The following is a 230,686-nucleotide window of genomic DNA, read 5'->3' as shown; positions in this document are numbered from 1 at the left end:
ATACCAAGTCAATGTAGAGCCTGATAAATTACGCGCATATGGTATCCCGCTTAGCCTTATTCAAACGGCTATTCAACAAGGCAACCAAGAGATGGGTGCCTCGGTAGTTGAAATGGCTGAAGCAGAATACATGGTAACAAGCACCGGCTACATTAAAAGTGTTGCCGACCTAGAAGCTATTCCGCTTGGTGTAAACGCCAACGGTACTGCGCTGCAATTGCGTGATGTAGCTGATATTAGAGTCGGGCCGCAAATGCGCCGTGGTATTGCAGAGCTTAATGGCGAAGGCGAAGTGACCGGCGGCATCGTTATTATGCGCTATGGCGAAAATGCACAAAAAACTATTGAGCTGGTAAAAGCAAAATTAGAATCGCTTAAAAAGGGATTACCAGAGGGTGTTGAAATAGTCCCTGTGTACGATCGCTCCAACTTAATTAATAACGCGGTAGATAATCTAACAAGTAAGCTAATTGAAGAGCTGATTGTAGTTGCTTTAGTGTGTGTGGTGTTTTTGTTTCATGTGCGCTCATCGCTGGTGGCGATTATTACATTACCGCTTGGGATTTTAACGGCATTTATAATTATGTATTGGCAGGGGATTAACGCCAATATTATGTCTTTAGGGGGAATTGCAATAGCGATAGGCGCAATGACTGATGGCGCTATCGTCATGATTGAAAATATGCACAAACATATGGAAAAAACGCCACTTACCAACGAAAACCGCTGGGAGGTTGTGGCTAAATCGGCGAGTGAAGTGGGTCCTGCATTATTTTTTAGTTTATTAATTATTACCGTCAGCTTTATGCCGGTATTTATTTTAGAAGCGCAAGAAGGACGTATGTTTGCGCCACTGGCTTACACTAAAACCTATGCTATGGCAGCGTCTGCTGGGCTTGCGATTACCTTAGTGCCGGTATTAATGGGTTACTTTATTAGAGGTAAAGTTATTTCGGAGCAAAAAAATCCAGTTAACCGATTACTCGTCGCAGCGTATCGCCCACTACTTAACTGGGTGCTTAAATTTCCAAAAATGACATTGGTACTCGCGGTGGTTGTTTCTGTTATTGGCTTTTACCCGGTAAACAAAATAGGCAGTGAATTTATTCCGCCACTCGATGAGGGCGACTTAATGTATATGCCCACAACGTATCCTGGTTTATCGGTAGGTAAAGCGCGCGAAATACTACAGCAAACCGACAAGCTAATTGCCACAGTACCCGAGGTTAAAACAGTATTTGGTAAAGTTGGGCGAGCAGAAACAGCAACAGATCCTGCGCCGCTTACAATGATAGAGACGTTTATTCAGTTAAAACCAAAAAACGAATGGCGCGAGGGGATGACTCTTGAAAAACTTAAAAAAGAACTCGACGGTTTGGTTAAGTTTCCGGGGTTGACTAATGCGTGGGTAATGCCAATTAAAACACGTATTGATATGCTCGCAACCGGTATTAAAACTCCCGTGGGCATTAAAGTTGCGGGACCAAAGTTGAGTGAAATTCAAAAAATTGGTCAACAAATAGAAGTGCTTTTAAAAGATGTGCAAGGCACCGCATCGGTTTACTCAGAGCGAGTAGCAGGTGGGCGTTATATAAAAGTAGATATAAATCGTGAAAAAGCGGCGCGTTATAGTTTAAACATTAGCGACGTACAGCAAGTTGTATCTACTGCAATAGGTGGTACAAACGTAACTCAAACCGTAGAAGGGCAAGAGCGCTACCCTGTTAATTTACGTTATCCGCAAGCATACAGAGACTCGCCAGAAGAGCTAATGTTGTTACCCATTGTAACGCCTACAGGGCAGCGTATAGCACTTGGTGATGTAGCCGATGTATTTATTGAAGATGGACCGCCTGGTATAAAAAGCGAAAATGCACGTTTAAACGGTTGGAGTTTTATTGATATAGATGGCGTTGATATCGGTACTTACGTTGAGAACGCTCAGCAAGTGCTCGATAAAGACCTAATACTACCAGCTGGCTACTCAATTACGTGGGCTGGGCAGTATGAATACATGCAGCGCGCTAAAGACAAACTGACTTATGTATTACCACTTACATTAGCGATTATTATTGTATTGCTTTACCTTAATTTTAGAAGCTTTGCTGAGGTCACTATTATTATGGCCACGTTGCCACTGGCAATGATTGGTGGCGTATGGCTAATGTATTTAGAGGGCTTTAACTTTTCAGTTGCAGTGGGTGTAGGTTTTATTGCCTTAGCTGGGGTAGCGGTAGAGATAGGGGTCATTATGTTGGTGTATTTAAACCAAGCCTATCAAGAAAAATGCATCGAAGCAGAGCAGACTGGTAAGCCACTTAGTTTAGTGCAATTACAGCAAGCTATTATTGAAGGTGCAGGGCTTCGAGTACGCCCGGTTATGATGACTGTCGCGACAATTATTATCGGTTTATTACCTGTACTTTATGGCACGGGCACCGGAAGCGAAGTAATGAGTCGAATAGCTGCGCCTATGGTTGGCGGTATGGGTAGTGCAATTGTACTCACCTTACTTGTTATTCCTGCTGTTTACTTGCTGTGGCGCAAACAAGGACTTAAATAATATAAAACAACAAGACGATAGAGCAATGCTGTTACTACTCACGCATTGCTCTATAAAAATTACCTATAATTTGTAAGTTATTCTATTAAATTGCTAATTAATATTCGCTTTAAAATTAACCTTCTGTTTTTAAATGGTTTTTTAATTGGCACGCTTTACGCAATGTAGTACCTATACAGTCAACTAAGTAAGGAATGCACATGCAAGTTAAAACAATTAAAGAGGTATACGATTGGACCGTTTTGTTTCATACGCAAATGGCGGCTAATTTTCATAGCGTAAAGGATTTACTCGATGAACATAATGCAATGCTGGTGGACTACTACCTAAATTACGAAAAAATACTCGCTGAAGATTTAGTCGGGTTTAAAGCGATAACCGAAATAAATACGCTCGATACGTACTGTTATGAATACTTTGCTAAAAATCCTGAGCTAATTACTTTCGAAGACATTAGTAAAGACCAGCAATTTGATGAGAAAGTTATTCAAGCTTATTTATCAGAGCAGCATCAAAAGGTAATTGAATTATACGAATACTTACTTGAGCGCGCTGAAACTCAAAGTGGCCAAGAAAAGCTGCAACAAATACTAGAGCTGGAAAAGCAAGGTATAAAGCAAATGATGCAAAGTACGAATCGTCATATGGATATGTAGCTTTATAAGATAACTATTTAAAATAGCCGATGCTTGCATCGGCTTATTTTATGTCTGCGTTAAATAACCCGCAGAGGGCTTTGATAAACTGGCTAAAATAATATGCGTGTCAACAGTGTGGCACGCACATAGGGATGTCAAACTTCTTCTGTATCTACAATTAAATCACTTGTTATTGATTCCAATGCTTCAATGACTTCATCTTTATTCATACCATTGGGTAAAGTAACGGTAGCAACAGCGCTAAAAATAGGCACCCCCCAATTAGGCGCACTTTGCTGCCTTGAATTTAAATGAGTAATGTTAGCGCCTTTGTGGCGTATTACACTCGCCAACTCTTGAACAATACCTGGGCGATCGTTACCTGTAATAACCAGATTGATTTGTTCTAATGTTGATGGTTCAATTTCTGTGTTTCCGGTTTCAATTCGAACGTCTAACTTAGGTAACTTATTTAAAGCGCTTTGTAATGATTGAAAGTGTTCCTCAGCAACTTCAAGTTGAATAATACCTGCAAAATGACCTAATAAATGGCTTAAGTTACTGCTTAGCCAGTTGCCATGATTTTGTAACACGACGGATGAGATACTCTCTACTAAACCAGGGCGATCTTGCCCTAGAATAGTTATAACCAACTGCTTCATAAATAATTCTCTTTTTAAGCCCAAAGAAAGTAAATGCATAGGCATTAAGTGTATTGTCTAATCTAAATTGTGTGTTGTTGCACTTTTTATAAATCGTTGATTTTAAAATAATAAAAATGAATATGGTTGTGTTGACTATACGTGGTATTAATAGTCATTCTTATTTAGTAAGTACTCTTTTAGTATTGACCTCGATAAATGCTTTGTCCAATTATTTTATAATTTAGTTCACTTAAAAATCATCTATATGAGACTTATTTAGCGATTTTCTTCGCTAGTTTTATTTAAAACCGTTTTAACGTGCTTATTATTACTGCTGTAACATTACTGTCATCTTGATGAAATATAATTTATACAACGTTAAGATTTAAGGGTGTTTTGATGACTTCAAATCCGAATAAACCGACTTTTAATACGGATCGAAGCCGTCTATTTAAAGATCGGTTTGCCAAATTTGGTATAACCGCAGGTGGGATAATGGTATTGGTAGCACTGCTATTAATATTCTTTTACCTTCTTTATGTAGTACAGCCAATTTTTGAATCAGCAAAAGTAGAAAAACGCGATAGCTTTCAGGTCGCTAATTCGCAGCAAATAGCAGGCCTTGGTGTAGAAGAGCAAACTGAAGTTGCTTATTTATTAAGTCAGCAAGGGCAGGTTGATTTTTACAGTGTGCAAGATGGCAGCTTTGGTAAAAAGCTTAAAACATTAAACGCCGAGCTACCAAGTGATGCAACAAGCTTTGCAACTAGCGCGCCTTTTCAAGGGCATTATGCGTTTGGTTTAAAAGATGGCACTGTAATGGTCGTAGCACCTAAATTTTTGGTCACCTTTCCTAATAACGAGCGTAAATTAACGCCTCGTTTAGACTTTCCTCTTGGGGAAATGGCTCTGGAAGTAGATGAACAAGGCGCAGCTATTAAACGCTTTGCATTTAGCCACTATGAAGACAGAACAGCCGTTGTCGCACTTACAGAAGACAAACGGGTGCTGTTTAGCAGTTTTGTTGCTGAAGAGAATATGTTTACTGGCGAAGTTGAGTGGGTTGTTGAGCGCACAGAGCTAGATGTTGAAGGGCGTGTAGATGAGCTATTAATGTCGCCAGATACAACCCGTACTTTTGTACGTTCTGCTAATCAAGTTTACGTATACGATACACGTGACCCAAGTGATGTAGAGCAAATTCAGCTACTTTCAGCTAACGAAGAAAATGCCAATATTGTATCTGCACAATTACTAGCAGGTGCAAACTCATTAATGCTTGCCAATGATAACGGCGAAGTTTCGCAGTGGTTTGAAGTTAACACTGACACTGGCCGCGAATATCAAAAAATACGTTCATTTGAAACGACTAAGCAAAGTAAATTAAATGTATTTACAGAGTTCTACCGTCGTACTTTTTTTACGACCAGCAGTAACGGTGAGCTTGGGGTGTACTACACAACAAGCGAAGCAAAATTATGGCAAGGTAAAGTAAGTGAAGGCGCAATACAAAACTTTGCAATTTCACCGCGTTCAAATGCTGCATTAATTTTAGCGGATAACAAACTAACAGTATTAGAAATACATAACGAGCATCCAGAAGTTACTTGGTCAGCGCTTTGGCAAGAAGTGTGGTACGAAGGTTACCCAGAGCCAGGTTATATATGGCAGTCAACATCAGCCAGTGATGACTTTGAATCTAAGTTTTCATTAGTTCCAATTTCGTTTGGTACATTAAAAGCAGCCCTTTACGCGATGTTATTTGCAGTGCCTATTGCGCTTTCGGCGGCAATTTACACGGCATACTTTATGTCGAGTAAATTACGTAAGGTAGTTAAGCCTACTGTTGAAATAATGGAAGCATTACCCACCGTTATTTTAGGTTTTTTAGCCGGTCTTTGGTTAGCTCCATTGATAGAAGAGCACTTACCTGCAATTGTTGGGTTACTCATATTATTACCTTTAGGTATGTTAGCGACAGGTTTAGCTTGGACTAAATTACCAACCAAAATTCGTCATCGAATTCCTGAAGGATCTCATTCAATTATCCTTATTCCGGTCGTTTTACTTATTGGCTGGTTTTCGTTTGCGATGAGTGAATTTGTTGAGCTTTGGATGTTTGACGGCAATGTACGTCAGTACTTAACAAATGAGCTAGGTATGACATTCGATCAACGTAACTCGCTGGTTGTAGGTATTGCGATGGGGTTTGCAGTTATTCCAACTATATTCTCAATTGCAGAAGACGCCGTATTTAGTGTTCCAAAGCATTTATCAAATGGCTCATTAGCATTAGGTGCAACACAGTGGCAAACACTAATACGTGTTGTATTACTAACAGCAAGCCCTGGTATTTTCTCTGCGGTAATGATGGGACTTGGCCGCGCCGTTGGCGAAACCATGATTGTACTTATGGCAACGGGTAATACACCGATTATGGATTGGAGCATTTTCCAAGGTATGCGTACGCTTGCAGCAAATATTGCAGTTGAAATGCCTGAGTCAGAAGTAGGTAGTTCGCATTACAGAATATTGTTCTTAGCGGCCTTTGTACTATTCATATTCACATTCATTTTTAACACAGTCGCTGAGTTTGTTCGCCAGCAACTGCGTGAAAAATATAGCTCAATGTAAGCGGAGAGACATGACATGGTAAAGCAGTGGTTTAAGTCTGGTTCTCCTTGGATTTGGATGACCGGTGGTGCAGTGAGCATCAGTTTAATTTCAGTTTTAGGCTTATTAGCAATGATAGCCTGGAAAGGATTAAGTTTTTTCTGGCCTTCAGAAGTTGTGCAGTTTGAACTTGAAGGGTCAATTTCAAAACAAACCGTTATTGGCGAAGTTTATGACCGTGAATTAGTACCAAAAACGCGTTTAGCCGCGACAGGTATTGACGTTAGCGGATTTGAAAAAGAAGAAATAGAGCGCTTACTTATTAAAACAGGTAATCGTGAGTATGTAGATTTAGACTTTCGTTGGATATTGGAAACCGACATTAAAAATAAAACAACGCCAGCAACGCTTGCTGTATTTGAGCGTAGTAAAAACGGTAATTTTTATGGTTATGTTGAAAGTGTAATTAAAGATGGTAAACCAGTCGAAGGCGATAAAATTGAAGCTCTACATGAACTTGTAGAGCGTGCCGTGGATTTAAACGACGAAGCACTTGATTTACAAAATGGTGACATTGGGCATATTAACTATGAGCTTGAGCGTCTTCGTTTAAAAGAAAAGGGCTACTTACTAGATAACGCACTCACTGATGAACGTGTTGCTGAGCTTGCTCAAGAGCGTGCTGAATTACGTGCGCAGTATGGTGTACTTGAAAAAGATTTATTTGCACTACGTAAACAAGCTAAACGTGACCACGTAACTGTAAAAGATATGCGCGGTGAAGTAGTTACGATTCCAATGTATCAAGTACTTGATGTTTGGTTTCCAAATGATATGGGCTTTTTTGCAAAGCTAGGGCACTACTTTGTGCAGCTAGGTAAGTTTGTATCTGATGACCCACGAGAAGCAAATACAGAGGGCGGTGTTTTCCCTGCTATATTTGGTACTGTGTTTATGGTTATGCTGATGGCTGTAATAGTGACGCCGTTTGGTGTTGTTGCTGCAATTTACTTACACGAGTATGCCGCTAAAAATGCAGTCACTAAGATGATTCGTATTGCGGTGATTAACTTGGCCGGTGTGCCTTCAATTGTGTACGGTGTATTTGGCCTCGGCTTTTTTGTATACATGTTAGGTGGTAGCTTAGACCAATTATTTTACCCTGAAGCGGCCCCAACGCCAGTATTTGGTACGCCAGGTGTAATGTGGTCGGCGTTAACGCTTGCTATATTAACTTTGCCAGTTGTTATTGTATCGACTGAGGAAGGCTTATCTCGTATTCCAAGTACCGTACGTGACGGTTCGCTAGCGCTTGGCGCAACAAAGGTTGAAACGTTATGGCGCATAATTATTCCAATGGCAAGCCCTGCAATTATGACTGGTTTAATACTGGCAGTTGCGCGTGCTGCAGGTGAAGTTGCACCCTTAATGTTAGTAGGCGTTGTAAAAATGGCCCCTACATTACCACTTGATGGTAACTTCCCGTATTTTCACTTAGATAGAAAGTTCATGCACTTAGGCTTTCATATATACGATGTTGGCTTCCAAAGCCCTAATGTTGAAGCGGCACGTCCGCTGGTATACGCCACTGCCTTTTTATTGGTGTCGGTGATTATTACCCTAAACATAACGGCCATTGGTATACGTAACCATTTACGTGAAAAATTCAGATCGCTTGAACACTAATTAGTAAAGATTTTATAGGTAACAAAAATGATTACAGTCGCTCCACAAGTAAACCAAGCTAATATTGGTCAAAAGTTAGACCTAGAAAATTTAACGGATGATCAAAAAGCGCTAGAGATTAAAGACCTCGATCTTTACTACGGTGATAAGCAGGCGCTTAATAAAGTAAATATGAACATTCCTAAAGGCCAAGTAACTGCGTTTATCGGGCCGTCTGGGTGTGGTAAATCAACATTACTGCGTTGTATTAATCGCATGAATGATTTGGTTGATATTTGCCGTATTGAAGGTGAAATATTACTCCATGGTCAAAATATTTACGATAAGAGCGTAGATGTAGCAGCACTTCGTCGTAATGTAGGCATGGTGTTCCAGCGCCCTAATCCATTTCCTAAATCAATTTATGAAAATGTAGTTTATGGCCTGCGCTTACAAGGCATTAAAGAGAAACGTAAATTAGATGAAGTAGTAGAGCAATCACTTCGTGGTGCTGCTTTGTGGGATGAAGTAAAAGATAGATTGCACGATAGCGCGTTTGGCTTATCGGGTGGTCAGCAACAACGTTTAGTTATAGCTCGCTCAATTGCAATTGAGCCTGAGGTACTTTTACTTGATGAACCAACATCAGCACTCGACCCTATTTCTACTTTGGTAATCGAAGAGCTAATAAACGATTTAAAAAACAAATTTACCGTTGTTATTGTTACACACAACATGCAACAAGCAGCGCGTGTATCTGATCAAACAGCCTTTATGTATATGGGCGAATTGATTGAATACTCAGACACAAATACCTTATTTACTACACCAACGAAGAAAAAGACTGAAGATTACATTACCGGTCGTTACGGTTAATTAGCCCGTTATAGCGTGTTGTACAAGATTAAGAGAGAAGGTAACTATGGAACATAATATTAATAAGCATATTTCTGGGCGCTTTAACCAAGAACTAGAAAATGTACGTAACCATGTATTGAGTATGGGTGGCTTAGTTGAGCAGCAATTAAATAGCGCGCTTGATGCGGTGAGTCGTAACGATGCTGAGCTTGCTCAAAAGGTACGTCAGAACGATTACAAAGTAAATGCAATGGAAGTCAGCATTGATGAAGAATGTACGCGTATCATTGCTCGTCGTCAGCCTGCAGCAAGTGACTTACGTTTAGTGATTGCAATTGCAAAAACTATTGCAGATTTAGAACGTATTGGCGATGAAGCTGAGCGAATTGCTAAAGTTGCACTAGACTCATTTACTAAAGATCAACAAGACTTGCTAGTAAATATTGAGAATATGGGCCGCCAAGTTTTAAAGATGTTACATGATGTACTAGACGCATTTGCACGTATGGATGTGCAGCGCGCATTTCAAGTACATAAAGAAGATGCAAAAGTTGACCGTGAATATGAAGCTATCACACGTCAAATAATGACTTATATGATGGAAGATCCACGCTCAATCCCTAAAATTATGGACTTAGTTTGGTCTGTTCGTTCATTAGAGCGCATAGGGGATCGCTGTCAAAATATTGCGGAATACATTATTTATTTTGTAAATGGCAAAGATATTCGTCATACATCTCAAGAAGATATAGAAAAATCGCTATAATTTTTTACCTATTTTTCTTTTTTATTAAAGCGGCTTAGTGCCGCTTTGTGCATTGCAAGCCTTAGTGAAGTAATAAAAAGCGTTCACAATCTTGGTTAATACTGTAAAATTCATGCTGCAAAGCATATCAATTTGATTAAAGGGTCAGTTATGCCTACAAACGCGTTTTTAGGAGTATTTGCAAAATCTCCTATCAAACCAATGGAAGAACACATCAAGAAGGTTCATCAAGCAAGTAAAGCCTTGATACCTTTTTTTAATCACGTATTTAAAGAAGAGTGGGTACAAGCTGAAGAGCTTCGCATCACTATTCGCAATTTAGAACGTGAAGCTGATGATATGAAAAGAGATATACGTTTACAATTACCACGTGGTTTATTCATGCCGGTAGAGCGTACAGATCTTCTCGAATTAGTAACTCAACAAGATAAAATTGCCAATAAAGCAAAAGATATTGCAGGGCGAGTGATTGGTCGTGAAATGACCATTCCAAAAGTTATGCAAGCTGATTTCTTAGCTTACTTAACCCGTTGTGTAGATGCGACTAAACAAGCATCTAAAGCAATTAACGAATTAGAAGAATTGCTAGAAACGGGTTTTAAAGGTCGAGAAGTCACCTTAGTAGAAAAAATGTTAGTTGAATTGGATGCCATAGAACAAGACACGGACGAAATGCAGATAAAAGTACGCCGCCAGCTACGTGATGTAGAGGGTGAGTTAAATCCAATTGATGTTATGTTTTTGTACAAAATCATTGAATGGGTTGGCGAGCTTGCAGATATTGCAGAGCGCGTAGGATCACGTCTTGAGCTGATGTTAGCTCGTTAATTTAAAATCAGTTCAAACACGAAAGATTAAGGTTTTACAATGGATATCATTGCATCTTACGGCACGGTATTAATTTTAATTGCCGCAGCAGTCGGCTTTTTTATGGCTTATGGTATTGGCGCGAACGACGTAGCGAACGCCATGGGTACATCTGTAGGTTCAAAAGCGCTAACAATCAAACAAGCTATTTTTATAGCGATGATTTTTGAATTTGCAGGCGCCTATTTAGCAGGTGGTGAGGTTACATCAACAATTCGTAAAGGAATTATTGATGCAGCACCATTTGCAGATATTCCGGAATTAATGGTTCTGGGTATGATTTCGTCTTTATTTGCAGCCGGTGCTTGGTTATTAATGGCCTCGTTCTTAGGTTGGCCTGTATCTACAACTCACTCAATCATTGGTGCAATCATTGGTTTTGCGTTAGTTGCAGTAGGTACTGAGGCGATTCAATGGGATAAAGTAGGTGGTATTGTAGGTAGTTGGATTATAACACCTGCCATATCAGGCTTTATTGCATACTTAATATTCATGAGTGCACAAAAACTTATTTTTAATACAGATGCACCACTAAAAAATGCTAAACGTTATGTCCCTCTTTATATGGGCTTAGCAGGTTTTATCATGGCATTGGTTACAATTAAAAAGGGCTTAAAGCACGTTGGTATAGACCTAGGCTCAGCTGAAGGCTATGCACTGTCAGTAGGTGTTGCAATAGTTGTTGCTGTGATTGGTAAAATTGCCATATCTCGCTTAAATATTGATCCAAAAGCAGATAAACAAATGCAGTTCAACAATGTTGAAAAAGTATTTGCTGTTCTTATGGTACTAACAGCATGTTGTATGGCATTTGCACATGGTTCTAATGACGTTGCTAATGCAATTGGTCCACTAGCAGCTGTTGTAAACATTGTTGAAAACAATGGTGAAATTGCTAAAAAAGCAGCTATTGCTTGGTGGATTCTACCTCTAGGTGGTTTTGGTATTGTTGCTGGTCTTGCTATTTTAGGCAAAAAAGTAATCAAAACAATCGGTGAAGGTATTACACATTTAACACCTAGCCGTGGTTTTGCTGCTGAACTAGCTGCTGCTTCTACCGTTGTTATTGCCTCAGGTACTGGTATGCCAATCTCTACTACTCAAACCCTAGTGGGTGCGGTATTAGGTGTAGGTATGGCACGTGGAATTGGCGCGCTTAACATGGGCGTTATCAGAAACATTGTAGTTTCTTGGGTAATTACATTGCCAGTTGGCGCTGCCCTTGCTATTGTTATTTTCTACGTACTAAGAACCGCATTTGGGGTTTAATAAAAAAGTACTCAAAGACTTTTAGCTTGAAAAGATCTCAATGCCCTAGGTGTTGGGGTCTTTTTATTTGTGGAAAGAAAAAATGACTAACCTTCCAAGTATTAAACAACTACAGTATTTATTAGCTGTTCATCAACATCAGCACTTTGGCAGAGCCGCTAGTGCCTGCTTTATAGGACAATCTACTTTAAGTAGCGCTATTCAAAATCTTGAAGAAACACTAGGCTGTCAGCTAATTGAGCGTGAAAATCGCAGCCTTATGTTTACCAGTATTGGTGAAGAAGTTGTTGAGCGTTCTCGTAAAATAATTAACGATACAATTAGTTTAAAAGAGCTTACAAAAAGCTTTTTAACACCACTAAGTGGTAAGCTGACTGTGGGTGTTATACCTACAATTGCAAGCTTTATAGCGGCTCCGCTTTATCATTTTTGTAAAGAAACCTTTTGTGATTTAGAGCTGGTATTAATTGAAGATACGAGTGACAAGCTACTGGATAAACTTGAACATGGGCATATTGATTTAGCGCTACTTGCACTGCCGTACGAAACAGATAAATTTCATACACAAGTATTGGCAAAAGATCAGTTTAGTTTAGTGCACCATAAGGATTACAGCGCTGCAAAGGGCGTAGTCGACTTTAATCTATTACCAGAGGCTAGCGTATTCTTATTAGAGCGCGAGCACTGCATGACGGGCCATGCGCTTAGTGCATGTCATTTAAACCGTGCCAGTTGTATTAACCCATTTGAAGCTGCAAGCTTACATACTCTATTAAGCATGGTTGAGCATCAGCTCGGGGTGACTTTTTTACCACAGATGGCGATTAATGCGGGTATTTTAGATAATAAAAATATGGTGGCTACACCATCACAAAGTGATGCATATAGAGATATTGGTATCTTGTGGCGTAAAACTACGGGCCGAATTCGAGACTTTAGGCTATTTAGTCAACAGCTTGAGGTGTTTTTAAAGCGTCAATGTAGTTTAGATTTTTCTAAAGCAGAATAATAAGTGAACTAAAGCAGCCTACAAAGGCTGCTTTTGATTTTGAAGATGACTTTCAAAAGGCTCAAGTTCAGGTAAAAATAATAAATAAATCCATACCACCAAGTTAAAGTAAGGCACGCAGCCTAATACAGTAAAAACCTTAACTGGGTAGCCTTTAATATTCGCGTAGCGGTAGCACTGATACGCGATTGCAAAATGTATAATCAGTAATAACATAACTAGTTGTGTCATACCTTCTTCCTTAAAAGCTTAAATAGCTTTGAAACCCACTATAAATATCGGTACTACGCCGCCAAAAGGTAATGTCATGTTTTTAAAGTGAAATACATAAAAAGTCACGACATTTTTTATTTGATGCTGAAAGTATAGGCAAGAAAGGTAATATTGGTAGTAATAAAATGATTAAAATTGTTTAATTTTGTTTATTTTGGGCTAGCTTGTTGTTGGTAAAACGTTTTATTTTTAGAAATTTTTTCGAGTTCATCTTTTACTTTTTCAACAGGTATTGGGCGTGCAATAAAGTAGCCTTGCCCATAATCAACACCAATTTCTTTTAGTGCAAAAAATATCTCTTCGTTTTCAACGTACTCAGCTACAGAGCGCTTATCGAGAGACCGACTAATATCATTTATTGCTTTTACTAACGCTAAATCTATAGGGTCATTGAGCATATCACTGACAAATGAGCCGTCAATTTTCACATGCTGTGCTGGTAGCTGTTTTAAATAATTAAATGTACTAAATCCAGTTCCAAAATCATCGATAGAAAAATGACAGCCTAAGCTATTAAGCTTCTCAATCATTTTACGAGTGGCCTTTAGGTTATTAATACTCGCAGATTCAGTTATTTCAAAAATTATCCGCGAAGCAGGCACGTTATACTTTTCAAGGTTTGATTCAATTAATGGCAATAAGCGTTCATCTAAGAACGATTGTGCAGACAAATTGATAGCAACTTGGTTTAACTCTGGGTGCTTAGATACACAAGCAATAGCATTACGTATAACGCATTGATCCATCAAAAATGTGTCGTTAAGCATTTCTAAAGAGGGAATAAACTGATTTGGGTATACGAGTTCACCTTTTAGTTTTAAGCGTAAAAGCGCTTCAAAATAAGCAACTTTACACTCTTTAAAATCCCAAATAGGTTGGTAATGTAGTTCAATATTATCTTGCTGTAGTGCTTGGCGAATTTCGTGGCCCCATTCAAGCCCTGTTTGTAGTGTATTGTTTTGAGCATCTTCTTTTGAATAGCAATGTACTAAGTTACGCCCTAGGTTTTTGGCAATATACAAAGCAATATCGGCTTGTTTTAAACACTCATTAGGGTCGTTATTTTGTGTCGTGATTTGAGTTAAACCAATAGAGCAGCTAATAGTGTATATCTGATCTTCTGATTTAAAAGCATGTTTTTCTATCGCACTACACACACCTTCTGCAATAAGGTGTGCATCCAGTAAATTCATATTGGTAAGTATGACTGCAAATTCATCCCCACCAATTCTGCATACCAGGTGATCGTCGCCAATATTTGCTTTAAATAATTGCGCCACTTCTTTTAAAACTATATCGCCCTGATGATGGCCTTTACTGTCGTTTATTATTTTAAAGTGATCGAGGTCAATATAAATAACAGCATGCTCTATGCCATCATAGGTGTATTTATCTTGGCATATTTTATTAAGCTGTTGATCAAAATAATAACGATTATGTAAACCAGTTAATGGGTCATGGTGTGCTAAATGACGTAGTTGAATCTCAGCTTGCTTTCGTTCGTGTATATTGTCGATAGTTGCGGTTATAGTCGCGTTATTACGACTATTTTTTATTAGCTGCAATCTGCATTCAACCCAAATTAAATTGCCATTTTTGTGGGTTAACTTTACTTCTATTTGTTGCTGTTGCTTACCACCGTGTAAAATATCGTTGATAGTGTAGTCAAGCCTTTCTTTATCTTCGTTATTACAATAAGCGCTTAATGGGTTTTGTAGTGATGATTTAACACCAAAACCGCTTAATGTTTCCCATGCGGGGTTAATAAAACGAATATTACCTTGCTGATCGAGCTCTAAAACAACTGTATTTAAGTGCAATAAAATACGCTGATGAGCTGAAAATAACTCTTTGTAACGCACTTCGCTCACGCTCAATTGTTCTACTTTGTAAGCAAATTCAGCATAACTCACCATAAAATCTTCACGTCGTGCGGCGTGGTCACAGACTTTGTTTAAAAATGAAGGATCGTAAGGGGCTCTGATAAAGTCGGTAACACCCGAAAGCAAAAGCTGCTCAGCGTAATCGGCATCGTCACTTTCTATAATTGTAACAATAGCTTGTTTAGAATTGTGCTGGAGGATTTCTTCAACGAGTACACTCGAGCTCTCTGCACTTGATGTAGTGGCATCGAGTAGCACAATTGAAAACTGTTGTTGGTTATAAGCGTTAAGTGCCGCTTTAGCTGAAGTTACGTGAGTGATAGCAAAGTTTAACTTTAACTGTTCACTTATTTTGTCGGCCGTATTTTGAAGTGGCTCTAATAATAATAAATTTAGCCGGCTACTTTTTTCTAAGTGAGTAGATAAAACATTCGCAAGTACTTGAGGGAGCATATCTTTGTGCTCAAACGGTAGTACAGCATCTATCCCATAGCTTCGGGCTGTTGTTTCGGCAATCCGCTCACAGTAAATTGGCGGAATAAGTAAGATTGGTGTGTTTTTTGATGTTTTTAATAACCCTGAGCGGATCATCCTAGAAAAGCGCCAGCCATCAATTTTACCAACATTAATGCCCGTTATTATAATATCAACAGGGTGTTGTTTTAAAAGCTTTAAAGCTTGTTGACTGTCTTGGGCATCAATAAAGATAAATACATTTAAGCTATCTAAAGTGCCCTTAATCGCGCGACGTTCAGCACTACTTGCGTTTAATATTAGCAATTTAAGCTGGTTTGGCACGAGTTGAACACCCCTAATATAACTTATAATAATTTAGCCGAACAAGAATAGTGACATTTAACCATAAGAACAAGAGAATTTAATGGCAAACACGCAAACAGACATTATAAGTTTGGCTGATTTCTTGAGCTTAATATCCGATACATATACACTTGGCGCGATTTTAAATGATGTGGATTACTAATTATGCGCGTGGCTGACTTTAGCTTTGACTTACCTGATGAATTAATAGCTCGTTTTCCTAAAGCGGACAGAACCAGCAGCCGTCTACTCACTTTAGATGGCCCAAGCGGAACTTTAGAACATAAAGTGTTTAGCGATATACTTGATTTAGTAAACGAAGGCGATTTATTGGTCTTTAACAATACACGCGTTATTCCAGCACGAATGTTTGGTCAAAAAGCTTCAGGCGGAAAAGTTGAAGTACTTGTAGAGCGGGTATTAGATGAGCATCGCGTACTTGCGCATGTACGGGCAAGTAAGTCGCTTAAGGTCGGTAACGAAGTTATTTTAGAAGGCAAAGCCAAGGCAATAATGGTTGCACGCCACGATACTTTATTTGAGCTTGAGTTCGATCATAGCCAAAACGTGCTAGATATACTTAATGATATTGGCCATATGCCACTGCCTCCTTATATTGACCGACCTGATACCGATGCTGACCGTGAGCGCTATCAAACTGTTTATGGAGAAAAGCCAGGTGCAGTTGCAGCACCAACTGCAGGTCTACATTTTGACGATAAGTTAATGACAGCACTCAAAGATAAAGGCGTAAATATGGCTTTTGTTACGCTACACGTTGGCGCTGGTACTTTTCAGCCGGTACGAGTTGATAGTGTTGATGAGCATGTAATGCACTCAGAGTACATAGAAGTACCTGATGACGTAGTTGCAGCTGTTGCGCAAACTAAAGCAAATGGTGGGCGTGTAATTGCGGTAGGCACAACTTCAGTTCGCTCATTAGAGTCGGCTGCTAAAGTTCACGGCGGCAAGTTAGATACGTATTTTGGTGATACCGATATATTTATTTTTCCGGGTTATCAATTTAATGTTGTTGATGCCATGGTCACAAATTTTCACTTACCAGAATCAACGCTTATAATGTTAGTCAGCGCATTTAGCGGCCAAGACAATATTATGGGCGCTTACAATACTGCAATAGAGCAGCAGTACCGCTTTTTTAGTTATGGCGACGCCATGTTTTTAACACGTAAGTAACAAAATATTGTTTAATACTCAGTAGAATATATTAAAACCCCCAGCTTAGTTGCTGGGGTTTTTGTTTGCGGCAATTGGCAAAACTGAATTTATCGCAGCTAATAGTATTAGTGAGGCAAAAAGGGTAGAATCAGGCGGTTAAATTATAGCTTGTTGGACTGTTTTTCCGACATTGAGGATGATATGAAATTTGAATTAGATTGTACTGACGGAAAAGCGCGCCGCGGCCGCTTAATTTTTGACCGAGGTGTAATAGAAACACCTGCTTTTATGCCTGTTGGTACTTACGGTACTGTAAAAGGTATGACGCCAGATGAAGTTAAAGCCACTGGTGCGCAAATATGTTTAGGTAATACCTTCCATTTAATGCTTCGCCCAGGTACTGAGATCATTAAACAACATGGTGATTTACACGACTTTATGAATTGGGACTTCCCAATTTTAACTGACTCAGGCGGTTTTCAAGTATTTAGCTTAGGCGCAATGCGCAAAATCACTGAAGAAGGCGTTTTATTTCAATCTCCAGTAAATGGTGATGAAATTATGATGTCGCCTGAAAAGTCGATGGAAGTACAGCGTGACTTAGGCTCAGACATCGTTATGATTTTTGACGAGTGTACGCCATACCCAGCGACTGAAAAAGAAGCTAAAGATTCTATGGAGTTATCTCTTCGTTGGGCTAAGCGCTCAAAAGAAGGGCATGGCGATAATCCATCTGCTTTATTTGGTATTATCCAAGGTGGTATGTACCCAGAATTACGTGCACAATCACAAGCTGGTCTTGAAGAAATTGGTTTTGACGGTTATGCATTAGGCGGCCTATCAGTAGGTGAGCCTAAAAACGAAATGATGAATATCCTTGATCATTGTGCGTTTAAAATGCCAGAAGACAAGCCTCGTTACCTTATGGGTGTAGGCAAGCCAGAAGACTTAGTTGAGTCGGTTCGCCGTGGTATTGATATGTTTGACTGTGTTATGCCAACACGTAATGCGCGTAACGGCCATTTATTTATTACCACGGGTGTAGTAAAAATACGTAACGCAGTGCATAAAACAGATACAGGGCCACTTGACCCTGAGTGTGATTGCCATACGTGTAAAAACTATTCACGAGCTTATTTGCATCACCTTGATAAATGTAACGAAATTTTAGGTGCGCGACTAAACACAATTCATAACTTACGTTACTATCAACGTGTTATGGAAGGTTTACGTAATGCAATTAGCGAAGGTAAATTAGAAGAATTTGTACAAGATTTTTATGCTCGCCGAGGCCAAGATGTGCCAGAGTTAGCAGATATAAAAAATTAAACTTTAAAATTAAAGAGGAAGTATCATGAGTTTATTTATTTCAAATGCACACGCAGCAGCTGGTCAACCTGCGGCAGGCGGTGGTTGGGAAATGCTAATAATGTTAGCTATTTTCGGTTTGGTTTTTTACTTTTTAATCTACCGCCCACAAGCTAAGCGCGTTAAAGAGCACAAAAGCTTAATGAGTATGATGGCTAAAGGTGATGAAGTACTTACCCAAGGCGGTTTAGTGGGTAAAATTGTGAAAATTTCTGAAGAGAAAGATTTCATCGTTATCTCTTTAAACGAGCAAGCAGAAGTTACAGTACAAAAATCTGCAGTATCTGCAGTATTGCCAAAAGGCACAATGAAGTCGCTATAAAAATAATAAGGACGACCCCGTGTTAAACAAGTTTCCAGTTTGGAAGTATTTACTTGTTTTAGCTGTGGTAGCCATTGGCCTTTTATATGCCTCTCCAAACTTGTATGGTCGTGATCCGGCCATACAAGTTTCAGGTGCTAAAGGCGCTGATGTCGATCTCAGTGTTGTAGACAAAGTAAACGCAATCCTTGAAAAAAATAATGTAACCGCTAAATCGACAATACTTGAAGATGGACAAATTTTAGTTCGTTTAAAAAATGTTGAAGAACAGCTCAAAGCGCATGATTTACTGCGTGATTCGCTGAGCGACGATTACATTTCTGCTATTAATATGGCACCTGCTCAACCAGCTTGGTTAAAAGCGGTTGGTGGTAACCCTATGAAGCTAGGTCTTGATTTAAGTGGTGGCGTACATTTCACCATGGAAATCGACATGGCAACAGCGGTTGATAACCAGCTTGAGCAAATGGAACAAGATTTTCGCAGTGACCTGCGCGAAGAAAAACTACGTTATCGTAGTGTTCGCCGCGTAGCAGGCTCCGATCGTATGCGTGTAGAAATGCGTACCGAAGAAGACAAAAATGCTGCAGAGAGTTTCTTAGAAACTCGCTACCCGCTAAATGTCTACATTGATGACAGCAGTAACGATAAAGCATTTTTTGCGACAATGAGTGAGCAAAAACTCAAAGAGATTCGTGACTACGCTATCAAGCAAAATGAAACGATTATTCGTAACCGTATCAACCAAATTGGTGTTGCAGAGCCTAACGTACAACGCCAAGGCGCTGAGCGTATTATTGTTCAACTACCAGGCATTCAAGATACTGCACGTGCTAAAGAAATTTTAGGCGCGACAGCAACACTTAAATTTCGTGAAGTAGACGAAAACGCAGATATTAGCGCTGCTGCCCAAGGTCGTATCCCAGCGGGTACTGAAATGATCATGAGCCGCGACGGTTACCCTGTTGTACTTAAAAAGCGTATTATTTTAGAGGGCAGCCATATTACGGGCGCGCAATCTGGCGCTGATGAATACCAACGTCCGCAAGTAAGTATTACGTTAGATAGCAAAGGTGGGGCAAAAATGAATGCCTTTACCAAGCGTGCTATTGGTAAGCGTATGGCAACGGTATTTATTGAGTACAAGCCATCAGGTAAAAAAGATGCAGACGGTAAAGCGCTTCCGCCTATTAAGGTTGAAGAAGTTATTAACGTAGCAACGATTCAAGCCCGTCTTGATCGCTCGTTCCGTATTACCGGCATTGATAACCCAGCAGAAGCACATAACTTAAGCTTACTACTTCGTGCTGGTGCACTTGTAGCGCCAATTCAAATTGTTGAAGAGCGCACAGTAGGTCCAAGCTTAGGACAAGAAAATATTGAAGCGGGTATGACTGCGGTTGCACTTGGCTTTGCGTTTGTACTTGTGTTTATGCTTGTGTACTACAAAGGTTTTGGTATGGTTGCAAACCTTGCGCTTGCGGCTAACTTAGTACTAATTGTAGGTGTTATGTCTTTAATTCCGGGCGCTACACTTACGCTACCTGGTATTGCCGGTATTGTATTAACGGTAGGTATGGCGGTTGATGCTAACGTACTTATTTTTGAACGTATTCGTGAAGAGCTGGCCGATGGCCGTAGCCCTCAACAAGCGATTCATTTTGGTTACGATAGCGCATTTAGTACTATATTTGATGCCAACATCACGACACTAATTGCTGCCATTATACTGTTTGCAGTGGGCACAGGTCCGATTGCGGGCTTTGCAGTGACACTTGCGATTGGTATTTTAACTTCAATGTTTACAGCCATCGTTGGTACCCGTGCGGTAATCAACTTATTTGTTGGTGGTAAACGCATTGATAAACTTTCGATTTAAGGAGCAGACATGCAAATTTTAAGTTTGGGTAGTAGAACCCTTCGTTTCATGTCTCTTCGAAAAGTGGCTATGGGTTTCTCGACGCTACTAATTTTAGCGTCGTTTGCATCAATTTTTATCAAAGGCCTAAACTTTGGTTTAGATTTTACCGGCGGTACTGCGGTAGAAGTGGGTTTTTCACAACCGGCTGACCTTAAAAAAGTACGTGATGCACTAGCTGATAATGGTTTTGCTGATGCATCAGTGCAGCTATTTGGTTCAAGCCAAGAAATTTTAGTTCGCTTAGCACCACGCGGTAGCGATGTAAAAGCTGAGGTGATTGGTAACCAAGTAATCGATGCACTTAAAAAAGCAGACGACAGCGTAGTAATGCGCCGTATTGAATTTGTAGGCCCAAGTGTAGGTGAAGACTTAAAAGAGCAGGGTGGCCTTGCCATGTTAACTGCGCTTATTTGTATCTTAATCTACGTTGCGTTTCGTTTTGAATGGCGCTTTGCAGTAGGTGCGGTAGGTGCACTACTACACGATGTTATCATTACTGTGGGTTTATTTTCGGTATTAGGTTTAGAGTTTGATTTAACTATATTAGCGGCAATTCTTGCGGTAATTGGTTATTCACTCAATGATACGATTGTTGTATCAGACCGTATACGTGAAAACTTCCGTAAGGTACGCATTGACGATACGATAGAAATTATTGATATTTCACTTACGCAAACACTTAACCGTACACTTGTAACATCAATCACGACTATTTTAGTATTGATTGCCTTGTTTGCATGGGGCGGACAAACCATTCATGGTTTTGCAACTGCATTACTGTTTGGTGTGTTTATTGGTACTTATTCTTCGATTTATGTTGCAAGCTCTGTTGCTATAGCAATGGGCGTAAGCAAAGAAGATTTAATACCTGAAGTGATAGAAAAAGAAGGCGCAGACCAAGACGCTATGCCGTAACTAGGTTTGTACTTAATAAAAACCGCTCTTATGAGCGGTTTTTTTATGAGCGCATTTTTTTGCGCAATAAAAATGTCATACACACTTGGTACTTTATTGCTCCAATCAAAATAGTTGTAAGGCAAATACGTGACGATTCAGCGCAAAGTATTAGAGTACATTTTAAAAAGCGGTGAAATAACAACGCTGTTTCAGCCTATTTTTGATATTAGTAATCAAGTTATTTTAGGTTACGAAGCACTTAGTCGAGGACCTAAAAATAGCCCGTTAGAAATGCCTAATACGTTATTTAAAGTTGCCCATGAGGAATGTTTAATTTCTGAGCTTGAATTACTATGTCGCTCTAAAGCGATTGAAAACTTTGTAAGGCTTAACCTACAAGGTAAATTATTTTTAAATGTAAGCCCTAAAACACTACTAGACCCTTGCCACCCTAAAGGGGAAACATTGCACCTAATAGAGCAATTTGGCTTAGCTGCTAACCGTGTAGTTATAGAGGTTACTGAGCAAGAAAAAGTAGATGATGGCTTCTTGTTATTAAAAACGATAGCCCATTATCGAGATCTCGGTTTTACTATAGCAATAGATGATTTAGGCGCTGGGTATTCAGGGTTAAAGCAATGGTCTGAACTATGCCCTGATTTTGTAAAAATTGACCGCTATTTTATTGATCATTGTGATGAAAGCGAAGTTAAAAAAGAGTTTTTGAAATCTATTACTATTTTGGCCAGAGCTACTAATACTCAGGTTATTGCCGAAGGCATCGAACGTCCAGAAGAGCTTACATTTGTAGAAAACTTAGGCATTAGTAATGTACAAGGGTTTTTACTCGAAAAGCCAAGCATAAAGCCAAGTGAAGATTTCAGCTCAGAGCAACTAAAAGCTATTTCATTTACGCAATCAAACACATTGTTTGATCAATCTATGGCCATAGGTCGCTTATCGATTACGCAACTTGCAATAAGCAGCGACACTCGCTGTAAAGATGCGCATAAGCTCTTTGAGCAAGATAAATCACTCATAAGCATTGCAGTGTTAAATACTGAAAACCAGCCAGTAGGGTTACTTCACAGAGATCAATTAACAGAAGTTTTTGCAGCGCCCTATGGGCATGCTCTTTACGATAAACGCCCCGTTACTGCACTGATGGATAAGCAGCCCTTAGTCGTTGACGAAAACCAATTACTCGATACCGTAAGTAAACAAATAACTGAGCAAGACTTTGATATACGCCGCCATATAGTGATAACCAGAGAAAACGCTTATTTAGGTTTAGCGCCGCTTCGCGATATTTTAAAACACATAACCGAAGAAAAAATACGCCATGCACAACACGCTAATCCACTGACTATGCTCCCTGGTAATGTGGCAATTAATGAAGCTATAGAGCAGCGATTAAAAGGTAGTAATCCGTTTTCACTCGCGTATATAGACTTAAATCATTTTAAGCAATTTAATGACTTATACGGCTACGCTAGCGGCGACAGTGTAATTAAACTATTAGCTGATGTAACAGTGCAAGCGTGTAAAAATAGTGCTAACTTTGTAGGACATATAGGTGGCGATGACTTTATGGTGGTGTTTGATCAGCACAACGCGGTTGATATATGCAATACCATTATTGAGCGATTTCAACTCCAGTCTCGTATATTTTTTACACCTGAGCACATAAAGAGCGAAGGGTATTGGGCCACAAATCGTGAAGGAGAAAAGCAATTTGTGCCTCTACTAACGTTATCGATTGGCTTAGTTGAGCCTGATTTACAACAATGTAAAAACAGTCACCAAGTTGCAGCACTCGCAACTGATGCTAAAAAAGAAGCCAAACGTTATCGCCATAGTTATTTGTTTATTTGCAAACGTAAAGGGCCTGCGCCCGCAGTGGTGCGCCTAGCAAGCAATAAGCAGGTAATTTAAATAAAAATAGGTAATTATTATGTTGCCAATAAAAATCTCGACCAGTGTACTTGGTCTGCTTGCAAGTTTTGCACTTATGGCGCAAGAGCAAATAATTAATGTAGCCCAAAAGCAAGATACTCAAAACGCACGAGAAGAGTACTTAAGTGAGTTACTGGTACGTGCACTTGAGAGTGTTAACTATCCTGGGGTTATTAGGATGACTCCCATATCAGAACAGCAAAAACGTAAGCTCATAAACCTAAATGATAACGAACTAGATATGTATTGGAGTATGAGTAGTCCAGAGCGAGAGGCACTTGCTTTAGCTATTAAAATACCACTATTTAAAGGTTACATAGGAAAGCGGGCTTTACTCACTAATAAACAAAACGTAGCACGCTTTAAAGACGTAAAAACCCTAGAGCAGCTAGGAGAGTTTTCAGCAGTGCAGGGTCACAACTGGCCAGATACAAGAATAATGTCCTATAACGGCTTACGTGTAAGGCCGCTTACCAATTACCAAGCCATGTTCACTTTAACGAGCCGTGGGCGAATAGATTACTTTCCTCGCTCGTTTATTGAGATTAATTCTGAGCTTATTGAAAACAAACAAAGTAACTTAGTCGTTGTGCCTAATTTATATATAAGCTACCCAACGGGTATATATTATTTTGTGACTAAGAGTAAACCCGAATTGGCAAAGGCTGTAGAGGAGGGCTTAATATTAATGCAGACAAACGGCGAGTTTGATGCTTTATTTGATGAATATTTCGCAAAAGATTTAAACTCGTTACCTTACGAAAAAGGTAAAACAGTAGAGTTGAAGCTAGATAACCCTTATTTTTAGGCACAAAAAAAGGAGCCTGGGCTCCTTTTTAGTATGCTATTAATAGCATTTAATTAGCGAAGTAACGACTCAGTTAATACTGGACGAATTTCACGAATAATTGCTTGAGTCAGTTTTGGTGAACCACAGATAATATTGCCGCTGTGGTTATAGTTATTACCACCGGCGAAATCTACAACCATACCGCCCGCTTCTTTAACCATTAGTTCGCCCGCAGCAGAGTTCCAAGGTTTTAAACCAATTTCAAAAAATCCATCAACACGGCCAGCTGCAACGTATGCCATATCTAAAGCAGAACAACCTGCACGGCGAATATCAGCAGTGTGTACAAACAATGCTTTAAACGCTTCAGTGTATGCATCCATGTGGTTTTTATTTTTGAAAGGGAAACCAGTAGCAAGTACAGTGCCTGCAAGAACCGTAGTTTTGCTAACGCGTAGACGTTTACTGTTTAACTGAGTGCCTTGACCGCGAGATGCAGTGAAAAGCTCACCACGAATTGGATCATAAATAACAGCTTGGTCTAAACGACCTTTAACTTTAAGTGCGATAGAAACCGCGTAATGAGGGATACCTTTGATGAAGTTAGTTGTTCCATCAATAGGATCTACAATCCATTGGTAATCATCATCCTTGCCTTTATGCTCACCTAGTTCTTCACCAACAATTGAGTGAGTAGGGTAAGACTGTAAAATAGTGTCACGAATTACGGCTTCGGCTTCTTTATCAATGTTAGTTACTAAGTCGTTAGCGCCTTTTTGTTGCACTTCAACTTTTGATAAATCTTCACTTGCGCGAAGTAAAATTTTGCCTGCGTTGCGCGCAGCGCGAACCGCAATGTTTAACATTGGATGCATGGTATTACCTTTGGGTTGTAAAAGAACGTTTATATATTTCAGCCGGCGTATTTTAGCGACTTTTGCCATAAAGTAAACAATAAACCCCAAATACTTGTGTTTGTTTTTTATACAAGATTGAAAAGTTTAAATATTTTTAAAAAATAATTATCTGCATTTAAATAAATTAATTTTAAATAACACTTTACCTAAAGTTAACTTGAGGTTTTATCGTACTCCTAACTTAACTGATAGGATAAAATTATGTATTTAGAGCACGTAAACTTAGTCGCGAGTGATATAGATAGTATGCTTACATTTTATCGCGCTGTATTTCCACATTGGTCGATTAGAAGTGAAGGCAGAGGTGACTGGCATGGAAAACCAAGACGCTGGGTACACTTTGGAGATGACACGCATTACATTGCGATAAGCAGTCATGGGGAGGGTGAAAACAGAAACTTATCGGGCCATCAAATTGGTTTTGCACACTTTGCTTATGTAACTAATAATTTAAGCGCAGTAGTAATGCGCTTAAATAAAGCGGGTTTTACTCTAAGCAAGCAAGGTAGCGAGAATCCTTTCAGAAAGAATGTCTACTTTATTGATCCTGCAGGGTTTGAAGTTGAGTTTGTAGAGTATTTAAGTGATATACCAAGCGAGCGAAATAACGATTTATAATAAAATACCAAGCAGCACGTTAAAGTGCTGCTACTCAATTATAGTGAGCGGTTATTATTACCCGTGCCAAACTGGGTTTTTAGCTCATTTGCAAAGCTTATAAATTTTTCTTTAATTGTGCGCTTTATTTTCACTTCAACCGAGCCCATTACTGCCTTTCCTTCAATATGAATCGTAGGGCCTTGGCGTTTGTTAAGCGACACAGATTTATTTTCAAGGCTACTTAAAATACAAAACATTTTAGACACTACATTGACATGCTCTGGTACGTAAATTTCATCGCTACCAAAAATACAGTTAACGTGAATAGTTACATTTTGATGCGCAAAAATAGCATCAGTAAAATCAAGCACCACCGATCCCATAAAGTTACTCAAATATATATTTTTTGGCACAACCCACTGACCACTTCGCTCGTTAGATCCTAAAATACTGCGTAATGTAAAATCATCATCACTGTTTTGCTGTGCACTATAATGTGGTGTAAATTGCGATTGTTTTTCTGCTTTATATTGCTGATCGGTATTAAGTGTTAAGTCTTCTACTAAGGCTAGCAGTGCTTCGTTATTAGGTGCATCCATCGCATTATCTAAACGTCTTTCAAATGCATCAACAGAAATAACACCATGACTGTAATTATAAATTAATTGATCAATCACTTGTTCGCGTACTTGCTCTATTGGGCGGTCTTCAACTTTTACAGACATGAGTTATTCCTTCTTATATTTACTATTGATACTGCTCTCGTAGTTAGGCTGCAAACCGCGTACCAAATATAATTTCATTAATTATCAATTGGTTATTTTTTAACGGTGTTTTTTGTTTTGTTATATTAACGATAGATTAACCAAAAGAGCAATTATCTAGCTATTTTCACTATTTGAGAAAGTTTTACCGAGTAGCCTGTAAATAGTTACACAAACATAGATAAGGTTTTATCTTTTAATTAATTCAAGTCTTTGAATTTTAAGTATAAATAAAGTTGGCCTGAAGTTCGCATTAGTTAAAGTGTCTTTAATCAAAAGGAGAAAGATTATGAAAACATTTAACAAATCTATTATCGCAGCTCTAGTTCTTGGTACTACGGCTATGGGTGCCCAAGCAAACAGCTGGGAAAACGAAAGTAAAGATGCTTGGATTGATGGTAAGGCAGAAACCGTTCTACTTATGAACACTAATCTAAACAACTTTGACATTAACACTGATGTAAAAAATGGCAAGGTAGTACTTACAGGTAAAGTTAATAGCGAACTCGATAAAGAGCTAGCAGAAGAGCTTGTACTTAGCCTAGATGGTGTAACTGATGTTGATAACAGCCTTACTGTTGTTAAAAGCATGGACACCGAAGATAAAAGCAACGACATGATGGACGATGATGATAACGACCTAACGGACGCTAAAATCACCACTGTAATCACAACTCGCTTCCTGTTTGACTCAGAAGTAGGTGGTACAGACATTGATGTTGATACCGACAACGGTGTGGTAACTCTGAATGGCTCTGTAGAGTCTGAAGCTGAAAAGCAACTAGCAGTTAAAATTGCTAAAAATGCTGAAGATGTTCGCGACGTAGTTGATAAACTAGCTATTGTTGCTGAATAATACAGTATAGTTAAGGCCCAGTAATACTGGGCTTTAAGTCTTTTTAATGCTTAATTTAAATGGAGTTTGATCATGGATATTATTCGTATAATACTTTCGGTTTTATTACCGCCATTAGGTGTGTTTTTGCATGTTGGCTTAGGTATGCATTTTTGGTTAAATATTCTATTAACACTGCTAGGTTATTTCCCAGGGTTAATACATGCAATCTACATTATTGCGAAAAAATAATGACAGATTATATATTGTGTAAGCCGACTACTGAGGTTTAGCTAAATACTTTAGTACCGATCGGCTCACAATATTAGTTTTTAGAGCGTTTTTAGATTAAATCCAATTTTTAAAACTCTTCAACCCATTAATTCACTTCCTTAACTCACTCCCAATATTATTTTAAAACTATACTTATTGTTTACTAATAAGCTTTCCAGCTAACAGTCGCGCTCAGATTCTGACTTGATGCCATTTAGGAAATCTTCAACATTAGCGTGTTTATACATCTACAATATACAATCAAATACTTTATTATTTAGTGACAATATTACCTTCACTTCTAGTGTTATCATTAAACTAGGTTCTAGGCATATTGAGGTAGTTAATTGAATATTCGACTTATAATGTCAGGCGTTGTGTCTTTCGTTTTTTATTTTAGTTGGGCCTACTGGGCAAATAGTGCGGCAGACATTGCTAAATCGGTCACTCTTCAAGCTGCATTAGTGCAAGGTTTGTATAGTGGATTTGTAACGCTGTTTTTTACCTTTATTTTAGAAAAGGTCGTCAACAAGTATAAGTTTAGTTATGTAACGCTTGCGTTCGTAACTCCAATTATTTGTATGTTTCATTCTAAAACACCACAAAACGTAGCAATACGACAAAGTTTTAATAATGCAATTAACTCTAGCGCTTCGTATTTAAGTAATAAAAAAATAGCAGGCGTACTTTTGGCGCCTATTATTCCGATTACTGTTCAATCGAGCTTAGTGATTATGGTGAATGTAGTTAATCAGACACCTAATTTGGCACTGACAGTAGCCCCAAGCATATTTTTTACAGCCTTGTATGCCTATACATATATGTTAGCTTTGCTTAAAAAGTAGAGGGTTAAATATAAAAGACTATATGGGATAGGGTTTTTTATAATTTAATGCAGTGAATAGCACGGGAAATATCTTACATTTTATGTTTATTCCCACTTAAAAGATTACTATTTAAGCAGTTAGCTTGTTGATTGTTAAAATAAAGGTTTTTGGTAGTGACAAGCACCTAAAAAGTTTTTATACTGCAACCCGCTTTAGTCGCTCTGTGACTGAACGCTTCAAAAATTAACTGCCTGGCAGTTATATAAAGTTGGCCCCTTAGCTCAGTTGGTTAGAGCACACGACTCATAATCGTTAGGTCCCCAGTTCGAGTCTGGGAGGGGCCACCACTTTTCTATTTTTTCAGAGTTTAAATTGCCTCATCTTATTTTAGCTTAGCAGTACACTCGTCTATATAGTTATATAGTTATATAGTTATATAGTTATATAGTTTCCCGCTTAAATTATTTGTTTCAGCCATTTGGTTTTTATTCTCAATCTTGTAATTAATAGGAACTATCAGAACTTTACTTTAAAATTATTTATTATTTGCAATCAATAATATAGTTGTGTACTTTCCTGGGGACAATTTAGGGTTGTTCAAATAAATTTATAAGGAAGTATTATGAAAACGAATAAAATTGCAATCTTACTGTTTACTGCTGCTGTTGCGAGCCCCGCTGTATTGGCAGAATCTCCAAACTTTAACTATGTTTCTGCTGGTTACCTTGATGGTGATATTGATGGCGATGATGCCGATGGTTGGACTCTTGATGGAAGCACGCTACTAGGCGAGAATTTTTTCCTATCTGGCCAATATCAGACTGTTGGTAATTCAGATGATGGTTTAGATGTAGACTTAAACTGGCTTAGTGCTGGAGTAGGTTATCGAACTGCTATTAGCGCGAGCACGGACTTTTATGGTTTATTAACATACGAAAACGTAGAAGCTGAGGCATCGTATCGTGGAAATAGTGCTTCAGAAGATGAAAATGGTTATGGCCTATCCATAGGCGTTCGATCAATGCTGAGCGATAGCATTGAACTAGATGGCCGTTTAGGCTACATCGATATTGAAGATGAGAGTGAAACATCTATCACTTTGGGTGCGCGTTATTACATGAATAAGAACTTTTCTATTGGTGCTAATTACACGACAATTGATGAGCTAGATTTGGTTAGCTTAACTGCTCGATACAGCTTTTAAGTAGTAATACATTAATTATATGTGAGCGCACTAAGCAGTGCGCTTTTTTATATTCGTTACTTTTCTATTTTGAGTTTTCTTACGAAAAGCTTAAGCTAGAGGCGTTAAGTATTTAATTAACTTGGTACTTACTGTTGGTACGAATGTAGATAGTTACAGGCTTATCGCGGTTATTTTCAAGCGAGTGAGTAAAGCGACCATTTGATTCTACATAGCTTCCTGCACTTAGGTTTTGTGCTTTATTTTGCTCGATTGAGTTGTAATTAATAGCACCTGCAATAACCACAGCGCGAAACTCACTAGCCTCAGTGCTTATTTCACCTTTGAAGCCTGCGGGTAATTTTATCATTGAGCCATTCATATCGGCTGTGCTTCCCCACAAGTAAGTAGATTTAACGCCAACTACGTTTATGTCGTCTAAATCACTATCGCTTAACCATACAATATTGTCTTTATGTAAGTTTAATGGGCGTTCGCCATTATCAAACAGCTCCTTTGGTGGCTTTACTAAGTAAGGGCCTGAGTCTATTTCGAGGTATATTAAGTTAGACTTGCCATTTGCGGCTGTGGTGTGGTTTTCACCTGCTGGCTGTGTCCAAAATGAGCCTGCTGGCATCCACATTTTTTCAGCGGCTGGGTCATCATTATGCATTTTGCCTTCAATGACAATACCGCGATAGGTGATGTTATGAATATGTGGTGGAGATTCAAATCCTTTCTTAAAGCGAACTAGCATACCTGTTGCAGTATCTGTTGTACGGTTACCCCAAAGATCGGCTGCGCCTGGGCTTTTATCGCCACGGAGTGGATTTAGGTAGCCCCAATCAATATTGCTAGCGGCAACTACTTTTGATGTGCTTTGCTGCGCAAAAGCAGGCGATGGGCTAAGTGTTGCTACAAGTGCAAGTGTTGATGCGTTTAATAATAGTTTCATAGGAATGCTCCGTTAAGTTGGTATGTGTGTATAGTACGGTTTAAAACTCACCCAATAAACGGGCAAATATTCAATACACTTTCGCAAAAACGTGGATAATAACTTTATAGTTAATATTTAATCCCGTAGTTAAACAGTAAGAGGTTTTGATGAAAATTGCTGACTTTCAAGTATTGCTTAAAGTAGCAGAGCTGCAATCTATTACGGCAGCTGCAAACCAATTAGATATGAGTTCATCGGCTGCAAGCGTATCTATAAAACGCATTGAAAAAGCACTTAACGCTCAGATTTTTGTACGTACCACAAGGCAAATACGTCTTACGTCTGAGGGTGAGCGTTATTTACCGTTATGCCAGCAAGCACTCGAATTACTGCAGCAAGGCCAAGTACTTATTCACGAAGAGCAGCAGTCTATAAGTGGTGAAGTGCGCATGGCGGTTTCCTCAGAAATGGGCCGTAATTTAATGCGTGTTTTACTTAATAACATTATGGATAAATACAGCGAAGTAACTTTGCGCTTACAAGCTAGTGATAGCCGTGCCGACTTTTATCGTGATGGTGTTGATGTTGCTCTAAGGGCAATCACTAAAGATGCAGCAAAAGAGCTCAATTTATATGGTTTTAAAATTTGTAATATTCCTCACGTGTTGTGCGCATCGCCAAGTTACATAACTAAGTACGGTGAGCCGTTAACGCCAGATGACTTACTTAATCATAATGCTCTTTTATATAAGTTATATGAAGTAGTTCACGATGATTGGGTACTTTATAATGATGATCAAAAATTCAAAATTAAAATGAATAGCGACCGTGCAGTTAACGATGGTGATATTGTAAGGCGTTGGTGTATTGATGGAACCGGTGTTGCCAAAAAATCAGCAATTGATGTCGCTCAAGATTTACTAAGTGGAAGGCTTCAAAGATTAATGCCGGAGTATAAAATCCCTTTAACTGAAATGTGGTTAGTACTGCCTAGTCGGCAGTTAATTTCACCCGCTATTAGGCTAATTCGCGATGAGCTAAAACAAACAATTAATGAATTAAGGGAGCAATTAATTGCTGAGGGAACTTTAACTATTGATGAGTGGCCTACGACTACATAAAGTATTTATAGACCACTGAATTGGTTTGCTGAGAGATTAGTTTTTACGGTATATCTCATGCTCAATATCGTAAATATTTACGCTTAGACTGTCTGATGCTCTGCAATATGTTTTTAAACATGAAAGTAGCAGTTCGCTTAACATTTGTTTTTGTTCAATTGAGCGTCCTGCCAAAATATGTACCGCGATATGTATAAACCCTGATTTTCCTGCGCCAAGTTGATACTGCTGATAAGCAATAGCACGTGTTTTGATGGTTTCTAATTCAAACAAGTTACTTTCAAAAGCGGTTGTATGAATTTTTTCTACCAGTACTTGAGGTAAAACGGGGAGGTCTTCTGAGTGTTCAATAATAATGTGCGGCATTTAGGCGTTTCCTATTATGAGTTACTACATGAGCGAGAGGTAATTGTACCAAATACAAGAGGGGTCACTAAACCCTGAGCTATCTAAAATCTTTACTTTAAACTAATTTAGTCGTATTTATTTTTGATGTTAGTATAAAAACAAACAGGTGAACCTTCGCTTAGTAACTCATCTACTAAGTTACCTATATATTGATTAAGGATAAGTATGAAATTACCACAAAAATTTAAACGTTTAGCTTTACTTGCAGGTGCAATTGTTACGTTAAGTGCTTGCTCTGACGATGTTGCGTCGGTAAGCCTTGGGTTATTTACAACTAAAGATGTTGTGGTGAATTCGCAGCAAGATCCTATTGTTGAGGGCGTTACTTGTCATATTAGTCATATAGAGGCTAATTTGGACTTTTCTGATCCCTCTGATATGTCTATAGCGTGTCGTCAAACGGGGCCAATTACAGCGCAGCAGCTACAAAAAATAGACCGTAGCAAGTCGGGCGAGGTGATCTTTAAATCATCTAAAAGTATATTATTTAAATCACTAAAAGTGCGTCGTATTTACGATGCTGAAAATCGTACTTTATTGTACTTATCGTACTCAACTAAAGAGTCCAGTGGAAGCCACCACCATGCGCTATCAACAGTGCCGCTATACAATACTCAAGCGTGGGACTGGGCGCTTACACAAAAAGACTAAGTTAGCACCTACGTAAGCACCTAAACTAAAACCTAAAAGAGCACACTATGTTAGCTTTATTTAAATCAAAGCCATTATTAGAGCAGCAAGAGCAGCAATGGCTTATTGATACATTTATTTGGGCTGTAGAAAACTTTGATGCTGAGTTTTTTACAAAGCACACTCAAATAATACTGCCAACGGCCACTTTTTTCCCTGATTCGGTATCGAGCATTGAAGAAATGGCGAGTAATGTTTTTAACCGCGTTACTAATTACGCGGGTATGAACGCATGGCCTATCCAACTAGTTGCACCGCAGCAATTACAACCGCAAGTTTTTCCACACTTTGAATTTAGCAATGAAATACGTGGCGAAGGCAGCCATTTAATTGTGCCGCCAAGCCATACGATTAATATTTCTTTTAATCCTAATCAGATTAATCAGCCACAAGATTTGGTGGCAAGTTATGCAGGTACTTTAGCTACCATACTTATACATCACGCTGGGGTGCTGCCGCCTGGTGGTAGGGAGTATTTACCACAAGCTGCTGATGCGCTTGCTTGTTTTTTAGGGTTTGGTGTGATGATGAGCAATACGGTGTATCAGTTTAAAGGCGGGTGTGGCTCTTGCTATAACCCATACGCTAACCGTGAAGCTAAGTTAAGTGAAACGCATACGGTATTTATGCATGCCCTAATTAGTTACTTTAAAAACGATAAAGTGTCTAAAAAGCATTTAAAGCCGCATTTACGTGGCCAGTTTAAAAAAGCACAAAAAGAAATTAAAGCATTGGTAAATAACTCGGCCAACCCGCTGTTATTAGCTTATTCGCCAAACTAGCAAGGATTTGCGTGGAATACTTAGATGAATTTTTACTGATTGTTATTGCTCATTTTTTTGCAGTAGCAAGCCCAGGGCCCGACTTTGCCGTTGTGCTCAAGCAAAGTGTGCAACAAGGTAGGCGCAATGCATTGTGGACAAGCGCCGGTGTTGGCGCTGCTATTTTACTGCACGTTGCCTATTGCGTTTTAGGTGTTGCGCTTATTTTAACGCAATCGCCTAGTTTATTTATGGCGCTCAAGTACCTTGCTGGTGCATATTTAGCTTACTTAGGCGTACAAGCTCTTAGAACTGCAAAGCCGCCTGCAAGTAATGAAGGCGAGGCTGTAAAAGATGTTGAAAACAAAACCGTTCAAGAGGAACCCGTTTGGGTGGCTTTTAGGCGCGGCTTTTTCACCAATGCATTAAACCCAAAAGCCACGTTATTTTTTATGTCGTTATTTACACTCGTGATTAGCCCAACAACACCTACTAGCATACAGGTCGGCTACGGCGTGTACATGGCATTGGCTACTTGGGCGTGGTTTTCAATGCTTTCAATGATGCTTTCTCGCGATAATGTAAGGGGCTTTTTCCAACAACGCGGTTATTGGTTTGACCGTGGAATTGGCATTATTTTAATTGCACTTGCAGTACGTGTTGTTATTTAACTTATTCAAAAAGCGCAGGAGATAAAAATGCCGCTATATAATTTTTCGTTTGGTTCTAATATGTCATCTAACCGTTTGTTAGCGCGCTTGCCCAATGTAAAGCGTGTAGGAACTGCGATACTTAAAGGCTACGAGCTTACTTTTGATATGCTATTTAAAGATGGCTCAGGTAAATGCAGTATTTGTCCAAGCGATAAAGAAGATGCATTGGTTTACGGCGTTATTTATGAGCTCAATGAAGAAGAAAAAGCTATTTTAGATGGTATTGAGGGCGTAGGTTACGATTGTGTAGATATAGCCCCAACGCTTTTAACGGGTGAGACTGTAGCCGCACATTGTTATATAGCTAATACCCATGACAGCGATGTACTCCCATATGATTGGTATATAAAACACGTTCATCGCGGTTCACTTGAAGCGGGCGTACCAAAAGAATACAGTGATGCCATATTAAATCGCGCACAAAAAAGCGACACCAATCAAGAGCGCGCAGCAATTGAATTTGCAGTTCATCAAAAATAATAAAATAGGATTGATATGAAATTAACCAAACTTGCCGCAATTGCACTATTAGCAGGCACTACGTTTAGCAGCTGGGCACAAGTTGATACCAACAAAATTGACGACGTAATTAAAGCGTCAATGGCACGTTTTGATGTACCCGGTATGGCAGTTGCCATTGTTGAAAACGATAAAGTAATATTTGCTAAAGGCTTTGGTGTAACTAATCTCGATACCAACAAAAAAGTAAACAAAGACACTTTATTTGGTATTGCTTCAAACACAAAAGCATTCACTACTGCGGCACTGGCAAAGTTGGTTGATGAAGGTAAATTAAGCTGGGATGACCGCGTAATTGATCATTTACCAGAGTTTAGATTGTACGACTCGTACGTAACACGCGAAATGCGTATTCGTGACTTATTAAGCCATCGCAGTGGGCTTGGGCTTGGGCAAGGCGATTTAATGATTTGGCCAAGTACCGATAAATCAGTTGATGAAATTTTAGCGGGATTACAGTATTTAAAACCAGCGAGCAGCTTTCGTAGTAAGTACGCTTATAACAACTTGATGTTTGTTACCGCTGGTGAAGTGGTTGCACGTGTGTCGGGTATGAGCTGGAACGATTACATCGAAAAAAATATATTACAGCCGCTGCACATGGATAACTCACGCGCGGGCTTTTCACGTATTCCTAAAAGTAATAAAAACTGGGCGACAGGTCATATTCCTATGGATGGCACGCTTCATCCATTTTTTGTGAACTACCTTGAGGACTTTAGAGGCGCAGGCGCCATTGCTTCAAGTGTAAGCGACATGAGCCAATGGCTTCGTACGCAATTAGCAGGCGGTAAAATGCCTAATGGCGAGCAGCTGTTTAGCGAAAAGCAACAAGCGCAAATGTGGCACCCACATATTACGTCTATGGCGTCTAGAAGTGCGTTTGAATCGTATCATCAGCAGTTTAGGGGTTATGGGTTAGGCTGGAGTATTGAAGACTACCACGGCTTTAAAAAGTTAGGTCACGGCGGTGGTATTTTGGGAATGGTATCGCAAGTTACTTTATTGCCTGAGAAAAAACTCGGTATTGTTATTTTATCTAATCAACAAGCTTTTGGTGCGCTTTCGGCGGTAACCCATGAAGTACTTGAAGATGCGCTTGAACTTGAAGATAAAGACTGGGTAGAAGATTTAGCTAAAAGTCATTTTGAAGGCAAACAACAAGCGTATGCTAATGCAAAACCAGAAGCCCCCGCTGACTACCAACCACAATTACCAAATATTAATTATACTGGTACATTGCACGATGATTGGTATGGCGATGTAATTATTGAGCAGTTAGATGGTAAATTACGCATTGATTTTACCCACACTAAACGCTTGAAAGGCACTCTGGAGCATTACACTGGCAATACATTTATTGTTAAGTGGGATGAAAAGCTACTAGAAGCAGATGCGTTTATTCGTTTTGAAATGAGCTCACAAAACCGTGTAAACAGTGCCAAAATGCGCGCGGTATCAACACAAGTGACCGACTTTAGCTTTGACTTTAGAAACCTACATTTAAAAGCAAAATAGCTAATATTGATATTTAAAGTATTGATATAAACCAAAGTCGCAAAGCCACCCATCGGTGGCTTTGCTATATTAAGTTTTTACACCTTGTAAGGGACTTTTTATGCGTACCGCTGTTATTTCTCATCCTCATTGCCGTAAGCATAAAATGATAGACGACCACCCCGAGTGCCCAGAGCGTCTAGATGCCATAACCGATAGATTACTTGCCAGCGGCGTAGATGTTGGCTTAACACACCTACAAGCACCCAAGGCCGAGCGTGAGCATTATTTACTTGCTCACGATGAAGCTTTACTTAAACACGTAGAAAATACGCTACCAACAGAAGGGCTCGCTAATTTAGATGGCGATACGTGGCTGTGCCCCGATTCGTTTAAAGCGATTGAGCGGGCAGTAGGTGCAGGATTGTTAGCGGTTGATGAAATACTTGCCGATAAACTCGATGCTGCTTTTTGCTCAGTACGCCCGCCAGGGCATCACGCTAATAAAAACACATCATCTGGGTTTTGTGTGTTTAATAACTTAGCTATTGCTGTTAAGTACGCACAAAGCAAAGGGGTTAAGCGCATTGCTATTGCGGATTTTGATGTACACCACGGTAATGGCACGCAAGATATTTTTATTGATGACGAAAATGTACTGCTTTGTTCGTTATTTCAGTATCCGTTTTATCCAAATACAGCGGTTAAAAATAATAGCCATATAGTTAATTCACCTCTGCTAATTGCCAGTAATGGCGACGATTTAAAAGAGGTGTTTACTGGGCAATGGCTACCAAAATTAAAAGCGTTTAAACCTGAATTACTTTTTATAAGCGCAGGGTTCGATGCTCACCTAGAAGATGATATGGCAAGCTTAAAATTTGTTGAAGATGACTATATTTGGCTTACCGAGCAACTATGTGGTGTTGCTAAAGAGGGCGGTTGCAAAGGGGTTATTTCGTATTTAGAAGGTGGCTATGCGCTATCAGCTTTAGGTCGCAGTGCTGTAGCGCATATAAAAGTGCTTACTGAGGTTTAAATAAAGAGAGTGTTTATAGCCCTAGTAAATCAAACGCCTGCGCTGTGCTTAGGGTTTTGATTTTACCAAGGCAGCATTGTCCTTCATTTAATAAGTAAGCTGTAACAAGCTGTGCTAGTTGCTCGCCATTCAATTTAGGGCAAACAGTGCCTTGTAAATTAAGGTAGTCACCTTGCTTGTTAAGTACTCGCACATCGCTTAGCTCACTTTGCGTAACGCTGTGTAAGCACTCTTGTTGCTCTTGTTGGTTATGGGCTATCTCAAGCTCATTATAAATAACCAATAATTGTGGGTAGCTGTTTAACATAGCCCGTTAGCCTACGGTTACTTCATAAGACGTAAATTTACGTATATTAATAACGCCTTTTTCAAAGATTAAGTACTGACCTTTAATACCTTGTAAAACACCACTTACAACAGGGTCTTTATCAAAGTTAAATGAGCTGATTTTTGTTGGGTATTCGGTTACTGGAAAGTTTAAATCAACCACATCTTCATCAAGTTGCTCTATGGCTGTTGCGCCAAATAATTCACTGAGCTCGTTTAGCTTTTCGCTAATTTGTGGGATCAGCTCGGCTGCCGCTGCCTTTAAGTCAATTGCGTCGTTTTGACCTTTTAGCATATTGCGCCAATTAGTTTTGTCGGCAATAAATTCAGCCAATGCAACTTCTACTAAACCGGATTGCAGGCGAGTTTGCACTTTAAAAATAGGTAATGCCTGAGTAGCGCCTTGATCAACCCAGCGAGTTGGTATTTGTGTGTGGCGGGTAATACCTACCTTTAAACCTGAGGTATTAGCGAGATACACATAGTGTGGGATCATGCAGTTTTCTTCGCCCCATTGCGGCTCTCGGCAAGTGCCTTGATCGTAGTGGCAGGTTTCTGGTTTCATTATGCACATATCGCAACTAGCAAGCTTGCGCATGCATACAAAACAGTGACCTTGAGAATAGCTTTTTTTTGTTTTTTTACCGCAGTTAGAACATAAAATAGTGCCACTAAAGGTAAGCGTAAGCTCCTTACCTATAAATGCATTTAAGTCTACTAAGTGTTCACCTACAGGTAAGTGATATTGTACTGGTTCGGTTAAGCTCGATTTTAGTTTACGCAGTGTGCCTTGCATCTTTACTTGGCCCCTAAAGATGTTAAAAAGAGGAGTCTAACATTTTTAAGCTATATTGGCTTTTTAAGAAGTGTAAATAGTCGGTGTAAGGCAGTGCTTTTGCGTATAAATAACCTTGGGCGCAATCAGCGTTCATATCTTTGAGCAAGTGATGGATTTCTTGGGTTTCTACCCCCTCAATTGTTATTGATAAATTGAGGTTATGCGCCATATCAATGGCTGTTTGTACAATAACTTGGTGAGTTGGGTTATTAGGCAAATCAAAAACAAATGACTTATCTATTTTAAGCTCACTAAAGTGATAATTAACTAAGTAGCTAAGTGACGCATAGCCTGTCCCAAAGTCATCCAGTACCACTTTAATACCTAATGCGGTTAGCTCATCAACTAACTTTATAAGTGCATCTTGACTATCTACGAAGGCCGATTCGGTTAGTTCAAATTTAAGTAAGTGTGCCGGCACTTGGTATTTAATTAAAATATTTTCTACTTTTTCGGCTAAATTATTTATGGTTAAGTTTTTAGCACTTAAATTTACGCTAATTGTGTGCTCGTTATAGCCATTTTTTGTAAGCTCAACTATGTCTTTACAAGCTTGCTCTATTACCCACAGTGTTAGCTCGTTAATAATACCTGTGTGTTCAGCAAGTATTATTAGCTCTTCAATTGATAAGTTGCTGTAAGTTGGGTCGGGCCAACGTAATAAAGCTTCAGCACCACTTACGTGGTTACTTAATAAGTTTATTTGAGGTTGGTAGTAAAGCGCCAGTTGATTTGTTTTTATGGCTTGTTGCAGCTTAGCGGCTAGAGCAACGTCCATCATCAGATTATTACCGTTTGACGATGACCCAACTTGATTAACGCTACCTTTTGCTTTTTTAAGCGCTAAATAACCACGCTTTAACCAATATTCAAAGTCGTTACTCTTGCCTGCACTACTAATACCTATACTGTAACTAAGCTGCAGGTTTAGCCCTTTAATTTCATATTGTTTTGGTAGGCTACTAATTATTTTAGTCAGTAGTGCTTCTAGCATTTCTTGGTTTTGTGTTTTTGTAGAAATACAGGCAAATACACCACTGCTTAAATCGGCTAAGCGAGGACTGGTGTTTAAATCTGTTTCGAGGTTTGTAAATTCACGTTCATGGCTGAGTTCTAATTCAAGCTCTTTGGCTATATGCTTTATAAGTGTGTAGCCCTGAGAAGAGGTAATAATCGTATTGAGTGAATTAAAGTGACGTATTTTTATTAAACACAACGTTGTTGAGCGATTTTGGCTTTGTAGTGCCATAAATGCTTGTTTTAGCTTGGAGCTATTAAGTAATCGTGTTTGTTGTGTATGCGTGGCATGATAAAGCGCACGTTCGCGCTGATACCTTACCCTGTCTGCTAATGCCATCGCCATTAAAATAACTTCACACAAAATAGCGACTAAAAAGGCATGGCGGGTTGCAAAGGTATACGGTAAAACACCAGTGAGTTCCATAGGTTGAATTGCCGCACCAAAAATTAGCGGTATCCATGATAAAACATAAAACTTAGCCCACCTAAAACCACTGCGTAACTTGTTATATATTAAAATAATACAAGTAATATAAAGCAGTACCATTACACCAAAAAATATAGGAGCCGCTATATTTTCAGGAATAAACAAGCTACATACAGCAAGAGTAAACATAAGCCAAAGTAGAGCTATGCTCATTTTGTAACGCCAACACTTATCTTTATGATAGCGCAAAAACATGGTGCAAAAAGCAAGGGTGAAAAAGGCGACCCCATAATTACTAAACACAATTTGTTCGTGAATAAAGAGCTGCCATTGCTTAGGCCATAAATAAAAACCAAAGCCCAGTACAGCACCCATTAGTGTAATAGCGCTGACGATGTAGCCAATATAAATTAAATAAACACGGTCTTTTATACCAAAATAAAGCACCAAGTTATAAAGCGCAGCCATCAATAGCACGCCTACAAAAATACCCCAGATCCCAGTTTGAGATCGCACTAAGTCAATAAACTCTTTATCACGATACAAGTTTACAGGTGTTTTACTTATGCCTATTGTGTCTATTTTTATTACTAGGCGTTGTGATGATTTTCTTTCTACTAAAAAGCGAATATGCGGTACGCTGTATTCAAACAAAGAGAGGGCTTCTTCTTTATCGCCGAGTTTGTATGTTTCAACTAGTTTGTTATTTTTATCGAGGCGATAAACCGTAAGGTGATCGACCATAGGGTTGTCAAAATGTGCCACAACATTTTGCTTGTTAAGGCTTTTATTTTCTAAATCAAGAAACAACCAATAATTTTGTTGGCTAAAGCTCCATGGAACATCTGAAAATGGTTGATGAGTAAGTAATTCAGGTTGGTTAATGATGGTATCGAATGTTTTAGTTTTGGTTTTGTCAATATAGTAGGCGTAATCGAGGTACATTGGAGCCGTTTTATCAATTGTATATCGTGTAGGCACGACTAAGTTTGATGCCAATGTACTGATTATAAAAAATATAAAAATCAGTATGGCAACAGCAATTGCATGGTAACGTAAAGTTCTTAGTTCCAACGTTAATTTACTTTTAAAAAACCTTTTAATTAGTGTAGCACTAAAAAAGCGCAGGGAAACTGCGCTTTTTTAGTTAAATTAATTGGTTATACCAATGAATAGGTATTATAGGCTATTGCTCGCGTGCAATAGCACGGTAAGCTATATCTGTACGATATTCCATACCATCCCAGCTAATTTGTTTAACAAGCTCATAGGCGCGTTGCTGCGCTTGCGTAACAGTGTTACCAAGTGCTGTTGCGCATAATACGCGACCGCCTGCGGTTACAACGTCATTGCCACTTTGTTTAGTACCCGCATGAAACACTTTTTCACCTGCAGGGTAATCCACTTTTAGCCCCGAAATAGCGTCACCTTTAGGGTAATCACCAGGGTAGCCTTTAGCGGCAAGTACAACACCAACGGCTGCGCGTGGGTCAAACTCAATTGTTGTTTTATCAAGTTCTACACGGTTAGCAGCTTCAATCAATTCAACCAAATCTGATTGCAAACGTAGCATCATTGGTTGAGTTTCAGGGTCGCCAAAGCGACAGTTATACTCAATTACTTTAGGGGTACCTGTTTCGTCAATCATTAAACCTGCATATAAAAAGCCGGTGTACGGATGGCCTTCGCTTGCCATGCCTTCTACCGTAGGGTAGATCACTTCGTTCATAATACGCTGGTGGATTTCATCAGTAACAACTGGCGCAGGTGAGTATGCACCCATGCCACCCGTGTTAGGACCCGCATCGCCATTGTAAGCGCGTTTATGATCTTGGCTTGTTGCAAATGGTAATACGTTTTTACCATCAACCATTACGATGAAAGACGCTTCTTCACCGTCTAAAAACTCTTCAATAACAACACGACTTCCCGCATCGCCAAAAGCATTACCCGCAAGCATATCGCGAATAGCTTCTTCGGCATCGGCCTCCGTCATGGCTACAATTACGCCTTTACCCGCAGCCAAACCATCTGCTTTTACAACAATTGGCGCGCCTTTCTCTTTTAAATAAGCAAGGGCAGGCTCAATCTGTTCAAACGTTTGGTAGTCGCCCGTAGGGATTTTATGACGTGCTAAAAAGTCTTTAGTAAACGATTTCGAACCTTCAAGCTGAGCTGCGCCCGCCGTTGGTCCAAAAATAGCCATGTTATGTTCACGAAACTTATCAACAACACCCAGTACTAACGGTATTTCTGGACCTACAATAGTAAGCTCTACCTTATTTTGCTGTGCAAAACTAAGTAAACCATCTAAGTCGTCAACGTTTATTGCTACGTTTTCAAGTTTTGGTTCAAGTGCAGTACCTGCATTACCAGGGGCTACAAATACAGTATTTACTTTGGTGTTTTGAGCGGCTTTAAACGCAAGTGCGTGTTCGCGGCCGCCGCTGCCAATGACTAAAACATTCATGGCGAAAATTCCTATTTAAAGCGGTTTCTTAAATTTCAGCGTCATGCGGTCGCTTTCACCAATGGCTTTATATTTGTCAGCATCTTGTTCGCCGAGTCTTAAGCTTGGTGGTAGCGTCCATACACCTTTAGGGTGATCGGCTGTATCTTTTGGATTTGCATTTATTTCACTGCTTGCTACTAATTCAAACCCGGCTTGTTTAGCAAGGTCTACTACGTAGCTCTGCTTCATATAACCTGATGTTTTTTGATCTTCATCAGCACGCTCTTCAGCTAAACGGTGTTCAACTAAACCTAATGTACCGCCTGGTTTAAGGGCTTTATAAAAAGCTTGGAATGCACTTAATGCACCGCTTTTATCTTTGCCCATATACCAGTTATGTACATTACGAAATGTTAAAACCATATCGGCACTGCCAGCTGGCGCAATATCTAAATGTGTTACAGGTGCAAACTCAGTAATTTTAACGCTACTAAAGCGCTCATCTTCAGCTACTTTTTGTTTAAAGCCTGCAAGAGAGCGTTGGTAGTAGCCAACTGATGAATCAGCAGGAAAGTGCGCGGCATAATAAGTGCCTTGCTCTTTTAATGCTGGCGCTAAAATTTCACTATACCAACCACCACCGGGTGCAATTTCAACAACTGTCATGGTTGGTTTAAAGCCAAAAAATGCAAGTGTTTGAGCTGGATGACGATATTCATCACGAGCGCTGTTTTTAGCATTGCGTTCGCTTGATTGAAGTGCATGTTCAAGGCTTGATTCGTGGTTATGGCTAAGCGCCATAGTCGATGTCATTGTTAGTGTGGCTACAAGTAGCGATTTTAGCGCAAATTTCATTGTTTGTTCCTTCACATTATAATTTTAAATAGGTTATTGAATAATCAGAATACGTGAATTTATAGCAAACAAAAAGGGTTAAACCAACGTTTAACCCTTTGTGTGATTAGTGGCGGAAATGGCGCATACCAGTTAGTACCATTGCCATGCCAGCTTCATCAGCAGCTGCAATCACTTCTTCATCACGCATTGAGCCTCCAGGCTGAATTACCGCAGTAATGCCAGCGGCTGCTGCTGCGTCAATGCCATCACGGAATGGGAAGAATGCGTCAGACGCCATAACTGAACCTTTAACTTCAAGGTTTTCGTCGGCGGCTTTTATACCTGCAATTTTAGCTGAGTATACGCGACTCATTTGGCCTGCGCCCACACCAATGGTCATACCGTCACGGGCATAAACAATTGCGTTTGATTTAACAAACTTAGCTACTTTCCAGCAAAACAGTAAATCTTTAAGTTCTTGCTCAGAAGGCTGGCGCTTAGAAACAACTTTTAAGTCGCCTTGCGTTACCATGCCTAAGTCGCGGTCTTGAACTAAAATACCGCCGTTAACGCGTTTAATATCTTGGCCTGCGGCTTTACCTGTCCACTGTCCACACTCTAATAGGCGCACGTTCTTTTTAGCTTCAACAATTTTTGCAGCGTCGCTCGAAATACTAGGTGCAATAATTACTTCAACAAACTGACGGTCAACAATTGCTTGTGCAGTTGCTGCATCTAGCTCTCGGTTAAAGGCAATAATGCCACCAAATGCTGATGTAGGGTCTGTTTTAAAAGCGCGCTCGTATGCTTGTAGAATATTGTCCCCAATTGAAACACCACACGGATTAGCATGTTTTACAATTACGCACGCAGGTACGTCAAATTCTTTAACACATTCAAGTGCTGCATCGGTATCTGCAATGTTGTTAAACGAAAGGGCCTTACCTTGCAATTGAGTTGCTGTTGCAACTGATGCTTCAGCAATGTCATTTTCAACATAAAAAGCAGCATCTTGATGTGAGTTTTCACCGTAACGCATATCTTGCTTTTTAGTGAACTGCATATTGATAGTACGTGGGAATTTAGTCTCTACAGCAGCTTCCTCGGTGTAATCAGGCACCATTTTACCGAAGTAGTTAGCAATCATGCCATCGTATTGTGCAGTGTGCTCGTAGGCGGCAATCGCTAAATCAAAACGTGTTTTGTACGTTGTTGAACCATTGTTGTTTTGCATTTCGCTAATAACACGGTCGTAGTCGCTCGCGTTTACCACGATTGTTACATCTTTGTGGTTTTTAGCTGCTGCACGAACCATTGTAGGGCCGCCAATATCAATGTTTTCAATGGCATCTTCAAGGCTGCAGTTTTCTTGAGCGACTGTATTCGCAAAGGGGTATAAGTTAACTACAACTATGTCGATAGCAGAAATGTTGTTATCTGCCATTACGCTTTCATCTTGTCCGCGACGGGCTAATATGCCGCCGTGAATTTTTGGGTGAAGAGTTTTTACGCGACCATCCATGATTTCAGGGTGGCCTGTGTGATCTGATACTTCAGTCACTTTTATGGCGTTATCAGCAAGTAGTTTACATGTGCCGCCAGTTGATAAAATATCAACGCCTTGCGCTTCAAGTGCGCGGGCAAATTCAACAATACCGGTTTTATCAGACACACTTAATAGTGCGCGACGAATGGGACGATGAGTATCCATTGTAGTTTGATTTCCTCAGTTAATGAGCTAGCTTAGAAGCGGGCATTTTAACTGATTACTACTCAAAAAACGACTTATAAAGGCTCAATAAGCGTGAGCATTTTGCAATTTAGTTAATAAACTGTAGGCATAAAAAAAGCACCCTAAGGTGCTTTTTTTGCATAATACCAGTTGTATTGGATTAGTAAGTAGTAATAACAATAGAAAAACAAGTCTATAACAAGGCAAAAATTTTGCAGTGTAGTTATTCTACATAAAAAACTTTTGACGACGTTATCGGCTTGTTTAGCTCGTTAGAATACTTACGCTTTCAATATAATTGGTATTAGTTCATGCCGTATTTTTTAAGCTTTTTACGTAAAGTACCACGGTTGATACCTAGTAAAATTGCTGCACGAGTTTGGTTACCACGTGTATATGTCATTACTTCTTCAAGTAATGGCGCTTCTAGCTCTGAAAGAACAAGGTCGTAAACGTCTTGCACATCTTGACCGTTAAGCTGCTTTAAATAGTGGTGAACAGCTTTTTTTACTGCATCACGCAATGGCTGCGGTTTCTCGTGTGACTGAACATGAGGGTTAGTGATAAATGGAGAAGTCACGTTTTGTTCGAACATTATTAAGTCTCTTTCTTTCTTAGTTAGCTGCTAGTGTTTTAAAGTATTGCTCTAATGCGACGACCTGTGCCTGTGGGTTGTCGAGCGCATTAAATACTCGCCTAAACTGACCATCACTGTCATGGGTTTGCAAATACCAAGATACATGTTTGCGAGCAATTCGCGCTCCCATTGGCTCACCGTAAAACATATGGAGGTTTGTTAAATGCTCCATTAATATACTGCGCACCTCTGCAATAGCAGGTGGCTGTAAATGTTCCCCAGTTCGCAAATAGTGGTCTATCTCCCTAAATATCCAAGGGCGACCTTGGGCGGCTCGGCCAATCATAATGGCATCTGCACCCGTATAGTCTAAAACCTGTTTTGCTTTTTCTGGTGATGTAATATCACCATTGGCAACAACAGGAATCGACACTGAACGTTTTATATCCCTAATCGTGGCGTACTCAGCATCACCTTTGTACATACATGCACGCGTACGCCCATGTACAGCAAGTGATGCAATGCCATAACGTTCAGCTATTCTCGCAATCTCTACACCATTACGGTTATCCGGATCCCATCCTGTACGGATTTTAAGTGTCACAGGTATATCAACAGCATTAACGACTGCATCAATAATCTCTTCCACAAGTTCAGGAAACTGTAATAAGGCAGAGCCTGCGAGTTTCTTGTTCACTTTTTTTGCTGGGCACCCCATATTGATATCTATGATCTGTGCACCATTAGCAACATTGAATTGTGCGGCCTGCGCCATAAGCTCAGGATCTGCTCCTGCAATTTGCACCGCGCGTATACCCGACTCACCGCTGTGATCCATACGGTTCATCGACTTTTCTGTTTTCCAAACCTTAGGATTTGACGATAGCATTTCAGACACAGCTAAGCCCGCACCTAAGCGTCGACAAAGTTGTCTAAATGGTCTGTCTGTAATGCCTGCCATTGGCGCGACAATTACATTATTCTCAAGTTGGTATTTACCGATACGCACTATATTCAATAGGCCTCTTTTCAAGGGGCGCTAAGTTTACGGTTTTTTTCACAAAAATCAAAGGCTATAAATTGAACAAAAGTAACTTTTTTTTGCCCTTTTCGTATTGACATTTGATAACCACATGACAAGTAGGTTGATTTGTTTGAAATTCATACAGATTTTATTTTTTACAAGATAACTAGAAAATTTTTTGATATGTAAAAAAATAGTAAAGCCTGTTAAATACAGGCTTTACATGCATGTTTTGAGTTAATGCTCTAGATTTGATTGTTCGATTTATTACGCTTTTTTAGTGCCACTTACTCGAGTCCAATCACCTTCAACGGCAATGTCATCTAGTTCAATAAACGGTGCATAAATGTCAGCAACCGATTGCGCTTGTTCTTCTAAAATACCTGACATGGCAATTTTACCACCTGGCTTTAATAACCCTAAAATCACACTATGTAATTCGCGAAGTGGCTGGGCTAAAATATTGGCCACTACTATATCTGCACTAAACTCAGGTTGGTTTTCTGGAAGGTATACTTCGAGTTTGTCTGCAACACCATTTCGGTTCGCGTTATCAAGGCTAGCTTCAAGCGCTTGAGGGTCAATATCTATCCCAATCATACGCTCTGCACCTAGTTTTATAGCTGCAATACCTAAAATGCCTGAACCACAACCAAAATCAACAACCGTTTTACCCGTCAGATCTTGGCTTTCTAACCATTTAAGGCACAAGGCCGTTGTTGCATGTGTGCCCGTGCCAAAAGCAAGGCCAGGGTCTAGCAATACATTTACAGCATCAGGGTCAGGAATATCGCGCCAGCTTGGGCAAATCCATAGTTTTTCGCCAAATTGAATAGGGTGGAAGTTATCCATCCATTCACGTTCCCAGTCTTTATCTTCAAGTTGCTCGATTTTGTATACTAAATTGTCTTTTAGCTCATCATGGCGCTTTAATAACGCAACGACTGCGTTCATATCATGATTAGCTTCGAACAAGCCAATAACCGTGGTATCAGCCCAGAACACAACGGTGCCAATTTTAGGCTCGTAGATAGGGGTGTCTTTTGCGTCAATAAAGGTTACTGAAGCGCTACCCGCTTCCATTAATAGATCGCTTACGGCATCAGCTGTTGCAGCATTGGCATTAATACGAATTTGGATCCAAGCCATGGTTATTTCCTTCAAATAGAAAAAAGGCCGCTATAGCGGCCTTTTTAGTTTATATAGTAGCGCTAAATTATTTAGCGTCTAAAAAGCTTTTCAGTAAATCTGAGCGAGAAGGGTGGCGTAATTTACGCAGCGCTTTCGCTTCTATTTGACGAATACGTTCACGTGTTACGTCAAACTGTTTACCTACTTCTTCTAAGGTGTGGTCGGTATTCATATCAATACCAAAACGCATACGTAGTACTTTAGCTTCACGAGCTGTTAAGCCTGCAAGTACATCGTTAGTTGCGCCACGAAGAGATTCCATTGTTGCCGAATCGATTGGCGAATCAATAGTTGTATCTTCGATAAAGTCACCTAAGTGAGAATCTTCATCATCACCGATTGGTGTTTCCATTGAAATTGGCTCTTTAGCAATCTTAAGTACCTTACGGATTTTATCCTCAGGCATCATCATGCGTTCTGCTAATTCTTCTGGATTTGGCTCACGACCCATTTCTTGTAACATTTGACGAGAGATACGGTTAAGTTTATTAATCGTTTCAATCATATGTACAGGAATACGGATTGTTCTTGCTTGGTCAGCAATAGAGCGTGTGATTGCTTGACGTATCCACCACGTAGCATAAGTAGAGAACTTATAACCACGGCGATATTCAAACTTATCAACCGCTTTCATCAGACCAATGTTACCTTCTTGGATTAAATCTAAGAATTGTAAGCCACGGTTTGTGTATTTTTTAGCAATTGAGATTACAAGACGTAAGTTAGCTTCAACCATTTCTTTTTTCGCACGGCGTGCTTTCGCTTCACCTATGCTCATTCGACGGTTGATGTCTTTAATACGCTCAATGCTTAAACCTGTTGTTTGTTCAATAACAGATAATTTATTAATGCTACGAATGATTTCTGGCTTAACTTCTTCAAGTTTAGCTGAATACTTTTCGTTACCTGAAATTTCTAAATCAACCCAAGAAGCGTCAGTTTCGTTATTAGCAAAATGCTTAACGAATGTTTTCTTTGGTAATTTAGCAATTTGAACAGCTTGCTTCATGATTAGGCGTTCTTGAACACGAACACGATCCATCATTTCACGCATGTTATTTACCATGCGGTCAAACTGTTTAGGTATTAATTTAAATGTTCTGAAAAGCTCACCAATTTCAAAAATGGCTGCTTGTGATTCAGGATGCGAACGACCTTTAGCTTCAAACGTATCACGTGCTTTATTATATAAATCACGTAAATTTTCAAAATGAATACGAGCTTCTTCAGGATCTGGTCCTGTGTCTATCTCTTCTTCATCTTCATCATCGCTATCAGCATCATCTTTGTCATCTTTATCGTCGTCCTCAAGTTGCTTAGCACTTAATTCTGAACCGATGTTAGTTGCTGAAATTGGCGCTGTATCTTCATTAGGATCGATAAAGCCAACGATAATATCGCTTAAACGCATTTCTTCAGCTTCAAACTTATCCCACTGCTCTAGTAGGTAAGTGATTGCTTCAGGGTACTCTGCAACAGAAATCTGTACTTGATTAATGCCTTCTTCAATACGTTTAGCGATTACAATTTCGCCTTCACGTGTAAGAAGTTCAACAGTACCCATTTCACGCATGTACATGCGAACTGGATCCGTTGTACGGCCGATTTCTTTTTCTACAGTCGCAAGGGCTGCTGCGGCAGCTTCAGCTGCGTCTTCGTCTGTCGTTGTTTCTTGCATCATTAATTCATCAGCATCAGGCGCGTTTTCGCTAACCTTGATACCCATGTCATTAATCATGCTTATGATATCTTCTACTTGATCTGAGTCTATAATGTCTTGTGGAAGGTGATCATTTACTTCTGCAAAAGTTAAGTAGCCTTGCTCTTTACCTTTCTGAATCAGAAGTTTTAATTGTGACTGAGGAGTTGGATCCATAGAGATTGTTTCTTCCACTCTGATAAGTTGATACAACAGGCGCCATCATGTAGTTTGCATTAAAGCTAACTAGAATAATGTGACGCAGTGAATAGCACAGTATAACAGTTTAAATCAATTTTGACTAGGGTCTGTTGGCCTTTCAGGATTAAAGTTTGTTCTATCCAAGGGTGGTTTAATCGCGGCGCGAGGTTTGTAACCTAGTGGGCTAAGTAAAAACCGAGCAACAAAGAGTAAACCTCCCTTGGGTCGAACCCAAAGGGCAGCGAGTGTTTGGCATTTATGCTGCGTTATCGCCTATTTATGTGGAATAACCACACTACATAGGCTATGTCTTGTCTAAATACCAAACACACTGCTGTAAACTTAACCTCGAAAGATAAACAGACCCTAACTGTTAGTCGCTTTTAACGCTGTCATTAACAAATGACACTCAAGCCTTTCATCGCTACTAAGGCCTTGCGTCTTGTCCTTTATTAATAGGGTCTCGAGTCGATAATTTAAACACTGATCTTCAATAAACTTGAAAGTATTTTTAAAAACCGTCTCTAAACGTTCTTCATTTATCTCATGTTGCCACGTTGCAAGCTTGATTAATGGCTCGTAATCTTCAGTTCCTCGAAAAAACTCGAGCAGTTGCGCTGTGGTCACATTTTCTTTTTCTAAAGCTTGTTCTTGTAATCGTAATAACAGCCCTATGCCAGCAATGTTCATTTGTGCAAGCTCAGGTAAATACGGCACACTTTTAGCTAAATTAGGGTGCTGGATCAATATACCGATAGCTTGGCGCATAGGTGTTATTTTAAATTTACGTTCAATAGAGTGTTGCTGTTTAGGCGTTTTTAAACGGCTATTCAACTGCTCACGCGTTCTGCCAATTAAGCGTCCTAATTGTTCAAGAATGTTTTCTTGATAAAACTCACTTGGAATTTTTTCAATTAGTGGAAGTGCTGCACTAAGAAGTTTAGCTTTTCCTGAATCGAGTGTTAAATCAACTTCTTGGCTTAATTTATTAAACAATACTTTGGTAAAGTCATCTGCTTGGCTTAGGCGCAATTCGAATTGCTCCTTACCTTCTTTTTGTACAAGCGAGTCAGGGTCTTCGCCATCTGGTAAAAATGCAAATTGTAGTGCTTTACCATCGTTTAAATAAGGGAGTGCATTTTCAAGTGCCCGCCAAGCAGCATCACGGCCAGCCCTGTCGCCATCGTAACAACAGATTACTTTATCAGTAGTTCTAAATAAAGTGTGCATGTGCTCGCTTGTTGTTGCTGTCCCCAGTGATGCAACTGCATATTCAATCCCTTGTTCAGCTAAGGCAACAACATCCATATAACCTTCAACAATCATTACATGATCAAGTTTTTTATGGGCTTGCTTTGCTTCGTAAAGTCCATAAAGCTCAAAGCCTTTATGGAAAATTCGGGTTTCTGGCGAGTTTAGATATTTTGGCCCTTGGTCGGCTTGCATTACACGCCCACCAAATGCAATAACGCGTCCGCGTTTATCGCGAATAGGGAACATTAGGCGATCGCGGAAAAAATCAAATTGTCTGCCTGGTGTTTTTTCTGAAGCTAGCTTTAGCTCAACCAATTGCTCTTTTTGTTCTTTATTACGACCAAGCTGTAGGCATAGCCCATCCCATTCACTGGGAGCGTAGCCAATCATAAATTTTTTAACAGTTTCACCGCTTAAACCACGGCCTTTAACATACTCAATAACAGCAGCAGAATTACTATGGTGTTTTAATTGGTGCTGATAAAAGCGAGCAGTATGAAGCATTAAGTCGTAATCGGAGCGCTTTTGCGCAGCCGTACGTTCTGGTGCTGAATTTGCGCCTTGTTCTCGAGGTACTTCTAAATTAAGCATGCTGGCTATTTCTTCAATAGCATCTACAAACTCTAGCTTTTCGTACTCCATTACAAACGAAATAGCATTACCATTAGCGCCACACCCAAAGCAGTGATAAAACTGTTTGTCTTGCGATACAGTAAATGAGGGAGATTTTTCGTTATGAAATGGGCAGCAAGCTTGATAATCCTTACCTGCTTTTTTTAGACCTACTTTTGAGTCTATCAGGTCGACAATATCGGTTCTGGCAAGTAAATCGTCTATAAAGTTACGTGGGATCTTTCCGGCCATTAGTAAAATACAGTCCTGAAATAATAAGAAGAAGAACGAATATGAAATTTACTTTTTTATACTTGCTTGATGCAAAATATAGTGTGCTTTAACTTACCAAAATGACAGCGAAATAAATAGGGAAGCTATAAAAAATTTCATTTTAAAGTAACCTAATCGGTGTACTTTTTATTAAAGTTAAAAACAAAGAAACCGAGCGCTAGGCTCGGTTTACTTCAATCATACTTTAATGTATGTGGGAGTATTAGGCAGTTAATCTTTGCTTAATTAAACCAGAAATCTTACCCATATCGGCTCGACCTTCAGCTTTGCTTTTGATTATACCCATTACTTTACCCATGTCTTGCATACCTGCTGCATTAGTATCAGCAATAGCCGCGTCAATGAGAGCAATTATTTCTTCTTCACTCAATTGTTGAGGTAAAAAAGTTTCAAGCGCTACTATTTCATTGGCTTCAATATCAGCTAAATCATCACGCCCAGCATCTTTGTACTGAGTGTAAGAGTCACGACGTTGTTTAACAAGCTTCACTATAACGGAGGTAATACCTGCGTCGTCTAGCGTTATTTGCTCGTCAATTTCACGTTGCTTGATTGCAGCAAGTACCATACGAATAGGGTTAAGACGTTGCTTGTCTTTAGCTCTCATCGCATCTTTTTGCGCATCTTTTAGCGTTATTAAAAGGCTCATTTATACAAGACCTAATATATTAGTATAATTTAACGCGACGAGCGTTATCACGAGAAAGTTTTTTCATGTGACGTTTAACTGCAGCAGCTTTTTTACGCTTACGCTCAGCTGTTGGTTTTTCATAGTGCTCGCGACGACGAACTTCTGAAAGGATTCCTGCTTTTTCACATGAACGCTTGAAGCGACGAAGTGCTACGTCAAACGGTTCGTTCTCTCTTACTTTAATTACTGGCATTAAAAATTCACCTACCTAAATTATGAGCGTTGCTCAAGTTGATCAAATATTGATCAAGTGGTTCAAAAATGGTGCGGTATTGTAATCCGAAGCAACACCACATGTAAAGGACAATATTAACAGAAACACATTACGTTAAACAGTATTAATTTGCTTGTCGCTGGTACAGTTGGCAAAGTACTTGTCCCGCCTTTTTTTCTTTAATTAACAACCAGTTGCTTGATGTTTCTAAGGCGGCTAGCTCTGCCTCTACTTCAACATAAATTAATGCGTCGTTGCTTAACCATTGGTTTTTTTCTAATAAATCGCAGGTTGTTTGCGCTAAATCTTTACGAAATGGTGGGTCAACAAATACAAGATTAAAGGCTTCGTTTGTGTTTTTTTGCTCTAAAAAGGAGAGCGAATTGGTATGTTTAACGTATGCGTTGTCGAGCTTTAAAGTGCTAATATTTTGTTCTAATTGCTTAGCAGCTAATGAGTCGAGCTCGATAAATGTAGCGCTTTTAGCAAATCGAGATAGTGCTTCAAATCCCAATCCACCAGAACCGGCAAAACAATCAAGTACATTTGCGTCACGCGTATCCTGCATTAGCCAATTAAATACAGTTTCTTTAATTCGATCGGTAGTAGGTCTCAAGCCTTCTACGTTTTTAACAGGGAGTTTACGGCCTCGAAACTGACCACTAATCACTCTAATAAAGCCATCACTGGGCTTGTTAGTAGCTTTATTTTGCGTTGTTTTTTTTCTCATTTAGCTCACTAAAAAATGGTATATGGTATCTAGCTCAGATAATATTATGGGCGATTACGTGTAGCTTCATTTTTCAACCGCATTAAAAGTGTTACTATTGAACACTTACGTTTTGAATGGTTGTATTTATTAGCAACTATTGCTGGGCATTGCCAAGCTATTTCAAATTTTAGTTTATCAGATTTTTATAAGTGGTTATTAGCAAGTATGACAAAAAAAAGTAAATTCATGTCGTGGCTCGGTTTTGGCAAGTCAGATAAAAAAGAAGCAGAGCAAAAAGCAGCAGCTGATAAACAACAAGTATTAGCGCAAGAAGAGGCGCAGAAGCTAGAGCAAGAAAAACTAGCGCAGCAAGCTGAAGCTGAACGGTTAAAAGCAGAGGCTGAAACAGAGCGCTTAGAGCAAGAGCGTATCGCTGCTGAAAAAATTGAAGCAACACGTTTAGAGCAAGAAAAACTAGCGCAAGAGCAAGCTGAACGGTTAAAAGCAGAGGCTGAAACAGATCGTTTAGAACAAGAACGCCAGCGTGCTGAAAACGCGGAAAAGATTGCCATTGAGCAGGCCAATGCTGAATTGCTTGCAAAACAGCAAGCAGATGCCGAGGCGCAAAGACAAGAACATGCGCAACGTTTAGCCGATCAAGAAAAAGAGATGCGCTTAGAGCAAGAACGATTAGCGGCAGAAAAAGTAGAGGCTGAGCGACTAGAGCAAATACGCCTTGAAAAACAAGATGAGGCAATCAAAGCCGAAAAGCTTGCAATAGAGCAAGCGAATGCTGAGTTATTAGCAAAAGAACAAGCGGATGCTGAAGCTCAAAGGCAAGAGCAAGCGAAGCGCTTAGCAGAACAAGAAGCGCAGATGCTTTTAGAGCAAGAACGCATTGCGGCTGAAAAAGCAGAAAATGAGCGCTTAGAGCAAGTGCGTATTGCAGCTGAAAAAGCAGAAAATGAGCGCTTAGAGCAAGAACGCCTTGTTGCTGAAAAAGCAGAGAATGAACGATTAGAGCAAGAACGCCTTGTAGCTGAAAAAGCAGAGAATGAACGATTAGAGCAAGAACGTATTGCAGCTGAAAAAGCAGAGAATGAACGTTTAGAGCAAGAACGCCTTGTTGCTGAAAAAGCAGAGAATGAACGTTTAGAGCAAGAACGCCTTGCAGCTGAAAAAGCAGAGAATGAACGATTAGAGCAAGAACGCCTTGCAGCTGAAAAAGCAGAGAATGAACGTTTAGAGCAAGAACGTATTGCAGCTGAAGAAGCAGAAAATGAACGTTTAGAACAAGAACGTATCACAGCAGAACTTGCAATTGAAGAAGCTAAAAAAGCCGAAAAGCCAAAAAAAGAAGGGTTTTTCTCTCGTCTTAAAAAAGGCTTGTTAAAGACTCGCGTTAATATAGGTTCTGGTTTTGCGTCTATTTTTAGTGGAAAAAAAATAGACGACGAATTATTTGAAGATCTTGAAACTCAATTACTCACCGCCGATTTAGGCGTTGATACCACCATGAAGTTGATTGATCGTTTAACTGATGCAGCGAACCGTAAACAGTTAAAAGATGGTGATGCGCTTTATGAGTTAATGAAACAAGAAATGGCTGCGATGCTTAAAACGGCAGAACAGCCTTTAGTCATAAGCGAAGATAAAAAGCCGTTTGTTATTTTAATGGTAGGCGTAAATGGTGTTGGTAAAACAACGACTATTGGTAAAATGGCTAAGCAATTTCAAAACGAAGGTAAGTCGGTTATGCTGGCTGCTGGTGATACGTTTAGAGCGGCAGCTGTTGAGCAGCTTCAGGTTTGGGGTGAACGTAACAGCATTCCCGTTATTGCACAGCATACAGGTGCAGATAGTGCATCAGTTGTGTTTGATGCATTCCAAGCGGCTAAAGCACGTAATGTAGATGTGTTAATTGCTGATACAGCTGGGCGCTTGCAAAATAAAGATAACTTAATGCAAGAGCTTGAAAAGATAGCTCGTGTAATGAAAAAGATTGATCCTGATGCGCCGCACGAGGTGATGCTAACTATCGATGCAGGCACAGGGCAAAATGCAATTAGCCAAGTAAACCTGTTTAATCAATGTGTTGGTTTAACTGGTATTACGCTTTCAAAACTTGATGGAACTGCAAAGGGTGGTGTAATTTTTGCAGTTGCAGATAAGTTTAATATTCCAATTCGTTACATTGGTGTTGGTGAAGGTATTGATGATTTACGCGCTTTTAAAAGCGATGACTTTATTGATGCGTTATTTAGCCAAGATGAGGACGACGTTTAATTTACCAAAAAAGGGAGCTAGCTCCCTTTTTAATTGCGAGGAATACTAATTTCATTAATGTGTTAATGGAGTTGGCATAATAAAAAGATGATAAATTTTCAGCAAGTAAGTAAGACCTATCCTGGAGGGCACCGCGCCCTCGAAAAAGTTAATTTTCATATTAAACCGGGTGAACTTGCCTTTTTAACTGGCCACAGTGGTGCGGGTAAAAGTACGTTGCTTAAGTTAATTAGCTTAATGGAACGTCCTTCAGCAGGTAGTGTATTTATCAACGGTGTTGATTTAAACAAAGTAAACTCGCGTCAAATTCCTTATGCTCGTCGTGATATAGGTATTATTTTTCAAAACCATAGGTTATTAGAGCGCTATACTATTTTTGATAATGTGGCATTACCTCTCATTATTGAGGGGACTCACCATAAGCAAATAGCTAAACGGGTTCATGGTGCGCTTGACAAGGTAGGCCTAATTGACAAAGTGAAATGTCATCCTTCAATGCTCTCTGGAGGCGAACAACAACGTGTTGGTATTGCCAGAGCTATTGTAAACTCCCCACCAATTTTACTAGCTGATGAACCAACAGGTAATCTTGACCCAGAGCTTTCAATGGAAATACTAAAGTTGTTTGAAGACTTTAATAAACACGGTACCACTGTTCTTATCGCAACGCATGATTTGGGTTTGGTTGCACGTATGAAGTACCGTAGTTTAACCTTAAAAGATGGCCGTATGCTTCAAGACCCGCTTGCTGAGGGGGCACTATGAGTTTACTTTTTAAAGGTCGCCAAAATAGTAACGACAAGCAAAAAAAATCAGTATTAGCTGGCGGTTACTTTTTTATTATTAATATTTTTCGCCAAGGTGTGCATAGCTTAGGTGAAATGTGGCGCACGCCGCTTGCGTCTATGATGACTATCGCTGTACTTGGTTTGAGCCTAACGTTACCTGCAACACTTTACTTAGTCGTTAAAAACGTACAGCAAGTAAGTAGTGGTTTTGAAGAAGCGAGTGAAATATCGTTGTTCGTTAAAGAAAGTATGAACGAGCAAGAAACGCAAACATTAGTAAAGCGTTTAGCACTTTACCCAGAAGTGGAAAGTGTTGAGTTTATTTCAAAACAACAGGCATTAACTGAATTTAAAGATGTATCTGGCTTTGGGCAAGCTTTGGAGTATTTAGATAAGAATCCATTACCGGATGTGGTACTCGTTACCCCAACAAAACGTCACAGACACCCAAATGCCGCTAAAGTACTGCTAACTAAATTAGAAAGTGAACGTGAAGTTGATTTTGGTAAGCTCGATATAGCTTGGTTAGAGCGTTTAAATGCATTACTAGATTTACTCAAAGAAAGTGTAATAACCATCGCATTATTACTACTTACCTCAGTGACACTTATTATTGGTAACACCATTCGTTTGTCGATCATGGATAAAAAAGAAGAAATACAAGTAATGAAGCTAGTAGGCGCAACGAACACCTTTATACATGCCCCATTTTTGTGGACCGGTATTTGGTATGGTGTAATAGGTGGTTTGTTTGCCTTTATATGCGTAGGACTGATGATGTGGTGGCTTTCAAGCGCTGTGAGCAGTGTGGCGGGGGTGTATCAAACAAGCTTTTCGTTAATAGGATTATCGCTTAATGAACTCGGCTTTTTAGTGTTACTTGCAACAAGCTTAGGATTTGTAGGCTCGTACCTTTCTGTAAATCGATATATTAAAGAAATAGAACCCGATAAAGTATAAAAAACCCTGCAAACTATAAGTGAACCAACCCAGCTTGATATGCGTATCGTATCGGACTGGGTTGTACCTCCCGTTATTAAAACTGTCATATTTGTGTACTATCCTCCCATAAAGTAATGAGTTGTAAATAAGGTGATGCGGTTAGGTTAATTGGCTGCAATCCCTCAATTCATCACTTATTCAGTCGCTTGTAGTAGACTAAACACATACTAAAAACTGCTTGATTTATACTTTTAAAAAGTTTTAAATTGGGGTTAGCACTCTTAGAGAAAGAGTGCTAAGATAGTTTCAAATGTTTATCACCGAGGTGAAAAATGAGTAAAGATTTATACGCAATGGCACTTACAGTCGGACAACAAAGCGCAAGCATGGACGGTTACCTTCAAGCGGTAAGCACTATTCCTATGCTTAAAGTTGAACAAGAGCAAGAACTTGCTAAAAGACTTCAGGAAGAAGGCGATCTTAGTGCTGCCAAGCAACTCATTATGTCGCATTTACGCTTTGTAGCACATATTGCTAAAAGCTACTCGGGATACGGCTTACCACAAGCTGACCTTATTCAAGAAGGTAATATAGGCCTGATGAAAGCGGTTAAACGTTTTGACCCTACAGTGGGTGTACGTTTAGTGTCGTTTGCAGTGCATTGGATTAAAGCCGAAATTCACGAGTTTGTTCTTAAAAACTGGCGCATAGTTAAAGTTGCAACCACTAAAGCGCAACGTAAATTGTTTTTTAATCTTCGTAAAAACAAAAAACGTTTAGGCTGGTTCAACCAAGCTGAGGTTAGCACTGTTGCTAGCGAGCTAGGTGTGAGTGAAAAAGAAGTACGTGAAATGGAATCGCGCATGAGCGGCCAAGACATGGGCTTTGACCTAACTGGTGACGATAACGACGATGCACCAACAAGTACATACTCTCCAGTACAGTATTTAACAGATGGCGCAGCAGACTTAGCTGACGACGTTGAGCAAGAGCAGTGGAAAGAGCAAGCGCATACTCGTTTATTTAGCGCACTTAAAACACTAGATGAACGTTCACAAGATATTGTTAGCGCACGTTGGTTGTCTGATGATAAAGCAACCCTTCAGGAGCTTGCACAAAAGTACAGTGTATCTGCTGAGCGTGTTCGTCAGCTTGAAAAAACAGCGATGAAAAAGTTACAAAGCGCTATGAGTTAATATTGCTCAAGCAGCAAAATTTAAAAAGCCCTGCATGAAAATGCGGGGCTTTTTGCTTTTGAGTAGGTTGGAGTGAGCGAAGCGAAACCCAACGATAAAATATCTAATCAAGTTATACCGATACTCTGCATTATTAAATGGTTATACCAATCCGCAATAATACTTAATCATTTTGCGGGGCTAAACGTGTCGCTACCTGCGTTAAAAAATTCTCATTTAGATCAAATAAATAGTGAATTTTTTACCTAGCTATCAACACGTTTTTCCGCCCTCAAAATAGACCACTTAATTAAGCGAATTGGTATTAGTTTATTATTCGGATATAGCATTATTTAAAGCTTATATTACCGAGCACTCACTCCTTTTCCCTCAGCATGCGCTAACTGAATGTACTTACGTTCAACTAATTGCGAAACCGGTACGAGTTCAAAACCTTGCTTAGTTAGCTCTGGTAAGGCATGGCGTAAAAATTCGATGGTTTCAGGGTAGGGATGAGCAATTGCAATGGCAAAGCTATGGGAAATGGCTAATTGTTTTAACTCTTCAAGCCTTAGCGGCAGTTGTTCTGGTGTAGTTATGTTGTCTAAAAACACTTGGCGACTAATATTAGCAACACCCAAAAAGTTAGCGGCATTTTGTGCCTGGCTCAAATCGGTTGTGCGACTATCTAAAAAATATAAATGACGCTTTTTAAGTACTTCCATTGTCCACTTCATAGCTTGGCTTTTTTGCGTAAGCGCTGAGCCCATGTGGTTATTAACGCCTTTAACTTGCGGTAAACTAGCGAGAGCTGTTCCAAGAGTTTGCTGAAGCTGCTCTTTATTCATATTTAAAGTAAGCGCACCAGGCCCTAGTTCTTTACCGTTAAGTGCTTGCATAGGTATATGAAGCAATAACTCTTTATTTGATTGACTGGCAAGTGTTGCAAAAATTTGCGAATAAGGGGTATGGGGCAAAATTGAATACGACAATTGCCCAGGTAAGGAAAGGAACTCTAAGTCCCGTTGATGATAGCCTATATCGTCTATCACTATTGCTATTTGCTTGGCGCTAATTGTTGCAGAGCTAAAACAAATAACTAATGTTAGCCATTTTATTATTTTCACGTTTATAGTTTTTATTATCTTTTTAGCTTTGTTTAACAGCTTATACAAGCTATTGCATGCTGAGTAATTGTTTGGCTTTAACCAACTGTAAATCGGTTAGATTACCAGTAAGTAATTGCGCATTATTGTTAGTGTGTTCATTTTTTATTATAACGGCTTTATTACTTTGTGAAAGGTTTGTTTGATTAACCGCCACATCTGGGGTTATTCCTATTCCATCAATCGATTTACCTAACGGTGTGAAGTATTTCGCTGTGGTGAGCTTTAATGCGGTATTGCCATCACCGAGTGGAATGAGTGATTGTACAGAGCCTTTCCCAAAAGATTGGCTGCCAACAATGGTTGCTCGTTTATTATCTTTAAGTGCTGCTGCGAGTATTTCGGCTGCAGAGGCTGAATTTTCGTTTATAAGCACAACTATGGGCGCATTTTTTAGAATGTCTCCACGCTTTGCATAAAATGCTTGGTTAGCATCGTAAAAGCGTCCTTTAGTCGTCACTATAGTGCCACTTTGTAAAAATAGGTCTGATACAGCCACTGCGCTTTGTAATGTCCCCCCTGGGTTATCACGTAAATCAATTACTAAGCCTTTAAGTGGGTAGCCAAAATGGCTTTGCAGGGCGGCAACTTGTAGTGCAACTTCATGTAATGTGTGGTTAGAGAAGTTATTGATAGCTATGTAACCAGTTCCAAAATCTAAACGTTCGCTTGTTACACTTTCGAGGTTTATTTGGCGACGTGTGACATGAAAAGTGAGTGGGTTTTTATTGTTATCGCGATTTACAATTATATCTATATTCGAAAATTCACTGTCTCTTATTAGTGTTGCTACTTCGTCGATAGTACGGTTTTGAGCTGCGTTGTTGTTTACACTTACAATAATATCGCCTGGTAAAATACCTGCCGCTTTTGCGGGCGAATTATTAACCACGTTAACAATAGTCATATTCTCGTCTATGTTTTTAACTTCTATACCAATACCTGTGTAACGACCATTTGTGTTATCAAATAATGAGGCTAATTCATACTCATTTAAGTACTTAGAATAGGAGTCGAGTTTTGAATATAAACGCTCAAACTGCTGGTTGTTATATTTAATATGGTGGCTATTTTGTAAGGTGAGATCTTCAACGTAATAGGTATGAATGTTAAAGAGTATTTCGTCTATTTGTTGTCTTTTAAGATCTTTAATTGAGCTTGCTAGTGCATTACTAGTAAAGGTAATTAGGGTTAGTAATACAAGCAAGTACAGACTTATATAAAAGTCTGCACTTTTTTTATTAACGGTATTTATTGTGTGTTTTTTAGTTGTCATCAGCTGCTCCAGGGCGGTGCAGCGATTTATCTAATTAAATACGTTTGCACCATTTTACAGGATTTACTGCGCGTCCTTTGTGGCGTATTTCAAAGTATAGACTAGAACTTGCCTGTCCGCCGCTTTGGCCTACCAAAGCGAGGGTTTCGCCTTCACGTACCATATCCCCTACATCTCTTAGTAGCGTTTGAGCGTGGCCATATAGGCTCATAAAACCTTCACCATGGTCTACAACAATTACCCACCCATAGCCTTTTAGCCAATCGGCAAATACAACTTGGCCGTTGTGCACGCTATTAATATTAGTACCTTCTTTTGCACCAATTAATACGCCTTTCCAATCAATACCACCATGCTTACGTTGGCCGAATGTGTGCTCTAACTTGCCTTTGCTCGGCCAGTCTAATTTTCCCTTGCTCTTATTTAGGCCAAGTAATTCTATTTTTTGTGTTTTTTCTTTTTCGAGCTCTTTAATCGTTGTTACTAAAGTTTGTTGGTTTTCTTTTAAATAATTTATTGAGCTTTTAGTGCTGTTGAGCTGAGCTTGTAAGTTTTTAAGATTAGCTTGGCGTTCACTTTGTGCATTAAGTAATGCAGTTTGGCGCCTTTTTTGTTCATCAAATAAAAGCTCTAGTTTTTCTTGTGTTTTAACGAGCTCTTCTTGGTTTTGTACTATTTGCTGTTGAAGATCTTTTAGATCTTCGATTTGTTCAATACGGGCTTTATTTAAGTAATTGTAATAGCTAAGTGTGCGCTCAAACTTGGCTGTGTCTTCTTGATTCAACAGCATTTTAGAGTAGTCGTCGCCACCGGCCATATAGGCACTTTTGAGTTGCGCGGCTAAAATTTTCTGAAACTGAGTGTGCTTTTTATCAAGCTCATCGGCTTTACTTTGTAACTCTTTTTGCTGTGTTTTGGTCTCTTTTACGGATTGCTCTGCCATGTTAAGTGCTTTAGCATTTTTAGCTATATCGAGTTCATGGCTTTTTAGATTTTTTTGTAGCGACGCTATTTTTTTTCTTTGGGCGTTATATTCAGCTTGGCTTTGCTCAAGTGCATTTTGAACCTCTGATAAATCTTTTTTAGTACGATCTTCATTAGCAACTGCAGATGCAGCCACTAATGAAGTTAGTATCAAACCGCACTTAATTAACCGGTTAATACGTTTATTCATGTGTTATTTCAACATCATGATAGGCGTACCAGTCATTTCTTTTGGTTGCTCCATACCCATTAAGTGAAGCATTGTTGGGGCTACATCACTTAAGGCTTTACCTTGCATTGGCTCTGCATCGCGACCTACATAAATAAAATGCACCGGTTCGCTAGTGTGGGCAGTATGTGCTTGGCCAGTTTTGAGATCAGCCATTTGCTCAGCATTACCATGATCGGCTGTAATTAGTGCTTCACCACCAAACTCTTCTAGTGCATCAACGACACGTCCGATACAGCTATCTACAGCTTCACAAGCTTTAACAGCGGCTTCAAATACACCTGAGTGACCAACCATATCGCCATTAGGGTAGTTACAAATAATAGCATCGTATTTACCGCTTTTAATTGCTTCTACTAGTTTGTCGGTTAGCATTTCTGAGTTCATTTCAGGTTGTAGGTCGTAGGTTGCTACTTGCGGCGAAGGAATTAGCTCGCGTGTTTCACCTTTAAATTCACTTTCACGTCCGCCACTAAAGAAAAACGTAACGTGTGCGTATTTTTCGGTTTCTGAAATACGAAGCTGTGTTTTATTATTTTTTTCAAACCATTCACCAAGTACGTTTATTAGTGGTGTAGGTCCAAATGCAACAGGTGCGTCTATATCGGCTGCATACTCTGTCATCATTACAAATGCGCTAAGCTCTGGCGTTCTTTTTTTAGTAAAACCATCAAATTCAGGCTCAACAAAAGCGCGGGTAATTTCGCGGGCTCTATCTGCTCTAAAGTTAGCAAAAATAACGGTGTCGCCATCGTTTATTGAAGCCGGAGTGGCACCTGTTGGCGTAATAGTCGTAGCTGCTACAAACTCGTCGTTTTCGTCGCGCTCGTACGCTGCATTAAGTGCTTCAACACCATTATCAAAGTTAAAGTCGCCTTCGGCGAGCGTCATTACGTTGTAAGCTTTTTCTACACGGTTCCAACGGTTGTCTCTGTCCATTGCGTAGTAACGGCCAATAAGTGATGCTAAACGTCCGCACTTAAGTTTACTAAATAACGCTTCAATTCGTTCTATTGATGCTTTTGCGCTACGTGGGGGTGTGTCACGGCCATCTAAAAATGCATGGAAATAGACTTCTTTAGCACCACGTTTTGCCGCCAGCTCAATACTTGCAACTATATGATCTTCATGGCTATGCACACCACCTGGGCTTAAAAGACCCATTATGTGAACCGCTTTACCAGCACTTACTGCTTTGTCTATGTTTTCAACTAAGGCTGGGGTTGAATCAAACTCGCCATCGTTAATTGCCTTGGTGATACGGGTAAAATCTTGATACACAATGCGCCCAGCACCTAAGTTTACATGGCCAACTTCTGAGTTACCCATTTGACCATCAGGAAGACCAACATCTAAACCCGAAGCAGATATTAATGTGTGTGGGCGGGTGGCCCATAAGTTGTCTAATACAGGTGTGTTAGCTGCAAGAATAGCATTACTTTGCGTATCTTCGCGGTGTCCCCAACCGTCTAAAATCATTAATACCAGTGGTTTTTTATGCTCTGTCATAATAGCTCCTGAAAATTAGTATCTGTTGATGGATACTGTGCACCTAAAAAGGTTTATTAGCGTGGTTTTAGCATACCGTGTTTTTAAGCTAGGATCAGCATTGAAAACAAGATATTAAATATTTTTACTTATACCTTATTGACTAACATGAACTCTGCTTGAGATAGATTTATTATCCAGAGTTCTGTTAACTATATATGGGGGGCTTTATCGTTTTTTAAACGTCTCTAAGTGCTCCTAAACTCGCATTTTAGGTTGGTTTGGGTATACTTGCGTGGCTAAAGTACAAAATCCTTAAAATATTAGGGCGTGTTGCACTTTGGTGGTTGAATTTGCAGCAGTATGTTTGGTTTTTAGGCAAGGCAGAGCCTATGAAGTGTGGTTACTCCCCATAAATAGGCGATAACGTAGCATAAATACCAAACATACGCTGCCCGTTGGGTTCTTTCTAGGGACTATTACCTCTTTGTTGCTCGGTTTTTACTTAGCCCACTAGGTTACAAATCTCGCGCCGCGATTTAATCGCCCCTAGATTGAACAAATTTCAATCCACAAAGGCCAACACGCCCTAGGTTTAAAACATAATTTCATAGTGGAAGTAGAATGGATCAATATATTGAATTTATTACAAATCATCCCATTTTAAGCCTTGCTTGGGTTGGTATTGTTTTCCTTATTGTTAGTGGCTGGATAAAAAGTAAGCTTTCAGCTGTTCGTCAAATAAATCCCCAGCAGCTTACGTTACTTATTAACCGTGATGACGGTCAAGTAATCGATATACGTGCGCAAAAAGAGTTTAATGCAGGGCGTATTTCTGGTGCTGAGCACTTAAGCCCAGAGAATGCGAAAAAATCTGACTTTTCAAGCCTTGAAAAGTACAAGACTAAACCCATTATAGTTGTATGTACTACAGGTATGACTGCCCAAGGTACTGCAGCCGCTATGAGTAAAGCTGGTTTTGAACGAGTTTACTTATTAGCAGGTGGCATGGGTGCGTGGCAATCTGCCAGCTTACCAACTACAACAGGTCGCTAATCAGTTTAGCTAGGCCGATAGAGGATTTATTATGAGTAATGTTGTTTTATACACCAAGGCGTATTGTCCATTTTGTCAGCGTGCTCTTTCGCTTTTAAACAGCAAAGGCGTTGAATACACAAATTATGATATTGGTGTGCAGCCTGAGCTACGCGATGAAATGATTGCCAAAGCAGGTGGTGCAAGCACAGTACCGCAAATTTTTATTAATGATGAACATATCGGTGGCTGCGACGACATGATGGCTATTGAAGCGCAAGGTAAACTTGACGCTAAGCTAAACGCTTAATTTAATTATAATAACGAACAAGTTAGGAATAACAATGAACGAAGAAAATCAAAACGTAGCAGCTGCAGAAGCTGGCGCACAATTTACTATTCAACGCATTTACACTAAAGATGTATCGTTTGAAACGCCAAACTCTCCGGCCATCTTTCAAAAAGAATGGACACCAGAAGTTAAGCTAGACCTAGATACACGCTCAAACAAGTTGGACGAAGGTGTATTTGAAGTTGTTTTAGCGCTAACTGTAACTGCATCTATTGGTGAAGAAACTGCGTTCTTATGTGAAATTCAACAGGCAGGTATTTTTACTATTGCTGAAGTTGAAGAAGTGCAACTTGCGCACATGCTAGGTGCATTTTGTCCTAACGTATTATTCCCATATGCACGTGAAGCTGTTTCAAACCTTGTTAATCGTGGTACGTTCCCACAGCTTAACCTTGCGCCAGTTAATTTTGATGCGTTATTTGCACAATACATGCAACAACGTACTGCGCAAGCTGACCAGGCTTCAGCAGACGCATAACTTATGAGTACAGCAACTACAGCTGTTACTGTATTAGGGGCGGGGTCTTACGGCACCGCCCTTGCTATTTGTTTAGCCCGAAATGGTCACCAGGTGACACTTTGGGGAAGAAATAGCGACGACGTTGCCACGCTTGCAGCTGAGCGGAAAAATCAACGTTACTTACCTGATGCTCCTTTCCCAGATACTCTTACTCTTGAAGCTAACTTACAACATGCCGTTGCTAGCAGTGCTATTGTACTTGTTGTTGTGCCAAGCCATGCTTTTGGCGACACGCTTGCGCAGATAAAACCTGCATTGCAAGAGGGTGCTAAAGTAGCGTGGGCAACTAAAGGGCTTGAGCCTAATACTGGACGTTTGTTACAAGAAGTTGCTTTGCAAGAATTGGGTGATGACATTCCACTTGCGGTACTTTCGGGTCCTACGTTTGCAAAAGAAATGGCGATGGGGTCACCTACAGCTATTTCAGTGTCTTCAACGTCACCTGAATTTGCTCAGCAGCTGGCCGATTTACTTCATTGTGGTCGCTCATTCCGTGTGTATAACAATGATGACTTTATTGGTATACAGCTCGGTGGTGCGGTTAAAAATGTAATTGCAATTGGTGCCGGTATTTCGGACGGTGTAGGTTTTGGTGCTAATGCGCGTACCGCGCTCATTACGCGAGGCCTTGCAGAGCTCACTCGTTTAGGTTGTGCTCTGGGTGCTAAGCCAGAAACCTTTATGGGAATGGCAGGCCTTGGTGATTTAATACTAACCTGTACAGATAACCAATCACGTAATCGTCGATTTGGTTTGGCGTTAGGTAAAGGCGAGAGTGTTGATGCTGCTATTGAGTCTATTGGCCAAGTAGTTGAAGGCTTTAGAAACACTAAAGAAGTGTATTTACTAGCGCAGCGTGCTGGCGTAGAAATGCCAATCACTGAGCAAATTTATAAAGTACTTTATGAAAATAAAGACATGAAAGAAGCCGCTATGGCTCTTTTAGGACGAGAACAACGCGCTGAATAAGCGCTTGAGCTAGGCCTTAACTAAAAAACCGACACTATGTCGGTTTTTTATTGCCTAACGGATTATATTTACTGGGCGTTAGGGAAGCCCAACTGACGCCACGACTCGTAGACAAACACGGCGACTGCATTTGACAGGTTCATACTACGGCTATTTGCTTGCATAGGAATACGTACACGCTGATCGTTTGGTAATGCTTGAATCATTTCATCAGGCAGGCCGCGTGTTTCAGGGCCAAACACTAAACAGTCGCCAGCTTCGTAACTTGCTTCATGATGAAATTGACTGCCTTTAGTTGTACAGGCATACACTTTTTTAGGTTTGCATTTTTCAAGGTAGTCCTCAAATGAGGCATGGCGTTGAACATGGCTAAATTCATGGTAATCAAGGCCCGCACGTTTCACGCGTTTATCGTCCCATTCAAAACCTAATGGCTCAATTAAATGTAATGCATAGCCAGTATTGGCACATAGGCGAATAATATTACCTGTGTTAGGCGGTATTTCAGGTTGGTATAAAACAATATCCAGCATAATGAGCCTTATAAAATAATCTGTAGTTTGACGAAGGGCAGTATACACGAAACCTTTTAAAAAAATGATATACTCAACACATTCAATACAGTGATTAATGGATACACGCGTGCATAACCGTAGCTACGAATTTTGGGTTAAAACTTCCAGCATTGTTACCATGGTCATGGTTAGTTTAATGATTGGCGCAAAAACATGGGCCTGGCTGGCTTCTGGCTCGGCTTCAATGCTTGGCTCGTTAACTGATTCGTTAATGGATATTACTGCCACCGCTATGAGCTTTTTAGTGTTGGGTTACGCACTGCGCCCAGCGGATGATGACCATAGGTTTGGGCACGGAAAAGCTGAAGCACTTGCAGGACTTGGCCAAGCCGCATTTATTGCAGGCTCAGGTTGCCTACTTGCTTTTCATGGTATTGAGCGATTATTTAACCCTATACAGTTAAGCCATTCTTTATTAGGTGTGTGGGTAAGTATTTTTGCTATTGCGTGTACGCTCGTCATTGTATTCGTACAAAACAAAGTGGTTAAGTATACCGATTCAATTGCTATAAAAGCCGACTCAGTACATTACAAAGGCGATTTAATATTAAACGCTGCGGTGCTGTTAGCTATTTTGTTAGCTTATTATGGCGTGTTGTATGCAGATCCTATTTTTGCAATAGGTGTAGCGGGTTACTTGCTTTATAACAGTTGGGATATAGCTCGCGATAGTGCCGAACACTTAATGGATAAAGAACTTCCTGATGATGAAAAGCAAAGCATATTTGACATTGCCAGAGCCCATGCTGATGTGCATGGCGTGCATGATATTCGTACTCGCCAAGGCGGAAAAGTTAAGTTTATTCAAATGCACTTAGAGCTTGATGATCATTTAAGCTTGATTCGCGCGCACAATGTGGCTGATGAAGTAGAGGCAATGCTCAAAGAACGTTTTGAGTCGGAGGTAGATATACTGATCCACCTCGACCCTTTGTCAGTACTTGTTAAGCCGTCACCGACTCACAAAATTGATAAAAGTTAGTTAATAGCGGCTTTCGAATTTCGTCACGTTCAAAAAGTAGCTCGTGTTTAGCCCCTTCAAAACTCTCAATCGCTGCATGAGCATGCCTTTTTGCAAGACTGTACTGTGCTTCGTTGTTTACCACTGTATCGCTAGCTGCGCTTGCTATAAACAAAGGGATTGGTACGTTTAGGTTATCAACAGACTTTAAAAACGATATTGTAGCTGCTAGCCAGCCAAACGTAACGCCACCTAATTGTATGTTAGGTTCTAATTTATAGGTTTGCCTAAAGTAGGTGTAACGCTTCTCGCTGCTAGTAAGTACGTTTTCGGTAAATGGAATTGGGTTGTAGTTGCCTTGTCCAAATGCATAGCAAGAGTGTAAACCAAGTAAAGTGGCTAATTTAACAATAAACTTCGTTGGTATTTTTGGTACGTCTTTTGTAAAAATATCAAACATAGGAGCAGACAAAAACACGCCTTTATAGCTATTTTCAAATTTTGCTAAATAATCAATAGCAATGGCGCCACCCATTGAATGAGCCAGCATGACTTTTTTACCTTGCCAATGTTTTGAAACTATTTGCTGATCAAAGTTATTTAGGTCACTGCTGTAGTTATTATAATGTTTTACAAAGCCTTTATGTTTATTTTTAAGGTGCCTGTAAGAGCGGCCCTGACCTTGATGATCCATAATAAACACAGCAAAATTATTACAATACAGCTCCCAGAGTAGTTCTTTATATTTTTCGAGGCCTTCAATACGCCCTGTACTTACTACTATTGCGGTTGTCGCGTTTTTAGGGATTGCGTATGCGTAAAATAGCTTTCCTGATGGCGTATCTAAGTAGCTTTTAATTAAATTTTCAGTATAAAAAACATTAATGGCCTCTTGATTGCTCTCAAGCTGGGCTTCTGAACTATAAAACATGCTTTACTCTTTTATTAATGGCAAGGTTATATTAGCACACAAGCCACCTAGTTCTTTATTTGATAATACTAAACTGCCGCCATGCGCAGTAATAGCATTTTTAGCAATCGCCAGCCCTAAACCCGTGCCGCCACTTACGCGATCCCGCGCATCTGATTGCCTAAAAAAGGGCTCACAAAGCTTGCTCAGTTGGTCGTCGGGCACACCAGAGCCATCATCACATATTTCTATATAAATGGCATCTGTGTGCTTTAGAGTAATGCTAATTGTATTGTTTGCGTATTTAATAGCGTTGCGAAGTAGGTTTTCAAGCGCACTGGCAATAAGTGTTTCGTCGCAATTAATATTTACGTCTACAGCGCCCACTATATTTAGCTGCTTATTATTTTGTTTTGCTTCAAACTGCGCATCGTTAATAACGTGATCTACAATTATTTGTAATGATTGTTTTTGGAGTGAAAGCGCTTGGCTTTTTGCTTCTAAGCGAGAAACTTGCAGCACGTCGGCAATCATCTTATCAAGTTGGTTTGCTTCTTTTTCTATGCGTAATAAATACGATTGGCTAGCGTCGTTAGCTTGCATTTGTGCAAGACCTGTAGCCATTTTTAAACGCGTAAGGGGCGAGCGTAACTCATGTGATATGTCGGCTAATAAGCGTTTTTGTGAACTAATTAAAAGCTCTAACTGATTGGCCATACTGTTAAAGTCTCGCCCAAGTATTCCCAGCTCATCTTTTCGGTTTACAGAAATGTCGGCTCTTGCGCTTAGGTTGCCCGCTGATAGTTTAATAGCTGCTTTTTTAAGACTATTTATAGGGGCTATTAAGTTACGGCTAAATACAAAACTTAAAATAAGAGAGGCAACAATTGCGATGACTATTTTCATCCAATTAGGCATAAGCTTAAAGCGCATTAATAGCGGCGGTTGATGGTTAATATCTATTTCATAAAGATAAAAACTCCCTTCAGGCACGTTTATGTTAACAGGGCCGAAGGCTTGATATTTTTCAGTGAAAATAATTTGTGGTGACATATTTTGAGTAAAGTTTAATAAACTTAAGTCGATGCTCTCTGGCACCTCTTTACTGCTAAGAGAGTCTTCGCTTTGAGCTGCGCTTAAGTATAAAAGTTTACGCTTTGATAGGCGAGGGTGTACTAATACATCGCTTAGGCTGCGCTTATGTTTAATAGCAGTGCGCTCAATACTTTTGGCGGTATATATTAGGTTTTTTTTCATAGGGCCATAAAGCGGCTCGTTAGTTACCGCGTTAATAGCGGTAATGTTACTTAAAAATATAAGCGCTGCAACGGTGCCGATTATAGTTAACCAAAACCAAATAAATATTTTAAAAAACAGGTAGTGCCCAGGGTGTTTTAACCAAGCAAAGTAAGTGCTTTTATTCGCCTTGGATAAAGACATAACCCGTACCTCTCATTGTTTTAATTCGCTCACCTGGAATATGCTCTGCTATTTTTTTGCGGATATTACTTACATGCATATCGATAGAGCGATCGAAAGAAGCTAAACGCCTACCTAGTACTTCTTCACTAATTTGCTCTTTACTAACCACTTCACCTGCATTTTTACACAATAGCGTGAGTATTTCGTACTCTGTACCAGTAAGCGTTAGTGTAGAGCCGTCTATTGAGGCTTCTCGAGCTGCAAGGTTAACAGTAATGCCATTAACCAATAACTTACTCGTTGTAGCTATATTTAAACTATTAATGTGCTCTATACGGCGAGTTATCGCTTTTACGCGGGCTAGTAATTCACGATGATTAAAAGGCTTTGGAATGTAATCGTCAGCGCCTAGCTCTAGACCAAAAATACGGTCAAAGTCTTCACCTTTTGCTGTAAGCATTATTACCGGTGTGAGTTTTGTTTGCCTAAGTTGTTTAAGTACTTCAAAACCATCAAGCGTTGGTAGCATTACATCTAGCAATATAAGGGCGTAGTCATTTGCTTGTGCTAGTTTAAGGCCTTGTTCACCGTCGTGTACGCTTTGTATTTCAAAGCCTTGGGCAGTTAAATATTCACTTAATAGCTCACAAAGGCCAGTGTCGTCATCAATCATTAATAGTTTCATTTACAAACCCTTAGAGTTGTTTATAGCGTTATTTTACCCGCTAAATAGTGCAAAGGTGAATCTTTACACAACCTTTACACTGCTTTGCGTTACTTTGCGTTGAGTTAGGTATAGTTAACTCACTGGCGTATACCCAGTCAGCCTCAAGATACAGAATTCAGCGTTTCACAGCAGCTGGCTATCAAGGCGTGACTTTGCAAGAATGGCATTCCCTTTTAAAAAGTCACAACACCGAGAGCTAGTTGCTGTGAAACGCCCAAAGGGTTGGTTTTAAAACGATTTATTCTGCGTTATCGATTTTAACAAGGGAGCAACCATTGGTTACAATCAATGCCTTGCCTAAATAGTTTTTAATTCCAACTGAAACTCGTTTCTTGCGGTTGATTGGGTATGTTAGCCACAACCAACCCAATATTAAGGTAATGATTATGACTAAATTAAACACACTTTCAAAATTAGTACTTATCTGTGGCTTAGCAACAGCAACGCTTGGTGCTGGTAGCGTATTAGCTAAAGGCGACGGACATAAGCAAGGCCATTCTCAAGCTCGTTTTTTACTTTCTGAGCGCGGCGTTGAAAAATTAAATCTAACAGATGAGCAGCAAACTAAGCTAAAGGCTATTTTTGAAGCGCAAAAAACACAAATGAAAGCACTGCGTGGCGACGATAAAGAAGCCCGTAAAGTGATGCGTGAAGCGCATAAAGCTAAAATGGATGCATTACTTTCGGCTGCAACATTTGACGAAAATGCAGCAAAAGAGCTATTAAATGAACGTCATGAAAAAGGTGAGCAATTTGGTTTAATTAAACTAAAAACACAACACCAAGTAATGCAAGTGCTTAACGCTGAGCAAAAAGAGAAGTTTGCTAAAATGCAAAAGCGTATGAATAAAAAGCACCGTAAACAAAAAAGTTAATTTTACTTTTTTGTAAATACTAAAAAACCAGCGTAATGCTGGTTTTTGTATTTAGGGCATTATGAAGATAAATTATTTAAAAAAATCATCTTCATTTTTAGCCATCATTGCCTCAATATCTTCAATCATGTCTTGGCTAAACTCTTCAGCCGAGGTGATTGGTGCAGAAATTTTATTATTTTCGAATGACCATTCACCTAAATCAATTAGTTGGCAGCGCTTTGAGCAAAAAGGGCGAAATGGGCTTTGCTCTGACCATTCAACTTTAGTTTTACAGGTTGGGCAGTTTACAACAGTAGGCATAAATTACTCTCTACAAATTTTTGGTGCATATTACATTACTTAGATATGAGTCTCTAGCTATAAGGCTCTGAGCTTAAAGCTTAGAGCCTTATATCTTTTACTGTGGGCCTTTAAAAATTAGTTACGCGGTTAATTTCACCAAGGGATGTAAGGCCATCGGCTGCTTTGCGTAAACCTGATAAACGTAAATTATTAAAACCGGCTTTAAGTGATACCTCTGCTATTTCAAGCGAATTACCACCGCGCATAATAATTTGGGCAATTTCAGGAGTAATTTGCATTACTTCGTAAATACCCACACGCCCTTTGTAACCATCAGTACAGCTATCACACCCTTTAGGCATATATAACGTCATTTCTTCAATTTGCTCGGCGCTAAATCCTTGGCGAGCAAGTTCTTCACTCGGAAGTTGTTCTGGCGTTTTACATTTAGGGCATAAACGACGTGCTAAACGCTGGGCTATAATTAAGCTGATCGAACTTGCTACGTTATAAGCGGGTACACCCATATTTAATAAACGAGTGATTGTTTCCGGCGCTGAGTTTGTATGCAATGTTGATAAAACCAAGTGACCTGTTTGCGCCGCTTTTATTGATATTTCTGCGGTCTCTAAGTCACGTATTTCACCTACCATAACTACATCAGGATCTTGACGTAAAAATGCGCGCAGTGCGTTGGCAAAAGTCATGTCGGCTTTAATATTTATTTGTACTTGGTTTACACCTTCAAGGTTAATCTCAACCGGATCTTCCGCAGTACTAATATTACGCTCAGGTTGGTTTAATATATTTAAACCTGTGTATAGCGATACTGTTTTACCAGAACCCGTTGGCCCTGTTACAAGTATCATCCCTTGAGGCTGGGCAAGCGCATCCATGTAGAGCTTTTTCTGCTCAGGCTCATAGCCTAATACATCAATGCCTAACATAGCGCTTGATGAATCAAGAATACGCATTACTATTTTTTCGCCCCACAAGGTAGGCATGGTACTTACACGAAAATCGATACTTTTGCGTTCAGTAATTTTTAGCTTAATACGACCATCTTGTGGTTTGCGTTTTTCGGCAATATCGAGTCTCGACATAACCTTAATACGTGCAGAAAGCTTGGTGGCTAATGTATTGGGTGGGCTTGCAACTTCATGCAAAATACCATCAATACGAAAGCGAATACGGTACTTGTGCTCATACGGTTCAAAATGTAAATCAGAGGCGCCTTTTTTAATGGCATCCATTAAAATTTTGTTGATATATACGATGATAGGCGCATCATCTTTATCGTCATCTTGTGGTGCTGTATCTCTTTGGCTTTCTGAGTCTAAGTCAGCAAATTCTTGAAACTCGTCATCAGTTAGATTTAAGCTGCCAGTGGCATCTAGCAACTGCTCAATTTTGTTATCGAGTTGAATATAATCAACAACAACAACTTCGCATGAAAGACCTGTACTAAACTCAAAGTTTTCGAATGCGCCGTAATCTGTTGGGTCTGATGCTGCTATATAAACTTTTCGATCTTTTTGAACAAGCGGCAAAATATGATGTTTACGTATAAGTTTTTCTTTTACGAGATCGGCCGGGATTCTTGTAGGGTCAAAGTCTTTTAAATCAAAATAAGGTACGCGAAACAAATCAATACATTGTTCAGCTAAATCTTTACTATCGATTTTTCCACATTTAGAAATAAGCTCAGCTGTTGAGGCAAATTCATTTTGTTTGTTTTTAACCGTGTCGGCATCAATGCGGCCAAGGGTTATAAATTTTCTCAATAACGGTGAGTTAATATTCATTGCGCACCTGTTTTATTCCTTCAATAGTAAGCAATTTATCAGAAAAAAGAAGGGGATTACATCACCTTTCATTCATTGTTGTGATTTTACTAACTAAAATACGAGTTTGTGTGAGTTAGGACAGTGTTATTGTGAGTTAGTTTTGTTGTGTAATGCATATTGTAGGTACTTTTTATGAAGATCAACAAGTTCTATATTCACTAGGTTTAAACTACGGTCGTTATTTAAAATATCATCCGCTTTTTGTTGCTTATCATCACGTGACATTTGCGAGGCAATAATACTTTTAACTTGCTCACTACTTGTGTTGTCACGTTTTGCTGTACGCGCTACTTGTACAGAGGTTGGTACGTCAATAAGTAAGGTATGGTCGCAATATTTATCAAGGTTGTTTTCAAACAATAAAGGCGCTACTAAAACAACATAAGGGCTAGTTGCATTATTTAAATCGTTTAGTATTTTTGCGCGAATAAGAGGGTGTAGCAACGCATTAAGCCATTCTTTGTCACTGTTGTTAGTAAATATTTTTGCGCGCAGCGCTGCTCTATTTAATGTGCCATCTGGCAATAAAATATCTTTGCCAAAGCGGGCTGTAATCGCTTTTAGCCCTTTGCTATTTGGGAGTACTACTTCGCGCGCAATTATATCGGCATCAACTATTGTAATACCAAGCTCTTCAAACATATTGCTTACGGCCGTTTTGCCACAGCCAATACCGCCTGTTAAACCTAATACCCAGCTATTAACTTTAGTAATTTGCTCACTCATTTTAATAACCAATTAAATTAAAATAAGTGCCTTGAATTTGGTTGCCCCAAAGCATAGTGATCCAGCCTGCTATCGCTAGATAAGGCCCAAAAGGGATAGGGGTCGCTTTGTCTTTACCTTGTATGCTCAACAGCGCAATACCTATAATGGCACCTACCACGCTCGAAAGCAGAATAATAGTAAGCAATGACTGCCAGCCAAGTAATGCCCCAAATACAGCAAGTAGCTTAAAGTCGCCATAGCCCATGCCTTCTTTTCCGGTTAATAACTTAAATAGCCAAAACACGCTCCATAAGCTTAAATAACCACAAGCCGCACCAATAATTGCATCGGTTGGTGCAATTGTGTAACCCATTACCGAGGCAATAAGTGCAAGCCAAACAAGCGGAAGTGTAAGCTGATCTGGCAGTAGCATGTGGTCAATATCAATAAAGGTCAGTGCTACAAAAACCCACGTTACAAAAATATATAAAAGTGCTTGCTCGGTCGCACCAAAGCTATAGGCAACAATTAAACTTAATAGGGCAGTAATTAGCTCTACTGCAGGGTATCGGGCCGAAATAGGGTTACTGCAACTTGCGCATTTACCTTTAAGTATTAACCAACTAATAATAGGAATATTCTGCCAAGGCTTTATGGCTGTTTTACATTTAGGGCAGGTAGAGTTAGGTTTGACTAAGTTAAAAGGCTCATTGATATTGGCTTGTTTAGATTTATTAGCTGTAAGTTCATCTTCCAACAGTAGTCTGCATTCGCTTTGCCACTCACGTTGCATCATCAACGGTAAGCGATAAATAACCACATTTAAAAAACTACCAATACACAAACTGACTAAGCCAACGGTGGTTAAATAAAACCACAATTGGCTTTGCATTACTTCAATAATACTTTGCATCATATTACCTGAAAATTATTTTAAAATTAAGCGTTTAAAAATTAAGTGAAGTATTTATCACAAAGAGAAATAAAAGAGAGTAAATGAGAAGACATTAATAGCTACGCCTTACCAAAAAGTAAGCCTCTCTTTTATTTCCTGTAAATTGTTATCTTTAGTAATTAAATAACAGAGCCAAGTTGGAAAATAGGCAAGTACATCGCAACAATCAAGCCACCAACAAGTACACCTAGTACGGCCATAATAAGTGGCTCAAGCAAGCTTGAAAGGCCGTCTACTGCATCATCAACTTCTTGCTCATAAATAGTCGCTACTTTAGCAAGCATGCCGTCTAGTGAGCCAGATTCTTCACCAATCGCAACCATTTGTATTACCATATCAGGGAATATTTTTGAGTTACGCATTGCCCAGTTCATTTGATTACCAGAGCTAACCTCGAGTTTTATGTCTAAAATGGCGTAACGGTAAACTGCATTGCCGGAAGCGCCTGCAGCAGAGTCAAGCGCATCAACCAGCGGCACACCAGCAGCAAACGTAGTCGAAAGAGTTCGTGCATAGCGAGCAACAGCTGCTTTATTTAAAATCATGCCAATAACAGGCAGTTTTAGTATGGCTCTGTCTGTAGCATCTCTGAGTTTTAAACTTCTTAATTTAGCCTCTTTAAATATCCATCCAGCTGCAATTACAGTAATTAGTGCAACCCACCAATACTCTTGCATAAACTCTGATATACCAATTACAAACAATGTAAACGCGGGAAGTTCTGCACCAAAGCCAGCAAAAATATCTTGAAACTGCGGTACTACAAATATAAGGAGTATTGAGGTAACTATTAAAGCTACAACTAAAACAGCTATAGGGTAAAACATCGCTTTTTTAATTTTAGATTTTAGTGCTTCTGACTTTTCTTTATAAAGTGCAACGCGGTCAAATATCTTATCAAGTGAACCTGATTGTTCGCCTGATGCCACTAAATCGCAGTATAAATCATCAAAATAGCGGGGGTGTTTTTTAAGTGCTGTTGATAGTGGCTGGCCTGCTTTTACTTCATCCGCAATAGTATCCATTAACTTGGCGATACTTTTATTAGTTGAACCTGTGCCAATCATCTCTATTGATTGTATTAGCGGTACGCCAGCTAATAACATAGTTGCTATTTGGCGGGTAACAAGTGCTATATCTTTTGGCGTTATTTTTTGAACACTTTGAATGCCAAATAACGGTTTTGCTTTTCGCTTTACTTTTGAGGGCGTAATGCCTTGCTTTCGAAGCTGTGCTTTTACTAATGCAATGCTATTCCCAGCCAGCTCCCCTTCAAGACGCTTCCCTCTAGCACTAACCCCGATCCACTGGAAAGTATCTAAACTTTTTTTATTTACTTGCTTAGCCATTATAGTTCCTTTATGGATTGATTGTACACATAGCTTAAATTACTACATGGTTCTACTTGCGCAACTGTTACTTCTTCAAGATAAAGGCTACACAGTTTATCTAATAGTTCTACCTTTAACCTTGCGTTTGGAAAATCAATGTATTTATATAAAATATTACTTTCTAAGTCAGTGATGTAAATCTGATTAGCATGTTCTGGATAAATAGATAATTGCCATTTATCAAAAATAATTCCCCTTTGTTTCGAGTTTACAGCTTTTTGATATAGGCTTTTTCTAATAATAACTTTACCTAAAGGGTCTATTTCAAATAAGTTAGCATTTTGTTCAATAGTCCCATTTATATCGACTGTGCCTTTACTATTAAACATTGGCTGTAATGAACTTTCTAAAGGAATATCTCTTTGCTTCTTAACTTTTAAAATACTTTGACCATCAAATTCTTTTTTTACGTCTAACTTTAAAATATCAATAATTGTTGGTGTAATGTCTGACATTGCATAGTTTAGTTTAGTTCTTACGCCCCCAAATTCTGATAGTTCGTTGTTTGTAAAGTACTTAAAGCTGAGTAAGGTTTTATATTGGGAATTTGAAACGATTGATGTTCCATGACCTGCTAAATTTATTATTTGTGAATTTTCATTATGCTTTGGAGTATCTATATCTCTAGAAAAGCTCTCACCATGATCTGAAATGATAAAAATCAGAGCGTTTTTTAATAACCCTTTACTTTTTAAATTGAACATATAGCTTGCAACTTGATCATCTACCATTTTTATTGATTCTAAATATTTGTGGTAGTTATCTTTTAAGTGATTAGTTTTATTGTTTGTCTTGTAAGGCCAATGTGGCAATGTGAAGTGACTAGCCACAAATACAGGTTTTTCAAAAGGATGTAAGCTTACGTTTATTATTTTATTAAACCTTGTAGGATCATAAGTAACCCATACAGCCCTGTTATTCTGTAAATGTGGCATAAAATAGTTAAAAAATTTCAATTTAGATGTAAGAGCGAGTAAAGGGAGGTCAACAAATTTAGACAAGATAAATTCTGCAGCTGTAGCTGGAGGACCAATTACTTTGTCGAAAAAAAATCTTTCATCTATATTATTAAAACGTCTTTCATCTTGTATGTAATAATTTGTATAGCCGGCATTTTTTAAATAGTAAGGCAATGCTTTAGTTAAATCTATTTGGTTAAAATTAGTAAGATTTAAACGAGCTTTATTAGTTAAAGGGTAGTCACCTGTTAAAATACTTACCCATGAGGGGAATGTCCTTGCTACGTGTGTGTAGGTATTTGGTAGATATATTGATTCATCAATAAAACTTTGCAAAAAAGGAGTTTGTTTTTCATTTATTTCATCTTGATTTAAAGAATCAATACCAATGATAAATACATTCGGTTTGCTAGTCGTTTGTATCTCATTGTTTACATTAATGGAGGCTATTTCAGGAACCAGTAGTATTAAAATTATGAATGAAGTAATCTTGATGTTTTTGGATATGAAAAAAGATGACAATAACAATATCGAAAAAAATAGTAGCATTATTATTATTAAAGTTTTATTTGCTAGGCTAGGGTGACTAAAAAATAAGTCATGATAAAAGTAGCTAGATAGGCTGAAAATTGTTATTGATAAAAGTAGCCATGTCAAAATTAAACAGAATAGAGGAGAAATTTTATTTTTAGCTACTTTTTCCAAATTATTAGATACAACATAAGCGACTAAGCCTATAAGTATTATAGATAATAATGCCCCAATAAAAAATACAGACACTTCATATAAAAAAGGACCGTTGGACAAAGCGTTCGAAAGCTTTCTCCCGGCCGATTTAATACCTAAACTTTGTGAATCTAAACTAGTATACCAATTAAAAAAGGTAAATATGAACAAGAGGAAAGATATAAGTAAGTTGATTGACATGATGATTATTTAAAAGCGCAGATTCTATAATCTGCGCTTGGTAAATATATTACCTACAGTTAGCAGGTAAGTAATTTGCTTGTACAGGCTTAGTTGCTCCTGCAGCACACGACCAAGTAATCGATCCACCTTTTGAAGATATGCTAGGAGTTAAAGCGAGTGTTGTACCAGCTTCAACCTTGCTATTATAAGCTACTGTTATTACGCCATTTGCACTAACTGTTACAGTATCTACAGCATTACCAGTGATATTTGCAGCAAGAGGCAGCCCTGCGTCAGTATTAGATGTCGGCCATGTTCCTTCAGATACATAAAATTCCGTCACAGCACCTTTCGCACCGGCAGCCAAGTTAAGACCTTCACTAACATGTGCGCGTTTTGTATAATCTTGATAAGCAGGCAGTGCTACTGCAGCAAGAATACCGATGATTGCTACTACAATCATTAATTCAATTAGGGTGAAACCCTGTTGTTTTTGAGTCATTGTTTTCATGTTTCCTCTCCTAAAGGATAGATTTTTGTAACTTAAATCACTTAAGCGGCAAAATGCCTCACTTAATTTAACTGATTTACTTTACAGTTTTACTTAAAATTAATTTTATTACACTTTAGCTTTAGAGTATGAAACACAAAAGCCGAATGTGAATTCATTATGTTTAGTACTAATTATAAAAGTTTACTAAGTGCACTACATGTTGTAGCAACAAATAGTATAGGCATAAAGTAAGTAGTTTAGTTGCTTAAGTTTTTAATTATGTCTTTAAAAACTAAAGGTACTAGTTATTTATGACTACCTTTTTAAATAAAATAGTACAACAGAATTAGTCTACCATTTTATTTTAGTATTTAGCACGTATCTTATTATAAAAAAGCGATTTTATTTAACAATTTGTTACAAAGTAAGCCTTTTGGATTATTTAATGCTTTTTTACTTAACTTGTCAATTAATTAGCGGTATTAATTACCCATTATTGCTTTAAAATTACTCAAAACGCATCGATAAATCGATTGATTGTAAGTTTTTTGTTAATGCTCCGCTTGATATAAAATCGACACCCGCTTGTGAATAAGTTTTGAGCGTTTCTAGAGTCATATTGCCTGAAACCTCTAATTTTGCGCGCTTATTGGTTAAAATTACAGCTTGCTTAATTTGCTCTACGCTAAAGTTGTCGAGCATAATTATGTCGGCGCCAGCTTCAATTGCTTGCTTAAGTTCAGGGAGTGATTCTACTTCTACTTCGACAGGTTTGTTTGGGTGATTTTGTTTAGCTTGAGCAACGGCTTTGTTTATTGTGCCACAAGCCGCTATATGATTTTCTTTAATTAAAAAAGCGTCAAATAAACCAATACGATGATTTGCACCCCCACCACATTTTACTGCGTATTTTTGAAGAGCTCGCAGACCTGGTATGGTTTTGCGTGTGTCGAGTAATTGCGTAGTTGTACCACTTAGCTCTTTTACATAATGTGCTGTAGTAGTGGCTGTGCCCGATAACGTTTGTACAAAGTTAAGTGCAGTTCGCTCGGCTGTTAATATTGAACGTGCTGAACCAGTGGCTGTAAATAATGTGCTGTTTGCTTTAACTGCGACGCCATCGTTTATAAGTACATTAACCTTAACGCTTGGGTCTACCTGTTTAAATACTTCAAGGATGATGTCTTTTCCACAAAAAATGCAGTCTTCGCGGGTAATTACTTTGGCGTTTGCTTGCTCATTTTGGGGGATCAATTGCGCGGTAATATCGCCTTCTTGTGCTGTTTGATAATTTAGATCTTCGTCAAGTGCTAGAGTAACAAGCTGAGTAATAAGAGTGTGCGAAATAGACATGGAATGCTCATAAGCGTTAATAAATTAAGCAAATTTTACTATGTTTATAAAAGAAAGAGAAGCGATTGCCTTTTCACCAATATAAAGATAAGCGCGTATAGTAAATTAGTATCTACGTGTGGGTTTGTATTATCTGTAGGTGAGGTTTTATACCTCGCTTTTAATTTCAAAAGTTACGTTACATGAGCAGGCGTAAATTAGCACCTACGTGTGGGTTTGAATTATTTGCAGGTAGGGCTTTATACCTGTTTGTTACTATCATTGTTTTAATAAATCCTTTAGCATCAGTGCTATGTATATCTTGATATTTATATAATAAACGTATCATGAAAATAGATTTAAACGGTGTTTTAAGTACTGTAGCGCAGCGGCCTTGTTCGCATTTTGATGAGCGCCCTGATGAGGCTGATATTTCTTTATTGGTGATTCACAATATATCTTTGCCAGCCGGGCAGTTTGGTACATCTTTTGTTGATGAGTTATTTATGGGTAGCATTGACTGCAATGCTCACTCGAGTTTTAGTGACTTAAAAAAATTACGTGTATCGGCCCATTGCTTTATAAAGCGCACCGGTGAGGTTATACAATACGTGCCTTTTGAAAAGCGTGCTTGGCACGCTGGCCAATCTGAGTTTGAGGGCGTATCTGCTTGTAATAACTTTAGCATTGGCATTGAGCTTGAAGGTACCGACACCACGCCATACTCTTTAGCGCAATACGAAGTATTAGCTACACTTAGTAAATCTATAATACAACGCTATCCAAAAATTACCCCTTCGCGTATTGTTGGGCATTGCGATATTGCCCCGGGACGTAAAACCGATCCTGGCAGTAGCTTTAATTGGCCATTGTTTTTTAATATGCTTGAACAACTAAGTTAAGAGAGTTATTCCCATGATTTTAGTTTCTATAATAATTGCATTAATACTGGAGCGTTTAGGGGCTCGGTCTAATTACTGGCAGATAAGCTACTACACAAATGGTTATTTAAATCGCTCTAATAAACTATTAGGTGACAAAGGGTTATTTAGTTCTGCACCGGGCTTTTTAATTTGGCTTTTACTCCCAGTAATAGCAATAGCGTTTATTTATTGTTTATCTGATTTTGTACTATGGCAGTTAGCTATTAATATTGCTGTGCTTTTGGTTTGCTTTGGTTGTGCTAAGCAGCGCGCTTTATATAAGTCGTACTTAAATGCCTTAACGCGAGATGACGGTACTGCTGCATCTTTATATGCGTTGCAAATAGGTCAAAAGCGTACTGATGACCAAGATGGTGGTGAAACCTTTGGGCAAACATTGGCATGGGTAAACTTTCGATTTTACTGTGCGGTGATTTTTTGGTTTGTTGTTTTAGGTGCGCCGGGCGCAGTTTTATATGCACTGGTACGTACTTTAGCTGATTTAGTACGAGATGATCATAAAGTAATATTTGCTAAGCGTTTTAAACTTATACATAAACTACTGTTCTGGCTTGACTGGTTACCTGCACGTATCACCAGCTTTGGTTATTTAGTAATAGGTAACTTTAATAAAGGCACAAGTTGTTGGCTACGTTACGTACTTAACTTTAAATCTCCAAATCGCGAAGTAGTAACATGTACTGCACTTGCTGCAGAACAAGTTGAAAAGCGTTATTACGGCTGTACCTACGAAGCTACGTGTATGATTAAGCTTGTTAAGCGTAATGTATTATTTTACCTAGTACTAATAGCGTTGCTTACATTATTTGGCGGGCTGTCTTAAGTTGATGCCTTTTTAATAAAGTACCTTATGCAATGTAAGGTGCTTTAATCTCTTCCTGCAGTTTTTAAATACAATAAAATAGAGCTAATATTCTAATTCATTCTGGTCAGACCAATTGTTTTCATCCCAAATACGTTATAACAATTTTTGCAAATTGCGCATTGTTTGATCTTCGTTCAAAATGCGTTACGCTACTTTAATTGCTCAAACTACCTGTAAATTGACAGCTAATAGTGTTTTTGATACCGTATTGAAAATTTTTGGTATGACCAATTTACCTTTTGGGTAAATCATACTACTTAAAGCCCAGTTTTATGGGCTCTTGGTATTTATACAACGCGGACGTTGATTCATGTCTTTAAAGATTAAAGCAGCAAAATTATCTGATGTTATTTTACAGCAACTTGAGAATATGATTCTTGAAGGCTCGTTAGCACCAGGTGAAAAGTTGCCACCAGAGCGTGAACTAGCAAAGCAGTTTGAAGTGTCTCGCCCGTCACTGCGTGAGGCAATTCAAAAATTAGAAGCGAAAGGTTTAGTTACGCGTCGCCAAGGTGGCGGCACGTTTGTAAAAAATCAGCTCGAAGAAGGGCTTACTGATCCACTTTTTGATTTGATTAGTAAGCACCCTGAGTCGCAGTTTGATTTACTTGAATTTCGTCATGCATTAGAAGGGATTGCTGCTTACTACGCAGCACTGCGCGGGACCAGCAACGATTTTAGCAAAGTAAAACAAAGCTTTGATGAAATTGCCTTAGTTAATGATGATTTACAGCAAAAAGCAAAAGCAATTAATGCATTTCACTTTAGCGTGGCAGAAGCCTCGCACAATGTGGTGTTACTGCATTTAGTTAGAGGTATGAAAGCGCTGCTTGAGCAAAATGTATTGCAAAATTTAACTGTTCTATTAAAAAAGTCAGATATTAGCAGTCAGTTAGCCCAACACAGGCGTTTATTAATGGATGCCGTTATTGACGGTAATCCAGAACAAGCCCGTTTAGCAAGTAATGCGCACTTAGCATTTATCGAAGAAGCACTACTTGAAGCAGGCAAAGAACATTCGCGAATTGAACGTAGTTTAAGACGCACTAAACAAAATTAAGTTAGTACATAACTACTTTGAACACACAAATTAAGTAGCTGTGATATTAAATTAACAATATTCGTATTTTAAACATAAGGAAACCTCCATATGTCTGAAGTCAATAAAATTGACGTAGACGCGCTAGAAACACAAGAGTGGTTACAAGCTCTTGAATCAGTTGTGCGCGAAGAAGGTGTTGAACGAGCTCAGTTTTTACTTGAGCAAGTATTAGAGCAAGCCCGTTTAGACGGCGTTGATATGCCAACGGGTATTACCACGAACTACGTTAATACTATTCCTGTAGATCAAGAGCCTGCTTACCCAGGTGATGTAAATCTTGAACGTCGTATTCGTTCAATTATACGTTGGAACGCGATTATGATCGTTCTACGTGCATCTAAAAAAGATCTCGACTTAGGCGGCCATATGGCGTCTTACCAATCATCTGCTGCATTTTATGAAGTGTGTTTTAACCACTTCTTTAAAGCACCAAATGATGTAGACGGTGGTGACTTAGTTTATTACCAAGGTCATATTTCTCCAGGTATCTACGCACGTGCATTTGTTGAAGGTCGTTTATCGGCTGCGCAACTAGATAACTTCCGCCAAGAAGTTGATGGCGAAGGCTTACCATCGTACCCACACCCTAAGTTAATGCCTGAGTTTTGGCAGTTCCCTACGGTATCAATGGGCTTAGGTCCTATTTCATCAATTTATCAAGCACGCTTCTTAAAATACTTAGATGGTCGTGGCTTAAAAGACACTAAAAACCAACGTGTATATGCGTTTTTAGGTGACGGTGAAATGGATGAGCCGGAATCACGTGGTGCTATTTCTTTCGCTGCACGTGAAAAACTAGATAACCTTTGTTATTTAATCAACTGTAACTTACAGCGTTTAGACGGCCCAGTTATGGGTAACGGTAAAATTATTCAAGAGTTAGAAGGCTTGTTTAAAGGCGCTGGCTGGAACGTAATTAAACTAGTGTGGGGCAGCGGTTGGGATATTCTGCTTGCTAAAGACACAACAGGTAAATTACTACAATTGATGAACGAAACAATTGATGGCGATTACCAAACATATAAAGCTAAAGATGGCGCATATGTGCGCGAGCATTTCTTTGGTCGCTACCCTGAAACAGCTGCCCTTGTTGCAGATATGACAGATGATGAAATTTTTGCGCTTAAGCGTGGTGGTCATGAGCCATCAAAACTATTTGCTGCATTTAAAAAAGCAGAAGAGACAAAAGGTCGTCCAACTGTAATTCTTGCTAAAACTGTAAAAGGTTACGGCATGGGTGAAGCAGCTGAAGGTAAAAACATTGCACACCAAGTGAAAAAAATGGACATGTCGCATGTTGCACATTTACGTTCACGCCTTGGTCTTGATGACTTAGTATCTGAAGAGCAATTAAAAGAATTACCATACCTAGAGCTTGAAGAAGGTTCACCTGAGTACAAGTACCTACATGCGCGTCGTGATGAGCTTAAAGGTTACACACCTAAGCGTATTCCACGTTTTAGTGAAAAACTTACATTGCCAGAAGTAGATGCATTTAAGCCACTACTTGAAGAGCAAAAGCGTGATATATCTACTACTATGGGCTTTGTTCGTGCACTTAATATCTTATTAAAAGATAAAGGCATTGGTAAAAATATCGTACCAATTATTGCAGATGAAGCGCGTACATTTGGTATGGAAGGTTTATTCCGTCAAATCGGTATTTACAACCCGCATGGCCAAAACTACACGCCACAGGATCGTGATATTGTTTCTTACTATAAAGAAGCAACTTCAGGTCAAGTATTGCAAGAAGGTATCAATGAGTTAGGTGCTATGTCGTCATGGGTTGCTGCTGCAACATCATACAGCACTAACGATTTACCAATGATCCCATTCTACATTTACTACTCTATGTTTGGTTTCCAACGTGTTGGCGACATGGCATGGATGGCGGGCGATCAACAAGCACGTGGTTTCTTATTAGGTGCTACAGCGGGTCGTACAACGCTAAATGGTGAAGGCTTACAACACGAAGATGGTCACAGCCACATTCTTGCAAACACGGTTCCTAACTGTGTTTCTTATGACCCAACTTACGCGTTTGAAGTTGCAGTTATTGTACAAGACGGTATTCGTCGTATGTACGGTGACGACCAAGAAAATATTTACTACTACCTAACGCTTATGAACGAAAACTACCATCAGCCAGCTATGCCAGAAGGCGCTGAAGAAGGTATTCGTAAAGGTATTTACAAGCTTGAAAGTTACGAAGGTAAAAAAGCCAACGTACAGCTATTAAGCTCAGGTACTATTATGACTGAAGTGCGCAAAGCTGCTTCAATCTTAAGCGAAGAATATGGTATTGCATCAGATGTTTACTCAGTAACATCTTTCAATGAGCTAACGCGTGATGGTCAAGATGTTGAGCGTTTCAACATGCTTAATCCTGGAAGCGAGCAAAAAACAGCATTTATCACAAGCGTATTAAACGACTCTGTGACTGTTGCAGCAACGGATTACATGAAAAACTACGCAGAACAAGCGCGTTCATTCATTCCAAGCAGCAACTACAAAGTGTTAGGTACAGATGGTTACGGTCGTTCTGATAGCCGTGAAAACCTACGTCGTCACTTTGAAGTTAACGCAAGCTACGTTGTTGTTGCTACGTTATCTGAACTTGCTAAACGCGGTGAAGTTGAGAAGTCAGTAGTTGTTGAAGCACTTAAAAAGTTCAACATCGACACTAACAAACTTAACCCACTGTACGCATAAGAGGTTTGCAATGAGTATTGAAATTAAAGTACCTGATATTGGTGACGACGAAGTAGAAGTAACCGAAATATTAGTAAGCGTTGGCGATAAAGTAGATGTTGACCAATCATTACTAAATGTTGAAGGCGACAAAGCATCAATGGAAATACCTGCTTCTCAAGCGGGGACTGTAAAAGAGATTAAAGTTAACGTTGGCGACACCGTTACAACAGGCTCTTTAGTATTTTTATTTGAAGGCGAGAGTGAAGGCACTGATGAGGAAAATACATCAGCCGCTGCTCCAGCTAAATCTGAAGAGGCAGCACCAGCTGCTTCTACAGGCTCTTCAATTAAAGAAGTAACCGTACCAGATATTGGCGATGATGAAGTTGAAGTAACTGAAATCATGGTTGCTGTTGGTGACACCGTTGAAGAAGAGCAATCTATCTTAAACGTGGAAGGCGACAAGGCAGCAATGGAAGTTCCAGCTCCATTTGCCGGTACAGTTAAAGAAATTAAAGTAGCCGCTGGCGATACAGTTAAAACTGGCTCGTTAGTGTTTGTTTTTGAAGTAGCAGGAAGTGAATCTGCAGCACCGGCTAAAGAGTCGGCTCCTGTAGAAGCGCCAGCTGAGAGCTCAACAGCAAGTTCAGCACCAAGCACTAAAGAAGTTAATGTACCTGATATTGGTGGCGATGAAGTTGAAGTAACTGAAATTATGGTTGCCGTTGGCGACGAAGTTTCAGAAGATCAATCAATCTTAAACGTTGAAGGCGACAAAGCTGCAATGGAAGTTCCAGCTCCATTTGCAGGTAAAGTTAAAGAAATTAAAGTAGCCGCTGGCGATAAAGTATCGACTGGTTCATTAATTTTTGTATTTGAAGTTGCAGGCAGTGCGCCAGCGGCATCTGCACCAGCTGAAAAATCAGCACCTGCAGCAGCGGCTAAAACAGAGTCAGCACCGGCTCAAGCGGCACCTGCAAAAGCAAGTAATGAAAGCTTCACAGAAAACAGCGCGTATGCTCATGCATCACCCGTTGTTCGCCGTTTAGCGCGTGAGTTTGGTATTAACCTAGCTAACGTTAAAGGCACTGGTCGCAAAGCCCGTATAGTTAAAGAAGACGTGCAAAACTACGTTAAAAACCTAGTTAAGCAAGTTGAATCTGGTCAATTATCTGCAGGTAGTAGCGCAGGTGGTAGTGAGCTTGGTCTTATTCCATGGCCTAAAGTCGATTTTGCTAAATTTGGCGAAATTGAAGAGAAAAAACTGTCTCGCATTCAAAAGCTATCAGGTAAAAACTTACACCGTAACTGGGTACAAATCCCACATGTTACACAGTTTGATGAAGCTGATATCACAAGTCTTGAAGTATTCCGTAAAGAGCAAAATGCACTTAGCGAGAAGAAAAAGCTTGGCGTTAAAATCACACCACTTGTGTTTGTGATGAAAGCAGCAGCTAAAGCCCTTGCAGACTTCCCAACATTTAACTCTTCACTGTCTAACGACGGCGAAAGTTTAATTCTTAAGAAGTACATTAACATTGGTGTTGCTGTTGATACGCCAAATGGTTTAGTAGTGCCAGTGTTTAAAGATGTTGATAAAAAAGGCATTATTGAATTATCACGTGAACTAATGGAAGTATCTGTTAAAGCACGTGACGGTAAGCTTACATCGTCTGATATGCAAGGCGGCTGTTTTACTATCTCTAGCCTTGGCGGTATCGGCGGTACGGCATTTACGCCGATTGTTAATGCGCCAGAAGTTGCTATTTTAGGTGTATCTAAATCTGAAATGAAACCTAAATGGAATGGCAAAGAGTTTGAACCAAAACTAATGGTTCCGCTGTCTATGTCATACGACCATAGGGTTATTGACGGAGCATTAGCTGCACGCTTTACTGTGACTCTTGCAAGTTACATGAGCGATATTCGCCAGTTGGTGATGTAACCAGTTTAGTAAAATTGGTATACGCAATAAAATAAATAGAATCAAATCCCAGCCAGTTGTTTTTAGCTGGGATTTTTACCATTTGCAATGATACAATCTTTGTACGAATTGCATCACTTTGTGCGCTGCTCACTCTTTCTGCCTTGCAGAAACATGGCAGTTAAATTTTAGGGCAGTGTCCCGTTCAAACAATTAAGGTAAAAGCATGAGCAACGAATTAAAAACTCAAGTTGTTGTACTAGGCGGTGGTCCTGGTGGTTATTCTGCGGCTTTCCGTGCTGCTGACTTGGGCTTAGAAGTTACATTAGTAGAATCTCGCGAAACATTAGGTGGCGTATGTCTTAATGTTGGTTGTATTCCTTCTAAAGCACTTTTACACGTAGCTAAAGTGATTGATGACGCAGCAGAAATGTCATCTCACGGTGTTACTTTTGGCGCACCAAAAATCGATCTTGACCAAGTTCGTACTTGGAAAGATTCTGTAGTTGGCCAGTTAACTGGTGGGCTAGAAGGCATGGCCAAAATGCGTAAAGTGAAAGTTGTATCTGGATACGGCAAATTCACTGGCAGCAATACTTTAGTAGTTGAAGGCGCAGACGGCGCTACAACTATCACGTTTGATAACGCGATTATTGCAGCAGGTTCTAAACCAGTTAACTTACCTTTCATCCCAGAAGATGACCGTGTAATTGATTCAACTGGTGCATTAGAACTTAAAGACGTACCAGAAAAGCTACTTGTACTTGGTGGTGGTATTATCGGTCTTGAAATGGGTACGGTTTACCGTGCGCTAGGTTCTGCAATTGATGTTGTAGAATTTGCTGATCAATTAGTACCAGCAGCTGATAAAGACATTATCAAAATTTACCAAAAATACGTAAGCAAAAAATTCAACGTAATGCTTTCAACTAAAGTTGTTGGTGTTGAAGCTAAAGAAGACGGCTTATACGTAACGTTTGAAGGTAAAAACGCACCAGCAGAACCAGTACGTTACGACAAAGTACTTGTTGCAGTTGGCCGTACTCCAAACGGTAACTTACTTGATGCTGAAAAAGCAGGCGTAAACGTTGATGAGCGTGGCTTTATTAATGTTGATAAGCAATTACGTACTAACGTAAGCCATATTTTTGCAATTGGTGACTTAGTTGGTCAACCTATGCTTGCGCATAAAGCGGTTCATGAAGGTCATGTTGCTGCAGAAGTTATTTCTGGTCAGAAGCATTTCTTCGACCCTAAATGTATTCCTTCAATAGCGTACACAGACCCAGAAATCGCTTGGGTAGGTGTTACTGAGAAAGAAGCAAAAGAGCAAGGCTTAAAAGTTGAAACTGCGGTATTCCCGTGGGCAGCATCTGGTCGTGCAATTGCATCTGCTCGTACTGAAGGTTCTACTAAACTTATCTTTGATAAAGAAAGTGGCCGTATAATCGGTGGTGCTATGATCGGTATTAACGCGGGCGAAATGCTTGGCGAAATCGGTTTAGGTATTGAAATGGGTGCTGATGGTGAAGACTTAGCGCTTACAATTCATGCTCACCCAACATTGAACGAATCAATCGGCCTTGCAGCTGAAATTTTTGAAGGTTCAATCACTGATTTACCAAACAAAAAAGCAGCTAAAAAGAAGTAATTTAACTTTTTAGTATTTGCTTGAAAAACCCAACTTCGGTTGGGTTTTTTTATGTCTATTTTTAACTTCGATAAATATAAGATTAAATAACAAGAAGTCGTTACAATGCGCGCTTAATTAATTGAAGGTAAATACAGTGAAAAACTCAGTTCTAGCATTACGCGCTCAACAAATAAGTGAATCTCGTCGAGAGTTTAATGCTCGAGGCGGTAAATTAGATCGTTGTGAACAATGCCTGATTGCTAAGCACTACTGTATTTGTAAAGGTGTTGAGCATGCAGATTGTAAGGCCGCTGTATGCTTACTGATGTATCATAATGAAAGCTTTAAACCTTCTAATACAGGGCGTTTAATTGCTGAAATAGTGCCAGATAACCACGCATTTAGATGGGATAGAACAGATCCTAACCCCGCTCTTTTAGCTTTAATAAATGATTCGCAGTATCAGCCTATGGTCGTCTTTCCCGCAGAAGATGTAGAAGAGGGCAGAGCCATTACAGAAGTGAGTATTGAATCAGGTAAAAAGCCGCTATTTATATTCTTAGATGGTACGTGGCGCGAAGCTAAGAAAATGATTCGTAAAAGCCCTTATTTAGATAACTTGCCTGTACTTTCTGTTACTGCTGATAAACTATCTGATTACCGATTACGTGTAGCCCCTCATGCACATCAACTAGGCACTGCTGAAGTGGCTATTATGGTATTAGCACTTGCGGGCGAAATGGATGCATCGACAAAATTAGAGCAGCATTTTATTAAGTTTCGTGATGCGTATTTATTGGGTAAGCGCAACAAGGGACGGCCGCTAGAAGATTAATTTTACGAAGTTAAGCAAATGCTTGCTGATTTTTTAAGTGAGCAAGCGCTTTATTTTGAATTGCTCTGAAGCCTTCTTCAGATGTTAATTGTAAAACAGTATTATACAATTGACTTATACTATTATGCACTTGAATAAACGAGATACAGTCTTCACCAATCATTTCTTTTGCTTCTTCAACTCGTTTTAAAAAGTAGCAGCTAATGTCTATTTTGCCATTAAATTGAGTCGTTGCAATTGCGTCTGCTATTCTATTAAGTTGATAACTAAACTCATCAGGTCGAGCACCTTCACCCCACTTGCTAATACGAATGTCGCGTTCTAACTGAATAATTTCGTTAAGTATATTTTTAAACTCACTCATTGGCATATTTAAAAAGTTATAACCTTTGGGGTTAAATAAAGCTTTATACGGATTTTCGTCGGGAGTTCGGGCACTAAAAACACCAATTGGTTTTGCTGTACTTGCGTCTGATACTTTACATAAAAAGGTATTACTTTGAGATGTTTTAAAATTCATATCCATTGAGTATTTATGATCCTTGCGTTATTTAGTTATCGGCGCAATTAATAAAAAACTTAGCGAAATTTAAAATATTAATAAAGTATTTTAAGGTCTTAGCATTGATTGGCTGTGATGCGATATTACTCAGTAAAGATTAGTGATAATTGCTCAGTGCTTTACTCACCCAAATTTTAGGCAAAGAAAAGCGCGCTCTATCTCTAGGCGCGCTTGCGGAATCTTCTAATTTTCTGCATCCTGCAATTGAACTTAATCAACTCCAATTTTCACTAATCCATGTTTATTACTATATTACTTTTTAGTTCTATGTAATGTAGACCATCCGGGCCTGTATCCTTTAATTCCTAAACATCCTGTAGGGTAAATACTATTACCAAATCCTTAATTACACTTCCTAGTGTATCCTTGTTTTAACCAATCCCTTGTGTTGCCTTAAAGGCCTATCCATTTATTCCTTCAACATCCTGTTGAACAACTTAGCCTTGTTGTTATCCTTTTCGCATCTTCCTGACGCTGTCCTTTTTACAACATTGCGTTGTGATACTCATCCTGAGCCTGTCCTAAAATCCGTGTTGTCCTGATAACCTAATCATTGGTTGGTTGAGTAAGCAGTCCATTTCCTTTTACTCAATAAGCGTCATTGCTTGGTTGATGCGTAAATTATAGTGCAATAGAGCAACTAAAATAGAGATAAAACTACATTCAATTAGTGTTTTTGCAATAGTAATAAAAATAAATTTCATACAATTCATTGGTTTAATTGTTTTTAGGTTGTTTTTTATCTTGTTTTTTACTCATTAGCTGTCACATCCGTAAGACATCTCTTACACCGTATTTCCTTTTTGGGCGTTATTTACATATTTACATTTATTTAAAGTGTGCACTTTTAGAATGAGCACGGTAGAATTCGTTGATAATAACAGTTATTTAGGTGGAATAATGAAGAAAGTAATTGCACTTGTTTTAGGGGTAGTTGCATCGGCACCAGTCTTTGCAAACGATGTTGTTAACATCTACTCTTTTCGTCAACCGTTTTTAATTCAGCCAATTTTAGAAGACTTTACAAAGCAAACAGGCATAAAAACCAATGTTGTTTTTGCTAAAAAAGGGCTAATTGAGCGTGTTAAACGCGAAGGCAAGCACAGTAAAGCTGATTTAGTATTAACCTCTAACTTTAGCGCGCTTATTCAATTAGAAGATTTAAAATTAACACAAACTATAAAAAGTGACAGTGTAAATAATAATGTTCCAGCCGCCTTTCGTGACGGTGATGGCCAATGGGTTGCGCTTACTAAGCGAGTGCGTAATGTATATTCATCAAAAGAGCGAGTTGGTGAGTTACCTAAGCTCACTTATGAAGATTTAGCAGACTCTAAATACAAAGGACAAATTTGTACGCGCTCTGGCAAACATCCATATAATTTAGGTTTAGTAGCTTCTATGATTGCACACCATGGTGAAGCGCAAACTAAAGAGTGGCTTGAAGGTGTTAAGGCTAATTTAGCACGCAAGCCCCAAGGTAACGATCGTGCTCAAGTTAAAGCTGTTAAAGAAGGTTTATGTAACTTGGCATTAGGTAATAGTTACTACCTTGGCAAAATGCTAGAAGATAAAGAACAAAAAGGTTGGGCAGAGGCCGTAAATATTAACTTTCCGAATCAAGTTAATCGTGGCTCACACATAAATGTATCGGGTGCGGTTATTACCAAATACGCTAAAAACCCTGGAAATGCATTAAAGCTCATAGAATATATGACCGACAGTAAAGCACAAAACATGTATGCCTCATTAAATATGGAGTATCCAGTTAAGTCGGGTGTTGAATTATCAACTTTGGTTGCCTCTTGGGGTAGCTTTAAAGAAGACAGCTTGCCACTTGATGAGATTAGTAAATATCGTCCGTTAGCACTTAAGCTAATTGATGAGGTGAAGTTCGATCTTTAATGACTAATAAATTTAAGCTGTCTAAATGGCAGCTCTTTGCGTGGTCGACTGGCTTAATACTATCGGCCCCGTTGTTTTTTCTTCTTTTTGAATCTCTACAAGGTAGCTCTGAGGTGTTTTCTCACCTGTGGGATACCGTGCTTTGGGATTACATAACCAATACCGTATTGTTAGTTTTAGGTGTTTGCGTCCTGAGCTGCGCCATAGCTTTGCCGCTTGGGTGGCTAACGGCTTACTGTAGTTTCCCGGGTAAAAAACAGTTTGAATGGGCACTTATGCTGCCCCTAGCTATGCCTACCTATATTATTGCCTATGTATACACTGACTTATTAGATTATGCGGGCCCGGTGCAAATAGCACTGAGAGAATGGTTTGGCTGGCAATCACCTAACGACTATTGGTTTTTTGATATACGAACATTACCCGGCGCCATAGTTATGATTGCCTTGGTACTTTACCCGTATTTATTTTTAATTTTTAAAACGGCCCTTCGCGAGCAGTCATTCAAATTAGTACAAGCTAGCCAGTTAATGGGGCTATCTCCTTGGCAAAGCTTTTTTAAAGTCAGCTTAGTGCTCTCTCGTGGGGCAATTGTGGCGGCTCTTGCACTTATTAGTATGGAAACCATGGCCGACTTTGCAACAGTGAGTTATTTTGCCGTAAGTACATTAACAACCGCCGTATACGATACGTGGTTTGGTTATTACTCACTTACAGCGGCCGCTAAAATATCGGGTGTGATGTTACTGCTGTTATTTTTAGCATTAATGGCAGAGCGTTTTAGTCGTCGTAATCAAGCGGTATTTGAGCGCCAATCAAGTGTAAATAGTGAATCGCTCTATGTATTAAAAGGAAAGTCTGCTTGGCTCGCAACGGCATTTTGTAGCTTTATTTTACTTATCGCCTTTTTAATCCCTATTGCAGTACTTATAAATTATGCCATTACCTACTTTGATAAAGCATGGGATGTAGAGTTTTTTAGTTACGCTTGGCAAAGTTTAAAAGTGGCAGGGGTTGTAAGTGTTATAACCATTACATTGAGTGTTTTTGTGGTTTTTTATCAGCGTGTGGCAAAGCAAACGTATCCGCTTATTCCTGGGCGTTTAGCAAGCACAGGTTATGCGTTGCCAGGAACTGTACTCGCTATTGCGGTTTTATTACCTCTTACATTATTAGAGAACACCATTAACACAGCGCTCGAGAAGTATAACTTAGACATTGGCTTACTACTTACAGGTAGCATTATTACTATTATTATTGCTTATATTGTTAGGTTTTACGCCATTGCACACGGAGCAATTGAGTCGAGTTTTTTACGTATTAGCCCATCACTTGATATGGCAAGCCAATCAATGGGTAAAAGCCAAGGGCAAACGCTGCGTTTAGTGCATCTACCTTTACTGCGAAGAGGATTACTCACTGCTGCCTTATTGGTATTTATTGAATGTATGAAAGAGTTGCCGGCTGCGTTATTGCTCAGACCGTTTAATTTTGAAAGCTTAGCTACTCATGTATTTCAGTATGTGAGTGACGAGCAATTAGAGCTCGCTTCAATATCTGCATTATTTATTGTTATTGTTGGGTTTATTCCTTTGTATTTTATTAATCGTTCTATGGAGCAGCGTAGTTAAATGAGTAGTTTAATTTTACAAGGCGTGAGCTATCACTATAACGGCACAAAGGTTATTCACGATTTAGATTTAACAGTGGGTAAAGATGAAATTGTTTGTCTACTCGGGGCGAGTGGATGCGGCAAAACAACCACATTAAAGGCGATTGCAGGTTTAATTGAAGCCAAGCAAGGGTCTATTTTTATAGACGGTAAATTAGTGAGTGATGAGCAATCGTTTGTCTCACCTGAGCATCGTAACATCGGCATGATGTTTCAAGACTATGCGTTGTTTCCGCATTTAACGGTGGCAAATAATATCGCATTTGGGCTTAGTAATATGAGCAAAGCTCAAAAGCAGCAACGCGTTGATGAAATGCTTAAGCTTGTACATTTAATTGGCTGTGCTGACAGGTTCCCACACCAGTTATCGGGTGGCCAACAGCAACGCGTCGCTATCGCTCGTGCATTAGCTTATAAACCTAGTTTATTACTCCTTGATGAGCCTTTTTCAAACATCGACACACAAGTACGCTTTGAATTAATTGCCGATATACGTCGAATTATTAAGGCAACTCAAGTATCTGCTGTGTTTGTTACACACTCAAAAGAAGAGGCGTTTGCGTTTTCAGATACACTTGCCATTATGCATCGCGGTAAAATTGAGCAACAAGGCACGCCTGAGCAGCTTTTTGCAGCTCCATGTTCAAAGGAGGTTGCAGAGTTTCTGGGTCAGGGCATATACTTAAGCGCAGAAGTGTTAACCGCAACTGAATATAAAACACCATTTGGTTTAGTCGAATCTTATGTTGAGAGTAAGCATAATGTAAGTGCAGGGCTTATATATGTGCGCCCTCATCAAATAGAATTAGTGGCAGATAACCAAAGTGACAAATTCAGCAAGCGAGCTACAATCATAAGTCGTCGCTTTATTGGTTCGGCGTATGTTTATTCGCTTGTTATTGATGAACAAGAAATTGAAGTTGCTGCACAATATGGCCAGTCATTTGAAAATAATGATCAGGTTATAATAAAAATAAAACCTCACACGGTGAATTTTTTCGAATCGTAATTAATTTGTTATTCGCTGTGTTTTTATCTGTAAAACTAAGGAATAACAATGGCGCAAGCGCAATCAGGGATTTGTGCTGAAGCAAACTTACACGGTTTGCACTTATTTTTTAATGTGTTTGATGGTCAAGACGAATCACTTCGCGCAAAGTTAAAACAAGTAAGCGCTATAGAAGAAGAGTTTAGCGATCAATTTTCAGAATCAATGCTCTCTTGTATGGTTGCTATTGGTGCGCAATACTGGCCGCATATCCTCCCTGAATACATTCCAAGCGAATTACAGAGCTTTCCCAATATAACCCATAGCGATCACCAAATGAGCGTACAACCGTGCGATTTATTTGTGCAAATTCGCTCTGACCGTGAAGATGTTAACCATTTATTTGCGCTGCAAATTTTAAAATTATTTGCCCCCGATGTTGAGCTGGTGGAGCAAATTCGTAATTTTCGCTTTTTAGATGGTCGTGATTTTAACGGTTTTATTTATGGTGGCGACACCGCACATGGAAGAAAAAAGCGCGCTACGGCTTTAATCAGCAACCCTGGTAGCTTTGAAGATCAGGGGAGTTATATTCATGTTCAGCGTTATAAACATGATTTAACTATGTGGCAGCATTTATCATTGAGTGAGCAAGAGCAAATAATGGGACGTACGCGTCTTGATAACACGCTAATTACCCCAGCGGTCGAAACCAGCCATGCTTCGCGAAGTGAGCTAAAAGACGAAGACGGACAACCGCTACTATTAAATCAAAGCATGCCTTATGGCGACGTGTATGAGCAGGGAATGTTATCAATTACATGCGCTTGTACGGGCACCGCATTTGAAAAAGTACTTAATAGTCGTTTAGGGGAAGGGGATTGCTACGACCACTGGCTTGATTTTACTCAAGCCGATATGGGCTCTGCTTTCTTTGCACCTTCAATAGGGTTTTTAAAACAAATTTAATTTGCTATTAAACCGTATCAAATAAAATGCGAACGCGTTCAAGTGTTACATCTATTTCAGATATTTTAGCAGGAGCGATAAAAATAGTGTCATCGCCGGCAATAGTTCCTAGTACGCCATCTGCTTTACCTAATGAATCTAATAAACGTGCAATAAGCTGAGCAGCACCTGGGCTGGTACGAATGATGATCATCATTTCGTTGTGCATAATGTCGATTACTAATTGGCGTAATGGGCTTTTAGCCGTAGGTACACCCATTTCAGCAGGTAAGCAGTAAACCATTTCTTGTTTGGCATTGCGTGTGCGTACAGCGCCAAATTTACTTAACATGCGTGATACTTTACTTTGGCTTATATTGTCAAAACCTTGATCTTTTAATGCATCAACTATTTCGCCTTGAGAGCCAAAATTTTCTTCTTTTAATAGTGATTTAAATGCTTTTACCAGTGCTTCTTGTTTATCTTGTGGTTGCATAGTCTTTATTCGTTTTTGTTATTTATGCCGCAAATTCTACACAAAAATGAATAATTATGCAGCAGTTGTTTAGTTAACTTGCCAGTTTGATGCGTTAAATCACATAAGTTTACGACTATGGTCGAAAATATACTTGAAATAGACAGGATAAATTTGTTTTTAGTCGCTAATTTCATTATCTTAAGAGCCACAAATGTTTCCTACCTCAAATTACGGAGAATTCCAATGAAAGTTGCTGTATTAGGTGCTGCAGGCGGTATCGGCCAAGCGTTGTCTTTATTATTAAAAACAGGCTTACCAGCTGGCTCTGAATTATCACTTTATGATGTTGCACCAGTAGTACCAGGTGTTGCGGTTGACCTTTCTCACATCCCAACAGATGTTAAAGTTGCAGGCTTTGGCGCAGACGATTTAAATAAAGCGCTTGAAGGTTCTGACATCGTTCTTATCCCAGCGGGTATGCCACGTAAACCAGGTATGGATCGTGCTGATTTATTCAATGTAAATGCTGGCATCATCAAAACTTTAGCAGAAGGCATTGTTGCCAGTTGTCCTAAAGCGTTAGTAGGTATTATTACTAACCCAGTAAATGGCACAGTTCCAATTGTTGCTGAAGTATTCAAAAAAGCAGGTACTTACGACGCTAAACGCGTATTCGGTATTACTACGCTTGACGTTATTCGTTCAGAAGCATTTGTTGCTGAACTTAAAGGCGTAGATGTAGCAACTGTAAAAGTACCAGTAATTGGTGGTCACTCAGGCACAACGATTCTGCCTCTACTTTCTCAAGTTGAAGGTGTTTCTTTCACTGATGAAGAAGTTGCTGCACTTACTCCACGTATCCAAAATGCGGGTACTGAAGTTGTAAATGCTAAAGCAGGCGGTGGTTCAGCTACGCTATCTATGGGTGCTGCTGCAGCTCGTTTTTGTATGTCTTTAGTTAAAGGCCTACAAGGTGAAGAAGTTGTAGATTACGCTTACGTTGCTGTTGAAAATGGCGATGCAGAGTACTTTGCACATCCAGTACGTTTAGGTAAAAACGGCGTAGAAGAAATTCTTTCTTACGGCGAACTAAGCGCATTTGAAACAAAAGCAAAAAATGACATGCTTGAAACTCTGAAAAAAGACATCAAAGAAGGTGTTGATTTCATGGCGTAATAGCCGGTTTAAGCAACAAAAAAGCCTGCATTTGCAGGCTTTTTTATTGCTCAGAATTAATGTCACACTGTGTAACTAGTTAAAACTAGTGGTCCCGGTCAACCGCAATACGGGCAAGGCTTATAAGTGCTTGCTTATAGTCAGACTCAGCTAAAAAGTCTAAACAGGCAATGGCTTTTTCGGCCTCAAGCTCTGCTTTTTGCATTGTAAACTCAAGCGCATTAGTTTGTTTTAGTGCAGTTAAAATTTCTTCTAAATGCTCCATACCATTACTGTGCTCTATTGCATCACGAATAAGCTGTGTTTGCTGCTCGCTACCATGTTGCATAGCATAAATAAGCGGAAGGGTTGGTTTGCCTTCAGCTAAATCATCGCCAATGTTTTTACCTAGCTGCTCAGCATCTGCATTGTAATCGAGTACGTCATCTACTAGTTGAAACGCAGTACCTAAATGCATACCGTATAGGTTTAGTGCATCAAGTGTCGCTTGGTCTTGCTCTGTGATAATGGCAGCAAGGCCTGTAGCTGCTTCAAATAATTTAGCTGTTTTAGAGTAAATAACCTGCATATAGCTGGCTTCAGTCGTATCTGGGTCATTGCAGTTCATCAGCTGCAATACTTCACCTTCAGCAATAATGTTTGTTGCATCGGCAAGTACTTGCATAATCTGCATTTTTCCAAGGCCAACCATAAGCTGAAATGAGCGAGTGTAAATAAAGTCACCAACCAATACGCTAGCAGCATTACCAAATTCAGCATTTGCTGTAGGCGTGCCACGTCGTAAGTTTGATTCATCTACAACATCATCATGCAATAGCGTTGCTGTATGGATAAACTCAACAATTGTTGCAAGTGTTATGTGATCTTTACCCTGATAACCGAGCGCTTTGGCTGCTAAAATAGCCAGCATTGGACGAACGCGTTTGCCGCCACTGCTAACTATATATAAACCAAGCTGATTAACTAACGCCACATCTGAGCGCATTTGCGCATGTATAAGTTGATTGACGTCATTCATATCGCTTTCGATTAACGCCTGGATAGCTTTTATATCCATTGATCTCCGAGCCAATTTTTATGTGTGAACGGCGCAGATTGTACAACAAAAAATGCACTAGCTCGATATTTTGTGACGATTGATTGAAAAAACACTATTAAAGTACTTAATTTAGACTGAATTAGCCAAGATAACTGATTAATTGATAATCAATATACAGTTTATGGTGTGCTTAGATATTGAGCTGTGAGGGTCATATTTGAGTACATTAATTTATTTCGGCTAAGAGTTAAAAAGCGCTTGGCAAAAGGGCCAATTAATATAAAATGGGGTAAATATTGAATTGCTCTCAAAGCAGCTACTTTTTATTCATTTTAATTACAAAATAGGCTTGCTAGTTATTTCGCGTTAGCGTAAACTTCGCGCCCTATCGAAGAATATTTTAGTTGCGCCGATTTGAGGGTGCACAGACGGAGTTAATTATGTACGCGGTTTTCCAAAGTGGTGGTAAACAGCATCGTGTGACTGAAGGTCAAACGATTCGTCTTGAAAAATTAGACGTTGAAACTGGTGCGGCAGTAGAATTTGATTCAGTACTTTTAGTTGCTGATGGTGAGAAAATCGAGATCGGTGTACCGTTCGTAAACGGTGGCAAGATAACAGCTGAGGTTGTTTCACATGGTCGCGGTGAGAAGATTAAGGTTGTTAAATTTAGACGCCGTAAGCATTCTCGTAAGCAAATGGGCCATCGTCAATGGTTCACTGAAGTTAAAATCACTAGCATTAGCGCTTAATTAGAGGTACTTAGAAATGGCACATAAAAAAGCAGCTGGTAGTACTCGTAACGGTCGCGATTCAGAAAGCAAACGCCTAGGTGTTAAGCGTTTTGGTGGCGAATCAGTTCTAGCGGGTAGCATCATTGTTCGTCAGCGTGGAACTCGTTTCCACCCTGGTACTAACGTAGGTATCGGTAAAGACCACACTATCTTCGCAAAAGCAGATGGTAAAGTTCAGTTTGAACAAAAAGGTCCTTTAAACCGTAAATACGTAACTATCGTAACTGAGTAATCAGTAAGGTAGTTAAAAACCCCGCCTTTGCGGGGTTTTTTGTTTTGTAGTCAGCCAATATATACCCAAGCCTGCATTTGTGCTGGCTTGGGTATATAATAGAGTTATTAAACAAGCCAATCCCTAAAGTGAGTAATCATGAAGTTTGTAGATGAAGTAGAAATTCGCGCAGAAGCTGGAGACGGTGGCAGCGGCATCGTGTCTTTCCGTCGTGAAAAATATGTTCCAGATGGTGGACCAGACGGCGGTGACGGTGGAGACGGTGGTAGTGTTTATCTACAAGCTGATGAAAACTTAAATACCTTAATTGATTATCAGTTTGAGCGCTTCCATAGAGCTGAACGTGGTACTAACGGTCGCAGCCGTAACTGTACAGGCAGAAAAGCTGATGACTTATTTGTTATGGTGCCTGTGGGCACGCGCATCATGGATGTTGATACCCAAGAGGGACTTGGCGATTTAACGCAACATGGTCAACGAATTTTGGTTGCAAAAGGTGGTTTCCACGGCTTGGGGAATGCGCGTTTTAAATCAAGTACTAACCGAGCACCTCGTCAAAAAACATTAGGCACACCAGGTGAAGTACGTAACTTAAAATTAGAGTTACTATTATTAGCTGATGTTGGCTTACTTGGATTACCAAATGCCGGTAAATCTACGTTTATCCGCAGTGTATCTGCAGCAAGACCAAAAGTAGCTGATTACCCATTCACGACGCTTATTCCTAATTTAGGTGTGGTACGTCCTGAAGCAAATAAATCATTTGTTATAGCCGATATTCCGGGTCTAATTGAAGGTGCATCTGATGGCGCAGGCCTAGGTATTCGCTTTTTGAAACATTTAGAGCGTTGTCGTGTGTTATTACACATTATTGATGTAATGCCGGTAGATGGTTCAAACCCTGTTGATAATGCGTTTTCGATTATTAACGAGCTGCACCAATACAGCCCTAAATTAGCTGAGAAGCCACGCTGGTTAGTATTTAATAAAATAGATTTATTACCAGAGGATGAAGCAAAAGCGTTATGCGAATCGATTGCAGAAGAGCTGGGCGAAACTGAAAATATCTATCACATTTCAGCAATTAATAAACTTAACACTCAACCATTAATCCACAACATAATGACACTACTTGATAGCATGCCTAAAGAGAAGTTTGTACAAGTGGAAGATGAAGAAGTTGAATTTAAGTGGGATACCTATCATGAAAAAGCCACTAAAGGTAAGGGCAATGATGATGATTGGGATGACTGGGATGAAGATGATTACGACGTAGAAGTTGTCTACGAGCGTTAATTAAATAGAATTTACTAAAAAGGAGCTTATGCTCCTTTTTCTTTGTTTAAGAATAAAGTACTAGGTGTGTATTATGATAATTTCAATGATTGCAGCAATGGCAAATAACCGTGTAATTGGTCTAGATAATAAAATGCCATGGCATTTACCTGCAGATCTTCAGCATTTTAAAAAGGTCACTACGGGTAAGCCTGTGATCATGGGTCGTAAAACTTTTGAGTCTATAGGCCGTCCATTACCTGGGCGCCGTAATATTATTATTACTCGAAACAGCGAATATACTGCACAGGGTATTGAAGTAGTAACTACGCCAGATGCCGCATTAGAACTCGTTACTACTGCTGAAGAAGTAATGATTATTGGTGGTGGTAATATCTATGAGCAATTTTTACCAAAAGCAGAACGCCTGTATCTAACTTTTATTGATTTAGATGTTAAAGGCGATACACAGTTTCCTGATTACAATAAAGTTGCTAATTGGTACGTGAAAGAAGAGCAAGAGAACCTTCCGGATGACAAGAATTTATCTAGTTATAAATTCGTAACTTTATATAAAGAACGTTAACATTATTGCGTAAATTTTGATAGATTGATATAATATTCGATAGTCTATATAAGAACAAAGTATTATAAAGGGTTTGTCATGTTTAAATTACCAAAGCTAGTTGCACTTACTGCCGTTGTAGCTGTTAGTTCGTTTTCGTATACAGCACCTGTAAATGCTGAAGATCAATTAGCAGTATCTATTTGTGAATATATTGCGGCAGACGATAAAAACCGATTACGCAGCAAGCTTAAAAGCTCTCGTGTAAAAATTCGTAATATTTATGATGCAGTACAATGTAATGGTAATAACCTATTACGTCATGCTGTTGCTAGTAATGCAGTAGATACTGGTGAGTATATAGTTAAAAACTTATCAAAAAGTGCGTTAACAGATGGTGCTGATATTGCTTGGGCTGAAGGTAATTTTGCCAGCTCACCGCTTATTGCAGTAATCAAAGATCGTGCAGGTCTTTAATTATAAAAAGGTTTTGTAACGCTACCTTTAGTTAGAAATTTATTGGTCTGGGTTTGTTATTTATAGCAAACCCAGGCTTTTTTCATTTAGCTAATGTAATCTTACCCCACAACAAAATCATTAATAAACTTCATAACTTACCTGCTCATTTTAAATAACCAAAAATGTAGAGTCTCTGTTTAATAAACAGCTTCAAATTTACTTCTTCAAAGAGGTAACTTTATTCAGCTGGTATCTATTTTGTATCTGCTAGTTTGTACCAATACGCAATAATACTTAATTATTTTGCGGGGCTAAACGTGTCGCTACCTGTGTTAAAAAATTCTCATTTAGAACAACTAAGTAGCGAATTTTTTGCTTAGCTATCAACACGTTTTTCCATCCTCAAAATAGATCACTTAATTAAGCGAATTGATATTATTTACAAACTTAATCACTAAGGACAGATATGAAAGCTGTAATTCCAGTAGCTGGCTTAGGGACGAGAATGCTCCCTATGACAAAAGCTATCCCAAAAGAAATGCTCCCAATAGTCGATAAGCCTCTAATCCAATATATTGTCAGCGAATGTGTGTCCGCTGGTATTAAAGATATTGTATTAGTTACGCATAGCTCTAAAAATGCAATCGAAAACCACTTTGATACAAGTTATGAACTAGAAGCGACTCTTGAGAAGCGTGTTAAACGAGCTTTATTAGATGAAATTCGCTCTATTTGTCCGCCTGATGTAACTATTATGAGTGTACGCCAAGGTGAAGCTAAAGGGCTAGGGCATGCTATTTTATGCGCAAAACCAATAGTTGGTGATAACAACTTTGTTGTGCTCCTGCCTGATGTGATACTTGATGCCTATACTGCGGATCAAGAAACTGAAAACTTAGCGGCCATGATTAAACGCTTTAAAGAAACTCAAGCAAGCCAAATAATGCTTGAGCCGGTAGCTAAAGAAGACGTTAGTAAATATGGTATTGCTGATATAAACGGTGTTGAGTTAATGCCAGGTAAAAGTGCTGCAATTAAAGCAATGGTTGAAAAACCTGATGCAGATTTAGCGCCTTCTAATCTAGCTGTTGTAGGGCGATATGTACTGAGTAAGAATATTTGGCCTCTACTCGCAAAAACGTCTGTAGGTGCTGGCGGTGAAATACAACTTACAGATTCTATTGACGCATTAATGGCACAAGAAACCGTTGAAGCATTTCATATGAGTGGTCGCTCTCACGATTGTGGAGATAAGTTAGGCTACTTAAAAGCAATTGTTGAGTACAGTCTGCGAGATGAAAAGCTAGGTAATGATTTTTCAAGTTTTATAAATGATTTGAATTTACCTTAATACAGCGCGTATTCTTCGTTCTATGGTAGGCTGTTTTGAGCTACTAAGTTAGCCGTACTTTTTATACATAGTAGTAGGCTACGTAGTACGATTGTTACTTATTCTGTATTAATCTTTTCAAGGAATTACCATGATTGAGCAAGGCCAAGAATTACCAGCAGTGACGTTAACGCAATTAACTGACGACGGTATGCAATCTCTTACAAATAAAGAATTGTTTGAAGGTAAAAAAGTCGTGTTATTTGCAGTACCTGGTGCGTTTACTCCAACGTGTTCAAATGCCCATTTACCTGAGTTTATTACCCTTGCTGATAAAATTAAAGCAAAAGGTGTTGATGCTATTTACTGTGTATCTGTTAATGATGCATTTGTTATGAAAGCATGGGGTGACTCACAAAACGCGCAAGAAATTACAATGCTTGGGGATGGCGATGGAAGTTTCACTAAATCGTTAGGGCTTGATAAAGATACTGCTAGTTTTGGTGGTATACGTTCAACGCGTTACGCTATGATTATTGAAAATGCGCTAGTAACTGGTTTATTTGTAGAACAAGACAAAGAGTTTGTTGTAAGCCGCGCAGAATCAGTACTAGAGAAGCTATAACAGTAATAAAGTGTAGATTTTAGCTTTAACTAATCAGTTAGTTATTATTGAAAAACCGATGTTGGCAACAACATCGGTTTTTTTATTAAAGGCCCAAACTTTAAATTACGGTTGGTATTGCCCGCTAAGCGTTAAACCAGAGAAAGTGCTATAAGCGTTAACGCTTAAGTGCCAAGTACCTGCTTGTGGATTAGTAAATGTACATGTTTCTGCATTGCCATTTTTATAAGGGCGGCAATCGTATGAGCTTGCTGTTGGTTGGCTACCGTATTTTACAAATAAATCAGCATCGCCACTGCCACCCGATGTTGTTACTGTAAACGTACTCATTCCAGCTGGTACATCTAACGTGTAATGTTTCCACTGCCCAGTATTGGCTGACACATCGCTTATAGTGCCGCCGCCTGCTTGTGGAGTACCTGAACCGCCACCCGATGATGAACCACCAGTAATATTACCTACCAAGCTAACAGCTGAATACGCAGAGTAGCCGTTAAGCATTACGTGGTAAGTTCCCGCAGTAGGGTTATCAATAGAACACTCTTCGCTATTACCGCCTTTATATGGACGACAATCATAGGTAGTAGTTGTAGGTTTACTGCCTGCACGTACGTATAAATCAGCATCGCCAGTACCACCACTCATAGTGAATGTTACGTTAGTTGCACCGCTTGGTACTGTCATCGTGTAAAATGCTTGTGCATTTGCAGCCCCACTTAAACCTGTTTTAGCTTCACCATTAATAAGCTCGCTATCGCCACCTGTAGGTGGAGTAGTGCCGCCACTTGCTGCTGCAACAGCTGCGGCAGCATCAACAATACCCGTACCACAGCTAGTACATGTTGCAGGGAACGAACGGGTAGTTGATTTTAAAATACTTTCTATTTCGTCAGGCGTTGCATCTGGTTTTGCTTGCTTAATAAGTGCCGCAACACCTGCTACGTGAGGCGCAGCCATTGATGTACCTTGTGAAAAGCCATAGCTGTCGCTTGAAGGTGTAGACGAACCTGAATTGTATGTTGATAGAACGCCTTCAGAGTCGTTTGCAAAGCTTTGTGCGCCGCCTGGTGCTGCAACATCAATATTGCTACCGTAGTTTGAGTAATAAGCTCTGCCGCCATTACGGCCCACTGAGGCTACATTTACTACACCGTTACAGTTACCTGGGTTGTAGTTTGCTGAGTTATCGTTATCGTTACCTGCAGCAATAACTACCACAGTGCCGTTACTACGTGCTGTGTTAATTGCATTTTGAGTTGAAGAGCTACATGAACCGCTGCCACCTAAACTCATATTAATTACATCAGCAGGGTTTGAGTTAGCAGGAATACCTGAAACACTTCCACCAGATGCCCAAATAATACCATCTGCAATATCTGAGGTTAAACCACCACACTTACCTAGTACACGAACAGGCACTACTTTTGCGTTATAAGCTACGCCTGCAACACCTTCACCGTTATTGGTTACCGCAGCAACTGTGCCGGCTACGTGCGTGCCATGCCAGCTAGAGTTTTGTGCACCGTTAGTGCCACATTCATTCGCAGCAACTGCATCACCAGGATCACGTGCATCGCTATCGCGACCACCACCGTCATTAGCTACCGAAAGGTTAGAGATCATATCGTAACCCGGTAAAATATTAGCGTTTAAATCAGCATGAGGGCGGTAGCCCGTATCTAGTACAGCTACAACTACACCGCTACCCGTTGCGGTATCCCATGCGGTCGGTAAGTTTAAACCACCGGCTTGCTCGTAGTAGTGCCATTGGTCATCAAAACGTGGATCGTTAGGGGTTGAAAACGGCTTTAACATTTGATCCACTTCAATGTATTCCACATTGCCAGAATCAATCATTTCTTGCATAAACTCTTGAGCTTCTGCCGCACTTAATTTTTTATCAGCACGCATTACGTGATGATTATTAAGTGCCATTGCACGAACGTATTTTGCTTTTACTTTGCCTTTTTTAGAAGCGAAGTTTTTAACAAAGCTTTGTGCGCGCTTTTTCATGCTAGCTGGGCTTGCGTCTGCAGTTGAGAGGCTCGCCATTTCGTTATTATTTTTATATTTAATAATGAACTGAGTTTCGAAACCGCCTTGGCTTTGTAGTTTAGCCGATGTTTCAGCCATTGAACTTGAAACTGATTGAGCCATGCCAGATGTTGCAGCAAAAAGCGTACTAACTGTAATTGCAGTTGCGCATCTTTTAAAAGTTTTACTTGTTGTCATAATTATCCCTAGATTTTTATTTATTATTTCGTGATGTAAGATCACGATGCGGGAACAAAAGTAAACGATCTGTTAACTAGGTTAAAATATCAATTTATTATGTACCTCTTTCATTTAGTTATAACTCAGGTTTTTAGCGGTTTACTCGTTGTTTAGTATTTGTCATATAAATTAAAAATAAGTATAAAGGGTTGGTTTGTTGTGCGGGTAATTATTTCCGACTTATTACTGATACGTTTTTGTTGTGTTATTACTAATAATTTAAATGCTACGTTGTTAGCTATTAAACTTTGCTATAATCGGAAAAATTTTTTAGTAGGGTAAAATAATGAGTCAAGTAGATGTAATTGTAATAGGTGCGGGAGCAGCAGGATTAATGTGTGCAGCGCAAGCTGGATACCGTGGCCGAAGCGTTACAGTACTTGATATGGGCAAAAAACCAGGTCGTAAAATTTTAATAAGTGGTGGTGGGCGTTGCAATTTTACAAATGAAAACGCAACCCCTGATAACTACTTATGCGCAAATGCTCACTTTGTTAAATCATGTTTAAGTCGCTATACACAGCATGACTTTATTGAGCTGGTAGACAGACATGGCTTGGCGTATCATCATAAAACACTAGGTCAGCTTTTTTGCGATAACAATGCACAAGACATTGTTGATATTTTACTGACCGAATGTGAGTGGGCCGGGGTAAATATAAAACTACGCAGTGAAGTGATCAGCGTATCAAAAACCGAAACCGGCTATAGCGTTACCACAGAGCAAGAAACCTTAAGCTGTGAGTCGTTAGTTATAGCATCAGGTGGCTTAACTATGCCAAAACTAGGGGCTACACCAATAGGTTATAAAATTGCAGAGCAGTTTGGCTTAAGCGTGTTACCAACTATGGCTGCACTTGTGCCGTTTACTTTGCATCAGCATGATAAAGAGCGTTTTGAAGGGCTCTCGGGAATTAGCATTCCTTGTGAAGTTTCAAGCGAAGACGGCACCGTATTTAAAGAAAACATCCTCTTTACTCACCGAGGGTTATCGGGCCCTGCAATATTGCAAATAAGCTCATTTTGGCGAGCAGGGCAGGCTGTAACTATAAACCTATTACCTGAAATTGATTTAAGGCAGCAACTTGCTGATTGGCGAGAAACGCAAGCCCAAAAGTCCTTAAAAAATAGCCTTGCAACTATTTTACCTAAACGCTTTATAGAAATACTGCACGAAAGCAAAGCGATACCAGATTGTAATATTAATCAGCTTACCCATGCTCAAATAGATGAGTTAGTAAATTACATTCATGCGTGGCAAATTAAACCCAATGGCACAGAAGGTTATAGAACAGCAGAAGTAACATTGGGCGGTGTAGATACCGACGAGTTGAGCTCAAAAACCTTTGAAGCTAAAAAAGCTAAAGGCCTATACTTTATAGGCGAAGTAACTGACGTAACAGGGTGGCTTGGAGGCTACAACTTCCAATATGCGTGGAGCTGTGGATTTGCTTGTGGGCAGCACGCTTAAGCTTAGGCTATAAACCCATTTAAGTAAGTTGATTGAGCGATAACGGTTGAATCGTTATCGCTAACACATACTTTATTGCGTCCATTATTTTTAGCCTTATATAGCGCTGTATCAGCCCGCTCCAGTAGTTTTAGCACTGTATCGTCTTTTTGTATCGTTGCTAACCCAATACTTATAGTAAATGCTACATTTGTAACTGTGTTTTCGGCAATATACTTTCTCAGGTCATCGGCTTTTTTAGCGCTATCATTTAAAGAGGTGTTGGATAAAATAATAGTGAATTCTTCTCCACCCCATCGCGCAATAAGTGCGTTATTTCCCATACTGCTTTTTAATATTTTTGCAAATTCAGTTAGCACGTTATCACCAACCAAATGCCCGTAGGTATCGTTTATATTTTTGAAGTGGTCTATATCGCAAATAAGTAAGCAATGTGGGGTTTTAAAAACGTCATTTTTAGCAATTAACTGTGATAATTCAAAATCAAATTTTTGCCTGTTATAAAGCCCCGTTAACTTATCGGTTTCTGCTAAGTGTTGAATTTCTAAGTTACGGATAGATAATCGAGTGTATGCCGAAAACCGTGTTTTTTCGTAAAACCTAAAAATTAAAATATGAGCAAGGCTTACCTCTATAAGATTAAATAAAGAGCCTAAGCCAATTGTTACAGTTTGCTGTTGTTGTAAATACACAAGATACGCACAAATAGCAAAAGCGACTGTACTAAATAGGCTTCCCCAGTTTCTTCCAACTAAAAAAAAGCTAAAAGGCGGGATCAACGTTGCCCAAAATAAAGAATGCGCATGTCCGCCTACAGAAATCACAAACATCATTATTAAGCTAACAACCATAAGGGCAACGGCCCATGCTGCTGCATTTACATTGGCTGTTTTATTAAACCAAGTATAGATACCTAGTGATATAGTCAGCCCTAAGGCATCAATTAAAGCAATGTCATAGCTTTCAAAGTAGAAAAGGTTGAGGAGTGTTAAAACTAAAAAATAACTCGTAGTTATTAGTAAAGAGTGGGCTATTAAACGAGTACGCCAAAAGTCTTTATGATCTTTAGGGTATTGCGGAAACTCCTTATACCAAAAACCTAGCATACCAAATAATCCTTGAGTCGATTAATTTAAAGATTATTACCTATATAAGATTTTTATTATAGCTTTTTAACTTTGATTAAAAGAGTATTGCAGGTTGGAAGTGAGTTATTGATATAAAAGCTTAACGGGTTAAACGCTAACCACGCTAAGCTTTATAATAATTCAGGTTAGAGCTGAATAGTTAACTATTTATAGCAGGGCGATAATCACTCTTAACGCCTGCGTAATTAGGGCCAAATATAGAAAGTCCTTTTGATGTTGTAAATTCAACAGGTGCTGGCAAAATAATAACGGATACAGGCATACCTATTTCATAATTTGGGTTGGTAATTGGCGTACCCGCTTGTGTGTTTAGGCAACAAATTAAATCAGGGATGGTAACGTGTACTTTTCCATTCAAAAACGCAGCCATATTTTCGTTTTTAACCGTAATTTTATAACTGTTACCAGCAAACTCGCCAGTGCCAGCAAGCATAACTTCGCCTATGGTAAAGCCTTCAAGTGTTTTAAATTCAAACTCACTAACAATTCCTTCAAACGCGACAAATCCATTACCTTGCTCGGCAACTACATTAATAGTGTTTTCATTTGAATTGTTGGCTTCACGCATGGCTCTTCCAAGCTTTAATGCTTTACTTATCGTGCCGTGAATAACCGCATCTTTCATCTGTTCAATAGGAAGAATATGATCAATGGCTGCGATGTCGTTACGGCTTATTTTGGCAAGGGCACGCACTACGGTTTCAGCGCGTAAGTCATCCATAACGTTTTCACAAATAAAGCATTCGCCAAATTCGTTTGCGGTAATAATTGGTGCTGCGGGTAAATTATTTAAATAATAGGTTGAGTGGGTAATTTCAGGAACAGCTCGTCCAGCAGGGTCGGCATCAATAATATAGCCGTCAAACATAGCCGCTAAATAAAACGATACCGCAGTGTTAGCGCCACCTAGTTCGCAACAAATCGTTCCGTAAATGGACTCTTTATTCATGTACTCAAGGGCGCGATCGTAGGCCGCTAAAATAGAATGCTTACCTGTACGTGGGAGATTAGCGTAAGCTCGCTCTTCTGTATCTGTTAGTGGCGAGATTGCCCCTAAAATATAAGGTGTGCATACAAGTTCGCCTGCGGGTACTTCATCTGCGCTAATAAGTTTAAACGTTTTACCTAGTGCAAGGGCTTCGTCAATGTAATTTATGCCTTCACTTAGCTCACCGCCACCACCGGTACCTAAAATGGCGCAGCCGTATAAAATATCAATTAGTTGTTCACGATTAAGAATTTGCATGTGTGTATCGCTATTGGTTATCTAAAAAAGAGGCAGCCTTAAGATTGTTTAAAGCAGCTATTTGAGAGTTGAAATTAAAAGTCGTAGCTTAGCTCTACGCCGTAACTACGTGGTTTATTAGGTTGGCGCGCAAGTTCAGTAATCCCATCGCCATATAAAAATATATCTTCAATGGCACGCTCATCAGTGAGGTTGTCTACGTAAACTTGCACTGTCCATTGCTCAGATTTAATGCCAACCCCGGCATTAAGGTAGGTGTAGCGTGATGACTCTACATCTGGAATATCAATGCTGAAGGTTTTAGGCCCTTCTATTAATACCTCCGCGCGGGAAAACAGTGACCACTGACCATTTAATTGCGTATTATGATTGGCCGATATGCTGTAGTTGTATTCAGGGACCCAAAACTGTGGTCTGCCAGTAAGCTCAGGGCGCAGTGCAAAGCTTTTTATTTCTGAATCAATAATACCGGCGCTTAGGTTTATGCTTAAATTGCTGGTGGCTGCATAGGCCGCTTCTAGCTCTAGGCCTTTGGTTTGCACTTCATCAATTGATAGATTTTCGAGGGTGTATGTATCTACATTAAATTGCGTAAATTGAGCATCGTCTTGGTCAATAATAAACGCAGCTCCATTAAGGGTTAATTTGCTATCAAACAAAGACGTTTTAAAACCCATTTCGTAGCTATCAGACACTTCTTGATCAAAGGTACGGCTAATTCCTTCTGCAGGCTCATTAAAGCCGCCACTTCTAAATCCGTGCGAATAACCCGTATAAAGTAAAAAGTCATCCGTAACTTGGTATCCTAAAGTTACTTTTGGCTGTAGTTGGCTAAACGACTTTTTAGCGTAAGTATCTGTTTTATTAGTTGGGTCAAACGACTCGCGAGTATCGTGATCGTAACGTAGTGCTCCGGTTAGCTCTAACTGCGAGGTAATATCGTAGTTAAATTGCCCCGCAAGAGCCCACGCATCACTGCTGTTATTATCGATAATAGATAAGTAAGGTTCATCGTTTGCAAAGTCTTTACGGGTGAGTATTTGTGCATCCGTAAAGTCATCATAAAAAAGTACCGCAGTGTCGCGGTCGCGCTGTTGATAAAATGCCGACACAGACCATCTAAACTCCTGATCTGACTGAGATATAAAGCGAGACTCAACAGTTAACGATTCAATGTCGTATAATCCCTCAGTACCAAACGGTGCTCTAAAAAAACCGTCTTCGTCAATAAAGGTTGCATCAGCTGAGTAGTCGCCATCGTAAAAATGTTCATTTTCAGAATTGCTGTAAGCGGTAACAAATTCAAATTTACCTAAATCGTAATGTTGCGTCAGCTTAGCGCTTAGCTCATATACATCACGCTCATCTTCGTTAATAATATTTTGTGAGGTATTAATAGAGAAGTCTTCAATGGTGTCATCGTTTACGCTTTGATAGTAAGCAAAACCTGCTTCGCTTGACGTGTATTTACCTTTAAGGTTTATTGATGTGTCTTCAGTCAATTCAAATTCTAATTGCGAAAATACAGATTGTTCTTTTAATGGATCGGCTTTATCACCCGTGTAAGTATTTTTAATAAGGCCATCGGTATCTTTTATATAACCACCGGCTCTAAAATAAGCCGTGTTTTCATCATTTAACGACCCTGACACAACTGCATTTAGGTTATATGTATTACCATTACCAATTGAGCCTTTAACTTTACCTTCAAAGTCTTCAATAGGTTTTTTTGTCGTAACAATGACCGCACCACCAATAGCGCCTCTACCGTATAACGCGCCCTGCGCGCCACGCATAACTTCAATGCGCTCAATATCTACTAAGTCTTGGTTAATAAACTCTAAATCGGGGGCGGTTACACCATCAACAACAAACGCCAGTGGCGGATCGCCTACTTGCGGTGTAATTAACCCTCGAATAGTTATGCGCGCAAGGCCGGGTCTAAAGTTATCAAGTTGCGATAGATTAGGCGTTAAATTAGCAACATCACGAAAGCTGGTAATACGAGATTTTTCAATCGTATCGGCGCTAAAGGCGGTAACAGAGTCAGGCACGTTTTGAATTGACTCAACACGTCCTCGAGAGATAACAGAAATTTTTTCGATAGTGTTGGCTGTATTATTTTGTTCTTGTGCATTAACGTGTGACAAGCACGATAAACTCACCGCCGATGCTAAAAGCGTTTTATGGAATTTTGTTCTATTGTATCTGCTCATGTTATATGTCCTAATGTCACGACTAAGGTAATGTTTTTAACGTACAAACATTGTCGCTTTTTCAGACAAAATAATATTTTGTAAAACCTCAAATGAGCACAAACATATTGTGAAAATACCTAACAGGCGCTAAGTTTTATGTACATTTTGACAATAGGTTTACAAAATTAATTATTTTTCAATGTGAAACCAGTTATGAAAAAAACGATAAAAATAGACAGATATAACCAAAAAATATTAGCAATAGTGCATCTTACTGCCGATCTCACTAATGTAGAGTTAGCAGAGCGAGTAAACCTTTCTCCCAGCGCTTGTTTTCAACGCGTTAAAGCATTAAAAGAAGCAGGGTATTTTCGTACATTTCATGCCGATATTAATCTTGAACAAATATGTGAGCATGTGTTTGCTTATATGGAATTTACTCTTGAGGACAATAATTTAGCTGCTAGGCGTAAATTTTTAGCTGAAATACACGATATCCCTGAAATAATGGATTGCATGCAGTTAAGTGGTGATATTGATTACATTTCGTTTTGTTGTTTTGCAGATATTCAGGCGCTTAACGCAATGTGCGATAAGTTAACGGGCAGTAGTAATTATACGATTAAAAAATTAACCACACGTATCGTGCTTGAGCGAGCCAAGTTCTTTTTAGGCTACCCGCTTGAAAAGCTAAGATGGCGAGACGAAATGAAAATAGAAGAAGACGAACAAGGCGCTGATTAGCGCCTTGATTAGTTATAAGTGCTTATTAACTGGTTTTGGTTTAATTACCTTTACAAAAAAAGTATAAATAATTGCGGTTAAAATAATAGCATCAATAACGGTAATGCCACTCAATGACACGTTAAATATTGCCCCATTACACACAGCAAATGCCGCACCTACAAACCAAGCTGTAAATGCAGGTATAGAAAAGCGCGCGTTATTGGTAAGCGTACTGGCGTTGTACGCATCAGGCTTTATAAATAATGCATCAACAATAATAACGCCTGCAACGGGCACAAAAATATCTGACAAAAATGCTAAAAAGCTAATAAACATATCTAAAATATTTATAAATGCCGCGCCAATTCCTACTAGCCCTAATAAAACAATAACCCACTTTTTATGCCAATGCGGAAAAGTTGCTTCTACACTGAGTGCGGTACTGTATAAGTTTAGTGAATTTAAAATCCAACTTCCTGCAATCACAATAAAAAAAGCCGAAAATCCTAGGTTGAGCGCAAGCATTAAACTGAGTATTTCGGTTTCTTGCATGGCGGCTGCTGCAAATACAGCTACAAAAATAACGAGCAGTTCAATAATCATATAAGCAATAAAAGAGGTGTATATGCCGCCACGTTTTTGTTTAGAAAAACGGGTTATATCGGGCAAGATAATTGCGCCAATAATAACGCCACCAACAATAGCGGCTACACCATCTTCAAGTGATAAGTCTGCCGACTTTTCTAAATTAATAAAATCAATAAATGGCATGTTATCTAATGCGCCAAATAGCATCATTGCGGTCACAACAGCTAAAATGGGGATCATAATAGAGGCCAGTACATTAATAGCTTTAAATCCGTATAATGTGGTTATGAGCATGGCGCAGCCAGCAGCTATATCAATTGGCCACTCAGGCATAATAATATTAAATTCAGCGCTCAGTAGACGTACTACTGCATTCGAAAACAAGTCAATATTTACTCCAAACCAGCCAATTAATGACAAAGCAAAAGCTATATTTACAATGCCAGCACCTGCATTACCAAAGGCTATTTTCACTAACAGATAAGAGCTTAAGCGGCTTTTTACACCTATTGTGCCCATGGCACCGCCAATTACGGTTAAAATGATAGATCCAATGACTAACGCCCAAAGTGTATTACTCACACTTGAACTTTGATGAATTTCTAAGCCGGTTATAAATGTGGGTAATGAAAAGCTTAGCATTGCAGCAATTGCGGCAATACGTGGCCAAGCAACTTGTTCGCTTGTGCATATGGCGTGGGGATCTTTCTCGTTGGGCATTACCTGTTCTCTTATTTTTATATCTTTAATATTACTATACGCTGCTGGCGTGCAAAATTTTCTATTATTGGTGTGGTATTCAAAAGATTAGGTTTAAAAAAATGGCTGTAAAAAAATATTATTTTGTTAAGTTGATAACCCTTTTTGAGGTGAATTAAATCCAGCGCAAAAAAAACCGCCAAACTGGCGGTTAAAAGGTCTACACAACACTGTAAAAGTTATGACTACATAGTTACTTTAATAGTTCGAGCACATCAAAACAGGCGCCCATTGTATGGTAATCAGTTTTACCTATTGGGCTTTTCATCGTGTCTATTTTTTTATTGTCAGCAGTTAAAATTCTAAACCAAGCGCCGTATTTATGATCGACTAAATGCTGCCACGAATACTGCCAAATTTTGTCATACCATTGCTGATATTTTTCATCCCCTGTTGCTTGATAAAGATACGCGGCACAACACAGAGTTTCGGCTTGCACCCAAAAGTATTTATCGTCATCGCAAATAGTTTTATCAGGGGCAAAGCCGTAGCAAATACCGCCGTGTTTTTTATCCCAGGCTACATTTATCGAGTTATCAAATAAGGCTTGAGCGCGTTCAATAAGCCATTTTTGTGGCTTATGCTTATTTAAAAACATAAGCAGTTTTGACCACTCTGTTTGATGGCCAGGTTGAAAGCCCCACGGACGAAATAAGTTTTTAGGATCGTCTTTGTTGTACTCTAAATCGACCTGCCAATTTATATCGTAATGCTCCCAGATTAACCCGCCCATTAAATTAGCTTGGCGGTTAACCATATTGTCGGCAAGTGTGAGCGCACGGTTTAAAAATATTTCGTCTTTTGTGGCTTCATAGGCGGCAATAAGTGCTTCACAAGTATGCATGTTGGCATTTTGGCCGCGGTATGAATCACATTTTGTAAAGTCGCTGTTATGCTGATCTTTATATAAACCGGATTTTGCATCCCAAAAATGTGTTTCCATTGTTTGAAATGTATCGTTTAGGTATTCGCGCGCCTCTGTAACGCCCACACGGTATGCCCAGCTGTACGCTAAAATAACAAATGCAAAGCCATAGCAATGATTGGTGTTATCAAGCACGGTGGCTTGGCCGTTTTCAACTTTTAATAACCAGTTGTAGCCACCTGTTTGCTCAACAAGGTGATGCTTACGAATAAACTTAATCCCCGATTTAACACGGTTTAGGTACTTTTCGTCATTAAAGGTTTGGTACGCACGCGCATAGTTAAATACAAAGCGAGTAGAGCTTACTAAGTGGCGCGTGTGTTTATCAAACACCTCACCGTTATCAGAAAAGTTTTGGTAAAACCCACCGTGTTCGTCGTCAATATTAGGCTCATAAAACGCTAGTGTGTCGCTAATGTGCTGCGTTAAAAATTCACGGCTTTTAAAGTTATCAGGTGTGCTTTTCATAGTTCGCTCCTAAAATCGTGTAGAGACTTTTGGTTAGGTAGGGAGTTAAATGCCCCTTTGTAAGATGCGGCATGGGCACCACATAACGAAGCAAATTCAAAAATAGTTGTTAGTATTTCAGGCGTGTTGCAAAGCTCGCTAAAAGAGCTGGGTGTCAGGTTTTGTAAGCCTAGTTGATATAGCAGTCCACCTACAAACGCATCTCCTGCAGCGGTGGCATCAACCATAGTAACCTTTTTAGGGTGAAGCGTTTGCTTGGCATTTTTTGTATACCAATGCATAGGGTTGCCTGCATCGGTAACTACAAATAGCTCACAACCGTTATTAAGTGTTTGGGCAATAAACTCATCGCTCGATTGCTCACCCGCTAAGTATTCAAGCTCTTCTTTTGAGGCTTTAATAATTGAGCAGTCTTTTAATAACGGTAAAATATGCTCGCGAGGGTTGGCATCGCTTGGCCATAAATTGAGGCGCAAGTTAATATCAAAGCTCACAATTGAGTTATTTTGTTTTGCAAATTTAACACCGTAAGCGGTGGTGTTTCTGATGTTTTTGTCGGTTAATGTGTTTGAACAAATATGAAAAATATCGCATTGCTCAAACCATTCGCGACTAAAGTCATCGTTACTAAAGTGCAAATCAGCGGTGTTATCACGATAAAACTCAAACGTGCGATCGCCATCGTTATCGAGTGATACAAACGCGAGAGCTGTTTTTGCTTGGTTGGTAAAACGCATAAAGTCGGTTTTTACACCTTGCTCTTTTAATGCATTATGTAAAAAGTCGCCAAAGCTATCAGTGCTTAGCATTCCTGCAAAGTAGGCATTACCGCCTAGCTTTGCAATGGCAACGCTTACGTTTGCAGGCGCACCGCCTGCAAACTTTGTAAACGCTTCGTGTTCGTTGCTGTTTTGGCTCAATTTATTTGAAAGTAAATCAACCAGTACTTCACCAAAGCATATTGTGTGTTTCATGATCTTGCCTTAGTTATTAGTCAAGTAGCCAATGTAATGCTATTGCAGCCGTCCACGAGAAATCTTTACCACCACAGCCTGCACCTGTTTCTGGGTTAAAATATTCGTAGTAGCCAGACTTAACAACTAGGTTGCGAGTGTCATCTTGAATTGTGTCAGCCGTTGTTGCAAAGCCTGCTTCTTTAAGGCCTATGGCTATCATCCAGTTGATGTGTAACCAGATCGGGCCACGCCAGTAGCGTTGTGGCTCGTATTTTTCCTCTTTAGGGTGAGTAGAAGCCACACTAAACTGGCTCGACTCAATAAAATCTTCGGTGGCTGTATTAATTATTTTAGTTTGCTCATCGCTTGTTAAACCTGCATATACAGTTAATAGCGCGGCTGATGTTTTAACTTTAGCCAAGCTGTTAGTTAATACATCTCTGCAGTAAAAGTACTGGCTTTGTTCACACCATAAAGTGTTTATGGCTTGCTCTGTTATTTGTAAGCGCTGTGCTAAGTAATCAGTGCGAGCATCGTTTAAGCCAAGTTTTTCACCCATTTTGAGTAAATCTTTGGTTGCACGGTGTAAAATAGCAATAATACCTAGATCATTCATTTTGTACGGGCAGGTTTCGTAAATTACTTTGCTGTCAAAGTTGTTACGTTTGAAAAAGTCTACAAGGTATAAAAATCGGTCGTATTCACTTTTATGTGGGCGCTGAGAAGAATCTACATGACTTGTATCACGGCGCGTATATTCCCAATCCACACATGGCACAGCATGAAGAGCGTCATCCCACGATGGGCTGTTATCCATGCCCGATTCCCACGGGTGGTAGGTTACTACTAAACCTGTTTTTTCAGGATCTCGGTCGTTGTACCACCATAAATGATAATCAACTACTTGTGAAAATAACGCTTTAACTTTTTGTTCTGCAAGTTCTTTATCTTTAGCGCTGGCAAGCATTTCTTTCATTACGGTTGCGACTACTGGCGGCTGTGAAATAGACGTACTTTTAATTTTTTTATCCGAACCCCATACGTCAGGACCAGGAAAATAAGTATCAGAATCTTTATGAAACAAGATGTGCGGCACCATGCCATCATCCCATTGGCCTGAAAATAACACATCAATTTCTTGCCATGCGCGGCTTTCGTCTGATTTCATCCAGCCTAGCGCTGTAATGGCTGAATCCCAGTTCCACTGAAACGGGTATAGGCCATGTGTTGGTACTGTATAGCCACCTAAGTCGTTTGCTATAAGTGTTTTAGTAGCAAGGTCTGCAAGCGATGAAGCCGTTGCTGAGTCAATTTTACCGCTGTTTATAGTAGTCATATTGGGTGCTCTTTGTGTGTTATTTCCGATTTGGATAATATTAAAGCACTCATTATGGGTTGTAAATGTTTTTTTTCTGTGCTTAAATCCTGTTCGAAGTAACAAAAAACTAACATGTTTACTTGATTATTTCGGCTTTGCTTAGCCACACTCTAAGTAAATACACACAGACAACTAGCACAATTGGAGAATACCCGTGAATAAAACAACGATCGCCTCTATTGTATCTTTATGCCTCGCACAGGGCGCTTATGCAGCAGAAGAAGCTGCACCAGATACAGCAAAAAAAGCTAACAACGTTGAGCGTATTATCGTCTCTGGTACCAGTAAAGGGCGTGTTATTTCAGACACTCCACAATCAGTAACATCTATTAGTGAAGACGAGCTGGTAAAGCTGTCTTCAAGTAGCCAAGCGGATGTGCTTCGCTATATTCCGGGTATTAAAGTAGAAGGCGGTGGCGGTGAAGTCGCTACTAACCTACAAGTAAGAGGCTTACCTTCATCGGGTCAGTTTCAGTTTACGCCACTGTCGTACGACGGTTCACCTAGTTTGAGTGTTTTTGGTTTAAACTCATCGGCGTTTGATGTGTATTACCGTAATGATTTGGGGATTGAGCGCGTAGAGTTTGTGCGTGGTGGTGTATCTAATTTATTTGGCCAAGGTTCTGTGGCCGGCATTATTAACTATATTTCTAAAACGGGCAGTGATGATCCGCAAAGTACCGTACAAATGGAGCTTTCTGACCAAGGGCGTACTCGCTTAGATTTTGCAACGAGCGGTCCACTTAACGAAAACGGCTTATATTATGCGCTTTCTGGTTTTTACCGTTACGACGAGGGCCCTTTAGATACAGGCCTTGAGACTAAAGGTACACAGTTGCGTGGTAATATTCGTAAAGAATTTGATGATGGCTCTGGCTCATTTACTGTTTACGGACAGTACATTGACGACCAAGCTCAGTTTTACTTACCTATTCCACTTGATGGCGACAGCCGCGAGCGCTTAATTGGTAACGATGGTCGTGAAGTCGAATCACTGCAAACGGCGCAAGTATCTAACTTAACGTACGATACAGCAAATGGTCGTTATGAATCGCCAATCAGCGATGGTGTAGTTACTAAAGGTGGCTCTATTTCAGTGGTGTTTGAAAAAGAACTCGCTAACGATTTTGCCATTAATATGCGCAGTAAATACGCTAAATACCAACACGAATTTAATCTATTTTTAGACGGCGACGGTATTATTAATGTACCTGAAAGCCAAGACGACTTTTTAGCTAACAGAGGGCTAGGTGATGCAAGCGGTGCTGAGTTTTCTTATGTTAATTCAGGTGTCGCACTTGCAAGTGATGACTTACTATTTGCTAACCGTATTTTAGACCGCGACCGCCCAGCTGAAGATTTTTCTGCAGAATTTAATATCATCAAAAGTATTTTTGTAGGTGATTTTGGCCACGATATTACAGTCGGTACATTTTTCTCGCACAGTGAAGCCGACGACGATAACGTTATTACAACTTACTTAGGTGAGTTTAATAACAACCCTCGCTTAATCGACTTAACGTATACCGATGTTAATGGCGATGAGGTTCAGTACACTCAAAATGGTATTAGTGGCCCAGGCATTTCTTATACTAACCAAACCATTAGCGCTACCCGCAGAGCATTGTACGTAGCGGATCAAATGGAAAGCGACGATTGGATTTTTGACTTTGGTGTTCGCTACGAAGAAATTGAAGGAAAAATTAGTCGCGAAGGCAGCCAAGTAGTTCAGATTTCAGATGATCCAACGCTTGCACCTAACTTACAAGTTAACACTACGGGCAGTGGTGTAATGACTTACGGCGAAGTCGACACGTCTGAGTTTGCTGTATCGGGGGCGGCGTTATATCGCTTAACTGACAATTTAAATATATATGCCAATGCATCGCGCGGGTTTTTCTTCCCAGAAATTAGAGGTATTCAGTTCAATGATTTAGGCGAGCCTGCCAGCTACGAAGCCGAAATTGTTGAGCAAGGCGAGCTAGGTGTTAAGTTTTTTGATAACGACTTTAGCGGCAGCATTGCGTTATTTAGAACTGACTTAAAAGACAGACGCAGCGTAGACTTTGTAAATGATGGTAATGGGGGCGTATTAGAGCTGCCAGTTATGCAATCAACTAAAGCAACGGGTGTTGAGCTTACCGGTCGTTACGATATTACCGATGAGTGGGCTGTTGATGCCAACATGACCTATACCGATCACGAATTTACTGAATTTGACTCAGACCCTTCTATTATTGGTAACGAATTACGTCGTAAACCAAAAATACTATTTAACTCATCTATTAGCTACACCGCAGATAACTGGGATGCATCGATTTACCATAACTTTACCGGTAAAAACTTTGCAAATGACTCAAACTCGGTAGAACTTGATTCATTTCACTTATTTAGATTTGATGCAGGCTATAACTGGCAAGTTGCACCAGAGCAAACAGTACGCTTAAGCGTTGGGGTATTTAACCTGTTTGATTCTGACGGTGTTACTGAAGGTTCGCCTCGTCTAGGTAACAGCCAAACGGCAGATAACCCATACTTTGTAGGTCGCCCAATTCTTCCACGACGCGTTACTTTAAGAGTTAAATACGACTTTTAAATAAATGCTTTATGCCTATTAACTCACTTTGGGGTTAATAGGCTTTTTGCATTGTGATGCATTTTTCAGCTAAGTTAGCTACAGGTTTATCTTTTTGACTAGGCTCATTTATTCAAAAAGGTAAGGGCAGGTAGCCGTTTGGTATTTTAATTTTGAAAAGGCGCAGTGTTTTCATATTGTGAATACGCGAATAAATTATGAATATATTAGATTTTTCAATAGTTGCTCTTTATCTTGGTGCCTTATTGGTAATGGGATTTATGCTACGTGAACAAACCAATAAAAGTGATTACTTTTTAGGGGGTAAAAGCTTAGGTTGGAAACCTTTGGCTTTGTCGGTAATGGCCACTCAGCTTTCGGCTATTAGCTTTATTTCGGCTCCTGCATTTGTTGGTTTGCGTGAAGGCGGTGGTATGCAATGGCTCTCGTATGAGTTGGGTGTTCCGCTGGCGATGATTTTAATTTTAGCGACTATTTTACCCAAGCTTTATAAAAGTGGCATTGTCAGTATTTACGATTATTTAGAAATGCGCTTTGGCCGCTCAACCCGTGTGCTTATTAGTGTGGTGTTTCAATTTAGCCGTGCGTTTGCCACCGGCATTATGATTTACGCGGTATCGCTTATATTACAAGGCACCATGGGAATAGAAGCATGGCAAGCTATTGTACTAACGGGTGTTATAACCGTTTTATATTCACTGCAAGGTGGGATGAAGGCTGTAGTGTACGGTGATGCGATTCAAATGATCATCATTGTACTGGGTACTATTGCTTGTATTGGTTTTGGGCTTTATCACTTAGGTGGGGTTGATACCTTTATTGCCAATGTTGATTCGAGCCGATTAGAAGCGATTAAGTTTGATTCATTTGGTTTTAGTGGTGATGGCTTTGGCTTTTTACCGATGATTTTTGGTGGTGTGGTACTTTACGCTTCTTACTATGGGTGTGACCAAACGCAAGCGCAACGTGCGCTCAGTGCAAAAGATCCTAAAAACCTACGCTATATGATTTTAGCAAATGGTGTAGTGCGCTTCCCTATTACTATTTTATATTGCGTGTCGGGTTTAATCGTTGGCACTCTGGCAATGAGTAACCCTGAATTTTTAGCAAAAATTCCAGCAGATAACCCTGATTGGATGATGCCTATATTTATTTTAGATTACCTACCGCATGGCTTAATTGGTTTGTTAGTTGTCGCTATTTTGTCGGCAGCGATGTCGTCACTTAGCTCTGCAATTAATTCACTTTCGGCGGTAAGTATTGAAGATTACAGCCGTATATCTAATAAAGAGCTAGACCAACCATCTTACTTAAAGTTAGCTAAATACTTAGGTTTAGCATGGGGCGCAATTACCTTAGTACTATCACTTTTTGCCGGTGACATAGCGCCGACCATTATTGAAGCTATTAACAAAGTCGGCTCGCTATTTTATGGCCCAATACTGGCGGTATTTTTAGTTGCTGTATTAAGTAAACGCAGTGCTGCATTGCATGCCAATATTGGCTTAATTAGTGGTGTATTAATTAACTTGTTGGTGTCGGTATTTGCGCCTGATATTTTCTGGTTTTGGTGGAATTTTATCGGTTTTGTAAGCGCCGCTGTGATTATTTATGTTACGAGTCGTTTAATTTCAAGAGAGGTAAACGAAGTCACAAAAGTACAAAATGCCGAGACCGTATCAAACTCAATTTTAACTGGCAAAGATATCGTTATGCTACTTAGCATGTTTGTTGTGATGATATTAATTTGTTTAGCTATTCCTTCAATTTTTTCGTGAGCTGTGACTAATGGATTCTAAAAAGTCGTTTTTAATTGATTTATTTACCACTGCGGTAAATGCCTGTAAACCAAGTGCTTGCATGAGTAAGTATTTAGAAAATATAGATGCAAGCAAAGGTTTGTGTGTAGTAGGGGCGGGTAAAGCCGCCGCTGAAATGGCCGCCGAAGTTAATCGCTTTTATGGTGATAAATGTTTTGGCGCAGTGGTAACGCGTTATGGCTACGAAAGTAGCGGCGATACTGGGCGAATTAAAGTGCTTAGTGCAAACCACCCAACACCAGACGATAACAGCTTAGCAGCTGGCAAAGAGTTATTGGAGCTTGTAAGAAATAATCCGGCTGATATTCCTATTTTGTTTATTATTTCGGGAGGCGGTTCGTCGTTGATGTGCCTACCTGTTGATGATGTGCCTTTTTCACAAAAGCAAAAGCTTAATCAGTTTTTACTTAGAAGTGGTGCAAGCGTTGATGAAATAAATGTAGTGCGTAAGCAGTTGTCACTTGTTAAAGGCGGTAAGTTAGCGCAGGCCGCTAAGTCGGATTACGTTACGCTCATTATTTCAGATGTAGTAGGGGACAAACCAAGTGATATAGCATCAGGCCCTACTATTAGCGATGGCAGTACTAAAGCCGATGCACTGGCTATTTTACAAAAGTACAATTGGCCGGTAATTGCAGAGGTTGAAGCGCATTTATTAAAACCAGAGCAAGAACGAGTTGCTGATACCGTGGGTGAGTACTTTATTGTTGCAAATGCGCAGCATGCTATTGATAGCGCTATAAGTGTTGCACAGCATCAAGGCTGGGAAACCCAGGTACTAGGGTATGATATTCAAGGCGAGGCTAAAGAAGTTGCAAAGCAACATGCGGCTATCGCTCTTGATCTAAAAGCCCAAGGCAAGCGCGTTATGTTGTTCTCAGGTGGCGAACTTACAGTAACTGTTGCTGATGTTTATGGCGATGGCGGGCCCAATCAAGAATACTTAATGGCGTTGGCTGAGGCACTTAATGGCGAAACGGGTATTTACGCACTTGCTTGTGATACCGATGGTGTAGATGGTAGTAAAGATGTAGCGGGTGCGTATATAAATAACAGTACGATTGCTCGCGCACAAGATGCTGGCGAAAACTTACACGCACAGTTAAAAGGTCATAATAGCCATCAGTTTTTTAAAGCCATTGATGATTTAATCATTACTGGGCCAACTAACACAAATGTGAATGATTTTAGAGTGATAGTGATTGAGTAGGCGCAGTTTGCCCACTTGTTCTTTATAATGGTTTCACGTAATCTTGTGCTCCAATTTTGTTAGGGTTAATAGCTATGTTTTCGTTAAACAACAGTAACTTATTACGCTCTGGTTTTGAGCTTGGAAAAGGCGAAAAGCTATTTCAAGATATTGAGCGCGATATTATAAAAGTGGTGTTTTGGGAAAAGTGCGTAACTCAAAGTCATATTGTGAGCGCAACTCGTATTCCACAGCAAACTGTGTCGCGTTTACTTAAGTCGTTAACCCAACACGGTGTAATTGTACAAACTGATACGCTAATTCCTAATAAAAAAGGTAAGCCTGGGTTTGGCATTGCCCTTAATCCCGATTACGGATTTACCTTTGGCTTAGCTATTTTGCTTGATGCTATTTCGCTTGCTGTAATGGATTTTACGGGAAAGGTGGTTTACACCCATATGCAATTAATGTCGGATATGAGCATTAATAATGTGCTTAAATGTGCACAAAAGCTGGTAGAAGATATAAGCGCTGAGCGTGACATTCCAAGTGAAAAAGTACTGGGAATGGGTGTGGGTATCTCTGGCTTTTTTAGCTCAATGGATGGGAAAATGAATACCCACCATATGCTAGAAGAGTGGTCGCAGGTTGATATTATCGATATTGTGTCGCAGCATTTTCAACTCCCTACTTGGGTTGTTAACGATGCTACAGGCGCAGCCGCAGGTGAAGGTGTTGCAGGTATTGGGCGCGAGTATAAAAACTTTGTTTATATGTTTGTGTCGGCCGCATTTGGTGGCGGTATTGTAAATAATGGCGACGTACTGCGCGGTACATACGGAAACGCAGGTGAGCTTGGCGACATGCTACCGCCTAAATTATATGCTCACCCTAATCTTGAATTACTAAAACGTATTTTGAAAAAAAATGGCGTAGCGGTTACTTCAATTTACGACCTGCATGACAACTTTGATCCTGATTGGCCAGGCGTTGAAGAGTGGTTGTTTAAGGTTCAAGACTCATTTGATTTAGTGGCAACCTGTTGCTCTGCTTTATTAGATGCTGAGGCGATTATTATTGGTGGCCATATTCCAAAAGAGTTGGCTGAAAAAGTTATTGCACGAACTGAGGTTTATGCACAATTTAGACGTGGCGCTAAACGCCCTATGCCAAAGCTGGTGGTATCTAATATTGATAATTTTCCGGTATCAATTGGCGCAGCCACATTGCCATTTAGAGAGTTGTGTTTGTAGCTTAATACCAATCCGCAATAATACTTAATCATTTTGCGGGGCTAAACGTGTCGCTACCTGCGTTAAAAAATTCTCATTTACGACTGCATGGATGCAGAAGGTAGAGCAATGCAGGAGCAATTGCCGAGAACAACTAAATATCGAATTTTTTGCCTAGCTATCAACGCGTTTTTCCAGCCCCAAAATAGCTTATTTAATTAAGCGAATTGGTATAAGAAATACAAATTTTAAAAACAAAAAAGCCGATATTGTTTTATGCAATATCGGCTTTTTTGTTTGGGTTATTTACTCTTCAACGAATGCTTCGCCTTGTGTCATCCATTTTGCAGCTGGTTTGCCTTTTAAGTAATGATCAAAGTACTGCATCATACGTACTGAAAAATCGACCTGATTAGGAAACTTTTTCAAATGATGCGGTTCACCTTCGTATTGTAAAAAGGTTGCATCTTTACCTGCGCGGCGAAGCGCTAAGTAGTACTGCACGCCTTCGTGCCAAGGCACTGCATCGTCTTTATCGCCAAACATAATTAAAATAGGGGTATTTACTTTATCTGCAAAAAACACCGGTGAGTTTTCTATGTACAGCTCTGGTGCTTCAAATAAGTTTTTACCTATACGGCTTTGCCCTGTTTCGTATTGAAACTGACGAGCAAGACCTGATTTTAAACGTATGCCACTGTAAGCACTTGTCATGTTTGATACTGGCGCGCCAGATACAACCGCTTTAAACATATCTGTTTGGGTTATCATAAACGCACTTTGATAGCCTGCCCAAGAGTGACCTTGTAAGCCTATTTTATCTGGGTCGGCTATGCCTAAATCTATTAATTTTTGGGTGGCGTTTATCATGGTTTGCGTTGACGATTTACCCGGGTGACCTATTTCAAAACGAATATCAGGTAAAAATACCGCATAACCGTTTGAGGTAAACATAGGGAAATTAGGGCGATGGTTTAATTCCATTTTTGGAAAATCAAACATGCGTTGACTCATGTAACGATAAAAATACACTACCACAGGTACTTTATCGCCTTTTTTATAGCCCGCTGGTTTTATTAGTACGCCTTGTAAGTCTTCGCCATCAAAACCTTTATAGCTTATTAGTTCTGGCTTTTCGCCCCACGCAAAATTACTAATTTGTGGGTTTAGCGTGGTCACTTGTTTTGGTGCGCTAAAGCTAAAATCAGTTTGGTAGTAATCAGGAAATTGGCTATAAGTTTGCGAGGTAAATAAGTACTTGTCAGCCTTTTTGGCTTTTTTAACTATATCAAAGCGTTTATTACCGCTAAGCACCTTAGTTAGTGTGTTAGTGGTTAAGTCGAGCTTTGCAACTTCGCTTTGTTTAGTTTGTAAGTTAATAGCAGAGACAAGTAATGTATCGCCTTTTTTAAAGCCCACTTGGGTTTTATCAAGCTTAATAACACGGTACTGCGTATTGCTTTGCTTACCATTAGTTAGGCGTTTAGCTTGCTTAGTTTTTACGTCAAATGCCCAAATATCGTATTTGCTATAAGCAAGCACTTGGCTGCTATCGGTCATCCAACCAGCAAAACCATAACCAGGTTGAGTAGATGGGTAGTCGTGTTTATCATCAGCAAAGGTTGCCTGAATCGCTTTTGTAAGCGATGTTACTTTATTATTTTTTAAATCTTTTAACTGTATTTGGCTATCGCTAAAATAAGCCGCAAACTCACCATTAGGGGCAAGGCTCGGTCTAAACGGGTAGTTACTTATAATTGGAGTTTGTTTACCGGTATTTATATTTACTGCAAAGTAATCAGCAAAAAAACCGCCGTACATTATTTTTTCTAGGTAGGGGATGTTAGATGAGCCAAGTAAAGACACATCTCGCTGAGGGTTTAGTGCAACCTCAGGCATGTTTGGTGTACTAAGTTGCGCAACTTTTTGCGAGTTAACGTGATACACCGCACTGTAATGGCGATTTTTATTAACTTCGTTCCATTGCTGCTCTTCACGTGGTTTTATTTGCGCATCGTTGTTGTGCCATACATTAAGACCTTTATGCTCACGTATGGTATCAAAGTCGTACAATGAAGCTTCGTCGGTATACTCTTTAGCTTTTACTTTAGCTGCTAATTTTGGATGGTTTTCAAAATATAAGCGCTCGCCATTTTCTGACCATTCAAGGGTGGCTGTTTTCCCTAACGTCCATGCTTTATTAGGTGAATCTATAGTTGAGAGCTTCTCGTTTTTATATAGCTGTAAAGTGTAGCTTCGGCGGCGCGTGTCATCATTTACATAGTTACCCAATGTAAACGCTGCAATATTGTCAGTGGGGTGCCACGCTATTTTATTTGCGATTACGCCCGGTTCATCAATTAATACGCTGCTATTAAAGTCACTGAGCTCAATTAACGCTATTTGGTTGTTATTACCATCGTTGTAACTTTGACTCACTAATAGCTGGCTGTTAGCTGAGTTAATAGCGTAGCTAAATACGTTTTCTATTGTATGAGTGCGTTTATCAGATAAATTTACGATAACAAGTGGATAGCTCTTATCTTTTTTATCGGGCGTGATAGCGTTGTCTTCTTCGTTTTTAGTGCTATCGGTTTTATCTTCTACTTTTGCGTCATCGTCTTTTTTATTTAAACGATAAGCAAGCCACATACCGTCATCAGATAACGTGTAATCTTTTACATCAGCAAAGCTTTGTTGGGCACCTGATTGTGTGTTTACGAGTACAAGATTATTTTTAAGTGTGTCTTTTTTTTTGGTTGTTTCTTTTTCAAGTAAGGTAGGTACTTGTGTAAAAGCGACCCAGTTAGCGGCTTTATTTATATGAGGCTTAGTGCCGCGTTCTACTTCTGCGATGAGTGTATTGCTTTGTAGTGAGTAAACTTGACCAGTTGCATTTCCACGATACGGCGTTGCACTAAAAGTGAGTACTTGACCATTGTCAGATAGTTGTGTGCTTTTAGCTGATTTAAAACTAAATACGTCTTTAAATTGTAGCGATTCTTTGGCGTGTATGCCGGTGCTAGTTAAGCTGGCAACGAGTGCCGTGCTTAATAAGGTGAGTTTTGTTTTCATTATTGATTCTCGTATTATGACATTGTTTCATTGTAACGAGTTTGGTTCATAATTCGAGCGGATCAGATAAATGGCAGCTACATACGACAAAACGACCCGCAGGTCGTTTTTTAGTATTCAATTTATTAATTTAGCAAACATTACAGCCAAATTTTTTGTAGCTCAAGCCATTGTTTTTCAAATTGAACACTTGGTTTTGCTTTAAAGTCGCTACGTACAAACTGATTCATTTTGCCTTCAACGTAGGCAAGTAAAAAGTTTGCAAGTGTAAGCTCATCACTTTGGAAGTTTTTACCCTCACGTAATTTGCGCTCACGAAGCACTTGTTTAAACTGAGTTTCTAGTTTTTCAAACAAGGTTTGTACACGTTCGCGTAAACGTTCCTGCTCACCTTGCAGAGCATCGCCCGTTAAAATACGAGTAATACCTGGGTTTTTTTCAGCAAAGGTTAGAAGTAATAATAGAATGTTATAAATGCGCGTTTGGCTTTCTTTTTCGTTTTCAATAATAATATTTATACGAGATAAAAGGGTATCTTCAATAAACTCAATTAAGCCCTCAAACATACGCGCTTTGCTCGGAAAATGACGGTATAGCGCGGCTTCAGACACACCCACCTCAGCAGCTAGTTTTGCTGTGGTGATGCGTTGTCCTAAATTAGTTTCTAACATTTGTGCGAGTGCTTGCAGTATTTGCTCTTTGCGATTACTTCTTTTTGTCGCAGGCATGAACATTCCTTTTTATTAGTTATTCTTAGTGGCGCAGTTAAGAACCCTAGTCATTTTTTGTTCAAATGATTGGCGTATGTTAATGTTTTATTCAGTTTGTTTCCAGCCTTTTTATAGATGTTTAGCCAGCTGTTCGATCACCTTGCGAGCTATTTCTACTTTACTTGTTGTTGGTAATTCTAGTTGTTCATTGTGCCAGTACAGTGTTAAAGCATTATGATCGGAATTAAACCCTAAGCCACTTTTTGATACGTCATTAGCGCAAATCATATCTAGATTTTTATTTTGTAGTTTACCTTTAGCATAGCTTTCTACATTTTGAGTTTCGGCGGCAAATCCAACCGTATAGGGGCGGTTTTGTGTAAGGTTTGCAATAGCTGCAATTACGTCAGGGTTTTTAGTTAAAGTAAGGGTGAGTTCGTCGCCTTGCTTTTTCATTTTTTGAGTCGCAATGTTTGCAGCTCGATAATCCGCAACAGCAGCGCAACCTATAAAAGCATCAGATTGTGATGCATAGGTAAGTGACTCAGTTAATAGCTCCTCAGCGCTTTCTATATTAATAAGGTTTACGCCAGTTGGGGCTTTTATAGTGACAGGGCCCGAAATTAAATTAACCTTAGCACCGAATTGCAAAGCTGCTTCTGCTAGTGCATAACCCATTTTTCCAGAACTGTGATTTGATATAAAACGTACCGGATCGAGAGGCTCACGCGTTGGGCCTGCCGTTATTGTAATTGTTTTTCCTGCAAGTAGTTGCGGTTGCTCTTTTGCTATACATAGCGCAACTAGCTCATGTGGCTCTAACATGCGTCCAGCGCCTATATCACCACACGCTTGCTCACCTTTACCTGGGCCCCAAATAAGTACGTTACGTGCTTTTAATGTGGCTAAATTTGCTTGTGTAGCTGCGTGTGCATACATTTGCTGGTTCATGGCAGGTGCTACAGCTACTTTTGCAGGCGTTGCTAGCAGTAACGTCGTTAGTAGGTCGTCAGCAATGCCCGCTGCCATTTTTGCAATAATATTGCAGGTAGCTGGGGCAACTAAAATTAAGTCAGCCCATTTTGCAAATTCAATATGCCCCATTGAAGCTTCGGCAGAAGGGTCTAGTAATGAGTCAGAGACTGTTTCTCCACTAACGGCTTGCATGGTCAGTGGTGTAATAAAGTGTTTAGCTGATTCAGTCATAACTACTTTTACTTCACAACCAGCGTCTTTTAATCGCCTAACGAGTTCTGCGCATTTATAAGCTGCAATACCGCCGGTAATACCTAGTACAATTTTTTTGTTTGTTAAGTTAGTCATGAATGTTCATCAGTTTTTATTAAATATTGGGCTTAAAATAACAAATCTTTACCCGTACAGCGAAGTTTTTTAATTCGAAATAACAGGCTAAATTTTAAATTTGCATTACATTTATAAGACACTTTCGCCTCTCAAGGATGAACAATGCAACTTACTTCACTTCCAAACTCACTTCGACCTCGTGAAAAACTCATCTCCAAAGGAGCTAAAGCACTTACTGATGCTGAGCTCCTTGCCATATTTTTACGAACAGGGTTACCAGGAATGAATGTAATTGAGTTGGCTCAGCATCTACTAAATGAAAATAAAACCCTACATAATTTGTTTAATGCCAGTATTGAGGAGTTTTGCTCTCAAAAGGGGTTAGGGACCGCAAAGTATGTGCAGCTACAAGCTGTATTAGAGCTAAGCCAACGTTATATGCAGGAGCGTTGCCAACGAGATGCAGTGTTTAATTCGCCAAACTCAGTTTATGACTATCTAACAATTCAAATGCGAGGCTTGCAACAAGAAGTATTTATGGTGTTATACCTAGATAGCCAAAATAGATTAGTAAAAGACGAAATACTTTTTTATGGCACAATTAATTCTGCCAGTGTTTATCCGCGTGAAGTGGTAAAGGCTGCCCTTAAAAATAATGCAGCCGCTGTTATTTTTGCGCATAATCACCCAAGTGGTATTGCAGAACCGAGCCAAGCAGACAAACTTATTACGAATAAATTGCAGCAAGCACTGCAATTGGTCGACATAAGTGTGCTCGATCACATCATTGTTGGTGGAGAAACCTGTGTTTCGTTTGCCGAGCGAGGCCTGATTTAGCTTTGTTAGACACATAAGTGTGTTAAAAATGAGCTGTTTAACGTGTTTTGGCAAATTAGTTTAATTTAAATGCAGTTTTTACTTTCCCTAAGGGCATTCGATCTTTATAATTAGCCGCTATCAAATTTACATATATGAGCTGATTGGATAGATCAGTGTTTGATCTTTGCCTGTAAAAGCTGTATAAAGAGCGCCCTTCGATTTATCTCTAGGGCGGAAATACACGGCCTTAGATTAAATTAAGCTCGAGCGAAGTTATTGGAGATATATAGACATGTCTAAAGTATGTCAAGTTACAGGTAAGCGTCCAGCGGTTGGTAATCACCGTTCACACGCGAGAAACGCGACTAGACGTCGTTTCCTACCTAACCTACAAACACACCGTTTTTGGGTTGAAAGTGAAAAACGTTTTGTAACATTACGCACTACTACTAAAGGTATGCGTATTATCGATAAAAAAGGCATCGACACGGTTCTTACAGAAATCCGTGCTCGCGGCGTTAAAGTTTAAGGATCTGAATCATGCGCGATAAAATCCGTTTAGTTTCAACTGCCGGTACTGGTTTTTTCTACACTACTGACAAAAACAAACGTAACATGCCTGAGAAGATGGAAATCAAAAAGTTTGATCCAAAGATTCGTAAACATGTTCTTTTTAAAGAAGCTAAAATTAAGTAATTTTAGTTCTTCTTTTAGAATTTAAAAACCCAGCTTAGGCTGGGTTTTTTGTTTTTAAACTATGATTAGCGAATTGACGTAAAAAAACCTCGTTGGCATAACCAACAAGGCTTTTAAATCAAAAAACGTTATACCAATAGCATTAAATTAGTGATTTATTATAGCGCTGAGAAAATAGCTCAATAACAAGGCGAAAATTATGACATATAGTTGTTCTATATGAATCATTTTTAACGCAGTGAGTAAGCTATTTAATGCGATAAAATAATCATGTTTTTAATAAAATTGGTATCATTAGATTTTTGTGAATGCATCTTGTAGTGGTGGTACTACTTGCTTTTTACGGCTCAGTACACCATCTAACCATACTTTATCATTCTCTGGTTTTACACCGTAAGCCTGCTCAACTAAGTTTGCATCGTCAGATACAATTAGCATTTCTGAGCCTTCTTTCATTATATCGGTAAGCAGTAAAAATACAGAGTGGCGGTTGCCCTCAACTTTTAGCTTAGCAATATCGGCTGCAAGGTCTGCTTTAATATCGTCAAAAACAGCAAGGTCGATTACTTCTAGCTGGCCAATGCCTACTAGGTTACCGTTCATGTTGAAATCTTTAAAGTCACGCATTACTAAATCACGTGCTGGTGTGTCTTCTACCGCAGATTTAACGCGGAACATATCCATACCCAATTCTTTAAAGTCTTCGATGCCTGCAATTTCAGCAAGCGCTTCAACACATTTAATATCGGCTGTGGTACATGTTGGCGATTTAAATATAACTGTGTCGCTTAAAATTGCACACATCATGATACCAGCGATGTCTTTAGGGATTTCTACGTTGTAGAAGTCATACATCATTTTAATAATGGTGTTTGAACAACCCACAGGACGAATCCAACATTCAAGCGGAGTCGATGATGTTAAGTCACCTAATTTATGGTGATCTACCACACCAACAACGCGAGCTTGGTCGATATCATCAGGTGCTTGTGTTTTTTCTGTGTGATCTACAATATACACATCTTCACCAGCGTAGCTTAACTTAAGCTCTGGTGCTTCAAAACCAAATCTATCAAGAATAAATTGAGTTTCAGGTGAAACTTCACCAAGACGAGTTGGAATTGCTGGCTCATCAATTTGGTTTTTTAAATAAGCCAGTGCAATTGCACCACAAATAGAATCTGAATCTGGGATTTTATGGCCCACTACATACATAGACATTGACGGAACTCCTTTAAATTTGCCGATATTCTAACAAAGTCTGCAGCCTTTAACATATAGACAGCGCAATTAAGTTTTAGTTACACTTTAAAATCTTGAATTTACTAGGTGTATTTATATGCGACTGGGCCGTAAAGGTTGGAACAACGTTATAATATTTTCGATGTTGATTATGATCTTCTTTTTAAATGGCTGGCATAAGCAATTTTTAGGAGGCGAGGATAAACCAGCGTTACAAGCTGTACTCCCCCAGCAAAGTTTTGTACTCACATTGCAATTTGTTGATCAAAAAATTGAGCGCATAGGAACAAGTTGGCGTACAACACCACTACAAAAAGATATACCGCTCGTGTGGAAAGCGTCTGAGCAGCAGCTTAGTGATTTAGTTAACCAATGGCAAAGCGCGGCGTTAATGGGGGTTAATGAGTCTGTTGTTTTTAACCCTAATGCGCCTTTATACGTTGCTACATTTGAGTTAGCTGGCGAAAGTATGCCGTGGGTTTATTTGCTCTACAAAGGCGATGGTCAATATTATTTACTCGAAAAGAGAAGCCAGCGAATACTCGCACTCGATTTAAAAACTGCTCAGCAGTTATTCCCTAGTTTTGATTTTTCACAAAGTGAGTCTAATTAATGCCTGAATTACCAGAGGTAGAAGTGAGCCGAATGGGCATCACTCCCCACGTACAAAACCAAGTTGTCACAAAGGTAAATATTTACAATGCCAGTATGCGCTGGCCAGTGCCAGATCACGTGTATCAACTTGAAGGGCTAATTGTTACAAGTATTGAACGACGAGCTAAATATTTACTTTTACATTGTGAGCTTGGGAGCACTATTTTACATTTGGGTATGTCAGGTAATTTGCGTGTAGTAGATAAAAGTGAGCCGCTTAAAAAGCATGACCATGTAGAGTTTATTTTTGGCAACGGTAAAGCACTGCGCTTAAACGATCCTCGTCGTTTTGGTTGTTGCTTATGGCAAGAGCCCGGTGAAGTGCATAAGCTACTCTCTAAGCTTGGTCCTGAGCCGCTTACCGATGATTTTTTTGCTAAACGCGTGTACGAACAATCGCGCAATAAAAAAGTACCCGTAAAGCAATTTATTATGGATAACGCAGTGGTGGTTGGTGTTGGTAATATTTACGCGAATGAATCGTTATTCAAAGCGGGTATACATCCAAAGCGAGAAGCGGGAAAAGTATCGCTCAAACGTTATCAAGCACTTATCCCTATTATAAAAGACACGCTTGCGGCGGCTATTACACAAGGTGGTACAACGCTTAAAGACTTTGCACAAAGTGATGGTAAGCCTGGGTATTTTGCTCAAGAGTTATTAGTATATGGGCGCAAAGGTAAGCCATGTATGACGTGCGAAAACGAATTAGAAGAAATTAGATTAGGGCAACGCAGTACTATTTTTTGCTCAAATTGCCAAAAGTAGTTATTTGAATTTTACCGACTCTAAATTTAATGAGATTTAAGGGCCAGCTTTAAAAGCGGGCCCTTTATTTTAAAGCTCGAACGGTGCTACACCGACTGCCTTCATTTTATATCCTACCTGCGCTATTTCGCCCGACCATGTTTCTGTGCTTATTATTCCGGTTACAACGATTGCGTCGTACAGACTATCTATAGGCACACCACCTTTAATCGTTACATGGACTATTTGATTTGGCGGTGGTGGTGGTACGTGTATACAGGCGCCAAAATAAGGCACGAGTAAAAACTCAGTAATAACTTCGCTATCGCCCTCAAGTGGCACAACAAAACCTGGCAAACTTACCGATTGACCATCAAGCGCTTTTACCACTGGAGCATCTAAATCGGGTTGCACCCAGTTTTGATCGCTGCCTTCGTGATTAGCTTGTGCTTGAGTGTCTATTTGCATATGACCTTTGGGAATTAAGTCTTCCCAAAAAATTTCTTTTGGTGGATTGGCACAGCTCGCTACGCTTATAAATAATAAGCTAATAGCAGCAATGTATTGAAAAGCTGTTTTAAAAAATGTCATAAAATACCTAAAAATTATGCTTTTATACTCATGCCATCGCTGAGTGAATAAAAATAAGCGCGAGTAGCGGGTATTAAGCCAATAACAAAACCTGCGGCCATAATAACCCCGATTAAGCCCAGTTCATAGTAAGAGAGCATTGTGATATTTACGCTTATACCGGCATGGCTTTGTAAGTAACCGCCGGCTGAAAAAATAACTAAATAGTAAAGCGCACTACCCACTAGGCAACCAAGTAGAGTTGTCAGTAATGATTCAATACTTATAAGTGTAAATAAATGCCAAGGGCGAGCGCCTACTGAGCGCAATATAGCAAGTTCGCGACGTCGCTGGCTTAGGTTTGCAAGCAATGTCGTTAACATACCAAGTAAGCTAACTAACACGACAACAGCTGAGAATAGTAATAGTATTTTTTCTACTATGGCGAGCATTTCCCATAAATCTTTAAGTGTTACGGTTGGCATAATGCCAAGCAGGGCTTCTGGCTTATATTGATTTATATTGCGCCTAATTTGTAATGTGTACAAAGGCGAATTAAATCCCATTAAAAATGCTGTAATTTGCTTAGGGTGACCAACTAGGTTGTTATCTTCGTCATGCTCATGCTCATGCTCATGCTCAAGGCTCGCTTTACCGCCGTGAATTAAATCGATTGCAGCCAAAGGAATATGCAGCGTTTTATCAACTGGCGTGCCTGTTGGGTTTAAAATGCCGACGACTTTAAATGGGTTGTCGTCATGATGATGAAAACTCGTGTTCCCCATGCCGTGCGATATAACAATAGAGTCGTTAAGTTTGTAGCCTAGTTTATTTGCAACTTCGCTACCGAGCACCACTTCGTTAATTGCGGCAAAAGGGTGGCCTTTGTGAAAGGTTAAGTTTTGTTTTTTTGCAAAGCGATAATGGCTAAAGTAATCAAGTGTTGTGCCTAGTACCGCTTGGCCTTTATGGCTGTCGCCTAGGCTTATAGGTATGCTCCATTTTACGCCTCGCTGACTTGTTATGTATTCATAACTTTTCCAACTTACGCCGTTATTAGTATGGCCAATTCTAAATACTGACGAAAGTAGCAACTGTATATCGCCGGTACGCGCACCAACAATTAAATCAGTGCCCGAAATAGTATTACTAAAACTACTTTTAGCATCAATTCGTACACGTTCAATACTCAAAAGTAGCATTACACTAATTGCGATAGTAAATAATGTAAGCAGTACACTTGCGCGGCGATTTAATAAGCTTTTGTAAGCAAGTTTAGCGATGATCATACCTGCTCCTGCAAATTTATAAGGTCAATGGAGCGGTTAAATAAAGGCTTTAGTGTTTCATCGTGGCTCACAAATACCAACGTACTATTAGATAGCTTTGCCTGCTCAAACAGTAGCTTTATAAAGCTACCACGATTATTTGTATCGAGTGCAGATGTGGGCTCATCAGCAATTATTAATTCAGGGCTGCCTATAAATGCGCGAGCGGCAGCAACGCGCTGTTGCTGTCCAATACTCAGTGTCGCTACATCTTTATGGTGATACTGGGCAGTAAGGCCTAAAGCATTTAATAACCGTATCGCTTCTTTTTGTAAGGCAGAGTTTTTATTTGATGATTGCTTTAATATTTTTTGTTTTCGGCTTTTTGAAAACTCACACCCAAGCGTTATATTTTCAATAGGAGTTAAATAAGGAAGCAGGTTAAAGTTTTGAAAAATGTAGCCAATGTGATCCGCTCTAAAAACATCACGGGTGGTATTGCTTAATGTAGTTAGGTTTTGGTTTAAAATTGATACCTCACCGCTAGTGGCTGTATTAATGCCAGCAAGAATCGCTAATAAGGTCGATTTACCTGAGCCACTAGGACCGTGTAAAAAAATATGCTCACCTTTTTCTATAACTAACTCTTTTATGTTGAGCGTGGGTGAGCTATCGCTTTTATGCCACTTAAAAGTTACATTTTTGAGGTTGATCATTACTTTATTTTACCATTTCCAATAATTAAGCTTTTTACGCATTTTAAAGTTTCTTATTACATTAAGTGGTTTTGGCTTTAGTTTTTCGTTACTTTGCAAAAATTCATTAGCTGCATTTAATACGCGCTGGCTAGATTGACCATCGGTATACGGATGAAGTTCCTGGCAATAGCTTTCAATATTTTTCATAAGTGTTTTAGGGTACGTGAAAGCCTGCTCTAAGGCTTCTTCAACTTTATTGGGGTCTGTAACATTAAGTAAGTGTTCCGCAGGAGCATTATTACAAAAGGTGACCACAGGTTTTCGTTGAACTAAAAACATTAAAAGTACTGATGATGTATCGCATAACATAACATCGGCTGATTTTAATAAAGGGACTACGTCGTCGGTCTCAATAAACGTTAAATTTTGATTGCTTAATGCCTTATATTTGCTCACCAATTCAGTTGGCATTTTTGGATGAAATTGCATTAAAATTCGCCATTTTCCGGTTTCACTAAAATGTTTTATTTGCTCATATAGCTTTGGTGCAAGCGATAGTCGCTTTGAAAATGTAGAGCAAATTAATAAGGTTGGTCGGGTGTCTGATTTATTTGTATAAGGCGTTTCGGTGATGCCATCAAATAGTCGGTCAAGAGCAGGCCAGCCAGTTTCTGTTACCTTGAAATAGCCTAGTTTTCTTTGTAAGGCTTTAAATGGGATTGTTGTATTTGGGCCTTGTGTACAATACAGGTCGAAACAACCTCTAGCTTTAAGATGATCGTTATTCCCTTTTTTATCTAGCTTACCTGCATCAAAGCCATGAAACACACCTACTTTGATACCAGGGAAAAAAGTGGGTATTAAATTAGCCGGTGCAAACGTTGCATCGGGTTTCCATTCGTGAATATCTTCTATTGTATTAAGCCGTTTTTCTTCTTTTTTTAAAAAATTAGGATTGACTGCCACACCTTGTAAAAACCAGCGCACTTCACCACCATTAGCTAATATTGCAGCCTGAATGGGCCTCAAAATAGCATATGAATAATTTTGAGAAATATACATTAAGTATTTTTTATTTTTAGTGGCAGTTAAGTAGTTCAAGCTATCTCCTCAGGCTGATTAGCACATTAAGTTTACCCCATTGCGAGTCGCTTATAAATATATGCCTTTATTTGTTTTAAGCATCCGATTGAGCTTTGAGGTTGGCTAGATTATTATACAGCCCATATAACCCCATACCATACTTTGCTCAAAGAGCATCCCTAACCCCGGAGATAGCATGACTAGCTATAAAGTTTTAGACGTAAACGATGATTTACCCATTCGTACCAAAGGTGAAGTACACAGCGGTAAAGTTCGTTCAGTTTATTGGTTAACTGATGAAGACAGCGCTCGATTAATTAAAGATAAAGGCTATCAAGTACCGACTGGTACTGAGCTTGCGATTATGGTTATTTCAGACCGAATTTCTGCATTTGATTGCATTTGGCAAGGCGAAAACGGTTTAAATGGCGTACCAGGTAAAGGTATAGCGCTAAACTCAGTGGCAGCCCATTGGTTTAAGTTATTTGATAAAGCGGGTCTTGCGGGCAATCATATTGTAGATATTCCGCATCCGTATGTGTGGATTGTACGTAAAGCCAGTACAGTAAAGGTAGAGGCAATTGCTCGCCAATATATTACGGGTAGCATGTGGCGCGATTACGCTAAAGGCATACGTAACTTTTGTGGTATTGAATTAACAGAGGGTTTAAAAGCGAACCAAAAGCTTGATAACGTTTTAATTACGCCGTCAACAAAAGGTATTATTGAAGGCGTTGCTGATATTCCACCTGTTGATGATGTAAATATTACTCGCGCTAATATTACTAATAATTTAGACGTATTTAACTTTAAATCGGCAGATGATGTAACCAAATACGAGAAACTGTTAGTTGAAGGTTTTAAATTAATTAGTGATGAACTAGCGAAGCTTGACCAAATTTTTGTAGATACTAAATTTGAGTTTGGTTATGTAGAGGATTTAAATGGCGCGCAACAGCTTATATATATTGATGAAGTAGGCACGCCTGATTCGTCACGTATTTGGGATGAAGCTGCTTACAAAGATGGTAAAATTGTTGAAAATTCTAAAGAAGGCTTTCGTCAATTACTGATTAATAACGTGCCAGAGAGCGACGTATTATTAAATAAAGATCGCATGAGTGAGCGTGAGCAGTTAGCTAAAGATTATATTTTACCAGAATCAGTAATGCTTGAAGTGTCAAATACCTATGTTGGCATAGCGAGTAAAATTGTTGGCAGAGATATCGTGATCCCTGAAGATCCTCGCCAAGAAGTTATTACTATTTTAGATAACGATTACGGATTAATTGTTAAATAACAGCACTTAAGTGCTAATAAAGCCAGTAACTAAATCTTTATTTTTAGTTACTGGGCTATAATTCTTGCAATTAGTGCTCGTCTCTAATTAACTTAACCTAACATTAATGTTTAGGTATTGTTATGTTTGAACGGGCATTGCAAAAATTTGCTAAAAGTCATTACTTTTTAGCTATAGGTTTGTTTTTTAGTCAGTTTGCTTTAAGTGCAAATATTGAATTAGTAATAGAGGATCAACACGGCCAAAAGTTATCAGGTGCTGTGGTTGAGCTTAATATTGCTGGTAAACAAGCCACACCATCAAATTTGCCCATTGCTATAATGGACCAAGTCCATAAGCAGTTTTTACCCGAATTATTAGTTGTACAACAGGGTCAAAAAGTTAACTTTCCTAACAGCGATAATATTCGCCATCATGTTTATTCTTTTTCACAAGCTAAGCCTTTTCAACTAAGATTATATTCAGGCCAACCAAAAGAGCCCATTACGTTTGAGCAACAAGGGGTTGTTGTTTTGGGGTGTAATATACATGACTCTATGGTTGGCTATATTTATGTAGCTAACAGCGAATTCGTATATAAAACAGATAAAAAAGGCTATGTAAATTTGCCTATTAATACACTGCCTGCACAAGTGAGTGTGTGGCATCCATTACAAACAGCACCATTGGAGAATAAAAAAATGATAACAATTAATTCTCAAAAACAGTTACAGATAACAGTAAACACATCAACTCCAGCACCTAGAAATACCTTTGGTAGTAAGTTTAAGGCTGGTAATGACTAATAGTTTACGAAATCGCATAACCATTTTATGTGTTGGCTTAGTGTTATTAACCACTATGGTCAGCTTGTTTAGTTTTTGGTGGTCTACGAGTAAGTTTCAAGAAGAAAAAGTAAATCAAGATATTACCGTAGCGCAAAATGTTTATAAGCAATATTTAAAGTCAAAAGAAAGCCTACTGTTAACCGCTGCAAAAGTACTCACCTCCGATTTTGGTTTTAAGCAAGCTGTAGCAACGAGAGATGCAGGTACAATCAGCAGCGTGCTGTTTAATCACAGTCAGCGTATTGATGCCGAATTAATGTTGTTACTTGATTTATCGGGTAAGCTAATTTCCGCTAATACTGACGAAGACGCTTTTGCACACAACTTAAAGCCCTTGATGGAAGAGCTTTTAAGTGCGCCAGAAGAGTCTAGCTTTGTGGTGCTTAATAACGAGCTGTATCAAGTTATTTTATTACCTGTAAAAGCACCACGTACAGTGGCCTATAGTTTGGTAGGTTTTAAAATTGATGACAATGTAGCCCATGAACTAAAAAGCTTAACAGGTATGGATGTAAGTTTTATAGGCAGTGCTGACGATATTGTTATTAGCTCATTAGCTAATCGTCCTGAGCAATTTGAACCTGTTAGCTATTTTAGTACCGTAACCACATCGCGGTTTTTTGGTGAGTATTTAGTGTATCGTAACCGAGAAATAGATTTACCATCGTTGTTGACCCATCCCATAATTATTTTACTGAGCGCCGATTTAACTCAAAGTTATAGTGACTTCGAAAAACTGCTTTTTACACTTATTATTTTAGCTATTTTAACTATGTTTGTAGGTGTTATTACAAGCAGCATATTTGCAAATAATTTAACTACGCCACTTACTCAACTAGCTGTAATAGCAAGGCAATTTGCACAAGGTAATTATGCATTTGAATTCAAAGGGCGAAGGCAAAGTACCGAAATAGACACGCTAGTCGCAGCGTTTGATAGCATGGGTAATGATATTAATCAGCGCGAGCAACAAATTAGCTTTCAAGCTAGACACGACTCCCTAACAGGCTTTTATAACCGCTCAGCCATGCTTGAGGTGCTTGATGATGAGTTAGATTCATCAGCCGAGTACACGCTCGTTGCAATAGACATAAAAGGTCTTCGCCACATAAACGATAAGCTCGGTCCGCGCATTGGTGATGACTGCCTAAAGGCCGTTGCTTGCAGAATAAGTGAGTTTTCGGATGAGTTAGGGGGCTTTCATGCCCGTATTGGCGGCGATGAGTTTTTAACTGTGTTTCCGACTGCGGCAGCGCGTGAACACAAAAGCGGGATTGTTGGCTTAATGGCACAATTACAAGCGTGCTACACCATTCAAAAACTAAAAATTAACTTACGCTTTAGTGCAGGCATTGTGCAGTATCCTACCCAAGGAATTGCAAGTGATGACTTAATGCGCCGCGTGCTAATTGCTGTTGAAAGTGCTGCAAACACACAAGAGAGCATACATTATTATCAAAATGGTGAAGACGAGGCGCACTTAGAGCGCTTAATAATGCTTGATGAGTTAAAGCAGGCTATTAGTGATGATGATGGTCAGCTATTTATGACCTATCAGCCAAAATTACACATGAAAACGCAAAAAATAGATAAAGTTGAGTCACTTATTCGCTGGCAGCGAAAAGATGGTAGCTGGGTTAATCCTGAACTGTTTATTGACTTAGCTGAGCAGTCGGGCCTTATTGTTGAGCTTACTGGGTGGGTTGTTAATACGGTTGTAGCACAAGTAGCTGATTGGCAGTTTAAAAATATAAACTTACAGGCTGCAATAAATGTATCTGCGCAAGACATAGCATTTCCGGGCTTTCATGCTGCATTAGTTCGTACGCTTAAAAAGTACAAAGTAGATCCTAAGCTGATCACTATTGAGCTTACTGAGCGCGATATGATCGAAAACGAAGAAAAAGGTATTAAAGCGCTCGAAAACCTAAAGGCAATTGGCGTTAAAATATCATTAGATGATTATGGTGTAGGGCAAACATCACTTGGTCGATTAAAAATGTTACCGATTGATGAGCTTAAGCTAGATAAGTGCTTTATCCTAAAACTTGATGAATCGCAAAAAGATCAATTTATAGTGCAATCATCAATTACGTTGGGGCATCAGCTAGGTTTCTCGGTTGTAGCTGAGGGGGTTGAAACACTTGGCTCATTAAATTTACTTAGAGGTATGCAGTGTGACCATGCACAAGGCTATTACTTAAGTAGGCCTTTAAAAGCAGAACTATTAGAAGAATGGCTGGAGGAATACTATGCAAAAAATTAAATACTTATTAGCAAGTTTGTTTTTAATAGTTAGTGTGCCGAGCATTGCAAGCAATGGAAAACTGCTAGCTACGCCGGGAGTTTCTCAAATTGAAGGCAGTGGCGGCGGGGGGATTGTACCGTGGGCACAACTTGCTGGGTATGCAAGTGATGATGAATTTTCGGTAAATGGCTTTTGTAGCCGCGCAGATGTAACCGACTACACACTTGACGTATGTGGTGCACAACTTAATTTATTTAATCGTGTTGAACTTAGTTATGCCCAACAGCGCTTTGATGTACCAGCACTTGATGCTGAAATAGAGCAATCAATTACAGGTGCTAAAATACGTTTGTACGGCGATATTGTTTACAGTGATTGGCCACAGCTTAGCTTAGGAATTCAGCATAAATCACTGGATGATGGCAGTATTGCAACACTTGTAGGCGCAGAAGAGACTAGCGGTACTGACTACTACCTCGCTGCTAGTAAATTACATTTAGGGGCTATTGCTGGCTATAACTGGTTTTGGAACGTAACTACACGATACAGTGAAGCTAATCAACTTGGTCTACTTGGTTACGGTGGAGAAAATACTAGCGGAAAAGTATTATTTGAAGGCAGCACAGCACTATTTTTTAGTCGCGAAATAGCCGTAGGTGTTGAGTATCGTCAAAAATCAAATAACTTAAACTTAGGTGAACAAGATTGGAAAGACTTATTTGTAGCGTGGATGCCTAACAAGCATGTGAGTGTGACAGCGGCTTACCTTGATTTAGGAAGCATTGCAGGGGCTGACGATCAAACAGGTTGGTATTTATCGGTAACAGGGTATTGGTAATGAAAAGCGTTGGTATTTTTTTGATTTGTTTAGGGTTGCTTAGTGGGTGTGCAAATTCTACTAAGCTCTCACTTTATCAAAAGCTGGATGGTAAAGCGGGGATAGGCAGGATTGTTGATAGCTTTATCTATCAAATAGGCAATGACGAGCAGATAATTCATTACTTTGAACACAGTAATATAGCGCATTTCCGCCAAGGATTTATTAATCATATGTGCATGTTAGTAGAGGGCCCGTGTACATACGATGGCGACTCTATGGTGGCAATTCATACTGGTATGCATATTACAGAGAAAGATTTTAATCATGTTGTTGATTTGCTTATAAATGCAATGAATGAGCAAGATGTTAGCCATAGCTTACAAAACGATATTCTTTCTAGAATGGCGCCACTTCGTGATGAAATTATAAAAATGTAACTATAAAGCTTTCAAAGTAATTATTAAGTAAAGGGAACCTTGCTTTGATTGCATTGTCCACATAGAATTATTTCATAAAAACAACAATTGGCAAATATAGCTTGTATGGCTTATCTATTTATTTCTCGCAAAAATGTACACGCAAAATACTATAAAAAAATAATCAAAAGATTGTCGATGAATTGCCAATTACACATCATGGGAGCGCCTAAGCTTTCTGCTGTGAAATATTTAAAAGATGCGTTCCAAGTTAATTTTACTGGTGTAGTAAACTCTCAACTAAAACGTAAAAGAGCACGTAATACAACTTGGAATAATTCTATCATTACTGCGGTTTATAGTGCTGGTTTAGTTTTATTTGAACGATTACGATACGCTAAGTATTTAGCCTTATTAACCGAGACTAATCCTGAATGCATTGTTATTTGGAACGGCAATAAACTTCCAAATACAACCGTTGCTATGGCTGCAAAAGCATTAGGTGTAAAGCAGTTTTATTATGAAAATGGTTTACTACCCAGTACAAGCAGTTTAGACCCTAATGGTATAAACTATAATGCGTCGTTAAGCCGTGACCCTTCTTTTTACCTAAATTTTGACCCACAAAATAAGTTAAACTTTTCTGCGCCGGATTTAATTCCAAGAGCTGATCATAAAAAACGCTGTGAATTTGAGTGCGCCGATGTGCCAGAACGCTATATATTTGCGCCTTTTCAAGTACCTCATGATACTCAATTAGCTAGCTTTTCTCCGTGGATAAACTCTATGGACATGTTTTACGACGAGGTGATTAAAGCTGTCAAAAGCTTAAATGATCCAAGTTTAAAAGTGGTTTTTAAAGAGCATCCGTCGTGGCATAAACATTACGCTCATCTTTATGAAAAAGATCCGATTGCAATCTTTGCTAATGGAAATCAAACAAGTGATTTGATTAAGTGCGCTGAAGCCGTATTAACGATTAATTCAACGGTCGGCTTAGAAGCATTACTGCTAAATAAACGAGTTTTAACTCTTGGACAAGCCTGTTACAACATTGAGGGTTTGGTAAAGCATGCAAGCACTGCAGAGCAACTTGCAGCAAATCTGAACGAAGTAATGCAGGGCTGGCAACCAAATACATTATTAAAGGATAAGTTTTTTAGCTTTATTGAACATGTATATTGTATTCCTGGCGTTTGGAAACACACTGAAGATAAACACATTAAAGCGATTGAAGCGCGTTTTACGGGTAATGACGAGTTTGCTAAGTATCATGGTGATAAGGAATCGTAGTGAAAAACCTAATTAGCTGTCAGCAATTACACGAGCAACTCCACAACCCTGCATTAGTGATATTTGATGCAGGTATGCTGCGCCCAGGTGTTTTGGGTACTTATTCGCCGCAAGCAATGCTGCCCAACGCTAAACGTTTTGACATAAAAAACGAGTTGGCCGATAGATCAAATTCCTTACCAAGTACGGTATGCAGCGAGCAGCAGTTTACCCACGTGATGCAAAATGCAGGTGTAAATAACTATTCGTTTATAGTTGTATACGAAGATGGCGGTTTATTTAGCGCAGCAAGGGCGTGGTGGATGTTTAAAGCTATGGGGCACCACAACGTAAAAGTACTCAGTGGTGGCCTTAAAAAGTGGTTAGAGAGCGGTTACGCCACACAGCAAGGTTATAGCAAATCGTTAGGTAAAGGTGATTTTACGGCAAGCTATAATTCTGAGTATTTTATCAATAGCCAACAAGTGGTTGACGCAATTGATGAGCCCAGCACTGTATTGCTAGATGCACGTGCTTATAAGCGTTTTACAGGCGAAGAAAGTGAACCCCGAAAAGGCATGCGTAGCGGGCATATCCCAAATAGTCGCTCGTTGCCTTTTATGAATTTACTAAATAAAGGTGAAGCCAAACCACTTACTGAAATTAAAGCGATATTTAATGACGTGGTCGGGGATACGCAGCAGTTACAGTTTAGCTGTGGATCAGGTATTACAGCCTGTGTTTTAGCGTTATTTGCTACTGAATGTGGTTACAGTAATTTAAGCGTTTATGATGGCTCGTGGAGTGAGTGGGGTGCAAGTGATTCATTACCCATCGCCACAGGAGAAAAGTAGATGTTTTGGATATGTAAAGCTTGCTCACGTTAAAAACGCAGCGCCTCTAAACCTCTTTGTGAATAACAGTATTTAAAAATATTATTTACAAGGAGAAGTGAAAGAGAAGAAAATGAGAAGGTAAAAACCAGTGCTTACTCGTATTTGAATACTATTTTTATACAATCACTTACTCTAAAAGCGCAGCGCCTCTAAACCTCTTTGTGAATAACAGTACTTAAAAATATTACTCACATGGAGAAGTGAAAGAGAAGAAAATGAGAAGGTAAAAACCAGTGCTTACTCGTATTTGAATACTATTTTTATACAATCACTTACTCTAAAAGCGCAGCGCCTCTAAACCTCTTTGTGAATAACAGTACTTAAAAATATTACTCACATGGAGAAGTGAAAGAGAAGAAAATGAGAAGGTAAAAACCAGTGCTTACTCGTATTTGAATACTATTTTTATACAATCACATACTCTAAAAGCGCAGCGTCTCTAAACCTCTTTGTGAATAACAGTATTTAAAAATATTACCCACAAGGAGAAGTGAAAGAGATGAAAATGAGAAGGTAAAAACCAGTGCTTACTCGTATTTGAATACTATTTTTATACAATCGCTTACTCTAAAAGCGCAGCGTCTCTAAACCTCTTTGTGAATAATTGCATTTAAAAATATTACTCACAAGGAGAAGTGAAAGAGAAGAAAATGAGAAGGTAAAAACCAATGTTTGCTCGTAGTTGTATTAAATAGCTTTTACTTTTTAAAACCATAAGGGCAGTTTTTACAACCATTTTTGCAGCACGAACCACGCTTTAAAAAAAACCACTTACTAAATATCATGTAACCACTTTGCATGGTGTAGTCGAGCCCCTCAGTTAAATTGTCGTTACCTCTAAATTGCTTTGCAAAGTCTATTTGGGTTTTAATAGGTTGTGTATAAACACCCTCTAAAAAAGTATTTATTTTATTAAGCGTACACTTGCGGCATAAACAACTTGTTGCTGTGATATCAAGCGGTAAAATAGCCGGCAGCTCATTGCACCAACACGCTGATATATCGTCTACATTACACGTTAAAGTACTGTGGCATTGAGTGCAGTTAAGTTCAGTCATTATAATTCTTTTTAGTAACAGTGAGCCAAGAATAACAAATATTATGAATACACAAAAAGCATTAGCTGAATTTATTACATTTGGTGAGCAAAGGGACGAAGCTATATCGGTTATCGTTTCAAGCCCTGCTGATAGCAATAAAACTCATTATACTCTCTCAACCGAGGTTTTAATTGATGTGCTGAAACGCTGTTTAAGTAACGAAATAGACTTAGATGATCTAGAGCTTTGGGCAAACGTAATTGAATCGCGAGATGACATTGATTGTGCTGAGCACGAAGGTTTTATTTATGCGCTCAGTAATAGCGAGCAAATGGGAGAGCTTAATCATCAAAAGCTTGCTCAAATAGTTGCGTTAGTAAAAGTTTGATTTGTTTAAAAAGCGAGGTGTAAAACCTCACTTACAATCTATGCAACCCTGTAGGTGCGAATTTATTTCGCGCTCATGTAACGTGGCTTTTGAGATTAAAAGCGAGGTATAAAACCTTACCTACAACAACACATGCACTAAACTTAGGTGCGAATTTATTTCGCGCTCATGTAACGTAGCTTTGGTGTTAAAAAATGAGGTGTAATACCTCACCTACAAAAAAACCGCACTTCAATTGAATGCGGTTTTTTAAATTGAAGGTAATCGTTTTAAGCGATTATTTATGATATCCCAAGCACGTTTCTACTTCGTTTTTAGAACCTAAAATAACAGCTACTCGCTGGTGGATTGCATCAGGCTGAATATCCATAATACGCTCAGTACCGGTCGATGCGATACCGCCAGCTTGCTCTACTAACATAGCCATTGGATTTGCTTCGTAAAGTAGGCGTAATTTATTTGGCTTTTTAGGATCTTTAGTGTCTGTAGGGTAAGTAAACAAACCACCACGGCTAAGCACGCGATGTACATCGCCCACCATTGCTGCAATCCAGCGCATATTAAAGTTTTTAGCGCGCGGGCCTGTATCGCCTGCTAGCAAATCATTGATGTAGTTTTGCATAGCTGGCTGCCAATGGCGTTGGTTAGACGTATTAATGGCAAATTCGTTTGTATCAGCAGGGATTTCGGCAAAATCTTGTGTAAGTAAAAAGCTGCCTTGTGTTTTATCAAGGGTAAACATGCGCGTGCCTTTACCTGTAGTCAGCGCAAGCATTGTTGATGGCCCGTAAAGTACGTAACCTGCAGCAACTTGCTTGTGACCTGGTTGCATAAATATGCTTTGATCAGCAGCGTCAGAGCCTTCAGGCGCTTCCATAATAGAAAATATAGTACCCACAAGTGAGTTAATATCCGTATTTGACGAGCCATCGAGTGGATCAAATGCCACTATAAATTTAGCGTCTGGGTTACCTGCTACTGTGTAGTCTTCTTCTTCAGACGCGATTGCTTTAACCGTACCTGATTCCAGTAAAATATCTTTTAACAACTGATTAGATAATACATCGAGCTTTTTTTGAGTTTCACCTTGAATATTCTCATCAAGGGTTGAGCCTAATACGCCAGAAAGCGCGCCTTGACCAACGCGAAACGAAATTTCTTTGCATGCTGCTAAAATTGTTCGAATTAATGATAAAAGTTCTCTTGAACAACCATCTTCAAGTAATACTGGAGGGAGTCTACGCATTCTATTTTCCTGATAACGTGTTAAAACCAATCATAATGTGAGAGAGATTAGCTTAGAGCGCTGAAATTCGTCTTAAATAACTGTATTGTTTAAATAGCACCCTATAATGGGACCACCTAATCGTACTTAAAACACAAATAACAAAGATAAGATTATGAAAAAAATACCACTACTAAGTTACATATTCTTTACTGTGCTGTGCTCTATCATAACTCAAGCGCACGCAGCAATTAAGTCAATTGATGAATTTACTACGCAAATGAATCATTTTCCGGGCTATTATTCGTTTTTTTACGATACCCAAAACGCAAAAGTATATTTAAAAGTTGATAAGTTTGAACAACAATTTTTACTGCAGCAAAGCTTGCCTTACGGTATTGGCTCTAACGACATAGGCCTTGATAGAGGTCAGCTTGGTAATACTCACCTTGTGCAGTTTGAGCGTTTTGGCGACAAAGTAATGCTACGCGCTGTAAATACTTACTATCGTGCTAATACAAGTAACAAGGCTGAACAGCAAAGTATCAAAGAGGCGTTTGCATCAAGTATACTTGCTGGTTTTAAAGTGGTCGCAGAAGATAAAGCCACAGCACTTATTGATTACACGCCTTATTTATTAAGTGATGTACACGGCGTAAGCCGCACACTTGCTGCACGAAAGCAAGGCAACTTTAGCCTTGATGAATCACGTAGCGCCGTTTATATGAATCGCTCAAAAGCATTTGTAAAAAACACCGAGCTTGAAGCCGTACTTACATTTAAGGGCACAAAACCAGGTGAATTTGTTCGCCAAGTAAGTGCCGACCCTTATGCGCTTACTGTTCATATGCATCATTCACTTATTCAATTACCAGATGATAACTACACGCCTCGTAAGTTTAATCCGCAATCAGGTTTTTGGAGTATAGAACATAAAGATTACGCAGCGCCGCTTGGTGAGTCTATGTATGTGCGTTATATACCGCGTCATCGTCTAACTAAAAAGGACTCAAGCTTACCTATTAGTGAGCCTGTTAAACCAATCGTTTATTACCTTGATCCTGGCGTTCCAGAGCCCGTTAAAAGCGCTTTGCTTGAAGGTGGAAAATGGTGGAACGACGCATTTACGGCTGCAGGATATAAAAATGCATTTATAGTAAAAGTGCTGCCAAGTAGTGCCGACCCTATGGATATTCGTTACAACGTCATTCAATGGGTACACCGTGCAACGCGTGGTTGGTCATACGGAAGTTCTGTAATTGACCCGCGTACAGGTGAAATACTTAAAGGGCATGTAACACTTGGCTCATTGCGTGTTCGCCAAGATATTTTAATAGCTGAAGCACTCGCTGCTCCTTATTTAAAAGGCAATGAAGTTGCTAAAAACTTGCAAGCAATGGCGCTTGATCGGATTCGTCAATTAAGCGCGCATGAAATTGGTCACACGTTAGGTATTGCTCATAACTTTGCGGCATCGGTAGGTGATAGAGCTTCTGTAATGGATTACCCACATCCGCTACTTAGTTTTAATGAACAAGGTAAGCTTGATGTTACGCGCGGCTATGCAACAGGCATGGGCGTATGGGATACCCAAGTAATTAAATATGGCTATAGCGATTTTACTAACCAAGATGAAAGCGCAGAACTTGCTGCTATTTTAAAAGAGAACAAAGCCAAAGGCCTTGAGTTTATATCAGATAGCGACGCTCGTGCTAAAGGTGGCGCACATCCAACCGCTCATTTATGGGATAACGGCACTAATCCTTCGCAGGAGCTTTTACGAGTACTCGACGTACGTAAAAAAGCGCTTTCGCAGTTTGGTATTAATAATATTAAAACGGGCGATTCATTATCGCAATTAGAGAAAAAACTAGTTCCGCTTTATCTGTTTCACCGTTTTCAGGTTGAGGCTGCGGTGAAGCTTATAGCCGGTGTTGATTACGAATACGAAACACGCAGTGACTCACCCGTAAAAGGTGCGCAAGTGGTTGATAAAAAAATGCAACAAGAAGCGGTAAACGCTATTTTTGCAACGCTTAAGCCAAGTAACTTGTTACTTCCTGAATCGGTACTATCACTAATTCCGCCAAAAGCGTATGGCGAGTCTAAGTCGCGCGAGAGCATAGTGGGGCGCACAGGGTTAACGCTCGATGCAATGGCATTACCCGAGGTTGCAGTGCAGCACAGCTTGTCGCTTTTATTAAACGCACAACGTTTAAACCGCCTAGCGCAGCAGCAAGCACGTAGTAATGACTTTTATAGTTTAGATGAGTTACTTGAGGAGCTATATGGCCAAGTGTTTAACGCGTCATCACCTAATACAATGACAGGTAAAATAACTCAGCGCGTGCAATTTTTAACTGCAAAAGCCATGGCTGATTTAGTAGCAAGCGATAGTGCAAGCCCTGAAGTGCAAGCGCAGTTACGTTACTACTTAGTTAAATTGAGTGAAGACTTTAACCAAAACTCAATGCTGAGCCATACAAGTACTGGCGAGAGTGCGTTTAAGCAATATTTAGCTGAGCAAGTAAATCAGTTTTTAATTAAAGGGCAATGGCCAAACAACTTTAAAGTGCTGCCAATCCCACCGGGCTCACCAATTTAGAATAAAAAGTAGAAGCGCTTATTTTAAATCAATCATTTAATCAATCATAAAGCAAAACACCGAGTATATTTATACTCGGTGTTATTTTATTCTAAAAACGAATACGTACTCTAAGACTTTATTTGCACTAAATCGTAATCGGCCATACCAGGTACTATTGCCTGTAAGCGAGACTCGGTTACATCGAGTGCATTTAAACATTCGCAATACTCAGAAGCCTTAAGCTCTAATTGATGTGCCTTTTTTTGTAGCGATTTATCAATTTCTCTTGAGATAATATCCATGCGTTGCCCCATGTCGTTAATGCGATCTTCTATATTACCTTCACGCGATTTAAACGCATCTCCAAGTGATACCAAAATAGCACCTAACGATCCATGCACAGCAGAGTGAATTTGCTGGCTGATCTCTTTAGTAAAAAAATCATCTATTTGCGAAAGTGATTGAGGGGCTATAAAAAAGAAGTCATCTCCGCGCTTAAACTTATCCATTAGCGCGCGCTCTACATACTGCAATTGTGTTTTAAGTACTTCAGGTTCTTTGTCTGACATACCTTCAACTACGTGTTCAATAGCGCTTAAACCTAAGTTAACACCATCGGTAGCAAGGTTTACTAATTCGGGGACTGTGTGGCGAATACCATTACTAAACTGTTCGAGTACTTTGCTTTCGTCATCGCTTAAATCAACCCAATAACCGCGAATAAACAGTTGGTTATTGTTATTAATTTGGACACGAGTTTGGCCTTTATCTAATATGCGAATTGCATCGTCAGTAATAATTAAACCATGACGTAATTCAACATCGCATTGGGCTTGAGCAAAGACACTAGTGCTTGAGAGCGCCATGGATAACGCCAATATCGAACGAGATAGAAACGCCATAAACACCTCAAAAAGACTAAAATGGAAGGCGAGTAGGTTAACAAAAAAACAACTTTATGCAAGGGAAAATAAACCTATCAACTATCTCACAGAATAGTTGTATAGAGTGCAGCTTGAGTTTTTAGATACGGTTATGTTGGGCAAAATCAACAGTCCAACAAAGGGCTTAATATATAGCTGGAGAGGGTAGAATTGGCTCATAGTAAAATAAGAGCACGTGGTTTTTAAATGAAGTTTAAAAAGATATAGCTATTTATATCAATTAAGCTTAATTGCCGACTCTAAATTTACTCTGGAGTCGGCTCAAAAACTAAATATTTAGTGTGAAACCACTATTAAGCGAATTGCATCAAGTTGTAACTGCGTTTTTTCAATATACGTAGTTAGGTCGTTGCGTTGCTTATCGTAGAAGGTAATTTCTTCTTGGCGAATATTCGGATTAATTTGCTTAAGGGCAACAAGTCGCTCTTGCTCTTCACTGAGTGACGTTTGCATTTTAGCAAGTGACGCTGCGCGAATAACTTCAAGTTTTTCTTGTGCCATATCTTTAGCGGTAGTGATCATCGGGTGAACAGCGCTTTGCAATGCACCGGCAAGCTTACTTGCTGTTTGGCGGCCAACGGCTGATAACTGTTGATTAAAGCCTTCAAATGCCACGTTTTCACCTAGGTTATTACCTGCTTTATCGAGCAATATACGAATTGGTGTAGGCGGTAAAAAGCGACCAACTTGTAATACTTTTGGTGCCATTGCTTCTGCAACAAAAATAAGCTCAACAAAAAAGGTACCAGGCGGTAACTTTTTATTTTTAAGTAAAGCCACCGATGCGCTACCAAAGTCGTCGTCACAAATCATATCCATGGTGCCTTGCACCATAGGGTGATCCCAGCTGATAAAGTGTACATCTTCTTGCGAAAGTGCCGTGTCGCGATCAAAGGTAACCGTCATACCGTCTTCTTTAAGCGATGGGAACGATGCATTTAACATATGCTCCGTTGGCTTTAAGATAATGGTGTTTTCGCCTTTATCTTCTTGGCTTACGCCAAATGTGTCAAACACGTTGATCATGTAGCTTGGCAATTCAAACTGGTTATCGAGTTTTTCGATATCAGTCACAAGCGAGTCGGCAGCACCTTGACCCGATGAATGTAGTTCTAGTAAACGATCTCGTCCGCTTTCCATTTTTTTACGCAGTACCGCATTTTGTTGTGCTACTTGCTCAAGTAATGGATCGAGTTCGTCTTCATCGCAGTTATGCGCAGAAATATATTCAAGTAGGTCATCACGGAACTCTTTATAAAGCATTTGCCCCGTTGTTGATGTAGATTCGAATGCATCTAGACCTTCGTTATACCAGCGTAGTAATACTTCTTGAGCGGTGTTTTCAAAATATGGCACATGAATGTTCACATCTTGCGTTTGACCTATACGGTCTAGTCGACCAATACGTTGCTCTAGTAAATCTGGGTTCAGTGGTAAATCAAACAACACTAAATGATGCGAGAACTGGAAGTTACGACCTTCTGAGCCAATTTCTGAACACAGTAATATTTGTGCATTATCGTACTCGTCTGCAAAAAATGCAGCAGCGCGGTCACGCTCAATAATCGACATGCCTTCGTGAAATACCGACGCTTTAATAGCTTCGCGTTCACGCAGTATTTGCTCAAGGCTGATAGCTGTTTCAGCTTTAGCACATATAAGCAGTACTTTTTCGCGCTTAAGTGTTTTAAGGGTGTCGATTAACCAATCTACACGTGGATCGAATAAACCCCAGCTTGCGCTTTCGCCTTCAAATTCTTGAAATATTTTTTCAGGAAACAGAGCACGGTGTGCACTTAGTTCAGGGTTTTGAATGCCGCCCATGTTACCAAGAACCGACATAGCCGTTTTATACTGCTTTGGTAATGCCATTGGGTAGGCGTGTAATTTACGACTTGGGTAACCATCAATGCCGCTGCGGCTATTTCTGAATAATATACGACCTGTGCCGTGGCGATCGAGTAGCATGTTAAGTATTTCTTTACGTGCTGGTAAATCACCTCGCTGTGCTTTTTCAAGAATATCAGTAATATCGGTTTCTTTTAATAGCTCAATTAGCGTGGCTTTGGCTGCGTCGTCCAGAGCTTGCTCTTGCAGTAATTGATTCGCAGCTTGCGCTACGTCTTTATAATTTGCTTCTTCTTCTTTAAACACGTCGTAGTCGTAAAAACGATCCGGATCGAGTAATTGTAAACGCGCAAAGTGACTGCTGTGACCAAGTTGATCAGGCGTTGCTGTAAGCAAAATAAGGCCCGGAATATCTTGGCTAAGCTCTGCCATACGTTGGTACTCTGAGCTTGGCTTGCCGTTATTGATACTTAGATGATGGGCTTCATCTATTACTAAAAGATCCCAATCAGCAAGCGTTGCTTGTTCAAACCAACGTTTTTTCTTGGTTAAAAACTCAAGGCTGGTAAGTACTAGTTGCTCTGTATCAAATACGTTTGGAGAATCTGCAAACGCTTCGTCGCAGCGCTCTTCATCAAAAATAGAAAAGCGTAAGTTAAAGCGGCGTAGCATTTCTACTAACCATTGGTGCTGTAAGTTTTCAGGCACCACAATAAGTACGCGACTCGCACGGCCACTAATAATTTGTTGATGTAGTATCATGCCCGCTTCAATTGTTTTACCAAGGCCTACTTCATCTGATAAAAGTACGCGTGGGGCAAAACGTTTACCCACTTCTTGGGCAATATAAAGCTGGTGCGGAATAAGATTAGCACGTTGACCAATTAAGCCTTTAATAGGCGATTGCTCACGTTCAAATTTATGTAACCACGTTTGGTAGCGAAGTGTGTAGCGATCAAAACGATCGACTTGGCCTGCAAATAAACGATCTTGTGGTTTATTAAACTTAATAAAATGATCTAAAAAGGTCTCTTTTAACTTGGCCGTTTCGCCATTATCAACACGGGTGCCGTGATAACAAAGTAACTCGCCTTGTACTTCAATAGACTCTACTTCTAATTCCCATTCTTCAACGCTTTTGATCACATCGCCAGGATTAAATGCCACACGGGTAACAGGTGCCTCTGCACTAGAATAAACACGGTTTTCACCACTGGCAGGAAATAATATGCTGACCTGACGGCCTTCAATGGCAACAACGGTGCCTAATCCTAAATCTGACTCTGTATCACTGATCCAACGCTGACCTAAGGAAAAATTCATGTATGTCTCGTCTATGATGAAAAAGGCGGCTATGTTACCTGTAAGCTAACACCACTGCAAGGCGCTATTTGGCTCACTTTTAATTAATTTTGTAAGTGTTAATTATTACTATTAAAACAGCTTGTTTATGACTCTTTTTTAGGTAAATCAAAACTAATTACAGTTTGTAATAAAACGGACTTTTATGACAAATAGACTAAACTTACATTATGCCTTAGCAATTAAGTATTGCAGGTTTAAGTTTTGCCCGTTTTACTTAGTTATTTTGGTATAGCATAAAAATCATAAAACGTAAGGAAAGTGCTATGGAAAAAGCTTCGAACCTTGAAAGTAAAATGTATGTGCTAGATACCAACGTACTACTTCACGAACCACTCGCTTATTTGTCTTTTCAAGAGCATGACGTTGTAATTCCGATGACGGTGCTTGAAGAACTTGACCATATAAAAGACAGAAAACACGACGTAAGCCGTGATGCGCGCGTCGCTATTCGTGGATTAGATGAAGTTCTTAAAAATGCAACGCCTGAACAAATGCTACAAGGCGTGGCGCTGCCGAGTAACAAAAAGGCAAAAGCGAGCTCTGCCGGTACCCTCATTATTGTAAACGACCATTTATTTGCCGACTCCATTTCTGGTTTACCAGGTAACGAAAACGACCATCGTATTATTAATTGCGCCGTGTACTTACAAAAGCAGCACAGTGATTCAAAGGTTATATTGGTTACAAAAGACATAAACATGCGCCTAAAAGCCAAAGGCGCCGGGCTTAAATATGTTGAGGATTACCGCACCGATCAACTTATTGACGATATAAGCCTACTCACTAGTGGTTATAAAAAAATTGAAGGGGATTTTTGGGATCATGTAGGGGAGTGTAATACGCAGCAGCACGGACGCGATACGTTTCATCATGTGCCTAAAAACTTAATACCAGATGTATTTTGTAATGAATATTTACTTGATGGAGGGGAGCATTTTGCGGCGCGCGTTAAATCGTACGATGACGAGCACATAACGCTCAAAGATATTGGTGTTGAGCGTTTAATGCATCAACAAGCATGGGGCGTTAAGCCCAAAAATATTTATCAAGGGATGGCATTAGATGCATTACTGGATACAGGTATTGAACTTGTTATTTTAACAGGACCAGCAGGGTGTGGTAAAACAGGTATTACTGCAAGCTTTTTTTCAATATTTGTGCAGACCTATCTACAGACCTTATTCTTACTGAATAAATTGAGTATTTATAACAGGCTAAGATCTAATCTCTCTAACATGTCATTAAGTGTGACTTAAAGAATAGAACCATTCATCAATAAATATAAATAACGGATTTAACCTGCAAGAGGCACAAACAAAAATAATAAAGCTAAGGTAAATCTAAAATGCTAATTAATTAAAATCGTTCTCAAAGGAGAACTAAAATGAATAATCCAAGTGAAAACAAAAACCCAAGAGTATTGGATACATCGGCACTAGTTCATGATCCAAAGTCACTTCTTGCGTACAGTGAAGACGTATACATCTGTCTAACAGTTCTAGAAGAATTAGATAACTTAAAAGAAAGAACTAACAAATCGGTTAGTGCTGATGCTCGTGTATGTATTCGTATGCTTGAAGATATAATAAATGGGCACAGTGCAGAAGAGATGGAAGCTGGTATTCCACTGCCTTCTACTGAAACAGCTAAACGAGGAAGACTGTTTATTGGAATTGATACCCAGCTCGATATGGCTAAAGAGTTAAAGCACGGTATTGGAAGTGACGCTGACAATAGAATAATTAACTATGCACTGTATCTTCAGAAGGACTTAGATAAAGACGTAATAATTGTTAGCCGTGACATTAATATGCGCTTGAAAGCTCGAACCGTAGGGGTCATGGCAGAAGACGTTGCCGTAGATAATCAAATATCAGATATTGATCTTTTATACACAGGGGTACAAGCCTTTAAAGGAGATCTTTTTGATCGAATTAAATCAGACAAAGACTTCAAGGTTTCAGGAGAAGTTTATACTTTCCCAATAAGTCTATTTAATGATGAAGTTCAGCCAAACATGTATTGGTACGATGAAGCTGGACACATTGGGCGAATTTCAGAAGTAACAGATACTGAGATATTCACAAAGTTATTGCCTCGTAAACAAGAAAAAGTATGGGGCATTTTGCCTAAAAATCAGCGTCAGGCAGTAGCTTTAAGCCAATTAACAGATCCATATTATGACTTAAATATCATCCTTGGCCCTGCTGGCTCCGGAAAAACTTTTTTAGCAGTTGCTTCGGCGCTGCATCAAGTATTGGAGTTAAAAAAGTACAAAAAAATCGTTGTGGTGCGCTCCAGAGACTTTATGGACGATGATCCGGGGTTTTTACCCGGTGACCTGACAGAGAAATCAATGCCGTTATTAGCAGGTATAACAGATGCGCTTATATCAATGCATTCAGGTGATAACAATGAAGGTAATATTAGTGCAACTGTTGAGCATGTGATCGAAAAAGCCAATATAGAATTTACTAGTATGGCTTACTTCCGAGGTCGTTCAATAGACGATGCTGTTTTAATCATTGATGAAGCTCAAAACATGACTAGAGCGCAAATTAAGGGCATGTTAAGCCGTGGTGGCAAAAATTGTCGCACAATCGTGTTGGGCAACTTAGCCCAGATTGATGATAAGTTTGTCACACCCGCATCTTCAGGTGCTAGCGCGGCTGTTAACGTGTATAGAAACTATGAAAAAGGCTCAGTATTGATATTTGATGAAGTAGAGCGTAGTAGCTTGGCTGAATTCACTGAAAAGAACATGTAGGCATCAAACTACAATTCACATTTCCTTATAATATTGCGACAATAGCCACTGCTTTTTGCAGTGGCTTTTCAGAGAAGCCCGTTCCCACGAAAACAGGACGAAATGGATTTACTCTGAACTAAAAGATTAAATATTCACAAAAACTGAGTGACATAGGTGCGTGGCCTAGCGTTGCCGTTTTTTGGTGTATTGATGTCTTTTAATAAAGAAGACCTGCTAGTAAATATAAAAAGGCAGGCAAAACGATTATCTAAATTATTAACTATTCCCCTTGGACAAGCCCAAGAAGCCCTAGCTATTTGTCTTTACGGCTGTGACAGTTACAGCGATTTACTAGTAAAAATAAAAGCTGAATCCTTTGACAACCCATTGATAGCACTGTCTGCACTCTCACCAAACTCGGAAATATTTTTAGTAAAAATATTAGCTAGCCACCTAGATAGCATTATTGGAAATTTTGAAAAAAAATTTCCCGGCTCCAATATAAATGAAGAGATGGTCGTATCCCTGTTTGGGCTTAGCTTTTCAGAGTTCAAACTCAAAATATCTACCTAAAGTTGTACAAATACGTAAGTTGTCATTTTGTTTTTTGGCGATATTATAATATGAAGGCTGAACGGACAGCCTACGCCTACACATGTTTTTCGCCTTGAAAAACGTGAACAGTGAAGCGGAGCATCCGTAAAAATTTGGTTATTTGAACAATAAATAAAGCAATGTGTTGGTAGGCCATTGTTTGTTCGTTATTTTGTTTGGAGAACTAAATGATTTCACTTGAGCAATTGCATACTAAACTTCAATATCAGACTAAGCTTTTTGCTTGGTTACTTGAGATTCCCGAATTAATAGCAGAAGGTTTATTCGCGAGATGTGTTTATAATTTAGCTAATTTCTCGGCTGCTGAACAAGCCCTGCGACTAGAGTATTCAAAAAATCATCTACATGGGATTTTTGAACATGACTCACTCAAATATCTTTTCATAGGTGAAGTTGATGACGATGAATTGATTGATGAACTTCATGAAGAAATTGAAGTGATGTCGGCAAGAATAGTGTCACTTAATCTTATAGAAAAGCCACAATTGCAAATAATCTCAGCGATTTATAAATCAATGGGGTTACTTGATGAATCTCGGTTTATTGTAAACACAGGCGCTGAATTCCAGTTAAACTGGAAACCTTATTTTAATACGCTGACTGATCCTACAGAAGTGCTTTATGCTGATTTGTTGGTTCATACAAGACCATTTAGATTAGTAGCGACAAAATATCCGCTTAGCAAATTATCTTACGACAATTTAAATACATATCTTTCAAGAAGACTTAAACAAGATAGTAATCTCCATAAGGCTACTTTAGGAGCTGAAAGAAACAAAATAGAGAAACATAAAAATTGGCTTCAGAGCAATTTAAAATGCGCCTTTGGTGATGTATTACAAAATGGTAGTGAGACCCCAGCGTTTTATCACATACGACGTAAGCGATACCTTGTATTTGGTTTTATGTTGCTCTCAGAAAAAGCTAGAAAAGTAGATGAAGAACTACCAAGGTTAAATCTATTGGTCAAAAATACGAAGGAATTTCAGAAATATATTATTAAGATTGAACAACAGTCTTTGGTTTTTGAAACTCACCGCATCAGTTCGTCATTCTCGAATCACGAAGTACTCACAGACATGCAGATTGAGCAAAAGAAAATCTTAATGTCACACACTGATGCTAGCAGTGACTGGTTTGTGTTAAAAGGTAATCGCTTTTCCGTGGGGTTTAGACCGATCAAGGTAAAAGAGGCGGTATAAGCTGATGGAAAAAACATTTTTAGTCGATGTTAGTATTGTTTCTGTTTTTGACAGTATGGGCGCTAATAAGGCTTATTTAGGCGATGTGTTAGCTGGTCAGGTAATCGAAGATGAAACATTTAGATTTCGTCCCTATGAGCAAATTGTTACCTCAATAATTGTTAGCAAAAGATTTGCTGATAACACGATGGAGGTTATCACTCACAACGGTAACTGCTATTCGATAGATGGTAATTTAAAATTATTTGAGATAACACTAGACGAGTTAATAGTGATGAGAAATGGTAGTTATTCTCCAGAGGCAATAATAAGTATGCGATAGCTATAACATAATTTTTGAGTTTAATTTATTCGTCATAAAAAAGTATATGTTTTGGTTACTACACCGTTTTAGGGGAAATCCCTACTTTTAATTTAGGGTATTAATTCTATTCCAAACTGCTTAAGCAATAACGAAAACAGCCAAAAGCAAATTATCGTTATTATTGAGCTGATGAGTAACGATAGCCAAAAACTGTAGCGCTGCATCAGCATGGGGAAAAGTAAAAACATGGGCAATGTGGGAAGTACATACCAAAAAGTGTACCAAGCATGATTGGCTATTTTCTCTGACGGTTGCTTTTCAACATATAACCAAATCATGGCTAAAATTGTGACTGTCGGTAAGGCCACTATTAGTGCGCCTAGTTTATCATTTCGTTTTGCTAGCTCCGATGCCGCGACAATGACCGTAGCGGTGATCAAATACTTAGTTATTAGCCAACCCATATAATGTCCTTAAATGAAAAACCGATTGCCTATCGGTTTTTGTTGTGACAATATAGCCAACGAATTAAATAGAGTAAAGTGTTATGCAGTTAGGTGAACTAGAAAAGTTAGTGCTTCAACATTTCTGGAATGTGAAAGAGGCGGATGCAAAGCAAGTACATAAAGTACTGGGGTTAGCTCGTGGTAATTCGTTAAATACTATCCAAAGTACGCTTGATAGGTTATTTAAAAAAGAATTACTTAAACGCACTAAACAAGGCCATGCGTATTGTTATTCAGCCAGAGTAGATCGTGAAGGCTTAATTGCTCAACTTATTTCAAATGTAACCAGTGACTTTGTTGATGATGGTGAAAATAGCTTAATTGCTGCATTCAGTTCTGCTTCGGCACAGCTTAATGACGAACAACTCGATACATTAGAAAAAATGATCGAGAAACAACGCCAGCTTAGAAAGGAGCTGGCTTAATTATGTTAGTTGGAGATATGGCAATCGTTCTAAATTTGCTCAGTGTTTCAGTGCTTGCATTTGTGATCGGTATTGCAACTGTTGCTGTCGTATCTCGTTTTGTGTTGTTCAAACTCAAACAAGTCAGTTTTAATAGTCAAAAGTTTATATTGTGGTCACTAGTGAGTGCACCTTGGTGGATAGCCTTTTCTTGTATTAGTTACTTTATGCCTTACTCGTTAGGGTTTGATAAAGTTTTTAACATAAGCTGGTTCGAAGATTTTGCCCATTGGCACCATATCGATATTTTTAGCTTTTCAAGTTGGCACGCGTTAACCCTACTTTTAGCACTAATCTATTTAGCTTGGCGCGTAACTAACACTACCTTTGCTAGAACCAAACAGTCCATCGCATTATCGAGTTTACTAAGCTTTACTGATGCACAAAATGCTAGGACGACTAATGGCAATCAATATTTATTGATGCCTGTTAAAGTGCCTGTTGCCTTTACTACAGGTTTTATATCTCCCAAGATATATGTATCAACCGGACTGCAAACCCAAGTTAGTGATGAACAACTTAATATCATCGTTAATCATGAACTGGCTCATGTAACGGCAAGAGACCCGTTATTTAAAGTGCTTTTCGCGGCACTTGCCAGCTTCTATCCGTCACGTATAAAACAAACCCTAATCGAGCAATATGTCTTAATGACGGAAAAGATGGCCGACAATGAGGTCACAAAAGAATACGACCACCTTGATATCGCACAGACATTAATTGATGTCGCTAGACTTCAAAAAGCACTTCCTACGGATTGCGATCAGGCGTCTGTTAGCTACTTCGGACATGATCACACGAGTCTTCGTGTTGAGCGGTTATTAAATCCAATAACTAAACCGTCACTTTCTACTATCATCATAGCACTAGCATTATTGGCAACCATGCCATTACTAGCGGCATCCACTGTCGATAGTTTTCATCACTTTATCGAAACTTTTTTCATCCATTAATTAAGGATAGGGAATGAGATTTAATCTTTATAAAAGCAACGGGAAAAAACCGATCGGCAATCGGTTTTTGGCTGTTGGTCTAGTTTTAACAACGGGGGCTGGTTTAGTAACATCAACTCCCTTTTTGGCTAATGCGCAAATCCAGCAGCAATTACAGTCATCACATCAGGTTATAAATTTAAGCAAGGCTGTGACCATGACTCTACAAAGTCATCCTGAGCTAAAAGCCTTGATAGCTCAAGAAGCTGTGTGGCAAGGTAATATCGAGCAAGCTGGCATTGGAGAGCGTCCTCAAATAGGTTTAATGATTGAAGATGCGTTAGGGACAGGTGAGCATAGCGCATTACAAAGTATGCAATCAACGCTCACATACTCTTGGTTGCTTCAACAAGATCAAATTGATGGCAGAGTTAATGCGGCAAAAAGCCAAGCAAATGCAGTAATAGTAGAGCAAAAAATAAAAGCCCTCGATTTATCTGCGATTGTTGCTAAACAGTTTGTTGAAATCTTGATAAAGCAAGAGCGCTTGAAACTCAATCAATTAGCGGTATCTCAGGCACAGGAAGTGGTTGACGCGATTGCCAAAAGAGTAAAAGCAGGTAAAAGTTCTAATGTTGAAATGCGCTTGGCTCAAGCTGAGTTGGTTCGAAGAAATCTAGCTGTTGAAGATTTAGAGCACGAATTAAAAGCCAGCCATTATCAACTGTCATCCTTATGGGGTAAGCCTCAGGCAGAGCTTAAGTTAACGGGAAATTTAATGCTTAAGCCGGAAATTCCATCTGTAGAAAGCCAGCTAAACAAGCTTAAGCAAATACCGCAAATCCAGCAGTTCGCTAATGAACAACGTATCGCCCAGTCTCAAATGGAACTTGCACGTATTGAAGCAAAACCTCAGTGGCAATTCACTGCGGGATTAAGACGATATGAAACGACCGATGATTTTGGTTTAGTGGCGGGTGTCTCTATTCCTTGGGGGAGTGAAAATAGAAATGCAGGAACAATGGCTGCCTTACGCGCAAAACAAGATGTTCTGGCAAGTCAGCAACAAGCCCTAATGCAGAAACTCGATGCGCAGCTCTATGTGCTATTGCAAGAAATGGCACATTCCCATCATGTCATTGAAACGATTCAATTAGAAATAATTCCCGTACTAGAAACCGCGTTGACGGAAGCCGGTCAAGCATTTGATATCGGTAAGCTGAGCTACAACCAGTGGAGTGATATACGTAGAGAGCTGCTCAGCGCCCAAAATCAGTTACTTGATGCTTATCAATCTTTGCATTTACAACATATTGAAATTCAACGCCTAACTGGCGTGCCCGTTAGTGATAGCGAGTAAAACCATGAGTAAACTTATGAAAAATAAAAATATTCTGTCGTCATTAAGCTTGGCGATTATTATCTCATTCGCAGGTGTCGTCGCACCTAATGCTATTGCAGCATCAACACCTGCGGCAGAGCAAGCTGAACCAGAGAAAGGTCCACACCGTGGGCGCATGTTACGAGATGGTGATTTTGCCATTGAACTCTCTATTTTTGAAACTGGTGTGCCACCAGAGTTTCGTGTTTGGGCGACAAATGATGGACAGCCTATCGACCCAAAGAATGTCGATTTAAACGTAAAATTAATTCGCCTAGGCGATGGCACTGATGATATTAACTTCAATGCTCAAGGTGACTTTCTTCGCGGTGATATGGTGATTTATGAGCCTCACTCTTTTGTTGTTGCCATTGAAGCAACTTATCAGGGTAAAAAGTACAATTGGCGATATGACAACTTCGAGGGTCGCACCACAATTGAACAGGCAGTTGCCGATGCAATGGAAATCAACACTGAAATCGCAGGCCCTGCGACAATTCATCAAACCATACCCGCTTATGGAAAATTAAGTTTACCTGTGGACGCTAAGCGAAACATTGCTGCCCGTTTCGATGGTGAAATCACCAAATTACACGTCAATTACGGTGAAATTGTTAAAAAAGGGCAAACGCTATTCACAGTAGAAAGTAATGAAAGTCTTAAGCCCTACGTTATTAAAGCGCCCATTAACGGTGTTATTACCCAGTTATTCGCAAACGCGGGTGAGCAAACGGGTGGTAAAACCTTACTCACCATTACCAATTTTAATCGCCATATTGCCAAATTAGCGGTTTATCCTTCGGATTATTCCAAGGTTAAACTGGAAACGCCAGTTACGTTAAACATTGAAGGTCATGAGGACCCCCTTGTAGGTGAGGTGTCATTTATTGAACCTAGCGTGAGAGATGATCAGGCAAGAATAGTTTGGGTCGAATTAGAAGGTCGTAACCTTGCCGAAGGCGGCTTCGTAAAAGCTGACATTGAAGTTGCAACCATTGATGTGCCACTGGCTGTAAAGCGTGTTGGCTTACAAGGTTTTAGAGACTTTACTGTTGTCTACGCAAAAGTTGGTGAGCAATACGAAGTACGTATGCTGGAGCTAGGCAGAGCTGGAGGTGAATGGATTGAAGTTCTCGGTGGATTGAAAACGGGAACGGAATACGTGACAGACAATAGCTATATCTTAAAAGCCGACATTGAAAAGTCTGGCGCATCACATGACCACTAGGAGCGTTTAAATGTTGGAATCAATTTTACGCTTTTCAATAAAAAGCAAATTCCTTGTGATGGTAATGGTATTGGCAGTATCTGGGCTTGGTGTATGGAATTTTACGAAGTTACCGATTGACGCTGTACCTGATATCACCAATGTACAAGTGATGATCAATACTGAAGCGGCTGGTTTTACGCCTTTAGAAGTTGAGCAAAGGGTAACCTTTCCGTTAGAAACGGCATTGTCAGGTTTACCGGGGTTAACCTATACCCGTTCAGTTTCTCGATATGGTCTTTCACAAGTCGTGGCAATATTCAGTGATGATACCGATGTCTATTTTGCTCGTCAGCTTGTCAATGAGCGTTTGTCTGCGGCTCGTGCCGAATTACCGCAGGGTTTAGAACCTCAGCTTGGACCTATTGCGACAGGTCTCGGTGAAATTTTTATGTTCACTGTTGATGCTAAACCTGAAGCTACTCATTCGGATGGTTCGCCCATTACGCCAATGGATTTGAGAACCGTCCATGACTGGACCATTAGACCGCAATTGATGCGAGTTCCCGGTGTGGTAGAAGTAAACCCAATCGGTGGTTTTGAGCGTGAAATACTGGTCGCCTTTAAACCTGAGAAGCTACTTGCTTTTGGGCTTTCACAATCCGATGTGGTTGATGCTATCGCGCAAAACAATCAAAACCAAGGCGCAGGCTTTATAGAACAAAATGGAGCGCAATGGCTGCTGAGATTACCCGGTCAAGTTGCGGATATGGAAGCTATTGGCAATATACCTCTCAAATCGTTTGATGGTTCATCTATATATATTAAGGATGTGGCTGATATAGAGAACGGTAAAGGGTTAAGAACGGGCGCAGCTACACAAAATGGTCGTGAAGTTGTCATGAGTACTGTCTTCATGCTGATTGGTGAGAACAGTCGAACAGTCGCTTTCGCGGTTGGTGAAAAGCTAAAAGAAATAAATGCCACGCTTCCAGAAGGTATGGTTGCAAAGGCTGTCTATGATCGCACCAAATTAGTTGATAAAACCTTAGAAACTGTACAGTTAAACCTTGCTGAAGGGGCTATTTTAGTCATTGTCGTTCTATTTGTACTATTGGGTAATTTCAGAGCTGCATTTTTAACCGCGTTAGTGATCCCTTTTGCCATGTTAATGACTGTTACAGGAATGGTGCAAACAAAGGTTAGTGCGAATCTAATGAGCTTAGGTGCGCTGGATTTTGGCTTATTAGTTGATGGGGCCATTATTATTGTCGAAAACTGTCTTCGTAGGTTGAGCCAAGCAGGTAACACTCCATTACCATTAAAAGTGCGTATGGAGTTAGTTTATGACGCGACAAAGGAAGTAATACGTCCAGCATTATTTGGTGTGTTTATTATCACCGCAGTATATCTGCCAATTTTCGCTCTTGAGGGTGTTGAAGGTAAAATGTTCCACCCGATGGCTATCACTGTAGTTATCGCACTACTTAGTGCAATGGTGTTGTCTGTCACCTTCGTACCAGCAATGATTGCCTTGTTATTTAGAAAACCTGTGAAAGAAAAGCACAGTCCTGTCATCCGTGGTGCTGTTGTACTTTATAAACCCGCATTAAAATGGGTGTTACAGGCACGATGGTTTGTGGTCATTGTCGCGACATTATTGGTAGGTTTATCTGGATATCAAGCTACTAAGTTAGGTAGTGAATTTGCGCCCAACTTAGATGAAGGCGACATTGCCATGCATGCGTTGCGTATACCCGGAACCTCTCTAACACAGGCAATCGCGCTTCAAGAATCCTTAGAAGATAAAATTAAGCAAATGCCAGAGGTTGAGCGTGTCTTTACCAAGATAGGCACGGCTGATGTCGCAACAGACGCGGTTCCGCCAAGTGTTGCTGATAATTTTATTATCCTCAAACCTCGTGAGTTATGGCCTGACCCTAATAAACCCAAAGCACAAATCGTTGAAGAGTTAGCTGCTCTTGTTGAAGTTATTCCGGGCAACCGCTATGAATTCTTACAACCTATACAAATGCGCTTTAATGAACTATTGGCAGGAGTTCGAGCTGAGCTAGCCATTAAGGTATTTGGCGATGATTTCGAGACGTTAAACACGCTAGGTGATGAAATAGGTGCCGTTATCACTCAAGTCGATGGTGCAGCAGATATACAAATAGAGCAAACGACTGGTTTGCCTATGCTTAGCCTCGTGCCAATTCGTGAAAAACTGATGCAACTTGGTATTAGCATTGGGCAAGTACAATCTCAAGTGGCTACCGCTATGGGAGGCACAGTTGCTGGTAAGTTTTATCAAGGAGATATACGTTCCGATATTGTAGTTCGCCTAGCGGAATCAAAGCGTAATAATATTGATGAACTTGCTTATTTACCTATTACTTTGCCTGACGGACATTCAGTGCCATTACAAGAGTTAGTTCAAATTGAATTGGTTACTGGTGCTAATCAAATTAACCGTGAAAACGGAAAACGTAGAATTGTAGTAACAGCCAATGTTCGAGGTAGAGATCTGGGGAGTTTTGTTTCCGATATTCAATCTGTGATTGACGAAAACATTGAAATCCCTACTGGTTATTGGGTGGAATACGGTGGCACTTATCAGAAGCTGCAATCTGCATCTAAGCGACTAAGTATCGTGGTGCCTGTCACATTAATCATGATCATTGGGTTACTGATACTCGCTTTAAGCTCGTTTAAAGATGCAATGATTATATTCACAGGTGTCCCTTTAGCACTTACAGGGGGTATCGCTGCCCTGTTATTACGTGATATTCCATTTTCAATCTCGGCTGCGGTTGGTTTTATAGCCTTATCAGGTGTCGCGATCTTAAACGGTTTAGTTATGGTTTCTTTCATCAGAGAGTTACGCAAAGGTGGAATATCGCTAGATGAAGCGATATTTGATGGTGCGCTGACTCGTCTTCGTCCTGTATTAACAACGGCATTGGTTGCGTCATTAGGTTTCATTCCTATGGCGCTAAACACAGGAATTGGCTCAGAAGTTCAGCGCCCATTAGCAACAGTGGTGATTGGCGGAATAATTTCGTCAACGTTATTAACCTTGTTTGTTATTCCTGCCTTATATCGCATAGCACATAAGAATAAGCCACATAAAGAAAATGAGTCACTTTTGACTGACGTTGAGGTTTTGGAGTCACAAGATGCCAAATAACATGATTAAAATATTAACTTATTTGACTATTACACTATTAGCACTTGTTAGCATCGAAGCTTTTGCTCATGGTGTTGATGATAAAACTAGAGTGTTTTTAGAGCAGAATACAGGTGTGCAGTTTATCCCATTTTTATACATAGGCGCTAAGCATATGATTACGGGGTACGATCACCTGCTATTTCTAGTAGGCGTGATTTTCTTTTTATATCGCAGCCGTGACGTACTCTTGTACGTCACCATGTTTACTATTGGACACAGTGCAACCTTATTATTTGGTGTGCTGAGTGACATACAAGTTAATGCTTATTTAATTGACGCAATTATCGGTTTCTCGGTGATATATAAGGGGTTCGATAATTTAGGCGGCTTTAAACGTTGTTTTAATTGGCAACCCAGTACTCAATGGGCTGTGTTGATTTTTGGACTGTTTCATGGATTTGGTTTGGCAACAAAATTACAAGAGTTCCAATTACCAGAAGATGGTCTTATTACCAACTTAATTGCCTTTAATTTGGGGGTTGAGTTAGGCCAGTTTTGTGCTCTAGCTATTATCCTGATCGTTATAAATGCATGGCGAAAGCTACCATCATTCCAACGCTTTTCAACATTGACTAACACTGCATTAATGAGCGCTGGTGTTATGTTGATGGGACTGCAATTAACAGGTTATTTCACCATTTAATAAATTAAAAAGATAAGAGAAATATATGCAACATACAGTAAGTAGTAAGACATTGATTAAAGCGAGTGTATCAGCAGTTTTCGTTGCGGCTATCGCTATAGTCACGCTCATATTGCCAGCCGAATATAATATTGACCCAACAGGTGTTGGTGAAAAGCTTGGATTAACTATTTTAGCGACAGCAGGTGATGAACAACAATCAGTAGCTGATCCAATTGCCAATAAAGGGAGTGATGAGTTCCAAGCAATTGAAGTAACTGTACCTGCGGGACGCGGCATTGAATACAAGTTTTTCATGAAGCAACATGAAAAAATGACCTATGAGTGGTTAACAGACGGTGAGCCTTTGTACTTTGACCTACATGGTGAGCCTGAAGGAGACACAACTGGCTACTTTGAAAGCTATACCATTGCTACTAGTAATGAAATGAAGGGCAGCTATACAACGCCTTTCACTGGCTCACATGGTTGGTATTGGAAAAATAAGACCGATAACGCTATCGGTATACAGCTTATGGTAAAAGGCCAATACGAAGTGATTGGTCTGAAATAATAATTATTTCTTATTTATATAAACTCTGGAGAATGAAATGAACAAAATAATATCGATTATTGCACTATGTACGGCTTTACTAAGCTTAAATGTATATGCACACAGCGATCATGGAGTGATCAGTGGCCAAAAAGCGCTAGTTATTGCAGCAACAGCGATAAACAAAATGACCTTTAAAGATGTTGGTTTTTCCATTGGTAAGCTTGATGATACATGGAAGAGCTTAGAAAAATCGCAGTTTACAATTTCGAGTGTTGAAGATAGCTATTATGTGGTTAGTGCTAATAATCCTAAAAGTGATAAGAAAATCTATTTTAAAATAGCCAAGAATGGTGAAGTATTGGCAGCAAATAACCACAACAATTTCTAATCAAATTTGCTACTGTAGCAAGGTGGAAGTTTCCAAAAAAGGTTCCATCGTTAATTTGGAAACTTCACAAATTTTTAAGCTATTAACAGTATAATTCTGCTACTTTCTTCTCAGAGAACCACTCATATAAAACAAGTAATATAAATAACGTTTACAGTGTTATCGTTATCAAATCACCAACAATAACACTGGCAAGCTGTCGCTGACTTTCAGCGCCAACATTGTTAGATATTAAACCTTGAAAATAAACCTAGCGTAAAAGTTATTACGGTCATTAATACTGGCCTCAATCTAGAGGTTGCGTCCTCAAAAATTGCACTAGATGAGTCAAAACTATCTATGAAATGTTGGTTAATACCTTTGGGGGAATGGAGCTGTAAATGCCCTCCTATTCGAGAAGGGCAAGTTATTGCTTTAGCAAATAAACGATTTAAATTCTTATGTGTAGTGTCAAGTAAAAATACCGGGATTACAGTAACACCTTAAAAGCAATAAGTATTAGTACAATGCCACCTAGTAGCTCTGCCTTACTTTCAAGTAAGGTTCCACTTTTAGAGCCAATATATATACCCAGCCAACTTAAAGCAAAGGTGGTAAAACCGATAGTCAAACAAGCGGTCAGAACATTAACGTCCATTAAGGTTATTACGTAACCTGCGGCCATCGCATCAATGCTTGTTGCAATAGCCAATGTGAGTAAAACGCGGTGAGTGATTTGAGATATGTCTTCTTCAATACCTTCTGCAAATGATTCATAAATCATTTTACCACCGACGCAGAATAACAGGATAAATGCTATCCAAGGCGCATAATCGTCTACCCATGAAGATACGCCTTTGCCACTAAAATAACCAAATAATGGCATGACACATTGAAAAAAGCCAAAGTAAAATGCAGCTTTTAAAGCTAGTTTATTTAAATTAGTTGGTTGTTTAGCACCTAAGCCAACAGACACAGCGAAGGCATCCATACTTAAGGCTAGAGCAAGAATTAAAACGTCAAGCACTTAGTTTTCCTCAAATCTTTACTATCGTCTTTCAAGTTAATATGTTGTGGTTTAGTGATTTTGGCCACTACAGTTAAGATTGTAATCCCACACAAAACGTCACTTAAGTGTGAGATATTCGTTCATTATAAAAATTTTTCTATCTAGATAATTCTTTTATTTTCTTCCTAGAAAACCAACTGTATAAAACAGGCAGCACAAATAATGTTAATAAGGTTGCCGTAATTAATCCTCCGACAATAACACTGGCTAAAGGGCGTTGTATTTCAGCACCAACACCGCTCGACATTAACATTGGGATTAAGCCCAATGCTGAAGTGATAGCCGTCATTAATACGGGTCTTAATCTAGAGGTTGCGCCATCAAAAACGGCTTTGGAGATGTCTAACCCATCTTTAATACGTTGATTGATGCTCTCTACCATTACTACACCGTTTAATACTGCAACGCCGAATAAGGTAATGAACCCCACCGAGCTAGGCACTGATAAGTATTGGTTTGACAAATACAGAGAAAACACACCACCAATCACAGCAAGAGGTACATTGACTAGTATCAACATAGCCTGACCAACGGAGCCAAAGGCAAAGTAAAGCAATAGTGCTATTAACCCTAATGATAAAGGAACCACTATAGCTAACCTTTTTTGCGCACGCTGCTGGCTTTCAAATTGTCCACCAATAGAAATAGAATAACCGGAAGGCAAATCAACCTTTTTAGCTATTATCTCTCTAATATCAGCTACAACACTACCCATATCTCGATTCTGGACGTTTGCTTGAATAACAACTCGCCTTTGTACGTCATCGCGCCTGACTTGCGGTGGGCCAGACTCAAATGAAACGGATGCAACATCACCTAAGCGCACCCAAGCCCCAGTTGGTGATTGAAGTCGAATATCTGAAATAGCTTCTTTGTTTCGACGATATTCTTCTTCCAAACGTACATAAATGTCGTAGCGTTCATTGCCATCAATAATTTGCCCTGCCTCGACGCCACCAATGCCGTCTCGCACAACCTCCATTACGTCGATAACGGACAGGCCAAATCGTGACAATTCTTGTCTATTAGGCTTGATCACTAATTGAGCTTCACCAGCAATTTGTTCTAAAGCGACATCTCTAGCACCATCAACTTCTTTAATAACTGCTTCAATTTCCTGACCTTTATTGGCTAACACATCAAGCTCTGGTCCAAATAGCTTGATTGCTAATTGCGCTTTTACACCTGATAATAATTCATCAACACGAGTGGCAATGGGCTGAGAAAAGTTAAGTAGCAACCCCGGAAACTCTTCCAGTGACCTTTCCATTTTAGCTTGAAGTTCATATCGATTAGAAGCGCTTGTCCACTCAGAAACTGGTTTTAATCCTATATAAATTTCTATGTTGTTCACAGGCTCTGGATCTCCACCTATTTCAGCTCGTCCAATTCTGCTCAGGGCATAAGTTACTTCAGGAAAGGTCATTAATTTTTCTTCTAGAATTGGAGCAACAGTAAGTGCTGTATCTAAACTAGAAGAAGGAGCGAGGGTTGCTCTTAAATTAATCGTCCCTTCCTCTAGCTCAGGAACAAATTCAGTGCCAATAAATGGCACTAATGCAAATGCAGAGATAACTAAAACAAGTGAAGCTGAAATGACTAACTTCGTGCGTTTTAATGCGAAAGTAAGCCCTTTTCTGTAAAGTTTGTCTAAAGGTTTTAGTACGAAACTTTCTTTTTCTCTTACACCAGTTTTAAACAGATAAGTAGCCAGAGCAGGCACAACAAACAAGGCCACCATGATGGCAGATACTACCGCTAAGATGATACTGATTGCCATAGGTTGAAAGAGTTTTGCTTCTACCCCTTCGAAGCTAAATAATGGCGTAAATACCACTAAGATAATAGACGCTGCAAAAAATACCGGACGGGCGACTTCTTTGCCTGCTTCCTTGAGACGCAATTCAATACCGTGATCATCATGCTCAACATCGTGTGGGTCTGTGTCAGAGGCAGAAACTCTAGCGTGAACACTGTCTGAGTGAGTTGAATCTGGCTTATTTAAATGTTTAAACATGTTTTCAACCATCACCACCGAACCATCGACCAACATACCAATAGCCACAGCAATTCCACCCAGTGACATAAGGTTGGCAGAAATACCCCACCAAGCCATGATCATCAAAGCAATGCCAATTGAGATAGGAATTGAAATTAAAACCAAAAAGGTTGCCCGTAGGTTCATTAAGAAAAGCGCCAGTACAATACAGATGAAAACAAAAGCTAATGCTAGTGCTTCAACGACGGTATTAACTGCTTTCTCAATTAAATCAGCTTGATCATAGAAGGGTTCAAAGCGAACGCTTTTTGGAAGCGCTTGATTAATTAGTGGTATTCTTGCATTGATTCCATCAATGGTGGACTTAGTGTTTGACCCCATCCGCTTCAATACAATACCTGAAACCACTTCACCTAGATTCTCGACTTTGCCCTCTGCTGTTTTGCGAGTCATGGTAACAGCGCCTTGTCGAATTTCGCTGCCCATTCCAACTTTTGCTATGTCAGAAACGGTTATTACTGTTCCATCGAAGGTTTTTACTGGTACTTGCTTGATATTACCGATGCCAGCATCTCCACTTTCAAACCACCCCGTACCTCGAATGACCAGTTGTTCTTGGCCTCGATTCATATACCAGCCGCCAACATTGGCATTATTGCTATCTAGGGCAGTGACGACATCTTCTTGGGTTAGGTCGTATTCAAGAAGTTTTGAAGGATCAATGTTTACTTGGTATTGCCTAACGTTGCCTCCAAAAGACAGAACGTCAGTAACACCATCGACGGGCATGATAAGTAGTTTGACAATCCAATCATTGAGACTTCTAAGTGCCATCGCGTCAAAACCAGCGTCTTTATCTGATATCAATAAATATTGAAATACTTGACCTAACCCAGAGGTGTTCGGTCCCATATTCGGTGTACCAACACCTTCTGGGATCAATTCTTTTGCCGCTTGAAGTCGTTCAAAGACAAGTTGCCTAGCAAAGTAAATATCGGTGCCTTCTTTAAAAACGACAGTGACACCAGATAAACCTGTTTTAGAAATCGAACGTACTTGCTCAACATCAGGCAAGGCGTACATCACAGCTTCTATCGGATAAGTAATAAGTTGTTCAACTTCTTCCGCTGCCAATCCGGGCGCTTCAGTATTCACGGCAACCTGAACGTTAGTGACATCAGGGAAGGCATCCAAATTTAACTTTGGAATAACCATTACTGCACTAACAATAGCGGCAAAAAGAGCGATTAAGATAAGGAGTCGGTTGTTTACGGACCAATCAATAATTTTATTAAACATTGTATTTCTCCTTAGTGGTTGTGCGGATCAAATCCGCCTTTAGCAATTTCAGAAGCAACAAAGAAAGCGCCTTTGGTGACAATTCGTGTTCCACTTTCAACGCCGATTATTTCCCTAAAATCACCTAAGGCTCGTCCTAATTCAATTTCTACAGCTTTAAATTCTCCGGGGTGGTCTTCAACGAATATGGTCCAATCACCATCAGCACCGCGGACCAAGGCTTCTTCCGGCACAGCCATTACTTTCTCTTGGGTTGAAAATTGAAAATAGACTTTCACAAACATACCTGAATGGAGGTTGTCGTCTTTGTTTTCGACTGACAGACGAACTATCCTCGTTCTAGTTAATGGATCGATGGTGTGCGCTTCTTGAATGACTTTTGCGTTGTAACTTTGCCCCTCTAATTTGACTATCCCCGGAGAGTTTTTGGGCAAATCAAGCTTTTTATTAGGCGGTACTTTTGCTTCTACCCATAGTTGCTTTTCGTCTGCTAGCAACATCACTGTATCACCAGCATTAACGCGTTGCCCTTGGATAAAATCGTCTTGAAGCACTACGCCTTCACGCTGTGCTGTTAATGTATATTGCCCAAATGCTTTAATGTCTTTGTTAGAAATACTCTGAATTGCTTTTTCAGTTAACCCTAAAGCAATGAGTTTTCCGTAAGAAGCGTTGTAAGTTGTTTCAGCTAGCAACAAGCGGCTTTCGCTGACGGTTTTATTTCCTAGTTTTTTAATGCGTTGCCATTCTGTTGAAGCAATTAAATAGTCCCCTTGTGCTTGTGCCATCGCTTCACTAAATAATGTGACTAACTTTTGGCCTATTTCTACGTGTTCTCCGAGAGCTGCATGGCGACTAATAATGACCGACTCAGTACGAGGAGATACGACATAACTTCTGTAACCATTGGCCTTGATTTCACCGGGTGCGTATATCGAACTGTATTGATATTCTGGAACAATGCTTTCCACTTTTATGTTAGCAAGTGACATCTTTTTTGGGCTAAGAGTTATACCTTCTTCATGCTCTTCCTCTTTACTTTCAACTTCATGTCCGTGCTCGTCTTGGTCACCTTTATCTTCTTCATGGCCTTTTTCGTGATCGTCATGATCATCTTTATGTTCTTTTACATCTTGCTGTGAAATCTTTGCGGCAGAATCTAAAACATCTGACGATTGACCAAAAGCAATGTGACTCGTAGTAAGCCCAACTAAAAGGCTGCTCATTACTACGGCTAATAATTTTTTACTAAATATTGTATTCATTTTTATAACCTATATTTTATAAATTTGAGATTTCGCTTGTTTAAAATTGGAGCGGTTAAATCTCAAATTTGGATAACTGACCCATACTTGAAATGAAGGAAATTTCGGCAACCTTGAATTGCTTTTCCAGTTGAATTCCTGTTTGAAGTCCTTCTGCCCGTTGATTTAAAGCAAATAAATAATCAGAAGTATTTATGTCACCTGCTTCCCAGCGTTTGTTTAGTAATTTTTCGCTGTTATTCAACCTGCCGTGGGTAAGTTTTAACCACTGTTCGTAATATTTTTTACTAACCAAAAGTGATTCATAGTTAGCTTTTGCTTTAAAAGACTGCTTGCGAAAAACCGACTGAAATTTGGCTTCTGCGGCAATAGATTTTGAGTAGGCAAATTTAATAGTATCGGAGTAGTTATTCCTGATATTTAAAGGCATTGAAAATGTAAGTCCAACTGTACTTTCATTGCCACTTTCACCTGCACTAATCCCAATGGTGGGATTAGCTTTAGCTTCTATTGTGCTAAGTTGAGCCTTGGCTTGTTGCTCTTGCCAATACGCTTTAGCAAGTTTTACTTTAGGGTGTTGTTTAACCCATTCTGTATTGAAGGAATAATTTGTTGTCTTAAACTCAAACTGCTGTCCTTTGGCTATGTCTGGAGTCCAATCCGGCAGTAACTCTTGAACTTGAACTTCCGCATGCTTTAACGCAATTTGATATTCGGAAATTTCACTAAAGGTTTGTGCTAGGTTTAGATACACTAATTCAGCATCAATAGGGTCCAGTAGTCCCACTTTTTGCTTTTCATCAACAATGCTAACCAGTGTTCGCAGTTGTTCTTCTTTTTCAATTAACAATTTTGCTGCATCTTTGGAAGCCTGCCAATTAACAAGCGCGATTAGTGCTTCGGCTTTCTTTGATTCAAGTAAATCTAATAATTGCTGTTGATTCATGTAAAAAACAATTTCACCAATGTTTTTGTTGGATGACTGTTTATCCCATAAATCAATAGTTTGACTCAGACCAACTGAAAAGTTTTTAAAATCACCTTCCTTTTCATAACTAGCCTCAAACTCAGGGTTATAGATAGCTTTAGTCAAGCTTTTTGCCTGAAATTGACTAGCTTTGAGTAACTCTCTTGCCTCAATAATTTCAGGATCTTTATTTATTTGGTTTTCTAACCATGAAGTAGTTTTTTCCTTGCCATAAGAATTAATTGAAAAGCCTATAACAAGGCACATAGACAGGCATACACCTGCATTTTTTAAATATAAATACATATGAACTCTTAATTTTTAAATTAATAAACACCAACTTTTTTATCCTTGTGACAGGATATAAAGGTCATTAATAATCAAATAAATTAAGATTTAGGAGGGCGTAATATGGAGTCTTGGTAATCTTTTGTTTGATCTACCTGAGGGGAAAATCGGTTTATGAAATGTAACTTAGCAGTACTGTTTAAATTGCTAACTAATATCCATGATAGGTGGCTACCACTGCAATGCCCACAGTGATGACTATCATAAGTTGCGGACGCAATAGACGATAACGATTGCAAAACAATCGAAATAATCAGTAGTACCCTTACAGCAACAGATAAATTCAAAATAAACACCTATAAATACAAGAATGAAAAATATAACAGAAAGCTAATGTTTGGGCTAGTTATGTTGGTCCTTTTCAATCTCATCACGACAAGATTCTTGAGGAAATTCAAACTCAATGGTTGTATGAGACAACTGATGAGTAGAAAGCTCTTTAGCTATTCGTTGCTTTAGCTTAATTATGTCATCAACCTCTAGGTTATGAGTTAACTCTAAGTGTGCAGTCAATACGTGGCTTTCACCATCTAATGACCAAAAGTGCATATGATGAATACCACTTATTTCAGGTAATTCAGTTAGTGATCGTTTTATATTTTCTTGAGTTTCTTCTTCTGGTGCAGCTTGCAGAAACAATACTAGCGTTGATTTTAGGTTTCTGAATACATTAAATAAAATGAATAATGTAAATCCAATTGAAAGTAAAGGATCTAATATAGGTAGTTCAACAAAAAGAAGCACGACAGAAACAATAAGAACAGCAACCCAACCAAGCACATCTTCAAGTAGGTGCCATGTCAGCACTTTTTCATTTAATGTCTTACCCGCTTTTAATTTAAATACAGCATAGCCGTTGACGGCAACACCAAGCAAAGCTAGCCCTAACATTCCTTCCGCAACAGGCATTTCTGGACTGGACAACCTAGGTATTGCTTCAAATAAAACCCAAATAGAGCCAATAACCAAAACGATTCCATTGATGAGTGCCCCAAAAAGTGTGAGTCGCCGATAACCGTAACTAAATTTATCTGATGCTTCTTTATCTGAGAAACGACTCAATAACCAAGCAAACCCTATAGACAGGCTATCACCCAAATCATGAACGGCATCAGCCATAATCGCCGTACTGTTAGTTAGCCAACCACCAATGAATTCAATAATGGTGAATGTCACATTCAGAAAAAATGCCCAACCAATACGGTTGTCTTGTCCATGTTGATGACTGTGGTTATGGTTGTGCATTTTGTACCTCCAGTACTGTCTTTTTTCTAATATTAGCGACATTGAAGTTGATCAGATGACGGATCACTCGTTGATACATCCAACGTTTCACGCCTGATAAGTTAGTTCCTTGCTCACGATAGAACTCATCAGGGGAATCATAAAGTCCGAAATCGTCATGAATACCTTCTTTTTGTATATAAGTATCGGTTCCCCGCCAATCAGTATCTGGATATGAGAAGCATTTAGTTGCAACACCATAGCCACAAAAAACATCTTTTTCTTGGCTAAACCTTTGCTGTAAGGATGTTAGATATTGTGCATCCAAGATAAAGCCTTCTAAGTTGATCCAACGACCATCAAGGTATACCTCCACCCAACTGTGGATAATGTATTTAGGAGCTAACCAAAAAACATAGGTTGGTATGGCACCTTTTTGCAACTGTTGATTTATAGTAAACCCGTGAAATCGGCATGGAATGCCTAATCCACGCAATAGAGCCATCAATAGATTGCCTTTGGTATTACATTGACCATAACCATCAGACAGCACTTCACTCGCTGAAATATCATCGCTCTTGTTGTAGCCAAACAACATTTCATCTTTCAAAAATTGATAGGCGGCTCCAATTTTGTTGAATTCATTAAATTTGTTCCATCAGCGATGATTTATAAGGGACTGAATATCCTCGTGTTCAAAATTGACAATGCTGGTCTTGGTTAGATACTTATCACACATTTTTACCCCTTATTAACTTGTATGCTTTAACTATAAAACATATAGTAACTATAGAGTCAAGTTTGTTGGGAAGCTTTATGAAAATTGGCGAATTATCGAAAACATCAGGTTGTTCAATACAAACAATTAGGTATTATGAAAAAGAAGGGTTGCTTGCTGATCCAGAGCGTTCAGAAGGTAATTTCAGGCTGTATAGCAATAAAGCGATGAAGGAGTTGGAATTCATAAAGCATTGCCGAAGTTTAGATATTCCACTCGCCAACATTAAGCGCCTTATTGAATTAAAAAATAAACCCGAAGAAAGCTGCTTAAGTGTGAACATACTCATTGAGCAGCAACTAACGTTAGTTAATAAACGCATGAAAGAATTGAAAGCATTAAAAAAAGAGTTACAGCAAATGGCAAGTACTTGTGGCTCTGGTAGTACAATTGAAACCTGCGGTATTATTAAATCGCTCGATAGTTAAACAACGAACCATTATATAGCTTGGTTTTCCAGTTAATCTTAAAGGTCACAAAAATCAAATTATACCTCATAAATAGAAAGTCCCATTTACTTTGAGACTCCACTGTATTAATATTTTATAGGTATTTTTTTGAGATAATTTATGTTTAAACCACTTTCAAAAGTCTTAGTTTTAGCAGCTATGCTGATTGCCTTTGTTGGGCAAGCATTGGCTTATACTGCTATGTCTTGTGAAATGTCGGAAAATTCTCATCAATCTCATATGACTGTGGATCATTCTTCAATGAAGTCTTATGAGGGTATGGATCATAGTAAGATGAAAAGTAGTAAATCAAACAGTCTGAAGACTGTTGTGATGTAGATTGTGTATGTCCTGAACACGCGTGTTCATCAGTAATTTTGTTGATTTCTGGCCATAATAATTCTAGTGTTTTGGGTTTTACTGAAGCTGAAATAATTCAAACTTCTGAACAGCCAAACTCAATTTCCACTTCTCTTTATCGTCCTCCAATATTTGCCTAACAGAGGGTTAGTGTGCCAGCATTTCACGGAATGCTTCTCGTAGCACACACGTTTTAACTTTTCCTGTTAATTAATTTTTAGCGTATTAACGCTTTAATTTTCCAGCCTTGTCTGGGGGCAAAAAATGTTCAATAGATATATACAAATAGCAGTAACATTACTGTTTATACCAGCGTTTGCTCACGCTAACGAGCACAAACACGAAAATCACATTGAGGCTAAGCCAATAGAGTTATTGGTTTATAAAACGCCTAGCTGTGGATGTTGTAAAAAGTGGATATCTCATATTGAAGATGAAGGTATTACTGCGCATTCAAATGACTCTCAAGATATTAGCGGTATTAAAACGAAGTTTGAAATTCTACCCATCTATCGCTCTTGCCACACTGCTGTTACTAAAAATGGTTTTGTATTCGAAGGGCATGTACCAGCTAAATTCATAAAACAATTCGTAGCTGAAAAACATGACAACGCCATTGGTTTGTCTGTTCCTGTGATGCCAGTTGGATCTCCGGGGATGGAAGTTGGCGAACGCTTCATGCCTTATAACATTCTGATCTTGTTTAATGATGGAAGCAGCAAAGTCTATAAAAAAGTTAATGGTTATGAGGAGCAATTCTAATGAAATGTTCTTTATTAGGGGGAGCAAAACTCATACTAGGTTTCATGATCTGTCTCCCTGCCTTTATTGCCCAAGCAAATAAAGTTGTGTCGTTGGAGCAGGCAGTTGCCATAGCTCAACAAAATGATCCTTGGCTTCTCGGTAGCCGATTGAAACAACAAGCTGTAGAAAATAGAAGTATTGCTTCAGGTTCTCTACCTGACCCTAGAATATCAATAGGAATGATGAATTTTCCTACTGATACATTGGACTTTGATCAAGAAGGTATGACTCAGTTTCAAATCGGTGTGTCACAAATGTTTCCTCGTGGAGATAGCCTAAAGATAAAGGAAATTTAAAATCAATTAATGGGTTATTTGCTTAATAACTCAAATTTCCCTTCTAGTTTGCCGTAAGCCCGTTGGAGCTTATCAAACTCTACTTCTTTAATTTCAAGTTGTTTGATACGACTCTCATTTGCTTCTAGTAACCCAAGCAGTCTTGAGTTTTCTGCCACTAGCTCTTCGTTTCGAGATTGCAAAACATCTATTTCAGCTTCTAGTTCGTCAATTTTATTGTCGCTTGATTCAATAGCGAGGCTTGCTTGATTTTCAGATTCCTCATATTCAAGGATTTTTGATTGGTAATCATCAATAGTTGATTTAACTCTTTTTTCTGCAACTTGTTGTGCGACTTTGTAGCTTTCAATTGCTAGTTTTTCTAATTGATTCTTAGCAGTCTGTTGGTTTTTTTCTAACTTGTCTGCTATTTCAATCGGTAGCTCTACTTCTGTTGTATCTTCCTCTGTAACTGTTTCTTGTTCTTCTAGATGTTTGCCTTTGGTGACGTATTACAAAATGGTAGTGAAACCCCAGCGTTTTATCACATACGACGTAAGCGATACCTTGTATTTGGTTTTATGCTGCCCACAGAAAAAGCTAAAAAAATAAATACAGAGCTGCCTAAGCTAAATCTATTAGTCAAAAATACTAAGGAATTTCAGAAATACATTATTAAAGTTGAACAACAGTCTCTAGTTTTTGAAGCTCACCGCATCAGTACCTCATACGCGAATCATGAAGTTCTCACAGATATGCAAATTGAGCAAAAGAAAATCTTAATGTCACACACTGATGCTAGCAATGACTGGTTTGCCTTAAAAGGTACTCGCTTTTCCGTGGGTTTTAGACCGATCAAGGTAAAAGAGGCGGTATAAGCTGATGGAAAAAACATTTTTAGTCGATGTTAGTATTGTTTCTGTTTTTGACAGTATGGGCGCTAATAAGGCTTATTTAGGCGATGTGTTAGCTGGTCAGGTAATCGAAGATGAAACATTTAGATTTCGTCCCTATGAGCAAATTGTTACCTCCATAATTGTTAGCAAAAGATTTGTTGATAACAAGATGGAGGTCATCACTCACAACGGTAACTGCTATTCACTATCCGATAAGCCCAAATTATTCAGTGTAACGACTGATGAACTCGCTACTATGCGCTTAGGACAATATACACCTGAAACGATTTTAAAAATGAGATAGCTCAAATAACGTATATTTTTAAGTATAAATTTTAAAAAAATTATGTAATAAATTTGCTTTGAATTGAATGCGCAATAAAAAGTAAAGCTACAAACCAGACTAAAATAACCGCAATTGCGCTAATATAGCTTATTGGCTTTTCGTTATATTGTTGAGCTTTTATTTTTGCGATTCGTAATATTTTTTTTGGGGTTAAATAAATAATTAGTGCAAAACCAAGAGGCAGAATTATAAAGTCATCTATCAACCCCAATATTGGTATGAAATCTGGAACTAAGTCTATCGGGCTTAGTGCGTAAGCTGCGACTATAATTGCAATGGCTTTTACATACCAAGGTAGCGCTGGTTCGCGAGATATAAAATATACTACTAATGTTTGGCGTTTCAGTTCCCGTATTTTTTGTTTAAAATTTTGTAATCTCATTTATCACCTACATCAGTTCATATTTACAATTGATAGCAGAGGAATCGAAAGAGCAATTGTTCAGAAAAAAGCCAATAGAATAACAAGCCGAGTTATTCTTCTTTCAGAGAATACCAATGGTTTTTATACGCCAAACTTCCCCACAGTACATGGGCCAATGCGATCTCTGAAGTGTCACGGTTAACATCTATTGGTGATAGTGTGTTGAGTTCATAATTATATTGAAAGTTCAAAGGTGCTTTACTTGGCTGAAGGATGGTTACTTCATCATTAACCATATAAGCAAAATTCTCTGCATACTGCATCATAGCTCTATTAGAAGCCGTTGGAACTGTTAGGTCTTGACCTAACATTGGTGAAATATTCTCTATACCTATTAATGACAAAAGAGTTGGTGCTAAATCGATTTGACTGACTATTCGTTGATCTGAAGTGGGTCCTTTACCTGAGTTTAGAATCACACCCGGAATATGGAAATTGTTAATGGGAACAAGATCTTTACCCATTGCTCTTGCATCATGGTCGGCAACAACGAGGAATATAGTATTTTCCCAATAGTCTTGAGCTTTTGCTTTTGCAATAAATTGTCCTAAGGCATAATCTGCATATTGTATGGCTTTATGGCGCAGTAATTCTTTGCCATCATATTGTTGTAATTGTTTAGCAGTGTATTGAATTGGTGAAACAATACCGTCAGGTATTTCAAATGGATCATGGTTACTTGACGTAAATATGAAACTAAAAAATGGTTTTCCTTCGTTATGAAGCTTAGTTAATTCAATATCAGTTTGATTAAACAAATCACCATCGCTTGCCCCCCAAGACGCTACGAATTGTGGGTTTTCAATATCATTAAAGTCAACAATGTCAGTAAAGCCGTTTCCTAAAAAGAAGCTTTTCATGTTGTCGAAATGACTTTCTCCACCATAAATAAATTGAGTCTCATAACCATTTTCTTTTAGCAGAGATGCAATAGTAAAGAAGTCCTTTTGCGATTTGTCTAACTTAACCACTGCCCTAGAGGGAGTTGGAGTAAAGCCAGTTATAACCGCTTCAATACCTCTAACGGAGCGAGTGCCTGTTGCGTATAATCGTTTAAATGCCCAACCTTCTTGATTTAATTTATCAATTTCAGGTGTCAGCGGGATTCCACCAAGAGATGATACATATTGGGCACCTAAGCTTTCTTCAAGGATAATTACCAAGTTTTTTGGTTGCCCCTTAAAGCTCGGAGAGCGCTTACTTAAAGTGGGTAAGTTATCGTTTTTGAAGCTGTCCAAAGGTTGTTTTGACTCCTGACGAACTAGCTCAATAACTCGATCATCTTCCATCTTGCCATACAACTTAGCTGCATTTTTTTCATCACCGAATTGATTAAGCGCATAAGCAACACTGTAGGTCGAATTTAATGTAAGTGAATTAACTAGTGGGTCAGTGGAAAAGTACACTAAGGCAGGATTGATTGGTCTGTGGCCTAATGTCCCTCGTGCAGATAAAGCAATTATTACAAAAAGCATCAAACAAGAAACCAGCCTACTTCCGATTGCTGCGTTATCTTCTTTTACTTTGTTAGAGACTACGTGATCAGTAAACTGCCATATTTTTTTAACAGGAAATAGCAATAGAGCAAACACTATCAATATTGTTATCAAATGACCATTCACCAGCATTTTAGACACTTCATCAGGATAAGCTAGATATTCAATAAATAGCCTGTTTGGTCTAAAGCCGTATTCATTGATAAATGCGGGCGTTGCTAATTCAAAAAACAATATGCCCATAAAGCAGATCAGAAACCAAATTCGCAAAACCAATGACCAATATTCTTGAAATCTAGTTTTTGACACCCAAGGGTGCAATAACGCCGGGATGGCGCATAAGTAACCTACGCTACTTAAGTCTATACGAAAGCCATTTGTGATTAGGCTCCATATACTATTTAAGTCATTAAATCTATCTAATTGCCAGATAGCCAACCCTGTTCGTACTAAGGTTAGGAATAGCATGACAGAAACAGAGAATAGTAGGAATGGTCTGATAAAGCTGTAGATAGAAGTAAACATCGCAATTCTTTTTAGTGAATAACACGATGTTTACTGTATTAGGTTAAACTTAAGAATTGCTTAATTAAAACTGATAATTAGACATTAATGTTGTTTTAAAGCAGGTCGTTGAGGTAGAAGTATGATCAAAACTACTATTACAAACAGTAGTGTCGCGGTAGCTGAATATCTACTCAATTCCAAACCACCGTGCGCAACAGGCTTGTCTAAAAAGTCACCAACAACCGCGCCTAAGGGACGAGTCAAAACAAATGCAAGCCAAAATAACATTGTTCTAGATACTTTAGTGAACATATATAGGGTTAATACAATTCCTAAGCCTGTACTGAAAATATATGCAGCTCCAATATAACCCAATCCAGCAGTATCAGCAGTCCAGTCTCCCAGTGCAGTCCCAAGTGTTTGAGAAAACATAATGGTTAACCAGTAAAACGATTCAGCTTTAGGGTTGTCAATAGTAGAAACACTGATACTTCCAATTGTTCTATACCAAATAGCCAATGTAATAATTAAGAGAGTAGCTAATAGAGTTGAGCCTCCTAAATACCCAATTCCCAACGATCTATCGGCAAAATCAGCAAGTGTTGTCCCCACTGTCGTTGATGCAATAATAGTGATCCAATAAATAAACGGGCTAAATTTTGTAGATTTTACTTGCATAATAACAGCAGCAATAAAAAAGGACATAAAGATTACAGTTCCAACTAAATAGCCCAAATTCATTGACATTGAAACAGCATCACCACCTGTTTCACCTAACGTAGTCGCGAGTATTTTTATTATCCAAAACCCTATTGTTAATTGAGGTACTTTTATCAGAGCATCGTTAAATTGTTTATTCATATAAAATTCCTCTATGTGAGTATGTCATTAAAAAAGAACTACCAACCAAATACATATAGCAATCACTATACTCACTAATACTGCGGCAGACCCTAAATCTTTCGCTAAACCTGACAGTGGGTGTATTTCGAAACCAATACGGTCAACGACTGCCTCTATTGCAGTATTTACTATCTCGGTAAACATAATGAACAGTACCGCAATGATAAGTATGAGTTGCTCTTTCAGTGTAATATTGAACAAAAAAGTTACGGGGATCGACAATATAAGCAACAGTAACTCTTGTCTAAATGCGGCTTCATTCCTTAGGAGCCACTTGAACGCTCTGATTGAATTCAATGTTGCGAGATAAACTCGTTTAAGACCTTTAGGCTTGTTTTCACTATCAAACACGGATTAGTTTACTCCTTGAGAAATTGTTGGTGACTTTGCATTTGCTACGGAAACACCATTAGTACAATGATTAAAAGGGTTGTTTTTAGGTTGATAAACTTTTGACTTTACTTGCATTTCAGCAAGTAAAATATCGAATACGTTGTCATGAGATATAGGCTGTTCACTAATTTTATTTAAACAATCTAACTTGGCTTTGTGATGTAATTTATCCCCCCAATAAATCAATGGCACTTTTGTTTGTTCTTCTGGTGCAAATGCGTAAGGTAAACCATGTAAATATACGCCACTTTCGCCCAAAGATTCACCGTGATCAGAAACATAAATCATTGATGTTTTGATATTGTTCTCATTGCTCAATGCTGCAAGTTCTGTGATGATTTCTGACAAGACTAAATCAGTATAAGCAATAGTGTTGTTGTAGGTATTAACCAGTTCCTCTTGACTACAATTTTGGATATCACTTCGTTGACAGTCTGGAGAAAATACTCGTTTATTTTTGGGGTAGCGTCGGTAGTAAGTAGGCCCATGAGAGCCGATCATATGAAGTACAATTAGTGTATTGTCGCTTTCCAATGAATGAAGTTTCTTTCTTAATTCGTCAACCAGCACTTCATCGAAACAGTACTCACCATCACATAATGGATTTTTACTATTAGTAGAAATCTGCTCCGTTTTTACCCTTGAGCAAACGCCTTTGCAGCTACCATTATTATTGCTGATCCAATACACTTCAGCTCCTGCCAAGTGAATTAAATCAACGGCATTTTGTTGTGCTACCGCCACTCTTTTCTCGTAGTTGTTTTTGTTTAACCTTGAAAACATACAAGGTACAGATACCGCAGTTGCTGTTCCACAGGAGGTAACATCTTTAAATGAAACAACGCCTAAGTCTTTAGTTAGGCTATTGGTCTGCTTTTCATAACCATTTAAAGAAAAATTTTGGGATCTTGCTGTTTCACCTAGCACTAAAACAGTAATACTTTTGTTACTATCATCATTTTTAATGGTTGGAGACGTGTCTAACAGGCTGAATTTTAACGGAGGATACAAATAGTTTTTTCGAACATATTTTACTGTTGAATCAATCAAGGCATATGGCGTTAGATAGCCCACTAAATCGCGATTATTTCGGCCAACAGATGCATAGTTTGAATAAAATACTATTGCAATTAGAAATATTACACCGACACTGCCGCTAAGTAATTTTATCCGTGCGAGCAATTCCCCGACAAAAGAACTATAGGTCAATTGAACGTTGGCAATAAGAAGTGAAGGTATTACTCCAAAAAATAGAAAGAACAATATTGCGGAGAAGTTAAAATAAGAAAATGCTTCAGCCGTATCCGTTTCAACTGTATTTTGGATCATGCCATAATCAAAAACTATACCGTATGTCACAGTGCTATAAAAAAGAACAGACGACAATAAAACCAATAAGATGAGTAGTGGTTTTGTTATCCATCGAAAGGATAAAAAGCATTGAACGAAAATAGACAATGCCAATAAAAAAACAGGGACAGACAGTAAGAAAAAAAGATTGTAAGATTCAAGGGCTGTAACCACTGTCGTTATTTTACTTAAAAATGGGAAATTCAAAACTAAAGTGATGTATACGCAGGTATAAATCACTAATTGATTAGTTGTGAGCTTAATTTGGTTTAAAAAATTGATAATTTTGTACACTTAACTTACCTTAGAAAGAATGTTTAGTGGTTATACGAAATTCAACACCATTGACATTGGCATCAGAGGTTAATGGCTTGATAATATCGACATGAATGACACGTGCTTCACTGGTTTGAGTAGAGTAAAATCGAGCACCCAGTCCCACAGAAGTCATCCATGAATCTTGGTTGGTGGTATTATCTGAACTACCGAAAACTCTGCCTGTATCGACAAAAATAGCTCCGCCTAACTCAAGTAATTTATAGATATTGATGTGAGGGTAATAACGAGCTTCAGCCGTAAATTGAGTGCTGTGATCGCCATGCCTGTATTGTAATGGATAACCCCGTAAGCCAGTTTCACCACCTAAGACAATAGGGTTGTCTTGAAATTGATTCTCACTAAATTGACTGTTGTTTTTTAAATAGGCACTCCAGCTATCATTTAATTTATGAAAGTATTCATTATTGACGCTTAATACAGTTCTATTTGCATTGTTGGAATCACTGTAAATTTCCCCACCTAAGGTTGCACTAATAAACCAAAAAGCATCATCAAATATTTCTATGCCTTTTGTTAAACTTGACCGCCAAAGTAATGTTGGTGAGGTATCTGTATTCCCGATATCAGTGCCAACTTGAGTTGTTAAATTCCACCCAAGGTTGAAGTCTTCTATATGATTTATCAGGTTGAGGTTAGATAATTTTCTGAAGTCTTTTTGCAAATACTCAACACTAAGATATGGATATATAAACTCTCTATTAGAAGGTACGACAGAAATTAAATCTGGGTTTTGTATCTCATTAACTGCTGAAAATTCATGCTGTTCATTAGTAAAACCAATACCAAATCTTAATGTATCTTCACTGGAATCATTTTTAAGCCATTGCCAGCTAGCTGTTGAGTAACGTTGATTGTGTTCAAATTGGTTGTAAGTTTTGCCAAGTTTGTATTGGGTATCTATTTGCCTAAAGTTGTCAAAGCCAATATTAAATGCATTGTTGGTATCAAAACTTACAAAGTCTTTCTGTATGAATACAGATTCAGATGTGCCGTCGTCGCTGTTGGTTAGATTAACTTGCGCGTTAATATTATTATTGAGGAATAATGGGAAATTAGTTTTAAATTTATATCCACTGCGTTGATCATTGGTAAACGATTCAAGCTCAGCGTCTATACCCAAGCCTAAGAAATTTCTGTCTTTGATACCAATAGCGTATTTATTCTTTCCCCCCTTACGGCCAAAATCTACTGTTGGCATTAGTGACCAGTTATCCCAAGCTTCAACTGTGATTTTGTCAGAGTTATCGTTTCGAGTTACTCGTGCATTTCTTATGTATTTTTTACTTCTGAGGTGGCGTTCCAGTTCTTCAAGATCTTCTTGGCTTACATCGCACTTTTTGATGAAAAATGCTGCTTCATTGTACAGTGTTTTATTTTTGGTTTTGATATGAAAAAAGTTAGCCCAGCGATGGAGAAAAATAGTGTCTGGATCTTCTAAGTTAAAAATGTCGTAGGTCTTTAATTCTATTTTATCTTTTTGATTACAATTATCGTCAGTTGCATTCGCTGCTTGTGCTCTACAAGTTAAGAAAATTATTGATGTTGCAAGTAGGTTGATAACAAAATGCTTTTTCATAAAGACACCTCTTATGAGTATGGCTTTATGGTAATTTTGTTAACTTAAGATTTGCTTAGTTCAAACTGATAAATGGCAAAGTGTTGCTATTTTTTGCTTAGAAAGGCTTTGCTATTATTGAATTACGGTAGTTAGTTTTAGAAGTTAATTAGAAATGTAGTTTTTATCTTTTATTTGTAGGAAGGTTATGCCGATATTGCTTCTTAATGTTTCTCAATAGAACTTATAAGTAGTGTTGCGACTTCTTCTTCCTTGTGTTCTTGTAAAAGCATAATAGGAATATAGTCGTAATCAATTGCCAGCCAAATATGCGTCTTTCTAGTACTATTTTTTCTAATCCTGCTTAACTTGATGCAATTAAGTTCCCCAAGAGGTGTGTCAATAGTAACTCGTCCACCATTCAGGAAGTTAAATTCTTTGAAGCCACTTGTATCATAAACGGTGTAATGCAATTGTTTTACATTAGAAAACCCATCGTTTTTCAGTGCGTCAAGCCTTAACATTTCAAACACAAATAGTGGGTCTAACACGTCATCTTTTAAGGTTTGCTCACTAATATCGCCATTCATTTTAGCTATTAAAGTTTGGTTATTATGATCAAAATTTAACTGTAAATGTTTATCTTTTTTAAAAGTTCTCGAATCTTTTCCTTTATAGCTCAGTAACGCTACTTTATTGTCCTGCCATAGAAAATTACTTATCTCACTCGTATCTATGCTATAGAAAAAAATTGATGCGCTAGTATTGAATGATAACGAATAAGAAGTATTATTTTTACTTAGTTTTCTTGTGGCTCGACCATATTTTTTCTTGCCCCGTAATACACTATATTTCGCGGTATATAAATTCAATTCAGATGTTTCTTCAGAACCACTTTTAATAAGAGGGGCAGCAGTTATTGGTAAGGCAAAATAAAGCATTACCAATATAATAATTTTAATAACGCTGTTGTAGTTCAACATAATTTCTAATGTTCACCAGAGTTATGCAATACATCAAGCGTACTATCATATATTGATGACTCAAGGCTAAGCGCTCCTAAAACGGTATGAAAGACATTAAACTGATTATGGCTATTAGCTTGATTTAAGTTTTTAAGCTTTAAATTTCTTGCATCTAAAAAAGTATCTGATGCCCAAAATAAAAATGGGATATCTTTTTGATAATCTGGTGCAAATGAATATGGTGTGCCATGCAAGTAAAGTCCATGCTCACCAAGTGACTCACCGTGATCAGAAATATACATCATTGCTGATGAAGTTTTCGCTAAGGTTTGTAACTCCATTATCAGTGTCGTCAGGAAATGATCGGTATACAGCAGGGTATTATCGTAGGAATTAATCAACTCCTCCGGGCTACATTTGCTAATTTCCTCATCACGGCAGACAGGAGTGAATTGGTTAAATTCTTTTGTGTATCGTGAATAGTAGCTTGGTCCATGGCTCCCTTTAGTATGCAAAACAACAAAGATCTTTTGTTTATCAGATGAATCGATAGCGTTAATTAAATTAGTCAGTAGTACTTCATCTAACTTACAGCCTTCACCCACGCAGTCAGCTCGTAATTCACCCGCCTCGGTATAACTTGTTACTTTTATTGGTGGTTCACCCCAGTTATTGGTTCGCCACTGTACATCAACGCCATGTCGGGCTAAGTAAGTTGGTAATGCTTCAAAGTCTAAGTATTGATCACTAGGTGCTAAAATACATGCCAGAGAACCTGTGGTATAGGTAGTGCAGGATTTTGTATTGTTCAGCACTAGTAGGTTCGGCTGTTCTGCGAGCTTTGGGTTAGTTAATTTAGAATAGCCATACAATGAGAAATTGGCAGCACGAGCAGTTTCACCAATGACCAATACAAAGACTGTTTTATTGTTATCCAGAAAATGGCCATCTGGTAACGCTTTCTGTCCGTCAGTTGTTCTATTTATAGATGAGTAATATCTACCTGAATTTATTATGTATGACCAAGGTAAAATCTTTCCGCCTAAAACGCTTGCATGCTTATCAATCCAAAGCCAACTAGTAGAATTCGTATACAAGAATGCACCAGAGACTACTAAAGCAATTGACGCGTTACCTAATATTTTTACTCTATCAACTTGTTTAATTTTTATTAAGGCAACAAAGCAAGCTGGCATTAAACCCAACATTATTATCGGGAAAACTAAGCTTACGGTGAGTAGTTCAATAGATTCTGAATAGCGGGTGTTAAATATATTTCCCATCATGGTTCTATCTAGCACCACTTGATAGTTACTCATGTAATATATAGCGGAAGCATTTAAAACAGTGATGATTACGAGAAATATTTTCAGAACTGTTGGTGAAATAAGCGCTAGCAATGAAAATATGGTGTATGAAAAGATAAATACTATCACAACAGTAGATAGAAATATTCCAAGTCCGCTAGTGCTCCATACATTGGTGTTTTGATTAACATACTCTAACAGCACCAAATTGTAAGCAAACGTCATTACAATGCTTACCCAAAAAGTGAAGCTGCTTGCCTTCAAAATTGAAATTTTAGAAAGGGCCTTAGTGTTCATTTTGTAATATTGATTTTAATGTGATGTATGTACCAACAATAGCGCTTACTGAAATTGCTATCCAAATTATAGTTAGTTCAGGAAGCTTTCCACTGATAGTACATACTAAAAGGATGAAGCAAAATCCAAGGACAAAATATCCTAAAATAGCAGGCTTTACTTTTGCCCAATTCCACCATTTTGAATAATATCTTGATAAGTATTCGCCACTTAACCCTGAAACAGTGCCTATTATTGCTCCAAATGCTAAATCTGCGGGCCAATGAGCACCGACAGCGACTCTAGAAATGGCGACTACTGTAGCGACCATAAGCGATAAATATATCCAATACGTTTTATGTTTCTCACTGATTTTAGCTTCTCTTAAAAGAACAAATACCATTGCAGAGATTGCTGTAAAAATCGTAATAGTATGACCAGATGGAAAACTTGTATAAGCAGTCAGGGTGTCACCAATAATAGTAAATTGATGATGTTCTAAAACAGCAGCGGGTCTAGGAATGGCAAAGAAACTTTTACCTAAATGACTAAGTGCGCAAGCGAGAGGAACAGCTCCGAACATAGCTGCCCACATTCTCGTATTTATAAGGCAAATGAAGGAAAGCAGCGGAATTAAAATCAGAGCATCTCCCAAGTACGTAATATTGTGCCAAATTTCACTGGGTAGTATTTGCAGAGCGTTATTACTGATAGAAAAGATATCTTTTTGGCTGGCGATATAGGCGTCTTTATTCATTGCCATACTTACCATTACGGCACTCATTAAACATATAAAGCTTATAAGCTTCCAATAAGGAAAACTGCCTTTAGGATATTGTTGACCAATTGTTAGCTTTACTGGCATAAAATCACCCCAATGTTGGTGATTACATGCTAAAAATTAAAACTTAAGTTTTGCTTAGTTGAAACTGAAACTTTAAATAAGATTGATTGAATGTTGCCTTAATCAAAAATGAAGTCGAATTTTCGCAAATAGATTATGAGCATCTTTTGCATTTATTGATTGTTTATAAAGGTTTCTTTTTCCAAACTTCGCGAGATCGTCTTCAAATTCCCCACCAAAACTATAGCTGAGGTAAAGCGCGGTTAATTTACTTAAAGAATATTTATAGCGAAGCTGGAAAGCACTTTCAGAAAATGAAAAATCATCTTGGTTTTTAGAGCCTATCAACTCACCCTGTGTATCAACGATGTATTGATTTAGGTGATTTGCTTTCCCGATAACAGACTCAAGTTTAAAACGTACTTCCTGACTTTCACTAATTTGATAATCTACACTTAGTTCAATGCCTTGCTCTGTGAAGTTAAATTCATCGACGGTATTACCGTCATCCCATTCAAGCCAACTATCACTATTGTATTGTGATACCGTTAGTCCAATGTGTAGTAGAGTACTAATCTGCTGCTCAATGCTCACTTCAGCGTTGTAAAAGTTACCAGACAACCCCTCCGTTCCCATCTCAATTGCCACTCCAACGCTTCCCCAGTCATATTCTGGAGAATTCAGTTCAAGTTCGGCTATATAAAAGGACGGTAGCCATACGGAATTATTCCCTCGCGTTAGTAAATCATCATATCCAGACGAACCCAACTCCAAAGAAAGTTGATATTCAAATTCTGCATTTGTCACCAATTCAACACCTGCACCAACAATACGAGGTAGTTTTTCATTTTGGTGGTTCTTTTTTAATTCAGTTTCAAACGCAAATGTAACATCTCTTATCGACCATCTATCTAAATCTGGAATTTGAAATTGATATTCATATTCAAATTGCTTGCGATTGACTCGTTTGACATAGCCGATGTCATTTAATTGTAAGTCTTCTCCATAGTTAAAAAGACTAAACTCATGACTATGCTGCTCGGATGACTCTGTACTTCCTGTCAGCCACCAACCGAGGTCGCTCGTTGTTTCAGGTCCTTGTTCGATATCAGATCTGATTATACCGAAATTTAGCTCAGTACTATCTGAGTATGCATAATTGAAATCAGACTCAATAATAATTGCATTTCGTTCAATGCTAGGCGTATTAACCTTATTAAGTGAAGCGCCAAATTTGTTAGCACCTAAACGGTACTGGCCTCTGAACAACCAAAAATCCCTACCAGAGTTCCCGCTATCGGCACTTTCAAATGCAGATAAAAGCCCAAAATCTAATTGTTCTCTACTTATTGTGTATTTAATTGCAGAATCCAACTCACCTGAATAGTCTTCATCATAATATGACTCCCCGCCAATTCTTGGCGTATGTACTACTCTGAGAGACTCTGGCCCTGAAACTTCAAATAAACTTTGACTATCATTGAAAAAAGGTCGTTTTTCTGAGAAAAAGCTTTCTATGGCTGAAAAATTAACGACTAACTCATCTGATTCCACCTGTCCAAAGTCAGGGTTTATGGTGGCACTTAATTGCTGACTTTTAGTAGGTTTCCAAAACAATTCAACCCCTATATCAGTAGAGTTTTTGTTGTTCGTAATGTCTCGATTAGCCGAAATGTATGGAAAAATATCTAGGCTCGACTGATTGTTAATTTCAACTTTTTGTTTGCTGAAATTTGTTAAAAAACTATTCATTGAAGCGTTTGCCGGAATTGATGAATAGGTTGCATTAGTGGATTCATCAAAACGGGTAATAGAAAGGCCGAATTCATTCTGCTCTTGAATGGCAAAAGACATAGCAGTCCAAGGGATATAAACTTCAGTGCTCCACGAATCGGTAAATACTTTAGTTTTGAAGTTCCATTGATTGCCCCAATCTAAATCTAACTCTTTATTTTGCTTATAGATACCATCATAATAATATCCTTGATGATTGACTGAAAATACATAACTCGTTTGCTCGGTATTATTCATATCTATCATTAGTTGAATATGATCATTGGTAAAAAGCGAGTCGTTTTCTTGTGTCCTTACTCTTAATGGTTGCTTAGTTGTTGCCACAACAGCTATGTATATGCCGTGGTCAGTTGTTATTATTTGATAAGAAAAGTTGCTCTCTACCTTTGTTAGCGTTTGTGGAACAACTTGGTAATTAACTGTGTTTCTCTTCGCGCTTTGCCAACCTGAATCATTCAGAGAGCCATCAACGACAACTTCAGTTGCAAAGGCAATACTTGAAGCAAACAGATAAAGAAGTTGTAAAGAAGCGTTAAAAGACTTGTTCATTACAGCGATACAGTAAATGTTATTTTCTTCTCAACTAGCGATACTGAAACAGTTGCTCCAATTTTTTCACAGTAGGATTTTACTATTGCTAAACCTAATCCAAATCGCTCTGTTGATGTTCTTGATTCGTCTTTTTGCCATAAAGGATCAAAAAACAATTTAAGCTCATTTTCTTGATAATTTTCGTAGCAGATATTTGAAATTTTGATTAAAGCATTTCTATTATCAATTTTTGATGTTGTTATCTCTATTCCTGAATTAGTTGGACTATAAAAGATTGCATTGTTAATTAAATTTGATAACACAGTTTCTAAAGCAAATTTGTTGGTATTTACTATTAATGAAGGTATATCAAAAAGAAGTGTAATATCTCTATCGTCTGAATTTTCTCTTGAGATAATGTTACTAATTAGATCTGTTAGGTTAATTTTGCTAGTTTCTAACTCATGGCTACTACTACTTTTTTGTAATAGCATGATGCTACTAACGATATTTTTTAAGCGATAGGATATTCCATGGACATCGCTTGCAAGGTTATCTGATATTTCCTTTTCATGAGGAAACTTTAAGGCAACTTCGCTCAAACTTATAAGCTCTGCAATTGGTGTTTTTAATTCGTGAGCAATGTCAGAAGCCATTCTCTGCTCTCGAATGTACAGAATATGATTTTCTTTAATAAACTGATTAACGCCTTCAGCTATCGGAACGAGTTCTTGCGGTAAAAATTCTACTGAAACTTCCGGGTTTTTAGAGTTTAAACTTATTTTTCTTAGCTGCTGACTGAGTTCACTAATTGGTTTTAAACTCCTATAAACAACAAGTTTGACAATTATTCTTATAATAAATACGGAAAATATAGATGTGAAAATAAAAATAATATCAACAAACCAGAGGATATAGTCTAACTCTTCTCTACTTAGCGCATAGGCAAGTTCCATTGGTTGTTGATTCTTTGCAAATTCTTCTCTGCTTATACCGAGTATTTCACGAATGTCAGAGTCAACCTGAGGAAAAAACTTTGTATACAGCATCCTGCCATTTCTACCGTCTGGTAATACGGTATCTTGAATAATAAATTCATGTAGTTTTACATCTAATCTAGAGAGAGCTTTTATTTCAAAAAGCTCTAGAGTGTCAGATCTCTCAAATACTTCGCTTTTGTACCAAAGTTGGAAATATTCAGGGTTTTCTTTGCCTTCAAATTCCGGCATAAATTCCCCAGCAAAATCAAATTCTATTCCGTTTTCATCTTCTTCAACTAATGTTTCAAGTAGTCCAACTTTGTTGATCATGGCTCGGTCAAACTCATCACTAATCCATGTATCAACACTGATATCAGTTGCTAATAAGATACAAATTAAGAGTAATGAGATTGAAATTGATAGATAGTGACTTAGCTTTTTATGAATTGAATTCATTAATGACTCTCAACGAAGTAGCCAAAGCCACGCTTGGTTTTAATTGGAAGCTCGTAACCAATAGCTCTTACTTTTTTCCGAGCAGAAGAAAGGTGAGCCTCTATAGAATTTTTTGCAATTGCATCATATTGTCCGGCTAGGTATTCGCTGAGCTTTTCAGAAGAAATGACTTTTCCTTGACTGGAAAATAAGCATTCAACCACTTTGTATTCATTAGGGGTTAGCTGAGCATCTTTACCACCACATCTTAATTGTTTTAAATGTAAATCTAGTGATACGGCACCAATATTAATACTGTTAGCGTTCACATTCAAAGTACCGCGCCGCATTAAACAGAGTAAACGGACATGCAGTTCGTCAAAAGAAAAAGGTTTAGTAAGGTAGTCATCAGCACCGTTCAGCAACCCTTCAACTTTATCTTCAGTAAGGTCTTTCGCAGACAAAATTAATACACGGATATCTTTTCCTGCCTGACGAATTGCCTTTAATATTGAAGTACCATCGACAGAGGGTAACATTAAGTCGAGAATTAGTAGCGAATAATCTCCAGACAAAGCCATGCTTAGTCCCTCAGAGCCATCACCAGTATCATCCACGGTGAAACCGAGGTTGGTTAATCCTACCCTTAAACTTCGTCTAAGTGATATTGAATCTTCGATAACTAAAACTTTCACTGATAAATACCTTTCATAAATATTTTCCAAAGTATCACTGTAAACTTAAGATTAGCTGATTTTTTACTTAATTTATTAAATAGTTGTTTCATCAAAGTTTCTTGCTTCCCCTCTAATTTTACATTTAAATTTGAGTTTATTTAGCAAATATTATTGAAATAATAAGTAAAAGGAATTTCAGTGTCAGCACAAGTGAACTAGCTTCGGGCAATGAAATGGCACTTTAGGGTTAGATGTTGACAAAATAACTCATAAGTGTTTGCAGCTTTTCTGTTTACTTATTCAAATAAATATATTAGATTTTCAATTGTATTTCTTAAAGAGAGTCTTATGTCTAAAGTATTTTTAAAAGTCTTAGTAATGACGCTTATGCTGGTTGCCTTTGTTGGGCAAGCATTTGCGTATTCTGCTATGCCTTGCGAAATGTCATCAGGTTCTCACGAATCACACATGAACATGAACATGAACATGAACATGGATCATGGTGATATGAATAAAAGCAGTAATGGTCAATCAGAAGATTGTTGTGACGTTGAATGTATTTGTCCTGCAAATGCTTGCTCATCTACGACAGTCCTAAATTCCAGTATTGATTCGACAGATATTCAAATATTCAGTGAATCTGTAGCTGCTCTGCAATCTAAACAACCTCATTCAATTTCCACTTCCCTTTATCGTCCACCAATTTTTGCCTAATACAGGATTAGTGCGTCCAAATTTCTCGCACATGTAATTAATTTTTCTGTTAGTCAATATAGCGTCGTAGCGCTATAGATATTTTCCAGCGATGTCTGGGGGCAAAAATGATCAATAAGTATTTAAAAATAGCAGTAGTAATGCTGCTTTCACCTGCGTTTGCAAACGCCAACGAACATAACCATGCACACAATAACGACGTAACACCTTTGGAGTTAATCGTTTATAAAACCCCTACTTGTGGGTGTTGTAAAAAATGGATAACTCATATTGAAGACAAAGGGATCGTTGCGCATTCCAAAGATTTCCGAAACATCGGCAACATCAAAACTAAGTATGGTATCAAACCTAATTACCGTTCATGCCACACGGCAGTGAGTAGAAATGGATTTGCCTTTGAAGGTCATATACCTGCTAAATTTATTCAGCAGTTCTTATCAGAAGAACATCCCAATGCGATTGGGCTTTCAGTTCCAGCAATGCCAGTTGGCTCTCCCGGTATGGAAGTCGATGACCGCTTTATGCCATACAACGTGTTAATTCTATTTAAAGATGGAACGAGCAAAGTCTATGCAAAAGTTAAGACATACGAGGAGCAATTCTAATGAAATTGAACTCTTCAAACCTTACTTCACTTTCAACTGCATTAATACTCGGCTTATCTGTATTCTCAGCTCAAGCTGAGAAAGTAGTGTCGCTTGAACAAGCTATCACCTTAGCTCAGCAAAATGATCCTTGGCTTCATGGTAGCCGATTGAAACAAAGTGCAGTTGAAAATAGAAGTATTGCTTCAGGTACTTTGCCTGATCCGAAAGTATCGCTAGGGATAATGAATTTACCAACAGATACTTGGGATTTAGATCAGGAAGGAATGACTCAGCTAAAGGTTGGCGTCTCTCAAATGTTTCCGAGAGGCGACAGTCTAGAGATCAAGAAAGACCAGTTACAAATTGAGTCCACGAAATTTCCACTGTTACGAGAGGATCGTAAAGCTAAGTTGAAAAGCCAAGTGTCACAACTTTGGTTAGATGCTTACTTAGCCCAACAAACTATTAAATTGATTGAAGATGATTGGTCTCTCTTTGAGCAGATGGCGGAAGTGGCTAAAGCTAGCTATTCAAACGTTGTTGGTAAAACTAGACAGCAAGATGTTATTCGTGCTCAGTTGGAAATCGTGCAGTTAGATGACAGATTAACTTCGCAAAAGCAGAAACTAGAAACGACAATCGCTCGTCTCAATGAGTGGCTTCATATTTACGATGCGGATCGTTTGAATGAATCATTCAACTTTGACGCGCAACCATTAGAGTTTAGCGTCTCAAAAGAATTGCCTTCGATTCAATTGAATAATCCAACAGTCCTAAAAGCATCTAATTACTCAAGAAATCTATTGGCTCAGGAGCTTTCGAATCACCCAGCCATACTTGCGATTGATATAAAACGCAAAGCTTCAGAAAAAGGAATTGAGTTAGCCAAACAGCAATATGAGCCGCAATGGGGTGTTAATGCTAGTTATGCCTATCGCGACAATATGCCCTCTGGTGATAGCCGAGCTGATTTATTTTCTGTTGGGGTAACGTTTGATTTACCCTTGTTTACCGAGAACAGACAAGATAAGCAAGTTGCAGCTTCTATTGCAGATTCAGAGACTATTAAAACCGAGAAACTATTACTGACAAAGCAAATGATCAGTGTTTTAGAAAAAGAACTAAGACAGCTTAAACGCTTATCAGATAGACAATCTATCTATCAAGAACAACTCCTTAAACAAACTCATGACCAAGCAGAAGCGTCATTGACAGCCTACACAAATGATGATGGCGATTTTGCCGAAGTTGTTCGAGCAAGAATTGCCGAATTAAATACCAGAATATCAGCTTTAAGAATTGATGTTGACGCACTTAAAACAGTTGCTCGTATCAACTATTTCTTTGCGCATTCTCAATCTAACTCAAATGCTGAACATAAGTCGATGCAAACTTCACACAAAACTAATCAGCACTTATCCAGTCAGCAATTTGGAGAAAAATAATGTCAACGAATACAAAAACAATTATTGCCATCATCATTGGGGCAGCACTTGGTGCTGGAGCATTGAGTTTATATCAAGGTACTGGCTCAAACAGTAATAGTAATGAAGCAACATCAGGAGAAAAAAAGCCTCTGTATTGGGTTGCACCGATGGATTCTAATTACCGCCGGGACAAGCCCGGTAAGTCGCCTATGGGGATGGATCTAATTCCAGTGTATGAGGAAGGATCATCTGGTGATGACTTTGGCCCCGGAGCAGTAAAAATTGCGCCTCATGTAGTGAATAACCTTGGGGTTCGCACTGCACCTGTTGAACTGAAAAATATGCATACTGAAATCTCAACGGTAGGTTATGTTCAATATGATGAAGATAAGCTAATTCATATCCACCCACGGGTTGATGGCTGGATTGATAAACTTTACATCAAAGCAGCAGGTAACCCTGTAGAGAAAGGGCAGCCTCTTTATACACTATATTCTCCTCAGTTAGTTAATGCTCAGGAAGAGCTGTTAATAGCGTTAAAGCGCAACAATAGTTCTTTAATTTCAGCAGCCAAAGATCGCCTAAAAGCGTTACAGCTTTCAGCAGACTTTGTTCAAAAGCTAGAAAAGACACGAAAGGTTCAGCAAACAATTACCTTTTATTCACCACAAGCAGGTGTTGTCGATGGTTTGAAGGTTAGAGAAGGTTTTTATGTAAAGCCGGGAAACACCTTATTAAGCATTGGCCAGCTAGATCAAGTTTGGGTTGAAGCAGAAGTGTTTGAACGTGACGCAGCCTTAATTAAAAAAGGACTTCCTGTATCAATGACACTGGATTATTTACCCGGTGAGGACTGGGCTGGTGTCGTTGATTATGTTTATCCAACATTGAACAGTAAAACACGCACACTCCGAGTGAGATTGAAATTTGATAACACAGACTATCAATTAAAACCAAATATGTTTGCACAAGTCTCTATTCACGCTAATCAAGCTGATAGCACCATCCTCGTGCCTAAAGAAGCCGTTATTAGAACAGGTAAACAGGACAGAGTAGTACTTGCGTTAGGTGATGGGCAATTTAAATCTATTGAAGTGACTATTGGCCGGGTTGATATCGACAGCATCGAAATATTAGACGGCTTAAATGAAGATGACGTTGTGGTGACATCTGCCCAATTCTTGATTGATTCTGAATCAAGTAAAAGCTCTGACTTTAAACGAATGACTCATGATGAAGTGCCTAACTCTGTTTGGATGCAAGGGGATGTTAATAGTGTTATGGCAGGGCACCGCATGGTTAATATTTCACATGGCCCTGCTGAAGCTTGGGATTGGCCTGAAATGGTTATGGATTTTACTGTGGCTGAAAAAGTCGATATTGACTCATTAAAGTCAGGTCAATCTTTGCACTTTGAAGTGAGCAAAACCGAAGACGGTGGATATGAAATTACTGGAATTCATATCATGAGTGAGCCTGAAGTATCATCAGCAACAGTATCTGGTTTGATTAATGCGATTGATATTGATACACGGATTCTAAATATTAGCAGAGGCCCAATAGAGAAATGGGATAGACCTGCTGCGACGATGGATTTTATCGTCGCGGACAATATAGAAATGGTTGATTTCAATGTCGGTGATAATGTCACTTTCACTTTTGAGGTTAGAGATGACTTAGTTATCACTGACATTTCTCTTGAATCAGATGAACAACACGGCAAGGAAAATAAAGCTGCTGTTGATCATTCTAATCATTAAGTGGGAGAAAAATAATGATTGAATCAATTATTAGATGGTCTATCGGCAATCGTTTCTTTGTTTTGTTGATTACCTTAATTATCGCGTTTGGTGGTTTGTATTCATTACAAAAAACACCAGTAGATGCACTCCCCGATCTTTCTGATGTGCAGGTGATAATTAAGACGAGCTATCCGGGACAGGCACCACAAGTAGTGCAGGATCAAGTGACATTTCCTCTTACTACAGCGATGTTATCAGTGCCGGGGGCGCAAACTGTTCGTGGTTACTCATTTTTTGGTGATTCCTACGTCTACATTATTTTTGATGACGATACTGATTTGTATTGGGCTAGAAGCAGAGTACTTGAATACTTAAGCCAAGTAGCATCAAGCCTGCCTGATTCGGCAAAACCTCAATTAGGACCTGATGCAACAGGTGTGGGTTGGGTATACATTTACGCTTTAACAGATAAGTCTGGAAACCATGATCTAAGCCAATTAAGAAGCATTCAAGACTGGTTCTTAAAGTATGAACTACAAACTGTTCCGGGCGTGTCCGAAGTTGCCGCCGTTGGTGGTATGGTTAAGCAGTATCAAGTGCAAGTAGATCCTGATAAATTGAGAGCTTACGATATTCCTCTAAGTTTAATACAAATAGCCTTACAAAAAGGGAACAAAGAAACTGGCGCATCCGTTGTGGAAATGGCTGAAGCTGAATATATGGTTACCGCAACGGGGTATATTCAATCAGTTAGTGATATAGAGAAAATCCCACTTGGTATTAACGAACAAGGCACACCATTGCGTATTGGTGATGTTGCTACCGTTAATTTAGGGCCTCAAATGCGCCGTGGTATCGCAGAGCTTAATGGTGAAGGCGAAGTTGTTGGTGGTGTTGTCGTTATGCGCTTTGGTGAAAACGCTCAACAAACCATAAACGGGGTAAAAGAAAAACTTGAATCGCTTAAATCTTCTCTACCAGAGGGGGTGGAGATTGTCCCTGTTTATGACAGATCGAAGTTAATAGATCGTGCTGTTGATAATCTTTGGAGCAAGTTGCTAGAGGAGCTTGCAGTCGTTGCTATTGTCTGTGTGGCTTTCCTATTTCATCTTCGCTCATCTATTGTGGCAGTTGTTACTCTGCCATTAGGTATCTTGGTGTCGTTCATTATCATGTATATGCAAGGCATCAATGCCAACATTATGTCTTTAGGCGGTATCGCTATTGCGATTGGTGCGATGACTGATGGTGCAATAGTGATGATTGAAAATATGCACAAGCATATGGAGAAAACACCACTAACAGATGAAAATCGCTGGCAAATTGTTGCTAAGGCTGCGAGTGAAGTAGGCCCTGCACTATTTTTTAGCTTACTGATCATTACAGTCTCATTCTTACCTGTATTTATCTTGGAAGCGCAAGAAGGAAGAATGTTCTCTCCGCTCGCCTATACAAAAACCTATGCAATGGCGGCATCAGCAGGTTTGGCGATCACATTGGTGCCTGTTTTGATGGGCTACTTTATTCGAGGCAAAGTTGTTTCTGAAAAGAAAAACCCGTTAAACCGATTATTGATTGCTATCTACATGCCTGTTTTAAAGCAAGTCATGAAGTTTCCAAAATCGACAATAGTAGCAGCAATATTAGTGACTATCGTTGGCTTTTGGCCTGTCGATAAAATTGGTAGTGAATTCATTCCGCCATTGGATGAAGGCGATCTCATGTATATGCCTACTACCTATCCCGGTATTTCAATTGGTAAAGCAAGGGAGTTATTGCAGCAAACAGACAAGCTTATTCGCACTGTGCCAGAAGTTGAAACTGTATTTGGTAAAGTAGGAAGAGCTGAAACTGCAACCGATCCTGCACCTTTAACCATGATTGAAACCTTTATTCAATTGAAGCCACAAGAGCAGTGGCGAGAGGGTGTGACTACTGAATCGTTAAAAGCTGAGTTTGATAAATTGGTTAAGTTTCCGGGCTTAACGAATGCTTGGGTTATGCCAATCAAGACCCGAATCGACATGTTAGCAACAGGCATAAAAACGCCTGTGGGTATTAAAGTCGCCGGACCAGAGCTTGATGTGATTCAGGAAATCGGCCAACAAATAGAGCAAATTTTACCCGAAGTTACAGGCACAGCATCAGTTTACTCAGAGCGAGTTGCAGGTGGACGATATATCAAGGTTGATATTTCACGCGATAAGGCAAGTCGCTTTGGGTTAAACATCGAAGATGTTCAACAAGTGGTTTCTACAGCTATTGGTGGTATGAACGTTACCCAAACGGTAGAAGGTCAAGAGCGTTACCCTGTTAACTTACGCTATCCGCAAGACTATCGAGACTCTCCTGAGCAGCTATCACGATTACCTGTTGTAACACCAAGTGGTCAACGCATTGCACTAGGTGATGTCGCAGATATTCGAGTTGAGAACGGTCCGCCGGGGATTAAGAGTGAAAATGCTCGTTTAAATGGCTGGACGTTTATCGATATAGACGGTGTTGACGTAGGTACTTATGTTGAAAGTGCAAAAATACACTTGGCTAATAATCTAAAACTACCAGCAGGTTATTCAATTACTTGGGCTGGGCAATACGAATATATGGAAAGAGCGAAAGAAAAGCTCACCTATGTATTGCCTTTAACACTCGCCATTATTGTTATTCTACTTTACTTAAACTTCAGAGCGTTTAGTGAGGTGGCTATCATTATCGTTACCTTGCCGATGGCGATGATTGGTGGCTTATGGTTGATGTATCTGGAAGGGTTTAACTTCTCTGTGGCTGTTGGCGTGGGCTTTATTGCTCTAGCTGGGGTAGCGGTTGAGATTGGTGTGATAATGTTGGTCTATCTCAATCAGGCACTTGCTGAGCTTAAGGAAAAAGCTGAAGAGCGAGCTGAACCTATCTCTGATGATGCATATCAAGATGCATTATTGCACGGTGCAGGCTTACGAGTTCGTCCAGTAATGATGACAGTTGCAACAATCATTATCGGCTTGATGCCCATTTTATATGGTACAGGAACAGGTTCGGAGATTATGAGTCGTATTGCTGCACCTATGGTAGGCGGAATGACAAGTGCTGTGCTACTCACTCTTATTGTGCTCCCAGTAATTTACTCAATCGTTAAAAAGCCAGAATTAAACGCCTTTAACAAGGAGCTTTCTAAGGCGGAGCTAAAAAGTAATGCTTAGCGAAGTTAAGAAACCATAAATAGCAATTTCAATAAACTAAAATAGAGGTAAATATGAAAAAACTAATTAAATTTTTAACCGTAATCAGTGTCGTTTTTAGTAGTGCGGTATTTGCGCATGTGCATCTTGAAAAAAGTGTGCCTGCTGATAATGCAATGCTAATGAATCCTCCAGAAGAGTTAACTTTGGTGTTCACCAAAGAGGTACGTGTTGTAAAAGTTTCATTGGCCAATAAACAAGGCGAAGAATTTAAATTTGGATTCGAGCCTTCTAAAGTCGCTACTAGCAAATTTACATGGAAACTACCTAAATTAGCTCCTGCAAACTATACTGTGGATGTAACCTTCTTAGGTAACGATGGTCATAAAATGAAACATAGCTTCGGCTTTATGGTTCACTAAAATAGGCGGTGTGATTGATATGGAAATGTATATCTGGAATACAGTCATTGTACTGTCAAAAATTGTATTTTACGTCGGCTTTGCCTGTATTGCAGGTTATACATTTTTCAGGCAAATATTTGAGAATAATGAATCTCATACTAATACTGTAATAGCGAATTTAACGTGGACAAGAACTTATATAGTTATGGCTTTGATCGCTAATATTACTTGGTTCTTTGCCAGTACTGGTGCAATGGCAGAAGAGGGAATTCAGGGGGCGATAGACGCTGATATATTGGCTATTATGTGGGACTCCTCTGTCGGCACTGGAGCTTTGCTTCGAGCGCTTGGGCTAGTTACCGCAATAATCGCTTTAGCTTTAAGGTTCAAACTCGCTGTGAACTCGTACTTAAAACAAAGCGCTTTAATGTTGAGTTTATTAATCCTTGCATACTCATTCACGTTACTGGGTCATATTTCTGAGTTAGGCACAATTGAAAAAGGCTTGCTTATTTTGCATGTGCTCGTTATGGCATGGTGGTTTGGGGCGTTATTGCCACTAAAACAGGCTTGCCATCAGCTAAGTTATGCAGAACTTCATTTGCTGATGGAAAGCTTTGGCAAACAAGCAAGTTTTACATTGAGCCTATTGTTGGTAGCAGGCCTCTGGCTCGTGATTCAATTGGTCGGAAGTCTTGATGCACTAATAAGCTCAAGTTACGGACAAACACTGTTGTTTAAATTGGCCCTTGTAGTGTCTATTTTGGCACTTGCTGCTAAACATAAACTAATACTCGTTCCACAACTTAAAAATAGTCAAGGCAGAGAGGCTTTATCTAAATCTATCTCGATAGAAATGGTAGTAGCTTTTGCCATTTTATCTGTAACTGCTGGGCTTACTAGTGTTGTTGGTCCTGCAAATTAAAACCTAAAAGAGAAAAAGAAAATGAAAACAATAAATATCCTACTCGTTTTATTAATGACGTTTAGTTTCGCAGCAAACGCTCATGGTGATAAGAATAAAGACAAAGGATTGTTTAAAGGTGTAGATACACCAGCCGCAAAAGTTGTTTTGGCATTTCATCAAGCACTTGAAACTGGCAATCAAAAACAGGCTAGAGCGCAGTTAGCGGATGATGTCACCATTTTCGAGGGAGGCCGCGTTGAAAGGAGCGCTGATGAATATGCTCATCATCATATGTTGTCGGATATGAAGTATTTAGCAGCGATGAAGAGCGACACACTTGAACATCAAGTGACGATACTTGGAAATACAGCTATCTCTGCCTCGCGTAGTCAAACTAAAGGTACTTACAATGGTGAAGAACGTGATTATCAAGGGATGGAAACAATGGTTCTCGAAAAGCAAAACGGTGAATGGAAAATTACGCACATTCATTGGTCACACTAATTTATTGGTCAAACCTCGGAGAGTAAAATGAGAATTAAAGATCCATTACATCAAATTTCTACACCGCGTAGACGCTTTGTACAAGGTTTAGCTGCTGGCGGTATATTAGCTGCTTTTCCAAGCATTCTTCATGCTGCTTCATCTTTAGTGGCTGGAACAATAACAGGTACTGTGCCCGAACTAAGTGGAGAAATAATAGATCTGGTGATAGATGAGTCACCCGTAAACTTCACAGGTGTTGTAAGAATGGCTACAACAATCAATGGCTCAATACCAGCTCCTACCTTGCGCCTCAGAGAAGGTGATGACGTTACTATCAGGGTAACTAATAAATTATCAGTGCCGAGTTCAATTCATTGGCATGGGATCATTCTTCCGTATCAAATGGATGGCGTACCGGGTATTAGCTTTAAAGGTATAATGCCGGGTGAAACCTTTGTTTATAAATTTAAGCTGCAACAAAGCGGCACATATTGGTATCACTCACACAGTGGCTTTCAAGAAATGACAGGTATGTACGGCGCATTAATTATTGAGCCAAGAGAAAAGGATATTATTAGTGCTGACAATGAGCATGTTATCCAATTGTCTGATTGGACTGATGATGACCCAATGGATTTGTTCCGCAAGTTAAAAGTACAAAGCGATGTATTTAACTTTAATCAACCTACTGTTCCAGAGTTTTTTGATGACATTTCAAATAGCAGCGTTTCAAATGCGCTACAACGCCGGGAAATGTGGAATAAAATGAGAATGAACCCTACAGATCTTGCAGACTTATCAGCATCTGCAATGACTTTTTTAATGAATGGTTGTGCGCCTTTGACAAACTGGCGTGGAATGTTTAAAGCTGGCGAAAAGGTTAGGCTTAGATTTATTAACGGTTCTAGCAATACGTTTTTTGATGTAAGAATACCTGAGCTGAAGTTAACAGTTGTACAAGCTGATGGACAAAATGTTGAACCTGTGACAGTAGATGAATTTAGATTTGGTCCCGGTGAAACTTATGATGTACTTGTCGAGCCAAAAAATGATGCATATACGATTTTTGCACAAAGCATGGATCGCTCAGGTTATGCTAAAGGTACTTTATCAATGGCACCTAATATTGATGCACCAGTACCTGCTCTAGATCCCGTTGAATGGTTAACGATGACAGATATGATGGGGAATATGGCCCAAGGTGGTGAGCATTCCGCGATGGCAGGTATGGCAGACATGTCGGGCATGAATTCTAATAAAATGGATCATAGTGCAATGGGTCATGGAGCGATGGCAATGGATCATAGTAAACATGGAATGACTAAAAACCCATTAGCTGTTGCTAGCACTAAAGTGCGTCATGCAAAAACAGAGTATGGAGCTTCTGTTGATATGCGTGTTGATATGCCTAGAACAAACCTTGATGATCCCGGTATAGGTTTACGTAAAAATGGACGCCGTGTTTTAACACTTGCAGATTTACATTCTCTTGAGGGAATTACAAACCAGCAAGAGCCAGAGGCTGAAATTGAATTACATTTAACTGGAAACATGGAGCGTTATAGCTGGTCATTTGATGGCTTGGAATTTGGAAAAAGCACGCCAGTTCACATGAAGCATAATCAACGTTTAAGAGTTATTTTACAAAACGATACAATGATGACACATCCCATGCACCTGCATGGTATGTGGAGCGATTTGGAGAATGAAAAAGGTGATGTACAGGTTCGTCGCCATACTATCCCTGTACAACCAGCGCAAAGAATTAGTTTTTTAACAACACCTCATGACGTAGGTCGCTGGGCATGGCATTGCCATTTATTATTCCACATGGATGCAGGTATGTTTAGAGAGGTAGTTGTATCATGAAAAAATTAATACTAACCAATACGTTAAGACTATTATTAATAGGTTTGCCCCTTATAAGTGTATCTGTATCTGCAAAAGATGAGATGACTGAGATGGGTGATTCTAAAATGCAAGCACAAGGTGGAGATGCACCTAAAGATGCTAGAGACCCCCATGCTTATGCAGCAGGTACAACTTTGACTGAAGGTCCTTATGCACTCAGTAGCGACAAACGACTGACTTTGGCAGATGAGCATTCATTTTACGCGCTACTAGGGGATCGTCTTGAATATAATGAGCAAACAAACGCAGGTGTTTTTGACTTTCAGGCATGGTATGGCACTACTTTTGACAGGTTAGTCATAAAAACCGAGGGTGATTTTAGCAAAGGAAATCTAGAGGAGAACCAAACAGATATTTTATGGGGCCATGCTGTTTCAACATATTGGGATACACAAGCAGGGATTCGGTTTGATTACAATAAAGACGGTGAAAACCGACAGTGGCTAGCTTTTGGCCTTAGGGGGCTTGCTCCATATTGGTTTGATCTCGACATGACTGGCTACTTGGGCGAAAAAGGCAATACAGCACTATCGCTTAGAGCGGAATATGAGCTATTACTCACACAAAAGTTAATTGTTCAACCACGTGCAGAGTTAACGCTTTACGGTAAGGACGACGTCCAAAATAACCTTGGTAGTGGTTTATCGAGCAGTACTATTGGTTTTCGGGTTCGTTATGAGTTTACCCGCCAGTTTGCTCCCTATGTTGGCGTTGAGTGGACAAATAAATTTGGTAATACAGCCGACTTTGCGAAGTTAAATGGGCAAAGTACTCGTGATACTGCTTTTGTTGCAGGTATCAAGTTCTGGCTCTGATGTGAAGAAATACTATATTGACTTGATGAGAGCTACCGCAACTATATTGATGGTAGCTTTCGTTTTTTGGGATTTAAACCATTTTAGTTATGTTAGGAAAGGCCTAGCTAATAGTTTTTTTGGAAAGAACTAAGAGCAGTAATAGTAAGCTACTTCTTATTTTCAGTCGGTGCCAGTCTGGTGTATACCGGAATATCAGCTAAGAAGTAAAGTTGGCGAATGGTTAAGGTTAAAGAGTCAAGGCAAAAAACATCGCCATTGAAAGACGTACAATAGGCCATTTTATCACTTTTGATGAACGGGAATTGGGTGTGCCCGGGATAGAACCGATTGTTGCAAAGTACTGCGCTTAAAGCTGAACAATTGGAAAAATGATCCCTTACTCAATACCTAGTTATGAGCGTAGGGTTTTTATTTCTTTTAATGGTGCTCATGCTTGGCTTCAATCTCATGAGTATAAATTAGACACCCCTTTATACTTGTGAAGTTTAAGCTGTTTAAAAAAGTAAAAAGTAAAAAGTTTAGGTTTTAGTTCAAAGGTTGATCAAGATCATAAAATTATTTTTATAAAGTGGCTAATATTGTAGGTGCTAAAGAAGGAATGATAATGTTTGGACTTTTCAGGTGGTTTAAAATAGTGATAATAACTGTGTTGCTTACGCAGCATAGTTTTGCTATTGCTAAACCAATGAATTGTGAAGAGCATCATAATGGCTCATCCGACACGCATATTATACAACCAAGCAAAAATATGCATCATCAATCAATGATTGACAATAGTCACTATCACACTGAAAATTCGCAAGACTCTAAACACCTTCATGGTGATGAAGACTGTGAAAAATGTAAAGCTGGTGATTGTGTTTGTTGTGAAGGCGGTTTTTGTACAAGCTTTCATTTAAATGCCTATCTTGTGGAAGCGCAAGACGAAGGTATTTGCAATATTCATTCTGAGCTAATTCTACAGCGTATACCCCTACCAAAATCTGGTATCCATCTCTTACTTTATCGTCCACCAATTATTGGCTAATCACGGGATCAGTGCGCCTTTTTTTCGCCAGTCCCATCAAAAATAAAACGATTTACTGATTGGTTTAAATTACCAACCGTTTTGAACAATTAGCACAATATTTTTTGGAGGCATGATGAACATGCTCAAACTATTGCTATTTACAGTACTTAATGCTGTCGATTTTGACCGAGATTTCTCTTTTACCAAAAAATTAGTTTTTAGCTTATTCACTAGAATTAGTACTTGACCTGTGTCTTAGACACAGGTCTAAGCTGAAGATGAGAGTACAAACTTAGCTAAAAAACTGAGGAGTGAATATGAAAGTTGCGGAGCTGGCAAAAAGCCTTGGAACGACTGCTGATACGGTGCGCTATTACACCAGATTAGGATTGTTAAAACCTGCTAAGTCAGTGAACGGCTACAAGTCATACTCGAATAAAGAAGTATCGAGACTTAAATTCATTTTAAGTGCTAGAAACCTTGGTTTTTCCGTTGCAGATATCAAGGAAATTATTAATGAATCTGAAGATGGTAAAAGTGCGTGCCCATTAGTCAGAAGCCTGATCAAAGAGCGGCTTGAAGAAACAGAAAAGCAGTTTCAAGCAATGTTGGCACTTCGAGGAAAAATGTCTTCTGCGCTTTCTCGATGGGAAGAAATGGAAGACAAAGCACCGACTGCAAACATGGTTTGTCATCTCATCGAAAACTTTGAGCAAATTAAAAAAGCATAGGAGGAAAAAGGGTGGCTACTAACACAAATATAAAAACTGAATCAGGCTGTTGCTGTCAGGCAAAAGCTCAATCCTCTTCGTGTAAAAGTAAGGAGAATACGTTGGAGAAAGTATCACATAACCAACAGCTTATCATTGAAGGTGCTGGGTGTGCTAGCTGTGTAGGCAAAATTGAAGGGGCGTTGAAGGCAACTCTTGGAGTCGTCAGTGCGGAAATGAATTTTGCTGATAGGACAGTAACAGTTTATGGGACAGCTAAAACAAAAGAGTTGATCAAAGCTGTTGAGTCAGCGGGGTATAACGCGAAGCCAATTGATGATAGCTCAGCAACAGATGCGCTTGATGAGAAAGAGGCGGCGGATTTTGCATATTACAAAAAGCTAATGCGCGATACGTTTATTGCCCTTTCACTCGGCGTTCCTTTGATGATCTACAGCATTGTGGTTGGAGAAATGACGGTTGAAACAAACCTTGAGCGCATGTCTTGGCTGGTTGTAGGCATTTTAACTTTTGGTGTTATGTATTTTTCAGGTAAGCATTTTTATGTTGGCGCTTGGAAAAGCTTTAAAAACCACTCCGCTAATATGGACACCCTAATTGCTTTAGGAACAGGTACAGCTTGGTTGTATTCGATGGTTGTCGTGTTTGCACCTGACGCTGTTCCATTGATGGCACGGCATGTTTATTTTGAAGCTACCGCCATGATCATTGGCTTAATTGATTTAGGTTTAGCATTAGAAATCAAAGCCAGAGGTAAAACCTCTGAGGCCATTAAACGTCTTATCGGCTTGCAAGCCAAAACAGCAACCGTGGTTCGTGACAACAAAGAAGTTCAGATAGGTATTGAGCAGGTTTTATTTAACGATATTGTGAAGGTAAAACCGGGTGAAAAAATTCCCGTCGATGGCGTGGTATTGGAAGGACACACCTCTATTGATGAGTCCATGCTGACAGGCGAACCTATGCCTGCTGAAAAAGCTGAAGAAGATGAGGTTGTCGCAGGTACTTTGAACAAATCAGGCATGATTTTATTTAGAGCCACACGCGTTGGTAAAGACACGGCGCTTGCACAGATCATCAATATGGTGAAACGAGCACAAAATTCGAAACCGCCGATTGGCCGTTTGGCCGATGTTATTTCAGCTTTTTTCGTACCTGTCGTGATGATCACCTCTGTGTTAAGTGCGCTAGCATGGCTTAACTTTGGACCTGAGCCAGCCATTGCTTTTGCCATCGTTTCAGCAACTACTGTGCTTATTATTGCCTGCCCGTGTGCTTTAGGCTTGGCAACACCCATGTCTGTCATGGTGGGAGTAGGAAAAGCAGCAGAAGCCGGAGTGCTTATTCGCAACGGTGAGGCACTGCAAACCGCCTCTAAAATCACTGCCATGATTTTAGATAAAACGGGCACTATTACTGAAGGGGCACCTAAGGTAACCGATATTATTTTAGCAAAAGCTACTGACGAAAAAGACGTACTACAGCTTGCAGCAAGTTTAGAAAGCGGCTCAGAGCATCCTTTAGCGCAAGCGATTGTTGAAAGTGCGTTAGATCAGGATATTGAGTTACTAAAAATTGAAGCCTTTAACGCCATTACGGGTTTTGGTGTAGAAGCAAGCTGCAACAACAAAGCCCTGCTTTTCGGAAACGATAAACTAATGAAGTTAAAAGGCATAGACCTCACAGGCTTTGTTGAACAAGCACAGTCTTTAGCCAAAGAAGCCAAAACACCTATGTACTTTGCTGTAGATGGTGAACTTGCAGCAATCATTGCTGTTGCAGATCCTATCAAGTCAGACTCAATCTCTGCTATCAAACGGCTTCAGGCTAATGGTATACGCGTCATCATGTTAACGGGTGATAACAAGGAAACCGCTGCCGCCGTAGCTAAAAAAGTGGGTATTAGTGAGTTTCTTGCTGAAGTGCTGCCAGAAGATAAAGCCAACAAGGTGAAAGAGCTACAAGAAGGCGGCGAAATTGTTGGTATGACAGGAGATGGCATCAACGATGCTCCTGCGCTAGCGTTAGCCGATGTTGGCTTCGCCATAGGCACAGGGACTGATGTAGCTATCGAAAGTGCTGACATTACCCTAATGCGTGGTTCACTTCATGGCCTTGCTGATGCCATAGCGGTAAGCAAAGCTACTTTACGAAATATCAAACAAAACTTGTTTGGCGCGTTTGTCTATAACGTAGCCGGGATTCCTTTTGCTGCGGGGGTTCTATATCCCTTCTTTGGCATTCTGCTTAGCCCTGTAATTGCAGGTGCTGCAATGGCGTTTTCGTCATTGACTGTAGTGTCAAATGCAAATCGACTTCGCTTTTTTAAAGCAAAAGAGCATTAAGGAGAATCACAATGATGGTTATTAACTTATTAGGCTTAATGTTAATCGCGCTGATTGTTTGGTGGTTTTGGCTATATAAACCCAATAAAACAATCGTTCAAGGTAATGAAGTACTCATTGAAGTGAGGGATGGTGTGTATTCCCCATCCTCAATTCAGGTGTCTGCTAGCCAACCTGTCACTCTGAAGTTTATGCGCAAAGATCAATCCCCCTGCGCTGAAACAATGCTTATTCCTTCATTGGATATAAGCGAACAGCTTAAATTAAATGAAATTACTCAAATTACCCTATTGAACTTATCACCGGGAGAGCATGAGTTTCACTGTCAGATGCAAATGTATCGCGGTGTCTTAAAAGTCGTTTAGGAGGGCAATATGAAAAATCAACACCCTAATTTTTGGTCAACACCTACAGGCTGGGCTGCACTGGCACTTATTGCCGCAGTGACCTACTTCTTAGTGCTTGAGCATGGTCAACATATGCTGCAATTTCTTCCCTACTTGATTTTATTGCTATGCCCCTTGATGCACGTATTTATGCATGGCAGTCATGGTAAACATGGTCACGATCATTCACATGCGCCTGATGAAAAAAAGGAAGAGAGCTTTCAAGAACTCACGGATAAAAATGCAGCCTATCACGATGGCTACATACAAGGGTTAGAAAAGGCACGTAAGGAATCACATAAAAAGGAAAGCAGTGATGAATGAAACATATGATTATGGCTTATGGTCAATGGTGATACTGAACTCAGCAATTTTTATCTTTTTTGCCTTTAGTTTTGTCAAACCAAAAACATCAACTGATTGGAGAAGTCTAAGCGCGTTCTCTGCCTTTATTGTTGCCCTATTTACTGAAATGTATGGCTTTCCTTTAACTATCTATTTTCTGTCGGGGTGGCTGACGGAGACCTATCCAGAAGTAAATTTCTTTGCGCATGAAAATGGGCATTTATTACATACTTTCTTTGGATTTCAAGGTGATGCCCATTGGGACCCATTTCATATAGTGAGTATGGTGTTAATTGTTGCAGGTTTCTTTATGTTGTCTTCAGCATGGAATGTATTGCATCACGCGCAAAAACATCATCAATTGGCTACAACTGGATGGTATGCAAGGTGTCGCCACCCACAGTATGTAGCTTTCATTCTAATCATGTTCGGCTTTTTATTGCAGTGGCCGACAATCCCAACACTTGCGATGTTTCCGATCTTAGTCGTTGTTTACGTCAAGCTAGCGAAACGCGAAGAAGCACAAGCGATTGCTGAGTTTGGTTCGGAGTACCACAGGTATATGGAATCGACACCAAGTTGGATCCCAAATTTTAATAAAAGTGTAGAAGGTAAAAATCATGAAAACGTTAACTAAATCAATTTTATTTATTAGTTCACTACTTATAACCACTAGCTCATTTGCCCAAAACAATGAGCATAAGCATGAAGGTGCGAACAAAGCTGATATGCATCAAGGCATGGCAATACCACATGAGAACATGGGAGAAATGCACAAAAAGATGATGGAAATGAAAAAGGAAGTCCATGCCATTAAAACTGAAAAAGATCCTGAAAAGCAACAGCAGATGATGGTTGAACATCACCGTTCAATGATGAAGATGATGCAATCCATGCACAAAAACATGGAAGAAATGCCAATGCATCAACAAATCAAGATGGCTGAACATCATTTAGAAATGATGGGGAACATGATGCCGCAGATGAACCGTAAAATGGAAGAAATGAAAGATAGCAATCAACAGCATTCACACAAACATTAGGAGAAAAATTATGAGCGATTTAAATCATAGAGTTGGCGTTAAAGAGCAAAATTTAGTTGTTCGAAACCTAAAGCTTAGCAATGTCACAGAAGAAAGCTGTGACGAGTTAGTAAAAGAAATAGATCAGCTTTTTGGTATAGATGAAGTTAGTTACAACATCAAAGAAGGTGAAATACACCTTGCCTATGATGCCGCAAACGTAAGCCTTGATGGGATTGAGGAGGTAATCCGTAAGTATGGCGCAGATGTTCATGATGATTGGTGGACACATACTAAAGAAAGTTACTATAAATTTGTTGATCAGAACATCAAAGATAACTCTGTTCATAAGCCTTGGAGTTGTCATCAAGCACCTTCGGGGGCTGGCCGGAAAAACAAATGAATTCATAAAAAAGTGTATAGATAATTAGTTAGTCAAATGAGGTAACAGTGATGAAAACACCCTATATAAAAGCTCTTTTATTGCTTACATTCGGTTTATATTTAGTGGGTTGTTCCAATACCACTTTTTATCATAAATACATGATGAGAGGTCAGGTAGTAGAAAGTTCTGATAATCGAACTCTAATCTGTATTGGTGCTAAGCATGGCGCAGAGGTTGGGCAAAAATACAGTGTTATTAGATTCCATGAAAGAATAGTATTGAGTGAAGGTGAAGATCCCTACACTATCGAAAAGGTAGGAACGGTACAAATTACTAAAATTGTGAATGATCATTTCGCAACTGTAAAGCTAGTGTCTGGTGACATTGCAGCGAAAGATATGGTGGAACTTGAAAACTAATAAAGTGGTGGCGAAAGCCACCACAAGAGCATAACAATAAAACTTAATGAAAAAGCTTTAGTGTTATTTTGTACAACCTTTGAGATTGTTTGCTCAGTTCTGGTTATCTTGATGCCAGTACGACAGAAAAAATGTTACATATGGATTAGAAAGGTGTGGGCTTGCATCCTAGGTCTAATCTTAACAGTTAAGGGGCCGCCGAATAGAGCTATACCTTTACATCAGCAGCATAATCAATGCTCCCGCGATCATAAATAAGTTTTCAGATAGCGATACAAATCCAAGTGGCACACTGCTATCGCCGCCTACACAGGCACACTTTAACTGGCGTTTGTCAATGTAAACGGCTTTGAAAACTGAAATTGCTCCAACTGTGCCGATAAACAATGAAAATGGTGCCACTGCGAGAGGCTGTAGTTGGGCAACCATACCAATACCTGCATATGCTTCAATGAAGGGATAAATATAACTATATCTTATCCATCTCATCGCTAGTAAATCATAAGTAATAAACGAATTTGTGAAACTGTATAGGTCTTTCAGTTTTTGCACCGCTAAGAGCGTCATTGAAAAAGCTATAAATAGCATCAGTGTTCTGATGGAGATAAATGAGCCGGAAGCAAAATGTTGAGATGCGACAGCAAGAAGTGCAGCTATCGAGAAAATGGCTACAACTGGCGTGTAGGTTGTGCCAGTTTGACCTGCTTCATCTTTACCAAAATACTCTCTTAAGTCATCGTATCCTCCGACACGCTTTCCTTCAATAAAGGTTTGTGGCGTAGTTTTGACATCATGCTTATCTTTGAAGTCATCAGCTTGTTGTCTTGACGTGAGCTTATGATCTTCTACATCATACCCTTGCCTCTCCAGCAAATCTTTCGACCTTAAACCATAGGAGCAGATATGTTCGTCAGTGACCATTCTGTACAGGGTAGCTGTCTTAGTCATCTTAGTCTCCTTTGTTCAGTGTGCCTTCAAACTTTGGGAGCGGTCGTTGCTCAGCCTGAGCTTGTGAGCTGACCTTTCCATTTTCAGAAATATCCTTAATCAGCCATTCCATTTCTTTTATTTCTTTTCGTTGGGCTTTAATAATACCATTTGCCAATTCACGCACGCGTACATCCTCCAAAGTTGAATGCTCACTAGTAAGAATAGCAATGGAGTGATGAGGAATCATCGCTTTCATGTAGGCAGTGTCAGAAATTGTGCTTTGAGAGCGAACAAGATAAAGACATATGGCGAACAGTATTGTCGCCAATAGAAAAATAGCCATGTTGAGCTTCTTGTTACTGTACATGCCAAGCATAAAGGCCAGCATGATCATTGCCATACCTGCTCCCATATACAACGCCATATAGATACGCGTTTCACTAAACCATATATGTGATACTGCGTAAGTGTTGAGATACATCATGACAAACATAGCAATGGTTGAGGTGATGATCATTGCAGCAAATCTTGAGTATTTCATAAGTAATCCTTACATTGATAGTGTAAATATTTCCCACTGTTAGCCTATTATTCTCTACATGTGGTCATGTTCTCGAAAAATTGCAAGTAATGAGCCAGTATCAATAAGAGTATTTGTAATACGATTGACTCAATTTCAGCGTAATTATTGTGAATCAGTACTAATCTATACATTTCGGTATAAGAGTTTATGGGCAAAAAATTTTCTTTGAAGGAGATCAAATCAGCTTATATTTAGAGTTTAAGTTTTGAACTTGTAATAGACACAGGCGAAATTGGCTTTAGTTAACAACCTAATGTGGGGACTCAAAGTACTACAAGCTGAGCTTCAACAAATGGCAAGCTCGTGTACAAGTGAAGACACAGTTAAAGCATGTGGAAGAATTAAACTTGATAGTTAGAGTTGTCATTTATTTCACTTTTTAAATGAACGAATATTGATCTTTTATCTCGTTCATGTTTGAAAGCTAAAAGTTTCCTACACATGAAAGTGTTTTTGCAAGAGTATCTACTTTTGCAAGAGTATCTACTAGAGAACAAGATTTGAATGCTTAACTGTTCAGTTGGGCTATTATGGTTGTAAAAAAGTATTATAAGGCAATGTGTCTGGTACTTCGTTTAGAAATGAAAAAGTTAAAGAAGCTAATCGATTTCATCAGGTGGGTGATGAGGTAATTGTTACTCGCCTTGAGCGGCTAGGCCGATCATTAAAGTTTATTTTTGAGGGCATTGAAAGTACTCACAAACGGGGCGATTGTTCAAAGATTATTAATGGTTCTCTCAATACTAAAAATGATAACCCGTTTGCTACCCCCATGATCAACCTTTGTGAAGTATTCGCTCAACTTGAGCTAGATCTTATAAAAGCCAGAACCACAGAAGGTCGTGAAGAAGCTAAAGCTAAAGGCAAACACATGGGCAGCTTGCCTGCTTTATCTGACAAGTAAAAGAAATACTAAAGGATGAGTTTAATGGAGGGGCGATTTAAGAAATAGCTAAAAATATTCTGTTACTAACCCTACTCTTTACCGGACTCTCGAATGAATGAAGCAGCTTTCAAATAAGTAGTTCTTACAAGATAAGTAGGTGCTCCACTTTCAAAATTGAATATATGTAGGGATTTGTTAATATCTAAGTATTAAGGATAGACAAGAAATAAAAATGGAAAAACGTTTAGAGCCACAGTTAAAAAATAACGATGAAATTAAGGCGATCTTAAACAAGGTCGATTTTACTCATAAGCTAGATGATGGAAGGAGCGTTGAAGCACTTCTTATTTATTTAGCTCCTAACGGTATACCTGATTCATTAACCCAATTTTTTTCTTCCTTAAAAAACGGCATTTTGGCAAGTTTTGTTTTCAAGTGCTCTGAAATTGAGAAAAAGCTCGGAATAAAAAAAGAAGGTGCAGCGACTAAACTTTTCGATAAAGCAATTCGCAAACTAAGCCAACACACAGCTCAAGGCGAACTCGGTGAACTAATTCTTTTTACGTTGCTGGATGTTTATCTTGAAGCCCCCAAATTACTGAGCAAAGTCGCTAACAAAACATCAAGGAGGATGCCTGTATATGGAGCAGATGGCGTTCATGGTCAATTCTATGACGGTAATTTTAAACTATTTTTAGGTGAGTCAAAATTACATATAGACTTTAAATCGGCTGCATCAAAAGCCGCAAAGTCGATCAAGAGTGCTAAGGATAAATATCAGGAAGAATTTGATTTACTTGATAGTGAAATGGACTTTCCTAATATAGATGCTGATTTAGAAGAGTACCTTTTAGAGGTTTTAGACCCTCTTTCTGATACTGATTTAGATGAAATTTTACATAATTCATGCTTTATCGGTTTCTCAAAACCAGAGTTGCTTCAATGCTCCACAGAAGAGTTTGAACAAGAATACTTAAATATTGGGAAAGAATATATTGCGGATTTTTACATGAAGCTGGAAAAGCAAGATTTACCAGCAAATAAAACCGTATTGATGATTTTACCATTTAATTGTATTGAAGATTTAGTGGGACAATTTATTAAATATATGGACATTAAAAAATGAGTGAGTTTATTAAGAAGCTTTCAACACGAGCGCTAGCTAGTGAACGTTATAAGGAAGCAACTAACGAACTGTTTCGTTCATATATTTATAAAATGATTGGTATGGAAGCCGAGATAAATAGAGAGCATGTAAAGCAATTAATAACGATAGCTCAATATTTTTATAAAGTTAACGATAGTAAATTCCGAAAGGAAGGAGCCGCATTACTCTCCATGCTTCTTGATGTTTGCGGCAATTCATACCCAGAAATAATTGCTATAGCAAATCGTGTATTCTCTAGCTCTGGAGACTTTCCTAACATTAAACTAATTGAAAAAAACTACCCTGACCTTAGTTTTAAATATAGCTTCTATTCAGAAGCTGAGATGGATTTTAGGCAAGAGTTAAATACGGTTGATGAGCTAAGTTTTCCTCTAACTGATTTCCAAAGGACCTTATGGGAAAGTCTTATATTAGATGAAGATGTTATAACCGTAGCTCCAACTTCAGCTGGGAAAACACACATCATTCTTAGTTACCTCATACGAAGAATGATTGATTCTGACGGTGCATTTGCCGCGATAATTGTCCCCACCAGAGCTTTAATATCAGAAGTAGCGAATAAACTTTACGAAATAGCTAAAGAACAGAATTACGAAAAAGAAATAGAGATTTGTACAGTTCCACAAGACGATGGTTATGCAGACAAAACCTTTTTTGTCATGACACAGGAACGCTTACTTGAGGCGTTACAAGCAGGTGACTTATCTTTTAACTACTTGTTTATTGATGAAGCTCATAATATTACGGATGAGAGCCGGGGTGTATTACTTCATTTGACAATAGATAAGTTAATGGAAGACAGCTTTCCCCAAGTAATCATAAGTATGCCTTCGGCTAGCTACCAAGATTCTTTTTCAACTGTTTTTGAAGATTTGGAGTTTACCAAAGAAATTACATCAATTTCTCCTGTTGCCAAAATATTAATGGAAGTGAAGCCTGTAGGCCGGAACCTCGTAATTGAAAGGCTTAATACCCAAGATTCAATAACAATTCCAAAGGGGTTTAAGGATAAACATCTCTCAGATATTGCTCTAAAGTTTGGCAGAGGTCACAGCAATATAATTTATAGAAATCAGACGGATCATTGCGAAAATATTGCACAAAATATTGCTGATAAAGTAACAAAATATGATACTCCAAATGAACTCGAAGAGGCTGCAAATTATGTTGAAGAGTTCATTCACGATAGATTTTCATTGGCAAATAATTTACGCAAAGGGGTAGCTTTTCATTATGGCCCTTTACCTAGCTCTTTAAGAATTATGATCGAAAACCTCGTTAAAGAAGGTTTTATTCAATATGTTGCCTGTACAAGTACATTAGCAGAGGGGGTTAATTTACCTGCTAAAAACTTATTTCTCTATAAACCTATGCAGTCAAAGGGAATGGGGGCACCAGAAAGATTAGATGATGTAAAAATCAATAACATCACTGGTCGAGCAGGAAGGATGCTAGAACATTTTGCAGGTAATATTTTTATAGTTGAACCTGACGAATGGCAGGTGAAAGATTATTTTGATGACAAAGAGAACGATGAAGAAAAGATCCCAACTTACTTTAAAGCGATTAATGAAGACCTTCCCTTAGTTTTTCAAGCGCTGGCTGGTGTTTATGCACATGATGCTGAAAACCAGTATAAGTTCTACACTATAGCAAACAAATTGATAAAGGAAGTGGCTGAAGGGAAGTTACATAAGACGCTTGAAGCAACCGAACTTGATTTAAGCTTAGAAGAAATTGATGCATTGGAAGGAGCTGTAAGAAATGCTCACAGCAGTTTAAAAGTTGCTCCATTCACACTAGAAGCAAGCCCAACAATAGGTTATATCCAACAAAATAAGTTATTTAATTTTATAAGTAATATTGATAACTTAAATGATTGGACCCTACCTCACCCAAAATCCAAGGAACTTTACAACGTATTAGTTAAAGTTTGTGAAAAACTAGTAGAATTTGGCGTTTATACTCCAACTGGAGAATATTACATGTCTTATATGTGTGTTATTGCAGCTAAATGGGTTCAAGGTGAGAGCTTAAAAGAGATTATTAACGAACAAATCGAGTGGATGGACAAAAATAACAAGAAAAAAGGTGACGATGTAAATCCGAATAAGGCTGTAAGGGATGTTATTAAAGTTATCAATAACGATATTCGATTTAGAATGGCAAATGCTCTACGTTGCTATCAAGTACTGTTGACAAATGTTATCTCATTAAAACAGCTCGATATTACAAGTATCAAACTTCATTCCTTTATTGAAATAGGGGCTAGTGATGATAGGATGATTGAGTTGATTAACATCGGCTTATCTCGTGAAGCTGCAAAGGAAGTGAATGAAAAACTTGCTTATAACATTGATGTAGATTCTTTACACAGGCTGTTAGAGTTATTAAGAAGTGATGTGTTAGTTGGCTTGCATCCTATTACTAGAAAAGAAATATTATCAATGTCAAAATAAAGAATCGTTTGTAACTATTCTTTATTTTATTGATTTAGAATTTAATATGCTCCAGTTGTAACCTGAAAAATTTATTCATCAACCTAATGATTGAAGCTGGCTAATGCAGCCTCTAGTATCTCTTGGGCAATTTTTTCATCAATATATTTATGACGCGTTGTTATCTCTGTTTTATAGTTAAAGAATGCATTGCCAAAATCTAAATGAACAACTGATCCATCTTCATTTTTTCCCTTTACTTTAAGAAGGGTACAATCGTCGTGATTTGATAAATAATTAACTATTTCAATAACATTTTCTTTAGATAAGCCCGTATCTTCTTTCTCGTCAATGGCAAAGTCTAATGCCAGTTGCATATTGCTCTCTAAATATGGAGCACTACTTAAATCCTTTATTAGTTGAGGCGCATTTTCAGAAACATCAGATAATGAAGAAGTCCCAATCTTAAAATGTAAGCTACTGTAATCATTGATTTCAGTTAGCCTAGAAAACTCTTTTTCTTTCGGAATTAGTTCTAGTTTTACTTTATCAGTTCTATTGTTACTGAACTGTTCAAGTAGAGAAGTTCCTACACTTTTTAAACTAACGCTAGGTCCAGAAGTAAAGCCGATAACTACCTTTAATTCAGGGATGATTGAAAAAAAGTATGGATCACCAATAATACCTTGATTTATTGCAATAGAAGAAATTTTTCCATCACTTGTGGCTTTGGTTTGCCATGTATTTCTTTCGCGTACAATTGTAACAGGAAATACATCTAAGGCAGATTGTTGAACACAACTTGAAGCTTTGACTAAATGCTTTTTATTTCGAATATTAATGATTCGAGTTTGGTTATCATTATTTTGATTAGCTTGATAGTTAGATATAAACTCAGAAAAAAAAGAGTTCTCAGCTTCTATGGCGAAAAACCGGACAGTAATGCTCTTTTTTAGTTTGCTCATAATATTCCGTTACGTAATCAAATAGATTTTTGTGCCTTCAAAGAGTATAGAATAATCTCTCATATTCATAATAGAAAGTCCACAATCGCTGTTTAAATGTACAGTAACTGTGTTAGTCAGTTCTTTAATCAGTGCTTATTTTTAACTTTTTTAAGAAGCTTGGATAGATAGTACTTGATCATTGTTAATGACGAAGGGAGTAATTTAATGTATTTAGTTCATTAGCCTCTAGAAAGAACAAAGGAGAGCCTATGCTCTCCTAAAGTTACTGTTACGACAACAAAGATGTTGAAGGGTTAGCCGCTGCCTAACCTGCCAAACACTCGTCCTTTACGAACCGACCTTCAGCAATGGTGCCTACGCGGGTCTCTTCTGGATTTTAAGAGCGGGGAGACTCAAGCACACTCTGTATTTACAATTATGATGTTAATTGACGCATTCGTCAAGATCATTTCATAGATGAACTTATTAAGCTAGCCCCATGTATTACAGCTTGCGGATATATCGATTCTACTAAGTTATGAGCTGTTTTTAGCGTAGTTCCTGTTGCTAATAGATCATCTACCAATAGAATTCGCAGAGGTTCTAATTTCTCTATTTCTGTATTATTCAGACATAGTGGTGGGAATTCACTTCTAAAGGGGACGGGAATCCCTTTGAGTGAAAATGCTCCTTGAAATCCACTTTCCTGTCTTTGCTTTCTTAACCTAAAAGATAAAGCCTTGTGTTCATCTACACTTATGTCAGCTCTATCCAAAAGATTAAATGCTTCATCAATTGTCAATTTACGTAAAAAATTATCGGAATGGTGAGCTGAAAAAGTTCCTGCCAAACGTTTCCCTATAATACGGCTTATATTATGTGCAGATGGCATTGAAATGACGAGATCGTAACCGTTTGGTTCACTAGCTTGAAAAATACTTATAATAGAGTTGTAGCTAATTCTAAGCTTTTTAATACTTGTTAAATCTGTTGTTAGGTTATCTTTACCTTTGAGTGCGTAGATGATGGGACAGTTATCACCGGGAATTTTGTTTCGATATTTTCTTCGAATTTTTTTAGAAGTTCGTAGTCTTTTAAATAGAGAATAAACAGTAAGCCCTTCTATAATTTCTTTAGTTGGGTTTCCTTGTGAGCTGGTTTTTAACCACTCTTTACTATCGTGATCAACTACGACGACCCTTCCTTGTACTATTAGTCCCACCTGCTGCCTCTAATAAATGTAATTATTGTACTCAGTTTATCTATTTATTGATTAGTATGGAATCTTCATAATTTGTTTTTGGAACAATAGATCGTCTCTTTTTTGGATAAGAAGGGATTTGATAGTCCCGTAAGAGCAATAGACGCAACTATCAACTTTTAACGGTTTAAGCAGTGCTTTACAGCTTGTACATTCGTAATACCGCTGACAAGGAGTTGGCATGGTTTCAACCTTGCAACCCCATCGATTCAATATCAGCGAAACTGCTACTTACATAATGAACATCAGTGATTCAATCTCTTTCAGCGTAAACCTTAATTATTTAGCTTTAAAATAAAGTTAAGTTGATTTGCAAGAGCATCTGCATAGACTCGGTAACCAAATTCTGATTTTAAAGGCTGCTCTATCATGCCTTGATGTTCACAAAACGAATTTATATTGAGATCTAAGGCAAGTTTACCTATAGCTTTCATTTACAGAACTCTTAAATAATTTGCTTGATGTGTATTAACAAATACTATTAATTTTATTGTGTTTTTAACTTCGCTTTTAACTTTGCAATTTCCAATAACAATTCTTGATTCTCAGCATTCTTTTCATCTGCCAACTCAAAAGCTCTTTGAGCATCCAAAGCTAGTAGAACTTTTTCTGATTCCAAAGACTTTATCTTCAGATCCTTTTTATTAGCTTCAGTTTCTTGACCCATACGCATTCTACTTTCGACGTATGGTTTTATTGATGATTTGGCTCTATGTGTCATGGAAGCTTCCATCTGTAGAGCAATGGATGCTTCGTCAGCGCTAAATCCAAGTTCAGTCGCTATAGCTAAGTGTTTATCTACGCTATCACCTGCAAACTTATGCCTTAGTGAATAAATTGACTTGCCTTTAGGCCAACCTAATTCGGATGTAATTAAGCTAAAAGTCTTTGATATGTCTGCCGCAGATAAAGGCTTTAGTGTATCTGGGTTCAAGAATAATTGACCTTCATATCGACCAACTTCATTACCTTTTATGTAGGGTTCTAGTTCATTCTTGATAAATGCCACTACTGTAAGGGTAGTTGAAATAGGAAACTTTATAGGCATGGTGTTACCCTGTTTAGCCTTTTTGGGCACAACATCTAAAGTTGCCTTTTTTTCTTTGAATAGTTCTTTGTCAACAATGTCTTTATGAAACTGGTATCTGGTTAGACTAGCTATAGAAATAGGGCGTGCACCTGCCTGATTCATAATCTGTGCTATGAGCAATAATGAAGCCCTTTCATAGCCTCGGTAGTTTGCAATGATATGACAATTCAACTCGTCAAGCTCCATCTCAGTCGCTGAACGTTGCTTTCTACCTCTTGAATCACAGTTTTTAAATAACTTAGGGTACAGAGCATCATTATTTGGCTTTTCTTCTATAGATATCGCAATATCTCTTTGTAACTGCGATGAAGTAATTTGAAATGCATTGGTATTCTCTGCATCGAACCCTAAAATATTAGGGTGATAACTACCTTGCTTTTGAACCCAATAATAAAAAGCATAAATTGGCATCAAGTAGTCATTATTCGTTGTTTGTTTGGCTATGTTTTCTTCTTCGCGATAGCGAGAGTCGGCTTTTGTCTCTTCAAGGCTCCAATCTCTAAACTTCTCCATATGGTAGTCGTTCATATCAAGCCAAGACATAGTATGTGTTCGAGTATTAATGTACTTAAACAAGCGTCTAAGAGCCTTTCTATACTTGCTCTTGGTTTTTATATCGCCTTCAAATTCGAGAATAAAATCTGTAGGTGCCCACAGCACTTCGCCCTTAGCATCTTGATAAACGTAATGTTCTTTTCGGTCATATGTAACTTTGGTTTCAGTGATCATATTCATTATATTAACCAACTAACTCTAGTGGAGTACCAAAATATCGAGCACGATTAAAATCAGTAGAATTAAACTTTTTATTTAGAGCATCTCGATCTCCAATAAATATAAGACTGCTTCTACTCGCATTAATAGCGGTGTAAAGCCACGATTTACTAATCAAATAAAAGTTATCCAATACGAGAATCGTATTTTCAAACTTGTAACTTTGAACTTTATAAGCGTTGATCGCGTAGGAAAGACTTAAACATTCAAGATCGTCTTTCGTTAACTCCAATAGCTTATGATTTACTTTGATGCTTAAAACACATTCTCGACCTCGTAATAAAATGGGGGCGTCGTATACTTTATGCACTATCGCCATTTGCCCAGACTGAATTTTGAGATATTGGTTTTTCCTAATAAAAATTACTTGCTCGCCTTCGTAGTAAGTTTGTTCGTTGCTAGTAAAACTAATAACATTTTTCTTAGTAAATCTTAGTTGCTGAACGTGCTTATTGATTTGGTCACAAAGAGCACTATGAGCACAAATTAATTGATATGATTTATTAAAGTTTAAATACATTTCTAGCCAGATATTAGCAGCGATATTGCTTAAAATTTCTTGAGATGTTTCTTTGGTCTCGTAGATACTAACATCCTGAATCTCTGTAAAATTAGCAGAAGGAAGTTTGTTTATTTCATCATTTCCTTTGACCAGAAGAGATGAAGATATATGAGTAAGTAAGTTATCGGGCGCACAGCCGTATTGATGCTTCAAATGGGTAATCAATTCAGACTTATTTGATATTAATTGACCAAACACATAGCCGGGACCAACGGGTGGCAGTTTACGATGATCACCTACAAAACATAACCGTGCGCTCAAAGGTAGGCACTTAAGCAATTTATAAAACATTAAAGCATCAATCGTATGTGCATCATTAACGACAACAATTGAATTTTTTAATGCATCAGCCTTATTCCTTTTTGATGAATTATTGATAAAGGTATTAACAGACTCCTTCCCAATCCCTGATAGATACTCTCCGTCATCTCCTGACGGGGATGATATTAACCAGAGGTTTTCGCCATTGTTAAGAAGCACTTCAGCAATGACTTGGATGATGAGTTTTTTCCCTGAATTACTAGGGCCATCGACAAAAGATAGCGTTTTAGTTAGTCCATTACTTATAGCTTTGATTTGCTGTGCAGTCATTCGTTCCAAGCTAAGTTCACTCTTGCTTAGTACTATATCTATTTCTGCTGTATTAAAAGCCTGATCAGTTTCTCCTAATGAAACGCGTTTATTAAGCAAAAAACTTATGGTTCCCTCAATGGCACTATGCCCTAAAATCTGAATCTTACTTTTATCCTTGTTCAAGCAAAGCGTTTGAAACTCATCACTTTGTGTATTAATGCTATTCAAAGAAAAGCTAATATTAGATTCTTCCAATGCATCAATTATAGTTCCAATTGGTAATGCCATGTGGCCATGTTCACGGTATGCGGAATATAGTAATGACTCAATAAATGATATGGCTCTGCGGCGATCACTTTTCTTAATATTAAAGCTTTTTCTTATTGAGCGATCAAGTTCCTTCCAGTGTCTGTTAGGAGCTTTAATCGATATTATCGGATAGAGTAAATAAGGGTTTTTATTTAACAGTTCGATTGCGTCTTTACCAAATAATTGACGTGCAGTTTCAACTAGTTCTAGAGGAAATCCTTTCGCATCAAAGTATTCTATTAATTCGCTTTCATCAGCTAATTTAGTCCAGCTATTTAAAAGGTTATGAGCAATACTTTTAGATAAATTCATGCCTTTTGTCGCAGTCAGTTCATCTATTGAAGCATGTTCCAAAGTAGAGTAAAGGTTATTTCCGAATACCCTTACAAGCTTATTTGCGTAGTAACGAGTGATACCGGTGAAAGCAGTACCAAATACCAAGAAGTCTGCCAAAACATCTAAAGGGGTATCTTTGTCAGGCAGTAATTTGTGAGCCTTTTCTGCTTTGAACTGAGAGCCGTAGGTATTATCTGTTTTATGTTCACCCGTAACTAACCAAATATCCCCAACATCAGGGAAGCTTTTCATCGAACCGAATTCTGCAACAACGACGAATTTGGTTCTTTTAACCTTAATTTGAAAAATTGCAGAAACACCACGATTATCTCTAGCGGTATGGATTATGTGAGTAACAACTCCCATTAAGTCAATTCGACTATCATTAAAACTAATACTCGATAACGTCATCAAGAGTTCCCCTGTCCTGAGTAGAGTTTAGGAATGTATCTTCCAGTCGATATTAGGAACTCTTCTGAAGCCAAGTCTAATGTTATTGAATCTAACCTGCGCTGGAGAGCGTCAATTTTTTCCTTTAGTTCTTCAGTGGCTTCGGGCGTAGAATCAGGCGATGTTTCTGAATTAGCGTGCTCTGAATTTTCACTAAGCAGCTTTTTCTGTTTAGCTGCTAATTTTTCAATAGGCCCACCTTTAGCAAATAAGTCTCGAAGATCTGGGTTTGTCTCTATCGTCGATTTCGGTATTTGATGCATTCGACAAATAGCAATCTTATTAATTTTTTGCTGGAAAATAGGTATGGCTGGTTCTGTCTTTAACCAGTCACTGATTTTCTTTGCATTTAATTTACCTTTCTCTTTGGCCGAAAGAGTTTTCTCTTTAGTCATTACTTTTCACTCCGGGAAAGGTAATGACTGAGGTCTCTTTTTCTATGTCTGAGTAATCAATACTATGCCTATGTAACAATTCTTTTAGCTTGTTTACTGTAATGGCTAACGCTTTTTCTTCGTTATTTAACTGCCTTAATTTCTTTGCTTCAAACTCCAGTTGTTGACGCATTATTTCTTGGACACCTTGAAGCTTGTTTTCTGCGTTTCTTAATTCGCTTTCGAGAAATTTATTATCAAGTCTCAGTTGTATAAGTTCAGTGGCCAAACCTTGTTTATTGGTTTCACTTAGCTCCAGCTTTTCTTCAAGCTCTTGGATTTTTGTTTTTTGTTTATTGCTTCTTTGAATCAGTGCAATTTCTTTTAGGCGTACAAATAGACTTAATTTATCGTCCGCTCCCTCAACACGAATTCTCGTGTTGAACGACGCAGCTTTCCATGTAGCATCTGACGTTTGATAGTGAGGTATCATGTACTCATTGACCACATTCTTACTGTTTTGTGTGCCATTCCATAAACGAAGCCCTCGAACACTAGTAGGAAAGTACTCCAATAGGAACTTTCCCTTATCATCAAGCTGTTTGTTACCATCAGCTAATTTGTATGGAATACCTTCATCCAACCACTTTTCAAGAATACCTATTTTTTGCTCTAAGCGTTCAAAGGCTTCAGCACGCTGTCTTTCTATCTTTGAATTATCACTTGCCATTCGATACTCCTTTTATAAACAAGGTCTTACTTCTTTCCATTGAGCGTTCATGTACCTCTATCAGTTTAGAAAGGTTTGCTATATCTTCATTGGCTCGAAAACGCTCAATTGGTAATTTGGATATATCAGATTGAATGGTTTTTAGCTCAATCAAATCGTCTATCATTATGTTTAATTGTGCTTGTTTTACCTCCTGATAAGGACAGCCTGCACATTTAATTGGCTCACAAGGCTCGGCATGTTTCTTAGCTTCTCCTTTTCTGCGATGACAAGTTGCGTGCGGCTTCGGGCGATGTTTATGTCCCTTTTCATCGAGCATTTTGGCCATAACTTCACTTTTATCTTCAGGAGAAAGATCGTCAAAGTCACTACCATAGTTTTCGTTGGTTATCTTATTAAAACTAACACTTTTCTGGAGTACGCGATAAACCCTTTTGAGATATGCAGTATATTTTCCTGCCATCTCTTCCGTTCCCATTAATAGAGTCAAAATGTCATTTGCAGTGGCTTCAATACCGACTTCTTCTATCACTTTTTCCAGCGCTTTATTCTCTTCCTGAATGGCAATGGTAGATTCTGTTTTTTCATTCTTCGTTAGCTTAACCTTATGATGAAGTTGTTCATGCTGGTCTCGTGCCGCAGGTTCCGTGACATAGACAGTTGTGTTATCTGGGTCTACATGTCCCATCTGATGACACAGCGCTAGCAAATCAGCATTTTTAAACTGGTAATGATAGATAATGGCATAGATGCGCCTGAATGTTTGACTGCCAGTGGGAATATCACTAGTTCCAAGAGTCAACTTTAAAAACATGTTGCCAGAAATTCGGGAATCTTTACCTTTATTGAAATTAAATTTATAGTGATTGAAGTGACCATTTTGCGAGATAGTAAAGTTCGGTACAACGAACAATCCTTCAGCATGTGTTCCATTCCATGCTTTTTTTAGTTTGCTCAGTATTTGAATAGCTTTTGTGCTGCTATTGTTCAATGTATACCAACGGCGCTCATTATTCTTTTCGTTGTATAAACACGCCTGATACCAATTAAGTTTTTTACTCTTACAAATAAATAGATCTTCTTGTACACCAATTACAGGATCTTGAATCTCGGCTTGACGCCTACAGTTATATGTTTGCAATGCAACATAGCATGAAGACACTAGCATAGTGATTATTTCAGTAAGAGAGTAAGCATTAGGATTGCTTCTTGAAGAATCTAAGCTGGTTTTATGTATCTCTATTGAAAGCATCTTTTCTAGTTCTCTAGCTTTACTAGACTTTGTAGTGGTCAACTAATTTTGGCCACAGTTTTAGAATCTTGATATCTAATCTCAGATTCATTCGGCGCTAAACCAGC

Annotated in this window: 207 protein-coding genes, 1 tRNA gene and 2 pseudogenes (1 of these 210 cut by a window edge); 119 read left to right on the top strand and 91 right to left on the bottom strand. The window is 39.0% G+C overall.

Features of this window, described 5'->3' with window-relative positions; translation table 11 throughout:
- Both I6E69_RS06050 and I6E69_RS06045 read left to right on the top strand, forming a co-directional pair.
- Positions 1 to 2,563 carry the 3' portion of an efflux RND transporter permease subunit gene (locus I6E69_RS06050; protein WP_197120824.1) on the top strand. 557 nt of this gene lie to the left of the window's left edge, so only the last 2,563 of its 3,120 coding nucleotides appear in the window; the start codon falls outside the window, past its left edge; it ends in the stop codon at positions 2,561 to 2,563.
- A gap of 200 nt (positions 2,564 to 2,763) precedes the next feature.
- A complete protein-coding gene (locus tag I6E69_RS06045) occupies positions 2,764 to 3,219 on the top strand; it encodes a hypothetical protein (RefSeq protein ID WP_197120823.1) in 456 nt (151 codons plus the stop codon).
- A gap of 137 nt (positions 3,220 to 3,356) precedes the next feature.
- Here the strand turns inward: I6E69_RS06045 and I6E69_RS06040 are convergent, their stop codons facing one another.
- Positions 3,357 to 3,863 carry a glycine cleavage system protein R gene (locus I6E69_RS06040; protein ID WP_002957843.1) on the bottom strand — a complete coding sequence of 169 codons (507 nt, stop codon included), beginning with the start codon at positions 3,861 to 3,863 and terminating at the stop codon, positions 3,357 to 3,359.
- A gap of 381 nt (positions 3,864 to 4,244) precedes the next feature.
- On the opposite strand from I6E69_RS06040, the gene I6E69_RS06035 reads away from it, so the two are divergent.
- The 7 genes from I6E69_RS06035 (at position 4,245) to I6E69_RS06005 (ending at position 12,892) form a co-directional block, all read left to right on the top strand.
- Positions 4,245 to 6,479, top strand: a complete 2,235-nt coding sequence (locus tag I6E69_RS06035) for an ABC transporter permease subunit (protein WP_033020494.1) — start codon at positions 4,245 to 4,247, stop codon at positions 6,477 to 6,479.
- A 15-nt stretch (positions 6,480 to 6,494) separates the two neighbouring features.
- The gene (gene pstA, locus I6E69_RS06030) at positions 6,495 to 8,144 is read left to right on the top strand and encodes a phosphate ABC transporter permease PstA (protein WP_002957841.1); all 1,650 of its coding nucleotides are present in this window, start codon (positions 6,495 to 6,497) and stop codon (positions 8,142 to 8,144) included.
- A gap of 27 nt (positions 8,145 to 8,171) precedes the next feature.
- On the top strand, positions 8,172 to 8,999 hold the full coding sequence (gene pstB / locus I6E69_RS06025; RefSeq protein WP_002957840.1) for a phosphate ABC transporter ATP-binding protein PstB: 828 nt from the start codon (positions 8,172 to 8,174) through the stop codon (positions 8,997 to 8,999).
- Between the two features lie 46 nt (positions 9,000 to 9,045).
- Complete coding sequence (phoU, locus tag I6E69_RS06020; RefSeq protein WP_007586465.1) at positions 9,046 to 9,747, top strand: phosphate signaling complex protein PhoU; 702 nt, start codon at positions 9,046 to 9,048, stop codon at positions 9,745 to 9,747.
- A 150-nt stretch (positions 9,748 to 9,897) separates the two neighbouring features.
- Positions 9,898 to 10,575 carry a TIGR00153 family protein gene (locus I6E69_RS06015; protein ID WP_002957838.1) on the top strand — a complete coding sequence of 226 codons (678 nt, stop codon included), beginning with the start codon at positions 9,898 to 9,900 and terminating at the stop codon, positions 10,573 to 10,575.
- A gap of 39 nt (positions 10,576 to 10,614) precedes the next feature.
- Positions 10,615 to 11,883: an inorganic phosphate transporter gene (locus tag I6E69_RS06010; protein ID WP_024597536.1), complete on the top strand. Its 1,269-nt coding sequence runs from the start codon at positions 10,615 to 10,617 to the stop codon at positions 11,881 to 11,883.
- Between the two features lie 82 nt (positions 11,884 to 11,965).
- Entirely contained in the window at positions 11,966 to 12,892 is a 927-nt protein-coding gene (locus tag I6E69_RS06005; RefSeq protein WP_002957836.1) for a hydrogen peroxide-inducible genes activator, read from the top strand.
- Positions 12,893 to 12,910: 18 nt separating this feature from the next.
- On the opposite strand, the gene I6E69_RS06000 is transcribed toward I6E69_RS06005, so the two are convergent.
- Positions 12,911 to 13,123: a hypothetical protein gene (locus I6E69_RS06000; RefSeq protein ID WP_002957835.1), complete on the bottom strand. Its 213-nt coding sequence runs from the start codon at positions 13,121 to 13,123 to the stop codon at positions 12,911 to 12,913.
- Between the two features lie 191 nt (positions 13,124 to 13,314).
- The gene (locus I6E69_RS05995; protein ID WP_197120822.1) at positions 13,315 to 15,846 is read right to left on the bottom strand and encodes an EAL domain-containing protein; all 2,532 of its coding nucleotides are present in this window, start codon (positions 15,844 to 15,846) and stop codon (positions 13,315 to 13,317) included.
- A gap of 186 nt (positions 15,847 to 16,032) precedes the next feature.
- Here I6E69_RS05995 and queA point away from each other — a divergent pair, with 186 nt between their 5' ends.
- From queA to I6E69_RS05960, 7 genes are all read left to right on the top strand, one after another.
- Positions 16,033 to 17,064 carry a tRNA preQ1(34) S-adenosylmethionine ribosyltransferase-isomerase QueA gene (gene queA, locus I6E69_RS05990; RefSeq protein ID WP_002957832.1) on the top strand — a complete coding sequence of 344 codons (1,032 nt, stop codon included), beginning with the start codon at positions 16,033 to 16,035 and terminating at the stop codon, positions 17,062 to 17,064.
- A 183-nt stretch (positions 17,065 to 17,247) separates the two neighbouring features.
- Positions 17,248 to 18,375, top strand: a complete 1,128-nt coding sequence (tgt, locus tag I6E69_RS05985) for a tRNA guanosine(34) transglycosylase Tgt (RefSeq protein WP_002957831.1) — start codon at positions 17,248 to 17,250, stop codon at positions 18,373 to 18,375.
- Positions 18,376 to 18,400: 25 nt separating this feature from the next.
- Positions 18,401 to 18,736 carry a preprotein translocase subunit YajC gene (gene yajC / locus I6E69_RS05980; RefSeq protein WP_002957830.1) on the top strand — a complete coding sequence of 112 codons (336 nt, stop codon included), beginning with the start codon at positions 18,401 to 18,403 and terminating at the stop codon, positions 18,734 to 18,736.
- Between the two features lie 19 nt (positions 18,737 to 18,755).
- Complete coding sequence (gene secD / locus I6E69_RS05975) at positions 18,756 to 20,615, top strand: protein translocase subunit SecD (protein WP_197120821.1); 1,860 nt, start codon at positions 18,756 to 18,758, stop codon at positions 20,613 to 20,615.
- 9 nt (positions 20,616 to 20,624) lie between these two features.
- A complete protein-coding gene (gene secF / locus I6E69_RS05970) occupies positions 20,625 to 21,572 on the top strand; it encodes a protein translocase subunit SecF (protein ID WP_002957828.1) in 948 nt (315 codons plus the stop codon).
- A 129-nt stretch (positions 21,573 to 21,701) separates the two neighbouring features.
- Positions 21,702 to 23,489 (top strand): GGDEF domain-containing protein, encoded by a 1,788-nt coding sequence (locus I6E69_RS05965; RefSeq protein WP_197120820.1) that lies wholly within the window; start codon positions 21,702 to 21,704, stop codon positions 23,487 to 23,489.
- A 19-nt stretch (positions 23,490 to 23,508) separates the two neighbouring features.
- A complete protein-coding gene (locus tag I6E69_RS05960; RefSeq protein WP_197120819.1) occupies positions 23,509 to 24,318 on the top strand; it encodes an ABC transporter substrate-binding protein in 810 nt (269 codons plus the stop codon).
- A gap of 53 nt (positions 24,319 to 24,371) precedes the next feature.
- On the opposite strand, the gene suhB is transcribed toward I6E69_RS05960, so the two are convergent.
- A complete protein-coding gene (suhB, locus tag I6E69_RS05955; RefSeq protein WP_002957826.1) occupies positions 24,372 to 25,175 on the bottom strand; it encodes an inositol-1-monophosphatase in 804 nt (267 codons plus the stop codon).
- Between the two features lie 243 nt (positions 25,176 to 25,418).
- Here suhB and I6E69_RS05950 point away from each other — a divergent pair, with 243 nt between their 5' ends.
- Entirely contained in the window at positions 25,419 to 25,835 is a 417-nt protein-coding gene (locus I6E69_RS05950; RefSeq protein WP_002957825.1) for a VOC family protein, read from the top strand.
- Positions 25,836 to 25,873: 38 nt separating this feature from the next.
- Here the strand turns inward: I6E69_RS05950 and I6E69_RS05945 are convergent, their stop codons facing one another.
- On the bottom strand, positions 25,874 to 26,542 hold the full coding sequence (locus tag I6E69_RS05945) for a LiaF domain-containing protein (RefSeq protein WP_039488234.1): 669 nt from the start codon (positions 26,540 to 26,542) through the stop codon (positions 25,874 to 25,876).
- 328 nt (positions 26,543 to 26,870) lie between these two features.
- On the opposite strand from I6E69_RS05945, the gene I6E69_RS05940 reads away from it, so the two are divergent.
- From I6E69_RS05940 to I6E69_RS05920, 5 genes are all read left to right on the top strand, one after another.
- Positions 26,871 to 27,437, top strand: coding sequence for a BON domain-containing protein (locus tag I6E69_RS05940; protein ID WP_024597541.1), 567 nt, complete (start codon positions 26,871 to 26,873; stop codon positions 27,435 to 27,437).
- A gap of 72 nt (positions 27,438 to 27,509) precedes the next feature.
- Positions 27,510 to 27,668, top strand: a complete 159-nt coding sequence (locus I6E69_RS05935; RefSeq protein WP_197120818.1) for a YqaE/Pmp3 family membrane protein — start codon at positions 27,510 to 27,512, stop codon at positions 27,666 to 27,668.
- Positions 27,669 to 28,054: 386 nt separating this feature from the next.
- Positions 28,055 to 28,534, top strand: coding sequence for a hypothetical protein (locus I6E69_RS05930; protein WP_193225708.1), 480 nt, complete (start codon positions 28,055 to 28,057; stop codon positions 28,532 to 28,534).
- 252 nt (positions 28,535 to 28,786) lie between these two features.
- Positions 28,787 to 28,863 (top strand) — tRNA-Ile (locus tag I6E69_RS05925).
- 275 nt (positions 28,864 to 29,138) lie between these two features.
- Positions 29,139 to 29,720 (top strand): outer membrane beta-barrel protein, encoded by a 582-nt coding sequence (locus I6E69_RS05920; RefSeq protein WP_197120817.1) that lies wholly within the window; start codon positions 29,139 to 29,141, stop codon positions 29,718 to 29,720.
- A gap of 112 nt (positions 29,721 to 29,832) precedes the next feature.
- On the opposite strand, the gene I6E69_RS05915 is transcribed toward I6E69_RS05920, so the two are convergent.
- The gene (locus I6E69_RS05915) at positions 29,833 to 30,654 is read right to left on the bottom strand and encodes a DUF4437 domain-containing protein (protein WP_197120816.1); all 822 of its coding nucleotides are present in this window, start codon (positions 30,652 to 30,654) and stop codon (positions 29,833 to 29,835) included.
- A gap of 149 nt (positions 30,655 to 30,803) precedes the next feature.
- Here I6E69_RS05915 and I6E69_RS05910 point away from each other — a divergent pair, with 149 nt between their 5' ends.
- Positions 30,804 to 31,757 carry a LysR family transcriptional regulator gene (locus tag I6E69_RS05910; protein ID WP_197120815.1) on the top strand — a complete coding sequence of 318 codons (954 nt, stop codon included), beginning with the start codon at positions 30,804 to 30,806 and terminating at the stop codon, positions 31,755 to 31,757.
- A 36-nt stretch (positions 31,758 to 31,793) separates the two neighbouring features.
- Here I6E69_RS05910 and I6E69_RS05905 read toward each other — a convergent pair whose 3' ends face one another.
- Positions 31,794 to 32,123 (bottom strand): 5-carboxymethyl-2-hydroxymuconate Delta-isomerase, encoded by a 330-nt coding sequence (locus I6E69_RS05905; RefSeq protein ID WP_002957818.1) that lies wholly within the window; start codon positions 32,121 to 32,123, stop codon positions 31,794 to 31,796.
- A 207-nt stretch (positions 32,124 to 32,330) separates the two neighbouring features.
- Here I6E69_RS05905 and I6E69_RS05900 point away from each other — a divergent pair, with 207 nt between their 5' ends.
- The 6 genes from I6E69_RS05900 (at position 32,331) to I6E69_RS05875 (ending at position 37,384) form a co-directional block, all read left to right on the top strand.
- Complete coding sequence (locus tag I6E69_RS05900) at positions 32,331 to 32,816, top strand: CreA family protein (RefSeq protein ID WP_002957817.1); 486 nt, start codon at positions 32,331 to 32,333, stop codon at positions 32,814 to 32,816.
- Positions 32,817 to 32,863: 47 nt separating this feature from the next.
- Positions 32,864 to 33,637: a hypothetical protein gene (locus I6E69_RS05895; protein ID WP_197120814.1), complete on the top strand. Its 774-nt coding sequence runs from the start codon at positions 32,864 to 32,866 to the stop codon at positions 33,635 to 33,637.
- Positions 33,638 to 33,648: 11 nt separating this feature from the next.
- Positions 33,649 to 34,287, top strand: coding sequence for a LysE family translocator (locus I6E69_RS05890; RefSeq protein WP_197120813.1), 639 nt, complete (start codon positions 33,649 to 33,651; stop codon positions 34,285 to 34,287).
- 27 nt (positions 34,288 to 34,314) lie between these two features.
- Positions 34,315 to 34,809, top strand: a complete 495-nt coding sequence (locus I6E69_RS05885) for a gamma-glutamylcyclotransferase family protein (protein ID WP_182736984.1) — start codon at positions 34,315 to 34,317, stop codon at positions 34,807 to 34,809.
- Between the two features lie 15 nt (positions 34,810 to 34,824).
- On the top strand, positions 34,825 to 36,366 hold the full coding sequence (locus tag I6E69_RS05880; protein ID WP_197120812.1) for a serine hydrolase: 1,542 nt from the start codon (positions 34,825 to 34,827) through the stop codon (positions 36,364 to 36,366).
- A 100-nt stretch (positions 36,367 to 36,466) separates the two neighbouring features.
- Positions 36,467 to 37,384, top strand: coding sequence for a histone deacetylase family protein (locus tag I6E69_RS05875; RefSeq protein WP_197120811.1), 918 nt, complete (start codon positions 36,467 to 36,469; stop codon positions 37,382 to 37,384).
- Between the two features lie 13 nt (positions 37,385 to 37,397).
- On the opposite strand, the gene I6E69_RS05870 is transcribed toward I6E69_RS05875, so the two are convergent.
- The 14 genes from I6E69_RS05870 to rsmD form a co-directional block, all read right to left on the bottom strand.
- On the bottom strand, positions 37,398 to 37,691 hold the full coding sequence (locus I6E69_RS05870) for a hypothetical protein (protein WP_002957811.1): 294 nt from the start codon (positions 37,689 to 37,691) through the stop codon (positions 37,398 to 37,400).
- 6 nt (positions 37,692 to 37,697) lie between these two features.
- A complete protein-coding gene (locus tag I6E69_RS05865) occupies positions 37,698 to 38,507 on the bottom strand; it encodes a DUF2797 domain-containing protein (protein ID WP_024597548.1) in 810 nt (269 codons plus the stop codon).
- A gap of 22 nt (positions 38,508 to 38,529) precedes the next feature.
- Positions 38,530 to 41,070 carry an EAL domain-containing protein gene (locus I6E69_RS05860; protein ID WP_197120810.1) on the bottom strand — a complete coding sequence of 847 codons (2,541 nt, stop codon included), beginning with the start codon at positions 41,068 to 41,070 and terminating at the stop codon, positions 38,530 to 38,532.
- A gap of 112 nt (positions 41,071 to 41,182) precedes the next feature.
- A complete protein-coding gene (purD, locus tag I6E69_RS05855; RefSeq protein WP_138489712.1) occupies positions 41,183 to 42,466 on the bottom strand; it encodes a phosphoribosylamine--glycine ligase in 1,284 nt (427 codons plus the stop codon).
- 15 nt (positions 42,467 to 42,481) lie between these two features.
- Entirely contained in the window at positions 42,482 to 43,303 is an 822-nt protein-coding gene (locus tag I6E69_RS05850; RefSeq protein WP_039488246.1) for a class I SAM-dependent methyltransferase, read from the bottom strand.
- 106 nt (positions 43,304 to 43,409) lie between these two features.
- Positions 43,410 to 44,996 carry a bifunctional phosphoribosylaminoimidazolecarboxamide formyltransferase/IMP cyclohydrolase gene (purH, locus tag I6E69_RS05845; RefSeq protein ID WP_024603688.1) on the bottom strand — a complete coding sequence of 529 codons (1,587 nt, stop codon included), beginning with the start codon at positions 44,994 to 44,996 and terminating at the stop codon, positions 43,410 to 43,412.
- 325 nt (positions 44,997 to 45,321) lie between these two features.
- On the bottom strand, positions 45,322 to 45,612 hold the full coding sequence (fis, locus tag I6E69_RS05840; RefSeq protein WP_002957804.1) for a DNA-binding transcriptional regulator Fis: 291 nt from the start codon (positions 45,610 to 45,612) through the stop codon (positions 45,322 to 45,324).
- A gap of 19 nt (positions 45,613 to 45,631) precedes the next feature.
- Positions 45,632 to 46,603: a tRNA dihydrouridine synthase DusB gene (dusB, locus tag I6E69_RS05835; protein ID WP_024603689.1), complete on the bottom strand. Its 972-nt coding sequence runs from the start codon at positions 46,601 to 46,603 to the stop codon at positions 45,632 to 45,634.
- 282 nt (positions 46,604 to 46,885) lie between these two features.
- On the bottom strand, positions 46,886 to 47,767 hold the full coding sequence (prmA, locus tag I6E69_RS05830) for a 50S ribosomal protein L11 methyltransferase (protein ID WP_002957801.1): 882 nt from the start codon (positions 47,765 to 47,767) through the stop codon (positions 46,886 to 46,888).
- 67 nt (positions 47,768 to 47,834) lie between these two features.
- Positions 47,835 to 49,685 (bottom strand): RNA polymerase sigma factor RpoD, encoded by a 1,851-nt coding sequence (gene rpoD / locus I6E69_RS05825; RefSeq protein WP_002957800.1) that lies wholly within the window; start codon positions 49,683 to 49,685, stop codon positions 47,835 to 47,837.
- Between the two features lie 390 nt (positions 49,686 to 50,075).
- Entirely contained in the window at positions 50,076 to 51,827 is a 1,752-nt protein-coding gene (gene dnaG, locus I6E69_RS05820; protein ID WP_165744708.1) for a DNA primase, read from the bottom strand.
- Positions 51,828 to 52,071: 244 nt separating this feature from the next.
- The gene (locus I6E69_RS05815; protein WP_007376027.1) at positions 52,072 to 52,518 is read right to left on the bottom strand and encodes a GatB/YqeY domain-containing protein; all 447 of its coding nucleotides are present in this window, start codon (positions 52,516 to 52,518) and stop codon (positions 52,072 to 52,074) included.
- A gap of 19 nt (positions 52,519 to 52,537) precedes the next feature.
- Positions 52,538 to 52,753: a 30S ribosomal protein S21 gene (gene rpsU, locus I6E69_RS05810; protein WP_002957797.1), complete on the bottom strand. Its 216-nt coding sequence runs from the start codon at positions 52,751 to 52,753 to the stop codon at positions 52,538 to 52,540.
- A gap of 145 nt (positions 52,754 to 52,898) precedes the next feature.
- Positions 52,899 to 53,504: a 16S rRNA (guanine(966)-N(2))-methyltransferase RsmD gene (gene rsmD, locus I6E69_RS05805; RefSeq protein WP_197120809.1), complete on the bottom strand. Its 606-nt coding sequence runs from the start codon at positions 53,502 to 53,504 to the stop codon at positions 52,899 to 52,901.
- Between the two features lie 207 nt (positions 53,505 to 53,711).
- On the opposite strand from rsmD, the gene ftsY reads away from it, so the two are divergent.
- From ftsY to rpoH, 4 genes are all read left to right on the top strand, one after another.
- Positions 53,712 to 55,772, top strand: a complete 2,061-nt coding sequence (gene ftsY / locus I6E69_RS05800; protein WP_197120808.1) for a signal recognition particle-docking protein FtsY — start codon at positions 53,712 to 53,714, stop codon at positions 55,770 to 55,772.
- A gap of 87 nt (positions 55,773 to 55,859) precedes the next feature.
- Entirely contained in the window at positions 55,860 to 56,537 is a 678-nt protein-coding gene (ftsE, locus tag I6E69_RS05795; protein WP_002957793.1) for a cell division ATP-binding protein FtsE, read from the top strand.
- Positions 56,534 to 57,520 carry a permease-like cell division protein FtsX gene (gene ftsX / locus I6E69_RS05790; RefSeq protein ID WP_002957792.1) on the top strand — a complete coding sequence of 329 codons (987 nt, stop codon included), beginning with the start codon at positions 56,534 to 56,536 and terminating at the stop codon, positions 57,518 to 57,520. Before ftsE ends, ftsX begins: the two co-directional genes overlap by 4 nt.
- A 314-nt stretch (positions 57,521 to 57,834) precedes the next feature.
- A complete protein-coding gene (rpoH, locus tag I6E69_RS05785; RefSeq protein ID WP_002957791.1) occupies positions 57,835 to 58,698 on the top strand; it encodes an RNA polymerase sigma factor RpoH in 864 nt (287 codons plus the stop codon).
- A gap of 344 nt (positions 58,699 to 59,042) precedes the next feature.
- Here the strand turns inward: rpoH and I6E69_RS05780 are convergent, their stop codons facing one another.
- The 4 genes from I6E69_RS05780 to gpmM are packed head-to-tail and all read right to left on the bottom strand — an operon-like array spanning position 59,043 to position 63,841.
- Positions 59,043 to 59,804: a divergent polysaccharide deacetylase family protein gene (locus I6E69_RS05780; protein ID WP_197120807.1), complete on the bottom strand. Its 762-nt coding sequence runs from the start codon at positions 59,802 to 59,804 to the stop codon at positions 59,043 to 59,045.
- A 49-nt stretch (positions 59,805 to 59,853) separates the two neighbouring features.
- Positions 59,854 to 61,119 (bottom strand): S41 family peptidase, encoded by a 1,266-nt coding sequence (locus I6E69_RS05775; protein WP_149603267.1) that lies wholly within the window; start codon positions 61,117 to 61,119, stop codon positions 59,854 to 59,856.
- Positions 61,120 to 61,153: 34 nt separating this feature from the next.
- A complete protein-coding gene (locus tag I6E69_RS05770; RefSeq protein WP_197120806.1) occupies positions 61,154 to 62,293 on the bottom strand; it encodes a murein hydrolase activator EnvC in 1,140 nt (379 codons plus the stop codon).
- A 3-nt stretch (positions 62,294 to 62,296) separates the two neighbouring features.
- The gene (gene gpmM, locus I6E69_RS05765; RefSeq protein WP_002957786.1) at positions 62,297 to 63,841 is read right to left on the bottom strand and encodes a 2,3-bisphosphoglycerate-independent phosphoglycerate mutase; all 1,545 of its coding nucleotides are present in this window, start codon (positions 63,839 to 63,841) and stop codon (positions 62,297 to 62,299) included.
- A 603-nt stretch (positions 63,842 to 64,444) separates the two neighbouring features.
- Here gpmM and I6E69_RS05760 point away from each other — a divergent pair.
- Genes I6E69_RS05760 through gpsA form a run of 4 tightly spaced genes read left to right on the top strand, consistent with a single transcriptional unit; the run spans position 64,445 to position 66,696 of the window.
- Positions 64,445 to 64,876 (top strand): rhodanese-like domain-containing protein, encoded by a 432-nt coding sequence (locus tag I6E69_RS05760; RefSeq protein ID WP_002957784.1) that lies wholly within the window; start codon positions 64,445 to 64,447, stop codon positions 64,874 to 64,876.
- A gap of 31 nt (positions 64,877 to 64,907) precedes the next feature.
- Positions 64,908 to 65,165 (top strand): glutaredoxin 3, encoded by a 258-nt coding sequence (gene grxC, locus I6E69_RS05755; protein ID WP_002957783.1) that lies wholly within the window; start codon positions 64,908 to 64,910, stop codon positions 65,163 to 65,165.
- Positions 65,166 to 65,199: 34 nt separating this feature from the next.
- Positions 65,200 to 65,685 (top strand): protein-export chaperone SecB, encoded by a 486-nt coding sequence (gene secB, locus I6E69_RS05750; protein ID WP_002957782.1) that lies wholly within the window; start codon positions 65,200 to 65,202, stop codon positions 65,683 to 65,685.
- 3 nt (positions 65,686 to 65,688) lie between these two features.
- On the top strand, positions 65,689 to 66,696 hold the full coding sequence (gene gpsA, locus I6E69_RS05745) for an NAD(P)H-dependent glycerol-3-phosphate dehydrogenase (protein WP_024597561.1): 1,008 nt from the start codon (positions 65,689 to 65,691) through the stop codon (positions 66,694 to 66,696).
- 68 nt (positions 66,697 to 66,764) lie between these two features.
- Here gpsA and trmL read toward each other — a convergent pair whose 3' ends face one another.
- Entirely contained in the window at positions 66,765 to 67,229 is a 465-nt protein-coding gene (gene trmL, locus I6E69_RS05740) for a tRNA (uridine(34)/cytosine(34)/5-carboxymethylaminomethyluridine(34)-2'-O)-methyltransferase TrmL (protein WP_002957780.1), read from the bottom strand.
- Between the two features lie 160 nt (positions 67,230 to 67,389).
- Between trmL and I6E69_RS05735 the strand changes: the two genes are divergently transcribed.
- Positions 67,390 to 68,253 (top strand): cation diffusion facilitator family transporter, encoded by an 864-nt coding sequence (locus tag I6E69_RS05735; RefSeq protein ID WP_197120852.1) that lies wholly within the window; start codon positions 67,390 to 67,392, stop codon positions 68,251 to 68,253.
- Here the strand turns inward: I6E69_RS05735 and I6E69_RS05730 are convergent.
- The 3 genes from I6E69_RS05730 to I6E69_RS05720 are packed head-to-tail and all read right to left on the bottom strand — an operon-like array spanning position 68,216 to position 71,249.
- Positions 68,216 to 69,163 carry an alpha/beta fold hydrolase gene (locus tag I6E69_RS05730; protein WP_002957778.1) on the bottom strand — a complete coding sequence of 316 codons (948 nt, stop codon included), beginning with the start codon at positions 69,161 to 69,163 and terminating at the stop codon, positions 68,216 to 68,218. The genes I6E69_RS05735 and I6E69_RS05730 overlap by 38 nt on opposite strands.
- Positions 69,164 to 69,166: 3 nt before the next feature.
- A complete protein-coding gene (locus I6E69_RS05725) occupies positions 69,167 to 70,582 on the bottom strand; it encodes an ATP-binding protein (protein WP_002957777.1) in 1,416 nt (471 codons plus the stop codon).
- A complete protein-coding gene (locus I6E69_RS05720; protein WP_182692886.1) occupies positions 70,560 to 71,249 on the bottom strand; it encodes a response regulator in 690 nt (229 codons plus the stop codon). The genes I6E69_RS05725 and I6E69_RS05720 overlap by 23 nt, the downstream gene beginning before the upstream one ends.
- 428 nt (positions 71,250 to 71,677) lie before the next feature.
- On the opposite strand from I6E69_RS05720, the gene I6E69_RS05715 reads away from it, so the two are divergent.
- Positions 71,678 to 72,166 carry a Spy/CpxP family protein refolding chaperone gene (locus I6E69_RS05715; RefSeq protein WP_193225569.1) on the top strand — a complete coding sequence of 163 codons (489 nt, stop codon included), beginning with the start codon at positions 71,678 to 71,680 and terminating at the stop codon, positions 72,164 to 72,166.
- A 72-nt stretch (positions 72,167 to 72,238) separates the two neighbouring features.
- On the opposite strand, the gene yacG is transcribed toward I6E69_RS05715, so the two are convergent.
- The 8 genes from yacG to nadC all read right to left on the bottom strand — a co-directional run bounded on the left by yacG (position 72,239) and on the right by nadC (position 81,066).
- On the bottom strand, positions 72,239 to 72,469 hold the full coding sequence (yacG, locus tag I6E69_RS05710; protein WP_002957774.1) for a DNA gyrase inhibitor YacG: 231 nt from the start codon (positions 72,467 to 72,469) through the stop codon (positions 72,239 to 72,241).
- Between the two features lie 110 nt (positions 72,470 to 72,579).
- Positions 72,580 to 74,256 (bottom strand): type IV-A pilus assembly ATPase PilB, encoded by a 1,677-nt coding sequence (pilB, locus tag I6E69_RS05705; protein WP_197120805.1) that lies wholly within the window; start codon positions 74,254 to 74,256, stop codon positions 72,580 to 72,582.
- A 126-nt stretch (positions 74,257 to 74,382) separates the two neighbouring features.
- Positions 74,383 to 75,024: a dephospho-CoA kinase gene (gene coaE, locus I6E69_RS05700; protein WP_197120804.1), complete on the bottom strand. Its 642-nt coding sequence runs from the start codon at positions 75,022 to 75,024 to the stop codon at positions 74,383 to 74,385.
- Position 75,025: 1 nt separating this feature from the next.
- Positions 75,026 to 75,919 carry an A24 family peptidase gene (locus I6E69_RS05695; protein ID WP_197120851.1) on the bottom strand — a complete coding sequence of 298 codons (894 nt, stop codon included), beginning with the start codon at positions 75,917 to 75,919 and terminating at the stop codon, positions 75,026 to 75,028.
- A gap of 161 nt (positions 75,920 to 76,080) precedes the next feature.
- Complete coding sequence (locus I6E69_RS05690) at positions 76,081 to 77,310, bottom strand: type II secretion system F family protein (RefSeq protein ID WP_197120803.1); 1,230 nt, start codon at positions 77,308 to 77,310, stop codon at positions 76,081 to 76,083.
- A complete protein-coding gene (locus tag I6E69_RS05685) occupies positions 77,310 to 79,238 on the bottom strand; it encodes a sulfatase-like hydrolase/transferase (protein WP_197120802.1) in 1,929 nt (642 codons plus the stop codon). Before I6E69_RS05685 ends, I6E69_RS05690 begins: the two co-directional genes overlap by 1 nt.
- A gap of 49 nt (positions 79,239 to 79,287) precedes the next feature.
- Positions 79,288 to 79,731, bottom strand: coding sequence for a pilin (locus I6E69_RS05680; protein WP_269435710.1), 444 nt, complete (start codon positions 79,729 to 79,731; stop codon positions 79,288 to 79,290).
- A 489-nt stretch (positions 79,732 to 80,220) separates the two neighbouring features.
- Complete coding sequence (gene nadC / locus I6E69_RS05675; protein WP_197120801.1) at positions 80,221 to 81,066, bottom strand: carboxylating nicotinate-nucleotide diphosphorylase; 846 nt, start codon at positions 81,064 to 81,066, stop codon at positions 80,221 to 80,223.
- Between the two features lie 326 nt (positions 81,067 to 81,392).
- On the opposite strand from nadC, the gene ampD reads away from it, so the two are divergent.
- From ampD to I6E69_RS05640, 7 genes are all read left to right on the top strand, one after another.
- Positions 81,393 to 81,947, top strand: a complete 555-nt coding sequence (gene ampD, locus I6E69_RS05670) for a 1,6-anhydro-N-acetylmuramyl-L-alanine amidase AmpD (RefSeq protein ID WP_197120800.1) — start codon at positions 81,393 to 81,395, stop codon at positions 81,945 to 81,947.
- 13 nt (positions 81,948 to 81,960) lie between these two features.
- On the top strand, positions 81,961 to 82,812 hold the full coding sequence (ampE, locus tag I6E69_RS05665) for a beta-lactamase regulator AmpE (protein WP_039488272.1): 852 nt from the start codon (positions 81,961 to 81,963) through the stop codon (positions 82,810 to 82,812).
- A gap of 352 nt (positions 82,813 to 83,164) precedes the next feature.
- Positions 83,165 to 83,914 carry a pyruvate dehydrogenase complex transcriptional repressor PdhR gene (gene pdhR / locus I6E69_RS05660; RefSeq protein WP_002957764.1) on the top strand — a complete coding sequence of 250 codons (750 nt, stop codon included), beginning with the start codon at positions 83,165 to 83,167 and terminating at the stop codon, positions 83,912 to 83,914.
- Positions 83,915 to 84,004: 90 nt separating this feature from the next.
- The gene (gene aceE / locus I6E69_RS05655; RefSeq protein WP_197120799.1) at positions 84,005 to 86,671 is read left to right on the top strand and encodes a pyruvate dehydrogenase (acetyl-transferring), homodimeric type; all 2,667 of its coding nucleotides are present in this window, start codon (positions 84,005 to 84,007) and stop codon (positions 86,669 to 86,671) included.
- A 10-nt stretch (positions 86,672 to 86,681) separates the two neighbouring features.
- Positions 86,682 to 88,598: a pyruvate dehydrogenase complex dihydrolipoyllysine-residue acetyltransferase gene (aceF, locus tag I6E69_RS05650; protein ID WP_193225576.1), complete on the top strand. Its 1,917-nt coding sequence runs from the start codon at positions 86,682 to 86,684 to the stop codon at positions 88,596 to 88,598.
- Positions 88,599 to 88,803: 205 nt separating this feature from the next.
- Complete coding sequence (lpdA, locus tag I6E69_RS05645; RefSeq protein ID WP_002957761.1) at positions 88,804 to 90,228, top strand: dihydrolipoyl dehydrogenase; 1,425 nt, start codon at positions 88,804 to 88,806, stop codon at positions 90,226 to 90,228.
- A gap of 136 nt (positions 90,229 to 90,364) precedes the next feature.
- Positions 90,365 to 91,045 carry a tRNA-uridine aminocarboxypropyltransferase gene (locus tag I6E69_RS05640; RefSeq protein WP_138489694.1) on the top strand — a complete coding sequence of 227 codons (681 nt, stop codon included), beginning with the start codon at positions 90,365 to 90,367 and terminating at the stop codon, positions 91,043 to 91,045.
- Positions 91,046 to 91,055: 10 nt separating this feature from the next.
- On the opposite strand, the gene I6E69_RS05635 is transcribed toward I6E69_RS05640, so the two are convergent.
- Positions 91,056 to 91,571 (bottom strand): hypothetical protein, encoded by a 516-nt coding sequence (locus I6E69_RS05635; RefSeq protein WP_193225577.1) that lies wholly within the window; start codon positions 91,569 to 91,571, stop codon positions 91,056 to 91,058.
- Between the two features lie 936 nt (positions 91,572 to 92,507).
- Here I6E69_RS05635 and I6E69_RS05630 point away from each other — a divergent pair.
- The 4 genes from I6E69_RS05630 to I6E69_RS05615 are packed head-to-tail and all read left to right on the top strand — an operon-like array spanning position 92,508 to position 97,141.
- The gene (locus I6E69_RS05630; RefSeq protein WP_197120798.1) at positions 92,508 to 93,512 is read left to right on the top strand and encodes a Fe(3+) ABC transporter substrate-binding protein; all 1,005 of its coding nucleotides are present in this window, start codon (positions 92,508 to 92,510) and stop codon (positions 93,510 to 93,512) included.
- Positions 93,512 to 95,143, top strand: coding sequence for an iron ABC transporter permease (locus I6E69_RS05625; protein ID WP_197120797.1), 1,632 nt, complete (start codon positions 93,512 to 93,514; stop codon positions 95,141 to 95,143). Before I6E69_RS05630 ends, I6E69_RS05625 begins: the two co-directional genes overlap by 1 nt.
- Positions 95,144 to 96,193, top strand: a complete 1,050-nt coding sequence (locus I6E69_RS05620) for an ABC transporter ATP-binding protein (RefSeq protein ID WP_024604545.1) — start codon at positions 95,144 to 95,146, stop codon at positions 96,191 to 96,193.
- A gap of 48 nt (positions 96,194 to 96,241) precedes the next feature.
- On the top strand, positions 96,242 to 97,141 hold the full coding sequence (locus tag I6E69_RS05615) for a Dyp-type peroxidase (protein ID WP_024604544.1): 900 nt from the start codon (positions 96,242 to 96,244) through the stop codon (positions 97,139 to 97,141).
- A gap of 7 nt (positions 97,142 to 97,148) precedes the next feature.
- Here I6E69_RS05615 and argR read toward each other — a convergent pair whose 3' ends face one another.
- Positions 97,149 to 97,616, bottom strand: coding sequence for a transcriptional regulator ArgR (gene argR, locus I6E69_RS05610; protein ID WP_002957753.1), 468 nt, complete (start codon positions 97,614 to 97,616; stop codon positions 97,149 to 97,151).
- A gap of 225 nt (positions 97,617 to 97,841) precedes the next feature.
- On the opposite strand from argR, the gene mdh reads away from it, so the two are divergent.
- Positions 97,842 to 98,774, top strand: coding sequence for a malate dehydrogenase (mdh, locus tag I6E69_RS05605; protein ID WP_002957751.1), 933 nt, complete (start codon positions 97,842 to 97,844; stop codon positions 98,772 to 98,774).
- 85 nt (positions 98,775 to 98,859) lie between these two features.
- Here the strand turns inward: mdh and ispB are convergent, their stop codons facing one another.
- Positions 98,860 to 99,831, bottom strand: a complete 972-nt coding sequence (gene ispB, locus I6E69_RS05600) for an octaprenyl diphosphate synthase (protein ID WP_024596483.1) — start codon at positions 99,829 to 99,831, stop codon at positions 98,860 to 98,862.
- Positions 99,832 to 100,253: 422 nt separating this feature from the next.
- Here ispB and rplU point away from each other — a divergent pair, with 422 nt between their 5' ends.
- The 7 genes from rplU (at position 100,254) to I6E69_RS05565 (ending at position 105,093) form a co-directional block, all read left to right on the top strand.
- Entirely contained in the window at positions 100,254 to 100,565 is a 312-nt protein-coding gene (rplU, locus tag I6E69_RS05595) for a 50S ribosomal protein L21 (RefSeq protein ID WP_002957748.1), read from the top strand.
- Between the two features lie 16 nt (positions 100,566 to 100,581).
- Positions 100,582 to 100,839, top strand: a complete 258-nt coding sequence (rpmA, locus tag I6E69_RS05590) for a 50S ribosomal protein L27 (RefSeq protein ID WP_002957747.1) — start codon at positions 100,582 to 100,584, stop codon at positions 100,837 to 100,839.
- A 138-nt stretch (positions 100,840 to 100,977) separates the two neighbouring features.
- Positions 100,978 to 102,135 carry an Obg family GTPase CgtA gene (cgtA, locus tag I6E69_RS05585; RefSeq protein ID WP_002957746.1) on the top strand — a complete coding sequence of 386 codons (1,158 nt, stop codon included), beginning with the start codon at positions 100,978 to 100,980 and terminating at the stop codon, positions 102,133 to 102,135.
- A 73-nt stretch (positions 102,136 to 102,208) separates the two neighbouring features.
- Positions 102,209 to 102,700: a type 3 dihydrofolate reductase gene (gene folA / locus I6E69_RS05580; protein ID WP_197120796.1), complete on the top strand. Its 492-nt coding sequence runs from the start codon at positions 102,209 to 102,211 to the stop codon at positions 102,698 to 102,700.
- Between the two features lie 78 nt (positions 102,701 to 102,778).
- Positions 102,779 to 103,156 (top strand): DUF3718 domain-containing protein, encoded by a 378-nt coding sequence (locus I6E69_RS05575; protein ID WP_002957744.1) that lies wholly within the window; start codon positions 102,779 to 102,781, stop codon positions 103,154 to 103,156.
- Between the two features lie 448 nt (positions 103,157 to 103,604).
- On the top strand, positions 103,605 to 104,489 hold the full coding sequence (galU, locus tag I6E69_RS05570) for a UTP--glucose-1-phosphate uridylyltransferase GalU (RefSeq protein WP_024599885.1): 885 nt from the start codon (positions 103,605 to 103,607) through the stop codon (positions 104,487 to 104,489).
- Positions 104,490 to 104,619: 130 nt separating this feature from the next.
- Positions 104,620 to 105,093: a peroxiredoxin gene (locus I6E69_RS05565; protein ID WP_024594812.1), complete on the top strand. Its 474-nt coding sequence runs from the start codon at positions 104,620 to 104,622 to the stop codon at positions 105,091 to 105,093.
- Between the two features lie 105 nt (positions 105,094 to 105,198).
- On the opposite strand, the gene I6E69_RS05560 is transcribed toward I6E69_RS05565, so the two are convergent.
- On the bottom strand, positions 105,199 to 107,325 hold the full coding sequence (locus tag I6E69_RS05560) for a S8 family peptidase (protein ID WP_197120795.1): 2,127 nt from the start codon (positions 107,323 to 107,325) through the stop codon (positions 105,199 to 105,201).
- 328 nt (positions 107,326 to 107,653) lie between these two features.
- Here I6E69_RS05560 and I6E69_RS05555 point away from each other — a divergent pair, with 328 nt between their 5' ends.
- Complete coding sequence (locus tag I6E69_RS05555; protein ID WP_182682542.1) at positions 107,654 to 108,838, top strand: NAD(P)/FAD-dependent oxidoreductase; 1,185 nt, start codon at positions 107,654 to 107,656, stop codon at positions 108,836 to 108,838.
- Between the two features lie 2 nt (positions 108,839 to 108,840).
- On the opposite strand, the gene I6E69_RS05550 is transcribed toward I6E69_RS05555, so the two are convergent.
- From I6E69_RS05550 to I6E69_RS05540, 3 genes are all read right to left on the bottom strand, one after another.
- Complete coding sequence (locus tag I6E69_RS05550; protein ID WP_197120794.1) at positions 108,841 to 109,944, bottom strand: GGDEF domain-containing protein; 1,104 nt, start codon at positions 109,942 to 109,944, stop codon at positions 108,841 to 108,843.
- 181 nt (positions 109,945 to 110,125) lie between these two features.
- Complete coding sequence (locus I6E69_RS05545; RefSeq protein ID WP_197120793.1) at positions 110,126 to 111,232, bottom strand: DUF917 domain-containing protein; 1,107 nt, start codon at positions 111,230 to 111,232, stop codon at positions 110,126 to 110,128.
- 74 nt (positions 111,233 to 111,306) lie between these two features.
- On the bottom strand, positions 111,307 to 113,448 hold the full coding sequence (locus I6E69_RS05540) for a TonB-dependent receptor (RefSeq protein WP_197120792.1): 2,142 nt from the start codon (positions 113,446 to 113,448) through the stop codon (positions 111,307 to 111,309).
- A 195-nt stretch (positions 113,449 to 113,643) separates the two neighbouring features.
- Here I6E69_RS05540 and I6E69_RS05535 point away from each other — a divergent pair, with 195 nt between their 5' ends.
- Complete coding sequence (locus tag I6E69_RS05535) at positions 113,644 to 114,174, top strand: Lrp/AsnC family transcriptional regulator (protein ID WP_002957736.1); 531 nt, start codon at positions 113,644 to 113,646, stop codon at positions 114,172 to 114,174.
- A gap of 12 nt (positions 114,175 to 114,186) precedes the next feature.
- On the opposite strand, the gene I6E69_RS05530 is transcribed toward I6E69_RS05535, so the two are convergent.
- The 4 genes from I6E69_RS05530 to I6E69_RS05515 form a co-directional block, all read right to left on the bottom strand.
- Positions 114,187 to 115,464: a cytosine permease gene (locus I6E69_RS05530; protein ID WP_082007359.1), complete on the bottom strand. Its 1,278-nt coding sequence runs from the start codon at positions 115,462 to 115,464 to the stop codon at positions 114,187 to 114,189.
- Between the two features lie 232 nt (positions 115,465 to 115,696).
- Positions 115,697 to 116,896, bottom strand: a complete 1,200-nt coding sequence (locus I6E69_RS05525; RefSeq protein ID WP_197120791.1) for an AGE family epimerase/isomerase — start codon at positions 116,894 to 116,896, stop codon at positions 115,697 to 115,699.
- Positions 116,893 to 117,870, bottom strand: coding sequence for a carbohydrate kinase (locus tag I6E69_RS05520; RefSeq protein WP_039488284.1), 978 nt, complete (start codon positions 117,868 to 117,870; stop codon positions 116,893 to 116,895). The genes I6E69_RS05525 and I6E69_RS05520 overlap by 4 nt, the downstream gene beginning before the upstream one ends.
- 16 nt (positions 117,871 to 117,886) lie before the next feature.
- A complete protein-coding gene (locus I6E69_RS05515) occupies positions 117,887 to 119,188 on the bottom strand; it encodes a trehalase family glycosidase (protein ID WP_197120790.1) in 1,302 nt (433 codons plus the stop codon).
- A 196-nt stretch (positions 119,189 to 119,384) separates the two neighbouring features.
- Between I6E69_RS05515 and I6E69_RS20790 the strand changes: the two genes are divergently transcribed.
- From I6E69_RS20790 to I6E69_RS05495, 4 genes are all read left to right on the top strand, one after another.
- Positions 119,385 to 121,826: a TonB-dependent siderophore receptor gene (locus tag I6E69_RS20790; RefSeq protein ID WP_197120789.1), complete on the top strand. Its 2,442-nt coding sequence runs from the start codon at positions 119,385 to 119,387 to the stop codon at positions 121,824 to 121,826.
- A 197-nt stretch (positions 121,827 to 122,023) separates the two neighbouring features.
- Positions 122,024 to 123,604: a sodium:solute symporter gene (locus I6E69_RS05505; RefSeq protein ID WP_197120788.1), complete on the top strand. Its 1,581-nt coding sequence runs from the start codon at positions 122,024 to 122,026 to the stop codon at positions 123,602 to 123,604.
- Between the two features lie 10 nt (positions 123,605 to 123,614).
- Entirely contained in the window at positions 123,615 to 124,856 is a 1,242-nt protein-coding gene (locus I6E69_RS05500) for a glycerate kinase (RefSeq protein WP_197120787.1), read from the top strand.
- 74 nt (positions 124,857 to 124,930) lie between these two features.
- Positions 124,931 to 126,088 carry an ROK family transcriptional regulator gene (locus I6E69_RS05495; RefSeq protein WP_002957728.1) on the top strand — a complete coding sequence of 386 codons (1,158 nt, stop codon included), beginning with the start codon at positions 124,931 to 124,933 and terminating at the stop codon, positions 126,086 to 126,088.
- Between the two features lie 285 nt (positions 126,089 to 126,373).
- On the opposite strand, the gene I6E69_RS05490 is transcribed toward I6E69_RS05495, so the two are convergent.
- From I6E69_RS05490 to coaBC, 3 genes are all read right to left on the bottom strand, one after another.
- Positions 126,374 to 129,142, bottom strand: a complete 2,769-nt coding sequence (locus tag I6E69_RS05490; protein ID WP_197120786.1) for a prolyl oligopeptidase family serine peptidase — start codon at positions 129,140 to 129,142, stop codon at positions 126,374 to 126,376.
- Between the two features lie 140 nt (positions 129,143 to 129,282).
- Complete coding sequence (slmA, locus tag I6E69_RS05485; protein WP_004335558.1) at positions 129,283 to 129,870, bottom strand: nucleoid occlusion factor SlmA; 588 nt, start codon at positions 129,868 to 129,870, stop codon at positions 129,283 to 129,285.
- Positions 129,871 to 129,981: 111 nt separating this feature from the next.
- Entirely contained in the window at positions 129,982 to 131,175 is a 1,194-nt protein-coding gene (gene coaBC, locus I6E69_RS05480) for a bifunctional phosphopantothenoylcysteine decarboxylase/phosphopantothenate--cysteine ligase CoaBC (RefSeq protein ID WP_154903588.1), read from the bottom strand.
- A gap of 144 nt (positions 131,176 to 131,319) precedes the next feature.
- Here coaBC and radC point away from each other — a divergent pair, with 144 nt between their 5' ends.
- The 3 genes from radC (at position 131,320) to rpmG (ending at position 132,672) form a co-directional block, all read left to right on the top strand.
- Positions 131,320 to 131,994, top strand: a complete 675-nt coding sequence (gene radC, locus I6E69_RS05475; RefSeq protein WP_024590645.1) for a DNA repair protein RadC — start codon at positions 131,320 to 131,322, stop codon at positions 131,992 to 131,994.
- Positions 131,995 to 132,268: 274 nt separating this feature from the next.
- Positions 132,269 to 132,505, top strand: coding sequence for a 50S ribosomal protein L28 (gene rpmB / locus I6E69_RS05470; RefSeq protein WP_004335549.1), 237 nt, complete (start codon positions 132,269 to 132,271; stop codon positions 132,503 to 132,505).
- An 11-nt stretch (positions 132,506 to 132,516) separates the two neighbouring features.
- Positions 132,517 to 132,672, top strand: coding sequence for a 50S ribosomal protein L33 (gene rpmG, locus I6E69_RS05465; protein WP_004335545.1), 156 nt, complete (start codon positions 132,517 to 132,519; stop codon positions 132,670 to 132,672).
- 294 nt (positions 132,673 to 132,966) lie between these two features.
- Here the strand turns inward: rpmG and I6E69_RS05460 are convergent, their stop codons facing one another.
- The gene (locus I6E69_RS05460) at positions 132,967 to 133,893 is read right to left on the bottom strand and encodes a manganese-dependent inorganic pyrophosphatase (protein WP_004335532.1); all 927 of its coding nucleotides are present in this window, start codon (positions 133,891 to 133,893) and stop codon (positions 132,967 to 132,969) included.
- A 118-nt stretch (positions 133,894 to 134,011) separates the two neighbouring features.
- On the opposite strand from I6E69_RS05460, the gene I6E69_RS05455 reads away from it, so the two are divergent.
- Positions 134,012 to 134,527: a hypothetical protein gene (locus tag I6E69_RS05455; protein WP_004335529.1), complete on the top strand. Its 516-nt coding sequence runs from the start codon at positions 134,012 to 134,014 to the stop codon at positions 134,525 to 134,527.
- A complete protein-coding gene (gene mutM, locus I6E69_RS05450; protein WP_197120785.1) occupies positions 134,527 to 135,336 on the top strand; it encodes a bifunctional DNA-formamidopyrimidine glycosylase/DNA-(apurinic or apyrimidinic site) lyase in 810 nt (269 codons plus the stop codon). Before I6E69_RS05455 ends, mutM begins: the two co-directional genes overlap by 1 nt.
- Before the next feature lie 69 nt (positions 135,337 to 135,405).
- Here the strand turns inward: mutM and I6E69_RS05445 are convergent, their stop codons facing one another.
- From I6E69_RS05445 to I6E69_RS05430, 4 genes are read right to left on the bottom strand one after another with little or no spacing between them, the layout of a single operon-like run.
- Complete coding sequence (locus I6E69_RS05445) at positions 135,406 to 135,906, bottom strand: DUF3299 domain-containing protein (RefSeq protein WP_039488291.1); 501 nt, start codon at positions 135,904 to 135,906, stop codon at positions 135,406 to 135,408.
- A gap of 14 nt (positions 135,907 to 135,920) precedes the next feature.
- Complete coding sequence (locus tag I6E69_RS05440; protein WP_197120784.1) at positions 135,921 to 137,174, bottom strand: FtsX-like permease family protein; 1,254 nt, start codon at positions 137,172 to 137,174, stop codon at positions 135,921 to 135,923.
- Positions 137,171 to 137,869 (bottom strand): ABC transporter ATP-binding protein, encoded by a 699-nt coding sequence (locus I6E69_RS05435; RefSeq protein ID WP_197120783.1) that lies wholly within the window; start codon positions 137,867 to 137,869, stop codon positions 137,171 to 137,173. The genes I6E69_RS05440 and I6E69_RS05435 overlap by 4 nt, the downstream gene beginning before the upstream one ends.
- Before the next feature lie 9 nt (positions 137,870 to 137,878).
- The gene (locus tag I6E69_RS05430) at positions 137,879 to 138,952 is read right to left on the bottom strand and encodes a CDP-glycerol glycerophosphotransferase family protein (protein WP_004335515.1); all 1,074 of its coding nucleotides are present in this window, start codon (positions 138,950 to 138,952) and stop codon (positions 137,879 to 137,881) included.
- A gap of 178 nt (positions 138,953 to 139,130) precedes the next feature.
- Between I6E69_RS05430 and I6E69_RS05425 the strand changes: the two genes are divergently transcribed.
- The 7 genes from I6E69_RS05425 to I6E69_RS05395 all read left to right on the top strand — a co-directional run bounded on the left by I6E69_RS05425 (position 139,131) and on the right by I6E69_RS05395 (position 146,671).
- Complete coding sequence (locus I6E69_RS05425) at positions 139,131 to 140,234, top strand: phosphoribosylaminoimidazolesuccinocarboxamide synthase (protein WP_197120782.1); 1,104 nt, start codon at positions 139,131 to 139,133, stop codon at positions 140,232 to 140,234.
- A 122-nt stretch (positions 140,235 to 140,356) separates the two neighbouring features.
- The gene (locus tag I6E69_RS05420; protein ID WP_004335512.1) at positions 140,357 to 141,019 is read left to right on the top strand and encodes a methylamine utilization protein; all 663 of its coding nucleotides are present in this window, start codon (positions 140,357 to 140,359) and stop codon (positions 141,017 to 141,019) included.
- A complete protein-coding gene (locus tag I6E69_RS05415; RefSeq protein ID WP_197120781.1) occupies positions 141,012 to 143,327 on the top strand; it encodes an EAL domain-containing protein in 2,316 nt (771 codons plus the stop codon). The genes I6E69_RS05420 and I6E69_RS05415 overlap by 8 nt, the downstream gene beginning before the upstream one ends.
- Entirely contained in the window at positions 143,314 to 144,147 is an 834-nt protein-coding gene (locus I6E69_RS05410; protein ID WP_004335508.1) for a DUF3034 family protein, read from the top strand. Before I6E69_RS05415 ends, I6E69_RS05410 begins: the two co-directional genes overlap by 14 nt.
- Positions 144,147 to 144,566, top strand: coding sequence for a group 1 truncated hemoglobin (locus I6E69_RS05405; RefSeq protein ID WP_024597015.1), 420 nt, complete (start codon positions 144,147 to 144,149; stop codon positions 144,564 to 144,566). Before I6E69_RS05410 ends, I6E69_RS05405 begins: the two co-directional genes overlap by 1 nt.
- 177 nt (positions 144,567 to 144,743) lie before the next feature.
- Positions 144,744 to 145,838, top strand: a complete 1,095-nt coding sequence (locus I6E69_RS05400; protein ID WP_231619717.1) for a capsular biosynthesis protein — start codon at positions 144,744 to 144,746, stop codon at positions 145,836 to 145,838.
- Positions 145,838 to 146,671 carry a sulfurtransferase gene (locus I6E69_RS05395; RefSeq protein ID WP_197120779.1) on the top strand — a complete coding sequence of 278 codons (834 nt, stop codon included), beginning with the start codon at positions 145,838 to 145,840 and terminating at the stop codon, positions 146,669 to 146,671. The genes I6E69_RS05400 and I6E69_RS05395 overlap by 1 nt, the downstream gene beginning before the upstream one ends.
- A 740-nt stretch (positions 146,672 to 147,411) precedes the next feature.
- On the opposite strand, the gene I6E69_RS05390 is transcribed toward I6E69_RS05395, so the two are convergent.
- The gene (locus I6E69_RS05390; protein ID WP_197120778.1) at positions 147,412 to 147,771 is read right to left on the bottom strand and encodes a DUF5522 domain-containing protein; all 360 of its coding nucleotides are present in this window, start codon (positions 147,769 to 147,771) and stop codon (positions 147,412 to 147,414) included.
- Between the two features lie 43 nt (positions 147,772 to 147,814).
- Between I6E69_RS05390 and I6E69_RS05385 the strand changes: the two genes are divergently transcribed.
- Positions 147,815 to 148,141 (top strand): hypothetical protein, encoded by a 327-nt coding sequence (locus I6E69_RS05385; protein WP_039488300.1) that lies wholly within the window; start codon positions 147,815 to 147,817, stop codon positions 148,139 to 148,141.
- Between the two features lie 277 nt (positions 148,142 to 148,418).
- On the opposite strand, the gene I6E69_RS05380 is transcribed toward I6E69_RS05385, so the two are convergent.
- Positions 148,419 to 149,387 carry a class 1 fructose-bisphosphatase gene (locus I6E69_RS05380; RefSeq protein WP_033038639.1) on the bottom strand — a complete coding sequence of 323 codons (969 nt, stop codon included), beginning with the start codon at positions 149,385 to 149,387 and terminating at the stop codon, positions 148,419 to 148,421.
- Between the two features lie 154 nt (positions 149,388 to 149,541).
- Between I6E69_RS05380 and I6E69_RS05375 the strand changes: the two genes are divergently transcribed.
- Positions 149,542 to 151,971, top strand: coding sequence for a zinc-dependent metalloprotease (locus I6E69_RS05375; RefSeq protein ID WP_197120777.1), 2,430 nt, complete (start codon positions 149,542 to 149,544; stop codon positions 151,969 to 151,971).
- A 110-nt stretch (positions 151,972 to 152,081) separates the two neighbouring features.
- Here the strand turns inward: I6E69_RS05375 and I6E69_RS05370 are convergent, their stop codons facing one another.
- Together I6E69_RS05370 and rapA are read right to left on the bottom strand one after the other, a co-directional pair.
- Positions 152,082 to 152,855: a YggN family protein gene (locus tag I6E69_RS05370; RefSeq protein WP_024595182.1), complete on the bottom strand. Its 774-nt coding sequence runs from the start codon at positions 152,853 to 152,855 to the stop codon at positions 152,082 to 152,084.
- Positions 152,856 to 153,173: 318 nt separating this feature from the next.
- Entirely contained in the window at positions 153,174 to 156,068 is a 2,895-nt protein-coding gene (gene rapA, locus I6E69_RS05365) for an RNA polymerase-associated protein RapA (RefSeq protein WP_197120776.1), read from the bottom strand.
- A 305-nt stretch (positions 156,069 to 156,373) separates the two neighbouring features.
- Here rapA and I6E69_RS05360 point away from each other — a divergent pair.
- The 5 genes and pseudogenes from I6E69_RS05360 to I6E69_RS05340 form a co-directional block, all read left to right on the top strand.
- Positions 156,374 to 157,237 (top strand): annotated as a pseudogene (locus tag I6E69_RS05360) (PIN domain-containing protein); the annotation flags it as partial.
- Between the two features lie 257 nt (positions 157,238 to 157,494).
- Positions 157,495 to 158,877: a PhoH family protein gene (locus tag I6E69_RS05355; RefSeq protein WP_149981334.1), complete on the top strand. Its 1,383-nt coding sequence runs from the start codon at positions 157,495 to 157,497 to the stop codon at positions 158,875 to 158,877.
- Between the two features lie 192 nt (positions 158,878 to 159,069).
- Positions 159,070 to 159,432, top strand: coding sequence for a hypothetical protein (locus I6E69_RS05350; RefSeq protein ID WP_008109624.1), 363 nt, complete (start codon positions 159,070 to 159,072; stop codon positions 159,430 to 159,432).
- A gap of 209 nt (positions 159,433 to 159,641) precedes the next feature.
- Positions 159,642 to 160,676, top strand: a complete 1,035-nt coding sequence (locus I6E69_RS05345; RefSeq protein ID WP_149981333.1) for a hypothetical protein — start codon at positions 159,642 to 159,644, stop codon at positions 160,674 to 160,676.
- Positions 160,677 to 160,680: 4 nt separating this feature from the next.
- On the top strand, positions 160,681 to 160,998 hold the full coding sequence (locus I6E69_RS05340; RefSeq protein WP_149981332.1) for a hypothetical protein: 318 nt from the start codon (positions 160,681 to 160,683) through the stop codon (positions 160,996 to 160,998).
- A 92-nt stretch (positions 160,999 to 161,090) separates the two neighbouring features.
- Here the strand turns inward: I6E69_RS05340 and I6E69_RS05335 are convergent, their stop codons facing one another.
- Positions 161,091 to 161,444: a DUF3147 family protein gene (locus tag I6E69_RS05335; RefSeq protein WP_149981331.1), complete on the bottom strand. Its 354-nt coding sequence runs from the start codon at positions 161,442 to 161,444 to the stop codon at positions 161,091 to 161,093.
- 83 nt (positions 161,445 to 161,527) lie between these two features.
- Here I6E69_RS05335 and I6E69_RS05330 point away from each other — a divergent pair, with 83 nt between their 5' ends.
- From I6E69_RS05330 to I6E69_RS05295, 8 genes are read left to right on the top strand one after another with little or no spacing between them, the layout of a single operon-like run.
- The gene (locus tag I6E69_RS05330; protein ID WP_149981330.1) at positions 161,528 to 161,911 is read left to right on the top strand and encodes a BlaI/MecI/CopY family transcriptional regulator; all 384 of its coding nucleotides are present in this window, start codon (positions 161,528 to 161,530) and stop codon (positions 161,909 to 161,911) included.
- Between the two features lie 2 nt (positions 161,912 to 161,913).
- Positions 161,914 to 162,903 (top strand): M56 family metallopeptidase, encoded by a 990-nt coding sequence (locus tag I6E69_RS05325; protein ID WP_149981329.1) that lies wholly within the window; start codon positions 161,914 to 161,916, stop codon positions 162,901 to 162,903.
- A 13-nt stretch (positions 162,904 to 162,916) separates the two neighbouring features.
- A complete protein-coding gene (locus I6E69_RS05320) occupies positions 162,917 to 164,242 on the top strand; it encodes a TolC family protein (RefSeq protein WP_149981328.1) in 1,326 nt (441 codons plus the stop codon).
- Between the two features lie 16 nt (positions 164,243 to 164,258).
- Positions 164,259 to 165,491 (top strand): efflux RND transporter periplasmic adaptor subunit, encoded by a 1,233-nt coding sequence (locus I6E69_RS05315; RefSeq protein WP_149981327.1) that lies wholly within the window; start codon positions 164,259 to 164,261, stop codon positions 165,489 to 165,491.
- 10 nt (positions 165,492 to 165,501) lie between these two features.
- Positions 165,502 to 168,660: an efflux RND transporter permease subunit gene (locus I6E69_RS05310; RefSeq protein WP_149981326.1), complete on the top strand. Its 3,159-nt coding sequence runs from the start codon at positions 165,502 to 165,504 to the stop codon at positions 168,658 to 168,660.
- The gene (locus I6E69_RS05305) at positions 168,650 to 169,345 is read left to right on the top strand and encodes a HupE/UreJ family protein (RefSeq protein ID WP_149981325.1); all 696 of its coding nucleotides are present in this window, start codon (positions 168,650 to 168,652) and stop codon (positions 169,343 to 169,345) included. The genes I6E69_RS05310 and I6E69_RS05305 overlap by 11 nt, the downstream gene beginning before the upstream one ends.
- Positions 169,346 to 169,370: 25 nt before the next feature.
- Positions 169,371 to 169,898: a hypothetical protein gene (locus I6E69_RS05300; RefSeq protein ID WP_149981324.1), complete on the top strand. Its 528-nt coding sequence runs from the start codon at positions 169,371 to 169,373 to the stop codon at positions 169,896 to 169,898.
- Between the two features lie 37 nt (positions 169,899 to 169,935).
- Complete coding sequence (locus I6E69_RS05295) at positions 169,936 to 170,268, top strand: DUF6488 family protein (protein WP_149981323.1); 333 nt, start codon at positions 169,936 to 169,938, stop codon at positions 170,266 to 170,268.
- A 469-nt stretch (positions 170,269 to 170,737) separates the two neighbouring features.
- Here the strand turns inward: I6E69_RS05295 and I6E69_RS05290 are convergent, their stop codons facing one another.
- The 6 genes from I6E69_RS05290 to I6E69_RS05265 form a co-directional block, all read right to left on the bottom strand.
- The gene (locus tag I6E69_RS05290; protein WP_149981322.1) at positions 170,738 to 171,274 is read right to left on the bottom strand and encodes a manganese efflux pump MntP family protein; all 537 of its coding nucleotides are present in this window, start codon (positions 171,272 to 171,274) and stop codon (positions 170,738 to 170,740) included.
- A gap of 139 nt (positions 171,275 to 171,413) precedes the next feature.
- Complete coding sequence (locus tag I6E69_RS05285) at positions 171,414 to 174,614, bottom strand: efflux RND transporter permease subunit (RefSeq protein WP_149981321.1); 3,201 nt, start codon at positions 174,612 to 174,614, stop codon at positions 171,414 to 171,416.
- 11 nt (positions 174,615 to 174,625) lie between these two features.
- Complete coding sequence (locus I6E69_RS05280; RefSeq protein WP_149981320.1) at positions 174,626 to 175,879, bottom strand: efflux RND transporter periplasmic adaptor subunit; 1,254 nt, start codon at positions 175,877 to 175,879, stop codon at positions 174,626 to 174,628.
- 55 nt (positions 175,880 to 175,934) lie between these two features.
- Positions 175,935 to 177,152 carry a TolC family protein gene (locus I6E69_RS05275; RefSeq protein WP_149981319.1) on the bottom strand — a complete coding sequence of 406 codons (1,218 nt, stop codon included), beginning with the start codon at positions 177,150 to 177,152 and terminating at the stop codon, positions 175,935 to 175,937.
- A gap of 384 nt (positions 177,153 to 177,536) precedes the next feature.
- Positions 177,537 to 178,439: a cation diffusion facilitator family transporter gene (locus tag I6E69_RS05270; RefSeq protein ID WP_149981317.1), complete on the bottom strand. Its 903-nt coding sequence runs from the start codon at positions 178,437 to 178,439 to the stop codon at positions 177,537 to 177,539.
- Positions 178,426 to 179,049: a transglutaminase family protein gene (locus I6E69_RS05265; protein WP_281290904.1), complete on the bottom strand. Its 624-nt coding sequence runs from the start codon at positions 179,047 to 179,049 to the stop codon at positions 178,426 to 178,428. Before I6E69_RS05265 ends, I6E69_RS05270 begins: the two co-directional genes overlap by 14 nt.
- 185 nt (positions 179,050 to 179,234) lie before the next feature.
- Between I6E69_RS05265 and I6E69_RS05260 the strand changes: the two genes are divergently transcribed.
- The 4 genes and pseudogenes from I6E69_RS05260 to I6E69_RS05245 form a co-directional block, all read left to right on the top strand.
- Positions 179,235 to 179,624, top strand: coding sequence for a Cd(II)/Pb(II)-responsive transcriptional regulator (locus I6E69_RS05260; RefSeq protein ID WP_149981316.1), 390 nt, complete (start codon positions 179,235 to 179,237; stop codon positions 179,622 to 179,624).
- A 141-nt stretch (positions 179,625 to 179,765) separates the two neighbouring features.
- A complete protein-coding gene (locus tag I6E69_RS20615) occupies positions 179,766 to 179,984 on the top strand; it encodes a hypothetical protein (RefSeq protein ID WP_231619716.1) in 219 nt (72 codons plus the stop codon).
- A gap of 285 nt (positions 179,985 to 180,269) precedes the next feature.
- Complete coding sequence (locus tag I6E69_RS05250) at positions 180,270 to 180,767, top strand: DUF411 domain-containing protein (RefSeq protein WP_149981315.1); 498 nt, start codon at positions 180,270 to 180,272, stop codon at positions 180,765 to 180,767.
- A 44-nt stretch (positions 180,768 to 180,811) separates the two neighbouring features.
- Positions 180,812 to 181,099 (top strand): annotated as a pseudogene (locus tag I6E69_RS05245) (TolC family protein); the annotation flags it as partial.
- Between the two features lie 20 nt (positions 181,100 to 181,119).
- Here the strand turns inward: I6E69_RS05245 and I6E69_RS05240 are convergent.
- On the bottom strand, positions 181,120 to 181,287 hold the full coding sequence (locus I6E69_RS05240; RefSeq protein ID WP_179959166.1) for a hypothetical protein: 168 nt from the start codon (positions 181,285 to 181,287) through the stop codon (positions 181,120 to 181,122).
- A 288-nt stretch (positions 181,288 to 181,575) separates the two neighbouring features.
- Between I6E69_RS05240 and I6E69_RS05235 the strand changes: the two genes are divergently transcribed.
- Both I6E69_RS05235 and I6E69_RS05230 read left to right on the top strand, forming a co-directional pair.
- Positions 181,576 to 181,962, top strand: a complete 387-nt coding sequence (locus tag I6E69_RS05235; RefSeq protein ID WP_149981313.1) for a hypothetical protein — start codon at positions 181,576 to 181,578, stop codon at positions 181,960 to 181,962.
- A 4-nt stretch (positions 181,963 to 181,966) separates the two neighbouring features.
- Positions 181,967 to 182,284, top strand: coding sequence for a hypothetical protein (locus I6E69_RS05230; RefSeq protein ID WP_149981312.1), 318 nt, complete (start codon positions 181,967 to 181,969; stop codon positions 182,282 to 182,284).
- A gap of 40 nt (positions 182,285 to 182,324) precedes the next feature.
- Here I6E69_RS05230 and I6E69_RS05225 read toward each other — a convergent pair whose 3' ends face one another.
- From I6E69_RS05225 to I6E69_RS05170, 12 genes are all read right to left on the bottom strand, one after another.
- The gene (locus tag I6E69_RS05225; RefSeq protein WP_149981311.1) at positions 182,325 to 182,708 is read right to left on the bottom strand and encodes a YkvA family protein; all 384 of its coding nucleotides are present in this window, start codon (positions 182,706 to 182,708) and stop codon (positions 182,325 to 182,327) included.
- A gap of 92 nt (positions 182,709 to 182,800) precedes the next feature.
- Positions 182,801 to 184,771: an LTA synthase family protein gene (locus tag I6E69_RS05220; RefSeq protein ID WP_149981310.1), complete on the bottom strand. Its 1,971-nt coding sequence runs from the start codon at positions 184,769 to 184,771 to the stop codon at positions 182,801 to 182,803.
- Positions 184,772 to 184,855: 84 nt separating this feature from the next.
- A complete protein-coding gene (locus I6E69_RS05215) occupies positions 184,856 to 185,614 on the bottom strand; it encodes a hypothetical protein (RefSeq protein WP_149981309.1) in 759 nt (252 codons plus the stop codon).
- 27 nt (positions 185,615 to 185,641) lie between these two features.
- Positions 185,642 to 186,007: a diacylglycerol kinase gene (locus tag I6E69_RS05210; protein ID WP_149981308.1), complete on the bottom strand. Its 366-nt coding sequence runs from the start codon at positions 186,005 to 186,007 to the stop codon at positions 185,642 to 185,644.
- A 3-nt stretch (positions 186,008 to 186,010) separates the two neighbouring features.
- Positions 186,011 to 187,693 (bottom strand): phosphoethanolamine transferase, encoded by a 1,683-nt coding sequence (locus I6E69_RS05205; protein WP_149981307.1) that lies wholly within the window; start codon positions 187,691 to 187,693, stop codon positions 186,011 to 186,013.
- A 10-nt stretch (positions 187,694 to 187,703) separates the two neighbouring features.
- Positions 187,704 to 189,314 carry a hypothetical protein gene (locus I6E69_RS05200; protein ID WP_149981306.1) on the bottom strand — a complete coding sequence of 537 codons (1,611 nt, stop codon included), beginning with the start codon at positions 189,312 to 189,314 and terminating at the stop codon, positions 187,704 to 187,706.
- A 203-nt stretch (positions 189,315 to 189,517) separates the two neighbouring features.
- Entirely contained in the window at positions 189,518 to 190,276 is a 759-nt protein-coding gene (locus I6E69_RS05195) for a DUF3108 domain-containing protein (protein WP_016899342.1), read from the bottom strand.
- A gap of 5 nt (positions 190,277 to 190,281) precedes the next feature.
- Positions 190,282 to 191,862: a phosphoethanolamine--lipid A transferase EptA gene (gene eptA / locus I6E69_RS05190; protein ID WP_149981305.1), complete on the bottom strand. Its 1,581-nt coding sequence runs from the start codon at positions 191,860 to 191,862 to the stop codon at positions 190,282 to 190,284.
- A complete protein-coding gene (locus I6E69_RS05185; protein WP_149981304.1) occupies positions 191,852 to 192,706 on the bottom strand; it encodes a phosphatase PAP2 family protein in 855 nt (284 codons plus the stop codon). Before I6E69_RS05185 ends, eptA begins: the two co-directional genes overlap by 11 nt.
- A gap of 102 nt (positions 192,707 to 192,808) precedes the next feature.
- Entirely contained in the window at positions 192,809 to 195,028 is a 2,220-nt protein-coding gene (locus I6E69_RS05180; protein ID WP_149981303.1) for a DUF5916 domain-containing protein, read from the bottom strand.
- Positions 195,028 to 196,446 carry a cell wall metabolism sensor histidine kinase WalK gene (locus tag I6E69_RS05175; RefSeq protein ID WP_149981302.1) on the bottom strand — a complete coding sequence of 473 codons (1,419 nt, stop codon included), beginning with the start codon at positions 196,444 to 196,446 and terminating at the stop codon, positions 195,028 to 195,030. Before I6E69_RS05175 ends, I6E69_RS05180 begins: the two co-directional genes overlap by 1 nt.
- The gene (locus tag I6E69_RS05170; RefSeq protein ID WP_029609916.1) at positions 196,446 to 197,120 is read right to left on the bottom strand and encodes a response regulator transcription factor; all 675 of its coding nucleotides are present in this window, start codon (positions 197,118 to 197,120) and stop codon (positions 196,446 to 196,448) included. The genes I6E69_RS05175 and I6E69_RS05170 overlap by 1 nt, the downstream gene beginning before the upstream one ends.
- A 330-nt stretch (positions 197,121 to 197,450) precedes the next feature.
- Between I6E69_RS05170 and I6E69_RS05165 the strand changes: the two genes are divergently transcribed.
- The 19 genes from I6E69_RS05165 (at position 197,451) to I6E69_RS05075 (ending at position 215,916) form a co-directional block, all read left to right on the top strand.
- Positions 197,451 to 197,816 carry a hypothetical protein gene (locus I6E69_RS05165; protein ID WP_149981301.1) on the top strand — a complete coding sequence of 122 codons (366 nt, stop codon included), beginning with the start codon at positions 197,451 to 197,453 and terminating at the stop codon, positions 197,814 to 197,816.
- A gap of 107 nt (positions 197,817 to 197,923) precedes the next feature.
- The gene (locus I6E69_RS05160; RefSeq protein ID WP_004589252.1) at positions 197,924 to 198,421 is read left to right on the top strand and encodes a DUF411 domain-containing protein; all 498 of its coding nucleotides are present in this window, start codon (positions 197,924 to 197,926) and stop codon (positions 198,419 to 198,421) included.
- Entirely contained in the window at positions 198,421 to 199,848 is a 1,428-nt protein-coding gene (locus I6E69_RS05155; RefSeq protein WP_004589253.1) for a TolC family protein, read from the top strand. Before I6E69_RS05160 ends, I6E69_RS05155 begins: the two co-directional genes overlap by 1 nt.
- Positions 199,848 to 201,590 carry an efflux RND transporter periplasmic adaptor subunit gene (locus I6E69_RS05150; protein WP_004589254.1) on the top strand — a complete coding sequence of 581 codons (1,743 nt, stop codon included), beginning with the start codon at positions 199,848 to 199,850 and terminating at the stop codon, positions 201,588 to 201,590. Before I6E69_RS05155 ends, I6E69_RS05150 begins: the two co-directional genes overlap by 1 nt.
- Positions 201,591 to 201,604: 14 nt before the next feature.
- Positions 201,605 to 204,769, top strand: a complete 3,165-nt coding sequence (locus I6E69_RS05145; protein WP_008467841.1) for an efflux RND transporter permease subunit — start codon at positions 201,605 to 201,607, stop codon at positions 204,767 to 204,769.
- Positions 204,770 to 204,822: 53 nt separating this feature from the next.
- Positions 204,823 to 205,170, top strand: a complete 348-nt coding sequence (locus I6E69_RS05140; RefSeq protein WP_008132134.1) for a copper resistance CopC family protein — start codon at positions 204,823 to 204,825, stop codon at positions 205,168 to 205,170.
- Positions 205,171 to 205,189: 19 nt separating this feature from the next.
- Positions 205,190 to 206,077 (top strand): copper resistance D family protein, encoded by an 888-nt coding sequence (locus I6E69_RS05135; RefSeq protein WP_016899202.1) that lies wholly within the window; start codon positions 205,190 to 205,192, stop codon positions 206,075 to 206,077.
- Between the two features lie 21 nt (positions 206,078 to 206,098).
- A complete protein-coding gene (locus I6E69_RS05130; protein ID WP_016899203.1) occupies positions 206,099 to 206,563 on the top strand; it encodes a DUF4440 domain-containing protein in 465 nt (154 codons plus the stop codon).
- 27 nt (positions 206,564 to 206,590) lie between these two features.
- Complete coding sequence (locus I6E69_RS05125; protein ID WP_013465888.1) at positions 206,591 to 208,414, top strand: copper resistance system multicopper oxidase; 1,824 nt, start codon at positions 206,591 to 206,593, stop codon at positions 208,412 to 208,414.
- Complete coding sequence (locus I6E69_RS05120; RefSeq protein WP_016899204.1) at positions 208,411 to 209,271, top strand: copper resistance protein B; 861 nt, start codon at positions 208,411 to 208,413, stop codon at positions 209,269 to 209,271. Before I6E69_RS05125 ends, I6E69_RS05120 begins: the two co-directional genes overlap by 4 nt.
- Before the next feature lie 607 nt (positions 209,272 to 209,878).
- Positions 209,879 to 210,301, top strand: coding sequence for a hypothetical protein (locus I6E69_RS05115; protein WP_016899206.1), 423 nt, complete (start codon positions 209,879 to 209,881; stop codon positions 210,299 to 210,301).
- Positions 210,302 to 210,600: 299 nt separating this feature from the next.
- Positions 210,601 to 211,014 carry a MerR family transcriptional regulator gene (locus I6E69_RS05110; RefSeq protein WP_008467855.1) on the top strand — a complete coding sequence of 138 codons (414 nt, stop codon included), beginning with the start codon at positions 210,601 to 210,603 and terminating at the stop codon, positions 211,012 to 211,014.
- 101 nt (positions 211,015 to 211,115) lie between these two features.
- Complete coding sequence (locus I6E69_RS05105; RefSeq protein ID WP_076920054.1) at positions 211,116 to 213,359, top strand: heavy metal translocating P-type ATPase; 2,244 nt, start codon at positions 211,116 to 211,118, stop codon at positions 213,357 to 213,359.
- Between the two features lie 11 nt (positions 213,360 to 213,370).
- The gene (locus I6E69_RS05100; RefSeq protein ID WP_004589267.1) at positions 213,371 to 213,724 is read left to right on the top strand and encodes a cupredoxin domain-containing protein; all 354 of its coding nucleotides are present in this window, start codon (positions 213,371 to 213,373) and stop codon (positions 213,722 to 213,724) included.
- A 9-nt stretch (positions 213,725 to 213,733) separates the two neighbouring features.
- Entirely contained in the window at positions 213,734 to 214,069 is a 336-nt protein-coding gene (locus I6E69_RS05095; protein ID WP_016899208.1) for a DUF2933 domain-containing protein, read from the top strand.
- On the top strand, positions 214,062 to 214,727 hold the full coding sequence (locus I6E69_RS05090) for an isoprenylcysteine carboxylmethyltransferase family protein (RefSeq protein WP_008467861.1): 666 nt from the start codon (positions 214,062 to 214,064) through the stop codon (positions 214,725 to 214,727). Before I6E69_RS05095 ends, I6E69_RS05090 begins: the two co-directional genes overlap by 8 nt.
- Positions 214,711 to 215,133, top strand: a complete 423-nt coding sequence (locus I6E69_RS05085) for a hypothetical protein (RefSeq protein ID WP_008467863.1) — start codon at positions 214,711 to 214,713, stop codon at positions 215,131 to 215,133. Before I6E69_RS05090 ends, I6E69_RS05085 begins: the two co-directional genes overlap by 17 nt.
- 10 nt (positions 215,134 to 215,143) lie before the next feature.
- Positions 215,144 to 215,515 (top strand): hypothetical protein, encoded by a 372-nt coding sequence (locus tag I6E69_RS05080; RefSeq protein WP_008467865.1) that lies wholly within the window; start codon positions 215,144 to 215,146, stop codon positions 215,513 to 215,515.
- Positions 215,516 to 215,565: 50 nt separating this feature from the next.
- Positions 215,566 to 215,916, top strand: coding sequence for a hypothetical protein (locus I6E69_RS05075; protein ID WP_004589646.1), 351 nt, complete (start codon positions 215,566 to 215,568; stop codon positions 215,914 to 215,916).
- A gap of 216 nt (positions 215,917 to 216,132) precedes the next feature.
- Here I6E69_RS05075 and I6E69_RS05070 read toward each other — a convergent pair whose 3' ends face one another.
- Both I6E69_RS05070 and I6E69_RS05065 read right to left on the bottom strand, forming a co-directional pair.
- Entirely contained in the window at positions 216,133 to 216,864 is a 732-nt protein-coding gene (locus I6E69_RS05070; RefSeq protein WP_149981300.1) for a MauE/DoxX family redox-associated membrane protein, read from the bottom strand.
- Position 216,865: 1 nt separating this feature from the next.
- The gene (locus tag I6E69_RS05065) at positions 216,866 to 217,387 is read right to left on the bottom strand and encodes a DUF305 domain-containing protein (protein ID WP_008109672.1); all 522 of its coding nucleotides are present in this window, start codon (positions 217,385 to 217,387) and stop codon (positions 216,866 to 216,868) included.
- Positions 217,388 to 217,988: 601 nt separating this feature from the next.
- On the opposite strand from I6E69_RS05065, the gene I6E69_RS05060 reads away from it, so the two are divergent.
- The 3 genes from I6E69_RS05060 to I6E69_RS05050 all read left to right on the top strand — a co-directional run bounded on the left by I6E69_RS05060 (position 217,989) and on the right by I6E69_RS05050 (position 221,942).
- On the top strand, positions 217,989 to 218,333 hold the full coding sequence (locus I6E69_RS05060; protein ID WP_076920561.1) for a recombinase family protein: 345 nt from the start codon (positions 217,989 to 217,991) through the stop codon (positions 218,331 to 218,333).
- Positions 218,334 to 218,547: 214 nt separating this feature from the next.
- The gene (locus tag I6E69_RS05055) at positions 218,548 to 219,441 is read left to right on the top strand and encodes a DUF1837 domain-containing protein (protein WP_076920562.1); all 894 of its coding nucleotides are present in this window, start codon (positions 218,548 to 218,550) and stop codon (positions 219,439 to 219,441) included.
- On the top strand, positions 219,438 to 221,942 hold the full coding sequence (locus I6E69_RS05050) for a DEAD/DEAH box helicase (protein ID WP_149981299.1): 2,505 nt from the start codon (positions 219,438 to 219,440) through the stop codon (positions 221,940 to 221,942). Before I6E69_RS05055 ends, I6E69_RS05050 begins: the two co-directional genes overlap by 4 nt.
- Before the next feature lie 83 nt (positions 221,943 to 222,025).
- Here I6E69_RS05050 and I6E69_RS05045 read toward each other — a convergent pair whose 3' ends face one another.
- The 9 genes from I6E69_RS05045 to I6E69_RS05010 form a co-directional block, all read right to left on the bottom strand.
- Positions 222,026 to 222,886 (bottom strand): hypothetical protein, encoded by an 861-nt coding sequence (locus I6E69_RS05045; protein WP_149981298.1) that lies wholly within the window; start codon positions 222,884 to 222,886, stop codon positions 222,026 to 222,028.
- 448 nt (positions 222,887 to 223,334) lie between these two features.
- Positions 223,335 to 224,090 (bottom strand): hypothetical protein, encoded by a 756-nt coding sequence (locus I6E69_RS05040; RefSeq protein ID WP_149981297.1) that lies wholly within the window; start codon positions 224,088 to 224,090, stop codon positions 223,335 to 223,337.
- Positions 224,091 to 224,141: 51 nt separating this feature from the next.
- Positions 224,142 to 224,348, bottom strand: coding sequence for a GDCCVxC domain-containing (seleno)protein (locus tag I6E69_RS20610; protein WP_149981418.1), 207 nt, complete (start codon positions 224,346 to 224,348; stop codon positions 224,142 to 224,144).
- Between the two features lie 56 nt (positions 224,349 to 224,404).
- Positions 224,405 to 224,563, bottom strand: coding sequence for a hypothetical protein (locus tag I6E69_RS05035; protein WP_179959165.1), 159 nt, complete (start codon positions 224,561 to 224,563; stop codon positions 224,405 to 224,407).
- 53 nt (positions 224,564 to 224,616) lie between these two features.
- A complete protein-coding gene (locus tag I6E69_RS05030; RefSeq protein WP_231619712.1) occupies positions 224,617 to 225,954 on the bottom strand; it encodes a hypothetical protein in 1,338 nt (445 codons plus the stop codon).
- Between the two features lie 4 nt (positions 225,955 to 225,958).
- Complete coding sequence (locus I6E69_RS05025; protein WP_149981296.1) at positions 225,959 to 228,184, bottom strand: AAA family ATPase; 2,226 nt, start codon at positions 228,182 to 228,184, stop codon at positions 225,959 to 225,961.
- Positions 228,184 to 228,618 (bottom strand): hypothetical protein, encoded by a 435-nt coding sequence (locus tag I6E69_RS05020; RefSeq protein WP_149981295.1) that lies wholly within the window; start codon positions 228,616 to 228,618, stop codon positions 228,184 to 228,186. Before I6E69_RS05020 ends, I6E69_RS05025 begins: the two co-directional genes overlap by 1 nt.
- The gene (locus I6E69_RS05015; RefSeq protein WP_149981294.1) at positions 228,611 to 229,327 is read right to left on the bottom strand and encodes a hypothetical protein; all 717 of its coding nucleotides are present in this window, start codon (positions 229,325 to 229,327) and stop codon (positions 228,611 to 228,613) included. The genes I6E69_RS05020 and I6E69_RS05015 overlap by 8 nt, the downstream gene beginning before the upstream one ends.
- Positions 229,317 to 230,621 carry a hypothetical protein gene (locus I6E69_RS05010; protein WP_197120773.1) on the bottom strand — a complete coding sequence of 435 codons (1,305 nt, stop codon included), beginning with the start codon at positions 230,619 to 230,621 and terminating at the stop codon, positions 229,317 to 229,319. Before I6E69_RS05010 ends, I6E69_RS05015 begins: the two co-directional genes overlap by 11 nt.
- Positions 230,622 to 230,686 lie beyond the last annotated feature (65 nt).

The sequence above is a fragment of the Pseudoalteromonas sp. NZS100 genome (assembly GCF_015864815.1).
In the GTDB taxonomy this organism is placed as follows: Bacteria; Pseudomonadota; Gammaproteobacteria; order Enterobacterales; family Alteromonadaceae; genus Pseudoalteromonas; species Pseudoalteromonas distincta.
This window is presented reverse-complemented; position numbering and strand designations above follow the sequence as displayed.

Excerpts from the sequence above, each read along its gene's own strand:
- I6E69_RS06045 (WP_197120823.1), top strand. The coding sequence starts at position 2,764 with ATGCAAGTTAAAACAATTAAAGAGGTATACGATTGGACCGTTTTGTTT.
- I6E69_RS06040 (WP_002957843.1), bottom strand. The coding sequence starts at position 3,863 with ATGAAGCAGTTGGTTATAACTATTCTAGGGCAAGATCGCCCTGGTTTA.
- I6E69_RS06035 (WP_033020494.1), top strand. The coding sequence starts at position 4,245 with ATGACTTCAAATCCGAATAAACCGACTTTTAATACGGATCGAAGCCGT.
- pstA (WP_002957841.1), top strand. The coding sequence starts at position 6,495 with ATGGTAAAGCAGTGGTTTAAGTCTGGTTCTCCTTGGATTTGGATGACC.
- pstB (WP_002957840.1), top strand. The coding sequence starts at position 8,172 with ATGATTACAGTCGCTCCACAAGTAAACCAAGCTAATATTGGTCAAAAG.
- phoU (WP_007586465.1), top strand. The coding sequence starts at position 9,046 with ATGGAACATAATATTAATAAGCATATTTCTGGGCGCTTTAACCAAGAA.
- I6E69_RS06015 (WP_002957838.1), top strand. The coding sequence starts at position 9,898 with ATGCCTACAAACGCGTTTTTAGGAGTATTTGCAAAATCTCCTATCAAA.
- I6E69_RS06010 (WP_024597536.1), top strand. The coding sequence starts at position 10,615 with ATGGATATCATTGCATCTTACGGCACGGTATTAATTTTAATTGCCGCA.
- I6E69_RS06005 (WP_002957836.1), top strand. The coding sequence starts at position 11,966 with ATGACTAACCTTCCAAGTATTAAACAACTACAGTATTTATTAGCTGTT.
- I6E69_RS06000 (WP_002957835.1), bottom strand. The coding sequence starts at position 13,123 with ATGACACAACTAGTTATGTTATTACTGATTATACATTTTGCAATCGCG.
- queA (WP_002957832.1), top strand. The coding sequence starts at position 16,033 with ATGCGCGTGGCTGACTTTAGCTTTGACTTACCTGATGAATTAATAGCT.
- tgt (WP_002957831.1), top strand. The coding sequence starts at position 17,248 with ATGAAATTTGAATTAGATTGTACTGACGGAAAAGCGCGCCGCGGCCGC.
- yajC (WP_002957830.1), top strand. The coding sequence starts at position 18,401 with ATGAGTTTATTTATTTCAAATGCACACGCAGCAGCTGGTCAACCTGCG.
- secF (WP_002957828.1), top strand. The coding sequence starts at position 20,625 with ATGCAAATTTTAAGTTTGGGTAGTAGAACCCTTCGTTTCATGTCTCTT.
- I6E69_RS05960 (WP_197120819.1), top strand. The coding sequence starts at position 23,509 with ATGTTGCCAATAAAAATCTCGACCAGTGTACTTGGTCTGCTTGCAAGT.
- suhB (WP_002957826.1), bottom strand. The coding sequence starts at position 25,175 with ATGCATCCAATGTTAAACATTGCGGTTCGCGCTGCGCGCAACGCAGGC.
- I6E69_RS05950 (WP_002957825.1), top strand. The coding sequence starts at position 25,419 with ATGTATTTAGAGCACGTAAACTTAGTCGCGAGTGATATAGATAGTATG.
- I6E69_RS05945 (WP_039488234.1), bottom strand. The coding sequence starts at position 26,542 with ATGTCTGTAAAAGTTGAAGACCGCCCAATAGAGCAAGTACGCGAACAA.
- I6E69_RS05940 (WP_024597541.1), top strand. The coding sequence starts at position 26,871 with ATGAAAACATTTAACAAATCTATTATCGCAGCTCTAGTTCTTGGTACT.
- I6E69_RS05935 (WP_197120818.1), top strand. The coding sequence starts at position 27,510 with ATGGATATTATTCGTATAATACTTTCGGTTTTATTACCGCCATTAGGT.
- I6E69_RS05930 (WP_193225708.1), top strand. The coding sequence starts at position 28,055 with ATGTCAGGCGTTGTGTCTTTCGTTTTTTATTTTAGTTGGGCCTACTGG.
- I6E69_RS05920 (WP_197120817.1), top strand. The coding sequence starts at position 29,139 with ATGAAAACGAATAAAATTGCAATCTTACTGTTTACTGCTGCTGTTGCG.
- I6E69_RS05915 (WP_197120816.1), bottom strand. The coding sequence starts at position 30,654 with ATGAAACTATTATTAAACGCATCAACACTTGCACTTGTAGCAACACTT.
- I6E69_RS05910 (WP_197120815.1), top strand. The coding sequence starts at position 30,804 with ATGAAAATTGCTGACTTTCAAGTATTGCTTAAAGTAGCAGAGCTGCAA.
- I6E69_RS05905 (WP_002957818.1), bottom strand. The coding sequence starts at position 32,123 with ATGCCGCACATTATTATTGAACACTCAGAAGACCTCCCCGTTTTACCT.
- I6E69_RS05900 (WP_002957817.1), top strand. The coding sequence starts at position 32,331 with ATGAAATTACCACAAAAATTTAAACGTTTAGCTTTACTTGCAGGTGCA.
- I6E69_RS05895 (WP_197120814.1), top strand. The coding sequence starts at position 32,864 with ATGTTAGCTTTATTTAAATCAAAGCCATTATTAGAGCAGCAAGAGCAG.
- I6E69_RS05885 (WP_182736984.1), top strand. The coding sequence starts at position 34,315 with ATGCCGCTATATAATTTTTCGTTTGGTTCTAATATGTCATCTAACCGT.
- I6E69_RS05880 (WP_197120812.1), top strand. The coding sequence starts at position 34,825 with ATGAAATTAACCAAACTTGCCGCAATTGCACTATTAGCAGGCACTACG.
- I6E69_RS05875 (WP_197120811.1), top strand. The coding sequence starts at position 36,467 with ATGCGTACCGCTGTTATTTCTCATCCTCATTGCCGTAAGCATAAAATG.
- I6E69_RS05870 (WP_002957811.1), bottom strand. The coding sequence starts at position 37,691 with ATGTTAAACAGCTACCCACAATTATTGGTTATTTATAATGAGCTTGAG.
- I6E69_RS05865 (WP_024597548.1), bottom strand. The coding sequence starts at position 38,507 with ATGCAAGGCACACTGCGTAAACTAAAATCGAGCTTAACCGAACCAGTA.
- purD (WP_138489712.1), bottom strand. The coding sequence starts at position 42,466 with ATGAATGTTTTAGTCATTGGCAGCGGCGGCCGCGAACACGCACTTGCG.
- I6E69_RS05850 (WP_039488246.1), bottom strand. The coding sequence starts at position 43,303 with ATGAAATTTGCGCTAAAATCGCTACTTGTAGCCACACTAACAATGACA.
- purH (WP_024603688.1), bottom strand. The coding sequence starts at position 44,996 with ATGGATACTCATCGTCCCATTCGTCGCGCACTATTAAGTGTGTCTGAT.
- fis (WP_002957804.1), bottom strand. The coding sequence starts at position 45,612 with ATGTTCGAACAAAACGTGACTTCTCCATTTATCACTAACCCTCATGTT.
- prmA (WP_002957801.1), bottom strand. The coding sequence starts at position 47,767 with ATGGCTTGGATCCAAATTCGTATTAATGCCAATGCTGCAACAGCTGAT.
- rpoD (WP_002957800.1), bottom strand. The coding sequence starts at position 49,685 with ATGGATCCAACTCCTCAGTCACAATTAAAACTTCTGATTCAGAAAGGT.
- dnaG (WP_165744708.1), bottom strand. The coding sequence starts at position 51,827 with ATGGCCGGAAAGATCCCACGTAACTTTATAGACGATTTACTTGCCAGA.
- I6E69_RS05815 (WP_007376027.1), bottom strand. The coding sequence starts at position 52,518 with ATGAGCCTTTTAATAACGCTAAAAGATGCGCAAAAAGATGCGATGAGA.
- rpsU (WP_002957797.1), bottom strand. The coding sequence starts at position 52,753 with ATGCCAGTAATTAAAGTAAGAGAGAACGAACCGTTTGACGTAGCACTT.
- rsmD (WP_197120809.1), bottom strand. The coding sequence starts at position 53,504 with ATGAGAAAAAAAACAACGCAAAATAAAGCTACTAACAAGCCCAGTGAT.
- ftsY (WP_197120808.1), top strand. The coding sequence starts at position 53,712 with ATGACAAAAAAAAGTAAATTCATGTCGTGGCTCGGTTTTGGCAAGTCA.
- ftsE (WP_002957793.1), top strand. The coding sequence starts at position 55,860 with ATGATAAATTTTCAGCAAGTAAGTAAGACCTATCCTGGAGGGCACCGC.
- ftsX (WP_002957792.1), top strand. The coding sequence starts at position 56,534 with ATGAGTTTACTTTTTAAAGGTCGCCAAAATAGTAACGACAAGCAAAAA.
- rpoH (WP_002957791.1), top strand. The coding sequence starts at position 57,835 with ATGAGTAAAGATTTATACGCAATGGCACTTACAGTCGGACAACAAAGC.
- I6E69_RS05775 (WP_149603267.1), bottom strand. The coding sequence starts at position 61,119 with ATGACAACTAAAAAACACACAATAAATACCGTTAATAAAAAAAGTGCA.
- I6E69_RS05770 (WP_197120806.1), bottom strand. The coding sequence starts at position 62,293 with ATGAATAAACGTATTAACCGGTTAATTAAGTGCGGTTTGATACTAACT.
- gpmM (WP_002957786.1), bottom strand. The coding sequence starts at position 63,841 with ATGACAGAGCATAAAAAACCACTGGTATTAATGATTTTAGACGGTTGG.
- I6E69_RS05760 (WP_002957784.1), top strand. The coding sequence starts at position 64,445 with ATGGATCAATATATTGAATTTATTACAAATCATCCCATTTTAAGCCTT.
- grxC (WP_002957783.1), top strand. The coding sequence starts at position 64,908 with ATGAGTAATGTTGTTTTATACACCAAGGCGTATTGTCCATTTTGTCAG.
- secB (WP_002957782.1), top strand. The coding sequence starts at position 65,200 with ATGAACGAAGAAAATCAAAACGTAGCAGCTGCAGAAGCTGGCGCACAA.
- gpsA (WP_024597561.1), top strand. The coding sequence starts at position 65,689 with ATGAGTACAGCAACTACAGCTGTTACTGTATTAGGGGCGGGGTCTTAC.
- trmL (WP_002957780.1), bottom strand. The coding sequence starts at position 67,229 with ATGCTGGATATTGTTTTATACCAACCTGAAATACCGCCTAACACAGGT.
- I6E69_RS05735 (WP_197120852.1), top strand. The coding sequence starts at position 67,390 with ATGGTCATGGTTAGTTTAATGATTGGCGCAAAAACATGGGCCTGGCTG.
- I6E69_RS05730 (WP_002957778.1), bottom strand. The coding sequence starts at position 69,163 with ATGTTTTATAGTTCAGAAGCCCAGCTTGAGAGCAATCAAGAGGCCATT.
- I6E69_RS05725 (WP_002957777.1), bottom strand. The coding sequence starts at position 70,582 with ATGTCTTTATCCAAGGCGAATAAAAGCACTTACTTTGCTTGGTTAAAA.
- I6E69_RS05720 (WP_182692886.1), bottom strand. The coding sequence starts at position 71,249 with ATGAAACTATTAATGATTGATGACGACACTGGCCTTTGTGAGCTATTA.
- I6E69_RS05715 (WP_193225569.1), top strand. The coding sequence starts at position 71,678 with ATGACTAAATTAAACACACTTTCAAAATTAGTACTTATCTGTGGCTTA.
- yacG (WP_002957774.1), bottom strand. The coding sequence starts at position 72,469 with ATGCCTACTGTTGTAAACTGCCCAACCTGTAAAACTAAAGTTGAATGG.
- pilB (WP_197120805.1), bottom strand. The coding sequence starts at position 74,256 with ATGAATATTAACTCACCGTTATTGAGAAAATTTATAACCCTTGGCCGC.
- coaE (WP_197120804.1), bottom strand. The coding sequence starts at position 75,024 with ATGAGTGAGCAAATTACTAAAGTTAATAGCTGGGTATTAGGTTTAACA.
- I6E69_RS05695 (WP_197120851.1), bottom strand. The coding sequence starts at position 75,919 with ATGCAAAGTATTATTGAAGTAATGCAAAGCCAATTGTGGTTTTATTTA.
- I6E69_RS05690 (WP_197120803.1), bottom strand. The coding sequence starts at position 77,310 with ATGGCTAAGCAAGTAAATAAAAAAAGTTTAGATACTTTCCAGTGGATC.
- I6E69_RS05685 (WP_197120802.1), bottom strand. The coding sequence starts at position 79,238 with ATGTCAATCAACTTACTTATATCTTTCCTCTTGTTCATATTTACCTTT.
- I6E69_RS05680 (WP_269435710.1), bottom strand. The coding sequence starts at position 79,731 with ATGAAAACAATGACTCAAAAACAACAGGGTTTCACCCTAATTGAATTA.
- nadC (WP_197120801.1), bottom strand. The coding sequence starts at position 81,066 with ATGTCTATTTCGCACACTCTTATTACTCAGCTTGTTACTCTAGCACTT.
- ampD (WP_197120800.1), top strand. The coding sequence starts at position 81,393 with ATGAAAATAGATTTAAACGGTGTTTTAAGTACTGTAGCGCAGCGGCCT.
- ampE (WP_039488272.1), top strand. The coding sequence starts at position 81,961 with ATGATTTTAGTTTCTATAATAATTGCATTAATACTGGAGCGTTTAGGG.
- pdhR (WP_002957764.1), top strand. The coding sequence starts at position 83,165 with ATGTCTTTAAAGATTAAAGCAGCAAAATTATCTGATGTTATTTTACAG.
- aceE (WP_197120799.1), top strand. The coding sequence starts at position 84,005 with ATGTCTGAAGTCAATAAAATTGACGTAGACGCGCTAGAAACACAAGAG.
- aceF (WP_193225576.1), top strand. The coding sequence starts at position 86,682 with ATGAGTATTGAAATTAAAGTACCTGATATTGGTGACGACGAAGTAGAA.
- lpdA (WP_002957761.1), top strand. The coding sequence starts at position 88,804 with ATGAGCAACGAATTAAAAACTCAAGTTGTTGTACTAGGCGGTGGTCCT.
- I6E69_RS05635 (WP_193225577.1), bottom strand. The coding sequence starts at position 91,571 with ATGGATATGAATTTTAAAACATCTCAAAGTAATACCTTTTTATGTAAA.
- I6E69_RS05630 (WP_197120798.1), top strand. The coding sequence starts at position 92,508 with ATGAAGAAAGTAATTGCACTTGTTTTAGGGGTAGTTGCATCGGCACCA.
- I6E69_RS05625 (WP_197120797.1), top strand. The coding sequence starts at position 93,512 with ATGACTAATAAATTTAAGCTGTCTAAATGGCAGCTCTTTGCGTGGTCG.
- I6E69_RS05620 (WP_024604545.1), top strand. The coding sequence starts at position 95,144 with ATGAGTAGTTTAATTTTACAAGGCGTGAGCTATCACTATAACGGCACA.
- I6E69_RS05615 (WP_024604544.1), top strand. The coding sequence starts at position 96,242 with ATGGCGCAAGCGCAATCAGGGATTTGTGCTGAAGCAAACTTACACGGT.
- argR (WP_002957753.1), bottom strand. The coding sequence starts at position 97,616 with ATGCAACCACAAGATAAACAAGAAGCACTGGTAAAAGCATTTAAATCA.
- mdh (WP_002957751.1), top strand. The coding sequence starts at position 97,842 with ATGAAAGTTGCTGTATTAGGTGCTGCAGGCGGTATCGGCCAAGCGTTG.
- ispB (WP_024596483.1), bottom strand. The coding sequence starts at position 99,831 with ATGGATATAAAAGCTATCCAGGCGTTAATCGAAAGCGATATGAATGAC.
- rplU (WP_002957748.1), top strand. The coding sequence starts at position 100,254 with ATGTACGCGGTTTTCCAAAGTGGTGGTAAACAGCATCGTGTGACTGAA.
- rpmA (WP_002957747.1), top strand. The coding sequence starts at position 100,582 with ATGGCACATAAAAAAGCAGCTGGTAGTACTCGTAACGGTCGCGATTCA.
- cgtA (WP_002957746.1), top strand. The coding sequence starts at position 100,978 with ATGAAGTTTGTAGATGAAGTAGAAATTCGCGCAGAAGCTGGAGACGGT.
- folA (WP_197120796.1), top strand. The coding sequence starts at position 102,209 with ATGATAATTTCAATGATTGCAGCAATGGCAAATAACCGTGTAATTGGT.
- I6E69_RS05575 (WP_002957744.1), top strand. The coding sequence starts at position 102,779 with ATGTTTAAATTACCAAAGCTAGTTGCACTTACTGCCGTTGTAGCTGTT.
- galU (WP_024599885.1), top strand. The coding sequence starts at position 103,605 with ATGAAAGCTGTAATTCCAGTAGCTGGCTTAGGGACGAGAATGCTCCCT.
- I6E69_RS05565 (WP_024594812.1), top strand. The coding sequence starts at position 104,620 with ATGATTGAGCAAGGCCAAGAATTACCAGCAGTGACGTTAACGCAATTA.
- I6E69_RS05560 (WP_197120795.1), bottom strand. The coding sequence starts at position 107,325 with ATGACAACAAGTAAAACTTTTAAAAGATGCGCAACTGCAATTACAGTT.
- I6E69_RS05555 (WP_182682542.1), top strand. The coding sequence starts at position 107,654 with ATGAGTCAAGTAGATGTAATTGTAATAGGTGCGGGAGCAGCAGGATTA.
- I6E69_RS05550 (WP_197120794.1), bottom strand. The coding sequence starts at position 109,944 with ATGCTAGGTTTTTGGTATAAGGAGTTTCCGCAATACCCTAAAGATCAT.
- I6E69_RS05545 (WP_197120793.1), bottom strand. The coding sequence starts at position 111,232 with ATGCAAATTCTTAATCGTGAACAACTAATTGATATTTTATACGGCTGC.
- I6E69_RS05540 (WP_197120792.1), bottom strand. The coding sequence starts at position 113,448 with ATGAGCAGATACAATAGAACAAAATTCCATAAAACGCTTTTAGCATCG.
- I6E69_RS05535 (WP_002957736.1), top strand. The coding sequence starts at position 113,644 with ATGAAAAAAACGATAAAAATAGACAGATATAACCAAAAAATATTAGCA.
- I6E69_RS05530 (WP_082007359.1), bottom strand. The coding sequence starts at position 115,464 with ATGCCCAACGAGAAAGATCCCCACGCCATATGCACAAGCGAACAAGTT.
- I6E69_RS05525 (WP_197120791.1), bottom strand. The coding sequence starts at position 116,896 with ATGAAAAGCACACCTGATAACTTTAAAAGCCGTGAATTTTTAACGCAG.
- I6E69_RS05520 (WP_039488284.1), bottom strand. The coding sequence starts at position 117,870 with ATGAAACACACAATATGCTTTGGTGAAGTACTGGTTGATTTACTTTCA.
- I6E69_RS05515 (WP_197120790.1), bottom strand. The coding sequence starts at position 119,188 with ATGACTACTATAAACAGCGGTAAAATTGACTCAGCAACGGCTTCATCG.
- I6E69_RS05505 (WP_197120788.1), top strand. The coding sequence starts at position 122,024 with ATGAATATATTAGATTTTTCAATAGTTGCTCTTTATCTTGGTGCCTTA.
- I6E69_RS05500 (WP_197120787.1), top strand. The coding sequence starts at position 123,615 with ATGGATTCTAAAAAGTCGTTTTTAATTGATTTATTTACCACTGCGGTA.
- I6E69_RS05495 (WP_002957728.1), top strand. The coding sequence starts at position 124,931 with ATGTTTTCGTTAAACAACAGTAACTTATTACGCTCTGGTTTTGAGCTT.
- I6E69_RS05490 (WP_197120786.1), bottom strand. The coding sequence starts at position 129,142 with ATGAAAACAAAACTCACCTTATTAAGCACGGCACTCGTTGCCAGCTTA.
- slmA (WP_004335558.1), bottom strand. The coding sequence starts at position 129,870 with ATGCCTGCGACAAAAAGAAGTAATCGCAAAGAGCAAATACTGCAAGCA.
- coaBC (WP_154903588.1), bottom strand. The coding sequence starts at position 131,175 with ATGACTAACTTAACAAACAAAAAAATTGTACTAGGTATTACCGGCGGT.
- radC (WP_024590645.1), top strand. The coding sequence starts at position 131,320 with ATGCAACTTACTTCACTTCCAAACTCACTTCGACCTCGTGAAAAACTC.
- rpmB (WP_004335549.1), top strand. The coding sequence starts at position 132,269 with ATGTCTAAAGTATGTCAAGTTACAGGTAAGCGTCCAGCGGTTGGTAAT.
- rpmG (WP_004335545.1), top strand. The coding sequence starts at position 132,517 with ATGCGCGATAAAATCCGTTTAGTTTCAACTGCCGGTACTGGTTTTTTC.
- I6E69_RS05460 (WP_004335532.1), bottom strand. The coding sequence starts at position 133,893 with ATGTCTATGTATGTAGTGGGCCATAAAATCCCAGATTCAGATTCTATT.
- I6E69_RS05455 (WP_004335529.1), top strand. The coding sequence starts at position 134,012 with ATGCGACTGGGCCGTAAAGGTTGGAACAACGTTATAATATTTTCGATG.
- mutM (WP_197120785.1), top strand. The coding sequence starts at position 134,527 with ATGCCTGAATTACCAGAGGTAGAAGTGAGCCGAATGGGCATCACTCCC.
- I6E69_RS05445 (WP_039488291.1), bottom strand. The coding sequence starts at position 135,906 with ATGACATTTTTTAAAACAGCTTTTCAATACATTGCTGCTATTAGCTTA.
- I6E69_RS05440 (WP_197120784.1), bottom strand. The coding sequence starts at position 137,174 with ATGATCATCGCTAAACTTGCTTACAAAAGCTTATTAAATCGCCGCGCA.
- I6E69_RS05435 (WP_197120783.1), bottom strand. The coding sequence starts at position 137,869 with ATGATCAACCTCAAAAATGTAACTTTTAAGTGGCATAAAAGCGATAGC.
- I6E69_RS05425 (WP_197120782.1), top strand. The coding sequence starts at position 139,131 with ATGACTAGCTATAAAGTTTTAGACGTAAACGATGATTTACCCATTCGT.
- I6E69_RS05420 (WP_004335512.1), top strand. The coding sequence starts at position 140,357 with ATGTTTGAACGGGCATTGCAAAAATTTGCTAAAAGTCATTACTTTTTA.
- I6E69_RS05415 (WP_197120781.1), top strand. The coding sequence starts at position 141,012 with ATGACTAATAGTTTACGAAATCGCATAACCATTTTATGTGTTGGCTTA.
- I6E69_RS05410 (WP_004335508.1), top strand. The coding sequence starts at position 143,314 with ATGCAAAAAATTAAATACTTATTAGCAAGTTTGTTTTTAATAGTTAGT.
- I6E69_RS05405 (WP_024597015.1), top strand. The coding sequence starts at position 144,147 with ATGAAAAGCGTTGGTATTTTTTTGATTTGTTTAGGGTTGCTTAGTGGG.
- I6E69_RS05400 (WP_231619717.1), top strand. The coding sequence starts at position 144,744 with ATGAATTGCCAATTACACATCATGGGAGCGCCTAAGCTTTCTGCTGTG.
- I6E69_RS05390 (WP_197120778.1), bottom strand. The coding sequence starts at position 147,771 with ATGACTGAACTTAACTGCACTCAATGCCACAGTACTTTAACGTGTAAT.
- I6E69_RS05385 (WP_039488300.1), top strand. The coding sequence starts at position 147,815 with ATGAATACACAAAAAGCATTAGCTGAATTTATTACATTTGGTGAGCAA.
- I6E69_RS05380 (WP_033038639.1), bottom strand. The coding sequence starts at position 149,387 with ATGCGTAGACTCCCTCCAGTATTACTTGAAGATGGTTGTTCAAGAGAA.
- I6E69_RS05375 (WP_197120777.1), top strand. The coding sequence starts at position 149,542 with ATGAAAAAAATACCACTACTAAGTTACATATTCTTTACTGTGCTGTGC.
- I6E69_RS05370 (WP_024595182.1), bottom strand. The coding sequence starts at position 152,855 with ATGGCGTTTCTATCTCGTTCGATATTGGCGTTATCCATGGCGCTCTCA.
- rapA (WP_197120776.1), bottom strand. The coding sequence starts at position 156,068 with ATGAATTTTTCCTTAGGTCAGCGTTGGATCAGTGATACAGAGTCAGAT.
- I6E69_RS05355 (WP_149981334.1), top strand. The coding sequence starts at position 157,495 with ATGAATAATCCAAGTGAAAACAAAAACCCAAGAGTATTGGATACATCG.
- I6E69_RS05350 (WP_008109624.1), top strand. The coding sequence starts at position 159,070 with ATGTCTTTTAATAAAGAAGACCTGCTAGTAAATATAAAAAGGCAGGCA.
- I6E69_RS05345 (WP_149981333.1), top strand. The coding sequence starts at position 159,642 with ATGATTTCACTTGAGCAATTGCATACTAAACTTCAATATCAGACTAAG.
- I6E69_RS05340 (WP_149981332.1), top strand. The coding sequence starts at position 160,681 with ATGGAAAAAACATTTTTAGTCGATGTTAGTATTGTTTCTGTTTTTGAC.
- I6E69_RS05335 (WP_149981331.1), bottom strand. The coding sequence starts at position 161,444 with ATGGGTTGGCTAATAACTAAGTATTTGATCACCGCTACGGTCATTGTC.
- I6E69_RS05330 (WP_149981330.1), top strand. The coding sequence starts at position 161,528 with ATGCAGTTAGGTGAACTAGAAAAGTTAGTGCTTCAACATTTCTGGAAT.
- I6E69_RS05325 (WP_149981329.1), top strand. The coding sequence starts at position 161,914 with ATGTTAGTTGGAGATATGGCAATCGTTCTAAATTTGCTCAGTGTTTCA.
- I6E69_RS05320 (WP_149981328.1), top strand. The coding sequence starts at position 162,917 with ATGAGATTTAATCTTTATAAAAGCAACGGGAAAAAACCGATCGGCAAT.
- I6E69_RS05315 (WP_149981327.1), top strand. The coding sequence starts at position 164,259 with ATGAAAAATAAAAATATTCTGTCGTCATTAAGCTTGGCGATTATTATC.
- I6E69_RS05310 (WP_149981326.1), top strand. The coding sequence starts at position 165,502 with ATGTTGGAATCAATTTTACGCTTTTCAATAAAAAGCAAATTCCTTGTG.
- I6E69_RS05305 (WP_149981325.1), top strand. The coding sequence starts at position 168,650 with ATGCCAAATAACATGATTAAAATATTAACTTATTTGACTATTACACTA.
- I6E69_RS05300 (WP_149981324.1), top strand. The coding sequence starts at position 169,371 with ATGCAACATACAGTAAGTAGTAAGACATTGATTAAAGCGAGTGTATCA.
- I6E69_RS05295 (WP_149981323.1), top strand. The coding sequence starts at position 169,936 with ATGAACAAAATAATATCGATTATTGCACTATGTACGGCTTTACTAAGC.
- I6E69_RS05285 (WP_149981321.1), bottom strand. The coding sequence starts at position 174,614 with ATGTTTAATAAAATTATTGATTGGTCCGTAAACAACCGACTCCTTATC.
- I6E69_RS05280 (WP_149981320.1), bottom strand. The coding sequence starts at position 175,879 with ATGAATACAATATTTAGTAAAAAATTATTAGCCGTAGTAATGAGCAGC.
- I6E69_RS05275 (WP_149981319.1), bottom strand. The coding sequence starts at position 177,152 with ATGTATTTATATTTAAAAAATGCAGGTGTATGCCTGTCTATGTGCCTT.
- I6E69_RS05270 (WP_149981317.1), bottom strand. The coding sequence starts at position 178,439 with ATGCACAACCATAACCACAGTCATCAACATGGACAAGACAACCGTATT.
- I6E69_RS05260 (WP_149981316.1), top strand. The coding sequence starts at position 179,235 with ATGAAAATTGGCGAATTATCGAAAACATCAGGTTGTTCAATACAAACA.
- I6E69_RS20615 (WP_231619716.1), top strand. The coding sequence starts at position 179,766 with ATGTTTAAACCACTTTCAAAAGTCTTAGTTTTAGCAGCTATGCTGATT.
- I6E69_RS05250 (WP_149981315.1), top strand. The coding sequence starts at position 180,270 with ATGTTCAATAGATATATACAAATAGCAGTAACATTACTGTTTATACCA.
- I6E69_RS05235 (WP_149981313.1), top strand. The coding sequence starts at position 181,576 with ATGTTTGCCTTTGGTGACGTATTACAAAATGGTAGTGAAACCCCAGCG.
- I6E69_RS05230 (WP_149981312.1), top strand. The coding sequence starts at position 181,967 with ATGGAAAAAACATTTTTAGTCGATGTTAGTATTGTTTCTGTTTTTGAC.
- I6E69_RS05225 (WP_149981311.1), bottom strand. The coding sequence starts at position 182,708 with ATGAGATTACAAAATTTTAAACAAAAAATACGGGAACTGAAACGCCAA.
- I6E69_RS05220 (WP_149981310.1), bottom strand. The coding sequence starts at position 184,771 with ATGTTTACTTCTATCTACAGCTTTATCAGACCATTCCTACTATTCTCT.
- I6E69_RS05215 (WP_149981309.1), bottom strand. The coding sequence starts at position 185,614 with ATGAATAAACAATTTAACGATGCTCTGATAAAAGTACCTCAATTAACA.
- I6E69_RS05200 (WP_149981306.1), bottom strand. The coding sequence starts at position 189,314 with ATGAAAAAGCATTTTGTTATCAACCTACTTGCAACATCAATAATTTTC.
- I6E69_RS05195 (WP_016899342.1), bottom strand. The coding sequence starts at position 190,276 with ATGTTGAACTACAACAGCGTTATTAAAATTATTATATTGGTAATGCTT.
- eptA (WP_149981305.1), bottom strand. The coding sequence starts at position 191,862 with ATGAACACTAAGGCCCTTTCTAAAATTTCAATTTTGAAGGCAAGCAGC.
- I6E69_RS05185 (WP_149981304.1), bottom strand. The coding sequence starts at position 192,706 with ATGCCAGTAAAGCTAACAATTGGTCAACAATATCCTAAAGGCAGTTTT.
- I6E69_RS05180 (WP_149981303.1), bottom strand. The coding sequence starts at position 195,028 with ATGAACAAGTCTTTTAACGCTTCTTTACAACTTCTTTATCTGTTTGCT.
- I6E69_RS05175 (WP_149981302.1), bottom strand. The coding sequence starts at position 196,446 with ATGAATTCAATTCATAAAAAGCTAAGTCACTATCTATCAATTTCAATC.
- I6E69_RS05165 (WP_149981301.1), top strand. The coding sequence starts at position 197,451 with ATGTCTAAAGTATTTTTAAAAGTCTTAGTAATGACGCTTATGCTGGTT.
- I6E69_RS05160 (WP_004589252.1), top strand. The coding sequence starts at position 197,924 with ATGATCAATAAGTATTTAAAAATAGCAGTAGTAATGCTGCTTTCACCT.
- I6E69_RS05155 (WP_004589253.1), top strand. The coding sequence starts at position 198,421 with ATGAAATTGAACTCTTCAAACCTTACTTCACTTTCAACTGCATTAATA.
- I6E69_RS05150 (WP_004589254.1), top strand. The coding sequence starts at position 199,848 with ATGTCAACGAATACAAAAACAATTATTGCCATCATCATTGGGGCAGCA.
- I6E69_RS05145 (WP_008467841.1), top strand. The coding sequence starts at position 201,605 with ATGATTGAATCAATTATTAGATGGTCTATCGGCAATCGTTTCTTTGTT.
- I6E69_RS05140 (WP_008132134.1), top strand. The coding sequence starts at position 204,823 with ATGAAAAAACTAATTAAATTTTTAACCGTAATCAGTGTCGTTTTTAGT.
- I6E69_RS05135 (WP_016899202.1), top strand. The coding sequence starts at position 205,190 with ATGGAAATGTATATCTGGAATACAGTCATTGTACTGTCAAAAATTGTA.
- I6E69_RS05130 (WP_016899203.1), top strand. The coding sequence starts at position 206,099 with ATGAAAACAATAAATATCCTACTCGTTTTATTAATGACGTTTAGTTTC.
- I6E69_RS05125 (WP_013465888.1), top strand. The coding sequence starts at position 206,591 with ATGAGAATTAAAGATCCATTACATCAAATTTCTACACCGCGTAGACGC.
- I6E69_RS05120 (WP_016899204.1), top strand. The coding sequence starts at position 208,411 with ATGAAAAAATTAATACTAACCAATACGTTAAGACTATTATTAATAGGT.
- I6E69_RS05115 (WP_016899206.1), top strand. The coding sequence starts at position 209,879 with ATGTTTGGACTTTTCAGGTGGTTTAAAATAGTGATAATAACTGTGTTG.
- I6E69_RS05110 (WP_008467855.1), top strand. The coding sequence starts at position 210,601 with ATGAAAGTTGCGGAGCTGGCAAAAAGCCTTGGAACGACTGCTGATACG.
- I6E69_RS05100 (WP_004589267.1), top strand. The coding sequence starts at position 213,371 with ATGATGGTTATTAACTTATTAGGCTTAATGTTAATCGCGCTGATTGTT.
- I6E69_RS05095 (WP_016899208.1), top strand. The coding sequence starts at position 213,734 with ATGAAAAATCAACACCCTAATTTTTGGTCAACACCTACAGGCTGGGCT.
- I6E69_RS05090 (WP_008467861.1), top strand. The coding sequence starts at position 214,062 with ATGAATGAAACATATGATTATGGCTTATGGTCAATGGTGATACTGAAC.
- I6E69_RS05085 (WP_008467863.1), top strand. The coding sequence starts at position 214,711 with ATGAAAACGTTAACTAAATCAATTTTATTTATTAGTTCACTACTTATA.
- I6E69_RS05080 (WP_008467865.1), top strand. The coding sequence starts at position 215,144 with ATGAGCGATTTAAATCATAGAGTTGGCGTTAAAGAGCAAAATTTAGTT.
- I6E69_RS05075 (WP_004589646.1), top strand. The coding sequence starts at position 215,566 with ATGAAAACACCCTATATAAAAGCTCTTTTATTGCTTACATTCGGTTTA.
- I6E69_RS05070 (WP_149981300.1), bottom strand. The coding sequence starts at position 216,864 with ATGACTAAGACAGCTACCCTGTACAGAATGGTCACTGACGAACATATC.
- I6E69_RS05065 (WP_008109672.1), bottom strand. The coding sequence starts at position 217,387 with ATGAAATACTCAAGATTTGCTGCAATGATCATCACCTCAACCATTGCT.
- I6E69_RS05055 (WP_076920562.1), top strand. The coding sequence starts at position 218,548 with ATGGAAAAACGTTTAGAGCCACAGTTAAAAAATAACGATGAAATTAAG.
- I6E69_RS05050 (WP_149981299.1), top strand. The coding sequence starts at position 219,438 with ATGAGTGAGTTTATTAAGAAGCTTTCAACACGAGCGCTAGCTAGTGAA.
- I6E69_RS05045 (WP_149981298.1), bottom strand. The coding sequence starts at position 222,886 with ATGAGCAAACTAAAAAAGAGCATTACTGTCCGGTTTTTCGCCATAGAA.
- I6E69_RS05035 (WP_179959165.1), bottom strand. The coding sequence starts at position 224,563 with ATGAAAGCTATAGGTAAACTTGCCTTAGATCTCAATATAAATTCGTTT.
- I6E69_RS05030 (WP_231619712.1), bottom strand. The coding sequence starts at position 225,954 with ATGAATATGATCACTGAAACCAAAGTTACATATGACCGAAAAGAACAT.
- I6E69_RS05025 (WP_149981296.1), bottom strand. The coding sequence starts at position 228,184 with ATGACGTTATCGAGTATTAGTTTTAATGATAGTCGAATTGACTTAATG.
- I6E69_RS05020 (WP_149981295.1), bottom strand. The coding sequence starts at position 228,618 with ATGACTAAAGAGAAAACTCTTTCGGCCAAAGAGAAAGGTAAATTAAAT.
- I6E69_RS05015 (WP_149981294.1), bottom strand. The coding sequence starts at position 229,327 with ATGGCAAGTGATAATTCAAAGATAGAAAGACAGCGTGCTGAAGCCTTT.